Origin of the sequence: Corynebacterium casei LMG S-19264, assembly GCF_000550785.1 — a bacterium.
In the GTDB taxonomy this organism is placed as follows: domain Bacteria; phylum Actinomycetota; class Actinomycetes; order Mycobacteriales; family Mycobacteriaceae; genus Corynebacterium; species Corynebacterium casei.
Genome location: NZ_CP004350.1, coordinates 2012566 through 2239685, shown reverse-complemented (window position 1 = coordinate 2239685; position 227120 = coordinate 2012566). Strand labels below are relative to the sequence as shown.

At 56.1% G+C, this 227120-nt stretch carries 216 protein-coding genes, 2 tRNA genes and 12 pseudogenes (2 of these 230 only partly in view); 120 read left to right on the top strand and 110 right to left on the bottom strand.

Annotated features, from left to right (window positions below):
- On the bottom strand, nucleotides 1–1110 hold the 5' portion of the coding sequence (locus CCASEI_RS10285; RefSeq protein ID WP_006822937.1) for a helicase-associated domain-containing protein. Its footprint begins 1131 nt before the window's first position; the window shows 1110 of its 2241 coding nt (coding positions 1–1110); it begins with the start codon at nucleotides 1108–1110; its stop codon lies beyond the left edge, outside the window.
- Nucleotides 1111–1175: 65 nt separating this feature from the next.
- On the opposite strand from CCASEI_RS10285, the gene CCASEI_RS10280 reads away from it, so the two are divergent.
- Nucleotides 1176–1361: a hypothetical protein gene (locus CCASEI_RS10280; RefSeq protein ID WP_006822938.1), complete on the top strand. Its 186-nt coding sequence runs from the start codon at nucleotides 1176–1178 to the stop codon at nucleotides 1359–1361.
- Nucleotides 1362–1581: 220 nt separating this feature from the next.
- Here CCASEI_RS10280 and CCASEI_RS10275 read toward each other — a convergent pair whose 3' ends face one another.
- Nucleotides 1582–2214, bottom strand: a complete 633-nt coding sequence (locus tag CCASEI_RS10275) for a resuscitation-promoting factor Rpf1 domain-containing protein (protein WP_025387933.1) — start codon at nucleotides 2212–2214, stop codon at nucleotides 1582–1584.
- Between the two features lie 556 nt (nucleotides 2215–2770).
- Between CCASEI_RS10275 and CCASEI_RS15075 the strand changes: the two genes are divergently transcribed.
- Nucleotides 2771–3154: a cold-shock protein gene (locus CCASEI_RS15075; RefSeq protein ID WP_006822942.1), complete on the top strand. Its 384-nt coding sequence runs from the start codon at nucleotides 2771–2773 to the stop codon at nucleotides 3152–3154.
- A 159-nt stretch (nucleotides 3155–3313) separates the two neighbouring features.
- Here the strand turns inward: CCASEI_RS15075 and CCASEI_RS15715 are convergent.
- Nucleotides 3314–3832, bottom strand: a pseudogene (locus CCASEI_RS15715) (short chain dehydrogenase); the annotation flags it as partial.
- A 155-nt stretch (nucleotides 3833–3987) separates the two neighbouring features.
- Between CCASEI_RS15715 and CCASEI_RS10265 the strand changes: the two are divergent.
- Nucleotides 3988–4698, top strand: coding sequence for a GntR family transcriptional regulator (locus CCASEI_RS10265; RefSeq protein WP_225868397.1), 711 nt, complete (start codon nucleotides 3988–3990; stop codon nucleotides 4696–4698).
- Nucleotides 4699–4821: 123 nt separating this feature from the next.
- On the opposite strand, the gene CCASEI_RS10260 is transcribed toward CCASEI_RS10265, so the two are convergent.
- Together CCASEI_RS10260 and CCASEI_RS10255 are read right to left on the bottom strand one after the other, a co-directional pair.
- On the bottom strand, nucleotides 4822–5385 hold the full coding sequence (locus CCASEI_RS10260) for a DUF2771 domain-containing protein (protein WP_025387931.1): 564 nt from the start codon (nucleotides 5383–5385) through the stop codon (nucleotides 4822–4824).
- Between the two features lie 55 nt (nucleotides 5386–5440).
- Nucleotides 5441–6340, bottom strand: coding sequence for a glutaminyl-peptide cyclotransferase (locus CCASEI_RS10255; protein ID WP_025387930.1), 900 nt, complete (start codon nucleotides 6338–6340; stop codon nucleotides 5441–5443).
- Nucleotides 6341–6514: 174 nt separating this feature from the next.
- Between CCASEI_RS10255 and CCASEI_RS10250 the strand changes: the two genes are divergently transcribed.
- The 3 genes from CCASEI_RS10250 to CCASEI_RS10240 all read left to right on the top strand — a co-directional run bounded on the left by CCASEI_RS10250 (nucleotide 6515) and on the right by CCASEI_RS10240 (nucleotide 9656).
- A complete protein-coding gene (locus tag CCASEI_RS10250; protein ID WP_025387929.1) occupies nucleotides 6515–7135 on the top strand; it encodes a DUF3027 domain-containing protein in 621 nt (206 codons plus the stop codon).
- A gap of 304 nt (nucleotides 7136–7439) precedes the next feature.
- Nucleotides 7440–8843 (top strand): NCS2 family permease, encoded by a 1404-nt coding sequence (locus CCASEI_RS10245; protein WP_006822947.1) that lies wholly within the window; start codon nucleotides 7440–7442, stop codon nucleotides 8841–8843.
- An 18-nt stretch (nucleotides 8844–8861) separates the two neighbouring features.
- Nucleotides 8862–9656 carry a TrmH family RNA methyltransferase gene (locus CCASEI_RS10240; protein ID WP_006822948.1) on the top strand — a complete coding sequence of 265 codons (795 nt, stop codon included), beginning with the start codon at nucleotides 8862–8864 and terminating at the stop codon, nucleotides 9654–9656.
- A gap of 27 nt (nucleotides 9657–9683) precedes the next feature.
- Here the strand turns inward: CCASEI_RS10240 and CCASEI_RS10235 are convergent, their stop codons facing one another.
- The 3 genes from CCASEI_RS10235 to serC all read right to left on the bottom strand — a co-directional run bounded on the left by CCASEI_RS10235 (nucleotide 9684) and on the right by serC (nucleotide 13206).
- Entirely contained in the window at nucleotides 9684–10571 is an 888-nt protein-coding gene (locus CCASEI_RS10235) for a DUF6928 family protein (protein WP_006822949.1), read from the bottom strand.
- A gap of 82 nt (nucleotides 10572–10653) precedes the next feature.
- A complete protein-coding gene (sepH, locus tag CCASEI_RS10230) occupies nucleotides 10654–11907 on the bottom strand; it encodes a septation protein SepH (protein WP_025387928.1) in 1254 nt (417 codons plus the stop codon).
- 156 nt (nucleotides 11908–12063) lie between these two features.
- Nucleotides 12064–13206 (bottom strand): phosphoserine transaminase, encoded by a 1143-nt coding sequence (gene serC / locus CCASEI_RS10225; RefSeq protein ID WP_025387927.1) that lies wholly within the window; start codon nucleotides 13204–13206, stop codon nucleotides 12064–12066.
- A 332-nt stretch (nucleotides 13207–13538) separates the two neighbouring features.
- Between serC and CCASEI_RS10220 the strand changes: the two genes are divergently transcribed.
- The 6 genes from CCASEI_RS10220 to CCASEI_RS14485 all read left to right on the top strand — a co-directional run bounded on the left by CCASEI_RS10220 (nucleotide 13539) and on the right by CCASEI_RS14485 (nucleotide 20114).
- Entirely contained in the window at nucleotides 13539–14831 is a 1293-nt protein-coding gene (locus CCASEI_RS10220; RefSeq protein ID WP_025387926.1) for a citrate synthase, read from the top strand.
- Nucleotides 14832–15201: 370 nt separating this feature from the next.
- Nucleotides 15202–15561, top strand: coding sequence for an FKBP-type peptidyl-prolyl cis-trans isomerase (locus CCASEI_RS10215; protein WP_006822953.1), 360 nt, complete (start codon nucleotides 15202–15204; stop codon nucleotides 15559–15561).
- Nucleotides 15562–15721: 160 nt separating this feature from the next.
- Complete coding sequence (locus CCASEI_RS10210; protein WP_025387925.1) at nucleotides 15722–16588, top strand: aldo/keto reductase; 867 nt, start codon at nucleotides 15722–15724, stop codon at nucleotides 16586–16588.
- A gap of 476 nt (nucleotides 16589–17064) precedes the next feature.
- The gene (locus CCASEI_RS10205) at nucleotides 17065–17409 is read left to right on the top strand and encodes a DUF485 domain-containing protein (RefSeq protein WP_006822955.1); all 345 of its coding nucleotides are present in this window, start codon (nucleotides 17065–17067) and stop codon (nucleotides 17407–17409) included.
- Between the two features lie 5 nt (nucleotides 17410–17414).
- Nucleotides 17415–19064: a solute symporter family protein gene (locus CCASEI_RS10200; protein ID WP_006822956.1), complete on the top strand. Its 1650-nt coding sequence runs from the start codon at nucleotides 17415–17417 to the stop codon at nucleotides 19062–19064.
- Between the two features lie 111 nt (nucleotides 19065–19175).
- Nucleotides 19176–20114 (top strand): hypothetical protein, encoded by a 939-nt coding sequence (locus CCASEI_RS14485; RefSeq protein ID WP_025387924.1) that lies wholly within the window; start codon nucleotides 19176–19178, stop codon nucleotides 20112–20114.
- On the opposite strand, the gene CCASEI_RS10190 is transcribed toward CCASEI_RS14485, so the two are convergent.
- Nucleotides 20111–21064 carry a DUF1906 domain-containing protein gene (locus CCASEI_RS10190; RefSeq protein WP_025387923.1) on the bottom strand — a complete coding sequence of 318 codons (954 nt, stop codon included), beginning with the start codon at nucleotides 21062–21064 and terminating at the stop codon, nucleotides 20111–20113. The genes CCASEI_RS14485 and CCASEI_RS10190 overlap by 4 nt on opposite strands.
- A 342-nt stretch (nucleotides 21065–21406) precedes the next feature.
- On the opposite strand from CCASEI_RS10190, the gene CCASEI_RS10185 reads away from it, so the two are divergent.
- Entirely contained in the window at nucleotides 21407–22096 is a 690-nt protein-coding gene (locus tag CCASEI_RS10185; protein ID WP_025387922.1) for a DsbA family oxidoreductase, read from the top strand.
- A gap of 614 nt (nucleotides 22097–22710) precedes the next feature.
- Here CCASEI_RS10185 and CCASEI_RS10175 read toward each other — a convergent pair.
- Nucleotides 22711–22783 (bottom strand) — tRNA-Arg (locus CCASEI_RS10175).
- A 221-nt stretch (nucleotides 22784–23004) separates the two neighbouring features.
- Between CCASEI_RS10175 and CCASEI_RS10170 the strand changes: the two genes are divergently transcribed.
- Nucleotides 23005–23301 (top strand): hypothetical protein, encoded by a 297-nt coding sequence (locus CCASEI_RS10170; RefSeq protein WP_025387920.1) that lies wholly within the window; start codon nucleotides 23005–23007, stop codon nucleotides 23299–23301.
- 32 nt (nucleotides 23302–23333) lie between these two features.
- Here the strand turns inward: CCASEI_RS10170 and CCASEI_RS10165 are convergent, their stop codons facing one another.
- From CCASEI_RS10165 to CCASEI_RS10150, 4 genes are read right to left on the bottom strand one after another with little or no spacing between them, the layout of a single operon-like run.
- On the bottom strand, nucleotides 23334–23618 hold the full coding sequence (locus CCASEI_RS10165) for a mycoredoxin (RefSeq protein WP_006822965.1): 285 nt from the start codon (nucleotides 23616–23618) through the stop codon (nucleotides 23334–23336).
- Nucleotide 23619: 1 nt separating this feature from the next.
- Nucleotides 23620–24156: a dihydrofolate reductase gene (locus tag CCASEI_RS10160; RefSeq protein WP_025387919.1), complete on the bottom strand. Its 537-nt coding sequence runs from the start codon at nucleotides 24154–24156 to the stop codon at nucleotides 23620–23622.
- A 9-nt stretch (nucleotides 24157–24165) separates the two neighbouring features.
- Entirely contained in the window at nucleotides 24166–24978 is an 813-nt protein-coding gene (locus CCASEI_RS10155) for a thymidylate synthase (RefSeq protein ID WP_038574654.1), read from the bottom strand.
- A gap of 10 nt (nucleotides 24979–24988) precedes the next feature.
- Nucleotides 24989–25747 carry a 3'(2'),5'-bisphosphate nucleotidase CysQ gene (locus CCASEI_RS10150; protein WP_025387917.1) on the bottom strand — a complete coding sequence of 253 codons (759 nt, stop codon included), beginning with the start codon at nucleotides 25745–25747 and terminating at the stop codon, nucleotides 24989–24991.
- Nucleotides 25748–25782: 35 nt separating this feature from the next.
- Here CCASEI_RS10150 and CCASEI_RS10145 point away from each other — a divergent pair, with 35 nt between their 5' ends.
- A complete protein-coding gene (locus CCASEI_RS10145; protein WP_025387916.1) occupies nucleotides 25783–30831 on the top strand; it encodes an ATP-dependent helicase in 5049 nt (1682 codons plus the stop codon).
- Nucleotides 30831–31664, top strand: coding sequence for a DNA-formamidopyrimidine glycosylase family protein (locus CCASEI_RS10140; RefSeq protein ID WP_025387915.1), 834 nt, complete (start codon nucleotides 30831–30833; stop codon nucleotides 31662–31664). The genes CCASEI_RS10145 and CCASEI_RS10140 overlap by 1 nt, the downstream gene beginning before the upstream one ends.
- Here CCASEI_RS10140 and CCASEI_RS10135 read toward each other — a convergent pair.
- The 5 genes from CCASEI_RS10135 to CCASEI_RS10115 all read right to left on the bottom strand — a co-directional run bounded on the left by CCASEI_RS10135 (nucleotide 31661) and on the right by CCASEI_RS10115 (nucleotide 36632).
- Nucleotides 31661–31954: a hypothetical protein gene (locus tag CCASEI_RS10135; protein WP_006822971.1), complete on the bottom strand. Its 294-nt coding sequence runs from the start codon at nucleotides 31952–31954 to the stop codon at nucleotides 31661–31663. The genes CCASEI_RS10140 and CCASEI_RS10135 overlap by 4 nt on opposite strands.
- Nucleotides 31951–32157 (bottom strand): hypothetical protein, encoded by a 207-nt coding sequence (locus tag CCASEI_RS10130; protein WP_006822972.1) that lies wholly within the window; start codon nucleotides 32155–32157, stop codon nucleotides 31951–31953. Before CCASEI_RS10130 ends, CCASEI_RS10135 begins: the two co-directional genes overlap by 4 nt.
- Nucleotides 32158–32279: 122 nt before the next feature.
- Nucleotides 32280–32948 carry a TetR/AcrR family transcriptional regulator gene (locus CCASEI_RS10125; RefSeq protein WP_025387914.1) on the bottom strand — a complete coding sequence of 223 codons (669 nt, stop codon included), beginning with the start codon at nucleotides 32946–32948 and terminating at the stop codon, nucleotides 32280–32282.
- A 32-nt stretch (nucleotides 32949–32980) separates the two neighbouring features.
- Nucleotides 32981–34789, bottom strand: coding sequence for an ABC transporter ATP-binding protein (locus tag CCASEI_RS10120; RefSeq protein ID WP_025387913.1), 1809 nt, complete (start codon nucleotides 34787–34789; stop codon nucleotides 32981–32983).
- Nucleotides 34782–36632, bottom strand: a complete 1851-nt coding sequence (locus CCASEI_RS10115) for an ABC transporter ATP-binding protein (RefSeq protein WP_081748490.1) — start codon at nucleotides 36630–36632, stop codon at nucleotides 34782–34784. Before CCASEI_RS10115 ends, CCASEI_RS10120 begins: the two co-directional genes overlap by 8 nt.
- Nucleotides 36633–36841: 209 nt before the next feature.
- Between CCASEI_RS10115 and CCASEI_RS10110 the strand changes: the two genes are divergently transcribed.
- Nucleotides 36842–37255: a YccF domain-containing protein gene (locus CCASEI_RS10110; RefSeq protein ID WP_006822976.1), complete on the top strand. Its 414-nt coding sequence runs from the start codon at nucleotides 36842–36844 to the stop codon at nucleotides 37253–37255.
- A 278-nt stretch (nucleotides 37256–37533) separates the two neighbouring features.
- A complete protein-coding gene (locus CCASEI_RS10100; protein WP_155894836.1) occupies nucleotides 37534–38226 on the top strand; it encodes a hypothetical protein in 693 nt (230 codons plus the stop codon).
- Nucleotides 38227–38321: 95 nt separating this feature from the next.
- Here the strand turns inward: CCASEI_RS10100 and CCASEI_RS10095 are convergent, their stop codons facing one another.
- The 4 genes from CCASEI_RS10095 to CCASEI_RS10080 form a co-directional block, all read right to left on the bottom strand.
- Entirely contained in the window at nucleotides 38322–39020 is a 699-nt protein-coding gene (locus CCASEI_RS10095) for a DedA family protein (RefSeq protein WP_006822978.1), read from the bottom strand.
- A 130-nt stretch (nucleotides 39021–39150) separates the two neighbouring features.
- Nucleotides 39151–40785, bottom strand: coding sequence for a glucose-6-phosphate isomerase (gene pgi, locus CCASEI_RS10090; RefSeq protein ID WP_025387909.1), 1635 nt, complete (start codon nucleotides 40783–40785; stop codon nucleotides 39151–39153).
- 143 nt (nucleotides 40786–40928) lie between these two features.
- Nucleotides 40929–42341, bottom strand: coding sequence for a Na+/H+ antiporter family protein (locus tag CCASEI_RS10085; protein WP_025387908.1), 1413 nt, complete (start codon nucleotides 42339–42341; stop codon nucleotides 40929–40931).
- Between the two features lie 192 nt (nucleotides 42342–42533).
- Complete coding sequence (locus CCASEI_RS10080) at nucleotides 42534–42908, bottom strand: chorismate mutase (protein WP_006822981.1); 375 nt, start codon at nucleotides 42906–42908, stop codon at nucleotides 42534–42536.
- A gap of 114 nt (nucleotides 42909–43022) precedes the next feature.
- Here CCASEI_RS10080 and pcrA point away from each other — a divergent pair, with 114 nt between their 5' ends.
- Nucleotides 43023–45773 (top strand): DNA helicase PcrA, encoded by a 2751-nt coding sequence (gene pcrA / locus CCASEI_RS10075; RefSeq protein ID WP_025387907.1) that lies wholly within the window; start codon nucleotides 43023–43025, stop codon nucleotides 45771–45773.
- Nucleotides 45774–45777: 4 nt separating this feature from the next.
- On the opposite strand, the gene CCASEI_RS10070 is transcribed toward pcrA, so the two are convergent.
- On the bottom strand, nucleotides 45778–46530 hold the full coding sequence (locus tag CCASEI_RS10070) for a M23 family metallopeptidase (RefSeq protein WP_025387906.1): 753 nt from the start codon (nucleotides 46528–46530) through the stop codon (nucleotides 45778–45780).
- 1124 nt (nucleotides 46531–47654) lie between these two features.
- Nucleotides 47655–48452: a M23 family metallopeptidase gene (locus CCASEI_RS10065; protein ID WP_006822986.1), complete on the bottom strand. Its 798-nt coding sequence runs from the start codon at nucleotides 48450–48452 to the stop codon at nucleotides 47655–47657.
- A 695-nt stretch (nucleotides 48453–49147) separates the two neighbouring features.
- On the opposite strand from CCASEI_RS10065, the gene CCASEI_RS10060 reads away from it, so the two are divergent.
- From CCASEI_RS10060 to purH, 3 genes are all read left to right on the top strand, one after another.
- Entirely contained in the window at nucleotides 49148–51025 is a 1878-nt protein-coding gene (locus CCASEI_RS10060; RefSeq protein WP_025387905.1) for a cell division protein PerM, read from the top strand.
- A 107-nt stretch (nucleotides 51026–51132) separates the two neighbouring features.
- A complete protein-coding gene (gene purN / locus CCASEI_RS10055) occupies nucleotides 51133–51738 on the top strand; it encodes a phosphoribosylglycinamide formyltransferase (RefSeq protein ID WP_006822988.1) in 606 nt (201 codons plus the stop codon).
- Nucleotides 51739–51777: 39 nt separating this feature from the next.
- Complete coding sequence (gene purH, locus CCASEI_RS10050; protein ID WP_006822989.1) at nucleotides 51778–53325, top strand: bifunctional phosphoribosylaminoimidazolecarboxamide formyltransferase/IMP cyclohydrolase; 1548 nt, start codon at nucleotides 51778–51780, stop codon at nucleotides 53323–53325.
- A gap of 159 nt (nucleotides 53326–53484) precedes the next feature.
- Here the strand turns inward: purH and CCASEI_RS10045 are convergent, their stop codons facing one another.
- From CCASEI_RS10045 to rpmB, 9 genes are all read right to left on the bottom strand, one after another.
- The gene (locus CCASEI_RS10045) at nucleotides 53485–54078 is read right to left on the bottom strand and encodes a hypothetical protein (protein ID WP_006822990.1); all 594 of its coding nucleotides are present in this window, start codon (nucleotides 54076–54078) and stop codon (nucleotides 53485–53487) included.
- Nucleotides 54079–54099: 21 nt separating this feature from the next.
- Nucleotides 54100–54612: a hypothetical protein gene (locus CCASEI_RS10040; protein ID WP_006822991.1), complete on the bottom strand. Its 513-nt coding sequence runs from the start codon at nucleotides 54610–54612 to the stop codon at nucleotides 54100–54102.
- Nucleotides 54613–54844: 232 nt separating this feature from the next.
- Nucleotides 54845–56122 carry an alpha-hydroxy acid oxidase gene (locus CCASEI_RS10035; protein WP_006822992.1) on the bottom strand — a complete coding sequence of 426 codons (1278 nt, stop codon included), beginning with the start codon at nucleotides 56120–56122 and terminating at the stop codon, nucleotides 54845–54847.
- Between the two features lie 129 nt (nucleotides 56123–56251).
- On the bottom strand, nucleotides 56252–56929 hold the full coding sequence (locus tag CCASEI_RS10030) for a TetR/AcrR family transcriptional regulator (protein ID WP_006822993.1): 678 nt from the start codon (nucleotides 56927–56929) through the stop codon (nucleotides 56252–56254).
- 62 nt (nucleotides 56930–56991) lie between these two features.
- Nucleotides 56992–57774, bottom strand: a complete 783-nt coding sequence (locus CCASEI_RS10025; RefSeq protein WP_006822994.1) for a putative nucleotidyltransferase substrate binding domain-containing protein — start codon at nucleotides 57772–57774, stop codon at nucleotides 56992–56994.
- A 186-nt stretch (nucleotides 57775–57960) separates the two neighbouring features.
- Entirely contained in the window at nucleotides 57961–58209 is a 249-nt protein-coding gene (gene rpsR / locus CCASEI_RS10020) for a 30S ribosomal protein S18 (protein WP_003846456.1), read from the bottom strand.
- Nucleotides 58210–58223: 14 nt separating this feature from the next.
- Nucleotides 58224–58529: a 30S ribosomal protein S14 gene (gene rpsN, locus CCASEI_RS10015; protein WP_025387904.1), complete on the bottom strand. Its 306-nt coding sequence runs from the start codon at nucleotides 58527–58529 to the stop codon at nucleotides 58224–58226.
- Between the two features lie 3 nt (nucleotides 58530–58532).
- The gene (rpmG, locus tag CCASEI_RS10010; protein ID WP_006822996.1) at nucleotides 58533–58697 is read right to left on the bottom strand and encodes a 50S ribosomal protein L33; all 165 of its coding nucleotides are present in this window, start codon (nucleotides 58695–58697) and stop codon (nucleotides 58533–58535) included.
- Between the two features lie 2 nt (nucleotides 58698–58699).
- Entirely contained in the window at nucleotides 58700–58936 is a 237-nt protein-coding gene (gene rpmB / locus CCASEI_RS10005; protein ID WP_003846448.1) for a 50S ribosomal protein L28, read from the bottom strand.
- A gap of 570 nt (nucleotides 58937–59506) precedes the next feature.
- Here rpmB and CCASEI_RS10000 point away from each other — a divergent pair.
- The 5 genes from CCASEI_RS10000 (at nucleotide 59507) to CCASEI_RS09980 (ending at nucleotide 62760) form a co-directional block, all read left to right on the top strand.
- Nucleotides 59507–59773 carry a type B 50S ribosomal protein L31 gene (locus CCASEI_RS10000; RefSeq protein WP_006822997.1) on the top strand — a complete coding sequence of 89 codons (267 nt, stop codon included), beginning with the start codon at nucleotides 59507–59509 and terminating at the stop codon, nucleotides 59771–59773.
- A 15-nt stretch (nucleotides 59774–59788) separates the two neighbouring features.
- Nucleotides 59789–59962, top strand: a complete 174-nt coding sequence (gene rpmF, locus CCASEI_RS09995) for a 50S ribosomal protein L32 (protein WP_006822998.1) — start codon at nucleotides 59789–59791, stop codon at nucleotides 59960–59962.
- 223 nt (nucleotides 59963–60185) lie between these two features.
- On the top strand, nucleotides 60186–61709 hold the full coding sequence (locus CCASEI_RS09990) for a S1C family serine protease (RefSeq protein ID WP_025387903.1): 1524 nt from the start codon (nucleotides 60186–60188) through the stop codon (nucleotides 61707–61709).
- Nucleotides 61710–61765: 56 nt separating this feature from the next.
- Nucleotides 61766–62353 carry a MogA/MoaB family molybdenum cofactor biosynthesis protein gene (locus CCASEI_RS09985; protein WP_025387902.1) on the top strand — a complete coding sequence of 196 codons (588 nt, stop codon included), beginning with the start codon at nucleotides 61766–61768 and terminating at the stop codon, nucleotides 62351–62353.
- 185 nt (nucleotides 62354–62538) lie between these two features.
- Nucleotides 62539–62760, top strand: coding sequence for a hypothetical protein (locus CCASEI_RS09980; RefSeq protein ID WP_006823001.1), 222 nt, complete (start codon nucleotides 62539–62541; stop codon nucleotides 62758–62760).
- A 99-nt stretch (nucleotides 62761–62859) separates the two neighbouring features.
- Here CCASEI_RS09980 and mscL read toward each other — a convergent pair whose 3' ends face one another.
- The 3 genes from mscL to CCASEI_RS09965 form a co-directional block, all read right to left on the bottom strand.
- Nucleotides 62860–63288 carry a large conductance mechanosensitive channel protein MscL gene (mscL, locus tag CCASEI_RS09975; protein WP_025387901.1) on the bottom strand — a complete coding sequence of 143 codons (429 nt, stop codon included), beginning with the start codon at nucleotides 63286–63288 and terminating at the stop codon, nucleotides 62860–62862.
- A gap of 174 nt (nucleotides 63289–63462) precedes the next feature.
- The gene (locus CCASEI_RS09970; protein WP_025387900.1) at nucleotides 63463–64131 is read right to left on the bottom strand and encodes an SAF domain-containing protein; all 669 of its coding nucleotides are present in this window, start codon (nucleotides 64129–64131) and stop codon (nucleotides 63463–63465) included.
- Between the two features lie 169 nt (nucleotides 64132–64300).
- Nucleotides 64301–64837 (bottom strand): 5-formyltetrahydrofolate cyclo-ligase, encoded by a 537-nt coding sequence (locus CCASEI_RS09965; protein ID WP_225868396.1) that lies wholly within the window; start codon nucleotides 64835–64837, stop codon nucleotides 64301–64303.
- A gap of 65 nt (nucleotides 64838–64902) precedes the next feature.
- On the opposite strand from CCASEI_RS09965, the gene CCASEI_RS09960 reads away from it, so the two are divergent.
- The 4 genes from CCASEI_RS09960 to sepX all read left to right on the top strand — a co-directional run bounded on the left by CCASEI_RS09960 (nucleotide 64903) and on the right by sepX (nucleotide 69620).
- Nucleotides 64903–65826 (top strand): UTP--glucose-1-phosphate uridylyltransferase, encoded by a 924-nt coding sequence (locus tag CCASEI_RS09960; protein ID WP_025387898.1) that lies wholly within the window; start codon nucleotides 64903–64905, stop codon nucleotides 65824–65826.
- Nucleotides 65827–65829: 3 nt separating this feature from the next.
- Nucleotides 65830–67095, top strand: a complete 1266-nt coding sequence (gene glp / locus CCASEI_RS09955; protein WP_006823006.1) for a molybdotransferase-like divisome protein Glp — start codon at nucleotides 65830–65832, stop codon at nucleotides 67093–67095.
- 17 nt (nucleotides 67096–67112) lie between these two features.
- Nucleotides 67113–67844, top strand: coding sequence for a GNAT family N-acetyltransferase (locus CCASEI_RS09950; protein ID WP_025387897.1), 732 nt, complete (start codon nucleotides 67113–67115; stop codon nucleotides 67842–67844).
- Nucleotides 67845–67994: 150 nt separating this feature from the next.
- Nucleotides 67995–69620, top strand: a complete 1626-nt coding sequence (gene sepX, locus CCASEI_RS09945) for a divisome protein SepX/GlpR (protein WP_025387896.1) — start codon at nucleotides 67995–67997, stop codon at nucleotides 69618–69620.
- A 144-nt stretch (nucleotides 69621–69764) separates the two neighbouring features.
- Here sepX and CCASEI_RS09940 read toward each other — a convergent pair whose 3' ends face one another.
- Nucleotides 69765–70400 (bottom strand): DNA-3-methyladenine glycosylase I, encoded by a 636-nt coding sequence (locus CCASEI_RS09940; protein WP_025387895.1) that lies wholly within the window; start codon nucleotides 70398–70400, stop codon nucleotides 69765–69767.
- 109 nt (nucleotides 70401–70509) lie between these two features.
- Here CCASEI_RS09940 and CCASEI_RS09935 point away from each other — a divergent pair, with 109 nt between their 5' ends.
- The gene (locus CCASEI_RS09935; protein WP_025387894.1) at nucleotides 70510–70923 is read left to right on the top strand and encodes a DoxX family protein; all 414 of its coding nucleotides are present in this window, start codon (nucleotides 70510–70512) and stop codon (nucleotides 70921–70923) included.
- On the top strand, nucleotides 70910–71599 hold the full coding sequence (locus CCASEI_RS09930; RefSeq protein ID WP_025387893.1) for a membrane protein: 690 nt from the start codon (nucleotides 70910–70912) through the stop codon (nucleotides 71597–71599). Before CCASEI_RS09935 ends, CCASEI_RS09930 begins: the two co-directional genes overlap by 14 nt.
- 34 nt (nucleotides 71600–71633) lie before the next feature.
- Here the strand turns inward: CCASEI_RS09930 and CCASEI_RS09925 are convergent, their stop codons facing one another.
- Nucleotides 71634–72788 (bottom strand): MFS transporter, encoded by a 1155-nt coding sequence (locus CCASEI_RS09925; protein WP_025387892.1) that lies wholly within the window; start codon nucleotides 72786–72788, stop codon nucleotides 71634–71636.
- 177 nt (nucleotides 72789–72965) lie between these two features.
- On the opposite strand from CCASEI_RS09925, the gene CCASEI_RS09920 reads away from it, so the two are divergent.
- On the top strand, nucleotides 72966–73871 hold the full coding sequence (locus CCASEI_RS09920) for an RNase H family protein (RefSeq protein ID WP_025387891.1): 906 nt from the start codon (nucleotides 72966–72968) through the stop codon (nucleotides 73869–73871).
- A gap of 12 nt (nucleotides 73872–73883) precedes the next feature.
- Here the strand turns inward: CCASEI_RS09920 and CCASEI_RS09915 are convergent, their stop codons facing one another.
- The 3 genes and pseudogenes from CCASEI_RS09915 to CCASEI_RS15245 all read right to left on the bottom strand — a co-directional run bounded on the left by CCASEI_RS09915 (nucleotide 73884) and on the right by CCASEI_RS15245 (nucleotide 75974).
- Entirely contained in the window at nucleotides 73884–74351 is a 468-nt protein-coding gene (locus CCASEI_RS09915) for a hypothetical protein (protein ID WP_038574641.1), read from the bottom strand.
- Nucleotides 74352–74414: 63 nt separating this feature from the next.
- Nucleotides 74415–75298, bottom strand: a pseudogene (locus CCASEI_RS09910) (polysaccharide deacetylase family protein).
- Nucleotides 75299–75332: 34 nt separating this feature from the next.
- Complete coding sequence (locus tag CCASEI_RS15245) at nucleotides 75333–75974, bottom strand: asparaginase (protein ID WP_169731181.1); 642 nt, start codon at nucleotides 75972–75974, stop codon at nucleotides 75333–75335.
- Between CCASEI_RS15245 and CCASEI_RS14795 the strand changes: the two are divergent.
- From CCASEI_RS14795 to CCASEI_RS15615, 3 genes and pseudogenes are all read left to right on the top strand, one after another.
- Nucleotides 75941–76237: pseudogene (locus CCASEI_RS14795) on the top strand (SDR family oxidoreductase); the annotation flags it as partial. The gene CCASEI_RS15245 and the pseudogene CCASEI_RS14795 overlap by 34 nt on opposite strands.
- 60 nt (nucleotides 76238–76297) lie before the next feature.
- Nucleotides 76298–76582, top strand: a complete 285-nt coding sequence (locus tag CCASEI_RS15620) for an SDR family NAD(P)-dependent oxidoreductase (protein ID WP_025387889.1) — start codon at nucleotides 76298–76300, stop codon at nucleotides 76580–76582.
- A pseudogene (locus CCASEI_RS15615) lies at nucleotides 76464–76958 on the top strand (SDR family NAD(P)-dependent oxidoreductase); the annotation flags it as partial. The gene CCASEI_RS15620 and the pseudogene CCASEI_RS15615, both read left to right, overlap by 119 nt.
- A 147-nt stretch (nucleotides 76959–77105) precedes the next feature.
- Here CCASEI_RS15615 and CCASEI_RS09900 read toward each other — a convergent pair.
- Complete coding sequence (locus CCASEI_RS09900; protein WP_225868468.1) at nucleotides 77106–78650, bottom strand: dolichyl-phosphate-mannose--protein mannosyltransferase; 1545 nt, start codon at nucleotides 78648–78650, stop codon at nucleotides 77106–77108.
- A gap of 13 nt (nucleotides 78651–78663) precedes the next feature.
- On the opposite strand from CCASEI_RS09900, the gene rsmI reads away from it, so the two are divergent.
- The 10 genes from rsmI (at nucleotide 78664) to CCASEI_RS09850 (ending at nucleotide 91857) form a co-directional block, all read left to right on the top strand.
- A complete protein-coding gene (gene rsmI, locus CCASEI_RS09895) occupies nucleotides 78664–79503 on the top strand; it encodes a 16S rRNA (cytidine(1402)-2'-O)-methyltransferase (RefSeq protein WP_006823019.1) in 840 nt (279 codons plus the stop codon).
- 210 nt (nucleotides 79504–79713) lie between these two features.
- Nucleotides 79714–81570 (top strand): BCCT family transporter, encoded by a 1857-nt coding sequence (locus tag CCASEI_RS09890; RefSeq protein WP_025387886.1) that lies wholly within the window; start codon nucleotides 79714–79716, stop codon nucleotides 81568–81570.
- Between the two features lie 65 nt (nucleotides 81571–81635).
- Nucleotides 81636–83480: a methionine--tRNA ligase gene (metG, locus tag CCASEI_RS09885; RefSeq protein WP_025387885.1), complete on the top strand. Its 1845-nt coding sequence runs from the start codon at nucleotides 81636–81638 to the stop codon at nucleotides 83478–83480.
- Between the two features lie 329 nt (nucleotides 83481–83809).
- Nucleotides 83810–85051: an MFS transporter gene (locus CCASEI_RS09880; protein WP_025387884.1), complete on the top strand. Its 1242-nt coding sequence runs from the start codon at nucleotides 83810–83812 to the stop codon at nucleotides 85049–85051.
- 69 nt (nucleotides 85052–85120) lie between these two features.
- Nucleotides 85121–85951: a TatD family hydrolase gene (locus CCASEI_RS09875; protein WP_025387883.1), complete on the top strand. Its 831-nt coding sequence runs from the start codon at nucleotides 85121–85123 to the stop codon at nucleotides 85949–85951.
- Between the two features lie 292 nt (nucleotides 85952–86243).
- Nucleotides 86244–87392 carry a resuscitation-promoting factor gene (locus tag CCASEI_RS09870; RefSeq protein WP_025387882.1) on the top strand — a complete coding sequence of 383 codons (1149 nt, stop codon included), beginning with the start codon at nucleotides 86244–86246 and terminating at the stop codon, nucleotides 87390–87392.
- A 21-nt stretch (nucleotides 87393–87413) separates the two neighbouring features.
- Complete coding sequence (gene rsmA / locus CCASEI_RS09865; protein WP_025387881.1) at nucleotides 87414–88247, top strand: 16S rRNA (adenine(1518)-N(6)/adenine(1519)-N(6))-dimethyltransferase RsmA; 834 nt, start codon at nucleotides 87414–87416, stop codon at nucleotides 88245–88247.
- A gap of 7 nt (nucleotides 88248–88254) precedes the next feature.
- Complete coding sequence (locus tag CCASEI_RS09860) at nucleotides 88255–89265, top strand: 4-(cytidine 5'-diphospho)-2-C-methyl-D-erythritol kinase (RefSeq protein ID WP_025387880.1); 1011 nt, start codon at nucleotides 88255–88257, stop codon at nucleotides 89263–89265.
- A gap of 30 nt (nucleotides 89266–89295) precedes the next feature.
- Nucleotides 89296–91164 (top strand): ABC-F family ATP-binding cassette domain-containing protein, encoded by a 1869-nt coding sequence (locus tag CCASEI_RS09855; RefSeq protein ID WP_025387879.1) that lies wholly within the window; start codon nucleotides 89296–89298, stop codon nucleotides 91162–91164.
- A 150-nt stretch (nucleotides 91165–91314) separates the two neighbouring features.
- Nucleotides 91315–91857: a hypothetical protein gene (locus CCASEI_RS09850; protein ID WP_006823028.1), complete on the top strand. Its 543-nt coding sequence runs from the start codon at nucleotides 91315–91317 to the stop codon at nucleotides 91855–91857.
- Between the two features lie 360 nt (nucleotides 91858–92217).
- Here CCASEI_RS09850 and CCASEI_RS09845 read toward each other — a convergent pair whose 3' ends face one another.
- Complete coding sequence (locus tag CCASEI_RS09845; RefSeq protein WP_025387878.1) at nucleotides 92218–93303, bottom strand: HtaA domain-containing protein; 1086 nt, start codon at nucleotides 93301–93303, stop codon at nucleotides 92218–92220.
- Nucleotides 93304–93517: 214 nt separating this feature from the next.
- On the opposite strand from CCASEI_RS09845, the gene CCASEI_RS09840 reads away from it, so the two are divergent.
- Together CCASEI_RS09840 and CCASEI_RS09835 are read left to right on the top strand one after the other, a co-directional pair.
- Entirely contained in the window at nucleotides 93518–94174 is a 657-nt protein-coding gene (locus CCASEI_RS09840; RefSeq protein ID WP_025387877.1) for a hypothetical protein, read from the top strand.
- A 47-nt stretch (nucleotides 94175–94221) separates the two neighbouring features.
- Complete coding sequence (locus CCASEI_RS09835) at nucleotides 94222–94545, top strand: putative quinol monooxygenase (RefSeq protein ID WP_006822725.1); 324 nt, start codon at nucleotides 94222–94224, stop codon at nucleotides 94543–94545.
- A 158-nt stretch (nucleotides 94546–94703) separates the two neighbouring features.
- Here the strand turns inward: CCASEI_RS09835 and CCASEI_RS09830 are convergent, their stop codons facing one another.
- Nucleotides 94704–95534, bottom strand: a complete 831-nt coding sequence (locus tag CCASEI_RS09830) for a Cof-type HAD-IIB family hydrolase (protein ID WP_025387876.1) — start codon at nucleotides 95532–95534, stop codon at nucleotides 94704–94706.
- Nucleotides 95535–95570: 36 nt separating this feature from the next.
- On the opposite strand from CCASEI_RS09830, the gene CCASEI_RS09825 reads away from it, so the two are divergent.
- Together CCASEI_RS09825 and CCASEI_RS09820 are read left to right on the top strand one after the other, a co-directional pair.
- Entirely contained in the window at nucleotides 95571–96617 is a 1047-nt protein-coding gene (locus CCASEI_RS09825; protein WP_025387875.1) for a 3-hydroxyisobutyryl-CoA hydrolase, read from the top strand.
- A 23-nt stretch (nucleotides 96618–96640) separates the two neighbouring features.
- Complete coding sequence (locus tag CCASEI_RS09820; RefSeq protein WP_025387874.1) at nucleotides 96641–97345, top strand: DUF1648 domain-containing protein; 705 nt, start codon at nucleotides 96641–96643, stop codon at nucleotides 97343–97345.
- 18 nt (nucleotides 97346–97363) lie between these two features.
- On the opposite strand, the gene CCASEI_RS09815 is transcribed toward CCASEI_RS09820, so the two are convergent.
- From CCASEI_RS09815 to CCASEI_RS09795, 5 genes are all read right to left on the bottom strand, one after another.
- Nucleotides 97364–98668, bottom strand: coding sequence for a DUF6882 domain-containing protein (locus tag CCASEI_RS09815; protein ID WP_025387873.1), 1305 nt, complete (start codon nucleotides 98666–98668; stop codon nucleotides 97364–97366).
- A gap of 23 nt (nucleotides 98669–98691) precedes the next feature.
- Nucleotides 98692–99816 carry a glycosyltransferase family 4 protein gene (locus CCASEI_RS09810; RefSeq protein WP_025387872.1) on the bottom strand — a complete coding sequence of 375 codons (1125 nt, stop codon included), beginning with the start codon at nucleotides 99814–99816 and terminating at the stop codon, nucleotides 98692–98694.
- A 5-nt stretch (nucleotides 99817–99821) separates the two neighbouring features.
- Nucleotides 99822–101060, bottom strand: coding sequence for an NAD-dependent epimerase/dehydratase family protein (locus CCASEI_RS09805; protein ID WP_025387871.1), 1239 nt, complete (start codon nucleotides 101058–101060; stop codon nucleotides 99822–99824).
- 123 nt (nucleotides 101061–101183) lie between these two features.
- A complete protein-coding gene (locus CCASEI_RS09800) occupies nucleotides 101184–101789 on the bottom strand; it encodes a TetR/AcrR family transcriptional regulator (protein WP_006822732.1) in 606 nt (201 codons plus the stop codon).
- A 42-nt stretch (nucleotides 101790–101831) separates the two neighbouring features.
- Nucleotides 101832–104228 (bottom strand): MMPL family transporter, encoded by a 2397-nt coding sequence (locus CCASEI_RS09795; protein ID WP_025387870.1) that lies wholly within the window; start codon nucleotides 104226–104228, stop codon nucleotides 101832–101834.
- Nucleotides 104229–104447: 219 nt separating this feature from the next.
- Here CCASEI_RS09795 and CCASEI_RS09790 point away from each other — a divergent pair, with 219 nt between their 5' ends.
- Nucleotides 104448–105104, top strand: coding sequence for a membrane protein (locus tag CCASEI_RS09790; RefSeq protein WP_025387869.1), 657 nt, complete (start codon nucleotides 104448–104450; stop codon nucleotides 105102–105104).
- Between the two features lie 25 nt (nucleotides 105105–105129).
- On the opposite strand, the gene CCASEI_RS09785 is transcribed toward CCASEI_RS09790, so the two are convergent.
- The 3 genes from CCASEI_RS09785 to CCASEI_RS09775 are packed head-to-tail and all read right to left on the bottom strand — an operon-like array spanning nucleotide 105130 to nucleotide 106523.
- A complete protein-coding gene (locus tag CCASEI_RS09785) occupies nucleotides 105130–105693 on the bottom strand; it encodes a gamma carbonic anhydrase family protein (protein ID WP_006822735.1) in 564 nt (187 codons plus the stop codon).
- 45 nt (nucleotides 105694–105738) lie between these two features.
- Nucleotides 105739–106107 carry a hypothetical protein gene (locus tag CCASEI_RS09780; RefSeq protein ID WP_006822736.1) on the bottom strand — a complete coding sequence of 123 codons (369 nt, stop codon included), beginning with the start codon at nucleotides 106105–106107 and terminating at the stop codon, nucleotides 105739–105741.
- Nucleotides 106108–106121: 14 nt separating this feature from the next.
- A complete protein-coding gene (locus CCASEI_RS09775; protein ID WP_025387868.1) occupies nucleotides 106122–106523 on the bottom strand; it encodes a hypothetical protein in 402 nt (133 codons plus the stop codon).
- Nucleotides 106524–106715: 192 nt separating this feature from the next.
- Between CCASEI_RS09775 and CCASEI_RS09770 the strand changes: the two genes are divergently transcribed.
- A complete protein-coding gene (locus CCASEI_RS09770) occupies nucleotides 106716–107639 on the top strand; it encodes a patatin-like phospholipase family protein (protein ID WP_006822738.1) in 924 nt (307 codons plus the stop codon).
- Between the two features lie 18 nt (nucleotides 107640–107657).
- Here CCASEI_RS09770 and CCASEI_RS09765 read toward each other — a convergent pair whose 3' ends face one another.
- Nucleotides 107658–108146, bottom strand: coding sequence for a GNAT family N-acetyltransferase (locus CCASEI_RS09765; protein WP_025387866.1), 489 nt, complete (start codon nucleotides 108144–108146; stop codon nucleotides 107658–107660).
- 91 nt (nucleotides 108147–108237) lie between these two features.
- Nucleotides 108238–108444, bottom strand: a complete 207-nt coding sequence (locus CCASEI_RS09760; RefSeq protein WP_025387865.1) for a hypothetical protein — start codon at nucleotides 108442–108444, stop codon at nucleotides 108238–108240.
- A 348-nt stretch (nucleotides 108445–108792) separates the two neighbouring features.
- On the opposite strand from CCASEI_RS09760, the gene CCASEI_RS09755 reads away from it, so the two are divergent.
- Nucleotides 108793–109011 carry a hypothetical protein gene (locus CCASEI_RS09755; RefSeq protein ID WP_006822741.1) on the top strand — a complete coding sequence of 73 codons (219 nt, stop codon included), beginning with the start codon at nucleotides 108793–108795 and terminating at the stop codon, nucleotides 109009–109011.
- Here CCASEI_RS09755 and CCASEI_RS09750 read toward each other — a convergent pair.
- From CCASEI_RS09750 to CCASEI_RS09735, 4 genes are read right to left on the bottom strand one after another with little or no spacing between them, the layout of a single operon-like run.
- Nucleotides 109008–110639, bottom strand: a complete 1632-nt coding sequence (locus CCASEI_RS09750) for a peptide chain release factor 3 (RefSeq protein WP_025387863.1) — start codon at nucleotides 110637–110639, stop codon at nucleotides 109008–109010. The two genes, CCASEI_RS09755 and CCASEI_RS09750, sit on opposite strands and share 4 nt — an antisense overlap.
- A 6-nt stretch (nucleotides 110640–110645) precedes the next feature.
- Nucleotides 110646–111470 (bottom strand): SDR family NAD(P)-dependent oxidoreductase, encoded by an 825-nt coding sequence (locus CCASEI_RS09745; RefSeq protein WP_025387862.1) that lies wholly within the window; start codon nucleotides 111468–111470, stop codon nucleotides 110646–110648.
- 46 nt (nucleotides 111471–111516) lie between these two features.
- On the bottom strand, nucleotides 111517–112206 hold the full coding sequence (gene pth / locus CCASEI_RS09740; RefSeq protein WP_025387861.1) for an aminoacyl-tRNA hydrolase: 690 nt from the start codon (nucleotides 112204–112206) through the stop codon (nucleotides 111517–111519).
- A 36-nt stretch (nucleotides 112207–112242) separates the two neighbouring features.
- The gene (locus CCASEI_RS09735) at nucleotides 112243–113406 is read right to left on the bottom strand and encodes an MFS transporter (protein ID WP_081748488.1); all 1164 of its coding nucleotides are present in this window, start codon (nucleotides 113404–113406) and stop codon (nucleotides 112243–112245) included.
- Between the two features lie 117 nt (nucleotides 113407–113523).
- Here CCASEI_RS09735 and CCASEI_RS09730 point away from each other — a divergent pair, with 117 nt between their 5' ends.
- From CCASEI_RS09730 to CCASEI_RS09715, 4 genes are all read left to right on the top strand, one after another.
- Nucleotides 113524–114528, top strand: coding sequence for a nitronate monooxygenase (locus tag CCASEI_RS09730; RefSeq protein WP_025387859.1), 1005 nt, complete (start codon nucleotides 113524–113526; stop codon nucleotides 114526–114528).
- Nucleotides 114529–114613: 85 nt separating this feature from the next.
- Complete coding sequence (locus tag CCASEI_RS09725) at nucleotides 114614–116065, top strand: glyceraldehyde-3-phosphate dehydrogenase (RefSeq protein ID WP_025387858.1); 1452 nt, start codon at nucleotides 114614–114616, stop codon at nucleotides 116063–116065.
- A gap of 121 nt (nucleotides 116066–116186) precedes the next feature.
- Nucleotides 116187–116633: a hypothetical protein gene (locus CCASEI_RS09720; protein ID WP_038575155.1), complete on the top strand. Its 447-nt coding sequence runs from the start codon at nucleotides 116187–116189 to the stop codon at nucleotides 116631–116633.
- Nucleotides 116614–117579, top strand: coding sequence for a hypothetical protein (locus CCASEI_RS09715; protein ID WP_025387856.1), 966 nt, complete (start codon nucleotides 116614–116616; stop codon nucleotides 117577–117579). The genes CCASEI_RS09720 and CCASEI_RS09715 overlap by 20 nt, the downstream gene beginning before the upstream one ends.
- A 22-nt stretch (nucleotides 117580–117601) precedes the next feature.
- Here CCASEI_RS09715 and CCASEI_RS09710 read toward each other — a convergent pair whose 3' ends face one another.
- The 9 genes from CCASEI_RS09710 to aztD all read right to left on the bottom strand — a co-directional run bounded on the left by CCASEI_RS09710 (nucleotide 117602) and on the right by aztD (nucleotide 127667).
- A complete protein-coding gene (locus CCASEI_RS09710; protein WP_025387855.1) occupies nucleotides 117602–118498 on the bottom strand; it encodes a fumarylacetoacetate hydrolase family protein in 897 nt (298 codons plus the stop codon).
- Nucleotides 118499–118534: 36 nt separating this feature from the next.
- Complete coding sequence (gene pth, locus CCASEI_RS09705; protein ID WP_025387854.1) at nucleotides 118535–119068, bottom strand: aminoacyl-tRNA hydrolase; 534 nt, start codon at nucleotides 119066–119068, stop codon at nucleotides 118535–118537.
- A gap of 107 nt (nucleotides 119069–119175) precedes the next feature.
- Nucleotides 119176–119823: a 50S ribosomal protein L25/general stress protein Ctc gene (locus tag CCASEI_RS09700; protein WP_006822752.1), complete on the bottom strand. Its 648-nt coding sequence runs from the start codon at nucleotides 119821–119823 to the stop codon at nucleotides 119176–119178.
- Nucleotides 119824–120098: 275 nt separating this feature from the next.
- Nucleotides 120099–121346, bottom strand: a complete 1248-nt coding sequence (locus CCASEI_RS09695; RefSeq protein ID WP_025387853.1) for a YkvI family membrane protein — start codon at nucleotides 121344–121346, stop codon at nucleotides 120099–120101.
- 233 nt (nucleotides 121347–121579) lie between these two features.
- A complete protein-coding gene (locus tag CCASEI_RS09690; RefSeq protein ID WP_025387852.1) occupies nucleotides 121580–122347 on the bottom strand; it encodes a DNA alkylation repair protein in 768 nt (255 codons plus the stop codon).
- Nucleotides 122348–122381: 34 nt separating this feature from the next.
- Nucleotides 122382–123356 carry a ribose-phosphate diphosphokinase gene (locus CCASEI_RS09685; RefSeq protein WP_025387851.1) on the bottom strand — a complete coding sequence of 325 codons (975 nt, stop codon included), beginning with the start codon at nucleotides 123354–123356 and terminating at the stop codon, nucleotides 122382–122384.
- 124 nt (nucleotides 123357–123480) lie between these two features.
- Nucleotides 123481–124950, bottom strand: coding sequence for a bifunctional UDP-N-acetylglucosamine diphosphorylase/glucosamine-1-phosphate N-acetyltransferase GlmU (gene glmU / locus CCASEI_RS09680; RefSeq protein ID WP_025387850.1), 1470 nt, complete (start codon nucleotides 124948–124950; stop codon nucleotides 123481–123483).
- Between the two features lie 83 nt (nucleotides 124951–125033).
- A complete protein-coding gene (locus CCASEI_RS09675; protein ID WP_025387849.1) occupies nucleotides 125034–126344 on the bottom strand; it encodes an MFS transporter in 1311 nt (436 codons plus the stop codon).
- A 15-nt stretch (nucleotides 126345–126359) separates the two neighbouring features.
- The gene (gene aztD, locus CCASEI_RS09670) at nucleotides 126360–127667 is read right to left on the bottom strand and encodes a zinc metallochaperone AztD (RefSeq protein ID WP_038574628.1); all 1308 of its coding nucleotides are present in this window, start codon (nucleotides 127665–127667) and stop codon (nucleotides 126360–126362) included.
- A 157-nt stretch (nucleotides 127668–127824) separates the two neighbouring features.
- Here aztD and CCASEI_RS09665 point away from each other — a divergent pair, with 157 nt between their 5' ends.
- The 4 genes from CCASEI_RS09665 (at nucleotide 127825) to CCASEI_RS09645 (ending at nucleotide 134026) form a co-directional block, all read left to right on the top strand.
- A complete protein-coding gene (locus tag CCASEI_RS09665; protein WP_025387847.1) occupies nucleotides 127825–128688 on the top strand; it encodes a trimeric intracellular cation channel family protein in 864 nt (287 codons plus the stop codon).
- 290 nt (nucleotides 128689–128978) lie between these two features.
- Entirely contained in the window at nucleotides 128979–129656 is a 678-nt protein-coding gene (locus CCASEI_RS09655) for a TetR/AcrR family transcriptional regulator (protein WP_081466642.1), read from the top strand.
- A 29-nt stretch (nucleotides 129657–129685) separates the two neighbouring features.
- Nucleotides 129686–133357 carry a transcription-repair coupling factor gene (gene mfd, locus CCASEI_RS09650; RefSeq protein ID WP_025387846.1) on the top strand — a complete coding sequence of 1224 codons (3672 nt, stop codon included), beginning with the start codon at nucleotides 129686–129688 and terminating at the stop codon, nucleotides 133355–133357.
- Between the two features lie 36 nt (nucleotides 133358–133393).
- Entirely contained in the window at nucleotides 133394–134026 is a 633-nt protein-coding gene (locus CCASEI_RS09645; protein WP_006822762.1) for a MazG nucleotide pyrophosphohydrolase domain-containing protein, read from the top strand.
- Nucleotides 134027–134059: 33 nt separating this feature from the next.
- Here CCASEI_RS09645 and CCASEI_RS09640 read toward each other — a convergent pair whose 3' ends face one another.
- On the bottom strand, nucleotides 134060–134506 hold the full coding sequence (locus CCASEI_RS09640) for a hypothetical protein (RefSeq protein WP_006822763.1): 447 nt from the start codon (nucleotides 134504–134506) through the stop codon (nucleotides 134060–134062).
- Between the two features lie 258 nt (nucleotides 134507–134764).
- Between CCASEI_RS09640 and CCASEI_RS09635 the strand changes: the two genes are divergently transcribed.
- The 3 genes from CCASEI_RS09635 to CCASEI_RS09625 all read left to right on the top strand — a co-directional run bounded on the left by CCASEI_RS09635 (nucleotide 134765) and on the right by CCASEI_RS09625 (nucleotide 138012).
- Nucleotides 134765–135580: a lytic transglycosylase domain-containing protein gene (locus CCASEI_RS09635; RefSeq protein ID WP_081748487.1), complete on the top strand. Its 816-nt coding sequence runs from the start codon at nucleotides 134765–134767 to the stop codon at nucleotides 135578–135580.
- Nucleotides 135581–135752: 172 nt separating this feature from the next.
- Complete coding sequence (gene eno / locus CCASEI_RS09630; RefSeq protein ID WP_025387844.1) at nucleotides 135753–137030, top strand: phosphopyruvate hydratase; 1278 nt, start codon at nucleotides 135753–135755, stop codon at nucleotides 137028–137030.
- A gap of 235 nt (nucleotides 137031–137265) precedes the next feature.
- Entirely contained in the window at nucleotides 137266–138012 is a 747-nt protein-coding gene (locus tag CCASEI_RS09625; protein ID WP_025387843.1) for a septum formation initiator family protein, read from the top strand.
- A gap of 151 nt (nucleotides 138013–138163) precedes the next feature.
- Here the strand turns inward: CCASEI_RS09625 and CCASEI_RS09620 are convergent, their stop codons facing one another.
- A complete protein-coding gene (locus tag CCASEI_RS09620) occupies nucleotides 138164–139822 on the bottom strand; it encodes an HNH endonuclease signature motif containing protein (protein WP_025387842.1) in 1659 nt (552 codons plus the stop codon).
- A 210-nt stretch (nucleotides 139823–140032) separates the two neighbouring features.
- On the opposite strand from CCASEI_RS09620, the gene CCASEI_RS09615 reads away from it, so the two are divergent.
- From CCASEI_RS09615 to CCASEI_RS09595, 5 genes are all read left to right on the top strand, one after another.
- Nucleotides 140033–140578 carry a DUF501 domain-containing protein gene (locus CCASEI_RS09615; protein WP_006822769.1) on the top strand — a complete coding sequence of 182 codons (546 nt, stop codon included), beginning with the start codon at nucleotides 140033–140035 and terminating at the stop codon, nucleotides 140576–140578.
- An 18-nt stretch (nucleotides 140579–140596) separates the two neighbouring features.
- A complete protein-coding gene (locus CCASEI_RS09610) occupies nucleotides 140597–141559 on the top strand; it encodes a Ppx/GppA phosphatase family protein (protein ID WP_006822770.1) in 963 nt (320 codons plus the stop codon).
- Nucleotides 141560–141644: 85 nt separating this feature from the next.
- Nucleotides 141645–141720, top strand: a tRNA-Leu gene (locus CCASEI_RS09605).
- A 202-nt stretch (nucleotides 141721–141922) separates the two neighbouring features.
- Nucleotides 141923–142918 (top strand): dioxygenase family protein, encoded by a 996-nt coding sequence (locus CCASEI_RS09600; RefSeq protein WP_025387841.1) that lies wholly within the window; start codon nucleotides 141923–141925, stop codon nucleotides 142916–142918.
- Between the two features lie 126 nt (nucleotides 142919–143044).
- A complete protein-coding gene (locus CCASEI_RS09595) occupies nucleotides 143045–143854 on the top strand; it encodes a Bax inhibitor-1/YccA family protein (RefSeq protein ID WP_025387840.1) in 810 nt (269 codons plus the stop codon).
- A gap of 979 nt (nucleotides 143855–144833) precedes the next feature.
- Here the strand turns inward: CCASEI_RS09595 and CCASEI_RS09590 are convergent.
- From CCASEI_RS09590 to CCASEI_RS09580, 3 genes are all read right to left on the bottom strand, one after another.
- The gene (locus CCASEI_RS09590; RefSeq protein ID WP_025387839.1) at nucleotides 144834–145310 is read right to left on the bottom strand and encodes a hypothetical protein; all 477 of its coding nucleotides are present in this window, start codon (nucleotides 145308–145310) and stop codon (nucleotides 144834–144836) included.
- Nucleotides 145311–145360: 50 nt separating this feature from the next.
- Nucleotides 145361–145879, bottom strand: coding sequence for a transcription elongation factor GreA (gene greA, locus CCASEI_RS09585; protein WP_025387838.1), 519 nt, complete (start codon nucleotides 145877–145879; stop codon nucleotides 145361–145363).
- A 261-nt stretch (nucleotides 145880–146140) separates the two neighbouring features.
- A complete protein-coding gene (locus CCASEI_RS09580; protein WP_025387837.1) occupies nucleotides 146141–146635 on the bottom strand; it encodes a DUF4307 domain-containing protein in 495 nt (164 codons plus the stop codon).
- 90 nt (nucleotides 146636–146725) lie between these two features.
- On the opposite strand from CCASEI_RS09580, the gene mca reads away from it, so the two are divergent.
- From mca to CCASEI_RS09555, 5 genes are all read left to right on the top strand, one after another.
- Entirely contained in the window at nucleotides 146726–147664 is a 939-nt protein-coding gene (gene mca, locus CCASEI_RS09575) for a mycothiol conjugate amidase Mca (protein WP_226801996.1), read from the top strand.
- Nucleotides 147664–147993 carry a hypothetical protein gene (locus CCASEI_RS09570; RefSeq protein ID WP_006822791.1) on the top strand — a complete coding sequence of 110 codons (330 nt, stop codon included), beginning with the start codon at nucleotides 147664–147666 and terminating at the stop codon, nucleotides 147991–147993. The genes mca and CCASEI_RS09570 overlap by 1 nt, the downstream gene beginning before the upstream one ends.
- Before the next feature lie 341 nt (nucleotides 147994–148334).
- Nucleotides 148335–149417, top strand: a complete 1083-nt coding sequence (locus CCASEI_RS09565; RefSeq protein ID WP_006822792.1) for a 3-deoxy-7-phosphoheptulonate synthase — start codon at nucleotides 148335–148337, stop codon at nucleotides 149415–149417.
- Between the two features lie 10 nt (nucleotides 149418–149427).
- Complete coding sequence (locus CCASEI_RS09560; protein WP_006822793.1) at nucleotides 149428–150198, top strand: isoprenyl transferase; 771 nt, start codon at nucleotides 149428–149430, stop codon at nucleotides 150196–150198.
- Between the two features lie 11 nt (nucleotides 150199–150209).
- Entirely contained in the window at nucleotides 150210–150731 is a 522-nt protein-coding gene (locus CCASEI_RS09555) for a flavodoxin domain-containing protein (protein WP_006822794.1), read from the top strand.
- A gap of 11 nt (nucleotides 150732–150742) precedes the next feature.
- On the opposite strand, the gene coaA is transcribed toward CCASEI_RS09555, so the two are convergent.
- The gene (gene coaA / locus CCASEI_RS09550; RefSeq protein WP_006822795.1) at nucleotides 150743–151669 is read right to left on the bottom strand and encodes a type I pantothenate kinase; all 927 of its coding nucleotides are present in this window, start codon (nucleotides 151667–151669) and stop codon (nucleotides 150743–150745) included.
- Nucleotides 151670–151836: 167 nt separating this feature from the next.
- Between coaA and glyA the strand changes: the two genes are divergently transcribed.
- Entirely contained in the window at nucleotides 151837–153138 is a 1302-nt protein-coding gene (glyA, locus tag CCASEI_RS09545) for a serine hydroxymethyltransferase (RefSeq protein ID WP_025387835.1), read from the top strand.
- A gap of 293 nt (nucleotides 153139–153431) precedes the next feature.
- On the opposite strand, the pseudogene CCASEI_RS09540 reads toward glyA, so the two are convergent.
- Nucleotides 153432–153839, bottom strand: a pseudogene (locus tag CCASEI_RS09540) (DUF5997 family protein); the annotation flags it as partial.
- A gap of 20 nt (nucleotides 153840–153859) precedes the next feature.
- Between CCASEI_RS09540 and CCASEI_RS09535 the strand changes: the two are divergent.
- The 3 genes from CCASEI_RS09535 (at nucleotide 153860) to CCASEI_RS09525 (ending at nucleotide 156841) form a co-directional block, all read left to right on the top strand.
- Nucleotides 153860–154579: a LysR family transcriptional regulator substrate-binding protein gene (locus CCASEI_RS09535; RefSeq protein ID WP_025387833.1), complete on the top strand. Its 720-nt coding sequence runs from the start codon at nucleotides 153860–153862 to the stop codon at nucleotides 154577–154579.
- A 180-nt stretch (nucleotides 154580–154759) separates the two neighbouring features.
- Nucleotides 154760–156163, top strand: coding sequence for a PhoH family protein (locus tag CCASEI_RS09530; protein ID WP_025387832.1), 1404 nt, complete (start codon nucleotides 154760–154762; stop codon nucleotides 156161–156163).
- An 81-nt stretch (nucleotides 156164–156244) separates the two neighbouring features.
- Entirely contained in the window at nucleotides 156245–156841 is a 597-nt protein-coding gene (locus CCASEI_RS09525) for a GNAT family N-acetyltransferase (protein WP_025387831.1), read from the top strand.
- 130 nt (nucleotides 156842–156971) lie between these two features.
- On the opposite strand, the gene CCASEI_RS09520 is transcribed toward CCASEI_RS09525, so the two are convergent.
- From CCASEI_RS09520 to glpX, 5 genes are all read right to left on the bottom strand, one after another.
- A complete protein-coding gene (locus tag CCASEI_RS09520; RefSeq protein WP_038574623.1) occupies nucleotides 156972–158621 on the bottom strand; it encodes an MDR family MFS transporter in 1650 nt (549 codons plus the stop codon).
- Entirely contained in the window at nucleotides 158615–159274 is a 660-nt protein-coding gene (locus CCASEI_RS09515) for a TetR/AcrR family transcriptional regulator (RefSeq protein WP_025387829.1), read from the bottom strand. The genes CCASEI_RS09520 and CCASEI_RS09515 overlap by 7 nt, the downstream gene beginning before the upstream one ends.
- 89 nt (nucleotides 159275–159363) lie before the next feature.
- On the bottom strand, nucleotides 159364–159987 hold the full coding sequence (locus CCASEI_RS09510; RefSeq protein ID WP_006822803.1) for a hypothetical protein: 624 nt from the start codon (nucleotides 159985–159987) through the stop codon (nucleotides 159364–159366).
- Between the two features lie 377 nt (nucleotides 159988–160364).
- Nucleotides 160365–161765, bottom strand: a complete 1401-nt coding sequence (locus tag CCASEI_RS09505; RefSeq protein ID WP_025387827.1) for a class II fumarate hydratase — start codon at nucleotides 161763–161765, stop codon at nucleotides 160365–160367.
- Nucleotides 161766–161930: 165 nt separating this feature from the next.
- A complete protein-coding gene (gene glpX / locus CCASEI_RS09500) occupies nucleotides 161931–162947 on the bottom strand; it encodes a class II fructose-bisphosphatase (protein ID WP_006822805.1) in 1017 nt (338 codons plus the stop codon).
- 272 nt (nucleotides 162948–163219) lie between these two features.
- Between glpX and CCASEI_RS09495 the strand changes: the two genes are divergently transcribed.
- Nucleotides 163220–163795, top strand: coding sequence for a DUF4245 domain-containing protein (locus tag CCASEI_RS09495; RefSeq protein ID WP_025387826.1), 576 nt, complete (start codon nucleotides 163220–163222; stop codon nucleotides 163793–163795).
- A gap of 86 nt (nucleotides 163796–163881) precedes the next feature.
- Here CCASEI_RS09495 and CCASEI_RS09490 read toward each other — a convergent pair whose 3' ends face one another.
- From CCASEI_RS09490 to xseA, 3 genes are read right to left on the bottom strand one after another with little or no spacing between them, the layout of a single operon-like run.
- The gene (locus tag CCASEI_RS09490) at nucleotides 163882–164265 is read right to left on the bottom strand and encodes a hypothetical protein (protein ID WP_006822807.1); all 384 of its coding nucleotides are present in this window, start codon (nucleotides 164263–164265) and stop codon (nucleotides 163882–163884) included.
- 27 nt (nucleotides 164266–164292) lie between these two features.
- Nucleotides 164293–164589 carry an exodeoxyribonuclease VII small subunit gene (locus tag CCASEI_RS09485; protein WP_006822808.1) on the bottom strand — a complete coding sequence of 99 codons (297 nt, stop codon included), beginning with the start codon at nucleotides 164587–164589 and terminating at the stop codon, nucleotides 164293–164295.
- 44 nt (nucleotides 164590–164633) lie between these two features.
- Nucleotides 164634–165875 (bottom strand): exodeoxyribonuclease VII large subunit, encoded by a 1242-nt coding sequence (gene xseA / locus CCASEI_RS09480; protein ID WP_006822809.1) that lies wholly within the window; start codon nucleotides 165873–165875, stop codon nucleotides 164634–164636.
- A gap of 85 nt (nucleotides 165876–165960) precedes the next feature.
- On the opposite strand from xseA, the gene CCASEI_RS09475 reads away from it, so the two are divergent.
- Complete coding sequence (locus CCASEI_RS09475) at nucleotides 165961–166914, top strand: 4-hydroxy-3-methylbut-2-enyl diphosphate reductase (RefSeq protein WP_006822810.1); 954 nt, start codon at nucleotides 165961–165963, stop codon at nucleotides 166912–166914.
- Between the two features lie 96 nt (nucleotides 166915–167010).
- Here CCASEI_RS09475 and CCASEI_RS09470 read toward each other — a convergent pair whose 3' ends face one another.
- From CCASEI_RS09470 to CCASEI_RS09460, 3 genes are read right to left on the bottom strand one after another with little or no spacing between them, the layout of a single operon-like run.
- Nucleotides 167011–168168, bottom strand: coding sequence for a DMT family transporter (locus CCASEI_RS09470; RefSeq protein ID WP_006822811.1), 1158 nt, complete (start codon nucleotides 168166–168168; stop codon nucleotides 167011–167013).
- Nucleotides 168169–168203: 35 nt separating this feature from the next.
- On the bottom strand, nucleotides 168204–169445 hold the full coding sequence (locus tag CCASEI_RS09465; protein ID WP_025387825.1) for a DNA recombination protein RmuC: 1242 nt from the start codon (nucleotides 169443–169445) through the stop codon (nucleotides 168204–168206).
- A 34-nt stretch (nucleotides 169446–169479) separates the two neighbouring features.
- Nucleotides 169480–170943, bottom strand: coding sequence for an AI-2E family transporter (locus CCASEI_RS09460; RefSeq protein ID WP_038575147.1), 1464 nt, complete (start codon nucleotides 170941–170943; stop codon nucleotides 169480–169482).
- A gap of 211 nt (nucleotides 170944–171154) precedes the next feature.
- Between CCASEI_RS09460 and ychF the strand changes: the two genes are divergently transcribed.
- From ychF to dld, 3 genes are all read left to right on the top strand, one after another.
- Nucleotides 171155–172258, top strand: a complete 1104-nt coding sequence (ychF, locus tag CCASEI_RS09455) for a redox-regulated ATPase YchF (RefSeq protein ID WP_025387823.1) — start codon at nucleotides 171155–171157, stop codon at nucleotides 172256–172258.
- Between the two features lie 39 nt (nucleotides 172259–172297).
- Complete coding sequence (locus CCASEI_RS09450) at nucleotides 172298–173458, top strand: DNA methyltransferase (protein ID WP_025387822.1); 1161 nt, start codon at nucleotides 172298–172300, stop codon at nucleotides 173456–173458.
- Between the two features lie 378 nt (nucleotides 173459–173836).
- On the top strand, nucleotides 173837–175552 hold the full coding sequence (gene dld, locus CCASEI_RS09445) for a D-lactate dehydrogenase (RefSeq protein WP_025387821.1): 1716 nt from the start codon (nucleotides 173837–173839) through the stop codon (nucleotides 175550–175552).
- A 390-nt stretch (nucleotides 175553–175942) separates the two neighbouring features.
- On the opposite strand, the pseudogene CCASEI_RS09440 reads toward dld, so the two are convergent.
- From CCASEI_RS09440 to CCASEI_RS09430, 3 genes and pseudogenes are all read right to left on the bottom strand, one after another.
- Nucleotides 175943–177149 (bottom strand): annotated as a pseudogene (locus tag CCASEI_RS09440) (ISL3 family transposase).
- A gap of 118 nt (nucleotides 177150–177267) precedes the next feature.
- A pseudogene (locus tag CCASEI_RS09435) lies at nucleotides 177268–178396 on the bottom strand (ISL3 family transposase); the annotation flags it as partial.
- A 148-nt stretch (nucleotides 178397–178544) separates the two neighbouring features.
- A complete protein-coding gene (locus CCASEI_RS09430; RefSeq protein ID WP_006822820.1) occupies nucleotides 178545–178970 on the bottom strand; it encodes a hypothetical protein in 426 nt (141 codons plus the stop codon).
- A 118-nt stretch (nucleotides 178971–179088) separates the two neighbouring features.
- Between CCASEI_RS09430 and CCASEI_RS09425 the strand changes: the two genes are divergently transcribed.
- A complete protein-coding gene (locus tag CCASEI_RS09425; protein WP_025387820.1) occupies nucleotides 179089–180645 on the top strand; it encodes a recombinase family protein in 1557 nt (518 codons plus the stop codon).
- A 173-nt stretch (nucleotides 180646–180818) separates the two neighbouring features.
- Here the strand turns inward: CCASEI_RS09425 and CCASEI_RS14790 are convergent.
- Nucleotides 180819–181109 (bottom strand): annotated as a pseudogene (locus CCASEI_RS14790) (integrase core domain-containing protein); the annotation flags it as partial.
- 4 nt (nucleotides 181110–181113) lie between these two features.
- A pseudogene (locus tag CCASEI_RS09415) lies at nucleotides 181114–182464 on the bottom strand (IS30 family transposase).
- Between the two features lie 139 nt (nucleotides 182465–182603).
- Here CCASEI_RS09415 and CCASEI_RS09410 point away from each other — a divergent pair.
- Together CCASEI_RS09410 and CCASEI_RS09405 are read left to right on the top strand one after the other, a co-directional pair.
- Nucleotides 182604–183107, top strand: coding sequence for a siderophore-interacting protein (locus CCASEI_RS09410; RefSeq protein ID WP_050808107.1), 504 nt, complete (start codon nucleotides 182604–182606; stop codon nucleotides 183105–183107).
- Between the two features lie 79 nt (nucleotides 183108–183186).
- Nucleotides 183187–183570 (top strand): MmcQ/YjbR family DNA-binding protein, encoded by a 384-nt coding sequence (locus CCASEI_RS09405; protein ID WP_006822823.1) that lies wholly within the window; start codon nucleotides 183187–183189, stop codon nucleotides 183568–183570.
- Nucleotides 183571–183590: 20 nt separating this feature from the next.
- On the opposite strand, the gene CCASEI_RS09400 is transcribed toward CCASEI_RS09405, so the two are convergent.
- On the bottom strand, nucleotides 183591–184031 hold the full coding sequence (locus tag CCASEI_RS09400; RefSeq protein WP_025387818.1) for a VOC family protein: 441 nt from the start codon (nucleotides 184029–184031) through the stop codon (nucleotides 183591–183593).
- 75 nt (nucleotides 184032–184106) lie between these two features.
- On the opposite strand from CCASEI_RS09400, the gene CCASEI_RS09395 reads away from it, so the two are divergent.
- Nucleotides 184107–184943 carry an aspartate dehydrogenase domain-containing protein gene (locus CCASEI_RS09395; protein ID WP_025387817.1) on the top strand — a complete coding sequence of 279 codons (837 nt, stop codon included), beginning with the start codon at nucleotides 184107–184109 and terminating at the stop codon, nucleotides 184941–184943.
- Nucleotides 184944–184948: 5 nt separating this feature from the next.
- Nucleotides 184949–185473 carry a 2'-5' RNA ligase family protein gene (locus CCASEI_RS09390; protein WP_025387816.1) on the top strand — a complete coding sequence of 175 codons (525 nt, stop codon included), beginning with the start codon at nucleotides 184949–184951 and terminating at the stop codon, nucleotides 185471–185473.
- Nucleotides 185474–185488: 15 nt separating this feature from the next.
- Here the strand turns inward: CCASEI_RS09390 and CCASEI_RS09385 are convergent, their stop codons facing one another.
- Complete coding sequence (locus CCASEI_RS09385) at nucleotides 185489–185842, bottom strand: VOC family protein (protein ID WP_025387815.1); 354 nt, start codon at nucleotides 185840–185842, stop codon at nucleotides 185489–185491.
- 141 nt (nucleotides 185843–185983) lie between these two features.
- Here CCASEI_RS09385 and CCASEI_RS09380 point away from each other — a divergent pair, with 141 nt between their 5' ends.
- From CCASEI_RS09380 to CCASEI_RS09350, 7 genes are all read left to right on the top strand, one after another.
- Nucleotides 185984–187681, top strand: a complete 1698-nt coding sequence (locus CCASEI_RS09380) for a SulP family inorganic anion transporter (RefSeq protein ID WP_025387814.1) — start codon at nucleotides 185984–185986, stop codon at nucleotides 187679–187681.
- 21 nt (nucleotides 187682–187702) lie between these two features.
- Complete coding sequence (locus tag CCASEI_RS15300) at nucleotides 187703–188470, top strand: ASCH domain-containing protein (RefSeq protein WP_025387813.1); 768 nt, start codon at nucleotides 187703–187705, stop codon at nucleotides 188468–188470.
- 93 nt (nucleotides 188471–188563) lie between these two features.
- Complete coding sequence (locus tag CCASEI_RS09370) at nucleotides 188564–188887, top strand: cupin domain-containing protein (RefSeq protein WP_196776653.1); 324 nt, start codon at nucleotides 188564–188566, stop codon at nucleotides 188885–188887.
- Between the two features lie 23 nt (nucleotides 188888–188910).
- On the top strand, nucleotides 188911–189150 hold the full coding sequence (locus CCASEI_RS09365; RefSeq protein ID WP_025387812.1) for a toxin-antitoxin system YwqK family antitoxin: 240 nt from the start codon (nucleotides 188911–188913) through the stop codon (nucleotides 189148–189150).
- 221 nt (nucleotides 189151–189371) lie between these two features.
- Entirely contained in the window at nucleotides 189372–189530 is a 159-nt protein-coding gene (locus tag CCASEI_RS15065) for a hypothetical protein (RefSeq protein ID WP_155894835.1), read from the top strand.
- Nucleotides 189531–189711: 181 nt separating this feature from the next.
- A complete protein-coding gene (gene cmtR, locus CCASEI_RS09355; RefSeq protein ID WP_025387810.1) occupies nucleotides 189712–190068 on the top strand; it encodes a Cd(II)/Pb(II)-sensing metalloregulatory transcriptional regulator CmtR in 357 nt (118 codons plus the stop codon).
- Complete coding sequence (locus CCASEI_RS09350; RefSeq protein ID WP_006822835.1) at nucleotides 190068–190757, top strand: cation diffusion facilitator family transporter; 690 nt, start codon at nucleotides 190068–190070, stop codon at nucleotides 190755–190757. Before cmtR ends, CCASEI_RS09350 begins: the two co-directional genes overlap by 1 nt.
- On the opposite strand, the pseudogene CCASEI_RS14780 reads toward CCASEI_RS09350, so the two are convergent.
- From CCASEI_RS14780 to CCASEI_RS09330, 5 genes and pseudogenes are all read right to left on the bottom strand, one after another.
- Nucleotides 190754–190918 (bottom strand): annotated as a pseudogene (locus CCASEI_RS14780) (amidohydrolase family protein); the annotation flags it as partial. The gene CCASEI_RS09350 and the pseudogene CCASEI_RS14780 overlap by 4 nt on opposite strands.
- A gap of 37 nt (nucleotides 190919–190955) precedes the next feature.
- Complete coding sequence (locus tag CCASEI_RS09345; protein WP_006822836.1) at nucleotides 190956–191954, bottom strand: ABC transporter substrate-binding protein; 999 nt, start codon at nucleotides 191952–191954, stop codon at nucleotides 190956–190958.
- Between the two features lie 103 nt (nucleotides 191955–192057).
- On the bottom strand, nucleotides 192058–193113 hold the full coding sequence (gene mcrC / locus CCASEI_RS09340) for a 5-methylcytosine-specific restriction endonuclease system specificity protein McrC (RefSeq protein WP_025387809.1): 1056 nt from the start codon (nucleotides 193111–193113) through the stop codon (nucleotides 192058–192060).
- Nucleotides 193110–195380, bottom strand: coding sequence for an AAA family ATPase (locus tag CCASEI_RS15060; RefSeq protein ID WP_155894834.1), 2271 nt, complete (start codon nucleotides 195378–195380; stop codon nucleotides 193110–193112). The genes mcrC and CCASEI_RS15060 overlap by 4 nt, the downstream gene beginning before the upstream one ends.
- 310 nt (nucleotides 195381–195690) lie before the next feature.
- Nucleotides 195691–196038 (bottom strand): ArsR/SmtB family transcription factor, encoded by a 348-nt coding sequence (locus CCASEI_RS09330; RefSeq protein WP_025387807.1) that lies wholly within the window; start codon nucleotides 196036–196038, stop codon nucleotides 195691–195693.
- 144 nt (nucleotides 196039–196182) lie between these two features.
- Here CCASEI_RS09330 and CCASEI_RS09325 point away from each other — a divergent pair.
- The 5 genes and pseudogenes from CCASEI_RS09325 to CCASEI_RS14480 form a co-directional block, all read left to right on the top strand.
- Nucleotides 196183–196395: pseudogene (locus CCASEI_RS09325) on the top strand (arsenic resistance protein); the annotation flags it as partial.
- Nucleotides 196396–196514: 119 nt separating this feature from the next.
- Complete coding sequence (locus CCASEI_RS09320; RefSeq protein WP_025387805.1) at nucleotides 196515–197753, top strand: IS256 family transposase; 1239 nt, start codon at nucleotides 196515–196517, stop codon at nucleotides 197751–197753.
- Nucleotides 197754–197847: 94 nt separating this feature from the next.
- Nucleotides 197848–198711, top strand: a pseudogene (arsB, locus tag CCASEI_RS09315) (ACR3 family arsenite efflux transporter); the annotation flags it as partial.
- Nucleotides 198708–199124: an arsenate-mycothiol transferase ArsC gene (locus CCASEI_RS09310; RefSeq protein WP_025387804.1), complete on the top strand. Its 417-nt coding sequence runs from the start codon at nucleotides 198708–198710 to the stop codon at nucleotides 199122–199124. The pseudogene arsB and the gene CCASEI_RS09310, both read left to right, overlap by 4 nt.
- Before the next feature lie 93 nt (nucleotides 199125–199217).
- Entirely contained in the window at nucleotides 199218–199475 is a 258-nt protein-coding gene (locus CCASEI_RS14480; RefSeq protein ID WP_025387803.1) for a hypothetical protein, read from the top strand.
- Here CCASEI_RS14480 and CCASEI_RS15055 read toward each other — a convergent pair.
- The gene (locus tag CCASEI_RS15055; RefSeq protein ID WP_139017168.1) at nucleotides 199444–199647 is read right to left on the bottom strand and encodes a hypothetical protein; all 204 of its coding nucleotides are present in this window, start codon (nucleotides 199645–199647) and stop codon (nucleotides 199444–199446) included. The genes CCASEI_RS14480 and CCASEI_RS15055 overlap by 32 nt on opposite strands.
- Nucleotides 199648–199713: 66 nt before the next feature.
- Here CCASEI_RS15055 and CCASEI_RS14470 point away from each other — a divergent pair, with 66 nt between their 5' ends.
- From CCASEI_RS14470 to CCASEI_RS14460, 3 genes are read left to right on the top strand one after another with little or no spacing between them, the layout of a single operon-like run.
- Nucleotides 199714–200016, top strand: a complete 303-nt coding sequence (locus CCASEI_RS14470) for an MFS transporter (protein WP_155894833.1) — start codon at nucleotides 199714–199716, stop codon at nucleotides 200014–200016.
- 38 nt (nucleotides 200017–200054) lie between these two features.
- A complete protein-coding gene (locus CCASEI_RS14465; RefSeq protein WP_155894832.1) occupies nucleotides 200055–200192 on the top strand; it encodes a hypothetical protein in 138 nt (45 codons plus the stop codon).
- Between the two features lie 33 nt (nucleotides 200193–200225).
- Nucleotides 200226–200786, top strand: coding sequence for an MFS transporter (locus CCASEI_RS14460; protein ID WP_139017170.1), 561 nt, complete (start codon nucleotides 200226–200228; stop codon nucleotides 200784–200786).
- Here CCASEI_RS14460 and CCASEI_RS09295 read toward each other — a convergent pair.
- Nucleotides 200783–202306 (bottom strand): SulP family inorganic anion transporter, encoded by a 1524-nt coding sequence (locus tag CCASEI_RS09295; RefSeq protein ID WP_025387801.1) that lies wholly within the window; start codon nucleotides 202304–202306, stop codon nucleotides 200783–200785. The genes CCASEI_RS14460 and CCASEI_RS09295 overlap by 4 nt on opposite strands.
- 214 nt (nucleotides 202307–202520) lie before the next feature.
- Entirely contained in the window at nucleotides 202521–202958 is a 438-nt protein-coding gene (locus tag CCASEI_RS09290; RefSeq protein WP_006822843.1) for a DUF1772 domain-containing protein, read from the bottom strand.
- 124 nt (nucleotides 202959–203082) lie between these two features.
- Here CCASEI_RS09290 and CCASEI_RS09285 point away from each other — a divergent pair, with 124 nt between their 5' ends.
- The gene (locus CCASEI_RS09285; RefSeq protein ID WP_038574614.1) at nucleotides 203083–203739 is read left to right on the top strand and encodes a MerR family transcriptional regulator; all 657 of its coding nucleotides are present in this window, start codon (nucleotides 203083–203085) and stop codon (nucleotides 203737–203739) included.
- Nucleotides 203740–204007: 268 nt separating this feature from the next.
- Here CCASEI_RS09285 and CCASEI_RS14455 read toward each other — a convergent pair whose 3' ends face one another.
- From CCASEI_RS14455 to CCASEI_RS09265, 4 genes are all read right to left on the bottom strand, one after another.
- Entirely contained in the window at nucleotides 204008–204601 is a 594-nt protein-coding gene (locus tag CCASEI_RS14455; RefSeq protein WP_051461204.1) for a DUF4386 family protein, read from the bottom strand.
- A complete protein-coding gene (locus CCASEI_RS09275; protein WP_006822845.1) occupies nucleotides 204585–204992 on the bottom strand; it encodes a VOC family protein in 408 nt (135 codons plus the stop codon). The genes CCASEI_RS14455 and CCASEI_RS09275 overlap by 17 nt, the downstream gene beginning before the upstream one ends.
- A 135-nt stretch (nucleotides 204993–205127) precedes the next feature.
- Entirely contained in the window at nucleotides 205128–207086 is a 1959-nt protein-coding gene (locus CCASEI_RS09270; protein WP_025387798.1) for a VWA domain-containing protein, read from the bottom strand.
- Nucleotides 207087–207101: 15 nt separating this feature from the next.
- On the bottom strand, nucleotides 207102–208508 hold the full coding sequence (locus CCASEI_RS09265) for an ATP-binding protein (protein WP_050808108.1): 1407 nt from the start codon (nucleotides 208506–208508) through the stop codon (nucleotides 207102–207104).
- Between the two features lie 37 nt (nucleotides 208509–208545).
- Between CCASEI_RS09265 and CCASEI_RS09260 the strand changes: the two genes are divergently transcribed.
- The 8 genes from CCASEI_RS09260 (at nucleotide 208546) to dapA (ending at nucleotide 216605) form a co-directional block, all read left to right on the top strand.
- The gene (locus tag CCASEI_RS09260) at nucleotides 208546–209202 is read left to right on the top strand and encodes an MSMEG_4193 family putative phosphomutase (protein WP_025387797.1); all 657 of its coding nucleotides are present in this window, start codon (nucleotides 208546–208548) and stop codon (nucleotides 209200–209202) included.
- Nucleotides 209199–209906: an SCO1664 family protein gene (locus CCASEI_RS09255; protein ID WP_025387796.1), complete on the top strand. Its 708-nt coding sequence runs from the start codon at nucleotides 209199–209201 to the stop codon at nucleotides 209904–209906. Before CCASEI_RS09260 ends, CCASEI_RS09255 begins: the two co-directional genes overlap by 4 nt.
- 89 nt (nucleotides 209907–209995) lie before the next feature.
- Nucleotides 209996–210760, top strand: coding sequence for an isocitrate lyase/PEP mutase family protein (locus CCASEI_RS09250; RefSeq protein WP_025387795.1), 765 nt, complete (start codon nucleotides 209996–209998; stop codon nucleotides 210758–210760).
- A 55-nt stretch (nucleotides 210761–210815) separates the two neighbouring features.
- Complete coding sequence (locus CCASEI_RS09245; RefSeq protein WP_006822851.1) at nucleotides 210816–211304, top strand: SRPBCC family protein; 489 nt, start codon at nucleotides 210816–210818, stop codon at nucleotides 211302–211304.
- 303 nt (nucleotides 211305–211607) lie between these two features.
- On the top strand, nucleotides 211608–213185 hold the full coding sequence (locus CCASEI_RS09240; RefSeq protein ID WP_051461203.1) for an alanine/glycine:cation symporter family protein: 1578 nt from the start codon (nucleotides 211608–211610) through the stop codon (nucleotides 213183–213185).
- 72 nt (nucleotides 213186–213257) lie between these two features.
- On the top strand, nucleotides 213258–213926 hold the full coding sequence (locus tag CCASEI_RS09235) for a GntR family transcriptional regulator (protein WP_025387793.1): 669 nt from the start codon (nucleotides 213258–213260) through the stop codon (nucleotides 213924–213926).
- Between the two features lie 327 nt (nucleotides 213927–214253).
- A complete protein-coding gene (locus CCASEI_RS09230; protein ID WP_025387792.1) occupies nucleotides 214254–215678 on the top strand; it encodes a flavin monoamine oxidase family protein in 1425 nt (474 codons plus the stop codon).
- A 27-nt stretch (nucleotides 215679–215705) separates the two neighbouring features.
- The gene (dapA, locus tag CCASEI_RS09225) at nucleotides 215706–216605 is read left to right on the top strand and encodes a 4-hydroxy-tetrahydrodipicolinate synthase (protein WP_025387791.1); all 900 of its coding nucleotides are present in this window, start codon (nucleotides 215706–215708) and stop codon (nucleotides 216603–216605) included.
- A 107-nt stretch (nucleotides 216606–216712) separates the two neighbouring features.
- Here the strand turns inward: dapA and CCASEI_RS09220 are convergent, their stop codons facing one another.
- Nucleotides 216713–217111 (bottom strand): OsmC family protein, encoded by a 399-nt coding sequence (locus CCASEI_RS09220; RefSeq protein WP_025387790.1) that lies wholly within the window; start codon nucleotides 217109–217111, stop codon nucleotides 216713–216715.
- A gap of 79 nt (nucleotides 217112–217190) precedes the next feature.
- On the opposite strand from CCASEI_RS09220, the gene CCASEI_RS09215 reads away from it, so the two are divergent.
- Complete coding sequence (locus CCASEI_RS09215) at nucleotides 217191–217550, top strand: zinc ribbon domain-containing protein YjdM (protein ID WP_025387789.1); 360 nt, start codon at nucleotides 217191–217193, stop codon at nucleotides 217548–217550.
- Nucleotides 217551–217572: 22 nt separating this feature from the next.
- Here the strand turns inward: CCASEI_RS09215 and CCASEI_RS09210 are convergent, their stop codons facing one another.
- Entirely contained in the window at nucleotides 217573–218100 is a 528-nt protein-coding gene (locus CCASEI_RS09210) for a MarR family winged helix-turn-helix transcriptional regulator (protein ID WP_006822857.1), read from the bottom strand.
- Nucleotides 218101–218242: 142 nt separating this feature from the next.
- Here CCASEI_RS09210 and CCASEI_RS09205 point away from each other — a divergent pair, with 142 nt between their 5' ends.
- The 4 genes from CCASEI_RS09205 to CCASEI_RS15475 all read left to right on the top strand — a co-directional run bounded on the left by CCASEI_RS09205 (nucleotide 218243) and on the right by CCASEI_RS15475 (nucleotide 221754).
- On the top strand, nucleotides 218243–219484 hold the full coding sequence (locus CCASEI_RS09205) for an MFS transporter (RefSeq protein WP_006822858.1): 1242 nt from the start codon (nucleotides 218243–218245) through the stop codon (nucleotides 219482–219484).
- A gap of 349 nt (nucleotides 219485–219833) precedes the next feature.
- Nucleotides 219834–219965: a hypothetical protein gene (locus CCASEI_RS15610; RefSeq protein WP_006822859.1), complete on the top strand. Its 132-nt coding sequence runs from the start codon at nucleotides 219834–219836 to the stop codon at nucleotides 219963–219965.
- Entirely contained in the window at nucleotides 219962–220657 is a 696-nt protein-coding gene (locus CCASEI_RS15480; RefSeq protein ID WP_225868395.1) for an MFS transporter, read from the top strand. Before CCASEI_RS15610 ends, CCASEI_RS15480 begins: the two co-directional genes overlap by 4 nt.
- Complete coding sequence (locus CCASEI_RS15475; protein WP_225868394.1) at nucleotides 220654–221754, top strand: MFS transporter; 1101 nt, start codon at nucleotides 220654–220656, stop codon at nucleotides 221752–221754. Before CCASEI_RS15480 ends, CCASEI_RS15475 begins: the two co-directional genes overlap by 4 nt.
- Here the strand turns inward: CCASEI_RS15475 and CCASEI_RS09195 are convergent.
- Entirely contained in the window at nucleotides 221726–222694 is a 969-nt protein-coding gene (locus CCASEI_RS09195) for an arsenic resistance protein (RefSeq protein WP_025387788.1), read from the bottom strand. The genes CCASEI_RS15475 and CCASEI_RS09195 overlap by 29 nt on opposite strands.
- A gap of 631 nt (nucleotides 222695–223325) precedes the next feature.
- Here CCASEI_RS09195 and CCASEI_RS09190 point away from each other — a divergent pair.
- Entirely contained in the window at nucleotides 223326–223691 is a 366-nt protein-coding gene (locus CCASEI_RS09190) for a HigA family addiction module antitoxin (RefSeq protein ID WP_025387787.1), read from the top strand.
- 46 nt (nucleotides 223692–223737) lie between these two features.
- Here the strand turns inward: CCASEI_RS09190 and CCASEI_RS09185 are convergent, their stop codons facing one another.
- Nucleotides 223738–225279: an IS1634 family transposase gene (locus tag CCASEI_RS09185; protein ID WP_025387019.1), complete on the bottom strand. Its 1542-nt coding sequence runs from the start codon at nucleotides 225277–225279 to the stop codon at nucleotides 223738–223740.
- A gap of 287 nt (nucleotides 225280–225566) precedes the next feature.
- A complete protein-coding gene (locus tag CCASEI_RS09180) occupies nucleotides 225567–226712 on the bottom strand; it encodes a DUF4185 domain-containing protein (protein WP_025387786.1) in 1146 nt (381 codons plus the stop codon).
- Between the two features lie 301 nt (nucleotides 226713–227013).
- Here CCASEI_RS09180 and pcp point away from each other — a divergent pair, with 301 nt between their 5' ends.
- A protein-coding gene (pcp, locus tag CCASEI_RS09175; protein WP_025387785.1) for a pyroglutamyl-peptidase I crosses the window boundary here: on the top strand, nucleotides 227014–227120 show its 5' portion. The gene runs 538 nt beyond the window's last position; 107 of the gene's 645 nt are visible here — the first part of the coding sequence; the start codon lies at nucleotides 227014–227016; its stop codon lies beyond the right edge, outside the window.

Sequence of the window (227120 nt, the reverse complement as noted above, 5' to 3'; positions counted from 1 at the left end):
GGCGTCCATGCGCTCCCAGCCTTCCAAAAGCACCTTCCAACGCTCATCCAGCGGCGAATCCATCCATTCCATGGCCTGCAAGGTGGGTGCCAGGAAGTTTCCCTCCAGCCCTTCGGGCTCGCCTCGGCCTAAAAGGCGCGCGGACATACCTAGCGCCAGCAGCGCCTTGGTTTCCTTTTCTTCCCGGTTAATCTCTTGTGCCACCTGGGAGAGCTGACGGATCCCTAAAGACTTGTTCTTCAACAGTGCCTGTGGCTTGCGGACTAGCGCGTCAATCACTCGGTCCATTGCGTAGACCACGTCCAACCCTGCCGCCGTACCGGATTGGTCCGCCTTGGTTTCCTGCTCAGCTGCTTCATCCTGCGCCGCGCCGCTGGCATCTACTTCTGCCTCAAAGCGAAGCTCGGCTGGTGCTTGCAGCGGCACGATGACCGGCTGCTGGCCTTTGATTGCCTGCAACGTGGTGCGCGGCAGCTTGATGGTGTGGCTACCGTCTTCAATCAGAAGCTTCTGTGCCAGCAGCTCCTTGAGTGCAGCGGAGTCGGCGATAGAAGAGTTCGCGCCAACCGTGACAATGGACCCACCTGCCCGGGCGATGGTGGCAAGCACCTCGCGCTTATCTGCGCTCAACGCGCGCACTTCTTCAGTGCTAACCTCCGGCTGCTCCAACAACATCAACCCTGAAGGCAGCGCCTGGACCACACGGGGGAGCAGGCAAAAACCCGGTTCTGCTGAAGAAGAAGCTTCAGTACTGGTGACATCAAAGATCAAAGCCTTGGCTCGCAGTGAAGCGATAGCTTCCTTCGGTGCGAAGCGCAGCATGTGTGTGATCGATGAAACCGTCACCGGCTCGAGCTCCGCTCCCTTTCGTGATAGCGCCTCAATAACGGCGAGCTCGGCTGCAGTACAGCCGGCTAATGCCATTGCGATTGAGCCCGGAAGCAGCATGCGCGTAGCTAGTGCGTTAATGTCCGGGGGTACCGGGATTGCGGTATCCGGGCGGTTGGACAAGACCGCCTCAAGGTCCGGTTTATCTAGCGTGGCCAGCCAGTTTCTAAACGCATGGACCTGATCGCGAGGTTTGGTGGAGGATTTTTGGGCAGCAGACATAATAACTTCCAAGTTTAGCCACCATTGAGTTACGTTTTTGCGCTGGGTTTGGCACAATAAGAGTTATGTCGAATGTAGAAAAGAAGGGCCACGTCTCCCCGAACTGGCCGGTTACCGATCGTGATCACGCAATTACTGAAATCGTTGCACCGTTTACCGGTCCGTCCAGCCCATGGGGCGATGACACTGTGCTTCCATTGCCACAGGAGAAGCTGAACTACGTTCACCCTTACACCCGCATCAACCGCTAAAGCACTTTTGCTTTAACGGCTGCACCTAGCCCCATCATCCCCGCACCACGCGGAGGTGGTGGGGCTATATGTGATCCGGGAGTGTCACGCGATCACCAAACAGCAGTTGGTTGTGCTGGGGGTGCCGGATGCACGTGCGCGATGTGCTGGACGCATCTACGAAAAGAGCCTGTCACCGAAAGTGGTGACAGGCTCTTGAACCCTTTAGGTTGGTACTGGATTAGCCAGCGAGTGCAACGATTGGGTCGATGGTGCCGCGGTTAGCGCTGTAGAAAGCGTTGAAGTCGCTGCGGTTAGCCTTGTAAGCCTCGGTGACTACAGAAGGAACCTGCACACCGTAGTTAGACAAGGTGTCAACAACCAGGCTGTAGACAGCGTCAGAAGCTACCTCATCGGAGGAGGAGTTCTGTGCAGCCTGCTGAACCGCTGCAGGAGCGTCAGCTGGAACTGCAGGAGCGGAAGACTCCTGGGAAGGAGCGGTTCGCTCAGTAGGTGCGGAGTTCAGGCCCATGCCTGCGGAGCAAGCTGGCCATGCGCCCCAACCCTGCTGTGCCAGGGTGCGCTCTGCAACAACAATTTGCTGCTCGCGTGAAGCCTGGTTTGCGGTCGCAGCGAACTCTCCGCCGCCGAATGCCTGCCAGGTGGATGCAGAGAACTGCAGGCCACCGTGGTAGCCGTTGCCGGTGTTGATTGACCAGTTACCGCCGGACTCGCACTGTGCGAGGCGGTCCCAGTCAGAATCCGGAGCTGCTGCTGCGGTTGGTGCCATCAGTGCAGCTGCTGCACCGAAAGCGACGGTGGTTGCTGCGAACTTCGTGCCAACGGAGTTGGTCTTAGCGGAGTGGCGTCCCATTTAAGTGTTCCTCTCTTACCCGCAAGATTTTGGTCCGGTTAAAATTAATGATGTTCAATCTTTAAAAGTCTTTTGCGCTCATCCTTGGCTGCTACCTTCAATGCAGGGTCGGACTCATGTGCGGGAGTCCCTGCGATAGCCGCCATCAAAGCGCCTGCCGAACACTGTAACGGTTTATAACGAATCAGTCACGTTAATCTAACCTTTTGTTACTTTTCGGAATTTTTTCTACACAGGTAACGTTGAGATTTAGTAGATTCTTCCTGTTCAGCGGCAATCAGCAAATTGCCAAGAATTTGATATGAGATGAGTCACATGAAGTAACAATATTACGTTTCTAGCCGCTATCAGAGTACTTTTAGCTCTGATTCTTTGTGCGCGCCCGTACCTTTCACACTCAGTGGCACAGTACTTTTCCTCATGCATAGATGTAGCGATAGATCAAGGGTCTCTCGTATTGTCTTTATGTATTAGAAAAGCGTTCCCGCTTGGGTAAAAGTTCTGGCGCGCGCTAAAATATCTTCTTTCCCTATTTAATCGAAAGTGGTGAGCCCCCATGCCTATCGGCAAAGTTAAGTGGTTTGACGCTGAAAAAGGTTTTGGCTTCGTCTCCAATCCTGGAGATGAAGATGTCTATGTCGGCCGGAACATTCTGCCCGAGGGTGTTAAGGAACTGGTGCAGGGCCAGCGAATTGAGTTTGACTTCGCGGCTGGCCGTCGGGGCCCACAGGCTCTGCGCGTCAAGGTTCTGGAAACCCCACGACGTAGCGCTAAGCCTTCGCGCAAACCAGATGAGCTTGCAAGCATGCTCTCTGACGTTATGACGCTTCTGGAGACCCAGGTGCAGCCAGTGCTGGCACAGGGACGTTACCCAGAGCGCAAGACTGGACGTCAGGTTGCTGAAATCCTCCGCGCTATTGCGAAGGACCTTGACAGCTAAGCGGTCAATAAAAAAGAGACGGTGTTCTAGAGAGCTAATTGCTCTAGAACACCGTCTCCTTTGCTTTGCTTGGTCAGTGGGGTTTCTTCCTTTTAGTTTCCAGACCTTGAGTACTTGGCCGGTCTCAACGCCGTGGGCGGAGCGGACGAAGGCATTGGCCACTAGCTGTGCAGGGACAGGGTTGGAACCAGGGAAGAAAGCGCCGTAAGTGTCCAAGGATTCTTGAACGACGTTTGGGCTGACAACATTGATGCGGATTCCGCGTGGCAAGTCGGTGCTGGCAGTATAGGTAAAGGCTTCAAGCCCGCCGTTGACGGTCGAGGCAACCACAGACTTCTTGACTGGGTGCTGGGTGAGGATGCCGGTAATCAGCGTGAATGAACCGCCATCATTGAGGTAGGGAAGTCCGTGTAGAACCAGGTTGATTTGGCCTTGCAGCTTGTTGCCAATGCCAGCCTGGAAGTCTTCGGTGTCTGCGTATTCAAGATGGACGAATGGCGCCGAGCCCAAGGTGGCGACAATCGCGTCGAATTTGCCGGCTTCCTTAAAGAAGTTCTTGACGGACTGTGCATCGGTGATGTCAATGCCAGGCGAGGAATTTCGGAAGGCAGAAACGACATCGTCGCCCGTCGGTGAATGCCTTGACGGTTGCCTGGCCGACGGTTCCGCTTGCGCCAACTACTAATACGCGCATGATGAGCTCCAATCCTTTGAAGTAAATAGTCATATTGTAAGACAAAGTTGAGGCCACGCTAACACGTCATTTCCGCCTTGTCGGGGCTTTGGATTGTGTAACAATGGTTAAGGATCCCATGGAGTGGAAGGAGAAGCGGATGGCACGCTCGGAAGGAGCTGGCGGTGACTGTGGCACGGCGACGGCCGCGGTGACTAATACAGAACGGCGTCAACGCGTTATTGATGACCTCAAGCAGCGCATAGCTTTGGGTGAGATTCCGTTGGGTTCGCGAATTGTCGAGGCGGAAGTAACTTCTCGTTTGGGTATTAGCCGCCCGACGGTGAGAGAAGCGCTGAGCCAGCTGGCACGTCATGGCTACCTGGTTCAAGAGGCATATCGTGGCTACCGCGTGAGTGAAATTCATCGCGAGCGGGTGCGTGAATTGGCAACAGTTCGCGTGGCCAATGACATGGTCGCCATTGAAGGAATTCTGGGCGACGAGAGTGGCAAACGCATGGAGCAGCTGGATGCGGTGCTGCAGGAGTATCTCACCCGCATGGATAAACCTGACCCCATCGTGCGGCACGAAGCGCATATGGCTTTCCATCGAGGGATCTGGGAAGCCTCCGGAAACACATTCATGATGAAGCTGTGGCCGGTGCTCGAAGCGGAGATGACGCTGGTCCTCGCCGTTGAGCAGGAACAGCGCCATAACGACTCGCGTGCGCGTGCTTTAGATGAATCATTGGTGGAGTGCATTCGTCGCGGTGACAGGGAAGAAATTCATGAAAATCTGCGCATGCATGTGGTGGACAGCGCGGAGGAATTCCTGGAATTTTTCGACGCCACAATAGGGCGCACTATATAGTCTCGACGCTGATAATTCTATCTACACTGCAAACTTCGAGCTTAGTTTTGTTGCTCTTCTTTTAAAATGTCGGATGCAATGATAAACGCGGGAAACGTGACAATACTTCGGTTCAGTAGAGTTCTACTGAGATTCCTGATTAGCTAGTTCCTCGTCGCTCATGGTGGAAATTGACCACACGGAAGAAAACGGTGCTTCTTCGCCTTCATCATCGGTGCCAACTAGAACGGCGGAGACCTCAACAACCATCAAGTGCGGGCGGTCTTCGCTGTCGGATGCTTCGATGGGGTCAACCGAGCCAGGGATTTCAACGGTGTTAGTCTCTCCAGGGCCGTGAAGGGTTTCATCATTCGCGGCAGGGTTGTCATAGATACTCAAGACTTGCCACTGGTAGCGGCTGATGTCATCGGGCAGCTCCAGGTTGAGAGTTTCATCTTCGCCAACATAGAGGTTGGGTACTTCACCCTCCGGGCACTCTGTGCCAGGCATACACACGAGGTAGGGTGCTACCTCGATGGACTCTTCTCCGACTGATGCGGTGACCCGGATATCTTCCGGATGGGCACCAGGGCGGTTATTCGCCCACGATTGGAATAGCACCACCGCAACGACGATGACGACTACGGCGATTAGTAGTGCCAGTACCTGGATGAGCGTTTGCTTTCTTGCCTGCTTGCGAGTGGCCATGGCTTGTGATTCTACAGCAGCCACACCAGGGTTCTAAGCCGGCGGTGGGGCCAGGCTAAGAAATCGGGTCGAAGCTCACGCGGTACATATCGGGCCAGCGCTTTCCGGTGAGGAAATACTCGTCAGTATCTGGAATGTGCGCGATGCCGTTGAGGACATGATCCGGGTCTTCCTCGGCGTTGTTTTCCAAGCCGGAAGCGTCAACAATGCCGGTGACCTTACCGGTTGCTGGGTCGATGCGCAGGATATCGGTGCTAAACCAGACGTTGGCAAAGACTTCAACGTCGACGCATTCCAGCTCATTGATGTTGTCTACGGCCTGACCATCCAGGGTGACAGGCACACGCGATTGCTCTTCAAAGCTCTCACCGTCCAAGTGTCGCAGTTCGTTGGTGCCATCAGACATGACAAGCGTTGAGGAGTCATCCACGCTGCACAAGCCCCAGCCTTCACCGGGGTAGGAGACAGTGTCAAGCAGCTCGTAGCTTTCCGCGTCATACTTGTAAGCCTCACCGGAGTCCCAGGACAGCTGCCAAATCAGTGGACCATCGGCGCTGTCATATTGGGTTAAACCTTCGCCGAAAACATCGTCCTCATTACCGACGTGCTGCTGCGCGGAATCACTGCCCACCGGCAGAGTAAAAATCCCGGACTCGCCGTACTGACCGGTGCCCACCAGTACCTCGCCGTTCGGTGTGACCTCTAGGCCTTGGGTGAACAAGGAAGCATCGAAAGGCACCCGCTCAATGACGTTGGCCTCGAAGCGCTCAACTGTTGTTGTGCTTCCTTCTTCATCGCTTCCCGCCGCCTCACCAGAAGAAGCACTAGAAGAAAGGGAAGGAGAAGAGGAGGCGGAACTTGCGGAATCCGATACAGAATCTGCGCTTGAACATCCCATGAGAGTCAGCGGAAGGGCCAATAAAGCTAGCAATGCAGGCGTGGTGTGGGAGGGCATGTGTCTATTGTGCAGCAAATGATCAATAATGTGAACGTGTCTTCATATAGTGAAAGCTCTGAGTCGCGTCCACATCGCAGGCGATCGACGCGCAACGCAGGACGTTCCAGAGGCGACCGTAATAACCGAAACAACCGCCGCGATGGCGGGAATGGTGGAAATAAATCACCGCTGATGGCGCGCCAAGCAGTAGAACGCGCGCGTTGGGCGCTGGAGGAATTTGGTGAAGGCGAAGTAGGAAAGCACCTTGGCGTTGCCATGACTAGTGCTGATACCGCAACGCACCGCTTTGCTGCCGATGTCCCCGGCTATTCTGGCTGGGAATGGCATGCCGTGCTTGCTTGCCCGCCGGGTGAAACTTCTGTGACCGTTAGTGAACTCGCCTTGGTTCCTGCCGCCCAAGCGCTGCAAGCCCCGGAGTGGATTCCATGGTCCGACCGCATTCAGCCGGGCGATTTGGGCCCGGGCGATCTCATGCCGCCGGAGCCCAATGACCCACGCTTGGATGGCGAGGACTTGTCGGCGCAGGGACTCGATGATGCCCTGGCGCGCTGGCGCAAGGGGGACTTTGGGCCGAACTCTGCCATGGCGGAAAAGGCGCCACTACAGTGCACCACCTGTGCTTTCTTCATGCCCTGGGGCCGCGGCTTCGGCATCTGCGCCAATGAATATTCCGCGGATGGCCGTGTGGTTCACTCCCGTTATGGCTGCGGCGCGCACTCGCGCACCCGCGTGGTTGATACGGAAGCGCAGCCACCGCAGGCGCCTTTCGATGACGAAGACCCGTACCTCTAAGAGTGCCTGCCAAATGTCGCGCTGATTTCTGGCATGTGTTGCAACTAACCGCGGTGGATTCAAGTCTGTTGCAACATACTTAAGCCGTATAATTGCCTGGCGAATTGCAAAAATTATGCTGGGAGGGCCAAAATAACAGGTGTCCATCCAGCATTATTGCTACCCATAACTGCCACAAAGGCAGGGCGGCTAGCACGCCGGGCCAACCTCGCAGTCGCACACACCGCAAAAATGACGAGCCTTTACCCTCATTCCATCGGCATTTGGTGCGCGGGCTGTTTGTAAAATGAATAAGGGGCCATACGTGAACGACGTACTTGACCGATATTTTAAGATTTCAGAACGTGGTTCCAGCATTGGAACTGAAGTCCGCGCGGGAACGGTGTCGTTCTTCGCCATGGCATACATTATCCTGCTGAACCCGCTGATTATCGGCACAGTAGAAGACGTCAACGGAACCACCCTTGGCATTCCCCAGGTCGCAGCAGCAACTGCACTGGTAGCCGGCGTGGTCACAATTTTCTTCGGTGTACTGTCCAACTATCCGTTCGCATTCGCGACCGGATTGGGTATCAACTCGCTTGTTGCTGTCACTCTCGTTGCTGGTGAGGGTTTGACCTGGCCACAAGCAATGGGCCTGGTGGTCATCGAGGGCATCATCATTGTCATCCTGGCCGTCTCCGGTTTCCGCAGCGCAGTCTTTAACGCGATTCCAATGTCGCTCAAGGCTGCCATCGGTGTGGGTATTGGCCTGTTCATCGCCATGATCGGCTTTGTTGATGGTGGCTTTGTCACCCGCATTCCAGACGCTGCAATGACCACCGTTCCAGTCGGACTGGGCCAAGGCGGTTCCATTGCAACCTGGCCAGCATTCATCTTCGTCATTGGCCTGATCATCTGTGGCGGGCTGGTTGTGCGCAACGTTCGCGGTGGCCTGTTCATCGGCATCATCGCAACCACGGCTATTGCGCTCATCGTGCAGGCTGTTGCTCCTTCTGAAGACTGGGGCATGGCTACCCCAGGTATCCCAGATTCCCTCGGCGGAATGCCTGACCTGTCGATTGTCGGCCAGGTTGATCTGATTGGTGCTTTTGCCAACATCGGCATCATTGCCACCACCTTGCTGGTCTTCGCGCTGCTGCTGGCTAACTTCTTCGACGCCATGGGTACCTTTACCGCATTGGGTAAGGCCAGTGGCCTCGCCGATGAAGATGGTGTGCTGCCAGATATGAAGAAGGCTCTGGTTCTGGAAGGCTTCGGCGCAGTTGCCGGCGGCCTGGGTTCGGTTTCTTCCAACACCGTCTTCGCGGATTCCTCCGCCGGCGTTGGTGACGGCGCAAAGACCGGCCTGGCCAACATCACCACCGGCGTGCTCTTTCTCGCCGCAATGTTCCTCACTCCTTTGTATGAGGTTGTCCCCATTGAGGCAGCATCCCCAGTTCTGGTCATCGTTGGTGTGATGATGGCTGGCCAGCTGACCTCCATCGAATGGCGCAAGATGGAAATTGCCATCCCATCCTTCCTGACCATCGTCATCATGCCATTTACCTACTCCATTGCTAACGGCATTGGTGTTGGCTTCATCGCTTACGCAGTGATGATGGCATTCGCTGGTAAGGCAAAGCAGGTCCACTGGATTATCTGGCTGGTATCCGCACTGTTCCTGGTGTTCTTCTCCATGGAGCCACTGCTGAGCTTGGTGGGCTAGTGCCATAAAATAGTCTGCATGATGATTGCAGACCCACACGACCCTCGCTTGGATGATGTCCGTGACTTGAATAAGTCCGACAAATCCGGCGAGGGTTTAGTCATTGCTGAAGGCCATTTGGTTGTCTCTCGCCTGGTGGCTTCCCGCTTCCCGGTGCGGTGCATCGTGGGCTTTGCATCCAAGCTGGAGCATTATGTGGACATCTATGGCGACCCGGGCTGTCCCATGTATGAAGTGTCGCGGGAGACATTGGCTGAGGTGGCAGGCTTTGATATGCACCGCGGGCTGGTTGCCGCGGCCGATAGGTCCACGCCCCTTGAGGTGGCAGAGGTTATCCAGGACGCGCAGACAGTAGTGGTGTTGGAGGGCGTCGGGGACCATGAGAACATCGGGTCGCTTTTCCGCAATGCAGCCGGCATGGATGTAGACGCGGTGCTGCTCGGTGCGGGTGCCGCCGATCCGCTTTATCGCCGCAGTGTGCGGGTATCCATGGGGCATGCTTTACGTTTGCCCTTTGCGCGTTTTGATGGCGGTTTTACCACCTGGCAGCGCTCACTCGCATTGCTTGCCGATGCCGGCTTCCACCTTGTTTCTTTGACCCCCGACGAGGATGCTGTCCATCTTGCTGATGCCCTTGAAGGCCACGCCAAGATTGCACTCATGGTGGGTGCGGAAGGCCCGGGCCTAACGGAGCACGCCATGCGCGCAACGCATGTCCGTGCCCAAATCCCAATGGCACCGGGCACTGATTCGCTCAACGTGGCTACTGCCGCGGCAATCGCTTTCTACGAGCGCCAGCGTTCCTTTCGCTAAGTATTCGCGACTGCGTTAGCAGTCGCGCTAGCGGTTGCGCCTATCAGCGATATAGTCGCGGGCCCTGTCCGTGGCGTTGCGCAGGAAAGAACCAGCGCGGATGGTGGCCTTCTTAGCAAAGTCCGTGGAGGTCTCCAGGACGCGCTGGAAATTCTCACTCGTTGAAGTGGTGGGTTCTTCCTCCGGCGACTCATAATCGTCATAGTCAGCATTCGAGGGACCCATGCCAAGTTTGAATGCTGCATCTGAGGTCAACTGGCTCACGGACTTTACCTGCGGCGCAGTATCCACCTTGGGCTCCGGACGGCCATCAACTGCATAGCCCACCACATGAAGGTCAGGGCCTTCATTATCAATGCTCACGCCCAACCAGTGGCGTTGGGCTTCTTCCATCAAATCTCGTGGCTCAAAGGGCAGGGAAATACCGCCCAGTGGTTCTGCCTTGTCTCCCGCCCAATAGGGGTTCTCAAAAGTCAGCGGAAGACCAGAGTCTTCCATTAGCTCATAACGGGTTCCGCTAAAGACGCGCTTGATTTCGCCGTGGTGCCAGTGTGCGAATCCGGCCCAGCCTTCCTTTTCATTGACGGCGCAAGCATAAACGTCTTCACTCGGAAGTGCCTGGCGCAATTTCGGGTTGAGCTCACTCAAGCGCAACGGGGAATCCTTATCAGCGTGGATTACGGTTTGCACCACGGTGACACCTGGGTAGCCGCCGATGTAGAACTCATGATCATCGGCCTGCGCCGATCGGTTAAGTGGAAACTGACCAATGGGAGTTACCGGAAACAGAGGATTGAGCTGCGCCAAGTACTTGCGGCCATATCCGCGGTCCGCTTTAGGTTCGGTCTCTAGGACAGCGGCAGGGTTGTCACAGTTGACGTACCAAATGGTCAACACTGCGCGGTTCAGAGCCACCGTAGTCTCCTTTAAATCAGTTAAAAGCTATTAGTTCTCTTCAATTGCGTAGCTAATCACCCTGAACTAGAAAAGGGGAGGATTAGCTGCGTGGACGCTTTGTATTAGCGCGTACCCCGAGAAGGACATCTTCCCAATGCGGGGTTACTGCCTTACGGCGGCGCTTCGTCGGCTGCTTTTCCGGATCTGGATGCTGCAAGAATTCATCCGCATCGGACTCCGCCGATTCCTCACCGTGGTCCGCACCGTTGCCAGCAGCAGGTGCATCTTCAGCTAACGTGCCCTCTAAATCTTCAGGATCAAGGTCAGAGGTATCAGCTTCCTGGTCATAGACGCCAGGGGTGTCATCGTCACGCTCGTGCAGTTCAGCGTCGTCATACTCTTCGCCGACTGGGGCCAAACGTGGACGGCCATCTGCAGATGCCGGGCCATCGATGGCCTCGTCATAACGGGAACCACGGCCGATGGATGTCAGCGTACGAACTGGCTGCACGAAATCTGGATCGGTGAGATCCGCTGCAACGGAGTTGCGGGCTTCAGCGGTGGAAGGAGACGACATGGAAGGCTTGAAGGTCCACAGTGCTTCATTCTCAGACAAGCCAGCCTTCCAACTGACCTTGATGACCCACGGCTGGGACTGCTCGCGGTATGCAGTCCACTCAGCATCAGATAATGAATGACCACGGGCAGCGAAGGATGTAGCCAAGATTTCCCACAGTGTCAGTTTCGCTGGGCCGTCTTCACGGACTGGGTGCGCCTGCTTTGCTTGTTCCGCAATGTTGTTGCGTTCCAGCATGACTGGGTATGCGAAAGGCTCAACCCGAGATTCGGCGATGCCCATTTCATCGGCAAGCTCTGCAGCAGAAGCACCAGCACGCACGCGTGCCTGAATCTCTGCAGGGCGCATCGTCATAGCATCGGAGTATGGACGTGAACCCTGCTCAGAGGAAACATTGCTAACCATTCGCGGACCATGATGAACCGGCGCTGAGGCTGCGCTAGGTGCATCAGCCTTATCCGGCTGCTCAACCTCGTCCTCGGTGGAGCCTTCTTCAGCTGCAAGCTCAGAGACATTAGAAGCGGTCGCTTCCTCATCGCTCGCTACGAAGTCTGCCTCCGCATCCTCGGCGTCATCACCATCGGGATCGTCGCTGACAGCGGCGGGTGCCAAGTGAGAAATAGAGGACAGTCCATTGTGCGATCCAGAATCAGAGGAATCATCCAAAAGGGATTGCAATTCCTCAGTGACAGCGACGAAGAACTCGTCGCCTTCCTCGGTTTCCAGAACCAAGGAGGTCTTCGTGGAGTCGCTGTAGTTGACGAACAACTCACGCATGGTCTTCGCGCTCCTTCAAGCTTGCGGGGACATCAGAACACATCCACTGTGAAGCAGATAACCACCACCTTAACGCAGGAATGCGCCGAAGCTTGGCAGCGACGGCGCATTTTGGTGCGTGTGTAGAGATAGAACTACAAGTTGTTACTCATGTGACTACTTAGTAGCAACTCCAGCTTCCAGAATGGAATCGATAGCACGGGTCAGAATCTCAATATCTGCTGGATCGATGGCAGGGAACATGCCTATACGCAGCTGGTTGCGGCCCAGCTTGCGGTAAGGCTCAACATCCAAGATGCCGTTTTGGCGCAGAACCTTCGCGATTACTGCAGCGTCGATGGAGTCATCGAAGTCGATGGTGCCCACAACCAGGGAACGGGAATCTGCATCAGCGACATAAGGAGTGGTCTCCTCGCGTGCATCAGCCCAGTTGTACAAGGTGGAGGAAGACTGGGCGGTGCGCTCAACCATGCCAGCCAAGCCGCCATTGTTGTTCATCCACTTGACCTGGTCCGCCAGCATGAGCAGGGTGGCAACAGCTGGGGTGTTATAGGTCTGGTTCTTGCGGGAGTTGTCCACCGCGGTCTGCAGATCCAAGAAGGCAGGAATGAAACGGCCGGAATCCTTGACGGACGCGATGCGCTCGATGGCAGCAGGGGACATTGCAGCCAGCCACAGGCCACCATCGGATGCGAAAGACTTCTGTGGGGAGAAGTAATAAGCATCTACCTGGGAGATATCCACTGGCAAACCACCTGCGCCGGAGGTTGCATCCACAACTACCAGCTGGTCAGGACTGAGGCCCTCTGGACGGGCGACAGGAACCATCGCGCCCGTGGAGGTTTCATTGTGTGCCCAAGCGACAACGTCTGCGTCGGTGCCAGCCAATTCAGCTGGTGATGGGGACGTGCCTGCTGGACCTTCTACGATCTGAGGCTCATCCAACCAAGGGGCCTGCTTGGAAGCCTTTGCGAACTTCGAGGAGAACTCACCGAAGCTCAAGTGAGCGGACTTTTTGTTGATGAGGCCGAAGGTCGCGGCATCCCAGAACGCGGTCGCGCCGCCGAGGGACAGAACAATTTCGTAGCCCTCTGGCAGGGAAAACAGCTCAGACAATCCGTCACGGACCTCACCAACAACGTTCTTGACTGCTGCCTGGCGGTGGGAAGTGCCGATGACGTCCTGTGCGCCGTTGACCACGGCATCAATTTGAGCTTGGCGGACCTTGGAAGGGCCACAGCCAAAGCGTCCATCGGAAGGAATGAGATCAGGGGAGAGCTTGTAATCCGGGTTAGTCATGGTAGGAGTATACGGGGTTTGGAATATTATGTGACACCAAAAGTGGTCTAAATCATGCAGGCGTCCATAAGTGAAGCAATCCGCAAATGAAATGAAATGTATTAAAACTAGCGAAAAATACCTTGGTGGGTGACGTATCCCCTACCACAAATGGGGTTAGGCGTAACACAAACGGCGCAGGCTAACCGGACGATCGTTCTGCTAGCAAGGGAAAATTCGCAAATCTTGCTAGAGTAGGTAAAGAAATACTAGTGAAACGCAGTGCAAGTGTTATGACGTGCCTAGTGTTATAAACGGCGAAACACTTAACAATAAAGTGAAAGGACACCTACGTGGCTTCCGAAGATAACAAGGTAAAGCTTTCCTACCCGGGTGGCGAGTACGAAATGGACATCAAGACCTCGACTGAGGGCGACAATGGTTTTGATATCTCCAAGCTTCGCAATGAAACCGGACTGGTTACCTTTGACCCTGGTTACACCGCTACCGGCTCCACCGAGTCCAAGATTACTTTCATCAATGGCGAAGAGGGCATCCTTCGCCACCGCGGTTATGACATCGCAGACCTCGCGCAGAACGCAACCTTCAACGAGGTTTCTTACCTGCTCATCAAGGGCGAACTGCCGACCGAAGAGCAGCTGAACAAGTTCAGCAACGACATCCGTCACCACACTCTGTTGGATGAGGACTTCAAGGCTCAGTTCAACATCTTCCCACGTGACGCACACCCAATGGCTGTGCTCGCTTCTTCCGTGAACATTCTCTCCACCTATTATCAGGATCAGCTCGATCCTCTGGATGAGGAGCAGCTAGATAAGGCAACTGTTCGCCTCCTAGCTAAGGTTCCAATGTTGGCTGCTTACGCATTCCGTGCGTCTCAGGGCAAGCCTTACATGTACCCAGATAACTCCCTGAACGCGTGTGAGAACTTCCTGCGCATGATGTTCGGTTACCCAACCGAGCCATATGAGGTAGACCCAATCGTTTCTAAGGCTCTGGACAAGCTGTTTATCCTGCACGCCGACCACGAGCAGAACTGTTCCGCATCTACCGTTCGCATGATCGGTTCTGCACAGGCAAACATGTTCGTCTCCATTGCAGGCGGCATCAATGCACTGTCCGGCCCACTGCACGGTGGCGCTAACTCCGCAGTTCTGGAGATGCTGGAAGACATCAAGAACAACCACGGTGGCGACGCAACCGACTTCATGAATCGCGTGAAGAACAAGGAAAAGGGCGTTCGCCTGATGGGCTTCGGTCACCGCGTCTACAAGAACTACGACCCACGTGCGGCTATCGTCAAGGACATCGCACACGAGGTTCTTGAGCACCTTGGCGGCGACGAGCTGCTGGATCTGGCTATGAAGCTGGAAGAGATTGCATTGGGTGATGATTACTTCGTATCCCGCAAGCTCTACCCGAACGTAGACTTCTACACCGGCCTGATCTACCGCGCAATGGGCTTCCCAACCGAATTCTTCACCGCACTGTTCGCAATCGGCCGTCTCCCAGGCTGGATTGCACAGTACCGTGAGCAGCTGGCGCTGAACACCAAGATCAACCGTCCTCGCCAGATCTACACCGGTGAAGCTCCTCGCGCATTCGTTCCTCGCACCGAGCGCTAGACGCTTCGCGGTATTAACTGCCTTACGGTCGTGCGCTAATTTTCATAACATTTGCATTACCATTCGGGCATTTGCCCTCGATAATTAAGTCGAATCAGCTTCCTCCCTTATAATTGGAGGAGCTTGATTCGACTTTTTCAATTTCGGGGCGAGTGTTATGCCGACAACTTAATCCATTGATGCCTTCAACATTGCGCACTTGAATCCTCGCCCTCAAGCTAGGAAAAATCGTGCTGTTGAAGATGTCCTCATGACAATCGGCACAAATGCAATGGATGAAGTTGTTGCCTGTCTAAGTTCGGAAAGCCCGAATACGTCATGTTTAAGCAACAGGCGCAATTAGACACAACGTCAAGGAGATGTTTACTTTATGGATAAGCCAATCATTGAAGCTTCAACCGGACCAGCACCAGCAGAACTGGTCATTGAAGACATTATCGTTGGTGACGGTGCTGAGGCACAGGCTGGCGGAGTAGTTGAAGTTCACTACGTTGGCGTCGAGTATGAATCCAACCAGGAGTTTGACTCCTCTTGGGACCGTGGCCAGTCCATCGAATTCCCTCTGACCGGCCTGATTTCAGGTTGGCAGGAAGGCATCCCAGGGATGCGTGTTGGCGGTCGCCGTCAGCTGACCATCCCACCAGAGCTGGCATACGGCCCAGCAGGTGGCGGGCACCCACTGTCCGGCCGCACCTTGGTCTTCGTTATCGACCTCATCAATGCAGGCTAATTCACTGCCGCTCTGATTTGAGTTCCTCTTAATCCCTGTTTCGCATCCCTTTGTGGTAGCAGGGATTTTTCATGCCTGTGAGAAGTCTCGATTTTGGAAGTGGTCACCTTAATAGCTGGATTTGGCACACAACAGAGTCACTTCGGGGCACAATAGAACCATGACTTCAAAAAACAGTGTTCCAGTTCCTTCGTTGACTCTTAATGATGAGCGTGAGATTCCGCAGATCGGCCTCGGCACGTACAAACTTCGTGATGAAGAGTGCATCTCGGTAGTGCGTGAAGCGATTGAGTTGGGCTACCGCCATTTCGATACGGCAACCCTGTACAAGAATGAGGAAGCATTGGGTAAAGCACTCAATGACGCTATTGCTTCCGGTGATGTTACCCGCGATGAGCTCTTTGTTACCAGCAAGGTCTGGCATGATCACCACGGGGCTGACAAGGTACGCGAGGCGTTCCAGACTTCGCTGGATCAGCTCGGCTTGGACTACTTGGATCTTTACATGGTGCACTGGCCATGGCCACAAGGCGGAAAATACATCGAGACCTTCGAAGAGATGGCTCGTCTACAGGGAATGGGGCAGATCGCTAGCATTGGCGTCGCTAACTTCTATGAAGAAGTCCTTGAAGAGCTAATGAAGGAAACAGGCATCGTTCCTGTTGTTAATCAGATTGAGCTCAACCCAACCTTCCGCCAGCCAGAGCTGCTGGATTTCCATAAGCAGCATGGAATCATCACCCAGGCATGGTCACCGCTTGCGCGCGGCAAGATTCTGAACAACCCGGACATCAAGGCGATCGCCGCGCAGCTTGAGCGTTCTGCCGGGCAGGTGGCATTGCGCTACCTGATGCAGAAAGACATCGTGATCATTCCCAAGTCTTCCCGCCGTGAGCGTCTGATTGAGAACCTGGGTGCTAAGGATTTTGAGCTCTCACGTTCCCAGATGGAAATCATGGACTCTCTTAACAACCCTGAGGGACGTTCTGGCAATGACCCAAGAGTCTGGCCAGGCGATGACGCTTAAGACATCCCGCTGCTAATAACTTCACAGAAATCCTCTGCAGAGCTTCAGTACTGCAGAGGATTTCTCATGCCGTGGGAACAACGTGAAGGGTGCGAATTTTCTCCTAGCAAAACCATCGGAGGAGTATGTCAAAATCATCGACGGTGGCCTAAAAACTGTTCGAAAACGTCTTAACTTGTGGCCAGATTCACTGCAAAACGTGCCTTAACAAAGTTGGCAAAGTGACGAATCGCCAATTTCGGGGGTGATTTGCTAGTTGTAACAAGTGCCGGTCAGAACGATTTTCGGGGGTGCAAGTTTCTGCTAAGAATAGTTTTACTCACTTTGTCTTCACCCTAACAGGCTTTGTTCGGTAGCTTACTTAACAGGCCGGAATGTGATCCCTGGCACTGGGGTTCGGCACAAGTCCGACTAAAAAAGAAAGCTTATCTAGTCGTTGACTAGATATGACTAATTGAAAGTTCAAGGAGAAACCAATGACTGGTGCTACAGCCTCTCCGCGCAAGCGTCGTGAGCCATCGGCAGATGAGTTCATTGCTATGCAAAAGAGTCCGCAGTTTCAAAAGCTGCGGAGTACATACCGTAAGTTTACTTTCCCAATGACCCTGGCCTTCATGGTCTGGTACTTGCTTTATGTGGTGACCGCAGTTTTTGCACATGACTTTATGTCGATTGAAATTGGTGGCGGATTCAACGTGGGCCTAGTCTTTGGCCTGTTGCAGTTCGTTTCCACATTCCTGATTACCTGGCTGTACGTCCAGTACGCCAATAAGAATATTGAGCCTCAAGCGGCTGCAATCCGTGAAGAAATGGAGGGTTAAGAACAATGAACCCAATTATTCTTGCCCAAGAGGCTGAGTACTCAACCGGTAACCCGATTCTAAACATCTCGGTCTTCCTGGTCTTCCTGATCGTGACCATGGCATTGGTTCTGCGTGCTGGCAAGTCCACCAAGGAAGCATCTGACTTCTACACCGGTGGCGGTACCTTCTCTGGTCGCCAGAACGGTCTTGCAATTTCTGGTGACTACCTCTCCGCAGCATCCTTCTTGGGCATTGTTGGCGCGGTTGCCCTAAACGGCTACGACGGATTCCTTTACTCCGTTGGCTTCTTCGTTGCTTGGCTTGTTGCTCTGATGCTCGTTGCAGAGCCACTGCGTAACGTTGGCCGCTTCACCATGGCGGACGTTTTGTCTTTCCGTCTCCGCCAAAAGCCAGTCCGTGTGGCTGCTGCTCTGGCAACCATGTTCGTTTCCCTGTTCTACCTGATTGCTCAGATGGCAGGTGCAGGCTCCCTGGTTTCCGTTCTTCTGAATATCCACGAGTTCGTATGGCAGGCAGTTGTCGTCGGCGTCGTCGGCGTTGTCATGATTGTCTACGTCCTGATCGGCGGCATGAAGGGTACCACCTACGTGCAGATGATTAAGGCTGTTCTGCTGGTTTCCGGTGTTGTCGTCATGGGTATCTTGGTATTCGTCGCAATCAAGGGTGGCTTTGTCGCCCTGTTCGACCAGGCTATTGCTGCCCACGCTGATTCACAGGCTGCGGCTGACCGCGGCTACGAGGCAGCCCGCATCATGGAGCCAGGTCTTAAGTACGGTGCAACCACCACTTCCAAGATTGACTTCGTCTCCCTGGGTCTGTCCCTGGTTCTTGGTACCGCTGGTCTGCCACACGTTCTGATGCGTTTCTACACCGTTCCTACCGCTACTGAAGCACGTCGCTCCGTTACCTGGGCAATCTGCATCATTGGCCTGTTCTACCTGATCACCCTGGTTCTGGGCTTCGGCGCAGCAGCACTGGTACGTCCGGACCGCATCCTGGCAGCACCTGGTGGCGCAAACGCTGCAGCACCGCTGCTTGCACTGGAAGTTGGCGGCACCGTCTTCATGGCGATTATTTCCGCTGTTGCATTCGCAACCGTTCTGGCTGTTGTGGCTGGTCTGGCAATTACCGCTTCCGCTTCCATTGCACACGACATCTACGACGCTGTTCTGCGTGACGGTACCGCTTCTGAAGAAGAGCAGGTTCGAGTTTCTCACATCACCGTTGTTGTCCTGGGTATCGCATCGATTATCCTTGGCATCCTCGCGATGACTCAGAACGTGGCGTTCCTGGTGTCCCTGGCATTCGCAATTGCAGCTTCTGCAAACCTGCCAACCATCCTGTACTCCCTGTACTGGCGTCGATTCAACACCACTGGTGCTGTCGCTTCCATCTACGGTGGTCTGATTTCCTGTCTGTTACTCATCTTCCTGTCCCCAGCAGTCTCCGGTGCACCTTCCGCGATGTTCCCGAACGCTGACTGGTCCATCTTCCCTCTGACCTCTCCAGGTCTGGTTTCCATCCCAATGGGCTTCCTGTGCGGTTACATCGGCACCTTGATTGGTAAGCCAGATAACCTCGAAGCACTTGCTGCTGAGATGGAAGTTCGTTCCCTGACTGGTGTTGGTGTTGAGGCTGCAGTCGACCACTAATCACTAAAAGCTCTCCAGTAATTTCTAACAGGGCCCAGAAGTTCTGTAGAAGCTGAAAGCAACAAGACACCGTATGCGCAATGCATACGGTGTCTTTGTATTATCTAAGCTGTGTGCAAATCTAATGCTCCTCGCGCCACCAACAGCTGGCTGAAATTCGTAGCTGTGCTGATGGTCATTGCTATCGCAATGGTGGGAACATGGATCGCTGCCCGAGCAACGGCTCCGAGCGCTGGCGAATCTACCGCAGCAAGCGCTCCTGAGGGCGTCCAAGGCACGCGAGGGGACCAGGAGGCTGCGGCTACTTCAGATTCACTCTCAAAGTCTGTATTAGAGCGGTTGAGGGTCGCCGCGAATGAGCCCGATGAGGTTGTCATTGATCAAGCACGTTCGCAGCTGACCTATATTCGTCTCAGCGACGGCATGCATCTTGGTACCTCGAATGAGAAGTTTGCGCGGCCCGCGCTGAGTTTGTCAAAGCTCTATATTGCGGACTATGTCCTCGATGAGGGAAACAATGAGGAGAAGTACGAAGCGCTGCGCATGATTTCTACTTCCGATGATGACGTCGCGGAAGACCTCTTTGCGGAATACCCTGAGTCGATTGATGAGGTCGCCGATAAATACGGCCTATACGCCACGGAGTCCGGCAACTACTGGGGTAATTCACTTACGTCCACCTACGACGTGGTGAAGTTCGTAGCCGCTCTCAAAGACGAAGATTCAACCCATCCGATACTCGTGGCGATGTCACAACCCGATGAGATCGCCGCTGATGGCTATGAACAAGACTTCGGCACCGCCGTGATGAGCAACGTGATTGGCACGAAATGGGGCTGGTCGAATAACCGCCAGGTGCACTCATCGGTGTCATTCGGGGAGAACTTTATTGTGGCTGCGTCGGTGAACGGCTCGGCACGAGACCTCACCAGACTGGTGCGGAACCAAGTCTCCGGCACGAAGCTGAAAGAAGCCACCACGTGGTTCCTAGATTCCCGCGAAGCCGCAGAAACTAGCGCCGTGCCGACTGAGACGGTTATTACCGATTAACGGCCGATGATTCCACCAAGCTGCTGAGCAATCTGTGTTGCTTGGCTGATCTGCTCGGAGGTTACAGAGGAACCGCCAATTTCCATGCCTGGCACGGCGGAGCTAAGTTCGTTCAAGAGGTCAGCGCCGGCGCTGTTTCCCGCGTTGCCGGAGTTGCCGCCCGGAACTGTGCCGCCGGACTGGCCAGGCTTCCACTGGCCCCAGTCCTGGGCATAGACATTGTTGATGTCAACGACGACACCGTCGATGGTGCGCTGCTTGCTTTGCGGCAGCTGGTGGATGGTCGTGCGAGGGTGGATGCGTCCGCCGGAACCCCAGTCGTGCATCCAATAGAAGGAACCGATGCCGTCTTTGATGGCCCAGTCAATGACGTTGTAGTTGCCATATACGCCGGTGCTGTAGCCCGCAGCACGCAGGGCGGTCTGGAGTGCCAAGAGATAAGGCTTGATGAGGGTGTCGTATTGCTGGCGGGAGGGGTTATCATCGATGGCGACGTAGATGGGGCGCCCGGTTGGGCCACCAGCCGCGCGGTGGATGGCAATGGCTTGGGGTGCGTGCACTGCAGCGCCGGCAGCACCTTGCTTCCAGTCCGCGGTTTCGGCGCGGCCGAATTGGTAGACAGAAGCGGTGGCTAGCCCCTGGGCGGACATCGCCTGGGTCTCTTTGAGCGTGACTGGCTTGCCGGCCATCCACTGGGCATCAGGTCGCTTTTGGGAGACGTAGCGCACTGCGCCGAGGTGTCCAGCAGCCTTCATGGCAGAAGCGCTGGGAACGCCGGCAGAGTAATCAACAACGGTTCCCAGAATCGGTCCCAGTGCTGAGGCGCGGGAGGCGGTAAAGGTGCCCATGCCCACGGCAAGAGTGCCGGCAGCAGCGGCAAAGGCACCGGCTTTCATAATGTTGCGGCGCGAATAGTGCGCAGCGCCTTTCGATGCTTCATGTCCTGACACGAGTGAACTCCTAACAAACCACCATTAATTTACTGACTTAACTTCAGTAACTTCCGTTACAGAACTTACCCCAACTGCACGTCATGTGAAAGGGGAGCGGCGTGCCAAATACTTTTCACTTTTTGGAACATAAGCATATTCGCCGGCGTTGGAAGATGGTGAACCATTCTTCATAAGGTGGAAAACAATGGATCAAACAGACAACGTAAATAACGTAAATAACGACGTCATTAGCAACGGTACGAGCGACGCAGCAACAAGCGAGTCGCCCAAGCCTTTTACGTTTCTTCAGCCATTCGGCGAAGAGAACGTGGGCGTGTGCGATGTGGAAGGAAACTGTTCATGAGCCAGGCAGAAACAACTAATAGCCCAATTACCGTCGACGTGTGGTCGGATGTGATGTGCCCATTTTGCTGGATGGGTGACAAGCATTTGGAGCTAGCGCTTGGGGACTTTGCGCATCGTGATGACGTGGAGATTACCTACCACAGCTACCAGCTGATGCCGGATTATCCAGAAGGTCAGCCATTGCCATCTGCTGAGGCAGTGGCGAAGCAAAAGGGCATTCCGGTTGAACAGTTCGAGCAGATGAACGCCGGCGTTGCGGCACGTGGCGCCGAGGTTGGATTGGATTACAACTTCGATACCGCTCTGATGGTCAACTCCCGCCGCGCACACCGCCTTTCGCACTTTGCTGAAAAGAACGGCGTGCAGCACGAGGTCATTCAGAACCTGTTCAAGGCATATTTCACCGACGGCAAGAACGTCGAAGACCGCGAGGTTCTCGCCGACTTGGCTGTCGATGCCGGCCTCAACCGCGACGAAGCCCTAGCCAACATGGACAACGAGGAACTCGATCATGCAGTCCAGGCTGACATCAACCGTGCTCAGCAGATTGGCGTCCAGGGCGTTCCATTCTTCGTGTTTAACAACAAGTACGCTGTCTCCGGCGCACAGCCACAAGAAGTCTTCAAGCAAGCGCTTGAGGCCGTGTGGAACGAGAACGAGCAAGCGGGCAACTCTGCTCAGTAAGTTCTAAAAGCGTGGCGGAACTCTACCGAAACCGGTATAGTTTCGCCACGTTGTTTTGGATTAGTACTTGGTTCGGCGACTTTCTACTTTGCCTCCAGAACGTGCCCGGACGGATATTTCGCCGCCTTCTTCGCCAAGGTCGTCAATTCCCCAAGAGTCCTCGCCTTTAATGGCGTATTCGTCTCTCCAATGCGTGCGACGCCTCCGGGGATCCCTGCCTTCTACGGTTCTCCGGCGTCGTTGCTTCTTTGCTTGCTTTGGTTGTTCTTTAACCAGAGGACGCTCTAGAAGGTTTGGAAACTCTGTTATTGAAGCATTGGGATCTAGTTGAAGCTCGGCGGTCATCTTCGTCGCGGGGCACTTTTTACCCGGATGGCTGGGAAGATTATGGAGCGAAAGCCGCTTCCGTCCTTGGATGTACTTGACGGTTGCTCCACAATTCGGGCAAAGGTAGCCATACCCGCTGACCGACTTCACTATAACGATTTCCATGCCAACATTATATGGGTAAAAGTTCAGGTCATGGTCACTTTTCGGAACTAGTTGTGATTGAAAAAGGCCGCACGAAAGTGTGCGGCCTAGATTCTAATGTCGAAATATTAGACATGGATTTGTGCCCTAGACAGGAGTCGAACCTGCGACACCGGCTTTAGGAGAGCCGTGCTCTATCCACTGAGCTACTAAGGCAGGGCCGTTCACAGCCGAACCGCGAACCACAAGGATTCAGCGAAGCTTTGCTGTGAACGTCTCTAGATTACCCGAGTGCTCTCCGGAGCATAAAACCGGGCGCGAAACCGGGACGGTAATTTCCGGGGAAGTGAAGCCTATGAGTGTGACGTTGTGCGGGTGGGGAGGATTCACACAGAAATTTGACGTATCCACAACCTTGTTGCGCTACTTTGATGGGTATGACACAACAAGGCGCCGCTGGCACACCCGAACCGCAATTCATCGACGTTCAACGCCGTGAAATTACCCTGCGCACTATGTCTTCGGAGGATGGGGTGGAAACCCTGGCTATCGAAAAGCTAGTGCGCGGAGGCGAATCCAAGCGGCTGATGCTGCTGAATAAATTTGATGCCCAGCAGCTCAAAGACGCCTTGGATGACTACCTCAAGACCATCTACTCCAAAGAACTCGCCGGTCTAAACACCACGCTGTCCCCGAAGGACATGCTGGAGCTATTCGGCGAAGACGACAACTAACCAATAATTATCGTGGGGGAGTAGCTGGGGACTTAGGCGTTGAGCTCTTCGAGCTTCGCGCGGACATCGGCAGCCGGCGGGTTGGTTGCGTGGGTGCCATCGGAGTAAAGCACGGTTGGCACAACGCGGTTGCCGTTGTTGACGGACTTAATCCACTCGTTGAGCTCATCATTGCCCGCGGCACCGTTGTCTACGTCAATAGCAGCATAAGGGGTCTCAGAGCTGTTGAGGTCCGAGCGCAAACGAGCACAGTAAGGGCACCAATCAGCAAAGAAGACAGTGACGTGTTCGGTGGTTTCAGGGGTTGCTACAGCCATTCTAGGCAGCGTCCTTTCGTTCATAGCTAATAAATCGATATTTGATGGGCAGCTCACTGGCCGGTTGATTCGGTATAGTCAGATGCCCCTTCGCAGAGGTCAACCAGCCGGAATCAGCGGTTTGGCTAAATGCCTCAGGGATATGTGGGGCGTACACGGCATCCTCGCCATAGACTTCTGCCACATTGACGCCCATGAGGGTGACTTCCAGAATGTCCATCTGATCCAAAGTGGAGGCATAGAGCTGCCCACCGCCCATGATCCAGCCTTCAGACAGCTCCGGCAGGCGGCTTAACACCGTCGCACCTTGTGACCACTCACCAGCTTGGCGGGTGGACAGCACGAAATTCTCACGCCCTGGCAAAGGACGGAACTTCTCTGGAAGAGACTCCCACGTGCGCCGACCCATAATCACTGGGCTGCCCAGGGTTACTTCTTTAAAATGAGCCAGATCTTCTGGCACGTGCCACGGCATTTGCTCGCCGTCGCCGATGATTCCATCTAAGGACTGTGCCCAAATCGCACCAAGAAAGCTCATGAATTCATCCTAGACCGCAACCGGCGCCTTAATCGAAGGATGCGGGTCATAACCCTCAACCTCAAAGTCTTCAAAGGTGTAGTCAAAGATGCTCTTCGCCTTGTTCAACTTCAGCTGCGGATAAGGGCGGGCCTCGCGTGCTAGCTGCTCTTTGACCTGCTCAACGTGGTTGTCATAGATGTGCACGTCGCCGCCGGTCCAGATGAGCTCACCAACTTCCAAATCGGCCTGCTGCGCGAACATATGGGTCAGCGCGGCATAAGAAGCGATGTTGAATGGAACTCCCAAGAACATGTCAGCGGAGCGCTGGTAGACCTGCATCGACAGCTTTCCGTTGGCAACATAAAGCTGGAACAGCAAGTGGCACGGCATCAGCGCCATCTTGTCCAACTCCGACACGTTCCACGCAGAAACCAAGATACGGCGGGAATCAGGATTGTTCTTCAACTGATCCATCACGCCTTGAATCTGGTCAATGTGCTGGCCATCGGGAGTTGGCCAAGAACGCCACTGCACGCCGTAGACCGGGCCGAGTTCACCGTTGTCATCGGCCCACTCGTTCCAGATACGAACCTTGTTTTCCTGCAACCAGGACACGTTAGATTCACCGCGCAAGAACCACAGCAGCTCACCGATAACACCGTGGAAGTAGACCTTCTTGGTGGTAAGCAGTGGGAAAGACTCACTCAAGTCATAGCGCAGCTGGTGGCCGAACAGGGAGCGGGTGCCTGTTCCGGTGCGGTCAGATTTAGCGGCGCCGTTTTCTAAAACATTCTTCAGCAGGTCTTCGTAGGGAGTAGCTATTGCAGTAGCGTTTGTCATGCTGCCTAGTCTAGAAGCCTGGGTTGTTTGCTGCGAACTTCGCTGCGTGCTCAAGGATTTCATCTGCTAGTTCCGGCCGGCAGATGACCAAGTCCGGGATGTAGGTGTCCTCATTGTTAAAGCTCATGGGGCTGCCATCAAGACGCGAGCAGTGCAGACCTGAGGCCAGCGCTACACCAACTGGTGCTGCTTGATCCCACTCATACTGCCCGCCGGCGTGAATGTATCCGTCATAATCACCGAGCAGCACGTGCATGGCCTTCGCGCCAGCAGAACCAATGCCCACGGCTTCATAGCCCATTTGTTGCGTGATGTATTCCGCTACCTGCGGCGGGCGATTACGGGAGACTACAAATTTCTTGGACAGCGGGCCCTTAACGGCGCGGACATCAGAAGACTTAAAGGTCACGCCTAAGTCCGGCAGTCCTACGGCAGCATGTTCCGGCTTGCCATTGATGACCAATGCAATGTGCACGGCCCAGTCCTGGCGGCCGGTGGCGAATTCCTTGGTGCCGTCGAGCGGATCCACGATCCACACGCGATCTTTGCCCAGGCGGTCAAGGTCATCAACTGCTTCTTCGGACAAGAATCCATCATCCGGGCGGTGCTGTTCTAGAACGCGGGAAATCCACGATTGTGCCAGTTCATCACCGGCGTCTCCGAGGGCAAGGCCACGCAAGAGGCCACCTTTACGAACACCTTTCAGAATTTCGCCGCAACCTTCGGCGATCATATTGGTCAAGCGAGCATCAGAGAGCTGGACTGTCATAGTTCCTAAGACTACCCATCGCGTTAAAGTAAGGCATGGCCAAAAATATCCTTTCTCGCTTCAAGCCCGCAGTAGCTGGTTGGTTTGAGGATGTTTTCACTCAACCCACACAAGTTCAGGAACAATCCTGGGATGCTATTTCTAAAGGCAGTCACGCTTTGCTGGTAGCACCCACCGGTTCAGGTAAGACACTGGCCGCATTCTTGTGGGCATTGAACAACCTCATGGAACGCGAAGGCCAAACCTCACTGCCAGTGGCTAAGCGGGAAGATGCCACGGATACTTCCTCCCACGGTGGGGTGAAAGTCTTATATATCTCGCCGCTGAAAGCTTTGGGCGTGGACATTGAGCGTAACCTACGTGTGCCGCTGGCGGGAATCTCACGCGTGGCACAGCGTCTGGGTGTGGATGAGCCGGATATTTCTATCGGTGTGCGCTCAGGCGATACACCGCAGTCAGAGCGCAACCGGCAGCTGCGCAAGCCGCCGGACGTGCTGATTACCACGCCGGAGTCGGCGTACTTGATGCTTACGTCAAAAGCGGCGGGCATTTTGGCATCAGTGGATACGGTCATCATTGATGAAATCCACGCTATTGCCGGCTCCAAACGTGGCGTTCACATGGCGTTGACCATGGAACGCCTAGCGAAGGTCGCAGGGGAGTTCCAGCGCATTGGGCTATCGGCGACGGTGCGCCCGCTGGAAACCGTGGCGAACTTCCTGGGTGGTGGACGGCCGGTGGAAATCATCGCTCCGCCAGCGAAGAAGAAGTGGCAGCTAGATATCCACGTGCCCGTAGAAGACATGAGTGATCTACCCACCCCGGAACAAGGCTCCACCATTGGGGAACTCACTGTTGATGATCCGCTGGGAATCGCAGGTGCGGATCCTGCAACGTCGGCCGAATCAGCGCTGCCGGTGGCTAGTTCTATTTGGCCGTTTATTGAGCAGTCTGTTTATGACCAGGTGATGGAGCATCGATCGACGCTGGTCTTTGTGAACTCCCGGCGCACCGCAGAGCGTTTGACCTCGCGGTTGAACGAAATCTGGGCGTCTATTCATGACCCGGAATCATTATCGCCGGAGCTGCGCCGGGACCCAGCGCAGCTGATGAAAGCCGTCGATGTTGCCGGCAAGGCGCCGGCAGTCATTGCGCGAGCGCATCACGGTTCGGTATCTAAAGATGAGCGCGCGATGACGGAGACCATGCTCAAAGAAGGCGCGCTGCGCGCTGTGGTGTCCACGAGTTCTTTGGAACTGGGTATCGACATGGGTGCGGTAGAACTAGTCATCCAGGTGGAATCCCCACCGGCGGTGGCTTCTGGTTTGCAGCGCATCGGGCGCGCCGGGCACGTCGTTGGTGCTACCAGTCACGGTTCCTTTTATCCCAAGCACAGAGCTGACCTTCTGCAAACCACGGTGGTGGTGCAGAAGATGGTGGAAGGGGGCATCGAAAAGCTGCATATCCCCACCAACCCCTTGGACGTTTTAGCGCAGCACACCGTCGCCGCGGTATCTGCCGCCCCGGAGGGGCTAACCGCCGATGACTGGTATGACACCGTCACCCGAGCCTGGCCGTATCGCGATTTAGCGCGGGAGGTCTTTGACTCTGTCATTGACCTGGTTTCTGGTGTGTACCCGTCGACCGATTTTGCGGAGCTGCGCCCACGCGTGGTCTATGACCGGATTACCGGTGTGATGACGGCGCGGCCCGGCGCGCAGCGGGTAGCGGTGACTAATGCTGGCACGATTCCAGACCGCGGCATGTTTGGCGTGTTCATCGCCGGTGGTGAGGGTGCCCCGCGCCGTGTGGGTGAGCTTGATGAGGAGATGGTTTATGAATCGCGTGTTGGCGATGTGTTTACCCTTGGTGCGTCCTCGTGGCGGATTGAGGACATCACCCGCGATCAGGTCATTGTCACCCCGGCACCAGGGCATACCGGCCGCTTGCCGTTTTGGTCAGGCGATGCCGCTGGTAGGCCTTATGAATTAGGCCAAGCCATTGGCGCGTTTCGCCGCGAGGCGCACGCCAATCCGGAGCTGATTACCCATACTGATGCGTGGGCGAAGGATAACCTGCGCGCCTTTTTGCACGAGCAGCATGAGGCCACAGGTTCGATCCCGGATGACTCGACGTTGGTGATGGAGCGGTTCAAAGATGAGCTCGGGGACTGGCGTATTGTGCTGCACTCGCCGTTCGGTCGCGGTGTGAACGCGCCGTGGGCTTTGGCCGTGGGCGCGCGGGTGGCGGAGCGGACCGGCATGGATGCCCAGGCGGTGGCGGGTGATGACGGCATTGTGCTGCGCCTGCCAGAGGGAGAGGCGGAGCCAGATGCGTCCATTTTTGCTTACGATCCGGATGAGATTGAAGATATCGTGACGGAACAGGTCGGCGGTTCCGCGCTGTTTGCTTCGCGGTTTCGTGAGTGTGCGGCGCGGGCTTTGCTGTTGCCGCGGCGCAATCCGGGCAAGCGCTCGCCGTTGTGGCAGCAGCGTCAGCGCGCGGAGCAGCTGCTGGATGTGGCGCGCAAGTATCCGTCTTTCCCTATCATTTTGGAAACGGTGCGCGAATGCCTGCAAGACGTCTATGACGTCCCAAGTTTGGTGGAGGTCACCCGCAATATTGCCCACCGCAAAGTGCGCGTCGCGGAGGTGACCACGGAGCAGCCTTCGCCATTCGCGTCCTCATTGTTGTTCAACTACACCGGCGCGTTTATGTATGAGGGTGATAGTCCGCTGGCGGAAAAGCGTGCGGCGGCCTTGGCTTTGGATCCGGCGTTGTTGGCCAAGTTGTTGGGCACGGTTGAGCTGCGTGAGTTGCTGGAACCAGAGATCATTGCTGAAGTGCATGCCCAACTTCAGCGCACCGACGCCACGCGCCGGGCACAGACCAGTGAGCAGGTTGCGGATATGTTGCGGGTCATTGGCCCCATCCCCGTGGACAATGTGGGGGAGCACACCGATGTGCCGTTGCAGACGCTGCACCAGCAGCTGGGCCGGCGCATCATGGAGGTTCGCATCGGCGGGCGTGTGCACCTAGCCCAAGCTCAGGATGCCGCATTACTTCGTGATGGCTTGGGCATCCCCGTCCCACCGGGCATCCCCGCGCAGGTGGAGACCATTAATGATGCTTTGGATCAGTTGGTATCACGGTGGGCACGCACCAGAGGGCCGTTTGTGCTGCGTGAACTTGCCGATGCTTTCTCCCTGTCCGTCTCCATCGCCCATTCCTCGTTGAACAGCATGGATTCTGTGATTGAGGGTCATTACCGCCAGGGCATTAATGAAGTGGAGTACTGCGCCAATGAGGTGCTGCGCGTTATCCGCTCTCGTTCTTTGGCTAAAGCACGCGCGCAGACTGAGCCGGTATCACCTGCGACCTTTGGCCGCTTCCTGCCGGATTGGAACAACGTGGCCCCGGTGATTGAGGGAGCTACTGGCAATATGCGTCGGCCGGCTCTGCGCGGTGCGGATGGTGTGTATGCCGTAGTAGAACAACTTGCTGGTGCGCGGCTACCGGCATCTGCCTGGGAGTCGATGGTGCTGCCTTCACGGGTTGGTGATTACTCACCAGTAATGCTGGATGAGCTGACCTCCAATGGTGAAGTACTGGTGGTCGGCGCCGGCAAGGCCGGTTCTTCCGACCCGTGGGTCATGCTGCTGCCCGCTGATTATGCCGCGGGCCTAGTTCCGATCCTCGATGAGGAACTTTCAGGGCTCACCGGCTTACAAGAATCAATCCTCGCGCTGCTCTCACGCGGCGGCGGATTCCTCTTCGCCGATATCTACCGTGACATTGCCCGCGCGGACGCGGGACAAGGCGTCGCGGATACGTCCACCACTGAGCAGCGCGGATTAGACGTTGGCGTGGGCGCTGGTATTGATACTCCCACCACCGACCAAGTGCGCGAAGCACTCTGGGGACTGGTAGAAATGGGACTTGTCAGCCCAGATTCCTTTGCCCCAATACGCACGCGCCTCTCCGCGCAGGGCTCAGGACGCACCGCGCACCGGCAAAAGCGTCGCCCGCAGCGCTCCCGCCTGCGCATGGGGCGCACTTCTTTCGCACAGACCCAACGCGCAAACCCCACCCCGCCGGATATGAATGGCCGCTGGGCGTTGACCATCCCCGCATCACACGACGCCACCGCCCGTTCCGCTGCACAAGGCGAAGCCTGGCTGGATCGCTATGGCGTGGTCACCCGCGGCTCGGTTGTCTCTGAAGATGTCCTCGGTGGATTCGCTCTGGCCTATAAAGTCCTGTCTGGTTTTGAAGAATCCGGCAAAGCCATGCGCGGCTACGTCATCGATGGCCTGGGCGCCGCGCAGTTTTCCACACCGGCTGTCATTGACCGCCTGCGTGGTTTGAGCGACAGCCCGGATATCACCGGCTGGCCATCGGGCACCACCACACCTGACATCGTGGTGCTTGCTGCCTGCGACCCCGCTAATCCTTACGGCGCAGCATTGCCATGGCCACAACAAGGACCAGCACGTGCTGCCGGCGCGCTGGTTGTTCTTATCGATGGCCTCTGTGCAGCCCACCTCACCCGCGGCGGTAAAACGCTCACCACCTTCTTCGACCAACTACCCGAAGGAATCGATCACGCCCAAGCCCTCGAATACGTTTACCGCGCACTGATGGCTCTCATTTTCACCGGACGCCTGAGCCCGCTCGTTATCGAAAAAGCCAACGGCGCCTCCATCTTCGACTCCACAATTGCCAACCAACTACGCACCCTCGGCGCCGGCATCAGCCCTCGCGGCATCCGCCTCGCCACAAAAACCTCCACCCCGCGCACACCTGACTCGGCGAGTGCACCGGGCGCGCCGGGCTCCACAAAGTGGGAGCCAGACTTTGAGCCCGAGGCCGAAGCTGAGACAGGCTCCGAGGTCGAAGAGCGAAGCCCACGCCGGGGCAGAAGCCTCAACGAAGCTTTGGAGGAACTCAGCTTTGATGACCCGCCATCTGACGACCGAATCCATGGCGAGTCCAATCAGGAACCCTCGAATTCGCAACGGCGTTCTGGTCCCATGCGCCCGCGCCGCGGACCTTTGCCACCTCGTGGAAGGGGACGCCGCTAATGCCTGAAGGCGATTCAGTTCTTCAGCTGTCCAACAAATTGCAGTTCATGGTTGGACGGGAAGTCACCCATACTTCCATTCGGGTACCGCGCTATGCCACAGCCACGTTTACCGGCTATTACTGCGAGAACGTGTGGCCCTATGGCAAGCATCTATTCATGCAGTTCGGGGAGCAGATTCTGCACACTCACCTCAAGATGGAAGGGCAGTGGTCCATTCATTATGAAGGCGACAAATGGCGCAAGCCTGGCTTTAGTGCTCGCGTTGTCCTGCGTCTTGCCAATAACCCACGCGATATTGAAGTAGTAGGCCACAGCCTTGGCAACGTGGATGTTTATCCGATTGACAACTATTACGACCATATCGCACATCTGGGGCCCGACATTTTGGATGAGCAGTGGCAACACAGCGGTAGGGGTGAAGCGATTGCGCGCATCTTTGCCCGCCCCGAGCGTTCCATTGGTGCTGCACTACTGGATCAGAAAAACGTCGCGGGCATCGGCAACGAATACCGCGTGGAAGCCTGCTTCATCGCTGGCATCCATCCCAGCGATCCCGTTGCAGTAATAGGGCCCGAACTGGTGGAGAAGATCGTTGACATCTCCCACCGCATCATGTGGGCAAACAGAAATTCCCCAGTGCGCGTAACCACCGGCGTGCGGCGCGCCGGGGAGACCACCTATGTCTTTGGCAGAAACCACAAGCGCTGCAGGCGTTGCGGCACGCTAATCTACACAGACAGACTTGGCGGCCCCGATGCCGGCGGTGAAGAAGGCGAGCTCGAGCGCATCATCTGGGTCTGCCCGCACTGCCAGCCCCATCGGGAAGCCTAGACCGCGGCGTGTGCCTGGGTGGCTGCCTCTTTGTAGTGCTCTTCTTTCGCAACCGCATGGCGGATGAGCTGGATGATAAACAGCACTACGAAGATGCTTCCGCACACAGCCGCCACCGTGAACATTGCGTGTGCCTGCTCAATAAGCTGGAGTGCTTCGGCAGTTTGTGCACTATCGGCGCCCGCCCGAAGCATCATTTGAGCTCCATGGATTTTGTTAAAGCCCATAACAAAGGCCACGCAGGTGACAAGCAGTGCTGGAACTTCAGTGGCAAGAGCCAAGATTTTCATTTTAACTTCTTGTTATTTTCCTCGATCTGCATCAAGAGATTGAAGAGCTTAATCAGCCTTACTTCTTCTAGCTCTTTTTGCCTTTCACGCTCTAGCCGGACCCTCCTTTCGGCGAGCCAGAGATCAAGGCTTGCAGCAGCTAGTAGCGCTAAGACTCCGAGTGTGGCTGCTAGCAACACTTCCAGTGGTATCTCGTTAATCATGGAAAGATCCCCCTCTTCGGATTAATGTTTCCCGTCGTTCACACTTGAGGATACATTCCCAATCTGGGGAATCAAGGGGTTCGGTAAAATTGGGTACGAAAGTACACTTTTAGTTGCGGAAACTACTCTACGTCGATGCCCGCTTCGAGCCCAGCGATGATGAATTCAACTTTGGGCATGATGCTGTCAAGATCCGTCCATCCTTCTTGGGGCGAAAGATAGTAGTTAGCTGGGTCTATGGGCTGATCCGCAAACAGCTTCCGTGCGTGCTCAAGGCCAGTGTTGCCATCGTGTTGTGCTGCGCGCATGGCCTCGATAGCGATGGTGGTTCCGATGATGGTGTCGCCAATGAAATCAATGGCGAAACTAATCCGGGCTTCATCGCCAGGAAAGTCGTGAGCTTTCAAGGCCTCAATGTATTGCTTGAGCATGGGGATGACCACCAGGTGGCAACCTGGGGTGTTATAAATGGCGGCAGCCAATCCTGGGTGAGCTTTAAAACCATCGATCATGCAGTGGGCGTATTCCCGCAAAATTTCTTGCCACGATGAAGCCGTTGGTCCCTTAAGTTCCGTGTCCACCACGTAACTCATAGCAGCCAAGGTGAGATCAACTTGGGATTCAAAGCGGCGATAGAGCGCTGAAGGCACAACGCCAATCTGCTTGGCTACCGCGGCCATCGTGAAGCTAGAAAGCCCAATTTCAAGCGCTGCATGGATAGCATCGGCGTCAGTAAATTGCGGCTTCGGCCCGGTTTTCTTACCGATGCGCCGCGGGGCGGTGGAGCTCATAAATTCTCATCCTACTTCAGCGGTACATCTGCTTAGCGCGAAAGACTCCACCCGGCAGCACTGCGGCGCGATTGCCAAAAGCCCGCGTAGATAGGGCTGCTTTCAAGCAGAGCATCATGCTTGCCGATGCTCTCCACCGTGCCGTCGCTATTGAGCACCACAATCTGATCTGCGGCAACAATAGTATTGAGATTATGCGCAATAATCATCACCGTCGAAGACCGACGAAGAGTTGCGATACAGTCTTGAATCCGCGCCTCATTTTCCGGGTCTAGCGCACTGGTTGCTTCATCCAAAAGCACAATCGGTGCATTCTTAAGCAACGCGCGAGCAATGGATACTCGCTGACGTTCCCCACCAGAAAGCTTTCGTCCGCCAGATCCCACCGGACAATCCCAGCCACCAGGTAAGCGCTGCGCGATATCCCTGACCCCTGCCATTTCTGCGGCGGCAAATACGTCGGCATCACCAGCCGATACTGCGTCAGGTCCAGGCGACATGCTTGCACTGCCCATCTTGATGTTGGCCAGCAAGGTGTCGTCATAGAGATACGGGTCTTGGAAAACCATAGTTATCTGGCGCATCAATTGCGCACTGGTTTGCTCACGTACATCAACTCCGCCCATCCGAACTGCGCCAGAATTGATATCCCAGAACCTACACATCAACCTGAACAGGGTGGTCTTACCCGAACCAGAAGGGCCAACAATAGCGGTCAATGTGCCAGGGGAGGCTTGGAAACTTACCCCGTTGAGCACGGAAGTATCAGAGTCATAGCCAAAACCGACCTCGTGGAACTCCACCATTCCGGGCGCAGGCATGGCCTGCTTGGTTGAATCTTTTGGCACAGAATCTGGTTCCGGTAGCTCTGTGGTCTCAAGAATTTCCTCAACCTCACCAATGGGCCCGCGCACTAGGTCAGCGGCGGTAAACTGCGCGACAAACTGTTCAAGCAAGACCTTAAACCGCAAGGCAACACCCAAGAATGCGATGAGCGCAACCGGATGTAGATGCCCGCCAGCCCACAAGGCGGTGGCTGTCACAAACAGCGCCACCACCGTTATCTGCGAAGCAAAGTTGCTGATAATCAAGGCGGCTGTGCTCAACAAGAACTTTGCCAATGAGGACTTTTTATCCGCAGCCAAAGCATCTGCGAGCGGTTCATAATCTTGTGAGCGCCCAGCTGCGCGTAGCGCTGGCTGACAAGACGCAAACTCCACAATCCGGCGAGATACTTCATCCCGGTCTGAAACATTGAGCTGGTGGCCGCGGTCGCGCAACATGCGAGCGAGATACAGGCACAGTGCGACGAGCAAAGCTCCAGCGAACAGTGCTAAACCAAGCTGTGGGCGCCACACCAGAATCACAAGATTAGTCGTAGCCAGAGCAGTAATGGTTCGGATTAGTTCACATTCTCCGTGGGCGATTGCGCCACCAATGGACATGATTCCTTCGGTAGAAAGCTGTGAGACCGTGCCTGTTCTACGCGGACCAAACCATCCGATGGGCAGCCGCGCCAGCTTATCGCCGATACGCTGATGCAGATTATTCAAGATATCAATGGCACACATATAGGCAGTGCGTTGTTGCTGGAGAAAGACCCAAATAGCAGCAAGCGCGAGCACAGCCATAGCTCCGAGCCACCAGCTGATACTGTCTAGTCCTCCGAAGTCGATGAGACCACTGATAGTGGGGACAATGAGTCCTAAACTCAGCCCTTCTAAGATGCCTGCGGCAATGGACCAGGAAATTGCTTTGGCATGCAGCTTGTTTCCGTCTGGTGACAGCACGGAAGAAAAGGCTTTGGTCAGTAGCGGGTCAGAGAAAATATTTCTAGGCATTGATATCTGCCTTTCGTAATTGGTACCAGTAGTGGTTGTTTGATGCATCAAGCTCTGCCGGAGTGCCCGCTGCATCTATCCGTCCACCGCCGAGAACAAGTACATTGTCCACACCGCGGATAGCAGCGGCGCTGTGGGCTATGACCAGGACTGTCTTGGACTGAACTAGATGACTCAGTGCTGTCTGAATTTCAGTCTGGCAATCAGGATCAGTAGCTGCGGTAGCTTCATCGAGAATAAGAATTGGGGCATCGGTAAGAATCGCCCGCGCAATAGAAATACGCTGGCGTTGCCCACCCGATAATTCGGTATCCTCGCCGATTACGGTGTCCAATCCCTGTTCGAGCAACTCAATGTCCTCCCAAATCACGGCTGCGCGGGCTGCGGTTTCAACCTCATCATCGCTAGCATCCGGGCGGGCTAACGCAATATTGTCCCGGATTGATGCCCTGACTAATTGCGCATCTTGAAGAACGAAAGACACCTGCCGGTATAGCTCATCGGTACGCAATGCGCGGACATCACACCCGCCGATGAGCACCTGCCCAGAATCTGGATCTTGGAACCGCGCAACCATGGTCGCAAGAGTCGACTTACCGGACCCAGAAGGACCAACCAAAGCAGTGATAGTGCCAGGCCGCAACGTGATATTGATGTTTTCTAGCGCGCTTACGGGGCCATTTTCCGTGGTGTAGGAATAACTGACATCGATAAATTCGACCTCGTCCGAAGACACTGGGCTTAGAATCTTCCCGGTTTCAGAAGCAGTGTCTGGGTCTGCGGTAGAAAGCTGCGGGGTGAAAGTGACTTCCACAATGTGCAGTGCTGCTGCGCCTGCTTGCTGGTAGGACCACGCCATATTGCCCATGACCACCAATGCTTGCGGAATCATCAAAGAGATCAACGAACACACCAAGACCTCCGGTACGTTGACCCATCCCGCAGCAACCATGAGTGCGCCGCCGCCGACGTTGATAAACATCAACACCGGCACTGATACCGCGGCCATTGACAAAGCGGAGCCGGTAATGAGCGGTCCGCACCACTGCCAATAGAACTTGGAGAAATTCTTGGCTGCATTCGCGTAGGCAGAATGCGCCTTGCCGACGATGCCGAAATTCTTAACCACCTCGATTCCTTCGACGAATTCGACGGCGCGGGCAGAGACTTCCTGTAGGCGCTCATTCATTTCTGCGGTCTTAGGCCCCATCGATGCCATCATGGTGGCTTGCAATCCGATGAATACCGGCAGCATCGCGATGGACAATAACCCCAGGTGCCAATCAATGATGAAAGCATAAATAGCCAGCACAGTTGGGCTAATCATGGCAACTGTCGTGTCCACTGGAGCGTGAGCAACCAACGTGTGCAACGTCTTTGAATCATCCTGGATGGTTTTCCGGACCTCGCCCGAAGAGCGGTCATTAAACCAGGACAACGGCGCGCGCGAAACAGCGGCGACAATCCGGTTGCGAATGATGCTTTTCAACTTTTCATCCGCAAGGTGGGTGATTACTAAAGCCACGAAGTACAAGAAAAGCTGGATGCTAAAAGCAATGATGAGCCACGTGACCAGTTCCCGTACTTCATGCGTGGTGGCCTCATTCGATGCCTGCTCCGTGGAGCTGCTTCCACTCAATAGGAGGCGGCCTAATTCTGTGAGCAGGATGAACGGTGCAATTGATACCAGCGCCGACAACGCTCCGAGAACGCGGCCGAGGAAGATAGGCCCCGAAACCGGGCGCAGCAACATTTTCAGCGCGCCCCTTGAGTCTTTATCGAGCTGCTTGAAATCCCCCTCGTGCTCTGGAGGGGAGTCTTTGTCATTGTGCTTGCCACTCATAGGTAGAAATGTCCTTTCATCGATACCGCTTCGAAGGGTGCAACCAGCACCCACATTCATTAATTAGGTCTACCTTAGTTAATTGAGAATGTCCATCACTATTTGGCATGGCAAGTGTCATAGCTGCTTATCTGGCTGGGAACGCAGCGATAAAAATGTGGGTGTTATCCCTGATGTAGGAGGTGGTTTCTTAGGCTAGGTTGGAGCGTATGAAAACTATTTTGAACATCATCTGGTTTATTTGCGGCGGCTTTCTTTTGGCCGCTGGATACTTCCTTGCCGGCATTATCGCGTGCCTGCTTGTTGTGACGATTCCGGCGGGCGTTGCAAGTTTCCGCATGGCTAACTACGCCTTGTGGCCATTTGGCCGCAGTGTCGTGCAGCCAACCAAGGGGGCCGGCAGCTTCTCGGCGGTCGGTAACTTCATTTGGTTTATCGTCGCGGGGCTATGGCTCGCCATCGGCCACGTTGTGACCGCGGCCGGCCAGGCCGTCACGATCATTGGCATTCCATTGGCCATCGCGAACATCAAGATGATTCCAGTAACCTGCTTCCCGTTCGGGCGCAGTATCGTGCCATCGGATCGCATTCCTTTCGGCTACGAGCCAATGGTGAAGCTCTAAACCCTTAGGGGCGAAACAAGTGCTGCCGGGGGTATGTTTCACCCCCAAAATATAGGGAATTCAAATACGTTCGTATATTTGAAATGCTCGGAAAGCTCCCATTTTTCAGGGAGAGCCAGTGTCGAAATTCGCTATTGCGACGCTGGATATTCCCGCCAGGTGATACAGGTTTTCTTGCCGCTTACCACTGTCTTTGGATTAGTAATCGATCGTATGTACGCCTTTGTTGGAAGGTGCTGTACGAAAACTGTCCATAAACTGGGCGGAAACTGTCAGTTATGGCTATTCTAAAAGGTGTGAACAAATTCCTTACTGCACTAGTTTCATCCGCTACCATAGCGGCACTGTCCTTGTCCGTAGCTCCTGCAGCTTCCGCGCAGAGCTCCAATCTCTTTGGAATGTCCTCCAGCAGCAAGCCAGCCCCATCCAAGCCATCGACTCCGTCTGAACCATCCAAGCCGTCAAAGCCGAGCATGCCATCAACGCCAAATGACAACCGCGCGGCTATCATCGAACTCTTCACCGAATACTTCACTGCAGGTCTTTCAGCTCAAAATGCGACGACAACTAAGGAATTAAGTGCCGCAGCTCAGAACGCTTTGAAGGACGTTGACTCCGACTCAGTTTTCTGGATTCGCGAGTCCGGCTTTTACAAGAGCATTCCTTCAGATTCCACCGTCTTGGTCGAATTCATGCGATTCCCAATTGACGAAATCGTTGCTGGGTTTGAAAGTTCCGGTAAGACGATCGATGAACTTAAAAAGGAGATTCAAGAAAATAACTCAGCCGATGTCTGGGAGGATGAAGGCTGGGAGGAGCCAGAACATCGCGACGTTGGGGTAGCCACTGTCGATAAAAATGGCTACCTATACATTGCTGGTGCCCGCCACTGTTCAGAGTATGAGTCTCCGGAAGAATACAACGAGAAGATGGCCCGCTTCTTCGATTCGTGGGAAGAAGCTAGAAGCTAGTAGTTAAACAAAAGTGGTGCCTAGATTGGCTAGCCACCAAAAGTGAACCGCACCTGTACTTGCAGGTGCGGTTTACTACTGTTTGCGCCTAGTAGTTATTCGTTCATGCGTGCTGAGGCGTTGCCATCGGTCAGGTTGGAGGCATCGGAAAGCTGCGAAGACTCCGGGCGCTCAGCGGCAGCAGCCTTGCGCTTCTTGCTGCGGCGAATAAGTAAGCCGATAACCGCGATGACTGCGAGGGCGACCAATACGTAGACGACGGTGGAATACTGATCGACATAGTGCGCGACCAGTGTGTACGACTGGCCGAGCCACATGCCCAGAGCAATCAGCAACGCATTCCAGCCGGCTGAACCTAAGGTGGTCCACACCGTGAACTTCACGGGGTTAAGGCGGTCGATGCCTGCAGGAATTGAAATCAGTGAGCGGATACCGGGGATAAAACGCCCAAAGAACACGGAAGCTGGGCCGAATTTGTCGAACCAGTGCAATGCATTATCAACGTCTTCTGGCTCAACCAGCCACATCCAATCCGCGATCTTGCGCAGCCGTTCCGCACCGATCCATGCGCCAAGACCGTAAAGCAGCCAAGCACCCAGGATGGAGCCTGCCATGGCCCACAAAAATGTTGGCCAAAATGACAGGCTGCCTTGAGAGATAGTGAAACCAGCCAGCGGTAGAACTACCTCGGATGGGATTGGGGGAAAGAGATTTTCCAACAAGATGGCGATACCGACACCAGGAGCGCCGAGCACTTCCATCAGCTGGATTATCCAATCAATGATTCCCTGCACGGGTTTAGTCCGCCTCTCAAAAATTCACTGTTATATTCACGATTATTCACGGGTAAGTGAATCATTTTGCCCGAAAATCATGAATAAGCAGTGAACTGTTACTGGGTGGCTTCTACCGATAATCTGGCAATTAACGGTGAGAGCGGAACCAGGAGATGAGCTCATCAGTTGAAGAATCACCGGTGTCAATATCGGCATCGCCGGAAACTGCCGGTGCCAGGTCATTCGCCTGCTGCTTGCCCAGCTCCACGCCCCATTGGTCAAAGGAGTTGACGTCCAAAATAACGCCTTCGACAAAGACGATGTGCTCATAAAGTGCAATCAAACTGCCCAGTACTGCCGGGGTAAGCTCCTCAGCCAAGATGGTGGTGGTTGGACGGTTACCCGGCATGACCTTGTGTGGGATCAGCTCTTCAGCGATTCCTTCCGCTGCGATTTCTTCGGCATTCTTGCCGAAGGCCAACACCTTGGTCTGCGCGAAGAGATTGCCCATGAGCAGGTCATGCATGGAACCGGTGCCCTCAGCGGTAGGGAAGTCTTCCTTCGGACGCGCAAAGCCAATGAAATCCGCTGGAATCAGGTGCGTGCCTTGGTGCAGCAACTGGAAGAAAGCGTGCTGGCCGTTGGTGCCTGGCTCACCCCAATAAATTGGGCTGGTCTTGGTTGATACTGCTGAGCCATCATGGTGCACGGACTTACCGTTGGATTCCATGGTCAACTGCTGCAGGTATGCAGGGAAGCGGCCGAGATCCTCAGAGTATGGAAGCACCGCGTGCGACTGCGCACAGTAGAAGTTGGTGTACCACACGCTGAGCAGCGCCATGAGCGCTGGAACGTTGGACTCCAAAGGCGCGGTGCGGAAGTGCTCATCCATGGCGTGGAAGCCGTCGAGGAAACGCATGAAGTCCAGTGGGCCAATAGTGCACATCAAGGACAAACCGATGGCAGCATCAACGGAGTAGCGGCCGCCAACCCAGTTCCAGAAACCAAACATGTTGGCGGTATCAATGCCGAACTCTGCGACCTTTTCCGCGTTGGTGGACACAGCCACGAAGTGCTTGGATACAGCCGACTCATCACCATCGAACTGCTCCAGCAGCCAGCGGCGTGCCGCATGGGCATTGGACAAAGTCTCCTGGGTGGTGAAAGTCTTCGAAGAAATGATGAACAGCGTTGAACCGGCATCCAGACCATCAAGGGTCTTTGCCAAGTCCGCAGGATCCACATTGGAGACGAAGTCCGCGGAGATGCCCGCGACTTCATAGCTGCGTAGTGCTTGTGCCGCCATTGCCGGGCCCAAGTCGGAACCGCCAATACCAATGTTGACCACTTTCTTGATGGTGTGGCCAGTATGTCCCAACCAGTTTCCGGAACGCAGCGCGGTTGCAAAATCACGCATGCGGCCTAGCACCTCGTGGACATCGGCAGCCACGTCTTGTTCATCAACCACCAAGTCATCCTCGACCGGGATGCGCAGCGCGGTGTGCAGCACGGCGCGGTCTTCGGTTGTGTTGATGTGCTTGCCGGCGAACATATCCGCGCGGCGTTCTTCCACGCCAGCCTGCTGGGCCAGTTCAACAAGCGCGGAGTGAACCTCAGCGTCAATGAGGTTCTTCGACAGATCCACATGAAGCCCGGCGGCGTCGAAGGTGAGCGTGGACGCCCGGGTGGCGTCGGCAGCAAAAAGCTCCCTCAACGTTATGTCCTTCTTGGCCTCAAACAATCGTTGAAGCTTCGTCCATGCAGGCTGTTGCGTGATATCCATGATTGACCTTTCAAATGCCAGCAGCGAAAGTAGTGAAAAGAGCTACCTCTAAACTAGCCAAAATTTCTGTTTGAGGAGCGAAACAACAAAAGTCTCCTCCACAAACATGTGAAGGAGACCAAAGGCGAAAGAAGATAGCGTGCTTAGAGCACCATTGCCGCAATCCAACCAGCAATCAACAACGGAATGTTGTAGTGAATAAAGGTTGGAATGACCGAATCCCGGATGTGGTCATGCTGACCATCGGCGTCTAGACCAGCTGTTGGGCCCAGCGTGGAGTCTGAAGCAGGTGAACCGGCATCACCCAACGCACCTGCGGTGCCGATAATCGCAACGGTAGCCATGGTGGAAAAGCCCAACGACATGCACAGCGGCACGAAAATGACGGTGATGATTGGCAGGGTGGAAAAGGACGAGCCAATGCCCAAGGTGACAACCAAACCAACAAACAGCATGGCGGCTGCGGCAGCAGCCTGGTTTTCACCAAAGACGGATGCAACGGTGTCCACCAGCGATTCGACCTCACCGGTTTCTGTCATCACGGCGGCAAAACCCTGTGCGGTGATCATGATGAAACCAATCAGCGCCATCATGCGCATACCGGCGGAGAAGACATCATCAGCATTGTTCCACTTCACAGCGCCGGTGATCAGCAAGATGGCCAATCCGACAAGCGCGCCGACCAGCAGGCCGTCTGCCTCAAAGCTAAGCGCCTGCATGATGACCTGCACAGCGAAAGTCGCAACAATGGCTACGAGTGCGACCCCGACTTTGTATGTGGAAATCTCTTGCTTTTCAGCCTCTTCCGAAAGTGGGCGGTCTTCATAGACGCGTGGCTTGCGATAGCTGATAAACACTGCGATGAGCAGGCCGACCAGCATGCCGGCAGCGGGGATGGCCATGACCTGAATGATGTTTACACCAGTGGTGTCCATGCCTGCTTCATTGATGTTGAACAGCAAAATGTCATTGAGGAAGATTGAGCCAAAGCCTACTGGAATGAACATGTAGGTGGTGACCAGACCGAAAGTCAGCACCGAAGTAATAACACGACGGTCAATGCCGAGCTTGTTAAACACCGTCAGCAGCGGCGGCACAATCAGCGGAATAAACGCGATGTGCACCGGGATGACGTTCTGGCTCATGATCGCCATCAACAGCAGACCACCAATGATGAGGTACTTGGTGGTGGTAACAGCCTTCTGATTCGCCGCGTGAATGATTGGGTCCTCGGCTTCACCGGAACCGCCGCCGACAGTAGCCGGGGTCTTAGCCTTGGCAGTGGTGGCGCCAACGCGGGCAAGTAGCACATGGGCTAGCAACTGGGGCAAGCCTGTCGATGCCACACCCATGGCAAACGCACCCAACAAGGCATAGCTCAGCGCAATCTTGGCGCCGCCGCCGAGTCCGTCCTGAAACGCCAGCATGGTGCCGTCCAGGCCTAAGTCTGCGAGTAAGCCACCGACTAGAGCACCAAGGAACATTGCGACGACGACATGCACGCGCATGAGGGCCAGCACGAGCATGACCGCGACAGCAATTAATACAGCATTCATAACGAACAGGTTATTAGCAGATACCTGTTATAGAAAATTATGAATGCCCTGCAGAAAGTGATTCTTATCCCAGCTCAGTGCAATTTCTTCTGTGCGTCTCTATTGCCAGGGAATTAGACGCGGATGAGAAAAGGGTCCGCATAATATGCTGACCCCTCACGTGGAAAGCCGCCCGCTTAAAAGATAGGTTAATTACCCGAGCTTGCCGCGTCCCATGCGCAGTAGCGCGGAGGCAATAGCCGGGCCTTCCTCGCCGAGTTCATCGCGGAACTGATTAAGAATAGAAATCTCGCGGGTATGAACCAGGCGAGTTCCGCCCGAACCCATGCGGGTTTTACCGACGGCTTGGGAGACCTTGGTGCGGCGCTTGACAGCGTCTAAGATGATGCGGTCCATTTTGTTAATCTCTTCGCGATACTTCTGAATCTCTGCATCCGACAACGGATCATCAGTGCCGGATGGCATGCGAATATCAGCGTTGTTTCCAGCTGAGATATCTGCTGCAAGTTCGTCCTGGCCCGAATTGTTGTCAGCTTCGGGAAGTCCAGATTCAGAAGAGGTGTCCATAAGTCTATTATTGTGCCACTAAGTAGGGAAAACGGAAATCACTGACCCATATTTAACTCCCAAAAGTGGTGATAGTTAGTGGTGTCCGATTCAACAGGTAGGTTGGGAGTTATTATGCGCAGCGAATCGAACAATCAGTCTCAAAACGAGCAACAGTTCCCAGATGACTTTGATCAGCTCCCTCTTCCGCCACTGGAGCCGGAGCCAGAGTTTGCACCACCAGAAGATATAGACCAGCCACCAGAAGATGTGCTGGATCTCTTTAGGGACTCCGCCGTTTCCAGCGAAGAAGCCCAGGCGAAGCGCAACCCGTTCGCGCCAGCTTCCGGTGGGGCGTCTTCCAACCCATTTAGCGGTCGGACTCGCGGCGAAGAGCAGTCGAACGCAGGTGCTTCGAACTCACCATTTAGCGCACCGGTGAACCGCGGCGGGGAAGCCCGAAGCAACCGACCACACATTGCGGTGAGCCCTGAGAAATTAGTAGACGGGCTTAACCCTGAGCAGATTGAAGCCGTTAAGCACTCTGGTGCGCCGCTATTGATTGTTGCTGGTGCAGGCTCCGGCAAGACGGCCGTGCTCACCCGCCGTATTGCTTATCTCATGGGAAACCGTGGGGTAGCGCCGTGGGAAATTCTGGCTATTACCTTTACCAATAAGGCTGCCGCTGAGATGAAAGAGCGCGTTGGCCAGCTAGTAGGGCCGGTTGCTGAACGCATGTGGGTGGCAACCTTCCACTCCATCTGCGTGCGCATTTTGCGCCAGCAGGCACAGCTAGTGCCGGGGCTAAACACCAACTTCACCATCTATGACGGCGATGACTCACGGCGTTTGCTCACCATGATTGCCAAAGACATGCAGCTGGACATCAAGAAGTTCACCTCACGCGTACTGGCTAACCAGATTTCTAACCATAAGAACGAAATGACCTCGCCAGAGACCGCACTGGCTGAGGCCGAAAAGACCAGGAACCCGTTTGAGCTCACTGTTGCTCGCGTCTTCGCGGAGTACCAGCGCCGCCTGCGTGCCGCGAATGCGGTGGATTTTGATGATCTCATCGGTGAAGTCGTGCGCATCTTTGTGCAGTACCCACAGGTAGTGTCGTTTTATCGCCGCAGGTTCAAGCATGTGTTAATTGATGAGTATCAGGATACGAACCACGCCCAGTACTCATTGGTCGCAGCACTTGTAGGACAAGATGATGAGGAAAGCCCGGAGCTATGCGTGGTGGGTGACTCCGATCAGTCCATCTATGCCTTCCGTGGCGCAACCATTCGCAACATCGAAGATTTCGAGCGTGACTACCCAGGTGCGCGCACCATTTTGCTGGAGCAAAACTACCGCTCCACGCAGACCATCTTGAGTGCAGCGAATGCCGTCATCGCGCAAAACGAGGGTCGGCGGAAGAAGAACCTGTGGACCGATCACGGTGAGGGCGAGAAAATTATTGGCTACGTTGCCGATAATGAGCACGATGAAGCGCGCTTTATCGCCTCTGAGATTGATGCCCTGTCCGATAAGGGCCGTCACTACTCGGACATTGCGATTATGTACCGCACCAACAATGCATCACGTGCGCTGGAAGATATCTTTGTCCGCTCTGGAATTCCGTACAAAGTTGTTGGTGGCACCAGGTTCTATGAGCGCCGCGAAATCCGTGATGTTATTGCGTACCTGCGCATCCTGGATAACCCAGATGACTCAGTGAGCCTGCGCCGTATTATCAATGTGCCAAAGCGCGCGATTGGTGACAAAGCTCAGGCGCAGATTGCTACGCATGCAGAAAACCTCAACATCAGCTTCGGCAAAGCACTGTATTTTGCCGAGCAAGGGGAGGTACCTGGGCTGGGAACCCGCGCAGTCAATGCTGTTACTAAGTTCAATGAGATGATGGCGGGAATCCGCGAACAGATCCCAGCTATGACCAATGAGGTGACTAAGCAGCCTGACTTGGGTGAGCTGGTTAGCGCAATCCTGGATTCCACCGGATACAAAGGCGAATTGGAAGCATCGAATGACCCGCAAGACGGCGCACGCCTGGACAACCTTAATGAGTTGGTTTCGGTTGCGCGTGAGTTCTCTTCGGAATCTGCCAACCAGTTAGCCTTTGATGGCTCGGACTCAGACGTTGAGGTTGCACCTGAGCTGACAGAAGGAGAAGCAGCGCCGGGCTCGCTGCAGGCTTTCTTGGAAAAGGTTGCCTTGGTGGCTGATGCTGATCAGATTCCTGAAAACGAATCTGGTGTGGTCACGCTGATGACTTTGCACACCGCAAAGGGCTTGGAATTCCCCGTCGTATTCCTCACCGGCTGGGAGGAAGGGCAGTTCCCACACATGCGCTCCCTCGGTGATCCGAAGGAGCTGAGTGAGGAACGCCGCTTGGCGTACGTCGGAATCACTCGCGCCCGCGAAGAGCTCTATTTGACTCGTGCGATTCTTCGTTCGTCGTGGGGTAACCCGTTGACGAATCCGGCCAGCCGCTTCCTCGGCGAGATCCCGGAGGATCTCATCGACTGGCGCCGTGAAGAACCACAAAGCTCAATGGGCTCTGCGTGGGACTACGACGATTCTTATTCTTATGGTCGTTCTTATGACTCGAGCTGGTCTGGTTGGAGCCGTAGTTCACGGTCCGCCGCGACATCCCCTTCGCAGCGAACTCGCTCTTCTAAGGCATCAGAAAGCTCGATGTCCAAGAACAAGCAATTGGATTTAGTTGTCGGTGACCGCGTCAACCACGCCAAGTATGGCTTGGGCACAGTCATCGCTGCCGATGGCTCAGGTTTGCGTTCCACCGTCACCATCGACTTTGGTTCTGCAGGCAAGGTCAGGCTCATGCTTGTTGGCGGCCTGCCTATGGAAAAGCTCTAGCGAACTAGAAGTTGATTCCGTTGCCTGCGAACCACTGCTGTGGGTCGGTTGGATTTGCGCCATCTGGCCAAATCTCAAAGTGAAGGTGTGGTCCAGTGGACTGGCCTTCATTGCCGATGGAGGCAATCTGCTGACCCGCGGTCACGCGCTCGCCAACTCCCACCAATAGGGAAGAGGCCTGCATGTGGCCGTAGACGGAGATTTCCCCGTTGTCGTGTTGAACACGAATCCAGTTGCCGTAACCCTGCGCTGGACCGGAGGAGATAACCTCACCATCCATCACTGCAACGATTGGCGTGCCAATTGGGTTAGCCACGTCAATACCGTTGTGGTGGGTTCCCCAGCGTGCGCCGTAGGTGGACGTCAAAGTACCGGAGGTCGGGAAGACCACGGTGCGTCCATCTGGAGTGCTTCCCTGCATAGGGGACAGCTGCGATGGGTCCGCTGGAGCGAACTGCTCTGCCAGTCCTGGAATGGAGCTTGGGTCCAAGACAATGGAGACACCGTATTCGGTGCGCTCAATCTTTGGGACAACGCCATTGTTCAAGACACCGTCAACGCTTGTGAACAAACCAACGGCTGCGTTGACTAGTTCAGAACCGTTGGCGCTATTTACCTGAGCTTCAGAAGAGCCGTTAGGGACACTGAGGCTGAGCGCCGGCGTGTTCGCGGTGGCGCCAGAGACGGTGGCTAGGCCAACGCCGGTGGCAGTAGCCACTGCGAGAGCAGCTTTAACTGCGCGTGGGATGCGCTTCATAGATCAAGTCCTTTGCTAAACGCTGTACTTCAGTGTTTGGTTTAGCCACATCAATCACGTGCATAAGAAAGCTTCTCCCAAAAAATTCTCCGGGGGCTAAAGCCTCAAGAGATAAAGAGAAGCGATTCGTTATGTGTTCGTGATTGCTTTGTAGCAACGTGGTTAAAGTTATCCGGTGTTTGGGCACTTCGCAATGGAAAAACCGCAGGTGATGGCAGCCCGTTTTCGATAAACTTTCGAACATGCCAGTGTGTTACGCATGTTGTAAATGTTAAAGAAGTGACGACTGTAAACCAGTGCTTCAACCTCTGGGGGTGGCAAATGGGGGTAGGGATCTCGGCCGTTGGAAATGGTTATGGGCGTGTCGTAACGCAACTTCTTGTAATCCCGTTGTATCTTGTTCGGTTTATTTTTCGGCCGAATCATTCGCTAGTGAACCTTCGTTCTATTCGGTGCATTAGCTAGATGGGCGACCTGATAAGGCTGCGTGCGATTGACCTGATAGGGGGTGGCTGCCACTAGAGCGGCAACGCGTGCCATTAAATCGATACTGCATGTGCTCGGGGAGGGCGGCTGCAGAAAAATGTGAATCGGCGTTGTAACGTTCAGGAAAATCTCAGCGATGTCATAAAAAACGCTGTGGCTTTTACCAACACTTCCCAAGTCGTGGCGACGAAGGCGAGATTCGGATTTTAAATCCCAAGAATTCTCGCCAATCTTTGATGTTAAGCCACGCTTGTGCACGGCCCGGGTGGGGTGGGGTCAATGGCCGCGTTAGTCACGATGTCCGCGATATCTGAATTGCTGAATAGTTGAGACATCCGAGGCATTGCCGATGGGCTTCCGAAGTGCTCCTGGATTATCTTCACCGATTGCGTCCGGGTATGTGCGCATTGTCCCCGCTTGTGTTTGGGTGTTTGTGCTTTGCGCGTCTAGACGCCCAATAGCGGCGTTGAATCTCAGAGTGCGGGGAGCGTTTCCCAAATATTGGTTCAAAACCGTTCAGAAGCGCACAGGGCGCCGATTTTGAGCATGCAAAAAGCCCTTCGGCTCAGCTCCTACCGGAAGATGTTGTTGGTAGTAGTAGAAGCTCGGCCTAAGGGCTGTGCAAAAGTGGTGCGAGATTAAGCGATGTTGACGCCGCGCTCTGCGAACCAAGGAATTGGGTCGACTGCGGTGTTGCCGTCTGGATGAATCTCGAAGTGCAGGTGGGTACCGGTGGAGAAACCGAGGTTGCCCATGCCGGCGATCTTCTGGCCTGCGGTGACCTGCTGGCCAACTGCAACGTCAAGGGATTCCATGTGGCCGTAAACGGAAACGGAACCATCTTCGTGCTTGATGCGGATCCAGTTGCCGTAGCCAGAAGCTGGGCCGGAATCGATGACGGTGCCATCCATGACAGCCAAGATTGGGGTGCCGTTGGAGTTCGCGATATCGATACCAGCGTGGAAAGAGCCCCAACGTGGGCCGAAGCCGGAGGTGAAAGCGCCTTCAGCTGGGCGAGCTACGGAAGGTGCGCGGGCTGCTTCATCAGCAGCGGCACGTGCCTGGGAAGCCTGAATTGCAGTGTTGAGCTGTTCGCCCAAGTTCTGAACTGGCTTGGTTTCTGCAACAGTAAGAATCTGTGGGGTGGTTGCTACAGCTGCGTCGAAGTCGCTCTGTGCTCCCTTTACTGCGTTCTCAACCTGGCCGGTGACCTGGTCGAGAGGGGAAGGCTTGCTGACGTGCTTGAAGTCAACGGTCTGGGTCTTGATTGAGTCCTCAGGATTAGTTTGGACCTGAGCTGCAGCAGCTCCGCCAACGCCAGCAGTAGAAACCGCGCCTGCAGCAACGGTTACTAAAGCAATGCGTCCCTTAGCCGTCTGAGCGGTGTTCACCTTGCGGTGACGTCCAACGCCAGTGCGCTGAGAAATGCTTTGCATGTATATTTCTTCCCTTTTACTGTCTCACTCCTGGAGCGGGTGCATCTGGTGATGCGATAGGGCGTTACATTGAACCCTGGCTCTTTATCGGATTGTGACCTTACTGTTACCAACGAAAGGTAACAATAGCGTCTCGGCGGAGTGCGAGCAAGCTGTTTCGGAATTTGGATTAAGGATATTCCGAATTCTGAATGGGACAAATTTATCAACCAATCTCGTTAAGCCAGTACAAACGTCAGACGGATGCTTTTTATTTCCTAAATTTCACCGCTTGAAATTTTTTGTGATTACCGCCACTGAAGGGTTTTGAGTTCGCTCAAAGTTAACTTTTCCCAAAGCGCGGTCGTCAAAACTGGGCGAAATGTCCGTTACGAGTGTGGTTATTGTGGCGAAAACGCCACTCCGTCAGACTTGGCCTTGAAAACTCTGACTGTAGGAAAATGTGCGTAGTTTATTTATTCCATATATAGGACTAGTTTCAACCTATCGTTTAAATCGAGGGTTCAATCAATTCCATTACTTGAACCATTGGCTGATAGCGGCAAGTAGCGGACACGCGTTGGGTGATGCATTTGCCGTTTTCCAGGTCACGTGCGGTGCGGTTGAACGCAAGTGGTTTGAGTGACCTGGAACTTGGCTGTGGGTCGGGGTGCCAACGCTAAAAGCGGGCGAGATCGTGGCAATGTGTATAGCTGATGAGCAAAAACACTAGCCCCCAATCGCGGTCTACTTCGGGCCCGCGCAGCTCGGCGCGCGGTCGTGGAAAGGTTAAGGCCGCCTCGCCGTCGGCAGCACGCGTTGCCAAGACTGTGGGAGAAGAGTCCAAAGCCCGACGCGCGACCGGCCCGGTCACGTGGGGATCGCGCCTGCGCCGCATGTTTTTTGTTGTGGCTGTGCCCAACTTGGTCGCGTTTTTCTCACTGGTGGTTATCGCCCTGGCAACGGTTTTGCTGACCACTTCGCCTTCGGCATGGCTGCCCACTGCAATCGCGGAGTCGTGGATGGTCACAAACCTAGCGCCGGTCGTCGCTGGCGGCATTACTATCTCCGCGTTGCCAATCCTTCCGGCATTGATTCTGGGATGGATGCTCGCGGGCAATGTACACCGCGCGATCAAGGACAAGGTCAGCATTAATGACCTGCTAGCCCTTTTAGGCTGGGTCATTGTGGTGCCGGTGATTCTTATCGGTATCGCATGGTTCATGCTCTGGGACGCCGCGCAGGTTTATGACTTGTCGCCGCCACCGCTGGGCCCAACAATCGCGCGGGCTTTGGTTCTGCATTTGACTGCTTTGGTTATTGGCATGGGCCCACGCTTGTGGCGGGCGTTGGCTAAACGCTACAAAGTTCCGCGCGCTGTGGTCGATGGCGTCGTGCTAGCTGTGCAATCCTTGCTCGTACTCCTAGTAGTTGCCGCAGTAGTGCTTCTAGCGCTGTTTATCTTCAACTTTGATAACCAGGCGCTAGTCATGGACAGCTACCCACACTTGGCCGGTCTGGGACTTTTCTCAGTCATCGGTCTCTCCCTTCTTTATCTGCCTAATATCCTCATCGCGGCAGTGGGAGTACTGCTTGGCTCTGAGTTCCATATTGGTGATGCCAGCGTCAGTCTCTTTAGCGTGCACTTGGTGCCGCTTCCGCCGTTGCCTTTGTTGGGCGTAGTTCCAGGCACCGCGGCGCCGTGGGCAATTGGCTTGTTGGTACTGACCGCAATTGCCATCGCCTTTGTCGGCGTGAAGAAGAAGCCTAATTTCCTCCAAGCAGCTGTCTCCGGTGTAGCTGCTGGTGTACTCGTGCTTGTCTTTGGCTACTTTGTCTCCGGCGAGCTCGGCTACTACCAAGCGGTTGGGCCAATGCTACTCATGTCGGCGGGACTTGCCGTGGTCTGGGTTGCCGGTATTAACTTGGCAGTTGCCGCTGGATTCGCAATCAATGCCCGCCGCAATGCCGAACCAGCTGCCGCCGCAGCCACGGACACTTCCGCTGAAGCTGCTGAAGCTGAAGACTCCGCTGAAGACGCAGACCTGGCAGACAAAGCAGATGCACAAGACGACGCTGACGGTTCAGTGGACCAAGCAGATAATAACGCCGTGCTCGATGCAGAAACTGACGAGGAAGACAGCGCGCAAGAAGATTCTGACTCTGCTGCAGCTGCAGCTAACGCCGATGATGACTATATTGACGGCGAAGTTGAAGAATCCGAAGGTAGCGGAGACAGCGAAGATGCTGACGTAGAAGCAGTTGAATCAACGGATGCACATGAATCTGAGCTTTCGGATTCCCTGATGGACAATCTTGAAGACGGTGCTTTCCCAGATTCGGTACCGGGCGAGGATGACGTAGAAGAACGCTTCGACACGGCAGAAGGCTCCGACGCCACTGAAATCACCACTTCACCGGCGGAAGTGGCTTCCACGGAGCACGTGCCTTCGGCCACTGAGAACTTCGACGGTGAATTCCTTGAAGGCGAAACTCTTGAGGGCGAAGTTATTGAACACAAAGATGATGAGTCCGTTGCTGATGTTGATGCAGAGGATTCGGATGAGCGGTCTAAAAAGAATGACTCTAATTAAATGACTCCTATTAAATAGGGGTGGACTTTGGGTGCTTCCCCCAGTCGGGTAGAAAATTAAACGGCATCGTTTCGTGCCTGAAAGGGCTACAGACTAGTCTGTAAGGCGTGACTGAATCGCCTTCGCAAGCTTTGAACGCAACAGACCCGCTTAAAGTAGTGGTGCTAGTTTCTGGTACCGGATCTTTGCTCCAGAACATCATTGATAATCAGGACGGCTCTTATACCGTTATTAAGGTGGTCGCTGATGTGGAATGTAAAGGTATTGAGCGAGCCGAAAATGCAGGCATTGCCACAGAAGTAGTGCCACTGGGCGCGGACCGCGCGCAGTGGAACAAAGACCTTGTGGCCGCTGTTGGCCAGCCAGATATGGTGGTGTCCGCCGGATTTATGAAAATCCTGGGCGCTGATTTCTTGGCCACCTTTGAGGGCCGCACTATTAATACGCATCCCGCACTTTTGCCGTCCTTCCCGGGCGCGCATGGTGTTAGGGATGCGTTGGCTTATGGCGTGAAAGTCACCGGCTCTACTGTCCATTTTGTGGACGCGGGAGTTGACACTGGCCGCATTATCGCGCAGCAGCCAATCATGATTGAGGCAAACGATGATGAGGCGAGCTTGCATGAGCGCATCAAGAGCGTCGAACGTAATCTTATCGTGCGGGTATTACGCGCAGCGCAGGTTAATAACCAGCAACTTACTATTGAGATTTAATCCCAGATTTTCCCATTCAGGAAGGCAAGGCTTTCATCCATGAGTGATGACCGCAAGCAGATCAAGCGTGCACTAATTAGCGTTTATGACAAGACGGGGCTCGAAGAGCTCGCCCGCACGCTAGATGGCGCAGGCGTAGAGATTGTGTCCACCGGATCCACCGCCGCCAAGATTGCAGATCTTGGCATCAACGTCACTCCGGTTGAAACACTCACCGGATTCCCAGAGTGCCTCGAAGGTCGTGTGAAGACCTTGCACCCACGCGTGCATGCAGGCATTTTGGCTGATACCCGCAAACCGGATCACCTGAACCAGTTGGAAGAGTTGGAGATTGCTCCATTCCAGTTGGTAGTGGTGAACCTGTACCCATTCCGTGAAACCGTGGCCTCTGGTGCGGACTTTGATGGCTGCGTTGAGCAGATTGATATCGGAGGCCCTTCCATGGTTCGCGCGGCGGCGAAGAACCATCCATCGGTTGCGGTTGTTGTTGATCCAGCACACTATGGCGATATCGCTGAGGCAGTCGCGCAGGGTGGATTCGACCTGGCGCAGCGTCGCCAGTTGGCAGCCACGGCGTTCAAGCACACGGCAGACTATGACGTTGCAGTATCCGGTTGGTTCGCACAGCAGCTTGCCGATGACTCCGCTTCTTCAGACCTTGAAGGCGACGCATTGCGCTACGGCGAGAACCCTCACCAGAAGGCATCCGTCGTTCGTGAGGGCACTTCTGGTGTGGCTAATGCGAAGCAGCTGCACGGTAAGGAAATGAGCTACAACAACTACCAGGACGCGGATGCTGCATGGCGTGCGGCCTGGGATCATGAGCGTCCTTGCGTGGCTATTATCAAGCATGCAAACCCTTGTGGCATCGCGGTTTCTGATGAGTCGATTGCTGCGGCTCATGCTGCGGCGCATGCGTGTGACCCAATGTCTGCTTTCGGTGGCGTTATCGCGGTCAACCGTGAAGTCACCAAGGAGATGGCGACCCAGGTTGCAGACATCTTCACCGAGGTCATCATCGCGCCTTCCTACGAGGACGGTGCGGTAGAGATTTTGCAGGGCAAGAAGAATATCCGCATCCTCGTTGCTGAACACGAGGCACCAGCGGTTGAGGTCAAGGAAATCTCCGGTGGCCGTTTGCTGCAGGAAGCTGACGTCTACCAGGCTGAAGGCGATCAGGCTTCGACCTGGACCTTGGCAGCGGGCGAGGCAGCATCTGAGGAGAAGCTGGCAGAGCTTGAATTTGCGTGGCGTGCCGTGCGCTCGGTGAAGTCCAATGCCATTTTGTTGGCGCACGAGGGCGCAACCGTTGGCGTAGGCATGGGTCAGGTCAACCGCGTTGACTCCGCGAAGCTAGCTGTTGAGCGGGCGAACACCTTGGCGGATTCCGCAGAGCGTGCCCGCGGTTCGGTCGCAGCATCGGATGCGTTCTTCCCATTTGCTGATGGTTTGCAGGTGCTAATCGATGCCGGCGTATCCGCCGTCGTCCAGCCCGGCGGCTCCATCCGCGATGAGGAAGTAGTTGCAGCGGCAGAAGCAGCGGGAATCACCATGTACTTCACGGGTACCCGTCACTTCGCGCACTAAGTCGTTTCCTCACTACTTTCGTGGACAGACTTGGTGCAGAGAAAACAGCGAGAGCTTTAGAACCAATGTCGCGAAAGACCCCGGACCACAAGCGGATATAGAGCTTGTGGTCCGGGGTCGAATCGTTGAGCTGGTTCACGCTCGGATACTTCGGCCGTTTTAAGTTGAGGTAGAACGACTGCGTAAGTTGGCTATCCGGCGTTGCTTTCGCTCCGCCTCTTCTTTCAGAACCTGCGATAGTTGCCCGCTCGCTTTCGCCATTTTTTGGTCGTATTCCTCGTCGGTAGACAGATCTCGGCGCCAGCTTCCGCTGAGAAGAATACGGGGTAGCGTTGCTAAGACGGAGATTGCTGCACCACGCCATCGATTCTTTCTGTCGATGAGTACACCACCTACGAGGGCAGGAATGCCGACTCCTGTTGCTATCGCTGGAACCCCGTCGAGCATTCTGCGGTTCAGGAGTCTGGCCAGTCCCCATTCGACTGTGCCTACTATTGCACCTGTACTCATGGCAACACCTATAGACTTTATCCAGGCGAAACAGATGCTCTTAAAACCACCGATGATTTTTTCGCCAGCTGACGAAGTGTGAGGTTTCTTGGAGATAGCCTCGGTGTTCCTTTTCGGGATAACAAAACTCAGTACGACATAGAAGGGTACGAGAATGTATCCGATGATGGTATCTACCCCAACCGCCCATTTCAGTGTAGGCCTTCGTTGTTGAGTGCTCTTACTTATCGGGTTGTCAATCATGAGTTCCTTTCTGCTGAAAAGTTAGCTGCAGGCTGCAACTACTGAATCGATTCCCAATAAACTCTCGATCGCGCTCACTGTATCCTGATCTCCATATGCAAACGCCCGTCCATCCCTGATAGCACTGATTATGCCGCGAACAGAGCCGAACGCTTTGTACAGTTTTCGCATTACGCCCACTACCTTAACCACGGGGATTCCGTACTGTGCGATGAAGAATGCGATTTCTCCCGCGCATGACACCCAGTTCACCTGCAACTGGATTGGGTGGTCTCCGCTTTCCAGCTTAGTAATCTCGGCACGAAGCTCTTCTTGGTAGTTTGGATAGGTTTTGGGATCCGCGTTTTTAATGTGTTCGGGGAGCGACTCGAGAATCTCCAGAGCGTCCTCAAACTCGGCGTCGGATACTTCCATTGCGCTTATTTCTGTATCCGGGACAGATGCACCGGCAGACGGGGAAGTTACGCTGGCAAAGATTAGGCTGCAAGCAACAACGATGGCAGTACTTCTCTTCTTGAAACACAAGCTTTTCATGTGTTTTCCTTTCCTATATGGGCAGTTGAGATAGGGAGGATAAGTACAAATACCCCCCAGGAAATTAGGCTAGCATTGTTGTTAGGGAAAGGAACCTATCGGTGACGCAATTCATCGTACGGGAACTTGAGGCCAGTAGTCGGTTAAAGCTCTGGGATACCATAGATTCAGACCTGAATTAGCGGTGTTAGCGGCACGCTGCAATGGTTCAGGCGAACCGGCCTTTTATTATTTAGGCCTCGACGTTGTCGTCGTTCTTGTCGAGCCACGGCGCGATGACTTGGCCTGAGTTCTTTAAGTCCTCGATGGTGCGTGTGCCCATCAGCAGCATGGCGTTGCGGACTTCCTCGGCCAGTAGCTGAATTGTCTTGTCCACGCCTTGCTCGCCGCCAGCCATGAGTCCGTAGAGGTAAGCACGGCCGACGATGACAAAGTCTGCGCCGAGTCCCAAAGCCGCTACGATATCTGCACCGGACATCACGCCTGAATCCAAGATGATTTCAACATCAGGACCGGCTTCCTTGCGTACCTCGGTCAGCGCCTGAATGGAAACAGGGCAGCGGTCTAACTGACGTCCACCGTGGTTGGAGACAATCAGGCCATCGGCGCCGGCATCGACAGCACGGCGGGTGTCCGCCGGGGTCAGGATACCTTTTACGAACAGCGGGCCCTTCCAAACTTCACGAATCCACTTTAAGTCCTCAATCGACAACGATGGGTCGAACATGGAGTTCAAAATGGTAGGCAGGTCAGCTGCGGTATCCGACAAGGATGCAAAGGTCAGCGGATCTGTGGTGAGGAAATTAAACCACCATTCCGGACGGTAGGACGCATCCAGCACCGTCTTCGCGGTCAATTGCGGCGGAATGGTCATGCCATTGCGAGTATCGCGCAGGCGCTGGCCGGCAACCGGGGTATCCACGGTGACCAGCAAAGTGTCGAAGCCTTCTTTTTGTGCTCGCTCCAACAAATCTTTAGATGCCTCGCGGTCTTTCCAGAGGTAAAGCTGGAACCAACGGCGGCCGCTCCCAGGCTTAGAGTTCTTCTTAGCCTCGGAGACCCGTGCTACCTCTTCAACGGAACGCGTGCCCATGGTGGATAGGGAGAAAGGAATTCCAGCTTTAGCGGCCGCGGAGGCACCGGCTTCTTCGCCTTCAGATTGCATGAAGCGGGTGAATCCCGTTGGAGCAATACCGAAAGGTAGCGATGAAAGACCGCCCGCGATGGTGGTTGAAAGATCTACCTCCGGGGTGGAATGCAAAATCTTCGGAATGAGGGTTATTTCCCGAAACAGTTGGTAACTACGGTTGAGCGTGGTCTCATCTTGTGCTGCACCATCCGTGTAATCAAAGGCCGGGGTAGGGGTACGGCGCTTGGCAATCTTGCGTAAATCCCATATGTTCGCAGCAGAAGCAAGGCGCGCCGCCCTGCGGTCGAGCGTCGGAAGTTTGAACTTCATCAGCGGAAGAAGTTCATCAAGCTGGGGTAACTGGTGCTTAAGACGAGCCATGATGAGGAATGTCCTTTCATCTTCGAGAACTAAAGTGAGTTAAGGCAAGACTAACCTTTAATGTGGCCTCTGGCAATAGATTTAGCACAATCGGTTCAGGAAAAGACCTCGCTAGAATAGCGCGGAAAATTAGTCTTTCTTAGCTTCCTTAGAAGCAATCATGTCCAAGGTAGCCTGCTCGCGATTCTCTGGGAATTCTGCTTCGAGGACTCGCAGTGCGGCATCGGCAAGCATGATAGCGGTCGACGGCAGCTCCGAATCTGAATGCTTAAACGGTGGGGTGCCGTTGTTCTCACGCATTTCCATCGCGGACAACGCAATATGGAACGGAAGATCAGCACGAGGGTCTTCGGTACCAACAATCTCTACTGTCGTGTCATGGAAGATCTGCTGCAGCTGAGCGCGCTGCTGGTGGAAGTCATCAAAGTCTGGGGAATTAGCCACCGGCAGCTGGTATAGACGGCCAACATTCCAGCCACTGGTCAATAGCAAACGCGCCTCGGCAGCAACCAGTGCCCAAAGGCGAAGCTGCGGGGAAGACTTCGAGCTAGAGAGCTCGTCCGCCAACTCCAGCGAAGGCTCAATGGTGGACTTCAACAGTGTCAGGAAGATTTCCGTCTTAGACGGGAAATGGTAATACAGCGATGCCTGACGGATACCAACTGCTTCTGCAATCTGGTGCGTCGACGTATTAGCGAAACCCTGAGTGGTAAATAGCTCAGAGGAGGCATCAAGAATCTCCTCGCGCGCGGTGCTTCCCCGACGGCGAGGGCTATTTTTGCGAGGTCGTCCAACCACACCAGCCATAAAACCACTTCCTCCTTATGTAAACCATATTCAAATATACGACATTGTGACCCGAGTGGGGCCTATTTCACACTCTGCGATTCTCGTGCAGAGATTGCAGCGAAGGTTTCCGCTACCAACCGGCAGGCAGCACCATAGGCGGTCCTGTCTAAAGCCGGCAGATTAGCCAGTGTAGTGCTGCGGCCATCCATATTCTCTAGCCAACGGCGCATTTCAATGCTTATTCCAGTTTCCCAGGCCATAGCCAGAGACTGAGCTTCAGAATCCGTCAGCAGCTGGCGCTCAATAGCGATTTCCAGACGGTCAAGCGTTGGGCGCGGCGACGGTGCCGCCCAACGAGCGATTCCAGCAACTGGTGCCAGCAAGTAAGACTCGATGTCCACTAGGCCATCTGGATCCGGCAAACCGTTGACCACTTCAAGGGCTGGCGGGCGAAGAGCCAGTGCCTCCTGCAGCAGCTGTTGCTCACCGCCGATACCAACTGGGTATCCGGCATCGACTCGCCATGCGAGCATATCTTCCTCAGCTTCACGTCCCTGCAGTCCCACGGACTCTAGGAGCTCCAGGAGATGATCGTCTTTGCCAATCCACGTGATTGGCATTGAAGGGATTGAGTCCCCGCGGCTAACGGCACCAGTAAGGCGAACCTGGCTAGAAATAGCGGGGGAGCGCACAACGTCTGAGATAACGCGAGAGAACCACGCTGAAAGCTCGGTTTCATCTTCCCGGTGGCGCAAGGCGTTGCGCAAAAGTTCCTGTGCTTCTGCAAGGATGCCTCGTGCGGCAGGCAGAGATTCGCACCTATTGGCCTGGGCGGCTAGTTCCCGCAACGACGTGTGCAGCATGGCGTCCTTCCAGCGAAGTAATGATTAAAGACCTTCTTCACAGAGTACTCGTTTAGCGCAATTGGGGAAACAAAAGACCCTTGGTCTCTCGCACCAACTGGTGGTGCAAGAGACCAAGGGTCTTGTGTCTTTACCGTTCACACTAAAGCCAACGGCAAAAGTGCGCTGTTGAAACCCGGCTACAAATTAGCGGGTGGTGAACGGCAGGAGAGCCATTTCGCGAGCGTTCTTTACCGCGGTAGCAACCTGACGCTGCTGCTGCGGGGTTAGACCGGTGACGCGGCGGGAACGAATCTTGCCGCGGTCAGAGATGAAGAGACGAAGGGTCTTGGTGTCCTTGTAGTCCACCTTTTCGATGCCTTCAGCCTTCAATGGGTTCTTCTTCGGACGGCGGGTCTGCTCCATCCGGAACTTCTTCTGGTTATTGCGCTTCATTTTTGCAACCACCCTTACCAGCTGGACTTGCGAACGCCTGGCAGCTCACCACGGTGAGCCATGCCACGCATGCGGACACGGGACAGGCCGAACTTACGGAGGTAGCCGCGTGGACGACCATCATGGGCGTCGCGGTTACGTACACGTGCTGCAGATGCGTCACGTGGCTGACGGTTCAGCTCGAACTGTGCGTCCATGCGATCCTCGTCAGAGGTGTTCGGGTTCTTGATAATAGCCTTGAGCTCAGCGCGACGCTCCGCGTAGCGGGCGACGATTTCCTTGCGCTGCTCGTTCTTGGAGATCTTAGACTTCTTAGCCATAGATTATCGCTCCTCGCGGAATTCGACGTGCTTGCGGACAACCGGATCAAACTTCATCAAAGAGATGCGGTCTGGGTTGTTGCGCTTGTTCTTACGGGTGACGTAGGTGTAACCGGTACCCGCAGTGGACTTGAGCTTGATGATTGGACGGATGTCATTACGTGCCATGCTTAAATCTTCTCCCCACGTGCTCGGATCTTCGCTACAACGGACTCAATTCCGTCGCGGTCGATGATCTTGATGCCCTTGGTGGAAACATTCAAGGTGATGGTACGGCCCTCAGAGGGCAAGTAGTACCGACGACGCTGTACGTTGGGGTTCCAACGACGCGAGGTGCGGCGGTGCGAGTGCGAGACTTGCTTGCCGAAGCTCGGCTCGCGGCCCGTTACCTGGCAAATAGCCGACATGGGTTCTCTTTCTCCTAGCCGCCCACATCATGGCTACGGCGCTGGCCTTCTCACGAGAATGACTTAAGCGTTCTTCGTGATGCTCTTTGAAAGGTGAGGTGAGGTAAAGAGCTGTTCAGGCTAGCTGCCAAATACCAGTAGACGGGGCGTATTTCGTACAAAGTGACAACAGCAAGGGACAACTTTACAGGTTGATTGCCCATTTACCTAATCGCCTGGGAGGATAAGATATTGCAACCTAGCTGGCACTCTATGGCCTGTCTCAGGAGTCACAAGTTTAACGGATTTATTCCTCATACTAGACCCCATTCAGATTCCATGCTCGTCCTGTACTGGGCGTGGTCATAGTTCCTGTATGGGGACAGAGTGAAACAAGTGGTAGTGATTTAGGTTTTTAGGGCTTAATCTGTATGATTAACCGAGTTGATCACCGCGCACGCTCGCGAAAGTGAATGTGGGCGCGTTAGTGAACTTCTTGTCAATTTGTCAGATACCCAACTCAGGCACGATCTTTGCCCTTTATAGCAGTGAAGAACCGACCTGAAGTTTCAACCCTGAGGGAATCGAATTATGAAGAAAGAAATCCACCCGGATTACCACCCGGTGGTCTTCCAGGATGCTGGTACTGGTAGCCAGTTCCTGACCAAGTCCACTGCCACTTCCTCCCGCACTGTTCAGTGGGAAGATGGCAACGAGTACCCACTGATCGTTGTTGACGTGACCGCTGAGTCCCACCCATTCTGGACTGGTGCACAGCGCGTTATGGACACCGCTGGCCGTGTTGAGCGCTTCAACCAGCGCTTCGGCGCAATGGCTCGCCGTAAGAAGAAGGCATAAGGAGGATAGAAAACAATGGCAACTCCTAAGTTTAAGAAGTCCCGCTCGAACACTCACCACCGTCGTTCCGCGTGGAAGGCAGACAATGTCGCCCTGCAGGAAGTAACCATCGACGGTCAAACCGTTCGTATTCCACGTCGTCTGGTCAAGGCTGCAAAGCTTGGCCTGGTAGACGTAGAGCAGTTCTAATAGACGAGAAGCTTCTACAGTCTTCGGACTGAAGTTCTAACAAGAGACACCGTGCAACTGGAATAGTTGCACGGTGTCTCTTGTTTTATGGATGGAGCGCAATTCCCAATTCCTGTCCTAGACCTCGCCGGATTTTCGCGCACAGGAAACGTTCAGGAACCCAGTTCCGGACTTGCAGAATTATTCCAGTACTACATAAGTTTCGTGAGGGAGAATACCTACCATGACTTCCAAAGATGATCACTCCGATTCCCCGCAGAGCTACTCGCGCGGCTGGAATCAACCTCGTTCGGAGCACCCTGAGACGCCGAACGATTCTTCTTCACAAAACTCAATCGAGCACACCCAGGAAATTCCGACGCTATCCGCCCAAGCCGGGCAGGCTCCGCACGAAGCGCAATCCGCCCAGCCGGGTAATTCAGCACAGCCGAATGCACAGGGGCCGTACGGCGCAGCGGCGGCGAACAACGGCTCTGGAAATTCTGGCTTTGATCCGAATGCCTATGGTCCAAACACCTACGGCCACGGTGCAGCAGCGGGGCAGCCAGGCTATGGTGCACAGGCCGGTGGCACATACGCAGGTGGCGTCGGCACTGCGGAGGCACCCGGCGTGCCGGGTGGGGATGCGGAAGGCCCGAAGCCATCGAAGACAAAGCGCACCGTCGGACTCGGCACGGCGCTAGCCATGATGCTGGTCGCTGGTATCGGTGCCGGCGGTGTCGCCGGCTATGTTGTCGGCAATTCCAATAGCAATGGCGGTAATGGCACTTCTGTCAGCGAGATTCTCAACAGCCAGCCGGTGAACAATACCAATAGCACCGGTGAGGAGGCTGCGGCAGGCACTACGGAAGCGGTTGCTGCCAAGGTAACCCCGGCGGTGGTGGCTATTCAGGTGATTTCGGCCAATGCGGCATCGGAAGGCTCTGGCTCCATTATTTCTCCTGATGGCTATGTGCTGACCAACCACCATGTGGTCTCGGGTGCAGAAAATGGTAGCACCATGCAGGTCACCATGAATGATGGCACAAAGCACGAAGTAGAATTTGTAGCATCCGATGCGAACACCGACGTTGCAGTCATCAAGATCGTCGACGGCCAGGATCTCCCATTCTTGGAGTTCGGCGATTCCTCATCACTGCAGGTTGGTCAGGAAGTTGTGGCTGTTGGTTCGCCACTGGGTCTGAACGCAACAGTGACCTCAGGTATTGTCTCCGCGGTTAACCGTCCTGTCCGTGCATCTCAGGGTGGCGGGGAGTCGTCACTGATTGACGCAATTCAAACTGACGCTGCAGTTAACCCTGGTAACTCCGGTGGTCCTTTGGTTGATATGAGCGGCAACTTGGTGGGTATGAACTCCATGATTGCATCGCTGTCCTCGGGTACTGGCGGTGAAGCCGGATCCATTGGCCTGGGCTTTGCTATCCCATCCAACTTTGCGCAGCGCATGGCTCAGCAGCTCATTGATAACGGTCAGGTTGTGCACCCAATGCTTGGTGTGCAGGTAGACGGCCGCGATATCACCGATGGCGCACACATTGTTTCTGTTGAACCAGGTAGTGCTGCGGAGCAGGCTGGTTTGGAAGAAGGCGATGTTGTTACCCGCGTCAATGACCGTGCTATTGAAGACGCCGATTCTTTGATTGCGTCGATTCGCGGCCAGGAATTTGGGTCCGTGATCACCCTCGAGGTTACCCGCGAAAATGAAGATTCTTCGCGAGAGGTAGAGGTTACCTTGCCGAAAGAGTAGTTTAATAACCAGCCTCATGACGCCCTAACGACATATCAATTAGAATTGGGACCACTATGACAACCGACTCGAGCCCGGCCGCCGGGCTAGTACACCGCAACACCCTCCTGGAAATGGATGAACCAGACGACGCGTACTTGTTGGCGGCAGAGCAGCAAAATGCTCCGCAGCCTTACCGTCGCGCACTCGTAGTTCTAGCGACCGACCACCCGGACGAGCTGGCTGAAGAAAACTCCAAGCTGTGTACAGAGTTGCTGCAAGAGGCAGGATTTACAGTTGACGGTGCTATCACCGTGCGGATGAAGAAGTCCAAGATCCGTCAGGCCATCGAAACCGCTGTTGTCGGTGGCGTGGACTTAGTTCTGACCGTGGGCGGCGTGGGCGTCGGTCCACGCGACAAGGTTCCTGAGGCAACACGCGACGTTCTGGACCAAATGGTTCCCGGCGTTGCGCAGGCAGTGCGTTCCTCCGGCCAAGCATGCGGTGCGGTTGACGCGTGTACTTCCCGCGGTATCTCCGGTGTCTCTGGTTCCACCGTCGTGGTTAACCTGGCATCGTCTCGCGCCGCAGTACGCGACGGCATGGCTACGGTGGCCCCGCTGGTTCACCACCTAGTTGACCAGCTGCAGGAATACTCCGTCTAGATTTATTCACTCCCGCGTCGGGATCCAGTCACGCACCTGGATCCCGTCGCCTTTATAATTGCGGGGGAGAAGCTGGCCCGAAGTTGGGCCACCAAGCAAGCCTGGCCAACCAGACCAAATCAGGCTAACGCCAGACGAATCTGGAGCAGTCAGAAACAGGCAAGATGCCGTGCAAGGAGGACGCCGTGCCACGCAAACGTCGACGGGTATTTAAAGAATCTGATTCGCCGAACTATGACCGCACCGCGGATCGGCCTGATTTTGTTTCCGCGTTTCCAGACAAAGATGAGGCGGCAGATGCCACCCGCAGCGTGGAGTTAGATGAAGAACAAGCTGACTCCGGCACGCCCGATAGGGCTTCAGAAGAATTCTGGGCAGAGCAGCGTCCACCACACCACGGTGCCTAGGGCGCCTAGAACTCAAGAGTTTTAGGGATGACAAAAGCGTCCAGCTAGCTACATTGTGTAACTAGCTGGACGCTTTGAGTGTTTTACAGCTTGGGCGAACTACTTGGTGATGTCGCCTGCTGGGCCGGTGGTGCCGCCAGCCTGGCCAGCCATAAGGTCGCGGATTTCTGCGAGCAGCTCTTCGGAGGTTGGGGTTGGTGCTTCTTCTTCAACACCCAGACGACGCTTGTTCATCTCGTTGAGCTTGTTGATTGGCGCAACGATGAAGAAGTAAACAACACCAGCGATGATCAGGAAGTTGATAGCAGCGGTGATGATTGCACCGAAGTCAATGAAGGTGGATTCATTGTCGGTGATCTGGAAGCCAAGGCCTGCCATATCAGCAGAGCCGAAGGAGTTGATGATTGGCTGGATGAGGGAGTCGGTCAGCGCAGTTACGATTGCGGTGAAAGCGCCGCCGATGATGACACCAACTGCCAAATCGATGACGTTGCCGCGCATGATGAAGTCTTTAAAGCCCTGAAGCATGATTATCCCTTTTCAAATACTTATGTCTTAGCTTGAACTGCGAAGCAAATGAACCGTTAGGACTGTAACCACATTTAGTCCAAGAAGCTAGCTAACTTCTTATAAAGTGATGGGCAACACTAATAGCTAGCTCCTTAAAGTGTCAAGGTTTTCGCAGATATCCGCAGGTAGAAATTACTCTTCGAGATTGTGTTTGATATTTGCGCGCTCACCGGTGATCACCACTGTCAAAGGTTGAGACAAGGACGCACTTGCCACTACTTGTGCTTGTTCAGCGGGCAAGGCAATCAAAATTGTGGCGGACGCTCCAGCGCTGGCGCGCCCCGAGTTTCCAGCACCAGAAGTAATATCCGCTGAGGTGGCTATCACCCGTGCCTGCTCAGCCACGACCACTGGCGCGAATAGCCCTGGGGAGTATTCATCCTCCCGGGAAGTCACCACATTGACGGTATCGCCGTGATGGAGCAGTGACACCAAGTCTGGCTCGGCCAGTTTAAGCGGAACCATATGCCCGTCCGGGACCAAATTGGACGTTAACTCATCACCTAAAAGCCGCAGCTCCGTGACAAACTCCCCGGCGACAGCAGGCGCGGTGACAACGCGGCCCACCACCTCATCTGCTGTCATCAATGTGCCATTGGTGGGAATGGCATCTTGGGCGACGCGGATAGTGTGAACATCTTCTGCCTCCAATTCCTGGCCGGCGCCCACATCCCGGGCAAAGACCAGCACCTCAGGATTATCACGCAACCCACTCGCTGCGACGAATAGCGCGGCAAGCAAAAGCCCCATACCCACAAGTCGGCGAAGCAACTGCGAACGCGCATGTCCTGGGGTCTGCAACGTCTTAACTAATGAAGGAGCAGACCGAGACGAAGAACTTCCTGAAGTGCGTGTGGAAGATCGCGATGTTGCGCGCTGGGTAGCTGCGCGAGATGAAGCTGTGCGGGGAGATTTAGGTGCGTGGGCCATACCAATATATGACGGGACGGCACCCCATAAACGTTCCCGGTCAGTCCGTAATTACGGAGTCAACTGCTTGATCAAAGGAGTCATGCGGGACTTCATCGATGACTTCTTCGGCATAAACCACGGCAATGACCTTTGGTCGCGGCTGTACGGCGGCAAGGGCGCGGTCATAATAGCCAGCACCTTTGCCCAGACGCATGCCTGATTTATCAACTGCCAAGGCCGGGGCAAAGATGATGTCCAACTCGGCCAACGTGGTGCTGTCATATTGCTCACCGATTGGTTCAGCAATGCCCAACGCGCCAGGTGCCATAGATTCCGGACCCTCATACAAAGACCATGTCAACATTCCATCTTTGCCCGAAAGCGGCAGCCAGACTTCAGCTGCTACTGCGTGAAGTTCTTCCACAAAATTTTTTCCACCAGGCTCTGAACCAAGTGGGGAATAAGCCGCAACTTTGAGGCCCTTGGCTTGTTCCAGGATGGCGCCGGTAAGCGCTGCATCCTTCGCTGCTTTCACGTCTTCAGTGAGTTGTTTGCGGGCACTGGTGTGCGCTTGGCGGATGTCTTGTTTAGTCATTGCAACCATAAACACATGGTAGTGCCAACACGGAAAGGCAGGGGTCAGAATGTAAGCTGTTCGTTATGGTTAATGATCGCGAGGATGCTTCTGCGTGGGTAAGGACCGTTGTTGTTCCTGCTGCTGGAATGGGAACTAGGTTTTTGCCGGCGACGAAGACTGTGCCGAAAGAGCTGTTGCCGGTGGTAGATACCCCGGGTATTGAGCTTATTGCTGAGGAAGCTGCTGCTGTTGGCGCCGATAGGCTGGCTATTATTACTGCTCCTAATAAGCAAGAGGTTATGCGGCATTTTGAGGCGTTCCCAGATTTGGTTGAAACGCTTGAAGCGCGCGGTAAAGAAACTCAGTCGGCGAAGGTTAAGCGTGCGCATTCTTTGTTGAATCCGATTGCGGTTGAGCAGGATAAGCCGTTGGGCCTTGGTCATGCTGTTGGTTTGGCTGAGTCTGTGTTGGCGGAGGATGAAGAGTTCTTCGGTGTGATGTTGCCGGATGATATTGTGCTGCCGATGACTGCGATGGAGCAGATGGTTGCAGTGCGTAATAAGCTCGGCGGTTCGGTGTTGTTGGCTGTGGAGGTTCCGCGGGAGCAGACCTTCAACTATGGCGTGTTTGATGTCCAGGACACTGATGATGAGTCGGTGAAGAAGGTTGTCGGGATGGTGGAAAAGCCCGATCCGGCTGATGCGCCGTCGAATTTGGTGGCTACTGGTCGTTACGTTCTGGATCGCAAGATTTTTGATGCTTTGCGTCGTATCACCCCGGGTAAAGGTGGTGAGCTGCAGTTGACGGATGCGATTGAGTTGCTGATCCAGGAGGGTGAGCCGGTGCATGTTGTGGTGCATCAGGGTACTCGTCATGATTTGGGTAATCCTGGTGGTTATATTCCGGCTAATGTTGATTTTGGTTTGAAGTCGGATGTGTATGGTCCTGCGTTGTATACGCAGTTGAAGAAGATTATTGCTGATTACGAGGCAGAGAAGGGCCTGTAAATTATGCGCTCTGTGGGGCAACAGCTGGCATTGGTAATGGATGCGGCGGTTAAGCCGGAACCGGTCCGAACGGCGATTGCTCATGCCTTGGGGCTAATGTGCGCTGAGGAAGTACAAGCTAATCAGCCGCTGCCGGGCTTTCCGCAGGCAGTCATTGATGGTTACGCCGTGCGCGCTGTGGATGTCGGTGGCGAAAAAGCCATCGGTTCGCAGCCAGTGGAAGAGGGTGTGGAAATTGAGCGCTCCCTTCCCGTCGTCGGTGAGGTGCCCGCTGGTTCCCGCCAGCCGCTTCGTCTGCAGCCGCGTCAGGCAGTTCGTGTGTACACGGGTGCGCCATTGCCCACGCTTGCCGATGCCGTCTTGCCGCTGGAATGGACCGACCGTGGCCGCAAACGTGTCACCGCGCACCGCCCGGTGCGCTCAGGTGACTTCGTGCGCCGCGTCGGCGATGACATCCAGCCGGGTGACGTCGCTGTTTCCTCCGGAACGGTGCTGGGCCCTGCCCAGATTGGTCTACTAGCTGCTGTGGGGCGTTCCAAAGTCTTGGTCTATCCACGCCCGCGCGTAACCGTTTTGTCTTTCGGCCGGGAACTGGTTGACGTTGACCGTGAACCAGGTCTGGGTCAGATTTTTGACGTTAACTCTTACTCGCTGGCCGCTGCCGCGAAAGAAGCTGGCGCGGATGTTCAGCGCGTCGGCATTGCACAGGGCGAGCCCCGCCGAATCAAAGAAACCTTGGAAACCTACCTGTCACGCTCGGAGGTGCTGGTGATTTCCGGTGCCGTGGGCGGTGCGGGCTCTGAGGTTATCCGCAAGGTGCTCGATGAACTCGGTGATGTGGATACCACGCGTGTTGCCATGCATCCGGGTTCAGTTCAAGGTTTCGGATTGCTGGGTGAAGAGCGCACCCCAACCTTCTTGTTGCCGTCTAACCCAGTCTCCGCACTGGTGGTTTTTGAAACTTTCGTGCGCCCACTGATTCGTTTGAGCCTGGGCAAGCGCGTGGCGAATCGGCGCGTGGTGCGCGCCCGCGCGCTGAACCACATTGAGTCCCGGCCAGGCCGCCGTGGATTTATCCGTGCTCGTTTGATGCGTGATGCGGAAACCTCCGACTACTTGGTGGAGGGGCTATCCGGTGCGACCGGTGCACCAGCGCACTTGTTGGCCGGTCTGGCTGAGGCCAACGCTATGGTTCGTGTTCCTGAAGATGTCACGGCTATTCGCCCGGGTGATGTTGTGGACGTTGTCTTCTTATCGCAGCGCAGCTAGCCAGGATAAGACCTTCAGTGTTTGATCCTATTGGCTGGCGCCTTCCGCGCCTGAGCCCCGAACCTTCCTCCCAGCGCCACCCGTTCCATCCCGGGTGGCCGGAAGTTACGCCTCTGGTACTACTTCCAGATTCGAAGAAATTTCCGCAGGGTATTCGTTTACGTCTGCGCCCACTTGTTGCAGGCGATAAGGACGCGTGGCGTACGCAGCGCATCCGCGATGAAAAGTTTCTGCGTCCCGTGGAACCCACCGCGATGGGCACGTGGAAAGACGCGCATTCTGCCGCCAACTGGCGCAGCCACTTTCACTACTTGGGCACCAGTGCGCGCGCTGGGCAGATTGTCCCCATGGTCATTGAGGCCAACGGCCAGTTTGCGGGGCAGCTCACTTTGGGCAACATTCAGCATGGTGGAATTAGTGATTGCTGGATTGGCTATTGGGTCTATTCCAAGTTCACCGGATCCGGTGTGGCGACCGCCGCGTGCGGTTTAGGTGTTGACCACGCGTTTCGCCGCGTGGGCTTGCACCGCATTACCGCGACGTATATGCCGGAAAACCCGGCATCGGGCAAAGTTCTTGCCGCTAATGGCTTCCGTGAGGAAGGCTATCTGCGCCGCAACCTGCACATCAATGGTGCGTGGCGTGACCATCATTTTGTCGCGATTACCCGCGAGGACTACTCCACCACAGCACTTGACCGCCTGTGCTCCTCAGGCCGCGTGCTTGGTCGCCTCGCCAGCGACAAATAGCCAAGGTTCGCGCTTAGAATCTCCTGGCAATTGCCCGCATTGACCCATGCCTGCGGCGTGGCAGGGAAGAAGCCTTCGGTGAGGGACGTAATCTGGGATGAGATTTACTGTCTATCCCTTAACCGGAAGATTGAAAGGTGGCTGAGGCTCGTGTCTCCAGGATTAGCGATTGTTCTCATCATCGTGGTGTGGCTACTGGTATTGGCTCCCGTTTTGTTGCGTGGCCAAAAGCCAATGAGCCGCACCGGCGAAGCATTTGATGACACCCGAGTCCTCTTTGAGGGTGACTCTGGTGTGCTGGAGTCCAACCGCGGTCCAAAGCTTTCTGCCAAGGCAGCGCGCATCAAGGCTCGCAAGGAAGCCGATGCCGCCAAGAAGTCACAGGCTGACGATGCCTCCGCAGCCGACGATGCCGCTTCAGCAACCACCAGCGAAGAATACGCACAACTCGGCGATGTCAAGGCTGAGAAGCAGACCATTGCCGGCGCTGCTGCACGCATCAAGTCCGAATACGACAACGCTGCATCCGCAGAGACCGCTGAGGCCACCGAAGCCGCTGCCACCGCCGAAGCCGGCACCACAGCAGCCGACACCACAGCAGACAATTCAGTAGAAGCCGAAACCATCGAAGGTGAAATCGTCTACGAGGTCGACACCATCGACACCAAGGACATCAATGGTGCCGAGGGAACAGATTCCGCAGACGTTGTTGATGCCGAGTTCACTGACGCTGACCTCACCGACATTGAAGCTGAGAAGCAAAATACTCAGGCTGATGAGCCAAAGGCAGATGCTGTTCCAGTTTCCGCAGTGCTTATTGATGACGACGCTGAGCTGCTCGATGAAGATGATGACATCTTGCTCGAAGACGAGCCACGCGAAGAAGCTAAGCCTAAAACTGAAGAGGCAGATGAAAAGCAGACTTCTGCTGTAGCGGCTTCTGAAGGCCAGGTATTCACCGCGCCAGCTGCTTATGAGCTGGCGGATGATGCCTACGACATGGATGACACCTACCTGTCACCAGTGGACATGATGTATCCGGGTGCGGTTGACTCCGACCTCGTCGAGGCAAAAGACACCACTTCTTCTCACCAGGACAGCGCTGCCGACGCTGACAACGCATCCTCCGACGCCGACAACATCGACAACAACGATAATGTTGCTGACGCTGATGCTGACATTGACGCAGAAGAGTCGGTTCAGCAGCCAGTTGAGGTTGCAGAATATGACGATGAGTTTGAGGACAGCTACGTTGCAGCAGGTTCTGACAGTGAGCTGTCTGAGGAAGAACTTGAGTTCGCTCAGGCTCGCGTGGGCCGCGGCGGCTGGGATCCTGAGGCGGATGCAGCGAACAAAGCAACGCGCTACCAGCGTCGTCAGCGCACGCTGTTTGGTCTTGCACTCGTTGTAGTTCTGACTGTTGCTTTGGGTATCGTATTCGGCGGTTGGCTGTGGTGGACTGCTGCAGTTGCCGGCGGTCTCACCGTCGCTTACCTGGTTGCGCTTCGTACTCAGGTCCGTCAGGAACAACAGCTACGTGCCCGCCGTATTGCACAGCTGCGCCGCGCACGCCTTGGTGTTCGTTCCGCTGAGGATGAAGAACTAGCTATCCCTCGTTCGCTTCGCCGCCCCGGTGCAGTCATTGTAGAAATTGATGACAGCAGCCCAGACTGGGATCACCTTCCAGAGGTTTACGAGGAAGTCGAAGAAGCCCCGCAGCGACCTTCCCAACGCCGTCAGCGTCGTGATGACCTCGCTTCCCGCCGCGTTGGCTAATCCAAAGCTATTAGGCCGAAAGCTATAAATTCGAAAGTAAGAACTCTTCGTAGTTTCCTTTCCAGCGCGCATTCCCCAGAACTAAAGGTTCTGCAGGGGATGCGCGCTGGAGTGTTTTCTAGGTGAATTTCGGGTGCATCGGTATTAGGCGGCGTTTGACTGTCTGCGGACAGCTGGAACCATGCCGATTGCCTGCATGAGTGCAGCAATGAGTCGGGGACCAAGCTGCGTAAAGCCGCGTTTCTTCAACTCTGTGGCGAGCTCAGAAATCTCGGGAGTTCTTCCAATCAAATCCCTGACTGTCTCGCAGGCATAAGCGGAGTTGGGGTCATGCGCCCACACAAAGGCGGATAGTCCACCGTGTTCACGAAGCTCCACGGTGGCACGGGCATTAGTCACTGCGGCTGAAATCTTTCGCTTGTTGCGGATCATGGTCTTGTCTTTGAGCAGACGCTCAACATCGTCATCGGTAAATGTTGCAACAGCATCTGGCTCAAAGTTGTGGAAGCACTCGCGCAGGCGCTCACGCTTGTTAAGCACCATGGACCAATTCAGGCCGGCCTGGAACCCCAGAAGCGCAATTAGTTCGTAGAGCTCGCGCTCTTCATAAAGAGCCTGACCCCATTCATGGTCAAAGTACTCACGGCTCAGCGGTGAGGTGCGCGCCCAGCAGGGATAAACATCATCATCGAAGCTCGAATCACCGTTGAAGGAGTTGAAGGATGTGTCATCATCGATGGCTGATTCAGTATTGTTTGGGTTCTCATTAGTAGTTGTCATGTGGATCTAGACTTCAAATTCTGTGCAGACGTTCCCTGAGCTTTTGCCACTGAGAATCTCACACCCCGCGCTTTCGTTGGAGCGTGGTTAACCGGGTAATCTGATAGCCATGAACTCACCCATTGTCCGCGATGCTGCGCTGCTAATCTTCCGCGTAGTACTCGGACTGGTGTTTATCGCCCATGGCGTGGACAAGCTTTTCTTTCCAGGCATGGATGACACCATCGGACAATTCTCGGCGTGGGGTGTCCCGCAGCCGCAGATTTTCGGGTGGGTCGTCGCCATCGGTGAGCTCGCCGCAGGCACAATGCTGGTCATTGGTTTGCTCGCTACATTTGCCGCCGGCATGCTTGCGGTGTTGTGCGCGCTGTCGGTGTACTTTGTTCACTTTGGCAACGGCTTTTTCGTGGAAGAAGGCGGGTTCGAGTACACCGTCGTGCTGTGCGTGGCATTATTGATGGTTGTAGTATTCGGTTCTGGTCGTGCGAGTTTAGATGGGGTGTTAAGTCGTGTTGAATCATGACCAGGTCCAAGACGCCCTGTCCGCCCGCATGGACGGCGAGGATTATGACCTAGAAGATGACGTCATTGACACCCACGTTGCCCACTGTGCACAGTGCAAGGCATTCCAAGAACGCGCCGCAAAGTTGTCGTTCTCACTGACGCCGAATAAGCCTTTAGAACCCACACGTGAGCTTGCAGAGACCATCCTGGCGGAAGTTGAACCAGAGTGGCGTCGTGTCTCGGGCAGCCGTTTGGCCAGCCTGGCTGGCGCGCGCGTAGCTCTGGTGGTTCTGGCGACTATCTTCTTTATCTGGGCAGTTACCCTCATCATCGCGTCGGGCCCATTCACCGGCGTGGCCGAGGGCGGAGCCTTGCTCAACCCAGATGCTAACCAGGTGGAGGCAGAGCATCTCATTGAAGCAGCTGGGCTGCGTTTGGGCTTTGCTGCTGGCATGGTTTTCTGTGCCTGGCGCCCGCACCTAGTGGGCGGCTTGTTGCCCGTTGTGGCCACCGCCTTCTTCTTCCTGTCTGGTTTTGCCATGCGCGATGTCGCGCTGGGAACCTTGAGCATCAGCCAGGTCTACACCCTGTGTGGAATGGGCATTTCAGCTCTCGTGATGTTTTGGATGTGGCTGGCTGACCGCGGATTCTTCATCCGCCAGATGTGGAAGAATCTTTCCGCCGACCCGCACTAGCATCGCGTCAACGTAGAAGCCGGCTCCTTCCAAGCTAGACCAGATAACCGCGCTTGATTTGCAGCGCGCGAAGTATTGCAGAGGCGAATGCGAGCACAGCAATAACAATCAGTGGGGCAGCGTAGCCAACGCGCGGAGTAATCACGTCAAAGAGTACCGGGAACGCGAACCCGAAATAGGTGAAGACGTAATAGAAGCCAATGCCGGTGCCGTGCTTTTCCACAGGAGTGTAGGTGTTGACGCCCAGTAGTCCCTCGCGCAGGCACAGGCCATAGGCGGTACCAAGCAGTACTGCAGTGATGACGAACATCGGAACGGAGATAGTCTCGCCACCGAAGGCGGCAAGGCCATAGCCGACGGTGGCAAACAGCGCACCGGCGGTGCCGGTTTGACGGCCCCACGCAAACTTGCGGCCCGAATACTGTGCAATTAATCCGGCGCTAAAAGCCAGGGCGGAGGAGATGGCTGGCAACAGGATGGGGCTGTTGAAATTGTCTGCGGCGCGCGCGGCAAGGATGACGATGGACGTTGTAATACAGCTAAATACCCAAATAGCCATGGGCAGTGAGACCGCAAGAGCTTTGCGCAGACTACGGGCCTGGGCTTTGATGGTTTCAGTGCCACCACTAATAGGGACCCGCGGTGCATCGCCCAACAGCAGGCCAACTACAACTGCCAAAGCGGAGAGAGAAACACTCAGCGCGAAGAGCAGCTCCTCGCTGTGAGTCATTACGCCAACGGCACTGGCCACAATGGGGCCAATGGCGAAGCCGAGGGTCAAAATGATTCCAGCGAGAGTCACACCGCTGCCGCCGCGAAGCCGGCCGGCCCACGCGGTGCCGGCGCTGACAACCAGGCCGACGCCGGTGCCGACAATAAACCTGCCCAGCAAGATGAGCAGTCCCTCGTGGAGGAACAACAACATGAGGTTGCCCAGCGCTGATAAAATTCCGCCGGTAAGAACCACAAAGCGTGGTCCCCAACGGTCCGCCAACATGCCGCCGATGAGCAGACATGGCAGCATTCCCAGCGCGTAAATGCCGAAGGCAGCGTTGACCATGACACTGGAAACGCCCTCTTGGTCACGGATCAAAACCAGCACGGAAGAGAAATGGTTGGCTGCCCAGCCCGCGGTAAATAGCAGGAGAGTGACACCCAAAAACACGCGGGCAGATTGGCGGGAGCTCATGGGAAGAAACTCTAACCGGCATTGCATTGTATTACAGCGCTTTGGCATTTCACTAGCCCCGTTACCCGCACCAAGGCGCACAAATCGTTCGAGCAATTCGAATACGTGATGCATCAATGTCTAAGTCGCCGTACATACTGTGAGTCATCAAAGACCCCGTGAAGAGAGGCAAGACCGATGAGTGCAACCGCGGTGATTCTTCAAAATCGCTTTTCCAATGATGGTGCGACTATTTTGTCCGTAGCTGTTGATGGCCGAATGGTCCATGAATCCTGGAATCACACGGTTAGTACCAACGACGCACGCGCGCAGATGATTGATGCATTTCTGGATTTGTGGAATGTCTACTGTGAGCAGGGGCTAGTGCTTTATGTGTCTTCGCGGACCGTTCGCAACCTGTTGAAAGAGCAGCAAGAGCTTTTCGATGGCCTTCTCATCCGCGACACCATCACCGGCTCGATGTTCCGTAAGACCTGGGATGTCTGCAGCGCTTCGCACCACAAGCAGCGACGCGAAAAGCGTCCACTGCCGAGCGAGATTGAAAAGGAGCCAACCCCACTTGTTGTGGTGGCAACGGATGCTTCCAAGGGCAAGAACAGTAAGACCGTAGGTCTTTCTGCAGTGAACTCCTGCGGCATAATTAAGACGCACGAAATGGAGTTGAACTCGATTTTCGATGGTGAACTATCCGCCATCAATTTCGCCCTGCAGCAGTTTGGAAAGAATGTTAAGCGACTCGAAGTACTGACCGATTCCCGCCAGGCTATTCAGTACATCCAGGGTCGCACGAGCCTGCAGTCAACCTCCGGCCTTGTCCTCAAAAAGACGATTAAGCGGCTCACCGCTGAGGGCGTTGAACTGCATTTCACCTGGGTGCGTGGACACAACGGTCACGCATTGAATGACTGCGCGGATCGAGCTGCGCGGATCGCACGACGATGCAAGCAGCTAGGTACCGACAACAAAACCCAGCTCCTCGCAAACCTGCGAGTTGAGCTGGGGAAGAAAATTGTCGGCCGAACGCCAGAATCCTGGCTGACACCAAAGAAATCGAATACTAGAGGGCTGTCTTCAGTGGCGTAGTTTGGAAAGTATTTAGGGGTGGGAGAGATGCCCCGGATGTGCTTGGAGGTGTTGTCCTTCACCGAAGGTGGCAGTGACAGCGCCTTCGAATGCGCAGGTATGAGCACCGAGGGCAAATGCGGCTAGCTTCATATGTGCTGGAAGATGCTTAACTTTAGTGAGTACTTCGGGCGGGTTATCGCCTTGAATATCCGTACTGAGCCACGGAGAACTGCCATCCTCGATCCGCTGCGGAGCTGGAATATTCAACAGAGCCTGTTCTAGTTCCTCCCAACTGCGGTGGCGTGCTTGAGGGATCAAAGCTTGAATTAGCTCGTCGAGGGTTTGTGCCGGGGTGCTAGCACCGGTTGGTTTCTTAACCATCCAACCGCGTGAAATCTCAGAGACTTTCACATTGGAGACCAAAGCGTTGAGACAACGCGCGATGTCGCGCCGCCGCAACGGGCCCGCAACAATCGGCCCGGCCCAATCGGGTTTCACTCCACACGCACCGCACACGGCACAAACCTCCTTGACGTGCTTTTGCTCTAAAGAGCGTTGAACTTACTTCTTATCGCGAGGATTCGCCGCGAGGAAATCATCCGCAATCTGATCGAAGGTTGCGAACTCAACACCGTCGTGGGACTTGAAGTGCTCAATGAGACGCTCCAGCATGAGCAGCACCTGCGGGCGGCCGGAGACATCCGGGTGCAAGGTGATTGGGAAAATTGCGTTGTCATACTCGCGGTAAACCCAATCAAACTGGTCGCGCCAGATTTCCTCAACATCGCGTGGGTTAACAAAGCCGTGGCTGTTAGGGGAGGACTTGATGAACATCATTGGAGGAAGGTCATCCAAGTACCAGCTGGCTGGAATCTCAACAAGGTCGGTCTCCTCACCACGAACAAGTGGCTTCATCCACTCGGAGGCTGGCTTGTCATAGTCAATTGGAGTCCAAGAGTCACCCACGCGGACGTAGTACGGCTCATGGTCACGGTGCATCAGAGAGTGGTCATACTTGATGCCGCGCTCAATGAGCAGCTCGTTGGTGACGTGGGAGAACTCCCACCACGGTGCAACATAACCAGTTGGGCGGGAACCAGTGCGGTTGGTGATCAGGTCAATGCAGTAGTCGAGGATGTCTGCTTCTTGCTCACGGGTCATCGCCAGAGGGTTCTCATGTGAATAGCCGTGGACACCGATCTCAAATCCTTCATTGACCGTGAGGTCAAACTGCTCAGGGAAAGTCTCAATGGAATGTCCTGGCCAGAAGAAAGTAGCTGGAAGGTCATACTTCTTCATCAACTTAACCAGACGGGGGATCCTACTTCACCAGCGAAAACGCCTCGGGAGATGTCGCCAGGAGAGTCTTCACCGCCGTAGGAACCCGACCAGCCACCGACTGCGTCGACATCGATGCCGAACGCGATAGTTATTTTCTTGCTCATGATCTTGGACCTTTCAAATTTGAAGTGCAGAGAATTAAATGTGTTCAGCTAAGACATCAGGTGAAATGACTTGCTGCTGAGATAACAACAATGCAAGCAGGATTCTTGCCTGCGACCAGGGGAGGCTCCCCATAGACAGCGCGCCGGCATTGAGAAGATCAGATGCGCCACCGCTTCCATAAAGCGGGAGTACGGCACCCTCTGGAACTCGAGTCGACAATCCGACTGTTATACCGGACGCTACCGCCTTAGTTACCCAGTCCAACCAGGCATGATTTCCATTTCCTGCGCCTGTGCCCAAAAGGATTACTCCCTTAGCGCCAGCATCAAGGCAGGCTTCGGCCGAAACCGCGTCGCTCCCTGGGTGAGAGACAACGACATCAACGCGAGTTGAGTCGAAAGCTTCAGGCGGAAGCGCAATCGGACGTGCTCGGCGAGGAAAAGAATGAAAACTGACCTGTTTGATAGAGCGAGATGATCCATCCCCACTTATTTCTGCAGAAGCAGGAGTATCGGTAACTGAACCGCATGGGGCGACGCCACCGAAGGGGGAAGGATTTGTTGTGTGAAGTTTCGTTGTTCCTCGCGCAGGATTAATCCCTCCTGCGAAGACCACAAGTACTCCACGGCCACTAGCCTCCGGCGAAGTCAGGGCTGCAGGGGCTGTGTCGCTCATTAGCGGTTGAACTTGCTCCGCGACAGATTCGCGCGAACACGATCATTCCTGGCCTGATTGAAAGCCCACAATCAGTGGATGGCAAGAATTCTCTGGGTAAGGATGGCCTGGACGCTGCGGGAAGCTATATCCCTTGGGGACGGGTTGGCACCACTAGAGAATGTGCACGAGCAATACGCTTCTTGACTTCTGACGATGCTGCGTTTGTTACTGGGCAGCTGCTTATTGTCGATGGTGGTCAGACGGTGCGTTGGACAAGTTAGTCCAGTCAATTGAAACAGAAGCAGACACACAATACTGACTTAAGGAGTAAGGAAGAAAAGATGGCAATTGGACCTCAACTCACCGGCAAAGTTGCAGTTGTTACTGGTGGCGCAAACGGCATCGGTGCTGCTATTGCAGAACTTTTTGGTGAGCACGGCGCGCCCGTTGCGGTAGTCGATCTCAATCTAGAGAACGCGCAAAAGATAGCCGAGAAGATTGTGAACAATGGCGAGACTGCGAAAGCTTGCACCCTCGATGTCACAGATGCCGCGGCCTCTGAGCAGACAATGGATGAAGTTGCCTCCGAATTCGGCGGCATCCGTGACTGCAGCAGGAACCCTTGATCAGCAAGACTTCCTCGAAATGACCGAGGAAACTTTTGACCGAACAATAGGAATCGACCTCAAAGGAGTCTTCCTCTCGGGACGCTTCGCGGCGCCGCATATGGTCACACGTGGTGGCGGATGCATCATCAATATTGCTTCCCAAACGGCCATCAAAGGGGCAGTCAGCTTGGCACACTACGTGGCGGCCAAAGCCGGAGTAATCGGTATGACAAAATCAATGGCTCTGGATTTGGCAGAACACAATATCCTGGTCAACGCCATCGCGCCGGGCCCAATTGAGACTCCATTGTTTGGCGGTATTACCCAGCAGTGGCGTGATGAGAAGCAAAAAGAATTGCCCATTGGGCACTTCGGCAAAGTCGAAGAAGTCGCGCCAACAGCGTTGCTGCTCGCTTCCTCACTAGGCGGAGATATCTATACCGGGCAAACACTGGGGCCTAATTCCGGTGATGTGATGCCTTTAGGAAGCAACACCTTCGTTCTTAGATTTGAGCTCTTGGTGGGGTGTTCTGCGTGGAGTTTAGCGCCAGTTCTCCATCCACATCAGCGACTCATACCAGGAGTCGGGGATGGTGTAGCCGTAGAGGATCGGGGAGAAGTAGACGAACATAGCGACTACAGCGCCAAGATACGAGTACACGGCGATGGTGCCCCAGGGGGCGCGCGATGGCAGGAGCCAGCGGACTACTTTACCGTGGCCCGCTAACTGGCCGAGGATGAGCGCGAGTGCCACGATGACAAACGGAATCAGTGGGGCGGCGTAGAAGAAATACATCTGGCGGTCATAGGCCGCAAGCCACGGCAGGTAGCCGGCGGCGAAGCCGATGAGTGGGACAACAAAGCGGCGGTCGCTGCGCATGAGTACGCACCACAGTGACCACAGCAGGATCGGGATGACCAGCCACCAGATAATCGGGGTGCCGAACAGGTAGATCATCTGCCGGCAGGTGCTGCCATCAAAGCACTGCAGATCCGTGTTGGAGTAATACAGAATCGGACGTCCAGCCACCAACCATTCCACGGGCTTGGAATCCCACGGATGCTTGTGTCCGCCTGAGGTAGTTAGCGAGGAGTGAAACTCCAGCACAGTTTGGTGGTAATAGAAGAAACTGGCCAGAGGATCCGGCAACACGTGCAGCAGTGATTCGCGCGGGACCGTGCCGTCGTGCATCGCGTGGCGGTAGACGGCGGTTTCTGTACCGAACCAATTGCGCCAAGACCAGAAATACAGTGCTACCGGTAAGGCGACGATGGAGGCGAGGGCGGCGGGGATATCGCGAAGCAAAGTTCCCACAACATAGCGCTTGACGCCGTAGCGGCGGCGCAACCACAAATCGGCAAAGACCGTGGCGAGGCCGAAAAATGCCATGTAGTACAGGCCAGACCACTTCACGCTCAGCGCAAGACCGAGCGCAACGCCGGCGGCGAAACGCCACCAGCGAAAACCGATGCGCGGACCAAACGGTGAGTTGCCCAGCATGCCGTTGGCCCAGGCCTCATGCAGCCGGTTGTGCACCTGCTGGTGATCCCGCACCAATGCCCACGCGGCAACCACCACGAAGAAAGTGAGGAAGATATCCAACATGCCGAACTTCGCCGTGACCAGCAAGACACCATCGAAAACCGCGATTATGCCCGCAAAAGTAGCCACCTGCCAGGAGCCAGAAAGTCGGCGCGCCAGCGACATAATCATCAGCACCGTGCCCACGCCAAATAGCGCAGCCATCACGCGCCAACCCATCGGGGTGTAGCCAAAGAGCTGCTCACCCCAAGAAATAATCTCCTTCGCGAACGGCGGGTGCACCACTAGGCCATAGCCCGGGTTCAGCTCCGTTCCGGCCTTCGCAATATCCCACGCCTGCGGTACGTAATGCTTCTCATCAAAAATCGGCGTACCCGACGACGTCGGAGCAGTTAGCCCAATGAAACGCGTAGCAAACGCGAGCACGGCAACCAGCAGCGTAGAAATCAGGTCCGTGCGGTGCCACACGTAAACACGCGGTGGCGCCGGCGGAGCAAGTCGCCGAGTTCCGGGGTGGGATTGAAGTGTAGGCACCTGAGTCATCATAATGGAAGATATGAACCCCCAAGACCTTCCGCGCGGAGTAGTGCTCGCCGCGACCCCACTGGGCAACATGACAGACGCGACAGACAGGTTGAAACAGGGCCTAGCTGGCGCCGATGTCATCGCCGCCGAAGACACCCGCCGCGTGCGCAACCTAGCCCAAGCGCTAGGCATCGAAATTAAAGGTCAGGTGGTCTCCAACTTCGACCACAACGAAGAGCAGCGATCAAAGCAGCTTATTGATGCCGCCCGTACCGGCACCGTCCTCGTTGTCACCGATGCCGGCATGCCTTTAGTCTCCGACCCAGGCCACTCCATCGTGGTGGCTGCTGCCAACGCTGGTGTGCCAGTGACCTGTTTCCCGGGGGCATCGGCAGTGACCACCGCCCTAGCCCTTTCGGGGTTATCCGTCGGCCGTTTTATCTTCGACGGCTTCGTGCCGCGCAAATCTGGGCAGCGCCAAAAGTGGCTCGAAAGCCTGCGCTCTGAATCCCGCGCGGTGGTGTTTTTCGAGTCGCCGCATCGGCTAGCTGAAACCCTGGCCCAAGCCGTCGATGTCCTTGGCGCTGAACGCCAAGCCGTGGTGTGCCGTGAGCTGACTAAGAAATTTGAGGAAATCCGCCGCGGCAGCCTCGGGGAGTTGGCCGAATGGGCCGTGGACAATGCGCGTGGTGAAATCACCGTCGTTCTCGATGGCGGCAGCGAACAGCTTGTGTCTGTTGAATCCCTGCTGCCGGAGGTAGAAAAACTAGTCAGCTCCGGCATGCGTTTGAAAGACGCCTGCAAGTACGTCACCGAAGGAACTGGCGTATCCAACCGAGAGCTGTACCAAGCGGCACTGGGAAGATCTTAAAAACTCCTGTTAGACAGCGCACAAATCCATAAACGTTATTCAACCGTTACTTTCTATATGGAAAACGAAAATAACGACGGAGATAACGGCCATGTGCATGAAGTTAGCAGCTATGGCACTATTTTTGCGGCCTGGGTACTTTGAAATTAGTTTCAAAACGTTGCCAAATCAGCTTGCTATGCGCCTTGTTTGTCCAGCATTCTATTAGCTATGACTACTGGAGATCCCGATTTTTCACAAGAAAGGCAGCCTGGCAACAGCCAGGCTGAAAATGTTGATGGAGCAGTCACCCGCCAGGTGGCTGAGAACGACACCTACGAAACGAATGAATCTGCAACCGGTCAGCTAGCGTCCATGCTGGACACTGACTTCAATCCTTCTGCGCACCCTGTAGAAGAAGAGATTGAACTCGCTGCAGATCAAAAAGACGCCAAGATTGATTGGACGATCACCGGTATCGCCGGTGTGCTTGTCGCTGCAGTAGTGGTGTGGGGCCTCTCTGCCCCAGACACCTTCGCAGATGTTTCAGCTAAAGCCCTGAACTTTGTTGTTAACAACTTCGGCTGGGCATTCATCCTGTTCACCACAGTCTTTGTCGTCTTCGTTATTGGTATCGCCGCATCTAAGTTTGGCTCCATCAAACTGGGCGCGATCAACGAAGAGCCGGAATTCTCAACGGTATCGTGGATTTCCATGATGTTCGCCGCCGGCATGGGCATTGGTTTGATGTTCTACGGTGCATCTGAGCCACTCGCTTTCTACCGCGACGGCGTACCAGGGCATCAGCCCAATGAAGTGGGCACCGCCATGGCAACCGCCATGTTCCACTGGACCCTCCACCCATGGGCAATCTACGCGATTATCGGCTTGGCTATTGCTTACTCCACGTTCCGTATCGGCCGTAAGCAGCTGCTGTCTTCCGCCTTCGTCCCGCTCATCGGTGAGAAAGGCGCTGCCGGTCCACTTGGCAAGCTGATTGACATCCTGGCTATCTTCGCCACTGTATTCGGCACCGCTTGTTCCCTGGGCCTGGGTGCGCTGCAGATCCAAGCTGGTTTGCAGGCTTCCGGCATAGTGGACAACCCATCCAACAGCGTTGTCCTAGGTATCGTTCTGGTTCTGACCCTGGCGTTTATCCTGTCCGCACTTTCTGGCGTGGGCAAGGGCATTCAGTACCTCTCTAACGCCAACATGGTCATGGCAGCTCTGCTGGCAATCTTCGTGTTCATTGTTGGTCCTTCCGTGACCATCTTGAACTTGGTTCCAGGTTCCGTTGGTAACTACCTGGCTAACTTCACTGAAATGATTGGTCGCACCGCTGCGTCCGCTGACGGTACCGCTGGTGAGTGGCTGTCGGGCTGGACCATCTTCTACTGGGCATGGTGGATTTCTTGGTCCCCATTCGTGGGTATGTTCTTGGCACGTATTTCTCGCGGCCGCAGCGTTCGCGAATTCTGCCTTGGCGTCATGCTGGTTCCTGCCGGTGTTTCCACCATCTGGTTCGCAATTTTCGGCGGCACCGCAATTCACTTGGAGCAAAACGGTCAGTCCATTTCCGGTGAGTCCACTGAGGCAGAGCTGTTTAACCTGCTGCAGTCCTTCCCTGGTGGTTCGGTTGCCGCAGTAATCGGCATGATCCTGCTGGCTACCTTCTTCATTACCTCGGCCGACTCTGCATCGACAGTAATGGGCTCTATGTCCCAAAACGGCCGCTCGAACGCTACTCCGTGGCTGTCTGCCATCTGGGGTGTTCTCACCGCAGCCGTAGGCCTGGTGCTGCTGTTGACCGGTGAAGACGCACTGACCAACCTGCAAAACGTCACCATCGTTGCCGCATCCCCATTCCTCATCGTGCTCATCTTCTTGATGTTCGCGATTGTTAAGGACCTGCGCAATGACGTTATCTACGTTGAATACCGCGAAGCTCAAGCCTTCCAGCGCAAGCTGGCCCGTGAGCGCCGTATTCACCGCGAAGTACAGCAAAAAGAAGACAACAAGCGTCGTCGTTCCGAGCGACTCGCGAAGGCTGGCGCGAAAGTCAGCTCTAAGGCTAAGAACAACAAGTAGCTGATTGCCCCTGAAATTCTGGGGTCAAATTCACAGACGCCTTCTACTTGGATAAAGTAGAGCGCATGACTGAGTCTGTAGTAGTAAACGTTGCCTGGCCGTATGCCAATGGACCCCGCCACATCGGACACGTGGCGGGGTTTGGTGTTCCCTCCGACGTGTTCGCACGCTTCCAGCGAATGCGTGGGCGCAACGTACTCATGGTCTCCGGCACGGATGAGCACGGCACTCCTTTGTTGGTCCAGGCTGACAAAGAAGGCGTGAGCGTTCGCGACCTTGCGGACCGCTACAACCGCCAGATTGTGGAAGACCTTGCTGGTCTAGGCCTGTCTTATGACATGTTTACCCGTACCTCCACGCGTAACCACTACGCCGTTACCCAGGAACTGTTCAAGGGCCTTTATGCGAACGGCTACATGATTAAAGAATCCACCCAGGGTGCTATCTCCCCATCAACCGGCCGCACCTTGCCTGACCGCTACATTGAGGGCGAGTGCCCAATCTGTCACGCGGACGGTGCGCGTGGTGATCAGTGCGATAACTGCGGTAACCAGCTGGACCCTATTGACCTGATCAACCCGGTATCTAAGATCAACGGCGAAACTCCACAGTTCGTGGAAACTGAGCACTTCCTTCTTGACCTGCCTTCCATTGCGGATGCTTTGACCGAGTGGCTCAAGTCCCGCGAAGACTGGCGCCCAAATGTTTTGAAGTTCTCTTTGAACCTGATCAAAGACATGCGCCCACGCGCCATGACCCGTGATATTGACTGGGGTATCCCAATTCCAATTGAGGGCTGGGAAAACAATGACGCGAAGAAGCTCTACGTGTGGTTCGACGCTGTTATTGGCTATTTGTCTTCTTCAATCGAGTGGGCTTACCGCAGCGGCAACCCTGATGCCTGGAAGGACTTCTGGCAGGACCCAGAGGTGCGCCATTACTACTTCATGGGCAAAGACAACATCACCTTCCACTCCCAGATCTGGCCAGCGGAGCTACTTGGCTACGCCGGCAAGGGCTCCAAGGGCGGCGAGGCGCACAAGTACGGTGACCTCAACTTGCCAACGGAGATTGTTTCTTCGGAGTTCTTGACCATGTCAGGCTCGAAGTTCTCATCCTCCAAGGGTGTTGTCATCTATGTTAAGGACTTCCTCAAGGAGTTCGGTCCAGATGCACTGCGTTACTTCATTGCGGTGGCTGGTCCAGAAAACAATGACACTGATTTCACCTGGGATGAGTTTGTCCGCCGTATCAACAATGAGCTGGCCAACGGCTGGGGCAACCTGGTCAACCGCACGGTGTCGATGGCGAACAAGAACTTCGGTGAAGTTCCAGTTCCAGCGTCATTGACCGAAGCTGACACCAAGATTCTGGCGCTGGCGGAGGAAACCCTTGCTACCGCGGGTGAGTACCTGGAAGCATCCAAGTTTAAGGCTGCTATCACCGCTGCTATGCACGTTGTTGGTGAAGCCAACGCCTACATTGCGGACCAGGAGCCATGGAAGCTGGCCAAGGATGAAACTCAGCGTGAGCGTCTTGCCACCGTGCTGTGGACTGCACTGCAGGTAGTTTCTGACTGCAACGTCATGCTCACCCCGTTCTTGCCACACACCGCGCAACAGGTTCACGAGACCCTCGGCCGCACCGGCGTCTGGGCTGCGCGTCCTGAGATCCACGAGGTTAAGGACGACGCTCCTGTTGACCTGGTTGGCACTAACCTTCCTGCAGAAAACCGCGAGTACCCAATCATCACCGGTGACTACGATTCCCAGCAGGCCACCTGGGCACGCATCGATGTGGTACCAGGCACCAAGCTGGACAAGCCAAAGCCGCTCATTGCCAAGCTCGACCCTGAACTCGGCGTTACCGGCCCGGAGTGGGCACCAGTTGTTCCAAAGGAAGACGCTTAGGTTCTGAGCAATTGCCCTTAGCTTGGGGAGACTTTGAACAGGGAGGAGCGGTTAGCACAGTGCTGACCGCTCCTTCCTCTTTCGCCGGTGCCAGACAGGTTTTGGGCCTAGTGAACCTGAATGAAGAAAATGACAGTTCTTAACAGGGTGGCGTAGCCTGAATGGACGCGCTTTCGAAGAAGGTGCTGCTTTAATCTTTTTGCGCCTCGTGCGCTTTTTATTTTGTGCCACTGGCCGGATGGTCAGTGGTCTTGACATGGAGTTCCCGATTGGGCGCTTGGGTGCTTCGGTGAATTCGTGGCGTGTGTGAAAGAAATTGGGTGAAAGAGGTGTCTAAAGCCGTCAAAGTAGGGTTTGGACTGGCGGTATTCGCGGTGGCTATAACGGCGATTAACCTGCGTGCGGGTGTGTCATCGCTGGCGCCTGTCATTGGCCAGGTGGCTGAATCCTTCGGGGTGAGCAGCTCCACCGCGGGTATTTTGACCTCTTTGCCGGGATTCTGTTTCGCCATCATGGGGTGGTTGGCGGTGCCGATCGCTCGGCGTTTGGGTCTATCGCCAACGCTCGTGGCGGGCAGCGTGGCGCTGCTAGTTGGTTTGGCAATCCGCCCATTTATAGACAGCTATTTACCGTTCTTTGTGCTGACCGTTGTGCTTGTTGCGGGTATTGCGGTGGCAAATATTTTGCTGCCAGCCTGGGTAAAAGAACACAGCCGAGGCACTAATCAGGTGCGGTTGATGATGACATACACCGCAATGTTGGGCGCCTCCGGCGCGATTGGTCCGCTGTCCGCACTATTTTTCAGCGGCTCCTCTGCATGGCGCTGGGCGCTCGGGGTGTGGGTGGTACCGGTTATTGTCCAAACCATCGTCTGGGCCATTGTGCTCAGCAAGACCAAGCGGGACATTCCCTCCACTGGTGTCATGCCGGATCCGGATGAACTGGCAGAAGCGTCGCCAAAGGCAAACTCCAATCCAGGTGGCTCTTTGCTTAAGTCCCCAACGGCGATTGCCATGCTGCTCTTCTTTGGTATTCAATCCGCCGGCGCCTATGCGCAAATGGGCTGGCTGCCGGCCATCCTCGTTGAAGATGGCGTGAGGGAATCCACGGCCAGCATTGCGCTGGCACTCCTTGGTGGCTTCAACGTCATCGGCGGTGTGCTCATGCCATGGCTGCTGTCGCGTCTCAACAGCGTGGTTCCGCTGCCCATCATCTTGGGCGCAATCACCACCACCGGTTGGCTGGGCGTCATGTCCGCGCCAACTGCAGCACCGTTGCTGTGGGCATCGCTGCTGGGTATCGGCGGCATGTGCTTCCCACTGGCGCTGGCACTGTTGACTGCGCGTACCCGTTCGCCACTGGTGACAGCACGTTTATCCGGATTTGTGCAGCCAGGAGGTTACATCATCGCCGGCATCGTGCCTCTCGTCATGGGCTTCCTTTATTCCTCAACCGGTTCTTGGGACGCAGCATTGATCATGGTCACCGTCATGAGTCTGGCGCTGATTATCTTTGGCGTTCGCGCAGCACGCAACGTCTATATCGATGATGAGCTCGCGCAACAAAGCTAAGACGGTATTTACCTAGCCACACGGCCACCCTTCGGGGTGGCCTTTTTCATGGCTTTTATACTGGGGGACATGTCTAAGAAGAAGCCTCGTCCCATTCCCGTTCCAGCTGAAGGCATCACCGGAGTTATTGATGCCCACACCCACTTAACCTCCTGCAAAGATGATATCCCGGCGCTGATGGAACGCGCCGTGGCCGCAGGTGTGGAGCGCGTGTGCACCGTTGGTGACGGTTTAGAAGAGGCGGCTTTAGCCCTGGACGCAGCACAGTCCGATAAGCGTATCTTCGCCGCCTGTGCGATTCACCCCACCAAGGCGCACACGCTGGATGATGAGGCGAAAGAGCGCTTGAGCGCGATGGCAGCGGATCCGCGCTGCGTGGCAGTCGGGGAGACCGGACTGGATACGTACTGGATTGAGCATTCGCCGGAAGACACTGCACCGCTGGATGTGCAAGAAGCAGCTTTACGATGGCACGCGGATCTCGCCGCGCACGTCAACAAGACACTGATGATCCACAACCGCGAAGCAGACGCCGACTTGATGCGCGTGCTAGCAGAGTGCGCACAAGCACCGGATATTATGCTGCACTGTTTCTCCTCGCCACTAGAGGTTGCCAAAGATGCCCTGGAGCGCGGTTATGTCCTGTCCTTCGCCGGCAACGTGACTTTCAAACGCAATGAGGAACTGCGCCAGGCAGCAGCCCTTGCCTCAGCGGATCAGATCCTCATTGAAACGGATGCTCCTTATATGACCCCGGAACCATTCCGCGGTGCGCGCAATGAGCCCTTGCTGATTGGCCACACCTACCGCTGCGTTGCTGAAGCGCGCAACCAATCGGTGGAGGAGCTGGCTGAGCAAGTACGCGCGAACTTCGACCGCCTGCTCACGCCAAAGGTGTAGTGACCTGCAGAAATAGTTTTGCCTCGTGATGTGAGGAAATCCACACCCTGCATTCATGCAGGTAAAACGTGTCTGCTGTGGTGAATGTTAATAGTGTTCGACTAGTTAAACGGCTTGTCGCTAGCTTCTCGAATGTTACGCAGTGTTACCGTATTGTTATTGATTGTTGTCCTGAAGGTTGCAATTAGCTGCTTTAAGTCTTGCTTCACACGGCGCCAGTACTAAATACACGCGGGCGAGGTGACCTTCAGGGTTTTAAAAGTTAGACCCCAAGACTGATTTAGAAGGTTTCATGTCAACCACGCACCACATCAAGCGAATCAATAACACGCGTTCGCTTCCACTGCGCTTGGCCACCGGCGGCATGCTGGGCACCTTGGCTGTCGGCGGTGTCGTTGCAGTCAACGCTCAAAAAGATGTCACCGTTGATGTCAACGGCGAATTGATTGAGTTGGCGACCTTCTCCACCGACGTCGAAGGCGCGCTGCAGGCAGCGGGTATTGATTATGAGGGCGAAGACCTCATCTACCCTGCGCCGAGTGAATCCTTGGGCAATGGCGAGTCCATTACCGTGCGTACCGCCAAGCCAGTGGCTGTTACTGTAGATGGTGAAGAGAAGACCATGACCTCCACTGCATTGACGGTGGAGGATCTGCTCGGCACCTTGGATTCCGTCACACCAGGCGCAGCTGTTTTGACTGGGGACAAGGAAGCTGACGCAGTAGACAAGATTACGGACGGGATGGCGTTGGAGGTTGTGAGCCCTAAGATCATCTCCATCAAGGATGGTGGCAAGGTAACTTACACCAGCATCGCAGCCAAGACTGTTGGTGATGTACTTGAAGCCCGCGGTATTGACGTTGATGCTGATGACCGCGTGTCCCCAGGCCTGGATGAAGAAGTAGCCGCTGGTACTCAGATTGTGGTTGACCGTGTACAGGTCAAGGAATTTGAACTCACCGAAGACTTCGAGGCTGAGCCACACTATGTTGATGATGACAACATGGAAAAGGGCGAAGAGCGCGTTGTTGAAGAAGGCATGTCTGGTGAGCGCATGCGTGCTATCAAGCAGGTCTTTGTCAATGGCAAGGAAGAGTCCAAGGATGTTGTTGAAGAAAACATCCTGACTGAGCCAAAGCCAGCAACCATCGCACGTGGCACCAAGGAGCCGTCCACTGCGCCATCCGTGGCAGATGGCTCCGTATGGGATTCTCTTGTGCAGTGTGAAGCCACCGGTGACTGGCACATCAACACCGGTAATGGCTTCTCCGGTGGCCTGCAGTTCACCCCAAGCACCTGGCAAGCATTCGGCGGCGGAGAATACGCAGCCGAGGCATACCAGGCATCCCGCGAAGAGCAGATTGCTGTGGCAGAAAAGGTTCAGGCCGCTCAGGGCTGGGGCGCATGGCCTGCCTGTACCGCGAAGATGGGCCTGCGCTAAACCTGCGCTAAGTTAGAGGGCATGTCAAAGTTATTAGGGCCCGTTGAGATTCGAAATCTGGCCGAAAAGCTAGGTGTCAGCCCTACTAAAAAGTGGGGCCAGAATTTCCTGCATGATCCCAACACCATTCGTCGTATTGTCGCGGCAGCAGAATTGTCTGCCGATGACCACGTGGTGGAAGTCGGCCCTGGCCTTGGCTCTTTGACGCTGGGGCTTCTCGATGAAGCAGCATCAGTAACCGCTGTTGAAATCGACCCGCGCCTAGCCGCGGAGCTGCCCGCCACCGTGGAGTGGCGCGCGCCCGAGCATGCGGACAAGCTCACCTTGCTGCACAAAGATGCCCTCAAGATTGACGGCGAGGAGCTCGGCGCACCCACCGCGCTGGTAGCCAACCTGCCGTATAACGTGGCTGTTCCCGTGCTGTTGCACATCCTGGAGCTGTACCCAACGCTCAAGCGCGTTTTGGTTATGGTCCAACTCGAAGTTGCTGACCGCCTCGCTGCCGATCCTGGCTCTAAGGTCTATGGCGTGCCCAGCGTCAAAGCCTCCTTCTACGGTGATGTGCGCAAAGCCGGGAACATCGGCAAGCATGTGTTCTGGCCTGCACCAAACATCGAATCCGGCCTGGTCCGCATTGATCTCTATCCACCCCGCGAGCGCCCAAAGAATCTGTGGCCAATCATCGACGCCGCGTTTGCGCAACGCCGCAAGACCCTACGCGCAGCCCTGTCCGGTTTCTACGGCTCCGGCGTGGCCGCCGAGGAAGCCCTGCGCGCCGCTGACATTGAACCGACCCAGCGTGGTGAAAAGCTCAGCATCGATGACTTCCTGCGCCTGGCAACAGTAGGGGAGTGAACAAGTAATGAGTGACTGGGAAGATCCCTACTACCGTCTGCCGCGCAAGAACCCGAACTTGCAGCGCGTGTGGAAAGCCCGCGCGCATGCCAAGGTCAACATCCACTTAGGTGTTGGTCCAGCACGTGAGGACGGCTATCACGAGCTATCCACCGTGTTTCAATCCGTAGACATCTACGATGACATCACCTTAACCATCCGCGATGAGGTCATTGAACGCGGATACTCACCAGTTGTAGGACCACTGAAAATCACAGGCCCCACCGCAGCCGGTGTGCCTACCGATGAATCCAACCTGGTCTGGAAAGCCATCGACCGTCTAGCCGTGCACGTGCCTTTGACTTACCCACGCCTGGACGTGGAAATCCATAAGCGCATTCCGGCCGCGGGCGGCATGGCCGGCGGCTCCGCCGATGCCGCAGCCGCACTCATGCTGGCGCAGAAGCTCTACGCCACCTACTTTGAGCTTGAGATCGCAAGCGACGACATCCTCCAAGAAATCGCCGCTGACTTAGGCTCCGATGTACCTTTCACCATGATGGGCGGCACCGCCCTAGGAAAGAGCCGCGGCGAAGTACTATCACCCATGCTCACCCGCGGCACCTACCACTGGTGTTTCATCGCCTCCCACCGAGGACTGTCCACCCCGGAAGTATTCCGCAAACTTGATGCCATGCGGGAGGAATCGACAAGCGAAGCTGCACTTACACCCTCCCTGGATGTCACCGATGTGGCGCAGGCACTGGTGTCGGGCGATGTGCATCGGCTAGCGAAAGTGCTCAAAAACGACCTGCAACCTGCTGCGCTATCCCTGCGCCCCGACCTGCGTAAAACCCTCGAAGTCGGCAAAGACGCTGGCGCCTTGGCCGGCATTGTCTCCGGCTCCGGGCCGACGATTGCCTTCTTATGCGAGGACGCCGCGCAAGCGGAAGAAGTACGCACCCAAGTCACCTTGGAACTTCCCAAGACCCGCGGCTACGTGACCAGCTCGCCCGCGCCAGGCGTTCGTATTCTCTAAAGCACAAGCGGCTAAGATTGGGGACTAATTATGGCAAACCTCATTAACTTAGAAACAGTCACCAAGTCCTTCGGCCTGAAGACCCTGTTGGACAAGGTCTCCCTGGGCGTTCAAACCGGCGACCGCATCGGCATTGTCGGCGTCAACGGCGGCGGCAAAACCACCCTGCTGGAGGTGCTCACCGGCATTGAAGAACCTGACTCCGGCCGCGTCTCCCACAACTCCGGCCTGCGCATGGCTGTGGTGACCCAGCGCTTTGACCTGGATGAAACCATGACCATCGCCGACGCCGTGGTCAAACCCCTGGGCCTGGAAACCTACGAGTGGGCCTCCAACGCCAAGGTTCGTGACGTGCTGAGCGGCCTGGGCATTGTGGAACTGGGGCTCGATACCCAAGTGGGGCAGCTGTCCGGCGGTGAACGCCGCCGCGTCAATCTGGCTGCGGCACTGGTGCAAGATGTGGACCTCGTGGTGCTCGACGAGCCCACCAACCACCTCGACGTTGAAGGCGTGCAGTGGCTAGCCAGCCACCTGCTGGCGCGCCGGGTTGCCGTCATCGTGGTCACCCACGACCGCTGGTTCCTGGACACCATTGCGACGTTGACGTGGGAAGTCCACGACGGCCAAGTTGATGCCTATGAAGGCGGCTATAACGACTGGACCTTCGCGCGCGCTGAACGCGCCCGTCAGGCCGATGCGATGGAGCAGCGTCGACAGAACTTAGCGCGCAAGGAACTGGCTTGGCTGCGCCGCGGTGCCCCGGCACGTACATCCAAGCCGCGCTACCGCATTGAGGCTGCTGAAGCGTTGATTTCCAACGTTCCAGCACCACGTGACTCGGTGGAGCTCATGGCCTTTTCCAAGCAGCGCCAGGGACGAGTGGTTATTGAGCTAGAAAACGCCACCATCACCACCCCGGATGGCCGCACCTTGGTCGATGACCTGACGTGGCGCTTGGCGCCAGGCCAGCGTATCGGTCTCGTTGGTGTTAACGGCTCCGGCAAGACGACGTTGCTGCGCACCTTGGCAGGCGAGAACCAGCTTGCCGATGGCCGCCGGATTGAAGGCCAAACCGTTCGTCTGGGCTGGCTGCGCCAGGAACTCGATGACTTAGACCCCAACCGCCGTTTGCTGGACGCGATTGAAGATGTTGCCACGTATGTGCACATGGGCAAGAAAGAAATGTCCGCATCCCAGCTTGCTGAACGTCTGGGCTTTAGCCCGAAGCGTCAGCGCACCCCGATTGGGGACCTCTCCGGTGGTGAGCGCCGCCGACTGCAGCTCACGCGTGTGCTCATGGCTGAACCAAACGTCCTGCTGCTCGATGAGCCGACCAACGACTTGGACATTGACACCCTGCAGGAACTCGAGTCCCTGCTGGATTCCTGGCCGGGCACCCTGGTGGTCATTTCCCACGACCGCTATCTGGTGGAGCGCATCGCCGATGACACCTATGCGCTCTTCGGGGACGGCAAACTAACCAACCTTCCTGGCGGCATCGAAGAGTACCTTTCGCGCCGCGCTGCGGAGGAAGCCGCGAACCCGACCGGTGCACTCAATCTTGGTGAGGTCTCCAATGAGTCAGCAGCGACTAGCGGCGCTAACTCTGCTCCTAGTACTTCCGCTGCGGCACCATCGGCATCTGCTGTGCAGGCACAGCAATCGAACCTGAGCAATCAAGAACAGCGTGAGATTACTAAGAAGATGAACGCGCTGGAACGCAAGATGACCAAGCTAGACCCGCAGATTGCGAAGATCAACGCGGACATGGCGCGGGCTGCTGAAATCGTAGACACCGAAGCGCTTACCCGACTGGATGGCGAGCTAAAGACCATCGAGGCCGAGCGCGAACAGCTGGAGATTGAGTGGATGGAACTCGGCGAAGCGCTCGAGTCCTAGAGGTGTTCGGCGCAGTTGTGGAGTGCTTCTCAAACAGTGAAACACTAGCCTTAAATTATGCTGGCAACTTGATTACAAACCAATAAAGTTGCCGGTATTATCCTCACCCGCGCGTGCATGGGCTGGGGATGATATGGCAAGGTGGTGGGCATGAGCATTTCTCGTCGTCTTTCTGCAGTCGCGCTCGCGGGCGCACTGACCTTCGGTGGAACCACCGTAGCCAACGCACAGGAAAACCCAGTTGCGAACCTTTCTTCACAGGCACAGAGCCAGATTGATTCTGCCGCACAGCAGTTCATTTCCAGCCTGCCGCAGGAAGTTAAGGACGCCGCACACGACCTCGGTATTGAGCTGCCAACGCTTGCTGGCACCGCTGAAACCCTGCGTTACGGCACCGTGAGCCACCTGGAAGAAGCCGGCCACACCAAGCGCAACTCTGCGCAGTCAACCGCGCAGAAGTGGGCTAATGAGGCCGCTGCTGGCAAGGTCTCCTTCGACGACGGTGTTGGCCACGGCGCCGCTGATGCAGACAAGGGCACCGGCTCCATCCTGAAGTTGACTGAGAAGGAAGCCAAGGACCGCATCAACTGGCTGGATCGTGAGGGCAACCCGCACAATGACCCAACCGGCTTCGGCGTTGCTACCGCAACCGACGGCAAGCACATCTACGTTGCTGAGTTCTTCCTCAACTAATCCCTCAAGCTTTAGGCTCACGAGCCCCTAGCTCATAAGCCCCCAAGCACAACTTCCGCAGGATGCGGGGAAGTGCCTGGGGGCTAAAATATGACGTCTTCTAAGGCGGCACAACAAAGCACCGGCCTACCCGCACCCACAAAAGGTGCCTGGTAGACTGGTGCTTTTACCGTTCTAAGTGAAGGGCGGAACAGGCTATTACAGACCGAACTGCTTCAGGTTCTGGTTGATGTCGAAGCCTGGGATGAAGCCACCGTTAGCGATGGAGCCGGCAATGTAGTTACGGAAGGAAGTACGCACCCCCACTGTGCCTGTGCGCTGGTAATACCTACAGAGTCACCTGCTTGGCAGACGCTGGAGTCAGATGCGCCTGCGGATTGAGCGCCCGAAGCACCGGCGGTAGATGCCAGCCGCGGCAGTGTTGCCGCCGCCAGATTCGCCGGTGGTATCGCTCCCGGTGGTGTTGCCGACAGTGGAGTTGCCACCAGAGGTGGTTCCACCGGTACTGTTGGTGCCGCCGCCAGTGGTGTTGTTGGTGTTCGAGTCGGTATTGCCAGTGGTGTTTGAGCCAGTGGTATTGGAACCGGTGGTACCGGAGTTGGTGTTGGCAGTACCGGAGGTGCCAGCGCCGGAAGTACCGGAACCGCCCATGACGCGGTCGTAGAGGCGACCGGAGTTGTCCATGATGTTGCCGGAGTTAACGATCAGGCCGTTTACCTCGACCAGGGTGTCGTTCAAAGTGCCCACTAAACCAGCGATACCTTCGGTTGCGCCGGAGTCAGTTGCGCCGGTAAAGTTGGTGTCACTTCCGCCGCCACCACCAGATCCGCCGCCGGTGTCCTCAGGAGCCGGACCACATTCATCCTTTAGGGACAAGGTACCCACGGTGTTGTCCAGCTGAATACCAGCCTCATAGAAACCACCGAACACGTTAACGCCAGTGGAAGTCAGAGACGTGGTGCCCGCGAGGTTCACGGAGTTTGACTTGAAGTTTGCTGCGGAGTTGAGGTTGACGCTGGCGAAGACAACATCGTTGCCGGTTTCGATTGGGCCTGGCTCATGTGAGTTCATACCCTCAAACTTGCGGGAAGAGTAGTCCGCTGTGAGCCCTGCCTTGGAACCATCAATATGCATTGCGATATCGGACAGGGGCAGATCCAAGACCCCGTTGTGTCCAGTGAAGTTCACAGTGCCGCCGAATCGAACAACCCCCTTGCTGTCACCAGTGATGGAAGATGCAGAAGCGGGGTAGACAACGCTACCCCCAGATCGCGAAGCGCCGTCCTTCACAGTGATTGCACCGCGGGCGATGTTTCCCTCCACATAATTGCGGAAGGATTCCTTGACACCCCATGTGAAGGAACCATCTGAAACTGCGCGGTGGGTTTCATCACAAGTCTGTGCTCGTGCCTGTGGAAGAACAGAGATTGATGCAGGTGCAAACAACGTGCCTCCTGCAATAGCTGCTGCCGCTAGGGTTGCGGATATCCTACGAACTACGAGGGGCTTTATCGACATTTGTGGTTCTTTCGATTATGAGTAAACAATTAGGGATCTGCTTGATAGCTTGTTCTACTAGGGGCATCTGGTTAGGCTATCTTAACGAGGTAAGGCTAACTTTATACAGCCTAGAAAGCAGCAAGGAGAGGCATGTCACAAGGTGCGACGGAAGCAAGTTCGGGGGGCTTTCCACGATGGAGAGATTGCACGCAGCGGAGAGGCAGACCAGGCTATTGAAACCGACCGCGCCGTCGGCCGGGCATTCGCTTCGATTTACCCCGATGTCAACCCCGCAGTAGCCATTGGCTCGAGCACCACCGAGCGCATCGGTTTAGCTGTAGCGACAGGTGTATTGGCATTTGGTGGCGCGATGGGAGATTTGATTATCGCCGGGGCCGGATTGGTCCTGGTGCTTTTCTCTGTTATCGCGGCGAGTTTGAAGACTCCACGCCGTGTGCGCAATGAAGCGCGCAGCCGCTTCCCGCGTCAAGATTGGGCTGAATATAAGTCCAAGAATGCACCGTGGATGTTGGGCTGTTGGGCCATCATCATCGTGATTGTGGCGCTCGCGCTCTTCTTCGTTCCGGAAGACCAAAAGATCATCGGTGCAGTAGCCGCCGGTGTCATTGCAGCAGGCCTCATGTGGTCATGCCCAGGTATTGCACCGCAGCGGAAGAAGCGTCGTCGCAAGAAGAACGCCGTGGACGAAGACTCTGAGGATTATGACTCTGAGGACTACGCGGATGACTCGGATGGATCAACTGAGCTTGATGATGACACGAAGTTTTGGGATGACATCGTCGAAGAAGCGAAGTAATGCCTTTATCCGTGAAGTTCTTTTGAACCGTGGGTACTATGGGCGCCATGATCTTCATTAACGTTAAATTTCACGTAAAGCCCGAGTACGCTGATACCTTCCTCGATGACATCAACTGGTACACCGAAGCCTGCAACGCTGAGCCAGGTTGCTTGGAATTCAAGTGGTTCCGCGACCCTGAAGATTCCCAGCGCTTCCTCCTCGTAGAGGCATACAAGGACGGCGAGGATGTAACCCACGTTCAAAGCGAGCACTTTGAGCGCTCCTGCAAGGAATTCCCTCAGTACCTGCTCGAAACTCCGGACATCATCAACTTCAAGATTGACGGCAAGACCGAGTGGGACAAGATGGCCGAGTTCAAGGTCGACTAGTCCACTAGCCTAGTCAGTTGGAATAACCAACTGGCTAGAATCAAACAAGCCCGCTGCTATAACAAGAACCTGAAGAAATCAGGTCTTCATAGCAGCGGGCTGTTGTTTTATCCAGTTATTATATTCACCTCAAGTTGGGTGCCTGAGCGTATGTGTGCCTACCTATTCGCCCGCTGGGTTTCGACTTCAGCTTGCATCTTGTCGAACCATTCGGTGAGAACAGTAATTACACCGTGGTCGAGGTTGGAAGGTGCGATGAGGTCGGCGATTTCTTTCAGCTTCGGGTGAGCGTTGTCCATCGCAACTGCGGTGCCGGCTTCTTGCAGGAGCTCAAAGTCATTGAGGTAGTCACCGAAGGCTGCGGTTTCCTCGATGCTGATTCCGAGTTTCTCAGCCATGTGATGAAGGGCCGCGCCCTTATTCGCTCCGGCGGGCATGATATCCACCCAGGCTTGGCCGGATACAGCAACGTTGTGGTCGGGGATAGCTTCAAAGATAACCGGAGCGATGAACTCTTCCGAACCAGCAGCGCAATAGATCGCCACCTTGATGATGTCAGAGCCTTCAACCATTGAGCGCAGCTCAGCAACGCTTTCACGCGAGTAGTAGTACTTCTCCAACTGGGTGAAAGTATCCGGGTTGGCGTCCTCGGAGACGTAGCCGACGGTTGGGGTGCACAGCACCACATCGTGCTCAACAGTGACGGACTGCAGTGCATCAAGAATGCGGTACACAGCGTCATCGGGAAGCACGGAAACGTCAATGATCTTGCCCTGGTGCGCAATCGCGGTGCCATTTTCGGCGATATATGAAAGGTCATCGCCAAACTGGTCTTGCAAAGTGGCTAGCTGGCGGCCCGAGGCCGGAGCGATAACTACACCGAGCTCCTCCGCGCGCTTGAGCAGCGGCCAGAAATCTTCTGGCACCTTACTCTCGCCATCTAACAAAGTGCCGTCCATGTCTAGGGCGATGAGTCGCGGATAAACCATGAGAAAAACCTCGATACTTGTGTAAAACTGGGGTGCATGACTGAAACTGCTGAATCAACCGCACCTGTACTTACGTCAGTTCGCCAGCGTACCGGACTCATCGAATTGAACCGCCCCAAGGCGCTGAACTCGCTGACTCCAGAGATGATTGACATCATCGGGGATGCTGTCCGGGCCTGGGAAAACGATGATTCCATCGACCAGATCGTGTTGTACACCACCAACCCAAAGGCATTCTGTGCCGGCGGTGACGTGCGCTATGCGCGCGACAACATCGTCGATGGCAACGCAGGTGTCGTGGATGATTTCTTCGCCAGTGAGTACACGGTCAACGGTGAGCTTTCTAATTGCACCAAACCGCTAATCGCCATCATTAATGGTGTGGTCATGGGCGGTGGACTGGGCATTTCCATCCATGGCTCGCACCGCGTGGTGACAGAAAATGCCTTTGCATCCATGCCAGAGATGTCCATTGGCTACTTCACTGACGTGGGTGTTTCCCACGCCGCGCAACGCATGGTGGGCACTCGCGGGAAGTCTTCCACGGCCTTGGCTAAGTACTGGTCTATTACCGGCTACCGCATGTACGCCGCAGACATGCTCTGGTCTGGTGCGGCAACGCACGTGGTCAAGGACGCAGACGAGATTCTAGAGGCAATCATCGCCCACGGCGTCGAGGCTGCCTTGGAAAAGCACTCCTATGTGCCAGAAGAGGAAGCACCGTTGGCCAGCGTTATCGAGCACATCGAATCCACCTTCAACCGCGCAACCTGGGCAGAAATCCAAGAGGCATTGAAGGCTGCGGATAAAGACTTTGCGAACCAGACCGCAGAGTACTTGGCATCGGCATGCCCAACCTCAGTTGTTGCCTCCAATGAGCTGTTTGAAGCCCACGCGAAAGAAGACGACATCGTTGAGGCACTCAAGCGCGAAGAATCCTTGGGCCGCTACATCCGCTCCCGCGATGATTTCATCGAGGGCGTGCGCGCCGTGCTGGTGGAAAAGACCCGTGACGCCGCCTTCAACCCAGCGGATACCGCTGAGGTCGACCTAGACGCCATCCACGAGGCCCTAAAGATCTAGGGCTCATTTGATAGGCTCAAGCCATGGCCCTACACCGTGAACCGCAGATGCCCGAGCTGAAGAATCCACCCTGGATTTGGGTATGGCTGATTCTGGCCACGGGCGGATTTGCGCTTCTAGCTGTGTATTTCAACTGGGAAGAGATACCAGATCCATTCCCTTCGCATTGGAATGCGCGTGGGGAAGCGGATGCCTTCACGGAGAAGACGTGGCAGCAAATGATCTTCATGTTTGGACTGCCCACATTAATTTTCACGGCAACGGTTGCTGGTTCTTTCGCATTTATGCACCAGCATGCCAAGCATTTACGGGGCGAGGACTGGAAGATCGCGCGCTCGCGGGCAATGACAAATTCCATGCTCAAGCCCCTGGGGCTGTGGATGTTCGTTCTCAACCTGATCATCGTGGTGAGCATGTATTTCTCCATCACAACGGTGGAGATATTCTCGCCACTCCTCATCGTCGGCTTAATCCTCGTGGTGGTGGCCTTGCTGTGGCAGATGGCAGGGGTCCAAAGATGGGTTGATGAGCAATATCCAGATCCCAAAATAAGCAAGCACATGAAGTGGGGAATGTTCTACTACAACCCGGAAGACCCCAACATGATGGTGCACCGCGATCTCAACAGCACATTCAACATGGCGCACAAAGGCTCTTGGGTCGCGATGGGTGCGCTACTCGGCCTGCCAGTCATCCTGGTTGCAGTGCTCATCATCGCGACGCTCTAGGAACGCTCTAGGAACTCTTTAGCGGCTGGGCACCTCAGCGCGATGGGCACCGCGCATGGCCTGGTAGGCCTCAAAAGCACGGTTGGAATTGATGTGCGCCGGTGGGCCATATTGCAGGACAGCAGATTCAACGGCTGGGCTGAGGGCAGGCAGTTGCAATTCGGGGGCATCGATAAGAGCAATGCCTGTGGTGTCTTCGTTGAGGTGAACCGTAACCACCTTCCACATATTCAAAATCGGCATGGCAGCCTGGGGGAGGGCTAGCTCGCGCGCGGTGTCGGCAGGAAGGCTTTGGCGTACCAAAGCGGGCACAAGCTTATCGATGCCAAATTGACGTAACCGGTTAGCTGGGGTCTGCCAGCGCAGCTTAGCCAACTGCGAATCAGCCCACGCCCAGGTGAACACGCCCTCGTTGACGGTGGCGATAATGACCGCGTTTGCTTCAATGTGTGCGCCCTTATCAATGAGCACGTGGCCAGATTCGAGGTTGATGGGTACATGTTCTTGCGCTGCTTTGGGATAGTTCGCGCTAAACCACATGGCGTGCTCAATGGCGCAGAAATAACCATCGGCGCTGATGTCTTCTAATTGCCAGTTAAAGCCCGGTGCGTTCGGGGCAGACAGCGAGCTGATGCGCTCATCAAGGAAATGCACAATCAGGTCCACGTGTGCGTCGGTTGCCTGGTCCGCGCCATGAATGCGCAGGCCGTGGTCCGCTTCTTCAATGCTTAGTCCCCGTAAATGGGCAAAGGCGGTGACAGCGCGAACCTCATTGAGCCCGCTAACCAGCGGATCCCCGATGCTTTCAATGAGTACCTTTTCAAAAGGAATTTGGGTAGCTGAGGGAACGGTGACGGAACCTTTGGCTGGGTTGGCTGTGGCGATATCGACGGAGATGGCTGCCTTGGAGCCGTCTGATTGATTGGCAATCAAGATGCTGTTGCCGCTCTCGAGCGCGCGGGCCGCGGCGAGAATAACCTCAGAAGCTGGTTGTGCACCGTTAAGCTCAGGAATCGCTGGGCTGCCATCGTGGGATGTGGACCAGGTCCATTGCCCGTCTTTGAGCACAGCAATGCGCTTGCCGATGAGATCTAAAGCGCCGGAATTGGAATAGAACCGGACCTGCACGGGGAGGTCAGCTGCCTCAGCCTCGACGGCCGCAGGTTTGGCCTCAGGCTCGGGGCTGTTCTGGAAATTGATCTCAGTTCCAGTAAAGCCCCTGACGGAGTCTTCTAAGCGGCTCATGAGGAAATCTTGCTCGTGAGCTATGAAAAGACCGTCGGCGGCGAGGTCCCGGATCGTCTTCGGCTGCGTCAGATTCATGGCTAGCAGTCTACTTGGTAGATCTACCCAATTGCCTTTTCATACGCCGCAACGAGTGCTTCAGTGGACTCGCGCCAGGAATATCGCTCTGCTTCCTTACGCGCGTTATCGCCCATCTGTGCGCGGCGCTCAGAATCCTGCAGAAGCCCGATAATCGCCTGCGCCCAATCTTCATCCGTTCCGTCCTCGGCAATGAGGTGCCCGGTTTCGCCTTCATCGATGACGAAGGGGATACCGCCCGCGTTCGTGCCCACTACCGGCACACCGGAAGCGAAAGACTCTAAGGCAACTAGACCGAGTGTCTCCGTCTTGGACGGGAAGACAAACACGTCGCCGCTGGCGAAAGCGGCTGCGAGGTCCTCGCCGGAAAGGTAGCCGGTGAAGGTGGTGAAGCTGTCATCGAAAGACTTCTGCAGCTCTTCCAAATACGGACCGCCGCCGACAATGCCAAGGCGTGTGCCAGGAACGTGCTTGCGCACAATCTGCATCACGTTGTTTAAACGCTCCAGGTCTTTTTCCCGCGAAATGCGGCCGATATAAGACACCAGGGGCGAATCCGGGTGATTATTAGTCAGCAGGTTGCGCGCCTTGGGCGTTGCTTTGGCAGGGTGGTAGCCCACGGTATCCACGGCCTTTGGCCACAGCGTGAGCCTTTCAATGCCCATGTCGGTGGCCTTTTCAATCATCGGATCCGAGGTGCACAGATTCACCTGGGCCTGATTGTGCAGGTAGCGAATAGCACCCGTGGCCATGCCGCGAGTCCAACCAATGCCGAGTGCATCGACGTAATCGGGCACGTTGGTGTGGTAGCTGCAGACCAGGGGATAGGCATCGCGCTTCGCCGCGAATACACCAAGTGCCGCGGACCAGATGGGATTGACGGCATGGATGACATCCGGATCAAAATCGCGCATGCGCTTCCAGAACTTAATGGGTGGTACCGCAAACTTGATTTCCGGATAGACCGGAAAAGCAAAAGACGGCAGACTGTACACCTTAAATCCTGCATAGGATTCAGGCGGATTACCAGGGGCGAAGATGACAACCTCGTGGCCCATCTCCGCGAGCTGGTCCAACGTTCGGGTCAGACGAGTGACCACACCGTCGATTTTGGGCAGGAAAACCTCAGTGACTATCGCAATACGCACGTGTTCTAGGCGCTTTCAGACAGTCCTGATCCTGCTGCCACACGCGCAGACTCTTGCTGTTCAGGCACGCCTGCCTGCTGCGCCGAAGTCCACAAAGACTGCGCGGGGATCTTTGAGCGGTCCACGCGGTCAGCGTACTTGCGCGCGACATCTTCGACTTCCTGCAACAGACCTTCGGACAAGGTGGTTGGCTCGAGACCCAATTCCAAGAAGGTGTCATTGTGCACGTGCAGATCATTTTCTGCTGATTCCTTGCGTGGGTTTGGCACGTAAGCCACCTCGGCGGAAGAAATCTCGGCGATGAGCTCAGCCAAATCACGTACGCGGTGGGTCTCTGTCATCTGGTTGATGATCTTGACGCGGTCGCCCTTTGCTGGAGCGTTGTCCAACGCCAGCTCGATACAACGCACCATGTCGCGGATGTGGATGAACGCGCGGGTTTGTCCACCAGTGCCGTGCACGGTCATTGGGTAACCAATGCCAGCCTGGATGAGGAAGCGGTTGAGAACCGTGCCGTAGTCACCGTCATAGTCGAAGCGGTTGATTAGGCGCTCATCTTTGATGGTCTGATCGGTGTGGGTGCCCCAGATGATGCCCTGGTGCAGGTCAGTAATACGCAGTTCATCATTCTTGGCGTAGTACGCAAACAGGTGCTGATCCAGCACCTTGGTCATGTGGTAAACCGAGCCCGGATTTGATGGGTACAGGATGGACTGATCAACCTGGCCGCCCTCCGGTAGGTTGACCTGGATGTCCAGGTAGCCCTCTGGGATCTTCATGCCGGCGGTGCCGTAGCCGTAGACACCCATGGTGCCCAGGTGGGCCACGTGGATGTCCTGGCCGGATTCCACAATTGCCGCCAACAGATTGTGGGTGGCGTTGATGTTGTTGTCTACGGTGTAGCGCTTGTTGCGTGAGTTCTTCATGGAATAAGGAGCCGCACGCTGTTCCGCAAAGTGAACGATGGCGTCGGGACGTTGGGTGTTGATGAAGTCCAACAGGCCGTCGTAGTCCTGCGCTACATCGATGTTTTCAAAACCAATGGTCTTGCCGGAGACTTCTTCCCACGCAGCGATACGAGTATCAATATCGGAGATGGGGGTCAAGGAGTCTGCGCCCAGTTCTTCGTCGATTGCGCGTCGTGAAAGATTGTCGATGATTATGACATCGTGTCCTTTGTCGGACAGATACAACGAGGCAGGCCAGCCACAAAAACCGTCGCCACCGAGAATCGCAACTTTCACTTTGAACTCCATTTAAATTCGCGGACAAGAATTGGCACTTTATCCAAAGTGCCCTTTGAACGACAATACCCCCGACTCCAACAGTTTTCCTGTTGGGTCGGGGGTTATTGAGCTATCTGTTAGTTATCTAATAGCCCTCAACGTGGTGAAAGCCCTGCGGATGTAGGCTTCTTTGTCTGCTTCAGTGGCAAGCTCGTGGGGGGATTCAACCTTCAGCCGTGCTAGCTCGGAAGCGCCCCACACGATTGTGGCTGCACCGACCTGCAAGCTGAGCGCGACCTCAAAATTATCCATCTCTGGATAACGCCGCGCAAAAGAATCCTGGAACTTGACCAGCACCTTGATAACTTCCTCATGATGCGGGATAAACCGCTTGCGTGCCAGCATGTGTTCCTGAATTTGAAACAGCGTGGCAATGGAGCGGAACTCGCTGCCTTCTTTGACGATTGCTTCAACGGCGATGTCTTCAAAGACTTCCGTGATCGTCATACCCTCTGGGTAGGTTTCAATCACCGGCACGAAGTCATCAATGGTGTCCACACAGAATTGGAACAGTGCTTCATCGATGCTGGGGAAGTAGTTGTGGAAGGTACGAACCGAAACGCCTGACTCTTTGGCAACCAGCACAATGGTGAGGCCTTCGAAGCCCTCGCGCAAAAGGATTCGCGCGGCAGCTTCTGAAATGGCACGGCGGGTGGCCAGTTTCTTGCTTTCTCTCAAACTAGCCATTGACCGTGTTCCTCCTACTTTTAACTCTCTAGATACTTGATCCTAAACCTTCACGGATTCAGAATCTGCAGTTTCTGCATCTGCAGAAGATTGTGCTTTCCGTAGCTCCGCTTCATGGTCGGTTAAAGCGGTGCCTTCAATATCCATGTTCGGCAGAATCTTATCCAGCCACTTCGGAATCCACCAAGCCTTGTCGCCCAACAGGAACATGGTGGCCGGAATGATCAGCATGCGGACGATGAAAGCATCGAACGCGACACCGACTGCGAGGGCGAAGCCCATGGTGCGGATGAATGGTTCATCGATAAGCATGAATGCGGCGAACACCGAAATCATAATGATGGCTGCTGCCGTGACCACGCGGGCACCGTGCTTGAAGCCATTCGATGTGGCATTCGCGGCGGTCTTGCCGTGTACATAGCCTTCGCGCATACGGGTGACCAGGAAGACCTGGTAATCCATGGCCAGGCCGAAGGTCAGGCCGATGAGCATAATCGGCAAGAAGGACAGCAACGGCTGGGTGTCGGTGATGATGCCGAACATGCCTTCTTGGAAGATGCCGACGGTCACACCGAAGGCGGCCGCCATCGAGAGTGCGAAACCGCCTGCCGCAATCAGCGGCACCCAGATAGAACGGAAGACCAAGAGCAAAACAATGAACGCCAGCACCAAGACGATGGCGATATAAGGCACCAGAACATCCGAGAGACGCTCAGAAATGTCATCGAAGATCGGGGTGATACCGGTGATGCCATACGTGCCACCGGCGGTATCGGTGAATTCAGCCTGGTGGGAGCGCAGTGCCTCCAGGGTCTGCGTGGTTTCTTCATCGGTTGCGCCCGTGGTTGGGGTGATCATGACCTGGGCTGCGTCCATGTTGTCGGTTGTGGCAATAATCTGGGCGTTGACCACGCCTTCGGTGGCCTGGAAATCAGTGAGGATGTCCTGGATAGCTGGCATGCGCTCTTGCTCTGCCACATCTGCGACGTCCACGAAAGCGACCATTGGTGCGTTGCGGCCTGGGCCGAAGGCCTCATCGATCATGTCATAGGACTCGCGCTGCGGGGTGCCTTGTGCGGACATGCCATCAGTAGGCATGGCCAAGCGCATCTGTGCGGCCGGAATTGCTGCGATACCCAAGATAAGGATGCCTGCGACCAAAGAAACCACTGGGTGCTTGCGTATCTGGCGCACCCACTTCAAGCCCACGGTTGGCTTTTCATCTTCTGGGTCCGGAACCTTTGGCCCTGGAACGCGACCAGCGAAAATCTTGGTGCCCAGCAGACCAAGCAGACCTGGGATGAAGGTCAGCGCGACGAGCACGGCGATAGTAACGGTAGCTGCTGCCGCAATAGCCATGGTGGACAGGAACGGAATGCCGATGATGGTCAGCGCTGCCAGCGCGATAACCACGGTGATACCGGCGAAGACCACGGAGGAACCCGCGGTACCGGTAGCCATACCCATGGCATGCGCGCGGGTTTCCTTGTCCATTTTCTTCAGCTCCGCCGCGAATTCCTTCGGGGAGAGGTCATTGAGGCCAGAGCTGGTGATTAGCTGGTTGCGGAAACGCGCGACAATAAATAGTGCGTAGTCAATGCCCACGGCCAGGCCAATCATGGACGCCAACATTGGGGTCATTTCAGCCACGGAGTCGGTAAATATGGTGGACAGCTGCACGCCGAGCAGGCCAACGCCCACGCCGATAACAGCCGAAATCAGTGGCATACCAGCAGCAACCATGGAGCCAAAGGTGATGAGAAGGACAATGCCGGCGACGATCAAGCCGATGACCTCAGCCGACATGTCCAGGCCTTCGCTCATGGTGGAAAATGCATTGCCGGAGTACTTCGCGGTGAAGTCTCCTTCATCAAATTCGTTGACCAGGCTGGTGATTGCCTCGCGGTCTTCCGGCGCAATGTCCGTTACGCCCTCGGCGTCGAAAGCAACGCTGATGGTGCCGGTGCGCTCATCTTCGGACAGCGGGGATAGTGCCTGGATGTTCGCATCAATTTGCTCTTGCGGCATGCCCTGGGCGGCCATCTGCTCACCCATTTGCTGTTGCATTCCCATGGACGCCATCACTGGGTTAACAATTGCATCTTGGTCCGCCAAGACGCCGGTGGCCTTGAGGTCTTCAACGAAAGTATCAACTTCCGCCATGACCTCAGGTTCTGTCAAAGTGGTGCCTTCAGGGGCTTCGATGACGATGGTGCCGGATGGATCCGACATGTAGTCAGAGTCATCGCCAAAGCGCTCCGCCATCTCTTCTTGGGTGGTGGTGGAGTCCATCGGCGGCATGGCGAATGAGGGGTTGGCGGGCTTGGCAAATTGCGCGGCCAGCCCACCCATGGCAACGAGCAGGATGATCCAGAACGCGATGAATGGCCACACCTTGGTGTATGACCAGCGCCCCAGTCGATATAAGACCTTCGACATAGTCCAGCTTTCTTTAGTCAGCTTCGAAACATTTCAAACATTGCACAGTGTATGCAAGTTTGCATTGTGGGTGCAATTATTTGTGGAAGATGCACACATGCAGCCATTGTGTGACGGCACTCTCTTGGTTCTCCTATGCATTGTGCTTGCTGATGCCGCCACAGTCAGATCCATATGTCCGTTTCAATCTCACGCTGGGCAGTCGGTAGACTTGCCGTCATGCTTCATGCCGTTAGCTTCGCCTTGCTTGATTCCATCAATGCCTTATTAATTGGCGTGGTGGTTGCGCTTGGCGTCATGCTGCCGCGCGGCAAGTACAAAACCGTCACTCCGCTGCTCATTGCCGGCGACTGGTTCGGCGTCTTCGCGCTGTCGGTCCTGTCAATGTTTATCTTTGACAGCCTCAAGGAATATGTTGACGCCTTCTTGGATTCCCCGCTGCTGGGAATCTTGCTGATCATCTTGGGCTTCGCCGGCATTGTGATGGCGTGGCGCTCGCGCCCGGGGGAGTCCAACGCGCTGGTGGACAAGATCCTTAAACCCCTTCAGACTCCAACGCCGCTGACATTCCTCACCGGCTTCATCCTGGGCCTTGCCCAGTCGGTCACCTCCGGACCATTCTTTGCCGGCCTGCTGCACCTGGTTGCCGGCGGATTCAACGCCTGGGTGCGCTACGGCGGGCTGGTCATCTACGCCACCTTGGCATTATCGTTGCCAATCCTGGTCGCAGCCTTCATTGGCTACGTTCGCACCAAGCCGCAATCGGCGGCCGGGCAATTGTTTGCCCGCGCGCGTGAGAACAAAGAACAAGTATCTAAAGCCGGCGGCTACTTGGTCGGCGTGGTCCTTATTGTCATGGGCGTGCTGAATCTCTAATCAGCAAAGCTCCAGTGCGCTGAAGCTACTCAAATAAGACATCGTCTAAGCTCAGCGCTTCACCCGCGCCGGCTTGGTTCTTGGAAAAATCCACATACCGTGCCGCATGCGGGATAAACGCCGCGGACTCCTCTGGGCTTAACTCCCGGCGAACCTTCGCCGGTACACCGGCCGCTAAACTGCGCGCCGGGATGTCCTGACCCTCTAGCACCAGCGCACTGCCGGCAATAAGAGAGCCCGCGCCAATACGGGAACGCGACAATAGTGCCGCGTGCATGCCAATCAAAGAGCCCGCCTCCACATAAGCGCCATGTACCAACGCCATGTGCCCGATGGTGACATCATCTTCCAAGGTGGCCGGCGCATCCGCATCGCAGTGAAAGACAGAATTGTCCTGGATGTTGCAGCGCGCTCCGATGGTGATCTTGTTAGTGTCCCCGCGCAGCACCACGCCATAAAACACTGAGGCATCCGGTCCAATCTCCACATCACCAATGATCGTCGCATTCGGCGCAATCCAGGCGCTGCGATGAATCTTCGGCGTCTTGCCTTGAAACGGCAAAATCAGCGGCGATGAGGTGTGGGACATAAATGCTGCTCCTTCTACGAACTAGATGACTGTCTAGGCGGCTATTTAGATGACCACGAAGGCTATCTGCTGATTGATCTCATAATCACCGGGTGTGCGGCCGAGTTTATCGGCTACTTCAGAGCTTAAAGGCAAAATCCAGCCCTTCTTCGGATCTTTGACGGGCAGGACTTCGCGGTCGGTGGGGACAAAAATTACCGTGGTGGAGTCTGTGGCCAGCGCACCGGGCGCAGAAGAGGCAAGAATTCCAAGCACTTTATCCATGTCAGCGGCAAGAAGCTCCACGATGACCATGGCCTCCGCCGTGGAAACGTCAAGATGCTCCACTGGAAAGCGCGCAACCTCACCAGAAGCCGTTGTCAGTTTCGGCCCGGTGTTGCCGGTGATTTTGTCCCACAGATCTTTTAAACCCATGCAGACCAGCGTAGTTACTCGTCGGTGAAATTATGGCGAATGGTGTCCGTCCGGCGCGTGGTGGCGTTGAAATAGGAGGAGTAGCCAGTGGAGAAAGTTGCCTCGATGGCTTCTTCGCGGCGCTCGGTCAAAGAGACGCAGACATAATCTAAGGAGCTGTCAAAGCGTGGGCAGATGGCCATGTAGGAGGCGCCGTCGCGCCGGGCGAGCCCCAGGGCAATCGTGACTTCATGTTCCGTTGCTTCCTTGGACTTGTACACCGGGTCGGGGTCGATGGCGAAGGCGAAGCCGGAACGAACCATCTTCCCAGTCATCACGTCGAAGACGGAGAAAGTATCACGGGAGATCTTGGAGGTGATGGCTGGGGCAATGTCTATCGGGGATGGAGCAACGGATGAAGTTGTGTGATGTGCCATATATTCATTAGTAACACAGCTCACACTCATTGGCTAGTTGGATGGGATAATTTCAACCAAAAGAACGTACAATTTCCGGCCGCAATAATCCCAGCGCGTATAAATCTTAGGTCTACAGACAGGTTCGCATCGCATTTGCTTAGTCGTACTCCCGCCGCCCCGCACCGCACCTAAACGGTAGAATCGGCCGGTATGACTTTCCAGCCGCAGCCTTTTGATGCCTCACCAAATGATTCGACCGGTAAAGGAATCAGCGCGCATGACACCGCGGTGATCTTTGAAGGCGGCGGGATGCGCAATTCTTATACCGCGGCGTGTGTAAAGACCTTGATTGACCAAGGCGTGGAGTTCGGCTGGGTTGGCGGTGTCTCCGCGGGGGCTTCGCACGCGGTGAATTTCTTGTCCTTGGACAGCTTCCGTGCGGTGGAAAGCTTCGTGGATTTTGCCAAGAACCCCAGCTTCGGCGGACTTAGCTCCATGATGCGCGGTACAGGCTATTTCAACGCGGAGTTTATTTATGAAAAGGCGGCCGACCAGGACCTGCCTTTTGATTTTGAAGGCTTTTCCAACAATCCGGCACCGCTCAACCTGTCTGCCGTCAATGCACTGACGGGGGAGACCGTGGTGTGGACACGCGATGACATCAAGCAGGTAGAAGACCTCTTGATGCGCGTGCGTGCTTCGTCCACGTTGCCGTTAATCATGCCCATGCGACACATTGATGGCGTGCCTTTCGTGGACGGCGCGATGGGTGATTCCGGCGGTATCGTCATTGAGGAAGCCGAAAAAGCAGGCTTCCAGAAGTTCCTCTTCGTGGGCACAAAGCCGCGTGGCTTTATCCGTCCCGAGGTCAAGCGCAAGGCTGGTGTGCGCGGCTTCTTCCGCAAGTACCCAAGCGTTGCCGAGGCGATGATTAGCCGCCCGGCAAAATACAACGCTTCGAAACAGCGCCTGCTGGAGCTAGAGCAGCAAGGAAAAGCCCAGCTTTTCTTCCCCGAGAACATGCAGGTCGCCTCGACCGAGCGCAACGTGATGAAACTGCGCGCCAACTATCAAGCAGGAAAGCAGCAGATGTACTCCGAGTGGCCTGCCTGGAAAGAATTCCTCGGCGGCTAATAATTTGTACCGGTATAGCTAGAGCTTCATGCGCATGAATACGGCATCTTGCGCCGGGTTGTCGTTGTAAGGCTTGATGTATTCAAAGCCCATGCGCCCATACATGGCGATGGCGGTGGCGAGCTTCGGATCGGAATCGAGGACTACCTCCTTATAACCGGCTTCTTTGATGGCGCCGATGGTGATTTCTACCAGGCGGCGGCCAAATCCGTGCCCGCGACCGGTAGGGCGCACATACAGGCGCTTGAATTCGGCGGTGGTCTCGCTCAAAGGCTTGTACATGATGCAGCCTGCTGGAGCGTCATCGACGGTTGCTAGCCCGATGCGTTCATAATGGCCAGCCAGGTCGGCCAGCTCGGAGTCGGTGCCTTGTGATGCCAACACCTCACGAACTTTCTGCGGCTCTGGATGGGTAGAAATCATCCACTCCAGGTATTCCTCGATGAGTTCGCGGACCTCATTCACGCGGTCTTGTTCAACGGCGTCAATAATCGCGGAATTTTCCATGTCCGCGAGTGTAATAGCAAAAGCTTTAGCCGCACCTGTTTGCACACGTGCGGCTAAAGCTTTGAGGATTTCGGTGAGGCGAACCCTGGGATTAATCGTCCCAGTCATCATCCCAATCGTCGTCGTCCCAGTCGTCATCATCCCAGTCATCGTCATCGTCGTCGTCCCAGCGGTCGTCCCAGTCATCATCCCAATCGGAGATGAATGGAATGTTCGGGAGGGAAGAGGTCGGCGCAACGCCGCCTGCGAAGCCAGTGACCGCGGCGAGAATCGACGCGATGATTGCTTGAATGTTCATGGAAGCTCTCCTGTCTGAGTAGGAAACGTTCGCCGTTTTTGGAAAACGTTTGGGGCAGTGGATCCGGTGGTGTAGCTAGCGCTTTTGGCTACAGGTCGAACTATATGATGTCCGCAATCCAATTTCCCGAGCAAAGACTGTCGGATCTGCTATTTATGCAGCTCAGACCCGCATTAAAGTTCCTTAATGTTGAGTTTTTAGCCAGAGATTTCCATAGGTTTCGCTAGAAATTCTTATGATAGGGTTGAGGCCATTGTCAACTAATCCCAACTAATTCCAATGTGGAAGAAATCGGGGGAAATAATGAAAACCCGCAAGAAACTAACACCCACTCAAATAGTGTTAATCGTGCTTCTTGGTATCGCATTGGCATGCCTAGTGGGTGTGCTCAACGGCGTCTACACCTTGGGCCAAGCCGTCGGTGATGCAGATGCCGTCCCGGCAGCCTTCGTTGACTCGAAAGTCGCACGTGCAGAGCTCTACGGATATGCCGCTTTAGTCTGCACCGCGCTATCGTTCGTATTGATTCTCAAGGATTGGCTACGGGGTAGCCAATCAGCGTCCTAGTCGGCGACGAGGGTTTCGATAGTCAGCTCAGGGTGTTCTTTCTCCACGAAGGCGAGCTTCCACTTGTCGCCGAACAGGGCGATGATTTCGCCGTCATCGCGGGTGAAGATTTCTACGCCGCGCTGGCGGCCCAGCTCTGGGGCGGACTCGGCGTCGGTGCGACGTGCAACCGAGTAAGGGATTGGCTCGGTGACGGTCTCCACGTTGTATTCCAGCTCCATGCGCGCCTGCATGACCTCGAACTGCATCGGGCCAACAGCGGCCATGACTGGGGCGGCGTCGCCACGGAGATCGTTGCGCAGAATCTGCACCACGCCCTCGGCAGACAGCTGCTCCAAGCCCTTGCGGAAGGCCTTGTACTTGCCCAAAGACTGCGCGCGCAGAATGCGGAATGCTTCTGGGGCGAACTGAGGCATCGGTGCGAATTGCACCTTCTTGCCCGCGTAAATAGTGTCACCAGGTGCCAAAGAACCAGCGTTGACCAGACCGACAATATCGCCAGGGTAAGCAACATCCACGGTGTCACGGGTGCGGCCAAACACGGTCAGTGCGTACTTCGTGGAGAAGGTACGCCCGGACTGCGCGTGGTTGACCTGCATGCCGCGCTCAAATTGGCCGGAGACAATACGCATGAATGCCAGGTTGTCGCGGTGCTTGCGGTCCATACCCGCCTGCACTTTGAACACGACGCCAGCGAATTCGTCGGTGACTTCACGAACTTCATCAATGGCGGTGGTAGAAGTCTCGACTGCCTTGGCGTCAGAATCACGTGAGCGGGGAGCCGGAGCAATCTCGCACAGTGTGTCCAGAATCTGATGCACACCAAAGTTCAGCATCGCAGACGCGAAAATCAGTGGGGAAGTCACACACTGCTCAAATAATTCTTGGTCGTGCACGGCGCCATCGGCAGCAAGAAGCTCGGCTTCTTCCACCGCGGTCACCCACGTGTCCTCTTCCTTTTCTGCAGCATCAGCAGGGCTAAAGTGCTCCTCAGGGGCGATGGTAGAACCACCAGCGGTGCGGATGAAGTGGATATAGTTATCGGCCTCGCCATCATCGTTTATGTGCGCCAAACCACGGAAATCACCCGCGATACCAACTGGCCAGTACAACGGGGTGGGCTGTAGCTCGATTTCGTTAACGATTTCATCGACAAGCTCTAATGGCTCTCGGCCCACGCGGTCCCACTTGTTAATCACCGTGACAATCGGCAAACCACGAGCCTTACACACGCGGAACAGCTTCAGGGTCTGTGGCTCGAGGCCCTTCGCGGCATCAATAAGCATGACTGCGGCATCCACCGCCGTCAGCACACGGTAAGTATCTTCAGAGAAGTCCGCGTGACCCGGGGTATCAACCAAGTTGATCATGTAAGGCTCGCCCTCATGACCCTCTGGCGCGTACTCAAACTGCAGAGCAGAAGACGCCACGGAAATACCGCGGTCCTTTTCCATTTCCATCCAGTCAGAGACAGTGGACTTGCGTCCAGACTTGCCGTGGACCGCGCCGGCCTCATTAATAACGTGCGCATGCAGCGCCAATGCCTCAGTCAGCGTGGACTTACCAGCGTCTGGGTGGGCAATGACGGCAAACGTACGGCGGCGCGCAGCCTCAGCAGCAATACTCATGACTGTTTAGTCTAGTGATACATCCAGCTCTCGCCCTAACTGGTCAAAGACCTCGTGCGCGAGCTCACGGTCCTTGTCGCGTTTTCCTCCACGACCAACCTGGTAGGGCTTGAGATAAAACTCGCCCGATTGGTAGTGGATTCCCTTGACTCCGGTGAGGAAATGCACCAGGCGTTCGCCGCCTTGTGACGGCGTACCCATGCGTGATGCCACCGGCGCGAAGTTATAAATCGTTCCCATAAAGGACTGCGATGTCTTGGAAAAATTCGTGGACAGCACGCCAGGGTGAAAGGCCACGGAATTGATGCGGTGGTCGTGGAGGTAGCGGCTGAGCAAGTCATCACCCAACTTCGCGTTGCCGTAGGCGCGGGCAGGGGAGAATTTCTCAAAGGTGTTGGGGTCTTGGGGATCAAATCGCGAAAACAGGTTCGCAGCTATCGACGAGGTATTAACCACCACGGAGTCGGGGCCGCGCAGCTGATCCTTCAGCAACCCGGTGAGCAGAAACGGTGCCACGACGTTGACTTGCCACGTGCGCTCGAAACCGTCAATCGTGCGCACCGCGGTGTCAAAGAGCCCGCCGGCGTTGTTGGCCAAGCCATCAATCGGTCCGAGTTTCTGAAGCTCAGTAGCCAATTCGCGCACCTGGTCTAACTCAGCAAAGTCAGCGGTGTGGAACGGCACGCCCAGCTCACGCGCCACCGCGCGGGTCTTTTCCGGATTACGGCCCACAATGACCAAGCGGTCTTCGGGACGGGTGGCGTGCAGGAGCCTGGCGGCGGCCGCGCCGAGTCCGTCGGATGCGCCGGTTATGACATTGGTTTTAGACATAGCATTTACCTTAAATAGTGCGTCCGGCTCTTAAATGGGCGTCGGCTTAGCCTTTGCTGTGAATCGTATTTTGGGCCTTATTCAAGCCAGAAGCAATGATTTCTTTCACCGATTGCGCAGCTAGCGCAATGCCATCATCAAAACCCGCACCGGCGTTGACTGGGCCCAGAACATAATCAGGGATGGAAGAACCCTTCGGTGGACGCGCAATACCAATCCGTACGCGCACATAATCACGCGTGTCTAGATTCTGCGACAGCGACTTTAGGCCGTTGTGCCCATTTTCGTTGCCGCCGAGCTTCAAACGAATCTTATTCTCCGGCAAATCCAGCTCATCATGGATAGCGATGATGCGCGCCGCCGGAACATTCAGAGCCTGCGCAATTGGTGCGATGGGGTCGCCGGAAAGATTCATAAAAGTAGTGGTGCGGGCAATCAAGACCTTCTGCCCATCCATTTCTAAGGTGGCGGCATGCACCTTGTGGCCTTTAACAGGCTGTAATAGCTCGCCAGTTTCAGCCAACAGGTCATCGACTGCCATGTAGCCCACATTGTGGCGGGTAGCCGCATACCTTGCGCCGGGGTTTCCTAACCCGACAACAACCCAATCGGCTTCCGCCGGCAACTCGAAATACTTCGGCGCAGCAGAGCTCTTGGCTCCTTTAGATGAAGCATTAGATGCAGTGGAAGCTGCGCCGGAGCGGAAACGGTCAAGAAGATTCTTAAAGAAATTCACGCTTTCAAGTCTTACATATTGAGCTTCCCAATATGTTTAAAGCCGTGAGCGAAGGTTTCGCACTAGTGGCGAAAGGACCGTCAACAGTGCTGTGCCGACACCTGAAATCATCAAAGCTAGGGCCGGACCAGCAGCGGTGACAATCGGCGCGCCGATGATATAACCCACGAGCATCGCTGAAGTATTGACCGAACCCATGGAAGACAGTGCCTTAGGCTGTATCTCTGCTGGCACTGCGGAGGTAATAACTAAGCGAAGGGCAGCGACTTGCAGTGCATTGCAGATTCCCGCGATGAAGAAGCACGTAATTGCCACAATCAGGTTGTGCAGAATACCAGTCAGCGCAATGCTGATTCCCATGATGATGCCGCACACTGTGAGGACTGCGAGCGCCCGCGGCGGGGCAATCGTCTTTGAACGCCGTGCACCAAGAATACGACCGACCACAAAAGCCTGCATGAGAAATGCGTAACCAAGACCGCCAGCGCCAAGAACATCCACGGCGTAAAACACCAGGGCGACGCTGAATACTGAGGTGAAGATAATCGCCGCCCAGATGCTCATCAATGCTGCGCGCGATTGTTCATTTCGCAACAGCAGGGCGGGCGCCTCCAGGACCCGAGCGAGGAAACTTTGGGTTTTAGGATCGTCATCACTCTCAGGCGCCGAGCTTGCCTGTTTTAGTACCAGCAGGATTGCCAGCGCGATAAGGTTCGCAGCGATTTCAACAGAAATAGCCGCGCGCAGTGACCAGATATCAAGCAGCAGCCCGCTGAGTACGGGGCCAACAAAAGATCCCACTAACCGCGCCGTGTCCAGCATCGAAAAAGTCGCGGCCTGATTCTTCTTATCACCGTATTCATCGGCAATCGTAAACAAGGCAGGTATGGAAAGCCCTGCCAGAGCGGACGATAATAAGCTGACACCAATGAGCACCGGTGCGATGGGCACAACCAAGATGATTCCCAACAGCACCACTTCGCAGACGGTGGCCGCGATGGCGATGCTTCGAGCGGAAAATCTATCAAACACCGGTGCCAACAGCGGTGCAATAAAAATCTGGGCGCAGGCACTTGAGACCAAAATGGCCGAAATCAGCGCAGCACCGCCATCATGCGCCGCGAAATGCAGCGAAATAGCCACCGAGGTCATCGTGCCGCACAGTGACAATAAGAAGTAGGCAGTGACAAGAAAGCGCATGGGTTAAATTCACACACCTTTGCTGAGAGAAACGGGCAACCTGAAACGAGATATTTGAAGCAAATAGTAGCTTGATTCACACCCGGAGATGTCCGAATCCGCATTAGGGTGGCAGTCATGAGCCGTGTTCTTGATTTTTTAAACGTCCCGATCCTTCCCGCGCCGATGGCAGGCGGGCCGACGACGCCGCAGTTGGTCAATGAGGCGTCGGCAGCCGGCACGGTGGGTACTTTAGCGTGGGGCACCATATCTGTTGAGGGGGCACAGGCAGAGCTTGCCGATGTCACCGCGCCCATCTTTGGCATCAACCTCTTTGCCAAGCAGCCGGAGCTGAGCACCGATGCTCTAAAGGCAGCCGAGGCGATTGCAGCGCAGGAAGGCGTGGAGCTTCAGCCGACGGACTTTTCCAACGGCTGGGATGAAACGCTCGAGCTGGCGTTGAGCGCAAATCCGAAGTTGGTGTGGTCCATGTTCGGAACCTTTACCGAGCAAGAGGTAGAACGCCTGCATGCGGCCGGGGTAGAGGCGTGGACAACGGTTACCACCGAGGAGGAAGCGCAAGCCGCTGCGGCAGAAGGCGTGGATGCGCTGTGTGTGCAAGCACCTGAAGCCGGTGGGCACCGCGGCGTATGGGATCCCACCGCAGAGCCCAACCAACGGCCGCTTGCTGAGCTGGTCCACGCCATAGCTGAGGTCACCGATCTGCCGTTGATTGCCGCGGGTGGGCTGCGCACGGAAGAAGAAATCCGCGAAGCGTTGTCCTGGCAAGGTGTCAAAGCAGTATCGTGCGGCAGCGCATTCCTGCTCACCGAGGAAGCCGGAACCAGCCTGGTTAACCGTGCCCGGATTAACCAGGTGAAGAATAATGAAACGGGGGAGAGCGAAACATCGACAAGCACCCGTGCGTTCTCCGGCCGCTACGCCCGCGGCCTGGAATCCCCCTACACACGAAACCACCCTGACAGCCCCGCCATCTACCCGTACCTCAACCAAATCTTTAAAGCGCGCCGGGCACAAGGCGACGAAGATGTTGCCTACTGTCTGGTGGGAATTGAGGCGCACCGCATATTCGGGGGTACTGTGGCCAGTGTTTTGCAACGCCTTTGGGAAAAGCAAAAATAGTTGTTGCTAATATTTGTGGTTGATACCCCCACGCCGTTTACATAAAGGCACAGCAAGTGCTCGCAATGCGCAAAGGAATGATTTCGTGACTGAGTCCGCACCTGAATTTGAGAACTGGAACGAGCGCGTCAAAGCCGCTCAGGAGATGATCCCACTCATCTACCAGTTGCACCGCAACAACAATGTTGTGACCTCCATTTTTGGTCGCCTACTCGTTGGTGTCACCGACATCGACATCATCAAGTCTCACCGCTACGCCCGTCGCCTGATTAACCGCGACCTCGGCACTGCAGAGACCCTGCCAATCCTGCGCGAACTGGCTGACATGAACCTTGGTACTGCGTCCATCGACATGGGCCGTTTGGCAGAAGGCTTCCGCGCATCCGGCACCGATGACCTGCGTGCATACCTCGAATCCGAGCTCGAAGAAGTAGTCGGCGGCGCCACCGAAAACGAGTCCCGCGACGTCGTGCTCTACGGCTTTGGCCGCATCGGCCGCCTGCTTGCCCGCATCCTGATCTCCCGTGAGGCTGCCTACGGCGGCGTTCGTCTGCGCGGCATCGTCGTGCGTAAGAAGGGCGCTGAGGATATTCACAAGCGTGCATCCCTGCTGCGCCGCGACTCCGTGCACGGTGCATTCAACGGCACCATCGAAGTTGATGAAGCCAATGAAGTTATCTGGGCCAACGGCACCAAGATTCAAATGATCTACGCCAACGACCCGGCAGATATTGACTACACCTCCTACGGCATTGACAACGCAGTCCTGGTGGACAACACCGGTGTCTGGCGTGACCGTGAGGGCCTGAGCCAGCACCTGAAGTCCAAGGGCATCTCCAACGTGCTGCTCACCGCACCGGGCAAGGGCGATGTCAAAAACATTGTCTACGGCATCAACCACCAGGACATGTCCGCAGAAGACCAGATTCTGTCCGCTGCGTCTTGTACCACCAACGGCATTACCCCAGTTCTGAAGGTCATCAATGACCGCTACGGTGTTGTGCACGGCCACGTGGAGACCGCGCACTCTTTCACCAATGACCAGAACCTGATTGACAACTACCACAAGGGCGACCGCCGTGGCCGCGCTGCTGGTTTGAACATGGTTCTGACTGAAACCGGCGCTGCAAAGGCCGTGTCCAAGGCTCTCCCAGAGTTCGAGGGCAAGCTTACCGGCAACGCAATCCGCGTACCAACCCCGAATGTTTCCATGGCCGTGTTGAACCTGGAGCTGTCCCAGGAAGCTGACGTGGATGAGGTTAACAACTTCCTGCGTGATGTTTCCCTACACTCCAACTTGCGCCAGCAGGTGTCTTACATTGCCTCCCCTGAGGTCGTATCCAGCGACTTCGTGGGCTCCACCCACGCCGGCGTGGTAGACGGACTGGCCACCATCGCATCTGGCAAGCACCTGGTGCTCTACGTCTGGTATGACAATGAGTACGGCTACTCCAACCAGGTGATCCGCATTGTTGAAGACATTGCGGGTGCGCGCCCGAAGGTTCTTCCAACCCGCGTGGAGCCATCTGAGCTTTAAACTGCTTTAAGCTTTCACCACCTTGCCCCAGTCGGCTTTATTACGGTTGGGGCTTTGTTGTGCTCATTCCAGCTAGGGGATGTACTGTTGACAAATGGTTTCAAATGTAAAATACAAAGACATGAGTGAGACCACGCCAGAAGTATCCGAAGAACACGACGCCCCAACCGAAGACTCAAAACTAGCTTTCATCCCGTTCGTACTGTGCATCGTGGCCATGTTGGTTTCGCCTTATCTCGTTGCACTTTTCGCCCCGGCAGCTTCTGCCGGCTGGACCGTGCTGGGCATCTTCTTCGTACTCACCCTCGGCGGTGGCCTATGGTTCGGCGCCATTCACAAACCCACCTGGTGGTTCCCAGTCGCCGTTGGCATTGCTTTTATGGTCTCCCGCGCGCTGTATTTCCAAGAAGGACTCTTTCTCTACACCGCGGGCTTCGCGCTGCTTGCCGGTCTGGGCACGCTGCTCACTGGCGCGGGAAAATTGGACCTGGATGAAGATGATGACTCAGAGGATGCCTCTGAAGATGCCCTTCCCGAGGAGGTGAAGCGTGGAGAAGTGGGCGCTTAATCACCCGGAGCTTGGGCTCATTGAGCTAGAAGTTGGCTATGACTCGGAATTCTTAGCGCTTGACCCGGCTTGGCCTGAGCAGCCGGAGGATGATGAAGAGATCACGCCGGTCACGGCGGAGTCAGGATTGAAGGAGCGCTTCTCGGCGCTGTTTACAAACCCGCCGGTGCGCGCGCGGATTCTGCTCAACGGCAAGGTCCTGCACCGGCTGCGCACCATCAGCAGTGCGCGCTATCTGCTCAAAGACTCGGTCGAAGAAGACAAACTCACGGCAGAAAACGCCGGGCTGGACCGCGCAAAGCCACATTTGAAGGTCACGTCTAACCTGTTCAATGACGTGCTGGAGGTGGAGTTTCGTCAAGGCAGTGACATCGTCCTGTTCGATCCGCCAGCGGGCAGCCGCGGCGAAAAGCGGCGCGATGCCATGGAATCCAGCACACTCAAGCGCGTGGGCTTTCCCATCTTGGCTGGCTTGGGCAAAGGCGGCTGGGCTATTGCCGTCATCATTCTGGCACCGCTGGTGTCAAGATTTGTAAAATGGCTGCTATCATTCCTGCCGGACTTTGACATCACTCTGCCGTCGCTGCCGTCGCTGCCGGCGTTCCCACAGATAGAGCTGCCCACGCCGAGTCTGCCGCAGATTCAGCTACCCACCCCGAATATCAACATTGATATCAACCTGCCGGAATTACCCGCCTGGGTGGAGCTGCTGCTGGATTACAGCAAGATTTGGGTACCCATCCTCATCGGCATCGTGGTGGGACTTTTGGCGCTGCGCAACTACAAGAAGTCCGAAGAAACCAAGCGGGCGTGGCAGGAAAAGCAACGCGCGAAGGTGCCGGTGACAACCCGCACCGCAGCGGAGCAGGAGCGCGGCGCGGATGAAGATGAGCGGGACTGCAGGGCAGAAGAGCCTGAGACAGACGGCAACTCGCCGCACAGCTAGAGAAGACTTTTAAAAGCGTTCTCTAGCTGTGGCAGGAGCAGTTCGGGCCACAGCCGGTGCTGGATACTGGCTCACCATAGTGCGTGGTGTTTTCAATGTGGCCCAGGCCTTCGATTTCGATGCGCACGGTCTGTCCGTCTTGGATGAACTCATCGCGCGCAAAACCCACGCCTTCCGGGGTGCCAGTAACAATGACATCGCCGGGGTTGAGCGGGTACAGCGATGAACAGAATTCGATAAGCTTGGCCACGGAGAAAATCAGGTCATCGGTGTCATCGTCCTGCTTCACCTCGCCGTCGAGCGTGGTGCGCACGCGGGCATGATTGCCGGGGGACCATTCATCGGCGGTTGTTAGCCAAGGCCCGAAGCCCGCGGTGCGGTAGAAGGACTTGCCGGCGTGGAACTGGCTGGTCTGGCGCTGAATATCGCGCAGGGTGTAGTCATTCATAATCGCGTATCCGGCAACAAAATCAAGCGCTTCATCTTCGGCGACGCGGTGCGCACGCTTGCCGATGACCACCGCCAGCTCCCCTTCATAATCCAACTTCGCGGTGCCATATTCGGGGATGAAGACGTCATCATAAGGACCCGTCAGCGCGTCCGCAAACTTGATAAACAGGGTGGGGTGCTCCGGGAATTCGCGGTTCATTTCGCGAATGTGTTTGGCATAATTCAAGCCAACACAGATAATCTTTTCCGGCTGCGGCACCACCGGAGCGAGGTCCTCAGTGGCGAAGACCATGGGCTCACCAGAAAGCTCAGCCGCCTTGGACCAGTCGCCGCTGCGCAGCAGTGCACCGACATCGTCGAAGTCCAGCTCGATTCCGGTGAGCATGGTTGAGGACATTAGCGAGGTTGCTTCGCCCTCCAGGCGTACGGCAGTGGTTCCAAAAGCAGTCTTTACGGTAGCGAGTCTCATAACCAACCACCTTAGTAGTTCACAGGCGCGTTCTCTTTAGATTTGTTCAATAAGGTCGGCGGCGTCAGCGCAGATGATGGGCAGCTCATCCAATTCCTTCCTGGCAAAGGGCTTTAGGACGTATGCTGCCGGCGCCATGCGTCCCGGAGGGCGGCCAATCCCGCAGGAAAGCCGGTGGTAGTCCTTGGTGCCCAGCGCCTTCGTGGTATCGCGCAGGCCATTGTGCCCGTGGTCGCCGCCGCCCAAGCGCATGCGGACTTCGCCGAAGTCCATGTCCAACTCATCGTGGATGACCACAATGTTGGCGGGGGAGATCTTGAAATAGTTCGCCAGCGCTTTGACCGCACCGCCCGAGACATTCATGAAGGTGCGCGGTTTCGCGACGATGACCCTGCGTCCGCCGATGTTGAGCGCTGCGACCTCAGCATTGGTGCGCTTGTGCGCAGAGAACCTGCCAAAGTGACGTTCTACTAATTCTTGGGCTGCTTCAAAGCCAATATTGTGCCGGGTGCGTTCGTACTTCGGCCCCGGATTACCCAGTCCCACCACTAATAATGCATCGCTGCTCATGGTTGACAATTAAAGCACAACACCCGCTGTAGCGAACCGTTTGGTTCACCGCAGCGGGTGTTGTCAGTTCAGCTCGTATGAACTGGGAGGGAAGAACCTCGAGATATTTACTCTTCGGTCTTCTCTTCCTCGGAATCTTCAGCAGACCCAGCGCCAGCTTCAGCGCCGCCCTCTTCAGCGGCCTCGGCTGCTGCCTCAACCTCTTCGTCAACCTGTGGCTCGGAGATGGAAGCGATTGCGGACTCTGGGTCTGCAACCAGGGTGGTGCCCTCTGGCAGAACTACGTCTGCAGCGGTAACAACGGTGCCGTCTTCCAGGCCTTCGATGGAAACTTCGATCTCTTCTGGAATATTCAAAACGTCAGCCTCAACCAACAAAACGTCGGTGTCGGAGATGAACATCAGGCCAGGAGCTGGCTCACCGGTGAAGGTCAATGGAACCTCAACTTCAACCTTCTCGCCACGCTTAATGGAGAGCAGGTCAAGGTGGTCCATGTCCAGGGTAAGAACGTTCTGCTCGATGTCCTTAACCATGGTCAGGTGCTGGTCGCCGTCGATCTCCAGCTCCAGAACAGCGTTTGCGCCGTAGTTACGGATCAAAGAGTGCAGCTCTAGGATGTCAGCTGCGAAGTGGATTGGCTCGGTGTTGGAACCGTAGATAACACCAGGAACCTGACCTGCGCGACGCAGGCGACGAGCGGCACCCTTGCCGAACTCGTTACGGGCTTGTGCCTTGATTACAGGGCGCTTTGCCATGATTTTTCTCCTCAATTAAATGTGGGAATTACTTATTCACGTCAATTCAGTGGTGAGGCGAGAGCTTTGAGAATAGCAAAAAGCCTGCCAATGAATCTCGTCTTGGTCGAGTCATCGCAGGCGTGTGCATACTCATCGCGTCGATAACGGCTATGAACTGTTAGTCTGCGCAGTGCAGCTGGTGGTTCACGGCCCTCGCCGAGACGCCGTTAAATCTACCAGCCGCACAGGCCACACTACAAATCACTGTGACGCAATGTTGGTTAGCATTCAAACTAGTCTTCGTACTTTTCTTTGTTCGCAGCCTTCTTCTCATCCGCCGGTGGATGATCGGTCAACACCGATTTCGGGGTTTCAAATTTCTCTGGGTCGAAGCCGGAGTCAGCATCAGTGCTCAGCTCATCCACGGCCTCGGAGATTACTGTCTTCTCCAAGTGCTTAGCGGCCAGATTGGAGCCCATGATTTCTTGGGATAGCTGGCGGCGGTGCGCGGTGGTGAACTTCTGTTTTGGATCCACCATGCGCAGCGCCAGGTAGCCGGTGATTGGGAAGACGAAGCCCACCAGGGTTGCAAAGTCCAGGAAGGACAAGCCGAAACCAATGAGAACCAAGATGATGAGAGCCTTGTGGAAGTGCTCGGGCTTCTTGGCCACCACGCGGCGGCTCAGAGAGTAGAAGTTACCCAGTGCGGTGGAGAAGATCATCACGTAAATGATAATCGATGCGAAGGTGCCCAACGGCGTGCTGATGGCCGTGATCAGACTCAAGGTTGGCAGCGCGTCCTGGTAGACGGTCTCCGAGTTAAACAGCATAGCGATGACCATCATGACCAACAGAATGCCGAAGAGTAGGCCACCGAGCATGCCGCCGTGACCAGCGGTCTTCAGATCCAGCATGTCACCGCCCATGATGATGCCCATGGAAATACCGCCCATCATGGCGATACCAACGTAGTTGAAGGTAGATACCCACCAGTTAGGCAAGGTAGTAGCAACGTTGTTCTGCGCGAACTCAAAGGCCGCGCCGATATCCTCAGGCGGGTTGAGATAGGAGTGGATGGAGACAATCACCAGCAGCACCACGATGAACGGCGTGATGGAGCCGAGCACGTTGGTGACCTTTTCCACGTTGAGGAAACCACAGATAATAACCGCGACTGCCATGAGCGCAGAACCAAACCACAGGGGAGTATCAAACTGTTGGTTAAGGTTTGCTCCTGCACCGGCCAGCATGACGAAAGAAATGCAGAACTGTGTAAAGGTGATGGTGTAGTCGATGAAGCGAGCCATCAACTTAGACGTCACCGACGTAAAGACGCGATCATGGGAGGTTGCCTGGAAGTAGCTTCCGTATTGCATGGCAATCATCGCGATGAGTGGCATAAGAATCAGGGCAATGGCGGCGCCGATGATGCCCCAACCGCCGAAAGCCGCGTAGTACTGCAGCATTTCTTGGCCGGAGGCGAAACCTGCGCCGACAGTACAACTGAAATAGGCCATGCCGAGAATGACCGCTTTTTTCATGTTTATTACTCCAAAAATGATTACAAGTTTTAAGAACCATACGTGGAGAGCACGCGATAAAGCCGTACGCTGCACGAATTCACCGCACCATTTATAAACGCCACTTGTGATCTAAAATCAAATGGAAAATCTAATAAATCAGCAATAAGTCTCTAAATAATCTTATATTCGCCGCTAAATTCGTTTCGAGACCTCACATAACCAGTGGGATCAACGCCTGTGTTACGAATCTATTACAAGTGCTTCAGCGCTTCGCGCACAGAAAGCTTCGCCAGCGGCAACTGCGTACCTTCGCCGTGCTCGTCTACAAAGTAGCGCACCCACTGCGGGTTCTTGCGGGCATAATCGCGCAGCGCCCAACCAATGGCTTTGTTGATGAAAAATTCCCCGGAAAACGCAGAATCCGCGCCAAGATTACTTTCGATGACCTCCCGCAAAAGCTCTTTATCCGTTTTCTCGCCGGAGCTGAGCTGGCACAAAATAGCAATGCGCCGAGTCCACAAGTTGTCATCCACCGCCCACTCCAGCATCAGCGCGCGGGTTGCTTGGGCCTCGGCTAGCGAGTTTGGTTCCTTGCCCCGTCCTCGGGCTCCTGCCACCAATGCTGTGCCAGCGCACTTGGCCAAATGGTCCACGGTGTCCCACCACGATTTGGATTCCACCACGGACTTTAGATTCTCCAAGTCCGCGATGTTGAGCTTGTGCCGGCGCACATGATCCACCGCCACGTACTGGCACTCGCGCTGTGGATGTAACCACAGCGCAGCCACGAAATCCCAATCCAGGCTGCGGCCGGACAAAATGTGCTTGACCGCATCCTTGCGCGGCTGCGACGCAATGCCAAAGAACTCAAACTTGTCGCGCATATAGGAAGCCATGCCGGTCGCGCGCTCCGGATCCGCCATTGCTTCTAGCGCCGCAACTGCTTCATCGGCCGTAGCCTGAGCCTGCGCCGACAAGCGGGATGGATCAAAAAAGCTACTCTGAGCCATGTTTGTCATGGAGACCAGAGTAGCTTTAGCGAGAAATAAGAACTTAAGCGGATTCGAACAAGGTGGTTACGGAGCCGTTTTCAAAAATCTCGTGGATCGTGCGTGCCAGCAGCGGAGCAATGGACAGCACGGTCAGGTTAGACCAACCCTCAGTGGATTGCGGCAGGGTATCAGTGGTGATAACTTCCTCAGCACCGCACTCAGACAGACGCTGGCGTGCAGGATCGGAGAATACACCGTGGGTACACGCGATAACAACGGAGCGTGCGCCGGCCTCGCGCAGAACACGAACCGCACCCGCGATGGTTCCGCCGGTATCAATCATGTCATCGAGCAAGATGCAATCTTTGCCCTCAATGTCACCAACCACGCGATTAGACACGGTCTTGTTTGCCTCGGTGGTGGAGCGGGTCTTGTGCACGAATGCCAACGGGGCATCGCCAAGCTCATGCGCCCACTTCTCAGCAACTTTGACGCGGCCTGCATCCGGGGAGACCACAACAATGTTGTCGATGGAGTACTTGGACTGGATGTACTCAGTCAAAATTGGCATGGCGTGCATGTGATCGACTGGGCCATCGAAGAAGCCCTGAATCTGGTCAGTGTGCAAGTCCACCGACACGATGCGGTCCGCGCCCGCGGCAGCCAACAGATCTGCAACCAGGCGAGCCGAAATTGGCTCACGGCCGAGGTGCTTCTTGTCCTGGCGTGCATAAGGATAGAACGGCAAGATAGCCGTGATGCGCTTAGCCGAACCGCGCTTGAGAGCATCGATCATGATGAGCTGTTCCATCAGCCACTTGTTCAAAGGCTGGGTGTGGGACTGCAGAACGAAGCAGTCTGCGCCGCGAACGGATTCTTCGAAGCGGATGAAGATTTCACCGTTTGCAAAGTCCCGTGCGGTGGTTGGAACCAAGTCAGTGCCTAGTTCTTTAGCAACGGCTGCGCCCAGCTCAGGGTGTGCGCGGCCGGAGAACAGCATCATATTCTTTTGGCTATGAGAAATCTTGCCGGTCATAACGGTCTTTGACCTTTCATTGAGTGTGGAATGCTTGACGATTCTTTAATCAAGTAGGTACACCACCGGTAAGAGCCGAAGAGGCTTTTACCGTTTTGTTGATGATAACCCCATTGAATCTAGACTAATTGTCCGTTTTTGCAGAATCATCATCGGTGGCAGGTGATGCCGCTTCCGCAGCTTCAGCAGCAGGACTGCCAGGGCGCTTCTTCACAACCCAGCCCTCAATATTGCGCTGCTTACCACCGGAAACAGCCAGTGCTCCTGGTGGAACATCATCCTTGATGATGGTGCCCGCACCCGAATATGCGCCATCGCCCACGTTGACCGGGGCAATGAACATTGTGTCAGAGCCGGTGCGCACATGGCTCCCGATGGTCGTGTGGTGCTTATTCACACCGTCATAGTTCACAAAGACCGAGGAAGCGCCGATATTGGACTGCTCACCCACGGTGGCATCACCGATGTAGGTCAAGTGTGGCACCTTGGAGCCGCGGCCAATCTTCGCGTTCTTTGCTTCCACGAAGCCGCCGAGCTTGCCGTCTTCGCCGACCTCAGTGTTCGGGCGAATGAAGGTAAATGGGCCAACGTTGGCATTAGGGCCGATGACAGACTTCTCACCATGGGTGCGAATGACCTTCGCGCCGCGGCCGACCTGCATGTCGGTCAAGGTGGTATCCGGGCCAATCACGGCATCATCTTCAATGGAGGTATTACCCCACAATTGGGTGCCAGGGTGGATGGTGACATCGCGGCCGATGCGCACGCCCACACCAATCCAGGTTGTCAATGGGTCAATAACGTGTGCGCCGCCGCGCATGGCATCCTCCACCAGGCGGCGGTTGAGTTCACGGCCAGCGGCAGCTAGCTGCACGCGGTCATTAACGCCTTCAAGCTCACCGGCATCGGCAGCAACGAATGCGCCCACGCGGCGCCCACCCTCACGCTCGATGGACAGCACATCAGTGATGTATAGCTCGCCCTGGGAGTTGTTCGAATCCAGCTTGCCCAGCGCATCGCGCAAAACAGCAGCGTCGAAAGCAAAAACGCCAGAGTTTACTTCATTAATTGCGTGCTGCGCAGCGCTTGCATCCTTGTGCTCAACAATCGCGGTGACTTCACCGGCATCATTGCGCACAATACGGCCATAGCCGGTCGGATCATCCAGCTTGATGGATAGCACGGTGACGGCGTTGCCCTCAGAAACGTGGGTGTCGCGCAGCTTGTCGATGGTCTCTGGGCGCAGCAACGGCACATCACCATTGGTAACAATGACGGTGCCGTCAAAATCAGGAATTGGTGCAAGCCCGCAGCCGACGGCGTGGCCGGTACCGTTTTGTTCTTCCTGAACTGCCTGCAGGATTTCGCGGTCTAATTCAGCAGCGACTGCGTCAACGGCGGGGCTGACCTGGTCGCGCTGGTGGCCAACTACGGCCACGATGTGTTCCGGGTTGAGGCCGGCTGCTGCATGAAGAGCATGTCCTAAAAGGGACCGTCCTCCGATTTCATGCAGGGTCTTCTGCTTGGCAGATTTCATGCGAGTGCCGGCGCCAGCTGCAAGAACGACAACGGCGCTTGGGGTTTGTGTTACCACGAGTTTAATACTCCTGTACGTCAGGCTTGGTTGTATCCGCTGCCAATCATAACGCCGTAGCCGGTTGCCTGTGTCGGAAACTCCTATTTTGACGCTTGCTTGGACACTTCCGGTAACTTTCCGGCGCGCCAGACGCCGACAAAACCAATCAGAGCCAGGAAGATGATGGCGGCCGCATTGCCTGCCGATGCAATCACCGCCGAAACCCCGCCGACCAGCAGCAATATCACGCCCATCAGCGTGTTGGCAGACGCGACGTAGCGGGTGCGCTGGTTTCCTTCGGCCATGTCCACCACGTAGGTTTTGCGCGCCACGCGGATTCCGGTGTGCACTAAATTAATAGCGAAAAAGCCCAACGGGAGGAGATAAAGATTCCACTGTTGGGGCAGGGTTCCTGCCGCGAGGACAATAAGTATGAGAAGCGTGGATGCAATCGCCGCGCCGTAGGTCATGACTTTGCGCGAGGAAATATCTGACAGCCTGCCTGACACCACACCACCGAGTAGTGCCGCGAGCCCGGAAGCCAGCACGAATCCAGTCAACCCACTCAACGAGTCATTGCCCACCGAGTGCGACAACGCAACAATAAAGGAAGTAGAAAGCGCAGACACCAGCATCAGCGAGCGCACGATAACGAAGTCCCGAAACTTCTTATCATGGCGAAACAGCCCCCACGTGTCCGTCCACCAGTTCTGCTTCCTGCCAGAATTCTTGCCTGTGCCTTGGCCTTTGTCTTTCCCGGCAGCTGCGGCCTCGCCTGCAGCTGCCGTCGGCTCGACGATGCCGGTGAACACCAGCGAGGCCACACCCCACGCGGCCGCGCCGATGAGTAGCAGTACGGCAATCGCCGCCAAAGACACATCTCCGAGAAATGCCAAAAGGCCGCCGACCACCAAGGTAGAAACCCCACCCAGGGTGGTCGCGCGACCTGTGACAACACCGCGTTTGCCTTTAGAAATCGTGCGGCCTTGCACATCTTTGCCGGTAATGGAGCTCAACGCTCGACCCAGCGACAGTACTCCTAAAAGAACTAAGACGGTGAGGCCGAGCAGCAAACCATCGGCAAGCAATGCTGCCACCGCAATCCCCAAAGCGGCGAGCGCCTGAACAATCCCGCCCAGAATCCACAACTGCTTGCGCGAGGGGGAGTTCACCACCCACTGCGTCAACGCGGCTTGCGGCAACATGGACCCCGACTCCCGAATGGGAACCAGTAAACCGGTCAACGCGGCTGGAACCCCGGCGGACTGGAACAACCACGGCAATACGGTCTTGGCTGCCACCAGTTCATCGCCAAGATTTTGCATACCGTTGGCGATGACAAACCGCGACGCATTGCGGGATTCATGCGGAAGCGACTTGCCGGAGTTAGCGTTGGAATCAGGGGAGGTCATAGCAAGATAGCTTAGCTATCCCGCCACACCAGTGATCTCATTCAGGCTGAAGTTGATGTCCTTGGACTGCTCCACCTCACCGGAAGCGATGTCCACGACGTGGAGGAGTTCCTTATCTGGCTCGGTGACATAAGCCTTGCCATCCTGGACGAACAAGGTTGGGCGAGGATCCTGCCACTGCAGTGGCTCCTCCCACTCCTCGGTGACCTGTACGGTGCTGGTGATATCGCCGGACTCTGGGTCGATGATGCGCAGGTTACCGTCGGTGCCCAGCACCAGAGCTTCACCTTCTGGCCCGCGGCCAAGTGAGCGGAAGGAGTAAGACGCCTCAACATCAACCAGCTGAATTTTTTCAGTGGTGGTGTTGACCAGCGAAATGCGGGTGGGGCGCTCAAGCTCAGCATTCTTGTCCACCTTGTAATCAGCCAACACGATGTCAGATTCTTCCGAACCGAACTGGTTGCCCATGCGGCCATAAACATCCGGGGAATTTACCTTGGTGAACTCGCCGTCTTTGAAAATGACCACGCCGTCTTCACAGCCAAAGGCCAGCGCACCATTGCCGGCGGCTGCCTCACCGTGCACGCCCGGGCATTCATCAATGCGGGCGGTTTCCTCACCCTCGGCATCGACTGCGACGATGCTAAAACGCTCATCCTCGGTGCCCTCGGTGTGCACCATGCCGCCGTTGTCTAGTGCGACCGCGACACCATGGTGTGGGGTCAGCTCCGGTACAGCATCGGGATCCGCGAACTCCGAGTCCTTGGCCGCGTCCGCGAGCTTTTCATTGTCCAAGTCCTGCACCTGGCCATCGCCGTCACTGAACAGCAAGGTGCGGCCGTTGTGGTTGACCACGTGGCCTGGCTTTTCGCCTTCATAAACGTGGTCGGTCAAACGCGGGGTGGTGGTATAGGAGTGCGTGTGGTCGCCATGCGGCTCGGTCCACGCACCCACGTCTAGGACCTGGAATCCCTGCGGGGTGCTCACAACCACGTTGCGCTCATCGCCCAGGCGGTTGAGCCGGTTGAAGCCTTCCAACGGGATGTCGGTGACAGGTTCCAAAGTCTCAGCATCCAACACCACGATGCCGCCGTCATAGGTTGCCACCAAGCGTGCCTGTGGGCTGGAGACCTCGGCCGGCGCCTCCGCTTCAGCGCTTCCATCCGCGCTATTGGCCTCATCGGTGGATTCGGCCGCAGTAGATTCTGCGCTGGCCGCCGAAGTGGTGTCAGCTTCCGGCGTCGATGCCGGCTGGGAGCATGCAGTAATTGCCAAACCGGACGCGAGGGCCAAGGGGATAAGGAGGTATCTACGAGTGGTCAAGATGAACCCTTCCGAACTAGATGAAAAACAGTGTCAATAAGAAAAGTTAGCGAAAGGTTGGTCTAATGAAAAATGTTTCCAATAATGAGTGTGCTTTTCACCCCTATCCGGCATAAAACACCAAGGCGCGCGGGGGTAGTGAGTATTGTGGCTGGTTATGGAATCAGTGGACCCAACGATCGACCTGCTCTACCGCAGCTTGGACCTCATTGGTGTTGTCCTCAACGGCATTATCGGCGGCACCATCGCGCGCCAACGCAACTTCGACATCATTGGCTTCATTTTCCTGGCCCTGTTCTCCGCCACCGCCGGCGGCATGATCCGCGACATGCTGATCAGTGACGGCCCCGCCTACGCTATCTCTGACCCGCTTTATCTCATCCTCGCCTGCGTCGGCGCCCTGATTGCTTTCCTGACGGACCTCAAGGGTCGCGCCTGGGAGATTTTCAAAGTCCACGGCGACGCCGTCATTCTCGGCGCCTGGTCTGTCACCGGCTGTACCAAGGCCTTGGCCTATGGAATGCCATGGATCGCCTGCATCTTCATGGGCGTGCTCACCGCCGTGGGCGGCGGCATGGTCCGCGACGTCGCCTCCGGGCAGATTCCTTCCGTCTTCGGCGGCAACCCGCTCTACGCCGTCCCCGCCATCTTCGCTTCCGCCGCCATGGTTGTCTTCGCCGAGGCTGGATTTATCGGCCTCGGCATGATGATCGCTCCCATCCTGGGGACTGGTCTTGCGATTATGGCTTACTGGTTTGAATGGGTCCTGCCGCGCGGCATTAACTACGCGCCCGTCAACTACACCGCGGCGCAGATGGCATCCGCGGTCAAGCGCGCAGAAAAGCGCGGCTTCAAACTCGGCAGCAACAGGCGGGCAGTGGAAAAGTCCGATCCCACTGAATCCAAGGCCAGCCGCGCCGGGCGCAATCTCCGCCACCTCAAACCCGGGGACTCACCTGCGAATTCCTCCGGCAAGGCCGCGCGTCGCTCCGCTAACAAAGCCAGCGAAGACGAAAACTAATTCAACCCTCGACTGGGCTGCAATGATGCAAGCTTCGTCGAGGGTCTTATTGCTTCCCCACCAGGACTCGAACCTAGAATGACGGTACCAAAAACCGTAGTGTTGCCGATTACACCATGGGGAATCATGGGCATGACGCTCATGTACGAAAAGTATCGTACCCGATTGCATGCTCGGAACTAAAATGCCCTCACCAATTCACAGTCGCCGGTGGGTGGGGTGGGGAGAATAGCTGGCGGGATAGTCCGAGACAGTTAAGAATCTTTATGCGCATTCGATAAGCTGTAGCCATGGTAAGACAGAGGATGACTGGCAAGCAGCGTCGCGAGCAGCTGATTTCCATTGGCCGTTCCGCATTCGCGGAGCAAGGTTTCGATGGAACCAGCGTGGAGGATATCGCTGCGCGCGCCAGTGTTTCCAAACCCGTCGTGTATGAACACTTCGGCGGCAAAGAGGGCCTGTACGCGGTGGTTGTGGACCGTGAGATGCAGGACCTGGAGCGCCGTATTACCGCCTCAATTTCGGAAGGTTCTTGGCGCGACCGTATTGAGCAGGCCGCGATGGCGCTGTTGACTTATGTCGAGGAAGAAACCGATGGTTTCATGATTTTGGTGCGCGATCCTAGCTCCAAGCAGGACCGCGCATTTTCAACGTTGCTCAACACTGCCGTCAGTCAGGTCTCCCACATCTTGGGTACTGCGTTTAAGCACCGTGGATTTGATGAGAACCTCGCCGTGCTTTATGCTCAGGCGCTCGTTGGAATGGTCTCCATGACGGCCCAGTGGTGGCTCGATGAACGCCAGCCCGCCAAAGAAGTTGTCGCCGCCCACGTGGTCAACCTCTGCTGGAACGGGCTCTCAGACTTGGAGACAGGTCCCCAGCTGGGCTCATCAAAGCTGGGGACACAGCTTGACGATGTCGCCGTTGAAGATGCCGTAGTTAATACTGAAAAACACACGGAAGAGTAGAAGATACAAGAATGGCTCCCACCCCTCCTATGCTCGCCGGGCTGCTCAAAGTAGCTGCATCTGACCCGAAGCTCAAAGGCCTAGTCAACAACGTTGGCCAGTCGCAGCTGCACATCACGGGCATTGACCAGGCGCGCCCCTGGGCTATCGGCGCGCTCGCGCACCACGCGCCAGTTCTTGTTGTGACTGCCACCGGCCGTGAGGCAGAAGACCTCACTGCGGAGCTGACCGCCATGATGGGGGATAAGGTGGGATTCTTCCCCGCGTGGGAGACCCTGCCGCACGAGCGGTTGAGTCCGGGCGCGGATATCATCGGCAAGCGTGCGCAAATCCTGCACCAGCTGCGAGAAGACCGCCTGCAAGTAGTAGTCACCGCGGCGCGCGGCTATTCGCAGCCGCTGCTCAAAGACGTGGTCGGCCGCGAACCCGTGGTGTTGCGCGAAGAGGGCGAATACGAGCTTGACGATGTCGTGCGCAACCTGGAATTCCGTGCCTATTCGCGCGTGGACATGGTGGCCAAGCGCGGTGAGTTCGCTGTGCGCGGCGGCATCATCGATATTTTCCCCACCACGCTGGACTACCCCGTGCGTGTGGAATTTTGGGGCGACGAAGTCACCGATATCCGCCAGTTCTCCATCGCTGACCAGCGCACTATCCCTGAAATTGAGGTCGGTTCAGTAGAAATCTTCCCCGCGCGCGAGCTGCCAATTACGGAAGCGATTGCAGCGCGCGCTGACACCCTCGCCGTGGAACATCCCGGCAACGCCGCCCTGGTTGAGCTGCTGAGCAAGGTTGGCCAGCGCATGCCGTCCGAAGGAATGGAAGCACTTTTGCCGGTGCTGTCTGATTCGAAGATGGTCACCTTGTCCGAATTCATGGGTGAAGGCACCCACGTGCTGCTGGTGGCGCCGGAGAAGATCCGCACCCGCATCGCGGACCTGGAATCCACCGACGCCGAATTCATGGCCGCTGGCTGGGAGGCTGCAGCCATGGGCGCCGATGGCCCACTGGCCACCAAGGGCCTTGACACCGAGGCATCGAGCTACCGCTCCTATGAATCCTTGGAGAAGACCTGCGAAAAAGCCGGTCTGCCGTTGTGGACCTTCGCGCCGACAGGCATGTTCATCGCGGATGAAGAAGACACCCTTCCGCTGGAGTTTGAGCCAGGCCCGACCCCGCGCGGTGACATCAAGGAAATTGATGCCATGATGGCGCAGCTGCTCGCGCACACCCAAGCCGGTGGCCGCGCAGCTTTCATCGCGCCAGCGCAGGGCGCTATTAAGCGCATGGTGGAACGCTTCGCGGAGAAGGGGATTCCGGCCAAGGTGGCAACGCCCGGCTGGCAGCCATCCCCAGGTGAAGTAACTCTTTACCAGGCGCTCAGCCACGCCGGCTTGGTGTTCCCAAAGGTGCGCAAGCACACTGACGCCGACGCGCTACCGCTAGTGGTGGTCACCGAGACCGACCTGACCGGCAACCGCGTTGGCGATATCGCCGGCGCCAAGCGCCGCCCCGCGAAGCGCCGCAACCGCGTCGATCCGCTAGCGCTTAAGCAGGGCGATTTCGTGGTGCACGAAACCCACGGTATCGGCAAGTTCCTCAAGATGGCTGAGCGCACCATCCAATCCGGTGATGAATCCTCCCGCCGTGAGTACATCGTGCTGGAATACGCGCCGTCGAGGCGCGGCCAGCCCGCTGACCAGCTGTGGGTCCCCATGGATTCCTTGGACATGCTGTCCAAATATACCGGCGGCGAGTCCCCACATCTGTCCAAGATGGGTGGCTCGGACTGGAAGAACACCAAGAAGAAGGCACGCGCCGCGGTGCGCGAAATTGCTGGCGAGCTGGTGGAACTCTACGCCAAGCGGCAAGCCTCCCCGGGACACCAGTTCCCGCCGGACACGCCGTGGCAGATGGAGATGGAAGACAACTTCCCATACGTCGAAACTGAAGACCAGATGCTGGCCATTGACGCCGTAAAGCACGACATGGAATCCCAGGTGCCGATGGACCGCGTGATCGTCGGTGATGTTGGCTATGGCAAAACCGAAGTCGCCGTGCGCGCCGCGTTCAAGGCTGTGCAGGACGGCAAGCAGGTAGCAGTGCTGGTGCCAACCACGCTGTTGGCTCAGCAGCACGATGACACTTTCGTGGAACGCATGGGCGGATTCCCCATTGAAATCCGCGTGCTGTCGCGCTTTACCTCCACCAAAGAGTCTAAAGAGATTATTAAGGAACTGGCATCGGGCACGGTTGACGTGGTCATCGGCACGCACCGCCTGCTGCAAACCGGTGTGCACTGGAAGAACCTGGGCCTCATCGTGGTGGATGAGGAGCAGCGTTTCGGCGTGGAGCACAAGGAGCACATCAAGGCGCTTAAGGCCTCCGTGGATGTGCTGACCATGTCGGCAACGCCGATTCCGCGTACCCTGGAAATGTCCATGGCCGGCATCCGCGAGATGTCCACCATCCTGACCCCGCCGGAAGACCGGCACCCGGTGCTGACCTATGTCGGCGCCTATGAGGACAAGCAGGTCGCGGCCGCAATCCGCCGTGAGCTGCTGCGCGACGGTCAGACCTTCTTCATTCACAACAAGGTTGCTGATATTGAAAAGAAGGCCCGCGAAATCCGCGATCTCGTGCCCGAAGCCCGCGTGGTGGTCGCGCACGGTCAAATGAATGAGGACCTGCTGGAAAAGACCGTGCAGGGTTTCTGGGACCGCGAATATGATGTGCTGGTGTGTACCACCATCGTGGAAACCGGCCTGGATATCTCGAATGCGAACACACTGATTGTGGAAAACGCGCACCACATGGGCCTCAGCCAGCTGCACCAGCTGCGCGGGCGCGTGGGCCGTTCCCGCGAACGCGGCTACGCCTACTTCCTCTACCCGAAGGGCGCGACGCTGACTGAGACCAGCTACGACCGCCTGGCCACCATCGCGCAGAACAATGACTTGGGCGCGGGCATGGCGGTGGCGATGAAGGACCTGGAAATGCGCGGCGCCGGCAACGTGCTGGGCGCGCAGCAGTCCGGCCACATCGCAGGAGTTGGCTTCGACCTTTATGTTCGCCTGGTCTCCGAAGCCGTGGACGCTTTCAAGGCCCTTGCTCGCGGCGAGGTCCCCAAGGCCACCGACAATGGGCCGAAGGAAATCCGCATCGACCTGCCGGTGGACGCGCACATTCCGGAGTCCTACATCAACTCCGAGCGCCTGCGCCTGGAGGTCTACCGCAAGCTTGCCGCCAGCCAGGACAACAAAGACCTGCGCCTCGCGGTCGAAGAGATGGAGGACCGCTACGGTCCGCTGCCGGAAGAAGTGTCGCGTCTGCTCGCCGTGTCTCGTCTGCGCCACCAGGCCCGCGCGGCCGGCATCACTGACATCACGGTGCAGGGCACGCGCATCAAGGTTCACCCGGTTGACCTGCCAGATTCCAAGCAAGTGCGTCTCAAGCGCCTGTTCCCGGGCTCCAACTACCGTGCCGCGGCGAAGGCTATCCAGTTGTCCTTCCCGAAGGCCGGCCGCAACGTGACCTCACCGAAGTTGCGCGATGTTGAGCTGTTGCAGTGGATGGCCGACTTCCTCACCGACATGTTCGATCTCACGTCGGTGGATGTCACCGGGGCCAAGAAACCCAGCACGGTCACGTCCAAGTCCGGAGCCAAGGGCGGCAAGAACATCATTTCCGTGAGCAACTAATTGGTTCACGGAGAAAAAGATATAGAATGCGGATCCATGACCGTAGTATTGCTTGATGAACGTTGGCCCACCATGATTCCGTTGGAATGGGTGGGCACGCTCTCCGGCCCGGTCGCCTTTAGCCCCGAGATTCCCGTCAAGGTGCGGTGGAATATCAATGCATTGCTTAACGGTGCAAAAGGCGACGCAGGGGAAACCTACGTCGCCTTTGATGAAACCAACCCTGAGGTCATCGCCCGCAAGGATGCCGGCGCCCAGGTTCTGGCGGTTCCGTCCCGCAATGATGCCGTCTACCAGGCGCAGCTCGTGATGGAGCGTGCGAACACGTTGGGGGAGTGGGAGCGTAGCCACACCCACGAAAGCCTTCTGCCATACCTGAAAGAAGAGTCAGCAGAGTTCGCCGAAGCAGTCACCTCCGGCGCCGATGATGAAACCATCAAGGCAGAGCTTGCCGATGTTTTCCTACAAGTCCTTTTCCATGCCGAAATCGCCTCCCGCCGCGGGGCGTTCGGAATGGGGGAGGTGGCGCAGGCCTTCATCGACAAGCTGCGCTCGCGCGCACCCTACCTATTTGATGGCACGGTCTTCATCGTGGATATGGAAACCCAGGACCGACTGTGGCAGGAAGGCAAACGCGCCGAGCTTGCCCGCGCGAATAAACCCCTTTAGGTAGGTCTAACCCTTTAGGCTCAGCGAAAATGTTTAAGCCTTTGCGCCGGTGGCCTGGCTGGACATCTCAGAAATCTGTGGGCCAAAGTCGTTGAGCAAGGTGTTGAGCTGGCTGGAACCGAATGGGGTTTCAGGATCAGCCTTGACGATTCCACATTCCAGTGCGCGGTCAGCGAACTGCGCGGTGTAGCGAGTAACCGCCAGGGTGGTCAGATCAGTTGGGTTGGAGTTGGTTCCGGTGACCTGACGCAGGTTCTGCACCAGCTGGTTGCGGGTGGTCTCCTTGTTGTACACGCGGCCGTTGTTGGTGGCGTTGAGGCCATCAAGCACGCTGCGCACCGAAGAGCAGGATGCGTTCTCGATGACGCCGGAGGCGAGCTGGTCAGCGTCGCCAAACGAGATAGCCTGCGCGCCAGTCATGGCTGCGAAGCCGATGGTGCCAGCCAGGGCGGTGGATGCAAGAATACGACGGATTTTCATTTTTACCCCTAGGGTTTATGCAAGAAATGGTCATAAAGTTGATTGTGAGCTTATCCCAGCCTGTGAATCCTGTCTATCAAAGGGGCAAATTAATATTAGAGTGATTAATTTGCCCGAGAGGTATCTAAGGGATTGTTTTGCCCGGAAGAGGCAGAAAACGTTCGAGTGACATAACGAAACGCTGGGAGTGGCCTGGCATTCGGTCTTGGTTCAGAGTGGCATTATGGCCCCCTTTTGGGGTTCTGTAGAATCCCCGGGGTGACTAACAAGAACCAACGACGCCTGGTGAAAGGGTGCGGCTGCAGCGCCGTGCTCGCCATCATCCTCGTTGGTGGCATTTTGATTTGGTTGGCTTCAGTTGTCTTTGATGGCCTTGGCTACCGCCCCTCCGTTCCAGGGCGCACTTTGCAACCAGTGCCAGAAGACGTGCCTCCCACCGCCCCAGCCGAAGTGGCTGAGATTGACGTCAACGCCGCGGGACGCACCGCCGACCGGCTGACGTATTGGGCGGAAGACTTAGCGAACCAAACTGACATTGATCCGCAGGCGCTGCGCGCTTATGGCAACGCGGAGCTCATCGCCAAGCAAGCGTGGCCGGAATGCAACCTGCGTTGGAACACTCTGGCCGGCATCGGCTGGGTTGAAACCCGTCACGGTACTTACAATGGCAACTTCTTCAAGCCTTCGCACCTGGACGAAAATGGATATGCAACCCCGCCGATTATTGGTATTCCGCTGGACGGCAGCAACAACACCGCCGAAATCCGCGACACCGACGGCGGTGAATTCGACAACGACACCGAATTCGACCGCGCCGTGGGGCCCATGCAATTCATTCCTGAATCCTGGGCACGCTACGGCCGCGACGCCGACGGCGACAATTACCCGAACCCGCAGCAAATCGACGACGCCGCCTTGTCCTCCGCAAACCTGCTGTGCTCCAACAGGCGTGACCTATCCACTGAGCAAGACTGGCTGGAAGCCATCTACGCCTACAACTATTCCCAGGACTATGTCTCCCGCGTAGCCAGCGCCGCCAACTCCTACGCCATCGGCCAACCGGCTAGCTCATAATACTTTGGAATTGTGAAATAAACCTCAAGTTTTACTGATGGCGCCGTCACATGCACGCGTCTGGAAGAATTGCACTGAGGTCTACCGCGTGAAACCGGTAGGCTGTAGCGTGCGTGACGGCAAGCTGCGCAACGCACAATAACAGCTAGTGGAACTAGGAGTGAATTCGGATATGGCCGATATTTTGCACGTATTTGCACGAGAGATCATGGACTCCCGTGGCAACCCAACGGTAGAAGCAGAAGTCTTTTTGGATGACGGCGCCCACGGCACCGCAGGTGTTCCTTCAGGCGCATCCACCGGCGTTCACGAGGCTCACGAGCTGCGTGATGGCGGGGACCGCTACAAGGGCAAGGGCGTGCTCAAGGCAGTTGAAAACGTCAACGAGGAAATCGCTGACGAGATCGTCGGCTTCGAAGCTGATGACCAGCGCCTCATCGACCAGGCAATGATCGCGCTCGACGGCACTGACAACAAGTCCCGCCTTGGCGCGAACGCCATCTTGGGCGTGTCCATCGCTACTGCCAAGGCTGCCGCTCAGTCCGCTGGCCTGCCGCTGTACCGCTACATCGGCGGCCCAAACGCGCACATCCTGCCAGTTCCAATGATGAACATCGTCAACGGCGGCGCACACGCCGACTCCGGTGTGGACGTTCAGGAATTCATGATCGCCCCAATCGGCGCAGAAACTTTCTCCGAGGCACTGCAGGTTGGCGCTGAGGTCTACCACACCCTCAAGTCCGTTATTAAGGACAAGGGGCTGTCCACCGGTCTCGGTGATGAGGGCGGCTTCGCTCCTTCCGTCGACTCCACCAAGGCTGCGCTTGACCTTATCGTTGAAGCGGTAGAAAAGTCCGGCTACAAGCTGGGCGAGGATGTCGCTTTGGCTCTCGATGTTGCTTCCTCCGAGTTCTACAAGGATGGCAAGTACCACTTCGAGGGCGGCGAGCACACTGCTGAGGAGATGTCCAAGGTTTACGCTGAACTCATCGAGCAATACCCAATCGTTTCCATCGAGGACCCACTGGATGAGGACGACTGGGCTGGATACACCGCACTTATCGCCGAGGTCGGCGACAAGGTTCAGATCGTCGGCGACGACCTCTTCGCAACCAACCCTGAGCGCCTGCAGAAGGGCATCGACGAGAAGGCAGCAAACGCGCTTCTAGTGAAGGTTAACCAGATCGGCACCCTGTCCGAGACCTTCGACGCGGTTGACCTGGCGCACCGCAACGGTTTCCGCACCATGATGTCCCACCGCTCCGGCGAGACCGAGGACACCACCATCGCTGACCTCGCGGTGGCTTTGGGCTGTGGCCAAATCAAGACCGGTGCACCGGCTCGCTCCGAGCGCGTTGCCAAGTACAACCAGCTCATCCGCATTGAGCAAGAGCTTGACGATGCCGCCGTATACGCCGGCCGTTCCGCCTTCCCACGCTTCAACAAGTAAGGCGCTAAAAATAAGGAACTAAGCGCTTTTCAACGAAACGCTTTCTAAGAGCCCCGCTACGCTTTAACCCATCGCGTCTTGCTCACAGGGTTGAGCCAGCGGGGCTCTTCGCATCCTCAATTCCTCACTTCCGGGGGAGTGCGAGTTCTTGCGACCTGGCAATTCCATGGGGATTTCACTTCCGTCACGCGTGCCACGTGAGTTCGCGCTATTGCGGCGCTAGGATGTGAAATCTATGGCTAGCGAGAATCAGCAGAAACCCAAGAAGTCCCGGACCACCGTTCCCGTGGCTTCGCGCGCTGCCGACCGCAAAGCTGCTCAATCCTCCGCTCCCGCCGTCGCCGGCTCCGGTCGTTCCCGCAACCGGCTCGACCTGGTAGGCTTCGGCGTTCTCGTTCTAGTTGCCCTGCTCATTTTGGCCGTCATAGCGGTGCCGCTGCGCAACTACTACCAAGGCCGTACCGAGATTGCCCGCCTCAACGAGTCCATCATCGCGAAGCAGGATGAGAAGGAAACCCTTCTTTCGGAGATCGAGAAGTACGAGAGTGACGCCTACATCGAGCAAGAGGCACGTCGCCGCCTCGGCGTCATCGACGAAGGCGAAGTAGCCTTCCGCATCCTCGACCCAGAAATCACCTCCGGTGACAGCATGACCACCGGCCAAGAGGCCGAGGCCGAGAGCCGCGACTGGTACGAGGTTCTCTGGGACTCCGTCGCCGAAGTGCCAGATCCTGAGGCTCCAATTCTCGGCGTTGACGATCCAGAGGCCGTCGAAGGTGAAAGCTCCGAGTCTTCCTCCACCGGCGCCCCAACCGAGGGCGGGTCCACCGGCGAGAACACCGACGGTGAAACACCAGCCGAGGGAGAATCCTCAGAGGGCGCTAACAGTGATGAGCCAGTCGGCAACGTTGTCGAGGAAGAGGAAGACGCTCCGGACCCAGTTGGCGAGATGCCGGTCGGCGAAGTCCCTTCCGGTCAGTAGCAGTTATTCGCATATCCGCTTATTCGCTCAGCCGCATCATCGTGGCCTCCGCCCAGGGGTTTGAGCCGTTCAAATTCTTAATAGCCGGAAAAACAAACACCTGTAGGCAGACCCACACACGCCTGCCTCACCTTTTAACTAGCTCTAATTTCTAGGACGCCTTCGGCATCGCACCCGGGTCCTGACCGATATCAAACAGCGTCCCGTTCATCCCAGAGGGCTGGGGTGGCGGCGGTCCGTCAGTTGGACGTTTCGCAGATCTCTCCTCGGCCCGCCGTCTGTAATGCGACGCCGCTGACTCGTCTGCCGTGGCCGACTCATTAAATCTGAATCCATCTTCACCCGGCATTCGTTTGCCCACCCTGCCGGTGCGCGGGTCACGCTCCGAATGGCCCATACCGTTGCGGAAGTCGTAGTTGTCGTTATTATCCACATGATGTCTTCTACACAGCAGCGTCAGGTTTCTAATGTCCGTCGCTCCGCCATGCTGCCAAGCCACCAAGTGGTGAACATCAGTTTCAGACATCGGCCTGTCACAACCCGGCCCTGAGCAACAGAACTCTGCGGCAAACAGTGCCAGTTTCTGTGCAAAGGAGGCGGTTCTCTTCGTTCTTCCCAGTGCCAGTGGTTGGAAACTCTCCGGGTCTAGAATCGCGAGGTAGTCGCTGACGCCCTCGGAGAGCCTGACCAAGTCCCAGACGCTGAGCTCGTGGCCAGTGTCTGTCATGAAGGTGGAGTTAGGGGAGAGGCTCTCCAACTCATCCAACGTTGCGGACAATACGATGGAGCCGAGCCCAGACTTTGGGTCCTTGCCTTCGACAAATTGTGAGCACACTTCCATCAGTTGGTCGTGGCGGCGCTGCCCGAAGGTTCGGTTGTCTTCTTCAGGAGGCAGCTGTGGACCGCCCGGGCGCTGAGCTGGAGCAAGCACCTTGGCCAACAATGCGGCCCCTAGGGAATCCGTGCGAACAGACACCCGCACGGAACCATCTTCATCTGGTTCGCTCATCCAGAAACTACGCTTACGCGTAGCAGCAAACGGGTCCTTCTTGCCATTCGGCATAGTTCCAGCCGCGTTTGCGTTGGTGACCTGCTTTCGCAGCCATTTGCGCAGATCTTCAGGAGAGCGTCTCTTCGACTCCTCCATTGCCTTGGTGCGGAGTTCCTGAGGCCCCGGCTTGGCGTGCTTGTTCAGGTTGCGTAATTCTTGCTCAATGATTTTGGCGATCTCGGCGCTTGCAGCCTCTTCAGCCATTTTGCGGCGGCGCTCTTCCTGCGCTTGGCGCTCGCGTTCCGCTCGGCGCTGCGCCTCACGCTGGGCTTCTTCGTACTTGCGGCGAGCCTCTTCCTCGGCCGCTTCCTTCTTTCGTCGCGCTTCTTCCTCTGCAGCCTGACGCTCGCGCGCCTGCTCTTCCTCGCTCAAATCAGGGTCTGGTTCTGGAATTGGTTCTTGCTCAACTGGCTCGGGCTCGGGGACTGGCTCAGGATTGAGCTTTTCATAGAGATTCCGGCCGGCGGCAAGGCGTTGGTTGGCTTCTGCGCGGGAGAGTCCAAGGCAGTTGATGAGGTAATCGGTAGCACGGGATGAACCGACCAGGCGGCCGGCCTCATCACGCTCAGCCATGAACGCAAATGCGGCGTCGATGAAAGTCTTCCGGTTCAAAGACTCTTCAAGACGCTCGAAATCAGAGTAGATGCTGTGGAAGCTGATTTTATCGATGTTTATCATGGACAAACACAGTGCATCCACGCCGTCAATGATAGATTCAACTGCGGCTGTTATGTTCGAACAAGATGTATTATCGTTCATGGCTAACCCCCTTTCCCTCCGATAGTGTTCTAAACTTCTTTCTTCAACAATAGCCCATATTTTCGACAACGCAACCCCTGTTATCGAACTGTTATTCGATTTTCTAAACCCAAGGTCAGGTGTGCAAGAATGTGCACGAAGCGGCCCAAAGCGCTCAGTACTGCCGCCATATAGTTAGTCCGAAGAAGAACCACGTGGAATAATGTCGGCATGACCGTTTCTGACGCAGATCTATCCATCGTTTCCGAGCAGCTAGGCCGCACCCCTCGTGGTGTTGTAGACATTGCCTACCGCACGCCAGACGGCCAGCCAGCCGTAATTAAGACGCTTCCTAAGCTGCCTGATGGAACTCCTTTTCCAACGCTGTACTACCTCACTGACCCACGTCTGACCGCAGAGGCCTCACGCCTTGAAGTCGCGCACGTGATGAAGTGGATGGAAGCGCGCTTGGCTGAAGATGAAGACCTGCAGGCGGATTACCGGAACGCGCATGAGCACTTTCTCAGGGAGCGCAATGCGATGGAAGACCTGGGTACGGACTTTTCGGGTGGCGGCATGCCAGACCGCGTGAAGTGCTTGCACGTGCTCATTGCCTATGCACTTGCGGAGGGGCCAGAGCACTTCCGCTTCGGTGCAGAAGCGGTCGCGATGGCTGCCGATCATGGTAAGCTGCGCGGGTCAGCCATCCCGCAGGATTGGCCAACCGTTGAGGATCTGGGAATCGATCTGGACCAGTTTGATTTTTCTAACGCCTAAGGTGGGGAGCTAAATAGTATGACTCGTGTAGCAGCCGTTGATTGCGGCACTAACTCTATCCGCCTCCTTATTTCGGATGTTCGCCCAGGCGGCAAGGTGCGCGATGTGCACCGCTCTATGGAGATTGTTCGCCTCGGCCAGGGCGTGGATGCCCACGGTGAGTTCCAGCCGGAGGCGCTGGAGCGCACCCGCGTGGCTTTGGCTAAGTACGTTCAGCAGATGAAGTTTGAGGGTGTTACCCGCGTGCGCATGGTCGCTACCTCGGCGACCCGCGACGTGGGGAATGCAGAAGAGTTCTTCGAAATGACCGCTGAGCTGCTGGGAGAGATTCAGCCGGGTGCACGCGCCGAGGTCATCTCAGGCGAAGAGGAGGCTTTGCTTTCCTTCCAGGGTGCGGTCGGAGATTTGTCCAAGGACCGTAGCCCGTACTGCGTCATTGACCTGGGCGGAGGTTCCACGGAGTTCATCGTGGGCACTGCAGGGGGAGAGATCCTGGGCTCGCATTCTTCCCGCATGGGTTGTGTGCGGCTTACAGAGCGTATGATGCCCTCGGATCCGCCGAGCGAGACCGAGATTGAGATCGCATCAGATTACGTCGCAGAGCGTATGTCCGAGGTGGAGAAGATTGTTCCCATCAACGAGGCCACCACTTTCGTCGGTTGCGCAGGCACTTTCACCACACTGTCGGCATTGGCTCAAGGCTTGGAGCGCTACGACGCCGAGCTCATTCACGGCTCAGAGCTGCGTTTTGATGCCCTCCGTGTCCTCACCAAGCAGCTCATCGCCGAATCCGCAGAGGCACGCGCGCTGAATCCGGTCATTCACCCGGGCCGCGCGGATGTCATCGGTGGTGGATCGGTTGCCGTTGAAGGCATCATGCAGATGATTGAGCGCAACAGCTCCGCGCGCTCCTTCTATATCAGCGAAAAGGACATTCTCGACGGCATGACCGCTGGTATCGTCGCTGAGATGTACGCTTAGGCACCCTAAGTTTCCTTTTCACATAACCGTTTTATAAACTAAAGCAGTGCTTTTGGGCGCGCTCTTCCAGCGCTGCTTTGCACTCGCCCCCATAGCCCAATGGCAGAGGCAGTTGACTTAAAATCAATTCAGTCTGGGTTCGAGTCCCAGTGGGGGCACCAAAAGGCCAGGCAGGGATATTCCTTGCCTGGTTTTCGCATTGCTTGACGATGCTCCCCTTGGCGCACTCGGGATTTATTTAGCAACCACCCAGACTTCCGGGTTGTTGTCACATCATACTGTCGGGATCTTCGGGGATTTTCTGGGGCGACTCTTGAGAATTTTCCCGGAGTTTTTCGAGGTAGGTGCTTTATCTTCATTTCTATGAGTACACATCAACAGGCCTTTGAAGGCCGTCCCCTTGACCGACCGTCCGAAGATATTGAAGACCAGGGCCTTGCCTTTGACATCGGCACGCTGCTCTCGCGCCGACGCATGCTGGCGGGCATTGGAATTGGTGCGGGAAGCGCCGCATTGGTGGCGTGTGGAGTGAAGGGTGAGGGAGCATCGGCAAGCGCATCGAGCTCTGCCGCCGCGACCACCACCAGCGCTGCGGCGCCCAACGACCTCTCCGGCCAAGTGCTGGAAGAAATGAACTCTGAAACCGCCGGGCCTTATCCGGGGGATGGATCGAATGGCCCCGACGTCTTGGATGAGTCCGGAGTGGAGCGCCGCGACCTCACCACCAGTGTCGACGGCAACGGCTCCGTGTCTGGTGTTCCCATGACCTTGACCATGAACCTTGTGGACATCAACAATGACAACCAACCGCTGTCGAAGGCGGCTGTCTACGTCTGGCACTGCGACGCCGAAGGACGCTACTCGATGTACTCCGACGGCGTCACCGACCAAACCCGGCTGCGCGGCGTGCAGGTAACCGACGCCAACGGCCAAGTAACCTTCGACTCCATCATCCCGGGCTGCTACACCGGCCGCTGGCCGCACATCCATTTTGAAGTGTTCACCAGCATCGACGACATCACCGACGCAACCAACGCGGTGCTGACCTCGCAGATTGTGGTCCCCGAAGACACCGTGACCGAACCATACAAGCTGTCTGAATATGACGGCTCGGCGAATAACCTCAGCCAAATCACCCTGGACACCGACAACGTCTTTTCTGACGGCTGGGAGCAGCAAGCCCCAGACGTAGTGGGCAATGCGACCGACGGCTTTTCCTTGGCCATTACTGTGCCTGTCGATCTAACGACCCAGAGCGAAGCATCCAGCATGGGTGGCGGCATGGGCGGTGGGGAAATGTCAGGGGGCATGCCCGGTGGAAATCCACCGCAGGGTGGCATGGCCCCGCCATCACAATAAGGCCATCAAATTAAGCCATAAGTTGTCGCAATAAATTTTGGTGACGAGGGAACTAACCGGACGCTGTGTTCGTTGAACCAAGTGAACAAAGAAGAAGAAAAGTTTCTAGAAAGGATCGGGATTCCAGTGCGCTCGAGCAACCCGGTAATGAACTCGCTGTCTAATAGCAGCTCGCCTTATCAGTCCGATTATGGCCATGCACAGACCAGCACCGCTGATTACTCAGGTGAGCAGGCTAAGACAACCCGACCAATGACCGTTGATGACGTTGTCACCAAAACCGGCATTACCTTGGCTATCATTATTGCCTTCGCAGTAGCCAACTTCGGCGTCGCGGTATTCGTTGACCGAGGCATAGCCATGATTTTGACCTTGGTAGGCGGTATCGGTGGTTTCATCACCGTTCTGGTCGCCACCTTCGCTAAGAAGTGGGGCTCTGCCACCGTCACCCTTATCTACGCAGCTCTTGAAGGCTTGTTCGTCGGCGGGTTCTCACTGCTTCTCTCTGGCTTCTTCGATGGCAACGTCGATGCAGGCGCTCTCATCGGACAGGCAATCCTGGGCACCGTCGGCGTATTCTTGGGCATGCTGTTCGTCTACAAGACCGGCGCGGTCAAGGTCACCCCACGTTTCAACAAGATCCTCACCGGCGCTATCTTCGGTGTAGTTGTGCTGGCTCTGGGTAACTTCGTACTAGCAATCTTCACCGGCAACAGTCCATTGCGTGACGGCGGCATGCTGGCAATCATCTTCTCCCTGGTATGTATCGTTCTGGCGGCACTGTCCTTCATGACCGATTTCGATGCAGCGGACAACATGATTCGCCGCGGCGCTCCTTCCAACTACGCTTGGGGCGTTGCCCTGGGCTTGGCTGTTACCTTGGTCTGGCTCTACACGGAGATCCTGCGCCTGCTCAGCTACTTCCAGCAGCGCTAGAACTCTTCTTTAAACCCGTTACACCACTCGCTGCACCTTTTGAAGTTGCAGTGTTCCGCCCGCAGGACTTGCTTTAAGCGTCCTGCGGGCGATGTTTTGTGTAGAGTAAGTCGAGCACTCTAGATGTATCGGTTTTAGCCTGAGGCCCAATGTAACGCGGCACAATAGGCGAGGTTTGAAGACCGAACTGGGGCTTAACCTCAGCCAGATCTCCCGCATTCGGGGGGAGACTACGGGGGTAGAAAATAAAACTCTCAGTATTTTGAAAGTTCCAAAATCTTAAGATGGATTGTAGCCATATCCGCTGGTAAGCCGTTCGGCTGTAGAATATCTTAAACACAATCGGTAACTATTTCGATGTGATATAGATTGTATGGCAGAAAATATTGATACAAAGGCAGACAAATCAAGACGTTTAGGGCATTCTGTACTTAGGACTACTGGTGTACGTTGCCAGCTCTCAGTGGAGCTCGTTTCCACTTGTAGTTGGAACGCCTTGGTGTGAAGCTGGGGGATTCATTGCAAGGGGCATCTGTTGTCCGGTACAAGTTAATACGGTTGAGCGAGAAATGGTTCTAAACCTCGTGCGGTCAAAAGGTTATCGGCAGTACTTTTTGGCCATCTAGCGCGGGGTTGCTCAGTAGGGCACAGAGCCGGCAACTTTCACCGATTTTTAAATGATGGTGATTCAGGGGTTGTCGGTATTCTGCCCAAGCACTGGGTACGCGTTCGGGGGATAGTGTTGGAACTTTAGCTGGCACACCTGAGGAAGGCAGACCGAGGGTTAGGAAGCGCAAGCTTCGACGCCGGCCTTTCTCGCTCACCGTATTGACGTACCAAAACTTTCACAGCTGCATTGGCTGTTCACGAAGGCGATGCACAAAGCCTATACACAAAAGAGCACCCTCCACGTGAGGCCGCAACAGAAGTGCTGCGGCCGTGGAGGGTGCTTACGCGCTGTATAAAGGTGCGCGTTGCCTTAAGGCGCTACGGTCTCACCGTCAACCTCAATCAGGGTGAAAGCAAGGCCATTTTCAGTCTGAGTTGGCTCAGACAGGTTGATGGTTACTTCATCCTCACCGCGGGTGCCGGTGCCCTCAGCACCCTCAGCATCCCAGGAATCCCAAGTGATTTCGGTGACGACGTCGGCGTTAGTGGTGCAGTCCAGGCTGACCTCGGTTGGCTCAGTTACTGGTGCAGCAACGCAGTCGATGAACTGTACTTCTGCACCGGCAGCAGCTTCATCGGTAGCTGCTGACTCTTCGGAAGCACCGGCCTCTGCAGATGGCTCCTCAGTTGCAGACTCAGAAGCTGCAGGAGTGTTCTGGTTTTCAAAGGTGGAAGCGTTGTCAATCTTCACATCAGAGTCAACCTGGCTTGGTGGGTGGCAAGCAGCGAGTGCGAACGCCGCAGCAGCGGTGACGCCCAGGGCGGAGATACGGGAAAACTTCTTCATGGGAATCTTTCTAAAAGTAAAGGATGAAGCTAGAAGGGGAGAGCTAAATCTTAAGACTTACGTGGGGTAGCAGCCTTTGCGGAGTCATATGGATCCGCAGAGATGATGGTGACGGTCAGAACCTTGCCGTTTGGCGCAGCGTACTCACGGGTCTCACCCTCATGCGCGCCCAAGATGGCCGCACCAAGTGGGGACTGCTCGGAGTAGGTCTCCAGGTCCTTGTTATCGGATGCCGCAGCGCGGGTACCGATGAGGAAGGTTTCCTTATCGTCTTCGTCACCGTTGTAGTACACGTGGACTACGGAACCGATGGCAGCAACGCCCTCCTGGATGCCCTCACGCTCGGTGGTGGCGTTAGCGAGAACCTCAGAGATCTGCTTGATGCGGGCCTCTTCCTGGTCCTGCATCTCACGCGCAGCGTCGTAGCCCGCGTTCTCCTTCAGGTCGCCCTCTTCGCGGCGCTCGTTGATTTCCGCAGCAACCTCTGGGCGACGGTCAATGAGCATCTGCAGCTCAGCTTCAAGCTTCGCCTTAGTTTCCGGAGTGATGTATTGCTTCTGTTCTGCCATACTTTTGACCTTCCTAATTACTTACCTTGTTTTAAACCTAGAGTTTTGCTTTTAAAATTTTAGCCGGGGAGATTACCTGGGAAAAGCGCACTGCATCACCGCGGTAAAGAAGAGGCAAAGAAATAGCCGGCCCCAAATTAAAGACCCAGGGCCGAGCTGCCAACTCAAGATTATTACTGGGCACAAATACTAGCACAACCGCATGCCCAATAACCCTCTGACCTAGTGCAGCAAAAGACCTAGTGCAGCAACAAAGCCAGGTTACTCATAAATGGTGTGCTCGGTATCCATGTATGGTGGAATGGTGCTGGAGCAACCATAGGCATCGCCAGCAACTGCGGGAGCAGTGGTGGGAATCTCGACAAATGCCCGAATGGTTTCACGGCCATCAGGGGCTAGAGCAAACTCACGGCGGCCAACTTCAGCCTTGGAGTAGTCGTATGCTTGGACGATGCAATACGCAGCTTCTTCTGGACGGTTGCGGGTGACATCCACCCATACGCCCAGGGTGTCCTCATCGATTTCTTCGTGGGAGACGTAGCTGATTTGCGCGTTAACATCGTCGCGGCTTTGCAGGTATTGGAAGCCAAAGAAAATGCCGACGACAATGATGGCCACGAAGACCGCGGCGACGGCCTTGCTGGTGAGATCGCCGGCGCGAGTTCGACCGTGGTCAACTCGTTCGGAATAACTTGCGCCCCGTGTGCGTTGTGATGCTTGGGTATTTTGATTGGGCCGACGTCCAGCAGTGCTCATAATGAGCTAGTTTAGCGTGCTTTAAGGAAATGCCGAATCATGACCTAAGATAGGCAGTTAGTTAAAGAGTCGAGTGAATATAAGGGATTGATGAACGCTGTGAGTACCGGGCGCATTTTGGCCATTCACGCACATCCGGATGATGAATCTTCAAAGGGTGCGGCGACTACGGCGAAGTATGCCGCCGAAGGCCATGAAGTTCTGGTTCTGACCTGCACCGGCGGAGAACGCGGCGACATCATTAATCCAGCAATGGACAAGCCTGGAGTGAAAGAGAACATGACCAGCATTCGCCACGAAGAAATGGCGGAAGCTGCGCGCGCTTTGGGCGTTTCTCACAAGTGGCTGGGCTACATTGACTCCGGTTTACCCCAGGAGTTGGCCAAGCAGAATCGGGCGAAAGACGCTGATGTCGTGCGCTCTTTCGTGCCGGATGATTGCTTTGCCCAGGCTTCTGATGAAGAAGTCGCTGACGAATTCATCCGCGTTATCCGCGATTTCAAGCCACACGCGATCATCACCTATGACGAAAACGGCGGCTACCCGCACCCCGATCACCTCATGGTGCACCGCGCGTCCATGATCGCGTGGGAGAAAGCTGGAGATGAAAGCTACAAGCCGGAGCTCGGTGAAGCATGGGAGCCGCTGAAGCTGTATTACTCCCACGGTTTCGTGTTCCAGCGCATGGAGCTTTTCCACAATGATTTGATTGAGCAGGGCAAGACCAGCCCGTATACGCCAATGATGTCGCGCTGGGATGCGTCTTTCGGTGACATCATGTCGCGGGTAACCACGCAGATTGAGTGCGCGGATTACTTCCAAAACCGCGAAGATGCGCTGCGTGCCCACGCCACCCAAATTGACCCGGCGGGTGCGTTTCTCGCAACCTCGGTGGCGACGCAGGCGCGTTTGTGGCCGACAGAAGAATTCGAGTTAGCGCAGACGCGCGTGGCTACGGAATTGCCGGAAACCGATATGCTGGCAGGCACACCTGGGATTGAAAAATCGCTCGGAGAGGCGAATAAATAATGAGTTTTGTATCCAGTGCTGCGCTTAACAATGTGACGTTGGCAATGCACAATATTTCCACCGACGTGCTTTTACTTGCGCAGGGTAGCCAGAATGGGCCGGTTGGTCCGGAGTTTGGCAAGGCATCACCAATCGGCATGTTGATTATCATTCTGATGCTCATCGCAGTGCTGATGGCCGGGTGGTTCTTCCACCGCCGCTACTCACGTTTCCGCCGTCGCGCCATGTTCGCGCAGGAAAATGGCATCGATCCTTTTGACCAAGAAGCGGTGGATTCGGCGTTGAAAGAAGCCGGTCTCTACGACCATCGCAAGAAGTCGAAGTTCTAGCAGCAGCTTTTCTATGCCACCCCGCGCAACCCTTTAACCTGCAAATTCAGGGGGAAGTGGCGCGGGGGCTAAGAAAGTGTGTTAGAGTCTGCGTCATGTTCGTTAAGCGATTTTATTATGACAAGGCTCCGGGTCCTTCCGGCGTCTTGTTGCTGTCTGCTTAAGAAATTTCAAAGCACACACTAACGAACGCCAACGCACTTAACACCCCGGAGCCTAGCAGCCCTCAAATGAGGAGCTGCTTTTTTGTTTGCCTCGGGGTAGGCGTACAACGCGCAAGCGGCGCACAACTTCCTCGCAGGCAGACACATTCCCATTGAATAAGAAGGAAGTTAATTTTCATGTCTCGTCCCGTATCGCTCACCGCGCCAGCATCGACCTCCAACCGCCGCGTTAAGGCATTCCACCAACTGCCGAGCCCAGCGGAGTTGCAAGCGGAGTCGCCGCTGAGTGAGAAACAAGCAGCGAAGGTGGAACAGGACCGCCAGGAAATCGCGGATATCTTCGCCGGTGAAGATGATCGACTCGTCGTAGTTGTCGGACCGTGCTCCATCCACGATCCAGTCGCTGCCCTTGATTACGCCAACCGTTTGTCCCCACTGGCACGCGCACTCGAGGAAGACCTGAAGGTTGTTATGCGCGTGTACTTTGAAAAGCCACGCACCACCGTGGGCTGGAAGGGACTTATCAATGACCCGCACTTGGATCAGTCCTTCGACATTCCCTCCGGTCTGCGCACCGCACGCAAGGTGCTCACTGACATTGTGAACTTAGACCTGCCAGCTGCGTGCGAGTTCCTCGAGCCAAACAGCCCGCAGTACTACGCTGATGCCGTGGCATGGGGCGCGATTGGTGCTCGCACCACCGAATCCCAGGTGCATCGACAGCTTGCTTCTGGCATGTCCATGCCGATTGGTTTCAAAAACGGCACCGACGGCAACGTTGACGTTGCGATCCACGCGGCATCCTCCGCTGCCTCCCCGCACTTCTTCTTCGGTACTTCTGATGACGGCCAGCCATCGGTTGTAGAAACCGCTGGAAACCAGCACTGCCACATCATCCTGCGCGGTGGCTCCCAAGGCCCGAACTGGGACGCAGAATCCGTAGCCCAAGTCACCGCCAAGCTCGGCGACAATGCGCGGCTGATGATTGATGCTTCCCATGCCAACTCCGGCAAAGATCATTTGCGCCAAGTCGAGGTTACCCGGGGCATCGTCAAGCAAATTGCGAACGGCAATGAGCACATTGCCGGCATCATGATGGAATCCTTCCTTGAGGGCGGCGCGCAATCCCTGGATGCGAAAGGCAAAGATGGCTTGACCTACGGCCAGTCCATCACCGATGCCTGCATGGATATTGATGACACCGTGGATTTGTTGGCTGAGTTGGCCTCTGCCGTTCGCGCCCGCCGTCAGGCACGCTAGACTACAAAGTGTGAAACTTCTCCCCGCACTGCTGTACCCAGCCTACGAAGCCCGCCTCACATCCGAGCTCAAAGGTAAGCCGCAGCCGAAGCATATCGCGATCATGGCTGACGGCAACCGCCGCTGGGCACGTGAGGCGGGGTTTGAAGACATCAGCCATGGGCACCGCCAGGGCGCCAAGAAGATCAGTGAAATGATCTCCTGGTGCGGGGACACCGAAGTTGAAGTAGTAACCATCTACCTGCTGTCGACGGAGAACCTGAAGCGCTCTGAAAACGAAGTTAGCCTGCTTTTCGACATCATCACTGAGGTTGTTGACCACCTCAGCCACGGCGATTTGAACTGCCAAGTCCGCCTGGTGGGCCACCTGAACCTGTTGCCTGATGAGGTAACCAACAAGATGTGCGCGGCTGCGGCCGATACCCAGGACAACGACGGCGTGATTGTGAACATCGCTGTCGGCTACGGCGGGCGCCAAGAAATTGTTGATGCCGTCCAGGCCCTGCTGAAACAAGAAGTAGAAGAAGGCGCAACGGCCGAGGAACTGGTGGACCACATCACCGTGGAATCCATTTCCAAGCACCTGTACACCAAAGGCCTTCCGGACCCAGACCTGGTCATCCGCACTTCCGGTGAGCAGCGTCTGTCCGGCTTCCTGTTGTGGCAAGCGGCCTATTCTGAAATCTGGTTCACGGACACTTACTGGCCGGCGTTTCGCAAGATCGATTTCCTGCGTGCACTGCGCGACTATTCCAACCGTTCCCGCCGCTTTGGTAAATAGGAGCACTTTAAATGGTTCAGGTTCTGTATCAATCCCACTACGGCTCGAGCAAGCAGTACGCAGACGCTTTTGCGCAGCTTTTCGATGCCACCGCGAGCACCTGGGATGACATGCGTGCACTGCGACCCGAACTCGCAGCCGAACAAGGGCCAGTTGTGGTCTTTTCCTATATCCACGGCCCGCGTGTACCTGGTATTGAGGCCGCCATCGCCGCGTGGAAAGCTGGACGTCCTGCTGCTTTGTGCGTGGTGGGGATGACTTTGGTGGAAAAGGCCCGCAAAGACGATGCCCTCGTCAACCAAGTCGGGGAAGACATCACGCGCTTTTACCTGCCCGGCCGGTTGAACTACTCGGAGCTGGACACCGCGCACGCAACCGTGATGAAAGGCATCATCCAAGCCGTTAAACTCAAGCCGCGCTCCCTGCGCAGCGAAAATGACCAAGCAATGATTGATGCCTATAAGCACGACATCGACCGTGTGGACCTGGCGGAGCTTGACCCAGTGATTGCCTGGGCACAGGACAACGCTTAAATCCTGCGCGCCTAAATCTTGCGCATTCGAACTTTCTCCACGCTGTGGTCTTCGCCCTTGCGCAGCACCAAAGAAGCACGCACGCGGGTGGGTAGAATATTTTCCACCAGGTTGGGCAAGTTAATGGACTGCCAAATCTCACGCGCCTGATTGTATGCCTGCTCATCATTCATGTTCGCGTAAGCAGCGAAGTGCGCTCCCGGCTCGCGGAATGCCGTGTGGCGCAGGTCGAGGAAGCGGGTGATGTACCAATTTTCAATGGTTTCAATGCGCGCGTCCACGTAGACGGAGAAGTCGAATAGATCAGAAATCATCAACGTCGGGCCGGTTTGCAAAACGTTCAGGCCCTCCAGAATCAGAATGTCTGGCTGGTGCACCGTCTGGAATTCATTCGGAACAATGTCATAGGAAACGTGCGAATACATCGGTGCCCGCACGACTTCTTTGCCGGACTTCACGTCCGTGACAAAGCGCATCAGGGCGCGGCGGTCATAAGACTCCGGGAAACCTTTACGCGGCATCAACCCACGTTCTTGCAGGATACGAGTGGGGTAGAGGAAACCATCCGTGGTGACCAGGTCCACCTTCGGGTGCGTGTCCCAGCGCTCCAACAGCACCTGGAGCAAACGCGCGGTCGTAGATTTACCGACAGCGACCGAACCCGCAACGCCAATCACAAAAGGCACATGACTTGGGGGATTGCCCAAGAACTGCCCGGTTGCTTCCGTCAAAGCTTGCCGTGCAGCAACCTGCATATGGATGAGACGGGACAGCGGAAGATAGACATCTGCGACCTCTTCGAGGTTGATGTTCTCACCAAGGCCAGCCAGCTTTTTAACTTCTTCTTCCGTCAACACCTGAGGCATGGATTTACGCAGTCCACGCCAGGTATCGCGGTCGAAATCGAGGTAGGGGCTCAAATCGGGGTTCCGCGCCATGTGCTCCATTGTGTCACTACTTATAGACCGCGATGAAATTCACCATGGCCTTTGACACAGCCATGTGTATTTTAAGGGGTGAAAGTACCCGCATCTTAGGCAACCTTGGCTATCATGTGGTGTGTATTGCTTCATCCCCACTTCGACGAAGGGAATTTACGTCTCATATGACTTCTCAGAATTCTTCCGATGCGCGTTACCAGGAAATGCGCGACCTTGACCCAGAGGTTTTCGCAGCCATCGGCGGCGAGATTGCTCGTCAGCGCGACACTCTGGAAATGATTGCTTCGGAGAACTTTGTTCCTCGCGCGGTCTTGCAGGCTCAGGGTTCGGTACTGACCAACAAGTACGCTGAGGGCTACCCTGGCCGCCGCTACTACGGTGGCTGCGAGCACGTCGATATTGTTGAGGATCTGGCACGCGACCGTGCAAAGTCCCTGTTCGGTGCAGAATTCGCTAACGTTCAGCCGCACTCCGGTGCGCAGGCTAATGCAGCGGTTCTGGCGTCACTGATCAACCCAGGCGACAAGATTCTGGGCCTGTCTTTGGCACACGGCGGTCACCTGACCCACGGCATGAAGCTGAACTTCTCCGGCAAACTGTACGAAGTAGCTGCCTACGAAGTTGATGAGCAGACCAACCGCATTGACATGGACAAGCTGCGTGAGCAGGCTATTGCTGAAAAGCCACAGGTCATCATCGCTGGCTGGTCCGCATACCCACGCACCCTGGATTTTGAAGCATACCGTTCCATCGCGGATGAGGTTGGCGCCTACCTGTGGACCGACATGGCTCACTTCGCTGGTCTGGTTGCAGCTGAGCTGTACCCGACCCCAGTTCCACACTCTGACGTTGTCTCCACCACCGTTCACAAGACCCTGGGCGGCCCACGCTCCGGCATGATTTTGGCGAAGCAGGACTACGCCAAGAAGCTGAACTCTGCAGTCTTCCCGGGCCAGCAGGGTGGTCCTTTGATGCACGTTGTTGCTGCGAAGGCTATCTCCATGAAGATTGCTGCTTCTGCAGAATTCCGTGAGCGTCAGGAACGCACCCTGGAAGGTGCAAAGATTCTGGCTGAGCGTCTTGTTGCCCCAGAAGCTAAGGCAGCTGGCATTGATGTGCTGACCGGTGGCACCGACGTGCACCTGGTTCTGGTTGACCTGCGCAACTCTGAGATGGACGGCCAGCAGGCAGAGGACCTCCTGCACGAGGTTGGCATCACCGTGAACCGTAACGCGGTTCCAAATGACCCACGTCCACCGATGGTTACCTCCGGCTTGCGCATTGGTACCGCAGCACTGGCAACCCGCGGCCTGGATGCAGCAGCATTCGCCGAGGTTGCAGACATCATTGCTTCGGCTCTTATCGATGGCAAGAATACCGACACCCAGGCACTTCGCGCACGCGTGGACAAGCTCGCTGAGCAGTTCCCACTGTACGAAGGTCTGGAAGACTGGAAGCTGGTCTAAGCCCTTCTAAAAAGAGCTAACCAAGCACCACAAAGCAAGTGGGCGGGTCCTGGGGAAAATCCAGAACCCGCCCACTTTCGCTATTCGCTAAAGAGAACTACGAAGTTCTACTTAGCATCCTCTTCAGGTGCGTCCGCAGACTCAGATTCAGCCTCAGCGTCAGCTGGGGTTGCCTCGCCGACTGCAGCTTCGCCCTCTGCCAAAGATTCTTCGATGGCGTCCACGAAGTCCTTGTTTTCTGGCAGCTTCGAGGTATCAACCTCGCCGCTGGCAGCAGCGGATTCGACGTCGCCCTCAGAGCCTTCAGCACTCTCAGCACGGGAGTCGGCGTGAGCGGTGCGTGCCGCGCGCAGCCAATCCGGCTGGTTCTCAAGCAGCTCCTTGACTTCAGCAGCATTGAGCGGCTTGTCCATGTCGTTCTTCTTCAAGGCAGTTACAGAAATGCCAAGCTTCTGCGCAACAATCGGACGTGGGTAAGGGCCGGTGCGGCGCAGCTCAGCGAGCCACTCCGGCGGGTTCGTGTGCAGGTCGCGCAGCTCAGCGTGCGTAATCGCCCCGTCTTGGAACTCCTGGGGCGCTGCCGGCAGGTAAATGCCCAGCTTCTTCGCCGCGGTCTGCGGGCGCATGGCGGTACCAGATGGTTGCATATTATTGTCAGTCACGTTTCCTACGGTAGCACCAAGTTCGACCGTGGGAAACATACCCGATTAAGCTAGCTGCCATGTTGCGATTGACGTTTGCTACCGGCACCGAACCAGGAAAGTGGTTCGCGCGTTTCCGCCGCGCCACAGCACACGGGGTTTTGGAGACCCTCGACGCCGATGACACAATCGCTGTGCTCTTGGCTGGCGGCGCCGATGTGGCTCTGGCCAGGCTGCCTTTAGGGGGAGTCGACAAGCGTCTGAGCGAAGACACTGTCCATATCGTGCGCCTATACGCCGAAGAACGCGGCATTGCGGTGCCGAAAGACTCCGTCTTCGCGGAGATGAAAGAGACCGTTGACCCGCGCGATGTCGCCGATGAGCACGTTAATTACCGCATTGCTGACGATGCATCCTTGGACATCGACGCCATCCGCGAGGGCCTGCAGGTAGTTGCCGCGAACGTCGGCATTGTCATTGCGCCGCGTCCTTTGCTGAAGGTGCTGTCCAAAAAGCAAGTGGTTCCGCTGGGCTTAAAAGACCCGTCCGTGCCGCAGACCGAAATCGCGCTGGTGTGGCTCAAGGACAATGATTCTGAAGCCATCCAGGACTTCGTCGGCATTGCCAAGGGCCGAACCCTGAACTCCTCGCGGCATGAAGCGCCGAAAAAGACCTCGCGCGAGAAAGCGAAGGCAAAGCAAGCCCGCCGAAGCGAGGCAACCGGCGGCGCAAAGAAGAGTAGTTCGCCAAAGAAATCTTCTGCGCGGGGCTCTCACCAGCGCAGAGGACGCCGCGGCTAGTTCGGGGCAACGATTTACCCAGAGTTCATCTTTCAACCGTGTAATTTTAATCTCACTTGCTTATGGTGGGCACTAACCGGAGAAGCTCAGGGACCTACAGAAAGGGATTTTGAGAACCTAGGTTCTACGAGCGGAGGTATTTGCCGTAACCGCCAAGCGACAAGGGAGAACCCTGCAGGCATGTTTGATTCAAACGTCAGAACCTGTTCACCGCACAGCCCAGCGCAAGACGCACATTCATTTGATGCAGTCGCACACCTGGAATCCAAGCCGAAGACCAAAACTTATGTTCTCGACACTTCCGTATTGCTCTCTGACCCGTGGGCGTTGAAGAAGTTCGCAGAACACGATGTGGTTTTGCCGGTCGTGGTTATTTCAGAGCTGGAAGGAAAACGTCATCACCCGGAGCTTGGTTGGTTCGCCCGCCAAGCTCTTCGTCATTTAGAGGGCCTGCGCGCGCAGCACGGTCATCTGGACCAGCCAGTGTCCGCGAATGAGCACGGCGGCACGCTGCACGTGGAGCTTAACCACCAGGATCAGTCTTTGTTGCCGCTGGCGTTTCGCGGAACCGAAGGCGATCACCGCATCCTCGCGTGTGCGCTGAACCTGGCTCATGAGGGCCACGACACCGTGCTGGTGACCAAGGACGTGCCGCTGCGCGTCAAAGCTGGTGCTGTTGGCTTGGAAGCGGATGAATACCACGCGCAGGACGTCGTGCTCACGGGCTACACGGGCATGGCGAACGTGCACGTGGCGCCGGGAGTCATCAATGATTTGTTTAGCGATGGGGAAGTCGTTATCGATGATGTACTGACCGATGAAGGCACCCCCGCCGGCAACTTGCCTGTGCACTGTGGCGTGACTTTGCAGGCGAACCAGCAGTCCGCGTTGGGCCGCGTGCTTGCCGATGGTTCCGTCAAGCTAGTCCGCGGCGACATCAACGCCTTCGGGCTGCAGGGCCGTTCGGCTGAGCAGCGCATTGCTCTCGATGTCCTATCGGATCCTTCGGTGGGCATTGTCTCCATCGGTGGCCGCGCCGGTACTGGTAAATCCGCCATGGCGCTGTGCGCCGGACTCGAGGCAGTCCTGGAGCGTCAAGAACACCGCAAGATTGTGGTCTTTCGCCCGATGTACGCCGTCGGTGGGCAGTCCTTGGGCTACCTGCCGGGCTCCGAATCCGAGAAGATGAACCCCTGGGCACAGGCAGTCTACGATACCCTCGAAGGTCTGGTTTCTGACAACGTCATCGAAGAAATCCACGACCGTGGCCTGCTGGAGGTTCTACCCCTGACGCACATCCGTGGTCGCTCGTTGCATGACAGCTTCGTCATCGTGGATGAAGCGCAGTCTTTGGAGCGCAACGTGCTGCTCACCGTGCTCTCGCGCCTGGGGCGCGGCTCCCGCGTTGTGTTGACGCATGACGTCGCGCAGCGCGATAACCTGCGGGTTGGCAGGCACGATGGGGTGCAGGCGGTTATCGAAAAGCTGAAAGGCCACAGCTTGTTTGCGCACATCACCTTGCAGCGCTCCGAGCGTTCCCAGATTGCCCAATTAGTCACAAATTTGCTTGAATGTGACAACTAGCGGGGAGGTGCTACCTGTGAAATTAATCGAAAAGAAAGGCCATAGATGGCATGATCAACCTACCCTGCGGATAATGAAAGGATGACCAAGCGAAGCTTTGCGATCCGCCCTTTCCGCGCGGAGGATTACCCGCAAGTACAAGACATCTACGAGCAGGGACTCATCACGGGTAATGCGTCCTATGAGCACCGCCCCCTAACGCTTGATGAGTTCAACGACGGCAAGATTTTGGACACCGTGTACGTCGCGGTGGAAGAAAATGACGATTCTAAAGTTATCGGCTGGGTTTCCGGTGCTCACATCTCACAGCGCGAGGTGCTGGCCGGCGTTGTAGAGGATTCCATCTACATCGACCCACAGGCCCAGGGTCGTGGCATTGCCGGTGGCTTGCTGGACAAGTTCATTGAGGTGTGCCAAGAAAAGGGCATGTGGGCAATTCACTCGTGGATTTTCCCGGAGAATGACGGTTCAGCCAAGCTGCACGCTTCTCGCGGCTTTGAAAAGGTTGGCACCTACAAGCACCTGGCCAAGATGACCTACGGTGAGCGCGCCGGCGAATGGCGCGATACCGATGTTTACCAAAAGCTTTTGCCAAAGCCTGAGAAAGTCGCCGCCGAGGAAGAGTTTGAGAAGACCGCTTCTGAGCGAATCAAAGCAGTAAAGCCAGTGACCACCTAAGGAAACCAACCACGAATAAAATGCTAAGCGCCCTGCAAGAATCTGAGTTCATCAGTTCTTGCAGGGCGCTTCTTTGCGTCCCGGGAAATATCGTGTCGTTCTACCCAGGAAAATCGCGAACGCGATTTTCCTATTCGATGGTCTCCTTCAGGCGCTCCTGGCGCAGTGGGAACAGCACGAGCATTGCGATGACCGCGAGTGGAACCATCATGCCAATGACTGGGGTCAGGCCGTCGTTGTAGGAGTTGAGGATGGCGTCCCGGACGGCATCGGGAAGCTCTGCGACTGCATGCGGCGTCAAGGAGTTAGCAGCATCTGCACCGGAGAACTGCTGTGCGAGCTCAGCGCCTTCCTTGCCCAAGGATGCAATAGCGTCAGGCAAACGCACGGACATTTCATCCTGCATGTTGTGGATGAACATGGAACCGACGATGGAAGCACCCAACGCGGAACCAATCTGGCGGAAGAAGTTGTTTGCTGCGGTAGCCGTACCGACCTGGGCGATTGGGAAGGAGTTCTGGACAATAAGTACCAGAACCTGCATGACAAAGCCCAAGCCCACGCCGAAGACGAAGAAGCGGACGCCAATTCCGGTCAAGGAGGTATCCACGGTCATCTGGGACATCCACCACAATGCAAACGCGGTGATTGCCAGACCGACGATTGGGTAAACCTTGTAGTTACCGGACTTTGCGATGATGAAACCGACGCCGGTGGAGACACCGATCATGCCGACCATCATTGGGATCATCATTAGACCAGCCTCAGTTGGTGTCAGTGTGTGCACCATCTGCAGGTAGGTGGGCATGTAGCCGAGCACGCCCATCATGGCCAGGCCCAGAACGGTGCCGGCGATGGTGGTCAAGACCATGTTGCGGTTCTTGAACAGCTGGACTGGAATCAGCGGCTGTGCTGCGCGGGACTCGATGAACACCGTCAGCAGGATACCGACGATGACCACTGCCGCCATCGACAAGATAGTTGGGGAAGTCCACTCATACTCACTGCCGCCCCAGGTGGTCAGCAGAATCAGGGTGCTGGTGGTGATTGCCATTGCAGCAAAGCCCATCCAGTCAAAGCCCTTGAAACCCTGCTCACCGACGCGCAGCTTCAGCACGAAGATACAAACGATGATTGCCAACAGGCCCAGTGGAATGTTGATCCACAGGCCCCAGCGCCAGCCAGGACCATCGGTGAACCAGCCGCCGAGGACTGGGCCCAGAACGGAGGAGACACCGAAAACGCCGCCCATGATACCCATAAACTTGCCGCGCTCACGTGCGGAAACAACCTCAGCCACAATCGACTGGGAAGAAATCATCATGATGCCGGCGCCGAAGCCTTGAATAGCGCGGCCGGTAATCAGTACGCCCATGCCGCTGGCGAAACCGCCAATGGCAGAACCGATAACAAAGATGGCGATACCGGTGATGTAGACCCACTTGCGGCCCATGCGGTCACCCAACTGGCCAGCCAGTGGCATTGCGATGGTCATAGTCACCATGAAGGCTGAGATAACCCAGCTCATCTGGTCAACGCCACCGAGCTCACCAACAATCGTTGGTAGCGCAGAGCCAAAGATCATCTGCCCCAAAGAGCTCATCAACATTGTCAGCATCAGCGCAGCGAAAACAATGCCAACATTATCCGCGGTCTTCTTGCCGCGGTTAGGGTCAGTTGCCGAAGGCGTAGCCATTTCAGCGTTTACCACTGGGAGTTCTTCCACAGCGGCAGCACTGGCTTGGTCGCCCGTGCTTGGGGTGGAGTTGTTAGCTACCATTCCAGTCCTTTCGTGTAATTCTTTATCAATTCCATCGACCGATAAATGCGGTCAATCATCGGCAATGTGCAGTCACGGTCCGGCCGTGACATTGCCATCCACGTTGCTTCGCGGACGAACCCACTTAGCAGCATCGCCTCAGTTCCCGGGTCCAACTCTGGGTTGAGCTGTTCCTCAGGATGCTCCGTGAGGCGCTGGGTAATGAGCTCCATAGTCTCTTGGGAGCGTTCCTTACGGAAAGCCATTGCGCGTACCGCTACGTCTGGATGTGCAAAGATCCGTTGACGGCGTTCGTGAATAACCTCATCCTGGTGGGACGCATTCAGGTGTTGCTCAATGTGCTTAACCATCAGGTGGAGGATGTTACTGCCATCAGCGTCCAAGAAATCCTCGCGCTGTTCGGCAGTCAACGGTTCCGAGGTTGCTCCAATAACAGCGCCTTCTTTGGCGCTGAAGTAATTAAAAAAGGTGCGACGGGAAATCCCGGCGGCTTCACAAATCTGTTCAATCGTTACTGCATCAAAGCTCGATTCATCAACCAAACGCGTCGCAGCATCTTCGATGCGATGCTTGGTTGCTATGCGCTTTTGCTCCCTTAACCCAAGGTCACTGCCTAGGAGGGAGTCATCTTCACTATCTTTAGTTTCTTGCATACCATGCAACATTACACGCCGTGCAAGTTTGCACCAAGTGCAATCCTTGTGAAGTTATATATCGGCGAATTACTTCATGCTTTAAATCACTATTCTGGCGCCACAACTAGCTCATCGATGTCGCGCGTCAGCGTTGCCGCGGCCTTAAGTTCTTCGTCGCCCGCCTCATTGGTTTCAAAGTACTGCGCCGAAATCTGCCCCGAGTCCTCTTCAAACTTCCAAAAACCATCAGTCACGCATTTGTTGTTTAGTGCCTGCGTGTCATATGCCGCGACGCCTTCCTCGGCGCCATCAGTCTCCATGAGCGTCAACAGCGCCTGGCAGCCCGTGGTCGGATAGACCAACACTGCAGTTTCACCAGCAAAGGAAATAACTCCGTCCCACGTATTCTCCGGACTGGCATTGAACTCACCCGCAAACGTGCCGACATATCCGCCATTGAGAATCTCCACCGGCGCCGATGAGTCAACATCGACCACCGCACGGTCAACTACCGGCTGCGCATTCGGCTCAGCATTAGAACGAATCCACGCGAAAAGCGCTGCGGCCACCGCAAGCACCACGACGACCACACCAACAATCCACATCCACCGGTCCGTTGTCTTTGAGCCGCTGTATTGCTCAAAAGAATTCTGCGTACTTTGCTCTGCTCGCTCTACCCGCTCCTGGTTGGAAAGAACATGCTTCTGCGACTCCGGTGTGTTTTCAGGCATGGCAGCAATCTTAGCCACTCACCCCGGCGACACCCGCCGCGTACCCTTCGCGCTCACGGGCGCAGGGCTTCTGGCGAGGCGGTGGTTTGCGGTGAGCGCGAAGCGCACACCCGGCAGTAAGGGATGTTGGGCCGCTAGGTTGTAGTGCTTTGCGATGCCCGCTTTGGGCCCGGTGTACCTTTCGCGCTCACGGGCGCAGGGCTTCTGGCGAGGCGGCGGTTTGTGGTGAGCGCGAAGGGGACATGGGTGGCTCAAAGGCAGGGAGGGTTGCCGGGCGAAGGGTCTTGAGGGAGTGAGGGCATGAGGGCATGAAAAAGGAGCGCCACCCGCGTAATGCGGAGGGCGCTCCTTTGGGAATCTAAGCGAAGAGGTGAGGCTTAGAAGTTGTCGCGGTCGGTGTTGGCCATGGCCAGAACATCGAGGCGCTTGTCCAGCTCTTCTTCGGTGAGCTTGTCGCCGTCAACAAAGCCGAGGTTAATAACAGCTTCGCGGATGGTGATGCCCTCAGCCAGAGCGTGCTTAGCCACCTTGGCTGCATTCTCGTAGCCGATTGCAGAGTTCAGTGGGGTCACGATGGATGGAGAAGACTCAGCGAAGGTCTTCATGCGCTCGGCGTTTGGCTCGATGCCATCGACAAGACGCTCTGCGAAAACGCGTGCGGTGTTGGCCAGCAGGCGGGAGGACTCGAGCACGTTGCGTGCCATCATTGGGATGAACACGTTGAGCTCGAACTGGCCCTGGGTGCCGCCGAAAGCGATAGCAGCATCGTTGCCAATGACCTGTGCGGAAACCTGGGTCGCGGTCTCACACAGAACTGGGTTGACCTTGCCTGGCATGATGGAAGAGCCTGGCTGCAGGTCTGGCAGGTGAATCTCCGCGAAACCGGTCAGTGGGCCGGAGCCCATCAGGCGGATGTCGTTGGCCATCTTGTAGAGGGAGACTGCAACAACGCGCATTGCGCCGGAGAACTCAACGAGGGCGTCGCGGTTTGCCTGCGCCTCGAAGTGGTTCTTTGCCTCCGACAGTTCGTTCACGCCGGTGAGCTTCTTGAGCTCTTCGGTGACCTTCGCGCCGAAGTCAGCGGAGGTGTTCAGGCCGGTACCAGCAGCGGTGCCGCCGATTGCGAGCTCGCCGAGGCGAGGGAGGGTAGCTTCGATGCGCTCGATGCCGAGCTCAAACTGGCGTGCGTAGCCGGAGAATTCTTGGCCCAGGGTTACTGGAACAGCATCCATCAGGTGGGTGCGGCCGGACTTAACAACAGCCTTCCACTCAGTAGCCTTCTTGGACAGGGACTCGTGCAGGACCTTCAGGCCTGGGATGAGGTCGTTGACAGCAGCTTCGGTGGCAGCAACGTGGGTTGCGGTTGGGAAGGTGTCGTTGGAGGACTGGCCCATGTTCACGTGGTCATTTGGGTGCAGCTCGACGCCATTTTGCTTAGCGATGGAAGCGATAACCTCGTTGGTGTTCATGTTCGAGGAAGTACCGGAGCCGGTCTGGAAAACATCGATAGGAAATTCTGCGTCGTACTTACCGGTAGCGATTTCCTTACCAGCAGCGATGATGGCGTCAGCGATCTCGCCGTCGAGTGCGCCGGAATCCTTGTTGACCTGTGCACATGCAGCCTTGAGAAGACCCATCGCGCGGATCTGAGCAGACTCCAGGCCGCGGCCGGAGATTGGGAAGTTTTCAACAGCACGCTGAGTTTGTGCGCGCCACAGTGCGTCCTTAGGAACCTGTACTTCGCCCATCGTGTCATGCTCAATGCGGTATTCAGTCATGAAATCCACCTTCTTTGTAGAGAGATTAAATCTGTTTAACTGTCATTTACCCGGCACGCATGTATCGCGCGACCGGGCAAGGCTGTACGCCTTCTAGTATGGCTAATTTTTCTCGTGCGCGCCGCCACATGTGGTACGCACTCGTGGTCTAAGCTTAGCTAAGGCTTATTCTGCTGGATCCGAGTAGTCGACTACGGAGTACTCCTGCAGCTTGGACAGCTGGTGAATGGAGTCGATGTAGCGGACGGTGCCGGACTTGGAGCGCATCACCAAAGAGCGGGTAGTGGCGGAGTTCGCGCGGTAGGAAACGCCGCGCAGCATGTCACCGTTGGTAACGCCGGTTGCTGCGAAGTAGCAGTTATCGGAAGTGACCAGGTCGTTGGTGTAGAGCACGCGGTCCAGGTCGTGGCCGGCAGCGCGAGCGCGTTCTGCTTCTTCTTCATCCTTTGGCCACAGCATCCCCTGGATTTCGCCGCCCATGCACTTCATGGCACAAGCGGTAACGATTCCTTCTGGGGTGCCGCCGATACCCATGAGCAGGTCAATGGAGTTGGAATCCTGCGCGGTGGCAATAGCGCCAGCAACGTCGCCGTCCATGATGAGGCGTACTTTGGCGCCTGCTTCACGGATGTCTTCGATGAGCTGGTCGTGGCGTGGACGGTCAAGAACAACAACGGTGACTTCTTCAGCCTTGATGCCCTTGGCCTTAGCCACAGCTTCGATGTTGTAGGCGATAGGCTTGGTGATATCCACCTTGCCCACAGCTTCTGGGCCGACGACCAGCTTGTTCATGTAGAACACAGCGGATGGGTCGTACATGGTGCCGCGCTCGGCCGCAGCGATAACGGAAATCGCGTTCGGGCGACCTTCCGCCATCAAGCGGGTGCCGTCAACTGGGTCAACCGCGATATCCATGGCGGCGCCCACGCCGGTGCCCACGTTTTCGCCGTTGTAGAGCATTGGGGCTTCGTCTTTTTCGCCTTCGCCGATGACAACTACGCCATCCATGGATACGGAGTTAATGAGTTGGCGCATAGCGTCTACGGCCGCACCGTCGCCTTCGTTCTTCTTGCCACGGCCTACCCAACGGCCGGAAGCGAGAGCTGCAGCTTCGGTTACACGCACCAGCTCCATAGCCAGGTTGCGGTCTGGAAGTTCAGGAGTTCCAGCTTTATTTGTCATCGGTTAGAAGGCCTTCCTCAATGTTTAATAGGTATAGCGTGCGCCGCAGAGCTAGGCCCTATCAGCGCCGGCATATCAAGTATGCCCACTCGCACGACCATTATTCCATGTTTCCTTAGGCAAACATTCCCGGATAGTCCCCCGAAAGAGGGAAGACTTTGCCACACTAGGCCCTGCCGCGGTGTACTTTGCCCATACTTCGCCTGCGTTCGGCTTGTATTCCTCGCCACGCGGGTTAACTATTTCTTTCAAGCCGTGCGATACTAAAGCGCATGGCTGGCGAAGATAAACCAAAGATTTTCGAGAACGGTAGGGACATGATGCTGTCCCTCGGGGTGATTGTTGTCGGAATGCTAGCGGTGGTGGGCGGCACAGGATTGTGCACCATCAACCCGGAGACTTCTGATCTTTCAGCTGTTCGCGAGGTCGATGGTGAGGCATTCTTGGACCTTGAGGCACGCGCCGCGCAAGGTGCAGCCATTCGTATTCCGGATGTTCCAGAAGATTGGGTAGCCAACTCGGCGCGCCGGGCATCGGTTGCGCAGTCGCCATCATCGGTAGTCGGCTGGGTTACGCCGCAAGAAGGTTATTTGTCGTCGTGGCAGACGCAAGTTTCGCTTGACGATGCATTGGCGGGCTTTGACGAGCACTTCCGCGAAGAAACAGAAACAATCAATATCGACGGCAAGGATGTCATCGTGGCCTCCACGGAAGAGCGCAATGTGCGCGACGTGTGGGCCTTCGATATGGAAGATGAACGCGTGCTGCTCTCCGGTACTGCATCCGAGGAAGAATTTACGGAGCTAGTCCGCGCGTTCTTGGCTGTGGACCCAGTAGAAATCGGTTAGTTAGCTAGATTCCTAGCCTAACGAACCGGATTGGTAGCGAACTCGCTAACTAACCCTCGATTTCCAGCGAATCCGTTGAGAATTCGCTACTTTTTGCGGGTGAGGCGAATCTTTTCAAGCACCTCACCGTAGTGAGCTTCCACGCCCACCTGGGTGGTCTTGTCCTGAGCTGCTTCAGCAGCAGGGCCGGAGACGCGCTCGCGGTCGACGAAGATTTCAATCTTCTCCTTCGACAACCCAGGCTCAATGGTGATAGCGCTGAGCTTGCCAACGCTGAACTCGAAGCGCAACGAACCGTTGTAATACGTCAGCTCTTGGTGGCCTTCCTCATTCGCCGAGGTGGTCTTGGTGTGCGCGGGGCCAAAGAATTCCTCGATGAGACCCACTGGGTCACCAAATTCTAATGCGCCGGCAGAAGCCGTTTTGGAGATGAAATCTACGCGGTCACCTGGGTAAGCAAAGATCTGCATGGGGGATGCGGTTCCTTTCGGTTCTAACTAGTCTTCGTCGTAATCGGAGGAGTCAGGCTGGCCGGTGGATTCGGCGGAGTCAGCGCGGGCATTGAGTGCATCTTCGACGCGCTTGGATGCGCCATCGAGGTGGTTCTCGCAGACCTTGGCAAGGGCTTCGCCGCGCTCCCAGTATTTCAGTGATTCGTCGAGGCTCATCTGGCCGAGCTCTAAAATCTTGACGGTTTCGATGAGCTCGTCGCGCGCCTGTTCATAAGTCAATGTGTCGATGGCGGGGAAGGCGTCCTCACCAGGAGTGCCAGTGCCAAAAGAATCAGTAGCCATGATTGTCTTTCTCTTAAAGAAGAAATGTTGTTTAAAAAGTGTAGTTAATCCGAAGGGCCGGAGCCCAACACCGCAGCGGACAGCGAGCCATCGCCAACACGGACGCGAATCTGCGCGCCCGGTGGTGCCTGCTGGTAGCTGGTGACCACCTCGGCATCGCTGCCATCACGTGGCAGAACCTGGACCACAGAATAACCACGCGCGAGTGTGGCCGCAGGGCCCAAAGCGCTCACCTGCGAACGCAGCGCTGAAACGCGTGTGGTTTCACGCTCGAGCATGATCTGGATGTCGCGGCGCATCGTTTGCTGCAGGCGTTGCAGCTCTTCACGCTGCACAGTAATCGGGCGCATGGGATCAGCCAGCACGGGACGCGAGCGCAACTGCGCAAGTCCGCGGCGCTCACGCTCAACCCAGCCGCGCAATGCTGCAGCCATGCGCTGGCGTGCCTCTGCGATGCGGTCATATTCCAAGGCGACATCGGGAACAACGCGCTTGGCAGCATCGGTAGGCGTGGCGGCGCGAACGTCCGCGATATTGTCCAGAACTGGGTTATCCGGCTCGTGCCCAATCGCAGAGACTACCGGAGTGTTTGCGGCAGCGACAGCACGCTGCAATGCTTCCTCAGAGAAGGGGAGAAGGTCTTCTACCGAGCCGCCTCCGCGGGCGATGATGATGACATCGACCTCCGGGTCGGCATCGAGAAGCTGCAATGCATCAACAACCTGTGCGACGGTGCCGGTACCCTGAACCGCTGTGTTAATAACCCGAAACTGCACCGCTGGCCAACGATCCTGCGACACGGCAAGCACATCGCGCTCCGCAGCCGAACCGCGGCCAGTAATCAACCCAACCTTCTTGGGCAAAAACGGCAACGGCTTCTTGCGCGCCGGGTCCGTTAAACCCTCAGCCGTCAACTGCTTGCGCAATGCCTCAATGCGCGCCAAAAGCTCACCGATTCCGACATGGCGGATATCGGTAGTCCACAAACTAAACGTTGCGCGCCCGGCATAAAACGCGGGCTTGCCGTAGACCACCACTCGGTCGCCGTCCTTCAATGGAGTGGGCAAATTGCGCACCAGATCTGTAGGACACGTCAACTGAACCGACTTCTGCTGCTCCACATCGCGCAGCGTCAGATAGGACAACTTCCAGGTCGGCTTGACGTTGATCTGCGTCAACTGGCCCTCAACCCACAAGAAACCTAGCTTCTCAATCCACCCCTTGACCTGGTCATTTACCTTGCCAACTGGCCATGGTGACTCAGGGGAATTTACGGATTGCGTCATGTGTGACCTCCCCGATTTACTTGCCGACTCTCGTGCATAGTCACCCAGTCTATTGTTATACGTGCACCTGAGATAGTCTGGGGGCATGACTGAGGCAGGAAAGAATGTTCTCCTGGCGGCACCCCGCGGCTATTGCGCCGGTGTGGATCGTGCAGTTGAGACAGTTGAAAAGGCACTTAATAAGTACGGCGCACCAATTTATGTGCGTAAGCAAATTGTTCACAACAAATACGTCGTTGAATCGTTGGCGAAGCGCGGCGTCATTTTTGTGGAAGAGGCATCCGAAGCTCCAGAGGGCGCACACCTAGTATTCTCCGCCCACGGCATTTCTCCAGCCGTGCGCAAGGAAGCTGAAGGACGCAAACAGCTGACTTTGGACGCGACCTGCCCACTGGTGACCAAGGTGCACCGTGAGGCTAACCGCTTCGACCGCGACGGCTACCACATCCTTCTTGTTGGCCACGAAGGCCACGAAGAGGTTGAAGGCACCGCCGGCCAGGCTCCAGAGGTCACCCACCTGGTGGATGGCGTAGAAGGCGTGGACAAGCTTCCACAGTGGCTTGAAAATGAGAAGCTGGTTTGGCTGTCCCAGACCACGTTGTCGGTGGATGAAACCATCGAGATTGTTAACCATCTGCGCAAGCGTTTCCCACATTTGGAAAACCCACCTTCAGATGACATCTGCTACGCAACGCAGAACCGTCAGGAATCTGTGAAGGCTATTGCTCCAAAGTGTGACCTGATGATTGTTGTTGGTTCCACGAACTCATCGAACTCCGTGCGTCTGGTTGAGGTTGCCCTGGATGCAGGTTCTAAGACTTCTTACTTGGTGGACTACGCATCGGAGATTCAGGAAGAATGGCTCGACGGCGTGGAAACCGTTGGCGTCACCTGTGGTGCTTCCGTTCCTGAGCTACTTGTTCGCGAGGTTCTCGAATTCCTCGACGACCGTGGCTTCAACAGTGTTGAGCAGGTAACCACCACGACCGAGACCATTCAGTTCTCGCTTCCACGCGAACTGCGTCCGGCACGCACCTAAGCTTTAAAAGCTCTCAGCCACGAAATCAGCTCCACCTCCCGCAGTTTGAACTGGGGAAGTGGAGCTGATTTCTTTTGTCCTTAAACCCGGCGAAGACTAGTTGCCGTACAGATCCTCATCCAGGGCACGGGGGCTGCGCTTGCGCGCATCCGCCTGCTCCGGACGTTTTGCTTCGGGGCGGCGAACCTGTGGCTCTGAAGGCTGCGCCGATGGCGAGCTTTGCGCTGAACCTCCTTGCAAAGGTCGGCGGACATCTCCAGCACGACGCAGCGGGTCGGGGCGACGTGAGGCGGGGCGACGTGGGCTTTGTGTGCCAGCTGCATTGACCGAATCATCGGTCGCATGTGGGGACTCAACGGACTGCGTGCGACGAGCGCGCTCTTGGCTGCGCTGTGCATCTGTTACGCGACGCGCAGAGCGCGAAGGGCTACCGGTACCGCGCGCAGATTCGTCACGGCCAGAAGTAGTGCGTGAACCTCCACGACGCGATTCATCCGTACGAGGCACGCGGCGAACATCACCAGCGGTGCCGCGGCGCGCCGACGACGAACGTCGGGATGGCCTCGCCGCAGCACTGCCACCAGCAATACCGGCAGCGCCAGAAGCTCCAGCAGCTGCACCCGGGGTCTCAGAGGTGGAACCCCGACGAGGTTCAGGCCGCGGTGCGCGGGAAGACTTCTTGTTACGTTCAACCAGCTCGGCCACAGAGAGGCGTTCAGTAGTTTGACGTGCACGTGAGGTGGTCTCGCGGTTGCGGCGGTCAGATTCCGCCATCGCGCGGCGGCTGACCTGTTCCTTGGAGTTGATGCTCGTCACCGTCTGCTTTGCCCGGTACACGCGGAAGATTGCGATAGCGATGCACGCTAGCAGCGTAAACGCCAAGTACGGGAAGACTTCCAACAAGGGATACGCCGAGGTTACCAGGATAGTGGTGGAAAAAGCAGGCGACCCCTCGGAAGCACTGGCGCGTGAGACTAGCCACGACGTGAAGAAAATGGCGATGCCAAAGAGCAGCGGGATGGATCCGACGGTCAAAAATAGGCCGCGAACATTGACCAGCGCACTGGCTGCGACCGCACCAAGGATAAAGCAGATCAAAAACGGCCAGCCCACGGAAGTAGTGATGGTTGAAATGATCAAACCAGTCGCGAGAGCAGCCACGATGACAGCAATACTCGTCCACACGGGCAACGCGCCGAAGCCCTTTTCGGCACGGCTACTTACTGGGTGTGATTGGGTATTGACATGGGACACGGTGAGAGAGTCTACCTTGTAGTTTGGCCAAAACCTCAACTACCGGACGAATAGTTACCGAATAGGTCCCTAGGTTCTTCATCACGTGAAGCTGTACGTGTTGCTGAATCCGCGTCAGAATCTTCATGCGTTGCATCAGCACGCGGCGTGGCCTTGGCCGGTGAAGCTGTAGCAGGAGACAATGTGGTGGGGCGTTTATCAGTGCGGTTAGGAATATCCATCTCCGACAAACGCCGTGCGGTCACCATGACACGGGAGTCCATGGAAGACAGTGTTGAATTGAATGCCTCCACCGCCTTTTCCAAGCTACGTCCGACTCTGTTGTAATGGTCACCCACCGTGTTCAAGCGCGAATATAGCTCGCTACCAAGTCTCTGAACTTCCCGCGCTTTGTCCGAAATATCCTCATGGCGCCAACCAAGCGCCACCGTGCGCAGCAAAGCGAAGAGCGTGGTGGGAGTTGCGATTACTACGTTGCGCTCAAACGCGAATTCCAACAGTTCTGGGTCCACGCCAAGCGCAGCATCCAAGAAAGGATCAGCCGGGGTGAAAAGAACTACAAACTCTGGAGTAGGAGAGAACGCCTCAATGTAGTCCTTGTGCGACAGCTGTTGGACATGGGTGCGCACCATGTGTGCATGCCGACGCAGATAGGCCGCGTGTTCTTCCGGATCTGCGGTTTCGAGAGCATCGAGATATGCAGAGAAAGGCACCTTTGCATCGACCACAATGTGGCGTTCCGCTGACAGATTAACCACCAAGTCAGGCCTGACGGCTTTATTGCCAAGGTACGCCGTTACTTGAGATTCAAAGTCCACGTGCTTGATCATTCCGCCGAGTTCCACGACGCGCTCAAGCTGAATCTCACCCCACCGGCCACGCACATTCGGGGAACGAAGCGCCGTAACCAACTGGTCCGTGCGGTCAGAGAGCCGGGTCGAAGTACGTGACATCGAATGCACTTGGCTAGAAAGCTGCGCAAATGCAGTGGCGCGGTCCGCTTCCAATTCTTGGAGCTGCGAGCCAAGCCGGTCCATCGCCTTTTCCAGCGGCACCATAGTTTGCGCCACGGTTTGGTTGACTGACTTGTTAACCGCCATCGAAAGTTCCGCGGGGTCTGCCTGCGCGGACTGCTCCAATGGCTTAGCTCCCGTACCCGGCGCCGAAGAAAGCGACGGGTAGCGGGAGCTGTGGGCGAACCAGCCGAGGGCTGCGCCAATTAAGAGGCCAAGAAGAAGGCCAACTATTAGCAGCGTGATGGGCAGTGCATAACTCATGAACACACTGTCTCACACGCGTTGGACTGTGGAGTTAGCCGCGGTCCTTTGGATCGAGAATGTGTTCGAAGAAGTCACGGGCTTGCGCGATTTTGCCCCGCGTGGATGGGCGGTCAAAGCCGCGCGGTGCGGCATCAACATCAACAATCCGCTCCAATGCGTCACCGATGCCATCTTGTTGGACATCAGAAAGTGCGGTGGATACTGCCGGTGATTGAACATTTTCAGGAAGCTCAGCAAGGAGCTTGCGGCGGTGTGCACCTTGGGCCTCGTTGTAACGACCCGCAAGATAACCTGCGACGGTAGCGAACTCGATATCGCCAGCATCTTTCTCACCGGACTGCAGCTGCAGCATGTCTTGGATGTAGCGGTAGAACACCGCGATCATGGCGGCAGCTGGAACAGCCAGGAACGCGCCGATGAGGTTGAACAGCGCGCCACCAACAGTGACGGAGACCAGAACGATAACGGGGTGCAGGTTCATGGCCTTGGACTGCAGCCATGGGGAGAGAACGTTGCCTTCCAGCTGCTGAACCAACAAGACCAGGCCCAGCACCAGCAGTGCCTCGGTAAAGCCCAAGGAAACCAGCGCGATCAAGACCGACAGTGCGCCGGCGGCAACTGCGCCGACCAGTGGAATGAAGCCCGCCATGAAGGTAATAATCGCCAGAGCCATGGCCAACGGCACACCAATGGCGTAAAGGCCGATGCCGATAAACACGGCATCGATAAGTGAAACTAGCGCCTGGGCGCGGATGTAGCCGCCCAACGTGTTCCAGCCACGAGTCAACGCCTCGGTCAGGTGCCAACCAGCGCGACGGCTGGTGGCGTGGCGAATCCATGGCAAGAACTTATGGCCATCTTTAAGGAAGAAGAAGGTCATAACCGTCATAACAACGAGCGTGATGAGCAAGCTGGTTGCCGTGCCCACGCCAGAAATGAACGAGCCTGCAATCGACCCAGCCTGCTGCTGGATCCAATTAGCAACCTCATCGACATAACCGCCGATGTCCTCAGAATTCAGCTCCAGCGGCGGGCCCTGTGCCCACAGCTGCAGGCGCTGAATACCTTCAACGGCTTGCAGATACAGTGACTGCGATTGGCGTGCGAAATCAGGTGCGACGAAAGAGAAAATGCCGCCGACCACGAAGATAAACAGCAAAATACTGATTATTGAAGCGAGCGCGGACGGCACCTTGAGCTTGCGCAAATTCGAGGCAATGGGGGAGAGCACCGTACACACAATCAGCGACAGGACGACCGGCAAAATGCCTTGCCAGAAACTGCCGATGATCTCACCGAGCAAGTACAAAAAGAAACCAATGACCACAAGGCGAATAGCCCACAGCGACGCAGACTTAATCATCTCACCTGCAACTACAGTGCGGTCGACTTGGTCTCCCGGTGGGTGAGGTGAGATCGCTTCAAGGCGCGCTGGGTCAGTAGTGTGGTCGAACTTGCCGCTGAGCTGCAGCTTTTCCAGCTCATGCGCTGTCATGTCCTGCGCCTGCGCAGATTCTGCTGAAGCAGTGCGATCAACTGGCTGATCATCGGTATGATCATTGTTTGCGGTGTGCTTATTTCCGCTTTGATCGGGGGTTAGAGAATCTTTAGAACTCACGCTTATATACTGCCTCAAATGTAGTGGTTTTAGGCTACAGCCCGCCCATTCTGCCACACCCGCATTGGTGTGCGTTAGGATTGTCCGCGTGAGTCTTACACTTGGAATTGTCGGTTTGCCCAACGTTGGCAAGTCTACTTTGTTTAATGCCCTGACCCGTTCTGACATTTTGGCGGCGAACTACCCGTTCGCAACGATTGAGCCAAACGTTGGCCTGGTTGAATTACCCGATCCGCGCCTGCGCCGCCTGGCTGATATTTTCGGCTCTGAGCGCATCTTGCCGGCGACGGTTTCCTTCGTGGATATCGCCGGCATCGTTAAGGGTGCATCGGAAGGCGAAGGCATGGGCAACGCCTTCCTGTCCAACATCCGCGAGGCCGATGCCATCTGCCAGGTCGTTCGTGCATTCTCCGATGAAAACGTCATCCACGTTGATGGTCAGGTTAATCCAACCTCGGACATCTCCGTCATCAACACCGAGCTAATCCTGGCTGACTTGCAGACCATTGAGAAGGCCCTGCCACGTCTGGAAAAAGAAGCCAAGAAGAACAAGGATTTGGCTGAGCAGGTTGAAGAAACCAAGAAGGCACAGGCCGTCTTGGAAGATGACCGCACTCTTTTCGCCGCCGCCAAGTCCGGCGAAATCGATCTGGCGCTCCTTCGCGATCTGCACTTGATGACCGCGAAGCCTTTCCTTTACGTATTCAACTCTGACGAAGAGATTCTTACCGATGACGCGAAGAAGGACGAATTGCGTGCGCTAGTTGCGCCTGCCGATGCAGTCTTCTTGGACGCTCAGACCGAAACCGAGCTACTTGAGCTCGACACGGATGAGGCAATGGAGCTTCTCGAATCCGTCGGTCAGACCGAACCCGGCCTGCAAACCCTGGCGACTGCTGGTTTTAAGACCCTTGGTCTGCAGACCTACCTGACCGCTGGCCCGAAGGAATCCCGCGCGTGGACTATCCGCCAGGGCTCCACCGCACCTCAGGCCGCCGGTGTTATCCACACCGACTTTGAAAAGGGCTTCATCAAGGCCGAAATCGTCTCCTTCGACGACCTCGACGCCGCCGGCTCTATGGCCGACGCCCGCTCCGCCGGCAAGGTCCGCCAAGAAGGCAAGGACTACATCATGTCCGACGGCGACGTCGTGGAGTTCCGGACGGGACTTACGTCTGGAAGTAAGAAGTAGCCCGGACGCGCTACGGATGATGACGAAGGAGCCCTATCCGTGTCGAGACTGACGGAACTGCTGCGGCAGGTGCGCAAGGCGGACGCGCAACTTGGTACTGACCTGGAAGCCGAGGTCGCTGCGCTGACCAAGCGTCGCACCTTCGGGCTCGTCTTTGAGCAGCATCAGCCTGAGGCTGTCGAGCTGCCCGGCAGGGTCGTCCGTCGCGGCGACAAGGTGCGGGTGCTGCCTCCGCGAGGGGGGGGGACAAAGGCAGGTGACCAACGGCTGTGGCGGACAACTCGGATCGAGTGCGTCGACGGGCAGCGTGTGGCTCATCTCGCGGAGCTCGACGTCGAAGAACCCGAGACTCGGGCAGTGCTTGCCGACGACGTGGTGGTCGTCGCGGAGTTCCGGGATCGCATCTACCCCGGCCTGGTGGAGACAGGCAGGGTTGAGCGGGGCGGCGACAAGCCGTTCCACACGGTCGTCAACGCTGAGAACTACCACGCGCTGGAGATGCTGACCTATACGCACCGGCATTCCATCGACGCCATCTACATCGACCCGCCGTACAACACCGGGGCGAGGGACTGGAAGTACGACAACGATTACGTCGCGAGTGATGACGACTATCGACACTCGAAATGGCTGGCGTTCATGGAGCGACGGTTGAAGATCTGTCGGGAGCTCATGCGTAGCGATGCTACTCTTGTGGCAACTATCGATGAGCATGAAGTAAACCGTTTGGGCGTGTTGCTAGATCAGCTCTTCCCGGAATCTACGCGGCAACTCGTCACAATTGTCAACAACCCTAAAGGCGTTACTCAGGGATATCTTTCGAGGGTCGAAGAGTATGCGTTCTTTGTATTTGGTCCTGACGCGCGAATCGGTTCGGTCGATGACGACCTTCTGACGCATCGAGACATGGCCGATGCTGAAGGGGAACTGCAGAGGCCTCGATGGAAGGGGCTCTTGCGGTCGGGCGACGACTCGCTTCGAGCTGACCGTAAAGATATGTTCTATCCGGTGTGGTTCGATGAGTCGACTGGGCGACTCAGCCACGCGGGCGAAGCATTGCCACTTGACGAAACTCCTGACTTCAGTCCGCAGGATGGCCTGACGCCGATCTGGCCTATTAGGCGGGACATGAAGGAGGGGCCTACCCGGGCAGCGCCACGCCGTTCGATCCTTGACTACGCGCTACACCCTCATCTGTGAAGAGCCACCAAACCTGGGACGGTTCAAGCGGCGCTAGGCGAGTCTGATTGCTGCGTCGATCTATGGGGTGAGGGCAGTGGCCGACATCGCGGTCCGAACTATCGCGGTCCGAACCTACCGGAGTCCGAAAGTACCGCGGTCCGAAACTATCTGATGCGCATCTTGTACAATGAGGATGCGCGTATGCACATGCATACGCACACGCACACTCCTTGGACGCCGTAGCGAGCTTCCGGGCAGACGGTCGCAGACGTCGTCCCCCTGGCTCGTTTCCCCGCCCATCAAAAAATGAACGACCGCGGACTAGCTCGGACCAAGGCGACATCCCCTCAGCATCATGACGCGCTTGTGATGCAACTGAATATAGGAAGCTTAGAGATGACGCAACCAGGACAGACCACCACGACTTCGCACGAAGCGATCGATGCGTTCAAGAGAATCGTCGGCGACGAACATGTACTGACCTCTGAGCGTGCCACGATGCCATTCAGCAAAGGCTATCGATTCGGCGGAGGACCAGTCTTCGCCGTGGTGCGCCCCGGCACGCTGGTCGAGATGTGGCGGGCGCTGCAGGTATCCGTCGACAACAACCTCATCGTCATCCCGCAGGCATCGAACACGGGCCTGACTGGTGGATCCGGCCCCGGCTTCCAAGACTACGATCGCCCCATTGTGATCATCTCGACTCACCGCATCGATGAGGTGCACCTCATCAACGACGCGCGCGAGGCGATCTCGCTCGCGGGCACCCCGCTGACACACCTGACCGACGCGCTCGCCAAGCACCAGCGCGAGCCGCACTCGGTGATCGGGTCGACATCAATCGGCGCCTCGGTCATCGGCGGCATCGCGAACAACTCGGGCGGCAGCCAGATTCGCAAGGGTCCGGCATTCACGCGCGAAGCGATCTTCGCCCGCGTCAACGACGACGGCAAGGTCGAGCTGGTCAATCACCTGGGCATCTCGCTCGGAGACGACCCTGAGGTCGCACTCGACCGTCTACAGCGCGGCGAGTGGTCTCCCGAGCATGTCACCCCAGCTCCCGAAGACTCGAACGAGACCGAGTACGCCGAGCACTTGCGCAAGATCGTGCCTTCGCCTGCTCGCTACAATGCGAACCCCGAGTACCTGTTCGAGGCTTCCGGCTCGGCCGGCAAGCTGATGGTGTTCGCGGTGCGCACCCGCACCTTCCCTCGCGAAGTGCACCCGACCGTGCTTTACATCGGCACGAACAACACGCACGAGCTCGAAGAGATCCGTCGGTTGTTCCTCGAAGCCGACATGCCGCTGCCTATCTCTGGTGAGTACATGGGCCGCAGTGCCTTCGACTTGGCCGAGAAGTACGGCAAAGACACCTTCGTCTTCCTGAAGTTCATGAGTCCAGCGCTGCAGACGCGCATGTTCTCGTTCAAGACGTGGGCCAACGGCTTGTTCTCGAAGATTCCCGGCATTGGTCCGACCTTCGCCGACACGGTATCGCAAGCCATGTTCAGCGTGCTGCCCAACCAGCTGCCCAAGCGCATGATGGAGTACCGCAACCGTTTCGAGCATCACCTGCTGCTCACCGTCAGCGAGTCGCAGAAGGCCGCGAGCGAGAAGATGCTCAAGGAGTTCTTCGCAGAGCCCGAGCACACTGGTGAGTTCTTCATCTGCACGTCTGATGAAGAAAAGAGCGCGTCGCTGAACCGGTTCGGCGCGGCCAGTGCCGCCACTCGCTACGCCGCGTTGAAGCGCCGGCACATCGCAGGGCTCATCCCCATCGATGTGGCCCTGCGTCGCGACGATTGGAACTGGCTCGAGGTGCTGCCGGAGGAGATCGACGACCAGCTTGAGGTCAAGGCGTATTACGGGCACTTCTTCTGCCATGTGATGCACCAGGACTATGTCGCCAAGCAGGGCGTGGATCCCGAGGCGCTGCACGACCGCATCCAGCACCTGCTGGAGGAGCGCGGCGCGAAGCTGCCCGCCGAGCACAACTACGGTCGCATCTACAAGCTGCCGGAGTCCATGGAAGAGCACTTCAAGGAGCTCGATCCGACGAATACGTTCAACGCCGGTATCGGCGGCACGTCGCCGCACAAGGACTGGGCCTAAGTCCCCAAGGTAGCGCGACGCCGTGAGAGCCTGAGCGATGTCTTATCCATCTCGGGTGGACCTAGGGCTCGACTCCCTAGGTCCACCGGGACGGATGAGTCGAGACATCGGTCAGAGGCTGGGCAGGCCATAGAATCGCGTGGCGGCGAGGGCCGCGCCCGGTCCGAGAACGGGTCATCGCCTCACGCCGTCAGCTGACCCGCGACGGCCGGCACACCGGCGAAATCCTCGCCACCGGCCACATCGACGAGCCCGGAGGCTATTGCTGAAACACATTGCCTGAACATATTGGTGGAGCTGAAGGTGTGTAGGTTCAGGACATCGTTCATAGGTGAGTCGGGACATCGTTCATAGTGGTCCGTGACGATGAGGAATGTCTAAAGCGGCTCTTCACAGATGAGGGTGTAGTTGAGGTCTGAATCCGCCGGACTCGAGCAGGGATCTGGCGATGTAGTTGGTCAGGTTGCGGAAGCCCAGGGCCGAGCCGCGCAGGTGCTCCAGGCGTCCGTTGATCGCCTCTGTGGGGCCATTGCTGGTGCCAGGCCGCTCGAAGTAGGCCAGCACGTCGGTGGCGCGAGCCTTCAGGGTCCGACCGAGCTTGCGCAACTCGTCCAGCCCGGCGGGGACGTCTTGGCTGACGGCGTCGATGAGCGCCTCCATCGCCGCGCGGCCGAGGGATCGGTCCTTCTCGCGGTAGGCCGCGATCATCCGCTGGTAGATCCCCCAGGTCGCCTCGACGGGCACGTGCTCCTCGAGCACGAACAGCTCCTGCAGGCGGGTCTGCTGCTTGTCGGTGAGCAGGCCCGCGCCGGTGTGCAACGTTCTACGCGCACGGTAGAGCGGGTCGTCTTTGCGGCCGCGGTGCCCGTGCAGTTCCTGCTGGACTCGGCGTCGGCACTGGTCGAGGGCATCACCGGCAAGGCGCACGACGTGGAAGGGATCCATCACCGCAGCCGCGTCGGGCAGTTCCTCGGCGGTGGCGCTCTTGAACCCGGTGAAGCCATCCATCGCGACGACTTCGATGGCCTCACGCCATGCCTGAGGGCGAGCGGCGAGCCACTCCTTGAAGACTCGCTTGGAGCCGCCAGACGTGCTCGTCGACGCCGAGCACGCGGACGCCGTCGAAGCGGTTCGGGTCCTCGATCAGGACGCGTGTGCCCTGGGCCAGGACGGCATCGTTGGCGGTGTTCCACGCAACCCCGAGCCCCTCAGCGACCCGCGCGACCGTCAGGTGGGCGATGACGATGCCCTCCAGCGCCCACGCCAGCCCTCGCCGGGAGAGCTTCGCGCGTGGCTCGGCCGCCAAAGACGTGTCTTGGCGCCACACGTGGCCGCAGCCGGTGCACCGGTAGCGGCGGACCGTGACCTCCAACGTCGTCGGACGCCACCCCAACGGCTCGTGGGCCAGCCGGCGGACAACCGTGCCGCGCGCGGTTCCTTCACAGCCACAGCGTCGGCACCAGCGGTCGGGTTCGACGACTCGACAGGCCAGGACCGCACCGGCGGGCTCGAGGCGCTGACCGGTGGCCTCAAGGCCGAGCTCATTCAAGCGGCAGAACATGGTCAGGTCAGGGTCGGTGAAGGTAGCGTCAGGCACGTCGAGGTCTTCCAGATGGGCAGTGTGAGAACTTCCATCATCGGAAGGCCTCGATGCCTACCCGGGCAGCGCCACGCCGTTCGATCCTTGACTACGCGCTACACCCTCATCTGTGAAGAGCCCGTTTCGTCAGTGTTCGGCCGAGCTTGGCCAGCTCGGGCAAGGCGTCCGGGACGCGCTTGCTCAGCGCGGTGATGAGCTTCTCCATCTGCGCTTTGGCTTTCGCCCGGTCGGGTTCTCGGTAGGCGGCGACCATCGCCTGGTAGATCTCCCAGGTCACCTCGACCGCAACGTGCTTCTCTCGCTCGAACAGGCTGCTGAGGCGCTGGCATTGGCGGTCGGTCAGCAGCTTGGTGCCGGTGTGGAGGGTGCGGCGAGTCTTGTAGAGGGGGTCGTCCTTGCGGCCCCTGCGCTTGTGGAGCTGCTGCTGGACGCGTCGTCGGCAGTCGTTCCAGTGCGTCTCCGGCGAGGCGGACGACGTGGAAGGGATCCATGACCGCGACCGCGCCTGGGAGGGCCTCGCCGGCGGCGGTCTTGTATCCGGTGAACCCGTCCATCGCCACTACCTCGATGCGGTCCTTCCATGCCTTGGGGTGGGCCTTGAGCCAGGCCTTGAACGCTGCTTTGGAGCGGCCGGGGATCATGTCCAGCAGCCTCGCCGGGCCGGTCTTGTCCCTGGCTGGGGTGAGGTCGATGATCACGGTGACGTACTTGTCGCCGCGCCGGGTGTGGCGCCAGAGGTGCTCGTCAACACCGATCACGCGGACGGCGTCGAAGCGGGCTGGGTCATCGATCAGCAGCTGCTGGCCCTCGGCCAGGACGGCGTCGTTGGCGGTGTGCCAGGCAACCCCGAGCCCGGCGGCGATCCTTGCGATCGTGAGGTGATCGATGACCAGGGCTTCCAGTGCCCACCGCATCCCGCCGCGGGAGAGTTTCGCCCGCTCGGGCGCGGCGGCGGTGGTGTCCTCTCGCCAGCGGTTGCCGCAGTGATCACACCGGTAGCGCCGGATCCGCACCAGCAGGGTCGTGGGGCGGTGGCCGAACGGCTGGTGAGCGAGGCGACGAGTGATCGTGCCGCGCGAGGTCGACCTCGCCCCGCAGGCGCGGCACCACGGATCTTCCTCCGCGAGTCGACACTCGAGCACCGCCCGCTCGGCCGAGAGGCGTTGACCGACGGCGACCAGACCGAGTTCGTCCAGGCGCGCGAAGGTCGTCAAATCGGGGCTGTCGAAGGTAGCGTTGGGCACGTCGAGGTCTTCCTGATGGCGAGCGTGAGAACTTCCATCATCGGGAGACCTCGACGTCTATCCCGGCACCGACGCGCCCACCCCACACTCCGCAGCTACACCCTCATCTGCGAAGAGCCAGAAATAGGCCCTGACGTGGACCTACGCTCTAGAGAGTGGGGGCGCTCGTGGCTTGGTCGGGGGTCCAGCTCGAGTTCGAGTTTCCTGCCGCGATCTCTTTCGCTCGGTGGTAGAGGGCGCCCGCGTATGTGTCGACCGTTGCCGCCCATGCATGCTGGATGATATCGCGGACATCCGTAGTCTCGCCGCCCTCCGGCAACGTAAACGTCAAGACGCGCTTGAAATCATTGTTGGCGTCGATGTTTGTATCGATGTTAGGCAGCCGGCCATCGAGTTGAAGAGTGTTGAGTAGTTTCTTGAATTCGGGGTCAATCCACATCTCACACAGTGACGCTGACTCTGTGAACCGGGCGCGGTCGGTCTCGGCGAATTCCTGAACGAGCGTCCTAAGCTCGGGGTGGACTCGGCTTGCGTGCTCGGCAAGGTCGGGGAAGCTGAGTGTCAGCTGCGGCATGGGTGTCTCCTGGGGCGTCTTGTGCGTTTGGTCAGATGGTGCAACTCTACCACTGTGCACACTGATGGTGACATCATCAGTTACGGATGGAGCTTACGTCATAATGTAGTCTGGCTACATGAACGAGCGTTCCACCGCGCCCCGCAAGGCAGCCATCTACCTCCGAATCTCACAGGATCGCGAGATGGACGGGCTCGCTATCGACCGCCAGCGCGAGGACTGCGAAAACCTTGCACGATTCCGGCGCTGGGAGGTCGTCGAGACCTACGTGGACCAGTCGAAGAGCGCCACCGACAGGAGCGCCATCCGCCCGGACTACGACCGCATGGTCGCCGACTATTTGCTCGGACGGTTCGGCGCGATCATCTGCTACGACCTCGACAGGCTCACTCGGCAGCCCCGACAGCTGGAGGACTGGATCGACGCCGCCGAGCTGCGCGGCCTCGCCCTCGTCACGGCCAATGGCGACGCGGACCTTTCGACCGACGGCGGTCGGATGTATGCCCGCATCAAGGCGGCTGTGGCGCGGGCCGAGATGGAACGCAAGAGTGCCCGCCAGTCTGCAGCCCAGCGTCAGCGCGCTATGCAGGGGCGCGCCCCGAAGGGCATGCGCCCGCTCGGCTACGCCGTCGACGGTGAGGTGATCCCTCACGAAGCCGAGGCCGTGAAGGCGATCTACGAGCTGTTCACCAGGATCGAGCACCCTGAGTCGCTGCGATCGCTCGCCCGGGCTCTCAGTGGCACCGAGCAGATCGATGGGATCACACCACTGCCCAAGCACACGCACACCGTGAGCGTCGAGCGCGCCACCGCCCGCGCGCAGCAGGGCCTCGAACCTAGGCCGATCGTCGAGGACGGTCCGTGGTCTCCCTCGACCGTGCTGGGCATCCTGCGGAACCCGCGTTACGCGGCGCTGAGCACGTACACTCCGAAGTTTGCTCAGGCGGATGGGAAGCGGCGCCGGATGTGGAAGGCGCAGATCCTCCGTGATGACGCTGGAGAGCCGATCCGGGGGCAGTGGGAGCCGATCGTTAGCGATGAGACGTGGTGGAAGGCGCAGCAGGTCCTCGATGACACGGAGCGGGTGACGAACACATCCGGCTCGACCAAGCGCAAGCACCTCGGCAGCGGGCTCTACCGGTGCGGATACGTCGACGAGGAGACCGGCGAGGTGTGCGGGAGGAAGGTGACCGGGGCACCGCGCGGGTACAAGTGCGCAGGGCACATCGTCCGCTCGGGCGCCGCCATCGACGATTTCGTCATGACGGTCGTCGCCAAGCGTCTTGCACGCAAGGACGCGACGGTGATGGTCGAGGTCGCGGACGGTGGGCCGCATGCGGCAGGCATCGACTCGGCGATCAGCGACCAGCGGGCGCGCATTCTGCGCGCCGAGGCCGACTACGACGCCGAGATCATCGAGGCCCGCGACCTCAAGCGTGTTCGGGACGCCGCAGAAGTGCGTATCCAGGAGCTGGAGGCTGAGCGGCTCATGCAAGGCCGTGCGGGCGCGCTGTCACCGATCCTGGGCGTCGATGACCCTGCCTCAGCATTCCGGGAAGCGTCACTTGACCTCCGTCGTCAGACTATCGACACCCTCGCCACGATCACGCTTCTCCCGCAGCCGCGCGGGCGAAAGGGGTTCAGGACCGAGTCCGTGGTCGTCGACTGGAGGTAGACCACCTGGTTGGGTAGCCACGCGGAGCGTGGCCGGGAGACCTCTTGAGAGCGACGACGTGGCGTAAGCGCGTCGATTCACCGAGCACGACTGCCTGTCGCGCCCGCCGCTCTCCTCGACCACGGAGGAGACCCGCGGGCCTGACCCCCGAAAAGTAGACAGGTTGGGGGCAGTTATGCTGCCTTGTTCAGGGTAGTAGATCGTGACTCAAACACGTCAGGTGGTATCTGTCCGCACCATGAATGCCGGCGTCGGGTGTTGTATCTGATGCACCAGCGGAAGACCTCTTGACGACATTGCAGCGGATTGGCAAAGACTTTCCCATCGCGGATTACCTCTCTTTTCATCGTGGCATTGAAAGATTCCGCCATAGCATTATCAGCGCTGGTACCGACCGCGCCCATGGACTGGGTCACTCCTAGAGCCTGACAACATGAGTTAAACGACGCTGACGTGTACACGGTGAGTTCAACCGGTCGATGCAACACCGGTCTGTTGAAGTAATCGTAGCTGCTTGGCAAATACTTCCGCGGGTGTACGCCAGCCGAGAGCTTTCCGGGGCCGGTTGTTGAGCGCGAGAGCAACTGCTTCGACTTCCTCGGCCGACCACCGAGACAGATCGGTGCCTTTCGGGAAGTACTGCCGTAACAACCCGTTTGTGTTCTCGTTCGTCGGGCGCTGCCAGGGCGAGTGGGGGTCGGCGAAGAACACTCTCGTGCCAGTATCGAGGGTGAACTGCGCGTGCCCGGAGAGCTCTTTCCCGCGATCCCAGGTGAGGGTCTGGCGCAACTGGAGAGGCAGAGCAGACAGCGACGTCGCCAGTGCGGCGTTCATCGCGAGAGCCCCATAGCCGCCCAGCGCGGGACCGGTTTTCACTACGGGCTGCTCGCCCCAACCTTCCAAGCGAGGCAGATGCACTAGGATCGTAGAGCGGCTGGAACGTTCGACGAGGGTCCCGATCGCCGAGCGACCGGTGCCGATTATCAGGTCGCCTTCCCAATTCCCGGCAACCGCGCGATCATCGGCCTCAGAGGGTCGTTTAGAGAGCACCACATCCTCAGTGATGTGTCCCTGTGGCTTGTTGCGTGACCGTTCCCGCGGCTGGCGCAGCGCCCGCCCGGTACGCAGGCAGGTTACCAGCTCGCGTTTGAGCGCGCCGCGTCCCTCGATGTAGAGCGACTGGTAGATTGCCTCCGGGCTGATACGCGTGGACTCATCATCGGGGAAATCGATCGTCAATCGGTGGGAAATCTGTTCCGGGCTCCACGCTAGCGACCACCGTCGGTCAGCCCGATGCGGCTTGTTCAACCCCTTCCAAGGCGAACGCCGCTGGCCCATCGACCACGGTGCCATCAATCCGGTGCACCTTGCCTGCGAGACGGTCCTGCACGTATTGCCGCAGCGCGTCGTTTACGGCTAACTTCGCGGCTTTCGGGCGCTTCGCGGTCTCCTGCGCCTTCCACTGCGCCACTAGCGCTCGATACTCGGACCTTCCGCCCCTAGTCGCCGCGTTGCGGCGCAGTTCTCGGGAGATCGTTGCCGGGTTCCGTCCCAGCTCACGGGCGATTTCACGCACGCCTTTGTCTTTGGCGCGCATCAGTGCGATCTCTTCACGCTCTTCGAACGACAGGTATCGGCCCGATGGTTCGGCCAGACTCAGTGGTGGCATACCGCCAGCGTGGCGGAACCAGCGCATCCCGACGGGGACGGACACACCCACCGCGATCGCAGCTTCCGCAGTCGTTACCCCGGTCGCGATCAGCCGCCAGAACTGGCGCTGCACCACCCGCGACGGAGAAGGCCGTCCAGGCGACCGCATCGGCGGCCTGAGCGCCCGGTCGGCACGCCACTGCCGACGACCCCTCTCGGGCGCATCTCCGGTCTTCGCAATCCAGTCTTTCCTCGCCACCGAACACCTCCGTTGTCAAGGTGTTGCGACGACCGATTGAATCCACCTTGTGATTCACGGTCACATTGAATCGATGGGGCCAGCGGCCAAATTCGCGCTGGAGGCAAAGCCGGGGGACCGCGTGGAATTCTTAGACCAGGGAAGTGCTTTCACCCCAGACCATCCGCATGATTGGACGTTGCTGGTGGGAGATGAAACAGCACTGCCCGCGATTGCAGGAATTTGCCGTGCACTTCCTAAGTCCGCGAGAGGCATTGCAATTATTGAGATTCCGAGCGCGGAGGACAAGCAGAATTTCGATGCGCCTGCCGACATGGACATCAAGTGGGTAGTGCGCGAGGAATCCGCGCAGTCATATGAAAAGCCAGGGGAGCTTGCCCTCAAGGCATTGGCAGAGACGACGCTTCCGAACAGCGAAGTACACGCCCACACCATCGGTGAAGCAGGACTTGTCACCGGTGCACGCCGCCATCTCATCCAGGAGCGCGGGATTCCGAAACGCAACGTGGACTTTGCTGGGTATTGGCGTTATGGGCGTGTGCAAACAAGCTAGGTAGCTCCCGCTGAAGGTTACTACTTCAATGCGTACGATCGATGGCAGATCGCAGTGAAATGAGGTTTTGAGGTAATCCATGGACGGCAACGATTTGCACGAGCGCGCAGCAGCCTGGGCGCAGGAGCTTCCCGGGACGGAGCTGACGCATCCGTTCGGGCCGGACTTCGATGTGTGGAAGATCCGCGGCAAGATGTTCCTGTTTCTTACCGTGTTGGATGGTGAGCCGATTGTAGACCTCAAAGCGGAGCCGCTGGATTCGGAAGCGCTACGCAGCACGCATCAGGACATCACGCCTGGTTGGCACATGAACAAGAAGCATTGGATCACCGTCCGGCCAGGTGGGACGGTGGATGCATTGCTTTTCTATGAACTCGTGACCGATTCCTACCTGCTTGTCATAGAAACGCTGCCGAAGAAAAAGCAACCAGTGGACCCGCAATCCTTCGCTAGGGGCAATTGATTTAGGTCAATTGCCAAAGGTCAGGGTAGGGCGTAGTCACCGGTTGGCCCGGAGTTCATGGCGATTTCCCACCGAAATCCATCAGGATCTGAGAAGTATCCGGAGTAGCCGCCCCATTCACGGCGGAGTGCCGGCGAAGTTTCGGCACCGATGGAAGCCGCAAGTTCAAGGACGCTATCTACTTCCGCTTCAGTTTTGCAGTTGTGTGCCAGCGTTAGCGATGCGATGCCTGTGGTTGGAGCATGTCCGATTTCAGCGGTGAATTCTTCGATGCTCGACAGTGAGAGCATGAGGTGCTGCCCAACCGGGCGCATGAAGACTTCATCATTTTCAAATATGGGCTTCCAGCCAAGACCATCCGCATAGAAGGCCCGGCTTCGCGCAACGTCGTCGACCGCGAGAGTAATAAAGCTAATGCGTTGTTTCGTGAACCCACTGTAGAGGCTGCGAGGTTTAGCCATCCGGAAACCTAGCAGCGAATGTGCGAAAAGATAGACTGGATGCACTTATCAGCTGTGAGACTAAGGAGGGCTGGCATGTCCACCTCGCAACCTCGAGTGTTGTTGCTGGGCTTTGGTGCGATTGGTCGCCAACTCGCGACACTTTTTGACTCGGATGAATTTGACGTCAGCGCATTCGTGCGTGAGGCATCCGTGCATCGTGAACGAGGAACACTCGGGGTGTCAGTTCATGATGAGAACCTTTCAAGCCTCATCGACTCTCACGACATTGTCGTTGAATGCGCCGGTGTTCCAGCTGTGAAAGAATTCGGAGCAGAAGTCGTCGCCCGCGGTAAGGACTTGGTGTTGACATCGGTAGGCGCATTAGCGGATCCCGTGGCGCGCCGGGCTTTGCTGTCCGGACCTGGCAAGGTTCATGTCATCTCCGGCGCGATTGGTGGATTCGATTTGTGGGCAGCGGTGGCAGAAGCGAATGCCGTGGACACCGTGAAGATTCGCACCACCAAGAACGCGCCCGCCCTGGTTCAAGACTGGATGAATGACAAAGAGCGTGAGCGACTGGAAACTGCGACAGAGCCATTCGTACTGTTTAGCGGTACGCCTACCAATGCAATCAAGAAGTTCCCCAGCAACGTCAACGTCTCCGTTGCTCTTGCCTGGGCGACACGCGGCCGCGGTGCTAGCGATGACGAGTTGCTCCAGAAATCACTGGAGCGAGTCTCCGTCGAACTCATCGCTGCGCCCAATCTGAAAGAGACCCGCCATGACATTGAGGTTTCCGGTTCGGCCGGTTCATTTACTTTGGGCAGCCAATCCGCGCCCAGTCCGGTAAACCCTAAAACCTCCGCTATCACGGCGTTGTCGGTCGCGCACACGCTACGGCAAGCACTTCAACAGTGCTTTGAAGGCTAAGTTGTATGGTATCTCCCGATAACATTTTGCTGCACCTGCCTGAACAAGAAGAGCAGTACGTACGGCAATTGTTTGCGCAGTTGGCTGAGCGCGGCTTTCCCGTGCAGAACCAGACTCCGCACATCACCATCACCTTTTCGCCAGAGATGAAAGAGCACGTCAGCGTACGTGCCGCCGAGCTACTTCCGCCAGTTATCCCGGCGCAGTTTCAACGCGTAGGCATCATTGTCTTTGGAACCAAGCGTAAACAAACCGTCGCCTGGCTGCTGGAAACTTCTGAGGAGCTGGAAGCCGTCGCTCGTGAGCTTAGCGGTATCAATCCAGATGGCCGAGGTAAACGTTGGATTCCACATCTGACTGTTGGCCTGCGCTTGCCGCGCGAAATCGTGCCGGACTACATCCGCGCGCTCGATGAACTGACCTCGCCACATTTCAAGGAACTCACAGCGGCACGTGCAGCATTATGGAAGCCACGGCGTCAGGAACTCACGGTTCTAGCTGGGGAAGAAGATGGCCGAACCGAAGGCTAAAACAATCTCAGTGCTCTAAGAGTGCATGCCGACGTTAATTACAGTGCCAGCGGCGTCGCAGTAGAAGAACCTGGTCACACCCCAGTCTTCACGGGTGAGCGGGTGGACACTGTCCAGACCCACGGCGCATGCACGGGCATAACCTTGGTGGACATCATCGACAAAGAGGGACGTATCCGGATTCCCTGGGGCAGTCGAATCTTTCATCATGATGCTGAGCTGGTGGCCGTGGGCATCGGCAAGCGTGGCAATCCAACCGTGATCTATGACCACTTCCATACCAAGAACCTCCACATGCTGCTGAAGCGTCTGCTCGAGTTCGTCGCGGTTGCTGACCGTGGTGATGGGCACGATGCGTTTAATCTTCACATCTTGAGTCTGAACTGTCGCGCGGCAATGTGCAAAGCCTGTATTTCTAGGGGTTCGACGGAGTAGCGTTAGTGTATGTCAGCTCACACTAAGCGCTCTGAAGTCCCGCTGTGGCAGCGGCTTGTGCCCGGAGTAGTTGCCATGCGCGGATATGAGCGCGGCTGGCTAAAGGGTGACGTGGTTGCCGGGGTGACAGTTGCGGCATATCTGGTTCCGCAGGTCATGGCCTATTCGATCATCATGGGGCTTCCTGCCGTGGCAGGTTTATGGGCAGCACTTGCGCCTTTGGCCGTGTATTTTGTGCTCGGGACGTCGCGGAAGATGTCCATTGGCCCGGAAACCACAACCTCATTGATGACGGCTGCCGGCGTGGGAGCGCTCGTTGGCGCGGCGGGCGGCCCGGAGCGCTACGCGGAGGTAGCAGCGATACTCGCGATTGGTGTGGGGCTGGTCTGCATCGTGGGATTTGTCGGACGCTTAGGGTTTGTGACTAGGTTGCTGTCCCGCCCAGTGCTAATTGGCTACCTCATCGGCATTGCTGTGCTGATGATGGTCAGCCAGCTTTCTAAAGTGACCAAGGTTGAAACTGAAGGCGAAGAGATTTGGCACGAGATCTGGTCCTTTATCCAAAATGCGGGCCAGATTCACCTGCCCACGGTGCTGATGGCGGGTGCTGTTTTAATATTTTTGTTTGGTGCCAAGTGGCTCATCCCGAAGTTCCCTTCGCCAATAGTGGCGCTACTGGTGGCTGCGGGCGCCGTGGCCATTTTCGGCCTGGATAAGCTGGGGCTTGAAGTCATCGGGGAGATTCCACGCGGACTTCCGGCGCCGCGCGTGCCGGATTTCAGTGAAGTCGATTTCTGGGCATTGCTGCCTTATGCAGTGGGTATTGCCATCGTAGGCTTTTCCGACAATATTTTGACCGCCCGGGCGTTTGCCTCCAGTAAAGATGACAAGGTTGACTCCAACCAGGAGCTCCTAGCGCTGGGTACGGCAAATGTTGCCAATGGTTTTCTCCAGGGCTTCCCGGTGTCCTCCAGCGGATCGCGCACGGTCTTAGGTAATACTGCCGGTGCGAAAACCCAAGTGCATTCCATGGTTGTCATCGCGCTTGTCATCATGGTCCTACTTTTCGCCGGGCCGGTGTTGGAGTATTTCCCCGATGCCGCGCTCGGCGCCCTAGTCATTTATGCTGCAACGCAGCTTATCGATGTCCCCGAGCTCAAACGCATCGCCCGCTTTCGCAAAAGCGAGCTCATCATCACCGCCGTGACTGCGCTGGCCGTAATTCTGTTCGGCGTTCTGGTGGGTATCAGTCTGGCCATTGTCCTCTCCATCCTGGATCTGATTCGGCGTATTACCAGCCCTTATGCCGATGTTTTGGGTTACGTTTCGGGTATTGCAGGAATGCACAGCCTTGATGACTACCCGGATTCTGAGCCGGTCGAGGGCCTCGTGGTCTTCCGTTACGACTCACCGCTATTCTTTGCCAACGCCGATGACTTCTCATCCCGCGCGCTCCAAGCAATCGACGAGGCCCCACAGCCCGTCAGGTGGTTTCTGCTCAACGCTGAGGCCAACACCGAAGTAGACCTCACCGCGGTCGATATCCTGAAAGACTTGCGCGAAGAACTAGAAAGCCAGGGCATCAGGTTCGCCATGGCCCGGGTCAAACAAGACCTTCAGCGCAGCCTTGAACCCACACAATTCATCCGGGACGTCGGCAAGGACTACGTCTTCGCGACATTGCCTACCGCAGTGCGCGCCTATGCAGAAGAATTCCACGAGCGCTTCAGCCGCGTGCCCGAGGGAATCCCCAAAGACATCCTCGAAAACTAACCAGCGTATAGAGTCAATAACATGAATCCACCTTTGCATTCGGTCGAACTAACGGGACTTATCACCTGCGCTGATGAGAATGATCTGCATATCCTGAAGCGCCATCTGCCACAACACGTGAAACTCACCCGCGAAGAACCAGGTTGTGAGCACTTCTCGGTGGAGCAGACCCAGAATCCATCGGTGTTGAAAGTGTCTGAAAAGTTCACCAGCCAAGCTGCATTTGAAGCACATCAGGCGAGGTCACAGCACAGCGAGTGGGGCAGGAATACCGCGAACATCGCGCGTGCCTATGCCGTTAAAGATGGCGGGGCATGGTGGGCGTTAGTGCCGCATGTGCTGGGAAAAAAGCCCGTTCAGGCGCAACTTGGAGAGTACGCCTTTCCCGGTCCACTTCGGGACAAGCTCGTGGCGGCCATCTTAAGCGGTGAAAAGACCGCGACCGCGTCCGTGCACGAGGAATACCAACGCTTCGGGGAGGCATTGCCCACGGTAGGGGAGCTTGAAATAGTCATTGATTCCGATGCAAAGCCGGTGTGCATTACTCGGAATACACAGGTCAATATCGTTCCACTTAGCCAGGTCACGGATGCCCACGCCGTCGCTGAGGGCGAAGGCTTTAAAGATGCCGCCGCCTGGCGCGCGGGGCACATCGCATTTTGGACATCACCTGAGTTCGTGGAATCCATGGGCGAACCAGTAGTTGAAATCAAAGACGAGACCTTGGTTGTCCTAGTATCGATGGAAGTCATTGCCATCACCGCCGCCGTGCCTAGCGTGGAAGGATAACAAGTGAGTGCGTCAAGCTTCAACCAGATTTTTCCGACGGGCTTACCCGATGAGGAATTGAGCAGCCACTTTACCGGGCAAAGCTATTTCGCAATGCTTACCGATGGCGCCGTGCCCGTCAAAAACGTCACCTTTGAACCGGGCAGTCGCATCAACTGGCATGTTCACCACGGCAGCAATGGCGGCGGCGACCAGATTCTGCTGTGTACTGCCGGTTCGGGATGGTACCAGGCAGAAGGTGAGGAGCCCATCAGTCTGGAACCAGGCTCGGCCATCCGGGTTCCTGCTGGAACGAAGCACTGGCATGGCGCGAAGGCTGAATCGTGGTTCTCACATCTCACATTCACCACCCCGGGCGACGACGTGAGCCACGAGGGACTCGAGCTAGTCACCGATGAGTATTATGACAGTCTCTAGAATCTGCACAGGGAGGCAAGACCATGGCTGCTGAGAAGAAAACCGAAATCATTGATGGCTACACCATCAAGTACCACGCGAACGGCAAAACTCGCTGGTCCAAAGGCAAAGTCGAAGACGGCCAGCCAGTTGGTTACTGGGAGTGGTACCGCTTGGACGGCACCCTTAAACGCTCCGGACACTTCAACGCCGGCGAAGCGGTAGGCGAGTGGATCACCTACGACCAGCAGGGTGAGGTCTACAAAATCACCGACCGCGGCTAATCCGATACGCTGAGGTGAAATAAGCCACGAGCTAGGCGCATCCAAGCGCTTGACACACTATAGGAGCATCTTGACCCCCAGATGACCTGCGCGTGTCGGGAGCGTATTGGGAAACTGAAATTGGAGATGCGATCAAAAGGGCAGGTGTTGTTATCGTTGGCCCCCACGGCGAGCATGCCAAGCGCCTAACGGACTATAAAATCACAGCCAGGCTGCTAGACATGGCGCCGGAAGACGACCAGCTAATAGTTTGTCAAGGGGGTGTTCCAGGGCAAGAGCTTTCCGTTGCATCCCTCGCACACCCCTCATTTGTCGGGCATGACTTCAAGGGCGATGAAATTCCGGTGTACCAGGCGATTCTTGCCCGCGCGATGGGATGACAGATAGTTCATAGGAACTCGAGACGCCAATGCAGCACAGGCCACCGAGTACATCGACATGCTGTGGATAAGGGCGTATTTGCGGCTGGTTGAGGCAATGGCGAGTGAACTTGAGAAAGTACCTGAAAATTATTATTTCTAGTCCTAGCTAATTGGTCAGCAGTCGCTGTATGGTCAGTGTATGCTGACTATAGCTTCGAAATTGGATGTGATGAACCGGCTCGGGCGCGCGATGGCGGATCCGACTCGCTCGCGAATATTGCTTTCGCTTCTCGATGCGCCGGGGTACCCGGCCAAGCTGGCGCGAGAACTTGAGCTAAGCCGCACGAATGTTTCCAATCACTTTTCTTGTTTGCGGGGTTGCGGCATCGTTGTTGCTGAGCCTGAGGGCCGGCAGACACGGTATGAGATTGCAGACCCACACATCACGGCTTCATTGAAGTCTTTGATTGAGGTCACCTTGGCAGTTGATGAAAGCGTGCCGTGCATGGATCCGCAGTGCACGGTGCCAGGGTGTTGTGGAAATGGGGAGGAATAATGACCTCGGCATTGCTCAGCCCGGAGCGCACGGATGTCTTGCGCCGCCGCATTCGAATCGTTGTTGCCATCACCATTACGTGGAATGTCATTGAAGCAGTAGCGGCACTCATTGCTGGCAGTGCTGCTTCATCAGCAGCACTCATTGGGTTCGGTCTCGACTCTATCGTGGAAGTGCTCTCTGCTGCTGCGGTGGCTTGGCAGTTTGCCTCACCCAATCCTGAAAGCCGAGAACGGGTAGCACTGCGCGTCATTGCAGTGTCCTTCTTTGCGCTGGCTGCCTATGTTTCTGTCGATGCGGTGCTGTCTTTAGCTGGATTGCGTGACCCGGAGCATTCACCAGTTGGCATTGCTATTGCAGCGTTGAGCCTGGCCGTAATGCCATTCCTTAGCTGGTTTGAGCGTCGAACCGGACGTGAGCTTGGCTCCTCGACTGCGGTCGCGGATTCAAAACAGACGCTTATTTGCACCTATTTATCCGCGGCATTGTTGGTCGGTTTGCTGTTCAACAGCCTGTTCGGCTGGGCTTGGGCAGATTCGATAGCCGCGCTATTCATCGCAGTATTTGCGGTGCGCGAAGGCATGGAAGCCTGGAAGGGGGATGCCTGCTGTGCAACGCCCGTTTCAGTTTTGACGGGAGAGCTCACTGACAAGTGTTGTGAGGATGAATGTTGCAGTGCCGGCAATTAACTGTGCCCAAGGTAGAATTTAGCCGCGTTCTCCCAGAACACTGACTCAACTGCCTCTGGGGTGAGGGTTTCCTTAATGAGAGCGAAGTCCTCATCCTGGAATGGCCTGCGAACGCGGGTCGATGGCAAGTCCGTGCCAACCATCAACGCGGTGGGGTTCACATCTCAAGCTCCTTGCTAACTTGGCGGTAGCACCAGATTAGAAGGTCTTGAGCAATTCTTCGATGACTTTTAGCGAGTGCGTTGCTGTCAGCGGCCCACCTTCATGGGTTTGCTTGTCAGAGCGCACGATGTGCCCGTTTTGTACCGCCGGAAGCTTGTTGAACAAGGCGTCATTTTGGACATCTTCCCACACCTGTGGGTCGTTGACTAGCGCGATAATGCCATCGGCGTCTTCGAATCCCTCCAGGGTTTGCTCCGGGCTGTACGCGACTTCTTCGCCATCAATGGCAGCCTGGAATGCATCGGAAGACTTCGCTCCCAAGTCGCGGAGAATAGTAGAGAGCAAACGGTTCGGGCGGGTTTCAATCTGTTCCTCGTTGTAGCTGAGTGGAACAAATGAATTTTCAGCGAGGACATCAGCGTATTCTTCGGACAGCTCGGCCACCTGGCTTTCGTAGTCATCGATAAGCTCTGCTGCGCGCTCTTCGGTCCCGGTTGCCTCTGCGACGAGCTGGAGGTCCTCTTGCCACGTGCTGGTGCTCTGATCTCCAATAGCCAAGACCGGGGCGATTGCCTCAAGCTTGTCCTGGATTGGCTCCACGTCATCCACGCGGCTGATGATCAAATCCGGTTTAGCCGCGGCGATGGATTCTACATTGATTTCATCTGCGAGGAATAGTTCTTCAGCGCCCGATTCCTTAGCTTCGGCCAGCTCATCGGCGAGAGGTGATTCCAAGTCCAGTGACCCGGCTTCCTCGTAAGGCATTCCGGTGAGAGGGAGTCCAAGAGATAGAACGATGTCCAAGTCTCGGCGGCCCTCGAGAACCACCACGGAGTCAATGTCGGCCGGAACCGTAACTTCACCGAGAACGGTATTGACAGTACGAGCATCGCCAGATGACGTTGACTGGTCAGCATTGGCTGAGGCAGATTCCGCGGATGACTCCGCAGAATCCTCCGGGGAGGAAGAGCAGCTAATGATGGCTAGGGAAGCGGTGGCAAGGATGGCAGGCAGATAGAAAATAGATTTTTTCACAAAAGGAAGCTTAGCCTAGCCAATCCACTATTGGGCAGTTGAGTGGCTGTGATCTGTTCAGCAGGTGGATTAGAGGTTGAGGCGGGCAAGGAGCATTTCCTGTCTACTCGGACAGCCATTCAGTCAGTTTTTCTAATTGTTGGATTAAATAGTTCCATTCAGCATTCAAGTTCAGGGCCTGCGCTCCGATTCGATTACCTTGAATGATTATGTCTAGGTCGGGTTGTACCTCTGCCGCGGTCTGGGCATAGAGCAATAGTCCACTTACGCTGCCTGACTGCTCTACATCCTGGTTCTTGACATAAGTCAGAATTTGGTAGAGGTTTCCAGAATGAACGGTTCCTTTTCCTCCAAACCGGGAAGTTTGAAGCGAGTTCCCGTAGTACTTGGCATCGATGATGAGAGTGTGCGATGTGGTCCGAAGCGTCAGATCCGTTTTCATAGCGGGGAGCTGGTCCACGCCCGTTGCGAAGGCATCGTCAAAGTCCCATTTCACGTGCGGCGCTGCGGGCGAAAGCTCGGGATGGTGGAAGGCAAAGTATTCGCGCAAGAATCGTTCAAACAACGTGCTCATGGCTTCTTCAGCGAACCAAGAATCCAGCTTTGATTCGCCTTCGCTCTCGGTTGGAAGCAATCCGTGAACGATGAGTTCACAGACTCCAAGTAGCAGGCGGTAACTAGCGTTGGCGCGATGAAATTGCAGGTCGCGCCAACGGATAGTTGATGGCGAAATCGACGTGACTTCTTCCAAATAGGGCAGGAGTCTGCGCAGTGCTTTAGCGCGTAGTTTTCCAACTTCGCCCCTTTTAATTAGGAGCGTAATGACTGATTTGAGTACTTGGTTGTGTGGAACATCGGGCAGGTACTCATCGAAGGAACAAACAACGCGGCCGTGAGTACGGGAGCTTTGAGAAAGAGTTTGCCCAAAATCGATTTGTCCGCGGACGGATGGAAGCTCTTCAGAGCGAGCCAAATAGTCACGGTAGAGTCCACGCTTTACTTGGCTATTTACTCCTTGAATGAGAATCTCAGCGAGTAAATCATGCAGGTGCTCGAACTCTTCGGAGCTGACCTTTTGAGCCAGCTCGCTGTTGATGCTTCGGAAAGCGTACGCGAGCATCACGTAGACATTCCGAATCAAGATTGGGCTTTGGCTCATACCAGTGCACTTCGCAGTCTCTCCGCCCACCGATCAGCAGTGTTGGGCTCATCGAACCAATACTCGTCAATCAGCGGAACCAGTTCATCTTCAACGACAGAGGTGAGCCATGCGCCGACGTCCTGACTTGAGGCTGCAAAATTACGCGGCGGTGTCAGGTAGCTATGACCGACCGCGAATCCAGCACCCAGACCGGGGTCCTCGATGATAGAGCGATTGAGATCGCCGAGAACACCCACCAAAGAATCAAGCCGTTGGTCACCAAACTCTGCCTGCAGGCGCTTGAATCCATCAGTGTCGAACCCGGGCGCCAGGTTGAAGAATCCGAACCTTCGGCGCAGCGCATAGTCCAAAACTGCAAGGCTACGGTCCGCCGTGTTCATCATTCCAATGATGTGTAGGTTATTAGGCACAAAGAATTTCTCATTTTTGTACTGAAGCATGATTTGCAGACCACGCTTATCTCCTTCAATGAGCATGAGCAGTTCACCGAAGATCTTTGAGATATTGCCGCGGTTAATCTCATCGATGATGAAGAAATAGTCCCTTTCAGGATCATCTTTTGCCATCGTGCAGAAGCGGTAGAAATGTCCCTCGGCGAGGGTGAACCCGCCGGACTCAGTTGGGCGGTAACCCATCATAAAATCTTCATAGGAGTAGCTTTGGTGGAACTGAACCATCTTGACGCGATCAGAATCTTCCTCACCCATGACTGAGTACGCGAGTCGCTTCGCCGTGAAGGTTTTGCCGACACCGGGAGGACCTGCAAGAATGACATTCTTCTTTCGCTTAAGTAGCGCACACAGTCGGTCATACTTGGATTCCTCGAGGAAGACTTCCTTCAAGAAATCAGCACGGCCGTATGTAGGAATTTGCTTGGAAAGCGCATTGACGTCTGTTTCGAGCTCTCCGGTAACCAGAGCCTCGAGCCGTTCAATGAGATCAAGCTTTTGAGTAACATCAGTCAGCGTCTTGAGTGGGAGCTTGAACTCGCTGTCCCACTGATCAACATAGTCCCAAGCAACCTCACGAACATGCTGAAATGAGTCTCTATCGTCTGCAAAGCGAGGAGCGGAGGTGACAGTTCCACGCCCAACAATGGTGGATTGGCCGTTCTTGGCGTAGACGATGTCACCGACTTCCATTTCATTTTGAAAATCCCACACTGCCTTCGATGAATTTGTTGGTTGTGAATTAGAATCCCCATTGGCGAGCCGAATTCGAATCTCTTTTTGGCTCTTATACTGCGCGAAATCTCCTAGTTCATCCCAACCGATTGCCATAATCCCGCCATCGGAGAACTCTTCCCATTTGGAGGCCTTTTCGCCAGGGGCGTATACCCAGTAATGACGCTGACGAGGTTCAGCAACATCAGCTGCCGCAGCGGGTTCGGTTGGTGTTGCGCTTAGTTTCGAGCTTTTAGGCTGTTCAGGTTGCCAGCGCTCGATCACTCCTGGAGACCAAAAACTGAATGGGCCTTGAATCTCCTCCGCGAACAACGCGCGGATGCGAAGAAGGTCTTTGTCAACGTCTTGAGGTTCTGGCCCAGATACATCCCCAATTTGTGGCGCTAGTGCTTCTCGAATTCGGGCTTTGGTATTGACCGATGAAATGACTTCAAAATAGTCCGGGCGCATGAGGAATTGCAGCGCATTGCGAATATCTGGTGTATCCGTCCCGGAAGAGAGCATTGCATTTTGAAGTGCCCACGGATCATTTTGCAGGGTTTGGCGTTCACCGTCGGACATTGCAGCGATGTGCTCGATGAATTTGGTGCACCAAATGAGATGCTTCCACATTTGACCGTTGTACCCCTGACCACTTCTAAAACCCCCTTGGCCAGAAGGTCGAGAAAGGCAGTCCTGCATAAACTGCGGCAATTCAACCGTCATTGCCAGCAAATTAAGGACGAGTTGAATATGTTCTTTGCGGGTTTCGGGCCGTGAGTTTCGGATGGGTTGTTCACGAAGAAACACAAGCTCTGCTGCCAAGAGTAAGACTTCATCGGGAGCGTCAGCAAGTTGGAGGCTTAGTTTTTCCCACTGGTTAAGCTCGGTGCCAACTATTGGATTTTGTTCAACTCTGGCACCAAGATCTTCCGCGACTGAGGCTGTCCAAATCTTTATGTCCGGATTGATGACGGACTTTCCATCTCCCAGCATTTGCTCGAAGATGGACTTTACGTCGCTAGCTAGTTTCACGTCGACAGGGGTGCGGGAAGCTACAACCTTCGCCATATCTATTTCATCTAGGGAAAGATTCTCCATGAAGATAGTTTTTCAGAAAACTTCCAGATTCGCTGGCAGAGTATCCTAGATATCCATCACAGGCCTGCCGACGAAAACTAGTTGTGAATCGTCGCCGCGCTAAAGCGTCAGTATGTTTTTAGTGGCACGTCGCTGGTCCACGGCCTCTGCGGGCTTCGGCGGCTTCGTCCAGTAGAAGTATGAGGTCAAAGATCGCGCCGGGGTGGATCTAGGCGGTCAGGAGTGTTCCGTGCATGTGGAGCCCGTTACTTAAAGATGTTTTCTCTGCCCCAACATTGTGCACCGTTGTCCGTCTTGCGCTTGGGGCTAGTTATTCCATCTGCAAAACGGTGCGGAGCTCCGCGAAGAGCTCAGGCCGAATGGAGTGAATCACCGTGCGGCCCTGTTGCGCGCGTTCTAGGAGGCCAGCCTCGGTCAACTTGCGCAAGTGGTGGGAAACCGTGGGCTGGCTTAGGCCGATGCTCTCTGTGATGTCGTTGACGGAGACCGGGCCGCAGCCATCGGCGGCGAGGCGGGAGAGAATTTGCAGCCGTGCTGGCTCGGACAAGACCTTGAATAGGGTCGCGTAACGCACGGACTCGTCTGCGCTTAAGGGGCCGGAGCCTAGTGAGCAGCAATCATCAAGACTTGCCAGCGGCAGGAATTGGGGGACAGTCATTCCAACAGCATATATTGACCGACGTCGATATGGGAAGTACTCTTCACATTGATAACTGTCAATATGATGTGTTGGGAGAATTGGCCCGTGGAAGTAGACAAGCACGCAGAGATGCCGAACACAAGCGGTCTCCGGCACGGTGGAATGTCTTTTATAGATCGATATCTGGGTGTTTGGATCCTTGTTGCGATGGCTCTCGGGCTGGCGCTCGGGCGAGTAATCCCGGGATTGGGAGAATTCCTAAGCTCCATGGAAGTCGGCGGTATTTCGATTCCCATTGCACTTGGGATATTGGTGATGATGTACCCGCCGTTGGCAAAGGTGCGCTATGACAAGACCGCGAAAATCGCTGCGGAGGTCGTGTCCCGTAGCGTGGTGTATCTGTAACTGTTGGTGAGGACCCTATGAACGATGTGGGCGACCACCGCAGTACCTTTCGAATTAACTCCTACATCTCCTCGAAAGGGATAACCACGATGGCCGCTAGTCCTCATTCTATCGACCCAACTACCTACTTGGACGAATTGCTCGCTCAAGCATCCCCAGATCTGATGCGCGAGATGCTTCAAGGTTTCATTAACCAAATCCTCTCGACCCAAGCTGACCAAGTCTGCGGCGCCGATTACGCCACCACGTCTGAGTCTCGCACCAATGTCCGCAACGGCTACCGCCACCGCGACCTAGATACTCGCGTGGGTACCATCGATGTTGCAGTACCTAAGCTACGCACTGGATCGTTCTTCCCGGACTGGCTCCTGGAACGACGAACCCGGGCCGAACGAGCACTCACCACCGTGATAGCCACCTGCTACTTGAAGGGCGTATCCACTCGCAGGATGAACGATCTTGTCGCTAGTCTAGGTATCAATAATCTCTCAAAATCCCAGGTCTCTGAGATGGCGAAAGATCTTGATTGCATGGTCGAAGATTTTCGCACCAGGCCACTAGATACCGGCCCATACTTGTATGTCTCATGTGACGCGTTAACCATGAAAGTCCGTGAAGGCGGACGAGTGGTTAAAACCTCCGTACTACTTGCTACCGGGGTTAATGCTGAAGGCTACCGCGAGCTACTAGGCATGCAGGTCGCTACATCGGAATCAGCATCGTCATGGACCGGGTTCTTCCGTGACTTAAAAGCCCGCGGGCTTAATGAGGTCTATTTGGTAACCAGTGATGCTCACTTAGGTATCCAGCACGCGATCAGTGACGTGTTACCGAACGCCTCATGGCAACGCTGCAGAACCCATTTCGCCAAGAACCTCTCAGCGATGGTGCCCAAGACTCAATGGCCGACATTATCGGCGATGTTTCACACGATCTTCCAACAACCAGACTCAGAATCGGTGTGGTCCCAAGCCAAAGAGGTCGTGACATTTTGCGAGCAGAAGTTCCCACACGTGGCCGACTACCTGGAAGAAGCCTTCGACGAGCTCCTAGCGTTTACCAATACCCCGAAGTCGGTGTGGAAGAAAGTCTGGTCGAATAACCCTACTGAACGGCTTAATCGTGAAATCCGGCGACGCACAGATGTTGTCGGTATCTTCCCGAATCGTGACGCTGTTGTGCGCCTTGTTGGTGCGGTGTTGGCAGAACAGCATGATGACTGGATTCAGCAAAACCGCTACATGTCACTGACAAGCCTTGAGCAAACCAAAGCAATGATCACCGCCAACGTCATCGACGCCGACACCACCACCAAGGAAGTCGCATGAACCAGTCACAGCACCAAGCACGTGCCGGTCCCTGAGGCCATCACACTGCTTGTTTCAACGAAAGGCAGAAACACCACTCCGTCGGACTTGACCCGCTGCGGATAAACGGCTCATGGCAGTATCGCTCATTTTGAACTGGATTGTTGGCCCGGCAGTCATGTTTACGCTTGCGTGGATTTTCCTCGCCGGCCAGCCGGAACTGCGCACGGGGCTCATCATTGTTGGTTTGGCGCGCTGTATCGCGATGGTTTTGGTGTGGTCCGATTTGTCATGCGCTGACCGTGAGGCCACCGCGGTCCTGGTTGCCATCAATTCGGTGTTCCAAGTTTTCATGTTTGGCGTGCTCGGCTGGTTCTATTTGCAACTGCTTCCATCGTGGTTGGGATTGCAAACTACATCGGTTGACTTTTCCTTCTGGGCAATTGTGACCTCAGTGCTCGTATTCCTGGGGATTCCGCTGCTAGCAGGCCTGTTCACGCGCACCGTCGGTGAGAAGATCAAAGGCCGAGGTTGGTATGAGGAGAAGTTCCTTCCGGCGATTTCGCCATTGTCACTTATTGGTTTGCTGTACACCATTGTGCTGCTCTTCTCCCTGCAAGGCGAGCAGATCACTTCTCAACCGTTGACCATTGCGCGCATGGCGGTGCCGTTGTTGCTCTATTTCATCGGAATGTTCTTCATCGCCCTGTTTGTGTCACGCGCCTCGGGGATGAATTACGCCCAGTCAGCATCTGTGTCTTTTACTGCTGCTGGTAATAATTTTGAACTCGCTATTGCTGTCTCCATCGCCACCTTTGGCGCAACCTCTGGCCAAGCCCTAGCCGGCACCATTGGTCCACTCATTGAAGTACCGGTGCTCGTGGCCCTGGTCTATGTCATGCTGCGGATAGGCCCAAAAATCTTTCCCGCTGATTCAACCGTCCCAACCAACTCGAACAAGGAGACCATCCAATCATGAGCAGCATCCCGAAAGTCCTTTTTGTCTGCGTCGGCAATGGAGGCAAGTCCCAGATGGCCGCTGCGTTGACCGCACTTCACGCCGGCGACAAGCTTGAGATTCATTCCGCAGGCACGAAACCGGGAGCGAAGCTCAATGCCATGTCTGTTGAAGCAATCGCGGAAGTAGGCGCAGATATGTCCCAAGAGCAACCGAAAGGCATCGACACAGACCTACTTCGAGGCGTTGACCGGACAATTCTCCTTGGTAAAGACGCACAGCTTGAGCTGCCTGCCGATGCCCACGGCACCATAGAGCGCTGGATTACCGACGAGCCAACGGATCGCAGGATTGACGGCATGGAACGCATGCGGCTCATCCGCGATGACATCGATGCACGCGTGCGCGCATTGCTGGCAGAGCTCGGGCTCTAGCGGGGGTAGGCCTTTGTCCAAGCACACCCAACCCCGCGCCATTGCTGTCGAAACGGCAAGAACTTAGCACCGCGGCTCTGGGTGCCCTGAGCCATGACTTCCGATGCTTTCGAATTGCTTCGCATCTATGATGAGCAGCCGGGCCTAGTGCCCGAATTTACCGGTGCGGTTAACGAGACATGTCAGGGGCCGTTGCGCCTGGTGGAATACACGGAGTCCCGCGGGGTGGTTACCTATAAGGACCTAAATGGAGCGGACGCGGAAGCGATACGGCGCCTAATTGCTGGTGTCAAGGCATTCTTTGAGGCGAAAGCCGGCATTAGGACCGTGCGGTGGAAACCGCGCGCATGATCTTGCGCTGAGCCTTCATGAGGCGCTCGTTGCGGGAAGGCTTCGAGACAGAAGACACCACGTCAATCATGGTGGGGGAGACAAGATTGCCCGCGACGGACGAGGCATTGCCCGAGGGCGTGCAGCTGCGGCGGATTACGGAGGAAGCCGACATCCGGGCCTTTAGTGGCATGGCGGATAAAGCCTATGGGCTCGACCGCGCCGGGCAACCAGATTGATTGCCTACGGGCACACAACGGTGGATTTCTCTCAAGGCGCGATTGCCGCGTTAATGCCGTTTCTGGCTTTGCAGGGAGGCTATTCCTACGCCGGTGCCGCGGGCATCATGCTTACCTACTCTTTGGCATCCTCCATCATCCAGCCGGTACTTGGCATCATGGGCGAAAAAAGGCACATGTTCTGGCTCATTCCAGTCAGCGTGACGGTATCCGGCATTGGTATTGCATCGATTGGCTCGGTGAGTACTTATTGTTCAGTAGCTGCGTTGGCATCGGCGTTGCGGCCCTCCAACCAGCGAGTGCTAGCCGCGCCCGTGAGGTGAGCTGCGGCAACTTCGGCTTCGCACTGGGACCTGTGATTGTGGCGATCACCAAGGGCATTTTTGGCCTTGGAGCAACGCCGCTTCTCGTCATCCCTGCGCTGATCGGCACCGCGGCGGTGTTAGTACTCAACCGATATGGTGCGGCGAAGCCGGCGAAGAAAGGCAACGTTACCTAGGACCGCCGTGATGACTGGGTGTCCTTTGGACGCATGTCGATTGCCATTATTTGCGACTCGATTGTCTTTGTGGGCATTGGCACATTCATCGTGCTGTTCATGCACGAATACCGCGGGGTACCGGAAAACCTGGCTAATGCATCCCTGTTTATCTTCTACATCATGGGCGCTTTTGGCACCGCTGTCGGTGGGCACCTTGCTAAGCGATGGCAACGCACCGCCATCCTGCGTTGGTCCTATCTTTTGTCCATTCCGCTGCTTGCCGGCATGTTCCTCATTCCGGGGCCGATTAACTGGATATTTATCGTCATTGTCGCGCTGACCTTGTACGTGCCATTCTCGCTACAGGTGACCCTGGGGCAAGACTATCTACCACAGCACATGAGCACCGCCAGTGGCGTGACCTTGGGTTTGGCGGTAACTGTCGGCGGAATTGCGACGCCTCTGATTGGTGCGCTCGCAGACATGGTCGGCTTGGAATACGCGCTGCTTCCGCTGATTGCGCTCCCTGCAGTGGCTTATATCGCGCTTAGGGGCTTAAAGGATCCAAAGATTTTCACAGTCACCACTGGCCCCCAAACGAAGGGGCTTTAGGAAGCTCCCAATTCGCCAGTCAGGCGCGAGTGGAACGCGGTGGTGAATTCGTTCATGCCGATAAATTCAACGCGTTTTCCGTGCTGCGCGTACTTGGTTTCAATGGCGTCGAGTGCAGCTACTGTCGATGCATCCCAAATATGGGACTTGCTCAGATCAATGATGATGTGCTCGGGGTCGGCGGTGTACTCAAACATGGTGGTCAAGTCATTGCTGGATGCGAAAAGCAGTTGGCCTTCCACGGTGTAATGCGCGGCTTCCACGCCATTGTCGACCTTGAGTTCACGGCGGACGTTGATGAGGTGAGCCACGCGGCGCACGAACATGACCGATGCAGCGAAGACACCAACTACAACGCCGATGGCGAGGTTGGAGGTTGCCACAACCACGGCCACGGTGATGAGCATGATGGCGGTCTCGCTCTTCGGCATGCGCTTGAGCGTTGATGGCTTGATGGAATGCCAGTCAAAGGTGCCCACAGAAACCATCACCATGACAGCGACCAGGGCGGCCATCGGGATGACGGCAACTAGGTCACCCAATGCCACCATGAGGATGAGCAGGAAGGTGCCAGCCAAGAAAGTGGAAATTCGGGTGCGGGCACCGGAGACCTTGACGTTAATCATGGTCTGCCCGATCATGGCGCAACCGCCCATGCCACCAAACATGCCGGAAGCAATGTTGGCGATACCTTGACCCCAGCTTTCACGGGTTTTGTTGGAATGAGTATCAGTAACTTCATCCACCAGCTTGGCCGTCATCAGAGACTCCATGAGCCCCACTAGTGCCATCGCTAGGGCATAAGGCGCGATAATACTAAGGGTTTCTAAATTCAAAGGCACATTCGGAATAAACAACTCCGGCAGGCTGCGTGGTAATTCACCCTTATCGCCGACGGTAGGAACGCTGATAGCGAAGACCACCACGATGGCAGTGACCACCACAATGGAAACCAGAGGTGCTGGAACAGCCTTGGTGAGTTTAGGAAAGAAGACCAAAATGACAAGGCCTAGAGCAAAGAGCGGGTAGACCGCCCACGGGACGTTGAAAAGCTCCGGGAGCTGCGCCATAAAGATGAGGATGGCCAAGGAATTTACAAAGCCCACCATGACGCTGCGGGGGATAAACCGCATGAGTTTCGCAACGCCACAGACCGCGAGCACAATCTGCAGTATGCCGGCGAGCAACACCGTTGCGATGAAATAGTCCATCCCGTACTCACGGACCACCGGCGCAACCACCAAGGCAACCGCACCTGTGGCGGCAGAAATCATGGCTGGGCGCCCACCCACCACGGCGATGGTGACAGCCATAATGAAGGAAGAAAACAGCCCGACCTTTGGATCCACGCCAGCAATGATGGAAAAGGAAATTGCCTCTGGAATAAGCGCAAGGGCAACCACCAAACCAGCGAGCGCTTCTTTGAGAAGAATCCGTGGCGTCCTCAGTGCGGTTAGCACCGATGGTTCTGGCCGGTAGCGGTTCGTATCGGAGGTGGGGGAAGTAACTTTCGTGGTCAAGCAAAGCTCCAAGGTAGGGCAGGCATGATGCTGCAGGAATGTACACAAACACACGGCCTGCGAGTGTTCAGACCCCAAGGGATGTGGGATTAAGTTGCGGCAATAAAGTCAATGAGATTTTGCCATCTTAAACTGCAATCTTTGCTGCAGTGACGGTGACTTACTCTAATGCAGCGCTACGGTGAAGGCGAACCGTGCTGACTAGTAAAGATACTTAGCTAATTGCTACGCCGAGGACTACCAGAACAAAGCCAATGACCTGCAGACTTCCGCGGACAAGTTGGTATTTGTCCCACCGCCGGCGCATAGTGATGAACTCTTTAGTTGCGGTGGTTTCCGTAATACGTCCCGTCTGCGCATTAATGGGAACGTTGCCGAAGATGGTGACAATCAATGCGACCACCAAAGCGATAGCGGCGGAGATTGTGAAGTAGTTGGTGTGGTCAATCGCTAAAGCAATGCCAAGGATGACACCTAAGGTCATGCCGATGGGCATGACGCGGCCAAAAGTTTTGAGAAGTCCTTTTTCAAACAGCAGCTGGTTATCGGGGTCGAGCTTGCGGATCACTGGGTGGACAAAGGCAAACGATGCAAATTCTGCAGGTCCGAAAAACCCGGCGACCAGGATGGTTAGAACAGCAATCCAGCTCATGGTGCCCACTTTCTACACACTTCACTTATGGATAGTGTGGCTATCCATGTTATTTCGTGTACTACAGTAGTCCATACCAAGAAGGATTGTGAACTATTCAAAGAGCGCAGGGAGTGCATTTCATATGGCACAAGGTAGCGGGGGATTCCGCATGGCCGAGCTGTCTCGGCAGTCAGGGGTCAGCGTTCCGACCATCAAGTACTACCTGCGCGAAGGGCTATTAGCGCCGGGTGAGGCGACCAGCGCTAACCAGGCCTTGTACGACCATGAGCATGTTGAGCGCATTCGTTTGGTGCGCAGTTTGTCGAAGGTGGCCAAGCTGCCGCTGGCAACAATCGCTGAGGTTCTCCGGATTGTTGATGGCGGCGGCAATGTCATGGAAGCCATGGGCCGCACCCAGAATGCATTGGTAGGAGAAATCCCTGAAGGAAGCACTGACGATGAAGAATTCGAAGAGGTCAAAGAACTTCTGGATTCGGAGATCGTCAAAATGGGGTGGCATGTTCGCCGGGATTCCCGCGCCTACAGCATGGCATTGCGTGCGCTGCAGGAACTGCACGTGGAGAACCTGAGCCCACCAGTAAAACACCTGGCGGACTATGTTGCCGCAGCCGACAAGGTGGGCGAGGCGGATATTTCCACACTTGCCGACGCCAGCTCCGCGCCCGATATGGTTCGACGCATGGCCATGGGCACGACGTTGCGCGGTCCGCTTACCGATGCCCTCATTTGGCTCGCGCAACAACACCACGCCGGCAAAACCTATGGTGGCGGTCAGTAAACTGCCCCTGAAATGCAGCGCCTGTGGATAACGTTGCCTATTGCGTGACGTGTCGGAGTGATTCTCTACAGATTTTGAGCGTTGCTCTGGTGCAGACGTGCGTATTCGGTTTGGCGTCGAAGTTGTGAAAAATGACAAAACATCACGGTCCAGGTCACGAAGGATGTAAGCGCCCTAAGAGACACAGCGGAACTCCCGCGTATGAGATGGCAGCCGATATTGGAGGCTAGACCGACACATCGGCAGTCAGCCATGCCCAAATTAGTTATCAGGAACTTGTGGTGCGTGAGCCTTTCCGAAGTCGGGATCCGGACCACAGTAGCCACAGAAGCAGGGCGACTTCGCCGATGAAGGTGAACCCGGACAAGCTCACGGTCTCAACGTTGAACATGGTGGTCACTGAGTCGAAGGGATAGCCCGCTCCAGCGATGAGCAACAAAACGCCAATAATGGTGGGCAATTCAGCGGAACGGCACATGGCTATGCCGGCAACGACCAGAAGAAACCCAAAGAGGGCAAGACTGTAGTCCCACACTTGGGTAAACAGCTCGCCGTTTTGCCTAATCACCAGCAAGATGGTGACGGTGAACAGACCTGTGGCATAGAAGATTCTTAACACCGATGCCCAATTGGCCAGCGCAGTACCGCCGCTGCGCAGGATGGGGATGAGCAGGAGCGCCACGCAGATATCGAGGAGTACTACAACGAACCCCACGAACGCAGTGATCGTGAATTGTTTCTGTGGCAATGCCACGAGGAAACCAATCGGGGAAGCAATCGCCATCGCCAGCAGGATGAATCCCGCTGCCAGGCGGTAAGTGGACTGCTGCGCTGTGTCCAAGGTTCTAGCTGGCGCTCTCATCGGGTTCGTGAATGCCAAAAACATTGCCATCAAGGTCCAAGAAATAGCCCTGCCAGGCCATGCCTGGAAGGGCGTACTTTTCTCTGACCACGGTGCCGCCTGCGGCGAGAATCTTTTTTGCTGTGGCGTCAAAACTTTCAACGCCCATGGTCAACACCGCTGCATTGGACGCGGATGCTGGTGCGGTACCGGCCGGGGTGGCGCCGCCGTCGCGCTGCATGATGGCGCCGTTGATGCCAAGAGAGCCTTCAGGGCCAGTGACTACACCGTAGTAGGGGCGTTCGGCGTACTCGGAATAATCCTCGTAGGTCCAGCCGAATGCGGCGGCATAAAACTCGCTGGCCTGGGGAACGTTGGAAACTTCGATTTCAAAATGAACTGGACGGGACATTCGGGACTCACTTAGGTGGAAGGTTGATTCGAGGTCATCGATCGGTCGAACTGTAGAAGAGTGAGTAGGTGGAAGAAACTAATCCATAGTATGCCAGTAAATTGTGACAGGCGTCTCTCTGGGCGCTGGCGGGTTTTAGAAACGGTAGTTGAGATACTCATCCACCACAGCGGCACCAAGCCCATCGAGGTCCGGTGCAACCACTTTGCCGCCAATCCGGTCGGCTAGCTGATTGAGGAAATGCTGCAAACCGTCGTTATGGCCCAGCCGGAAGAAGGTGGTGCGGGTGCCGCGCTTGGTTACCTTGTCCAGCTGCGTAACAGTGGAGAACATCGTGTGCTGGTCCGTAGGCCAGTTAAACCACGCATGACCATCGGGCTGCAAATAGGCGGTGGGCTCACCATCGGTCACCACCAAGAGCGTGGGCTGCATCGAAGGATGACGTGCGAAGAAACGCTCAGCCAACAGCAGCGCGTGATGGAGGTTCGTGCCTTGTTCCTGCACCGGCGGCAGTGCCGTGAGCTCTTCAATATCCGTGGTCATGGCGGTGCGGCCGAAGGTGATCAGCGCCAATTCGTCACCGCGAAAACGCGTGCTGATCAGATGATGCAACGCCAAAGCCGTTTGCTTCATGGGAACCCAGCGGCCTTCCGCGGCCATCGAATAGCTTGTGTCCACCAACAACGCGACAGCATTCTGGGTGCGCTGCTCAGTTTCCACAACCTCAATGTCATTAGGCGTGAGCTTGACAGGCTCATCCGTGCCGGCGGTTCTTTGGATGGCGTTAGTGATGGTGCGTGTGACATCCCACGGCTGGGTATCGCCGTATTCATAAGGACGCGTTGCACCGGTTTGCTCACCGCTGGCGCCGGACAACCTGGAATCGCGTGAAACCGAGCGAGGGGATAGCTGCTCCGTTGCATCGTCCAACAATGCCTTGCCCAATCGCCGCATGGCCTGCGGGCTAAGTTTCAAAGAACCATCAGCAGAGCGTCGCAGCATGCCGCTCTCGCGCATCGCGCGGTCAATCTTATCCAGTAGCTCTGCAGAAACCGCAGCGTCATCACCGAGCTGGCGGCGCAGCGCATCCAGATCCAAGTCAGTATGGTCATGGCGAAGTTGTTCTGCCAGACGGTCAAGCTCCGTCAAATTCTGCATGGCACCAGTGCCATCACCCAAACCCATGCCTTCTTCACCAGTGAATTCTTCAGAACCAGACCAATCCAGATCGGGACGAAGCCCACGCAGATTACCCGTGAGTTCACCCATGAGTGCCTGAAGTTCTTGGGAGCCGAAAGCCTGTGAAGAAAGCTGCATCAACACATTGCGCTGCTCCTCAGACATGGAATTCAGCATGCGCTGAGCGGCAGCAGAACGCTGGGAGAGAATATCGATAAGCTCGTTAATATCGCGCGGGTTCTCCGGGAACTGCTCGCCATGTTTAGCCATAAAATTGGCAAAATCAGCAGGGGTATCAATGCCTTCGCGGTGCTTGCTCAGTAGTTCATTGAGGTCACGCAGCATTTCCGCAACGGCTGCCTTATCTTCCTCAGTAGCACCTTCAAGCGCCTGCTTCATGCCAGCGAACTGCTGGTCCAGCATTTCCCGGCCCAACAAGTCACGGATGCGCTCAAACTTCTCGCGGGCATCCGTGGACTGCCAGTCATAGTTATTGAGCTCAGAAACCGCAGCCGGGGTGGATTCCGGAAGGTTTTCTAACTGCATCTCCCGGAAGGCACGGTCCGTGTCATCTAAATCAATATCGCGGGCGAGCTGCGCGCGCTCCAACCGGAGGGCATCGTCAAGCAGTGCTTTAACCTCCTGCAACGTGCCGCCGAGATTGTTACGCTCCAACAACTCTTTACGGCGCTGCGCGGCCTTGCGCGCCAGCTCATCAAAACCATCCTGGCCCTGAGCGCCGCGTCGAAGGTACTCCCGCAATGCCTGCTCAGGCGAATATCCAGCCATGATGTCATTGGCAATATCGCGCAAAGCATCAGTCAGATCCACCGGCGGGGCAAGCGGATCCGGGCCACCAGAATAGCGGCCATAGCGGCTCCGCTTCCTGCCGCGCGGGCCAATCGGATGAGTCATTGCAGGTCGTGCTCCTTAACCGTAAATGGTTTCGCCTTCGCCAGAGTCCTTGGCAATCTTGCGGGACAAAAACAACCCCTCCAAAGCCAGCTCAATTGCGTTGGCGCGAGCACCTTCAGAATCCGCGTCAAAGGCTTGCGCGATATCGTCATAGAGCGTGGTTTCACCCAAGTCAGGCAGCCCGGCAAGGAAGTCCTTGGCGGAGACACTCGCGCCAGTGGAAATAGTGACGCTGCCATCAAGCGCTGCAATCAGCGGGTTGAAGTCCAAGGTGCGCAAAGTAGCGCGTAGCGTTTCCGCCGTCGAAGTACGCAGCGTGTAGTCCAAAATATCCCACTCGCGGCCTTCTTCACCGGACTCAAATTCAATCTTGCCGCCCAAAACCTCGACTGCGGATTCAACATCAACCAGGCGGGCAACGGCGTCATCTTCGCCGCGAATGCTGGCGCGATGCAACGCCGCCGCGGCGATGGTCTCCGCACCCGCAATCGCGAAACGCGCAGAAACACCAGCGCGCTGGTTCACCGCAGAAGACTCACGCAAAGAACGGGTGTATCGAGCCAGAATTTCCAGGAGAATTTCCGGCACCTCCGCCACCAGGTGGGCTTCTTGGCGGATAACGGCAATCTCATCTTCCAGCGCCAGCGGATAGTGCGTACGAATCTCCGCACCAAAGCGGTCTTTGAGCGGGGTGATAATGCGGCCACGGTTGGTGTAATCCTCCGGGTTCGCAGAAGCCACAACCAGCACATCCAACGGCAGCCGCAGCATGTAGCCACGAATTTGAACGTCGCGCTCTTCCATCACATTCAACATGGACACCTGGATGCGCTCAGCCAAGTCGGGCAGCTCATTAATCGCAACAATGCCACGGTTAGAACGCGGAATCAGGCCATAGTGAATGGTCTCCGGGTCCCCAAGGCGACGGCCCTCAGCCACGCGCATCGGGTCAATATCACCAATGAGGTCGGCAACTGAAGTATCAGGTGTAGCAAGCTTTTCCGCATAGCGGGCATCGTGATGAATCCAGGTGATCTCCACGTCATCGCCCTCGCGCTCAATACGCTCACGCGTCGCGTCCGTAATCGGTGCGAAAGGGTCCTCGCGCAGCTCAGAACCGGCAACAATGGGAACCCATTCGTCCAACAATGCAGTCATGGAGCGCAGCAGGCGCGTCTTGCCCTGACCACGCTCACCGAGCAAAACAATGTCATGGCCAGCAATCAGCGCACGTTCAACTTGGGGAATGACCGTCTGTTCTAAACCATGCAGACCAGGCCAAGGATCCTCGCCCTTGCGCAGCTTATCCAGCAGGTTGTCGCGGATTTCAAGGCGCAAGGATCGGTGTTGGTAGCCGGCGGCCTTCAGCTCACCGACCGTGGAAACATTAGGTGGAAGACTCACACCCCTCACACTAGTCATAAATTTACGTTTAGAGTGCTAAATATTTCTCGCGGGTATGCTGCATGGCATGAAGAAGGTAGAAGAATCCACTATCGTCTTGCTTATTCGTCATGGTCAGACTCCCACTACGGGTCAGATTTTGCCGGGCCGCACGCCGGGTTTGCATTTGTCGGAGCGCGGGCAGGAGCAAGCACGAGATGTGGCTTCGCGCTTGGAGGGTTTGGCGCTGGACGCTGTGTATTCCTCACCGATGGAGCGCGCGCAGGAGACGGCAGCGCCGACAGTGGCAGGGCAGGGATTGCAGTTGCTTGCCGATGCCAACCTCATCGAATGCGACTTCGGCCAATGGACTGGAGAAAAACTCACGGAGCTTAACAAACTTCCGGAGTGGAAGCAGGTGCAAAGCTCACCTTCCACGTTCCGTTTCCCCGAGGGTGAGAGCTTTACAGAGATGCAAGACCGCATGGTCAGCGCGGTAAAGGATATTGCCCAGCGGCATCCGGGGCAGGTTGTTGCAGCATTTAGCCATGCTGACACCATCAAAGCTGCCGTTGCGTATTTTGTGGGAACCCCATTGGATTCTTTTCAAAAAATCCACATTGACACCGCCTCGATTTCTGCAGTGGAATTCACTACAGAAGGTACGCGCATGTTGGTGACTAACTCCCGTACAGGTTCATTGTCTTATCTGCGTGAAGGTACAGCCTCGTGATGGAGCCACCTTTTGAACGAGAGCTGGAGATTCTCAACCACGGGGAAATGGGAATTGTCCAGCAGCTGGTGGAATCCAGCAACATTGGTTTCGTGGTGGACTTGGAGCTCAGGGAGGATTACGCCTGGGCAGTGTACAAACCGCAAGCGGGAGAGCAGCCGCTCTGGGACTTTCCGCCCGGATTGCATGCCCGCGAGCGTGCTGCCTTTGTGCTCAGTGAGCACTTAGGCTGGCATGTGGTTCCGCCGACGGTGATTGTCCGCGATGCCCCGGCCGGGGTCGGGTCGTTGCAGTGGTTTATCCATAACGATGGTGAGCACTATTTCCCGCTGGTCGATTCCCGGGAAGACCTGCATGAGCAGTTTCTGCGAATGGCCGTATTTGATTTGCTGTGCAATAACACAGATAGAAAATCCGGACACGTGCTGCTTGAAGGTGATCATATTTGGGGCATTGACCACGGGCTGTGTTTCTCCGTGGAGCCAAAATTACGCACAGTGATTTGGGAGTTTGGTGGGCACACCATTCCGGATGAGCTGATCGAGGCTGTTGAACCGCTTTTAACAGAAGTTCCGGAGGAGCTGTGGGAGCTTTTGCACCCGGTGGAGATTGAAGCTTTGCATCGACGGGCATCGCGAATTGTGCGTTTGCCGTTCCTACCGCGCCCGCGATCACACAGGCAGTTTCCGTGGCCGCTGGTGTGATTGAGGTTTTGGGTACAGTGGCTCCTAGACGCAGAAATTTCCTAAGCCTTGCGTATCTGCGCGGGGCTGTCACCGCGAAGGAGCATGAGATGTCTGACGTTAAAGCACTGGCCGCACAGTTCGCACAAGCACATGAATCGGGAAAGACTTTGGTTCTTCCGACCGCCTGGGACACTTGGTCCGCAGCGCTGGTAGAGGAAGCTGGATTTGAAGGGCTAACCGTCGGAAGCCACCCGGTAGCAGATGCGATTGGCAGCTCGGACGGTGAAAACATGGACTTCTCCGAGTACCTGAAAGTAGTGGCCAAGATTGCACTGAAGGTCAGTATCCCTGTCTCCGCAGACGTGGAATCCGGCTATGGACTCGAGCCTGCCGACCTGATCAACCGTCTGATTGAGGCAGGTGCAGTGGGTGCGAATATTGAAGATGTCGTGCACACCGAAGGCGACCGCGTCCGTGAAGCACAAGAGCACGCAGATTATATTGCCGCTGCACGTGAAGCAGCAGATGCAGCAGGTGTTGAATTCGTCATCAACGGTCGAACCGACGCGGTGCGCTTGGGCACTGATGTGTTTGAGGATCCGTTGGCGGAAGCCGCCAAGCGTATTCAACTGATGCAGCAGGCGGGTGCGCGTTCGGTGTACCCGGTCGCTTTGAAGTCAGCAGACCAAGTTCAGACTCTGATGGATGCTGTTTCTATTCCGCTCAACGTCACCGCCCACCCAGTTGATGGGCATGGTGCAGGGGACCTTGCCGCGTTGAAGGATCTCGGCGTGCGCCGCATTTCCTTTGGCCCGTTGTGGCAGAAGTGGCTGTCCGAAACCACTGCCGAGCAGTTCAAACAATGGGTTTAAACCCCGCGCATACCTCCCGGGGTTTAAAGGAATATGAGCTTAATAGGAGACAGAAGTGAAGTACACCGGATCCATTAAGAGTGACTTACCCCGAAAAGATGTAGTTCGCCTGATTTCAGATGCAGATTCCATCCCCAAGTGGCTACGCGGATTGAAAGAGCATGAGCCGTTGAGTGGCAACCACGGCGAGGTCGGTACTTCCTCGCGCATTGTGTTTGATACCGGTGGCCAAGAGATGGAAGCTACCGAAACCGTGGTGCGCCAAGAGCCTCAGGATTTAGAGAATCTGCAAGCCGCAGAGATTATTTATTACGACCGTGAGCTTGAAGCCGAAGGAATGTGGAGCATTTCCAAAGACCGCTTTATAGAGCTTGAGCCTGAGCGAACGTTATGGGAGAGCGAGAACGTGTATCGCTTTGATGGTGTGATGATGCGGGTGCTCGCACCTATTATGAAGGGTTCATTTCGCAAGCAGCAGCGCGTACATATGGAAGATTTTAAAGCTTTCGCCGAACGTGGAGTTGATGTCCGCGAGGCCGAGTAAACGTTTGATTTATTAGTTGTGAGTACTGTCCTTTAGATTTTCATCGTGCGGCGCTGGATTTTTGATTGTCCAGTGCCGCACGTCTGTGTTTTGTTCAGTGGTTGTGTCCTCGTGCGGGTGTCAGATGAATTGGGACACTGTAGGTACATCACCTGCGGATATTCCACACGATTTGTGATGTGTGATCACAAACATACATGCGCATGCGGGCTGATACAAGGCTTTGTCGAAAGTTTGTCGAATTTCCATACAAATGAAGAGAGTTTCCAGAAACTCCTTGACATATACGGAGATGTGTATAACATGAATTCATCCTCCGCGACGGGTGTCACCAACCGGATGGAAATGCTCATGAACCTATTGACTACGGTCAGTGACTGGATCTGGAATCCACTGGCATATTTTGCGTTGGCAGTCGGAGTCTTTTTCACTTTTGTAACCAAGGCAGTGCAGTTTCGTCGCTTGCCGGACATGATCCGGCAGCTCAAAGACAGTGAATCTGGCGATGGCGGCCTCTCCTCATTCCAGACTTTGGCTTTGACCTTGTCTTCCCGCGTTGGCTTCGGCAGTACCGCCGGTGTTGCAACCGCCATCGCTATGGGTGGTCCGGGCTCCATCATGTGGATGGCAGTCACCGGACTTCTTGGCTCTACCTGTGCCTATGTCGAAGCAGTGGTGGCGCAGCTCTACAAGCGCCGCGTGCATGGCGAAGACCGCGGCGGCATGCCGTACTACATCAAGTACAGCCTCAAGGCTCCGTGGCTCGCATTCATCGTCGCTCTCACCGCGATGATTGGCTACGGCTTCGTCTTCCCAGGCGTGCAATCCAACAACATTGCCTCGTCTGCACAACAGGCTTTCGGCATTGAGCCATGGGTAACGGGTCTAATCATCACCAGCCTGCTGGGCGTGGTTGTTGTCGGCGGTACCAAGCGCGTAGTTCAGGTTGCTCAGACCGTCGTTCCATTCATGGCAGTTGGCTACCTGCTCACCGCTTTGCTGCTCATCATTTTGAACATCGACAAGCTGCCGGATGCGATCATGCTGATTGTTAGCTCCGGCATGGGGCGGGACCACGTCTTCGGCGGCATTGTTGGTTACGCCGTCGCATGGGGCGTGCGTCGTGCGGTCTTTGCCTCTGCCACTGGCTTCGGTGAAGGTACCTTCGCTGCGGCGGCCGCGGATGCATCGCATCCTGGCAAGCAGGGCGTTATCCAGGCCTTTTCCATGTACATTTATCTGTTGCTCATCTGCATGGCTACCGGCATCATGGTGGTTCTCACCGACAGTTACCACGTCAAAGACGGGGCTGGAGAAATGATTGTGGACCATGTACCTGTTGCAATCGCGGGACCAAACTTTGTGCAGCACGCTATTGATTCCTCACTGCCTGGCTGGGGCGGTATTGCCGTGGCTATCGCGATTTTGCTCTTCGCGTTTACCTCCCAGGTGTTCTTCTTCTATGTGGCAATCACCAACTTGGTCTTCCTGCTCGGTGAAAAGCGCAGCATCTTCATGGAAAACGTTGTGAAGGTCGGCGCACTGGCTATATCCTTCATTGGTTCTGTTATCTCCGCGGACGCCATGTGGGCGGCTGGCGATATCGGCTATGGCCTGCTGGCCTGGCTGAATATGGCAGCGGTACTGCTGTTGACGCCGAAAGTCTGGAAGATTATCAATGACTATGACCGTCAACGCAAGGCTGGACTGGATCCGACCTTTGACCCGAAGGCCCTGGGCATTGAAGGTGCTGAATGGTGGGAGACTGTATTCGCTGAGCGTCAGGCTAAGAAGGCTGTTGCTGCTGCGGAGAAAGAGGCCCGAGAAAAGCGGATGAGGATGAATCTGAAGATTCCAACATCTTTGCGCGTGAAGAGGTAAGGCGCTCGAACTGAACTCATCGCGCTGATTCAAGGACAGGAGACAGGCATGGTGTTCGCTATAGTTGGCACCATGCCTCTTTCGAAACTTCAAGCCACTGCCCGGGTCGGCGATCAAGCTTATGACGCCTTGCATAACGCGATTGTGAAGGGGGAGTACGAGGCAGGCCGACGTCTTCAGATTCGAGATCTAGCTGCCGACCTGGGTATTAGCGTGATGCCTGTGCGTGAAGCCATCAAACGGCTTGAAGAGGTCGGGCTGGTTGAGACGCAGCCTTACCGCGGCGCCGTGGTCAAAGAACTTTCGCGTGATGAGCTTTTGCAGATTTACGCCGTGCGTGGACTACTTGAAGTCGAAGCGGCCCGCCTGGGCGCGCTAAACCTTGAAGCATCCGAGATTGCACACTTAAAGCAGCTCAATGACAAGCTGCGTGATGCCATAAAGCGCAATGACGTTATTGAGTATCTCAATCTAGATGAAGAGATGCTGACCATTGTGTATGCGGCATCAGGAAATGTCGTGCTTATGGATCACATCCGTTCGCTGTGGGACCGCTGCCGCTTTTTCAAGATTATGGGTGCGCGCGGTGAGCTGTCGGAAGATATCATCGCCAAGCTCTTGGAATATCAACCCGCGCTCATTGAAGCGGTGGAGGCAGGCGACTCTGCGGCTGCGGCGCAAGTTACCCAAGCGTCCATCGAATCGGCGATGCAGCGAATTACCGTCGCTTTGTCGCACTAAAACTCAAGAATTCTTCCCCTAGTGTCTTCCGATACCGGGGGATTTTTCTATGCTGTTTCAATTTCTTCAGCCTGCTTTAGAGCCTTGAACTGCGTGAAAGCGTCAAGGATGTGAATATTCAAAATACTTTTGACAAACCACTTGTGTGATTTGTCATCACAGATTGTCGTGTCCTGCAAGACAGTTAGGAATTCGAGTGATGACACTCATCAGCAGTGGCATTGAACTTTAAAAGAATTGCTGTCGAATACTTGAAGCTCGTGGCACTAGACGCACACACATCAAAACCACGAACTTTTCGGAAATCAAAGAGTAAGGAGCCATCCCATGAAGGATGCAATCATTATCGGTGGAGGATTAGCAGGTCTTTCCGCAGCATGGCGCTTGCGCCATTGGGATACCGCCATCTTGGAATCAAGCGAGCGCATTGGCGGTCGCATCCGCTCTGAAAAGCGCGGCGCATACTTCCTGAACTGGGGAGGTCACGTCTTTGGTGGTCGCGGAACATCCACCGATGTCCTACTATCAGAAACCGGTACCGGCTCCGTTGACGTTCCAGGCACGTTGGCAGGCACCCACATGAACGGCAAGGTGTTGCTCAAGGGCCCACTGCAGACCTACCCATTCCGCATCCCAATGAAGATGAGCGACCGTGCGGCAATGATCACAGCCGGCATGAAAGTCAGCAAGGATGTATTCCGCTACGCATCGGTTGTTCGCCGCCGCCCGAATGAAACAGGGGAGCAGCGCCAGCAGCGCATCTACGATTTCGAGAATGATCGCTGTTTCGCGGACTACCTCGGCAACATCGGTCCAGAAGCTGAAGCCTTGTTCACCCCAACAGTGACCCGCTCTGCTGGTGACCCGGATGAGATTTCTGCAGGCGCAGGCATCGGCTACTTCAGCTTGGTGTGGAACATCGGCCAAGGCCTGTCCAAGTCTATTTTGGGTGGCCCATCCACCTTGACTGAAACCATCGCCGCGGCACTTCGTGACCGCATTGAAACCGGTGCGCAGGTCCAAGAAGTCACTCAACACAAAGATCACGTTGTAGTGCGATACATCCAAGACGGTGTGGAAAAAGAGGAAACCGCACGCACCGCGATTATGGCAACGCCTGCAACTATCAGTCACAAGATTGGTGTGGACTTGCGTCCAGAGCTGCGCGCAGCTCTGGGCCAGGTCAAGTACGGTTCGTATGTTGCCGGTGCATTCTTGACCAATGAAACCTCATCACAGGTCTGGGATAGTGCCTATGGCATTGCAACTCCGAAGCGTTCCATGGCAGTGACCTTGAACTTGGGCAACATCGTTCGCGGTTCAGAGACCAGCCGCCAAAAGGGTGGAAGCATCATGTGCTTCTCCCCAGCAATCTTGGCCAATAACTTGCTGCCGCTCAGCGATGAAGAAATCACCGACATCTACGTCAGGGACCTGTCTGAAGTCCTGCCGGGTTTTGAATACATCATCGAAGAATCCCACATTCAGCGTTGGGAACTAGGCGCACCGTACTGCTTCCCAGGCCGTGCAAAGCTACAGGAAACGTTGATGAAGCCAGAAGAGCGAGTCTTCCTCGCCGGTGACTACCTCGGCTCCCTCTATACCGAAACTGCAATTACCTCGGCATTTACTGCCGCCGAGCGCGCGGCCAGCCTGTTGGCTCGCGAAAACCAGCCACGCAACACCACCGTGGCGGCAGCACCAGCCACATCCGCACCAGCTAGTGCCGCACCAAGCAACTCTGCAGCTTAATCACAACTTTCAAGGAGAAGGAGAATCATGACCAAAAAAGTAGAACTGCGCGGCGTACTGACCGCACTGTCCATCCCATTCGCAGACAACCAGGACGTTGCCGTTGACCTGCTGAAGAAGGTTGTTGACCGCTCCATCAACGGTGGCATCAACGGCGTTGTGGTTGGTGGATCGACCGGCGAATTTGCATCGCTGAGCAGCGAAGAGCGCATTGAACTGGTGGATACCGTGGTATCTCACACCGCTGGGCGCGTTCCTGTCATCGCGCAAACCGGTGCAACCACCACCCGCGAAGCAATCCGTTTGTCCAAGAAGGCACAAGACTCTGGCGCGGATGTTCTCATGCTGGTCACCCCTTACTACGAGCCATTGAGCTTGGATGAGACCACCAACTACATTCGCACTGTTGCGGATGCCGTTGAGCTGCCAGTCATGCTCTACAACATTCCGGGAGCCACCGGCGTGAACTTGGACGCAGACTCTGCAGGTTCCCTCGCGCGTGAATTCGACAACATTCACTACATCAAGGACTCTTCTGCCAACTGGGAGCAAGCGCTGCAGCTCATCCACCACCACTCGGATGCATTGGATACCATCATCGGTTGGGACAGCTACATCTACAGCGCGCTGGTCGAAGGCGCAGCCGGTGTCATGGCTGGCGCTGCCAATGTCATCCCAGAAGAAATCGTTGCTGTGGTCAAGCTGATTCAGGAAGGTCAGCTCGCAGAGGGGCTGAGCGCCTGGAACAAGGTCTACCCAGTTATTGATGCCATGATTTCTGAGCCATTCATCGCAGCTGTAAAGAAGGGCCTTGACCTGCAGGGCTTCCCCATCGGTCTGCCACGAGCACCGATGGCGGATATCTCCGAGGAAGCAACCGCACGCGTTGAAAAGGCACTGAAGAACCTTCACGCATACGCGCAGTAACTCGAACTCAACGAGTACTAATTAAAGCGTAACTGGAAAGCCCCTTTCCCCATGGCAGTTCGCAATGAACCGATGCCGTTCGGAAACGGGGCTTTCTTTGCGCTGGGTTAAGAAGCGGAGATATCCGTTTCGGTGTTGATTCCCTTGTTCAGTGATCGCTTCACAATGCACAGGCGTTCAATCTTCTTGGCGGCAGCCTTGATGATTTTCTCGCGCTCGGCATCATCCAATCCTTCGGTCTTAATCTGAAATTCGAAGAGCATATCGGTGATGAAGTTGTCGGCTTCGGTGGATTTAACGGATGCCTTGGCATCAAAATCGGCTCCCAGCATGTGTGATAGTTGCGCATCCGCAGAAAGGGAAGCGCAACCAAGCAGTGCTGCCTGCAAGAGCTCACCAGGGGAGAAGGCACCTGGGGTGCCATGAGGGGAAACCTTCAAAGAGGTGCCGTCCTGGTTTGTGACGGTGTATTCATTCTGATTCGTACGCGTTGCTTTCATAGCCATAAAGCCAGGCTAACAGAGCTCCTGCATTGTGGGGTGTGACCTGCGAAGTTGAATGTAGATCGGGTACTATTTGCAGATTATGTCTGACACTTTAGCTCCCTGCCCAGAATGCAGCAGTGAATTTACTTATGAAAACGCAGGCTTCCTAGTCTGCCCAATGTGCGCCCATGAATGGGTCGACGGTGAGGCTGGGGACGATGATGCGGCTGCTGCCGATGCAAGCGTCATCAAAGACTCAGTAGGAAATGTCCTCATTGACGGCGACTCCGTCAGCATCGTGAAAAGCCTCAAAGTTAAGGGCTCCAGCGCCATCAAGATTGGCACCAAAGTGAGCGGCATCCGAATTCTAGAAACCCCTGTTGATGGCCACGATATTGAAGCCAAGGTCCCTGGATTTGGGCAGATGCGCCTCAAGTCCAGCGTGGTGAAGAAGTCGTAGTTAAAACATCGACAAGCAATGCTCAAGCCTTGTGCTGGCGCGGCCATGGGAGCTCCAAGTAGCTCTCTAGGCTCTTATTGTGCTTGAGCATAAGACGCGCGAAGTCCTCAATATCTTTCGCGTCCCAATCCTTGTAAATCTTGCCCAAATCCTCGCGGCGCGCGCTGAGCTCGCGGCCCAAAGTGTCCATGCCGTTGGCGGTGGGGCGGTGCAGCTTGGCAGGATTCTCGGGGTCTTCGATTGTTTCAATCAGATCATTGGCAATTGCAGCTTTAAGCTGTCGATGCACCGTAGAAACATTCAAGCCAAAAGCCTCAGCGAGCTCATTGACCGTCATTGGGCCCTGGGCATCGAGGCGGGAGAGCAAAATCAGCGCGCTGCGATCCATGATGGTCTCGCGCTTAATCGCCGGTAAGTTCTGCGCGGCGTAGCGGGTCAGCAAAATGACCTCATAAGCAATCTGATCAAACACTTCCTGCTCAGACCCCGTTGGAGCCGTAGCTTTGTCTGAATCTTGTTGATTGTTGGCTTCTGGCGGTACTGCTGACATTGCTTAAACTCGCTCCCTAAAACGTGCTTGTGGGCTTAAGTAAAACTTATCCTAACAGGCCAGTTGCATGATGCAATAAAGGGGTATACCTTAATTGAGCATGCATTTTGCACGATGCAATAAATTTTGAGCAAGGAGAGACATGCATACAACTGAAGAGGCTACACTTTTTACACCAACTTTCGTGATGGGCTGGGTTGCCAACTTGCTGCAATTTCTGGTGTTTTACTTCCTGATTACCACCATGGCGCTGTATGCCATCAGGGATTTTAGTGCTTCGGAAACCGAAGCTGGCTTTGCCGCGAGTTCCATTGTTATTGGTGCAATCTTCTCCCGTTTTGTCTCGGGCTATATTATTGACCGCTTCGGCCGCCACAAGATTGTGTTGATCTCTGTCATCGCCACAACCCTTGCATGTGCACTGTATATCCCTATTGATTCCTTGCCATTTCTGTATGCCAACCGCTTCTTCCACGGCATTGCTTATGCTTTCTCCGTCACGGCGATCATGGCGATGGTGCAGGAACTTATTCCTTCCGCACGCCGCTCTGAGGGCACCGGCTACCTAGCGCTGGGAACAACCGTCTCTGCCGCATTGGGCCCAGCCCTGGCCCTGTTTGTTCTTGGCACATTTGATTACCAGATGCTGTTTGTGGTTGTCCTCGGCATTTCCATCATCTCTCTCATCGCGTCTGTCGTCATGTACTTCCGTACCTCTGAGGCAGAAGCAGAACTTGATGAAAATGGTCAGGGCCCAGCTCCGGCGAAGTTCAGCTTCAAGTCCATTGTAAATCCTAAGATTGTGCCTATCGGCATTTTTATTTTGCTGGTGGGCTTTGCCTACTCTGGCGTTATCGCGCATATCAACGCCTTTGCCGAAGAACGTAATGTTGTCGCTGGCGCTGGCCTGTTCTTCATCGCTTACGCGATTTCCATGTTTGTCATGCGCTCCTTCCTGGGCAAACTGCAAGACCACCGCGGTGACAACGTGGTCATTTACTTCGGCTTGTTCTTCTTTGTCGTCTCTTTCGTAGTGCTGTCTCTAGCTACCGCGAACTGGCACGTTGTTGTTGCAGGTCTTCTTGCAGGTTTGGGCTACGGCACCTTGATGCCTGCCGTTCAAGCCATCGCAGTCGGCGTGGTGGACAAGAGCGAATTCGGCTCCGCATTCTCCACCCTCTTCCTCTTCGTGGACATTGGATTTGGCTTCGGCCCAATCATCCTCGGAGCACTGAGCGAGTACATCGGCTTTGGCGCAATGTATGCCGTGCTTGCCGCCGTTGGCGTGTTCGCTGGAATCTTCTACCTGTGCACCCACGCACGCTCCGAGCGTGCCAAGAACGGTGTTGTTGAAAACGTTGAAAGCATGGCGCTTGTGAGCTAAGTAGTACTGTTCTTGCAGCAAACCTTGACAGGCTGCGCAGCGAATCTGGACTTCAGTGCGCAGCCTCTTTGTATCTAAGGCGCATAAAAGGCGTATAAACGGGCTCTATTTATGCTCAAATATTGAAGCATTTTTGTGCTCAATTTTGCGTGATTGACCTGCGTGGATTGGTTTTGGCTTATGCGAAAAGAAAATATCTGCTACCTTAATTGCTTGGCCAAAGTGGCCACCGTGATTCTTAGTTCTTGGCTTTGAATCTCATCGACGAAACGACACGCGAAGTCCCCGGCACCAGGACTTCTGACACGGCACGCTCGAGCAACACCATCGCTGATTGTCAGGAGACTCCATGGATTCAACCACCCATGTCCAAACAAAGCCCAAATCATCGCCAGGCTGGATGATTACCATCGCGGCGGCCGCAGCATTCTTGGCCACCTTCAATGAAACCTTCCTCAACGTCGCCTTGCGCCAATCATGAATGATTTCGGCGTCGACGTTAACACCGTGCAGTGGCTGACCACTGGCTACCTTTTGGTTGCTGCTGTATTCGTTCCGGTAGCCAACGTGCTGTACCGCCGGTTCCCAACCAAGTCACTGTTTATCACCGTTACCGCCATCATGGTTGTGGGCTCTGTTATCGGTGCTCTTGCACCAAACTTTGCTACCTTGCTCATCGGCCGTTTGCTGCAGGCAATCGGAACCGGTCTGCTGACCCCAATTGGCATGAACATCACCCTGGCTGTTTCACCACGTGAAAAGCTCGGCATGAACATGGGCATCATGGCTGCTATGACCACGCTCGGCCCATCACTGGCCATCGTGCTGTCTGGTGCAATGCTTACCATCGCGCCATGGCGCACCCTGATGTGGGTATTCGCCGTGCTGGTAGTCCTCGTGCTGATTGCTGGTGCAATCATTCTCTACACCGTAGTGGAACTCGGCCGCCCAGTCCTGGACGTTGCTTCCTTCCTGCTCATCGCAGTCGCACTGATCGGCATTCTCTATGGCGTATCCGCTGTATTCGGCGGCAACATCCTGGTCTCCGGTGGTGCCATCATCGTTGGTCTGCTCTTCCTGTGGGCATTCATTATGCGCCAAAACCGCATTGAAAACCCACTGATCGATCTTCGCCCATTCAGTCTGCAGCGTTTAACCGCGGCGTCGCCATGACCATGCTCGGTCTGCTGTTTGTCTTCGCAATGAACGTCATCATCCCACTCTTCCTGCAGGCAGCACGCGGCACCGCACCATTGGCAGCATCCCTGACCCTGGCACCAGATATCTTGTTGACTGTTGTTCTTGGCCCAATCGCCGGCCGCTGGTTCGACCGCTTCGGAGGCCGTGTCTCCATCCCTCTGGGCTTCATCGCCATGGCAGTATTCGTTGGACCCGTTGGTCTTGCGGCTGGTCAGACCTCACTGGTTATCTTCGGTGCGCTTTATGTTCCAGCAGTTCTGGCGACCGCTTTCGTTATCGGCCCTGCACAGACCTTCGCGCTGTCTAGCCTGGACCAGGAATCCAGGCCACACGGTGTCACGGTTGTTTCCACCAGCTTCCAGATCGCTGGCGGCGTCGGCACCTCGCTGGCAGCAGGCATCTACGGCATGGTCAGCCAGGCACAGATGACCTCCGGCAACAATGAAGTTGATTCCCTCATCACCGGCTTCCGCGCTGCGGTCGCATTGGTCATTGTTACCTCCCTTATCGGTGCCTACCTTGCTATTCGTGCGTACTCTGCGCGTAAGCCTCAGGCCGCACAGCCAGAGGCACCACAGGTTGAATCCACCGGCACCGTTGCAGGTTTGATGAAGACCGATGTCTACCGCATCAAGTCTGAGAGCACCGTGCTGGAGGCACTGTACAAGTTCACTTCCTTGGGCATTTCCGGCGCGCCTATTGTGGACCAAGACAACCGCCTGGTTGGTTTCATCTCAGATGGCGATATTCTGCGCTACCTGTCCGCCGCGCACCCAAGCTCCGCCAACATCTACTCCTTCGCCATCGGCGCGGACAAGGATTTGGAGCAGGCAATGCAGGAGCTTGGACAGCTCAACGTCATGCGTCTTGCCACCAAGGACGTTATTTCCCTGCCTCACACCGCAACAGTTGCGGATGCAGTCGCAGCGCTTTCCGATGCCAACCTGAAGAAAGCCCCAGTCACCAACGACCAGGGCCACATGGTTGGAATCGTGAGCCGCTCCGCTATCAACCGCTTGGCAATCTCTAGCTACCTAGAGGCTAAGCACGAAGAGAAGCTGACTGTTTAATAACCCGGGGTAGCGCCCAGATCATGACCACCATGATGAGGAGCTCTACCAAGGTTTGCGTCACAACCACTAGCGGCGCTAGCGCGAACTGCGCTGGCAACGCCAAAACCAGCGGCAAAATGACCAGCGAATTTCTGGTTACTCCGCTAAAAATCATCGCGCGCTGTGCTGGAACATCCAGCCCCGCTGCGCGTGATACCACCGCACCAATAACCGCCATGCTGGCCGCAAAAGCCACATAGAGCGGAATCAAGCCTACGAGCTTGGAAATTTGGTGCGAGACTCCTGAAATCTGCGATGCCACGACGATGGCTAACGTGGCTATCATCAACGGCACCATCGCAGCGGAGACAATCGCCTCAAGCTTTCTTCCCCACGCTGTCCGTGCGGCCGCGAATTGTGTGAGCCCCGCAGCAAGAAGCGGAAGAACAATAAGAAGAACAAAAGCTTCTACAAAGGGCGCGAAATCGACTGAGCGTACAAACTCCGTTCCGACAAACAGCCATAGATACAGCGGCAAGGCTACCATTTGCCCAAGCATGAGCAGGGGAGTCGCCGAGAGCAACCGCTCACTGGCACCGCCGGCAAGATGCGAAAAGACAATGACATAGTCAATGCACGGCGCCAGAAGCACAAAGAGCACGCCGACGAGTAGGACGTGGTCCGCCGCGATAAAGCGAGTCAATCCCCACACCACCAGCGGAACCAAGACGAAATTCAGTGCGAAAAGTACACCCAGAAACCTCAAGTCTCTAAGGCCCTGGCCGATTCTGTTTAAAGGCACCGCCAAGAACGCGGCATAAAGCAGCAGCCCCAAGACCGGGTTAATGGCCACTTCAAGCGCCGGTGCAGCCGCGGGCATTCCCAGTCCCACTACCGCGCCACACGCCAATGCGGCCAAGTACAGCCAAATCTGGTGCTTTTCCAGCCACGCAATCATGATTATCCCCTTCGCTTCTCGTGGGGAGTATACGGATAACACCCTGAACGAAATTCTTCTGTATTCGGCTACGCGCCACCAAAAGTCCGTCATTTTGTTCAACACTTCAAAATCGACAATTCACCCGCCCGTATAGGGGGAGCGCTTCGGGGCCCTACCCCTTGATTGAGGTAGTTAGCGAAGTTCGCGCCAAAAGGTTGATGGAAACTTTCTAAATGCGAACTAGGCTGCTGCGAAGATTGAGAAAAACCCGGTATCGAACACTTTTGGTAACGAATGTTTGCTAACTAATATGTTCAGAGCTCAATGCTTTTGTCGTTAAAGTGTTGAATATTGGATATGTGATGTGTAATTCATGGCCGCTGCACATGTGGCCCTTGCTTTGTTTTTAATAGTTTGGCTCGCTCTATTCTTCCCAATGATTAATGTGTATAGTTTTGATTGAAAAAGTTCCTACATGAGGGTGTGGAGCCCTGTCTCAATAAAGTTATGTATCCGTTATTGGACTTTAAAGGTCTAGTTTAATCTTGACGTCGACGCGGTCTGAATTTCTTAAGAAAGTGCCGTCTGCCTGCTGTAATACATTCGTTATACTCGCGAAAGACTGGCCTGTTTCGATACGGTGGAACAAATGAAACACGAATATGAAGGCAACGACTTGGAGGTAGACATGTTAGCTTCTGCATCACTGGGTGAGCTTCTGCAAGAGGAGTTTTTGGACCGTTTCGGCATGAATGTTCACCATTTGGCGCTTGCAATCAACATGCCTGTTGAACAACTTGAAGAAGCAATGTCCGGAAACAATCGTTTGTGCGCTGAACTCGCCCTGCGACTCAGCCGGTACTTCGGTACCTCGGCTCATTTCTGGATGAGCATTGATGCACACCACTCGCTTGAGATAGCGCGCCAGCAACTGGGCGACAGCCTCTTTGATATTCAACCGCATGGTCGTTCCATCTTTGATGGTGGCGAGAATTTAGCAGTAGTGAAGAAATAGTCTTCTTTAGGCAAGGTGCGCACCGCGTCACCTGACTTGGCTCAGATTAGTACGGTGTTCCCACGGCACGGCGCCGAATATCGCTCACGATTTCTACTAACTCCGGCGGTAGCGGCACTGCCGCGACCGCCTCGTGCCCGCCGACATTGATCCGCATCTCCCGGTAACCACGCAGCGTCTGCACCAGTTTCTTCAACGACCACCCCGATGCCGACTCCAGCCAACGACCCACCGCCAACGCCGCCATCACCACCGTCAGGTGAGCATCAATCGACTGCTTGAGCGTGTGGAAGATCGGTCGGGCCTTCAGATCCGACTTCGCCATCCGGAATGACCGCTCAATCTGAAACAACCGCCGGTAGTAGCCGATGATCACCATCGGATCCTCATCCAACCTGCTGGTCACGTAGGCTTTGATCCCTGCCAGCTCGCGGTGCTGGGAAGCGAGTTCGAGGTTGACTTCCTTGGTCGTCTTTCCCATTTTCACGTACCGGTTGCGCTTGACCGGGGTCTTTCCTTCTGCGATGTTGCGGGCCTTGCGCAGTGACTCGTCAATCCCCTTGACGGTCCGGCGGGCTCGGTCGGCGGAGTAGTGGTAGATCGTCCGTGACGGTCGGATCCCCTTGGCCGGGTCGCCGGGATCCCGGCTGACCCAGATCTGATCGTGGGTGTACTCGACCCCGGGATGGTCGTTGCGCCACTTCCAGATCGGGTACGGCAACTCCCTGGTCTTGCCACCCAGGACATATGACAGGCCGGCGGCGTCCAGGTCCCGCCGGTTGGCCTCACTGATCATCCCGGCGTCGGCGACGACGGTGACGTCATGCAGGTCGTAGGTGTCCATGAACGCTTCCACCGAGGGAAGGAACGTCTTCGTTTCCGCCCTGTTCCCTTCAAAAGCCTGGATGCGCAGTGGGAACCCGTTCACGTCAGTGAGCATGCCGACGGTGATCTGCGGATCAATCCGGCGCTCCTTACTGAACCCGGGCTCACGGAACCCGTCACCTTCGTCAGCTTCCCAGTAGAGGGTGGTTACGTCGTAGAGCACCAGTGACGTCGGCCCGATGCCCGCATGATCAGCGCACACGGCGGTGACCGCGTCGCGGAACTCGTCAGTGGCGTAGCGAGGCAGTCGGCGCTTAATCGTCGAGTAACTCGCCGAGGTTGCTCCGGCTTCGGCCAGCACACGGATGGAGTCGTACTTCGAGCCTGGCTGCAGGATCCGGGCGGTGACCAGGCCAGCGAACACGTCATCATTGTCGGCAGCAACGTCCAGGCCGATTGCCCTATAGGCGGTGTCGATCGCGTCGAGCAGGTAGCCGGAGCGTTGTGCGGTGACCTCCCACGGTTGCTCTTCGGTGCCTGTCCCACGGACTGCTGGGATATCGGTGACGTCGAGGTCCAGGCCGAGTTCGAGCTGGTTGCCCTGGAGTCGTCGGGCGGCTTCGGCCTTCAGCGCGGCAAGTTCGGCGTCGGTGTGGGCTGAGCCGAGGTGTTCCATCGAGGTCGCACCACCAGCGTAGGAGTAGATGATCTGCACCGCAGTAGCCCCGGAGGCGGTGGTCACGGTGCGGATCCTGGGCTGCATGTTCAGGAGTCTACCGGTCCAGGACTGACTGTTTAGTACGGTTTCTCGCCGAATTCCGCCGAAGCCCCGCAGGTCACGGACTTAGATGACGTGACAACACCGAAACGTGAGCCAAGTCAGGTAGTGAAGAAATAGTCTTCTTTAGGCAAGGTGCGCACCGCGTCACCCTTCCTAGAAAACGCAAAAACCTCTTGGTGAACAAATTTTGTTCGTCCCAAGAGGATTTATTTCTGCGTGGCGTAGAGCTACTGTCTAGGTTTCGAAGCCTAGGATTCACAGGCCAGGTATTAACGCAAAGGCACAACCGTGATGTCTTCAGGGAGTGTCTCAACTGACTCACCCTGGGTGGCTGCGGACTGCTGTTGTAGCTCGGTGTTTGGAGCCTCCGATACCTCGATGACATCCTGGTTTCCGCGCGCGGATTCATCCATCTGCGGCGCCATCCGCAGCATCGTGTTGGTTTGCGGCGTCACGCCGAAGAACTTATCCAAGCCCTTAACGTTGAACTGCGTGGAGTTATAGCGGGAGTCATCGCTGGTCTTCCACTGGGAAACTACCAAGTCCATGTGGCCCAGTGTGGAGCCTGGAACAATGTAGGCGCCATAGAGCTGTGAGAAGTTATTTTCGTCCTGGGTCTGGTTCCAGGGACCGGACACCACGACATCGGCAGGTTTAATCGCATTCCAATCGGTGTCGATTTCTCTAGAGATTCGCACCTCAATTGCCATGCGCTGCTCATTAAACATCGCCAAGACCCAGTGGCCCTCGATGTAGCGCAGGTTTAGCTCACCCGCGCGCACATCGGTGGACAAGATTGGCTTGCCAATCTTTCCCGTCCACTGACCAGTATCCCGCTGGAAATACTCCCACTTGCCATAATTTGCGATGTCTTCTGGCTTAAAGCGCTGCAAGTAGACATCATCTTTGCGCTGGAACTGCGTCGAAGCTTGATAAATGTATCCATCCGGACCTTCTGCCCAGGAAATCAGGTTGGTCATCCCAGAGTTGAAGCCTGGCTTGGCAGTTCCAATTCGGTCCCAGTTCTGGCCATTGTCCGTCGAACGCCAAATATGAGTCTGCAGCACGTTGCCAATCCCACGCACACGCATTCCCTGCATGTACAAAGTGCCATCAATGTTGATGATGTCCGACGGAATAACCGTCAAGATGCCGTCTTCGGGGATATCCACCAGCTCTTGTGCGATATCGCCTTCATTGAGCGGGCGCAAAATCTTGATGCGGCCATTTTGCTTCACGCCCACAACACCAGGGATACGGATCCAGTCACCATTGCCCAGCTTGTTGCCGCGCCAAGAATCACCGAAGATGATGGCAATCTCCTCGCCCTCACCAAATTGCGCCATAACGCCCAAGTCGCCGACCAACAGGCCGATTTCTTCCGAAAGCTCGGGCCCCAGCAGATCCCCAATCAAGGTGGTATCAATGCCGGGGGAGACTTCCTGAGCGTGGCCATTTCCGCCACCGCCATTGTTTCCGGAACTACTCGAAGATCCAGAGGAGCTTCCAGAAAACAGAGAAGACATCGAGCTTTGGGCGGTTGCCACCGGCGCAAGCGTCGCGCTCAGCGCAACAACCGCCGCCGTGGCAAGAATTGGACTGAGGGACTTTTTGCTCATTTAAAACTCCGGTCTATTCGGCGCTAAACAAATTCCACAGTACAAACTATCAGCCCAATTAACGCTGCGTAAGGTTTAGTTCCCCTAGGGTAGAGACATGGTCCGCACAATCCTTGTCACAGCTTTTGATGCTTTCGGCGGCGAAGACATCAATCCTTCGCTCGAAATCGCGCGCCGCCTGCCCCACAATATTGGCGATACGCA

What these genes read in the sequence shown, in the direction of transcription:
- rpsN (WP_025387904.1), bottom strand. Translation starts at nt 58,529, where the DNA reads ATGGCTAAGAAGTCTAAGATCTCCAAGAACGAGCAGCGCAAGGAAATC.
- CCASEI_RS09195 (WP_025387788.1), bottom strand. Translation starts at nt 222,694, where the DNA reads ATGATTGCGTGGCTGGAAAAGCACCAGATTTGGCTGTACTTGGCCGCA.
- CCASEI_RS09405 (WP_006822823.1), top strand. Translation starts at nt 183,187, where the DNA reads ATGGACGGCAACGATTTGCACGAGCGCGCAGCAGCCTGGGCGCAGGAG.
- CCASEI_RS09620 (WP_025387842.1), bottom strand. Translation starts at nt 139,822, where the DNA reads ATGAACGATAATACATCTTGTTCGAACATAACAGCCGCAGTTGAATCT.
- CCASEI_RS09940 (WP_025387895.1), bottom strand. Translation starts at nt 70,400, where the DNA reads ATGACAACTACTAATGAGAACCCAAACAATACTGAATCAGCCATCGAT.
- CCASEI_RS09380 (WP_025387814.1), top strand. Translation starts at nt 185,984, where the DNA reads ATGCGCGGATATGAGCGCGGCTGGCTAAAGGGTGACGTGGTTGCCGGG.
- CCASEI_RS09210 (WP_006822857.1), bottom strand. Translation starts at nt 218,100, where the DNA reads ATGTCAGCAGTACCGCCAGAAGCCAACAATCAACAAGATTCAGACAAA.
- CCASEI_RS10160 (WP_025387919.1), bottom strand. Translation starts at nt 24,156, where the DNA reads ATGAGCTTTCTTGGTGCGATTTGGGCACAGTCCTTAGATGGAATCATC.
- CCASEI_RS09610 (WP_006822770.1), top strand. Translation starts at nt 140,597, where the DNA reads ATGACTCGTGTAGCAGCCGTTGATTGCGGCACTAACTCTATCCGCCTC.
- CCASEI_RS15060 (WP_155894834.1), bottom strand. Translation starts at nt 195,380, where the DNA reads ATGGAGAATCTTTCCCTAGATGAAATAGATATGGCGAAGGTTGTAGCT.
- CCASEI_RS15610 (WP_006822859.1), top strand. Translation starts at nt 219,834, where the DNA reads ATGGATTCAACCACCCATGTCCAAACAAAGCCCAAATCATCGCCAGGC.
- CCASEI_RS09665 (WP_025387847.1), top strand. Translation starts at nt 127,825, where the DNA reads ATGGAATCAGTGGACCCAACGATCGACCTGCTCTACCGCAGCTTGGAC.
- CCASEI_RS09205 (WP_006822858.1), top strand. Translation starts at nt 218,243, where the DNA reads ATGCATACAACTGAAGAGGCTACACTTTTTACACCAACTTTCGTGATG.
- CCASEI_RS10130 (WP_006822972.1), bottom strand. Translation starts at nt 32,157, where the DNA reads ATGATTAACGAGATACCACTGGAAGTGTTGCTAGCAGCCACACTCGGA.
- CCASEI_RS09655 (WP_081466642.1), top strand. Translation starts at nt 128,979, where the DNA reads ATGGTAAGACAGAGGATGACTGGCAAGCAGCGTCGCGAGCAGCTGATT.
- glp (WP_006823006.1), top strand. Translation starts at nt 65,830, where the DNA reads ATGCGCTCTGTGGGGCAACAGCTGGCATTGGTAATGGATGCGGCGGTT.
- serC (WP_025387927.1), bottom strand. Translation starts at nt 13,206, where the DNA reads ATGACTAACCCGGATTACAAGCTCTCCCCTGATCTCATTCCTTCCGAT.
- CCASEI_RS09695 (WP_025387853.1), bottom strand. Translation starts at nt 121,346, where the DNA reads ATGAAAAAAGCGGTCATTCTCGGCATGGCCTATTTCAGTTGTACTGTC.
- CCASEI_RS09900 (WP_225868468.1), bottom strand. Translation starts at nt 78,650, where the DNA reads ATGACTCAGGTGCCTACACTTCAATCCCACCCCGGAACTCGGCGACTT.
- CCASEI_RS09590 (WP_025387839.1), bottom strand. Translation starts at nt 145,310, where the DNA reads ATGAAGAAGTTTTCCCGTATCTCCGCCCTGGGCGTCACCGCTGCTGCG.
- CCASEI_RS10260 (WP_025387931.1), bottom strand. Translation starts at nt 5,385, where the DNA reads ATGGCCACTCGCAAGCAGGCAAGAAAGCAAACGCTCATCCAGGTACTG.
- CCASEI_RS10065 (WP_006822986.1), bottom strand. Translation starts at nt 48,452, where the DNA reads ATGCAAAGCATTTCTCAGCGCACTGGCGTTGGACGTCACCGCAAGGTG.
- CCASEI_RS10265 (WP_225868397.1), top strand. Translation starts at nt 3,988, where the DNA reads ATGGCACGCTCGGAAGGAGCTGGCGGTGACTGTGGCACGGCGACGGCC.
- CCASEI_RS09365 (WP_025387812.1), top strand. Translation starts at nt 188,911, where the DNA reads ATGGCTGCTGAGAAGAAAACCGAAATCATTGATGGCTACACCATCAAG.
- purH (WP_006822989.1), top strand. Translation starts at nt 51,778, where the DNA reads ATGAGTGATGACCGCAAGCAGATCAAGCGTGCACTAATTAGCGTTTAT.
- rpmB (WP_003846448.1), bottom strand. Translation starts at nt 58,936, where the DNA reads ATGTCGGCTATTTGCCAGGTAACGGGCCGCGAGCCGAGCTTCGGCAAG.
- xseA (WP_006822809.1), bottom strand. Translation starts at nt 165,875, where the DNA reads ATGACGCAATCCGTAAATTCCCCTGAGTCACCATGGCCAGTTGGCAAG.
- CCASEI_RS10085 (WP_025387908.1), bottom strand. Translation starts at nt 42,341, where the DNA reads ATGAATGCTGTATTAATTGCTGTCGCGGTCATGCTCGTGCTGGCCCTC.
- CCASEI_RS09565 (WP_006822792.1), top strand. Translation starts at nt 148,335, where the DNA reads ATGTCTCGTCCCGTATCGCTCACCGCGCCAGCATCGACCTCCAACCGC.
- CCASEI_RS09760 (WP_025387865.1), bottom strand. Translation starts at nt 108,444, where the DNA reads ATGAACATTCAAGCAATCATCGCGTCGATTCTCGCCGCGGTCACTGGC.
- CCASEI_RS09690 (WP_025387852.1), bottom strand. Translation starts at nt 122,347, where the DNA reads ATGACAAACATGGCTCAGAGTAGCTTTTTTGATCCATCCCGCTTGTCG.
- CCASEI_RS10140 (WP_025387915.1), top strand. Translation starts at nt 30,831, where the DNA reads ATGCCTGAAGGCGATTCAGTTCTTCAGCTGTCCAACAAATTGCAGTTC.
- rpsR (WP_003846456.1), bottom strand. Translation starts at nt 58,209, where the DNA reads ATGAAGCGCAATAACCAGAAGAAGTTCCGGATGGAGCAGACCCGCCGT.
- pgi (WP_025387909.1), bottom strand. Translation starts at nt 40,785, where the DNA reads ATGGATATCACGCAACAGCCTGCATGGACGAAGCTTCAACGATTGTTT.
- CCASEI_RS09855 (WP_025387879.1), top strand. Translation starts at nt 89,296, where the DNA reads ATGGCAAACCTCATTAACTTAGAAACAGTCACCAAGTCCTTCGGCCTG.
- rsmA (WP_025387881.1), top strand. Translation starts at nt 87,414, where the DNA reads ATGTCAAAGTTATTAGGGCCCGTTGAGATTCGAAATCTGGCCGAAAAG.
- CCASEI_RS09190 (WP_025387787.1), top strand. Translation starts at nt 223,326, where the DNA reads ATGAAACACGAATATGAAGGCAACGACTTGGAGGTAGACATGTTAGCT.
- CCASEI_RS09875 (WP_025387883.1), top strand. Translation starts at nt 85,121, where the DNA reads ATGTCTAAGAAGAAGCCTCGTCCCATTCCCGTTCCAGCTGAAGGCATC.
- CCASEI_RS09240 (WP_051461203.1), top strand. Translation starts at nt 211,608, where the DNA reads ATGAATTCATCCTCCGCGACGGGTGTCACCAACCGGATGGAAATGCTC.
- CCASEI_RS10045 (WP_006822990.1), bottom strand. Translation starts at nt 54,078, where the DNA reads ATGATTGACAACCCGATAAGTAAGAGCACTCAACAACGAAGGCCTACA.
- CCASEI_RS10040 (WP_006822991.1), bottom strand. Translation starts at nt 54,612, where the DNA reads ATGAAAAGCTTGTGTTTCAAGAAGAGAAGTACTGCCATCGTTGTTGCT.
- CCASEI_RS09185 (WP_025387019.1), bottom strand. Translation starts at nt 225,279, where the DNA reads ATGCAGCCCAGGATCCGCACCGTGACCACCGCCTCCGGGGCTACTGCG.
- CCASEI_RS15075 (WP_006822942.1), top strand. Translation starts at nt 2,771, where the DNA reads ATGCCTATCGGCAAAGTTAAGTGGTTTGACGCTGAAAAAGGTTTTGGC.
- CCASEI_RS09820 (WP_025387874.1), top strand. Translation starts at nt 96,641, where the DNA reads ATGGCCCTACACCGTGAACCGCAGATGCCCGAGCTGAAGAATCCACCC.
- CCASEI_RS09825 (WP_025387875.1), top strand. Translation starts at nt 95,571, where the DNA reads ATGACTGAAACTGCTGAATCAACCGCACCTGTACTTACGTCAGTTCGC.
- CCASEI_RS09235 (WP_025387793.1), top strand. Translation starts at nt 213,258, where the DNA reads ATGCCTCTTTCGAAACTTCAAGCCACTGCCCGGGTCGGCGATCAAGCT.
- CCASEI_RS09465 (WP_025387825.1), bottom strand. Translation starts at nt 169,445, where the DNA reads ATGAGTTATGCACTGCCCATCACGCTGCTAATAGTTGGCCTTCTTCTT.
- CCASEI_RS10080 (WP_006822981.1), bottom strand. Translation starts at nt 42,908, where the DNA reads ATGGACACCTCTTCTGAATCTGGACTTCCCGAAGCTGACAACAATTCG.
- CCASEI_RS09645 (WP_006822762.1), top strand. Translation starts at nt 133,394, where the DNA reads ATGACCGTAGTATTGCTTGATGAACGTTGGCCCACCATGATTCCGTTG.
- sepH (WP_025387928.1), bottom strand. Translation starts at nt 11,907, where the DNA reads ATGCGTGAGTTGTTCGTCAACTACAGCGACTCCACGAAGACCTCCTTG.
- coaA (WP_006822795.1), bottom strand. Translation starts at nt 151,669, where the DNA reads ATGGCGCGGAACCCCGATTTGAGCCCCTACCTCGATTTCGACCGCGAT.
- CCASEI_RS09960 (WP_025387898.1), top strand. Translation starts at nt 64,903, where the DNA reads ATGGTTAATGATCGCGAGGATGCTTCTGCGTGGGTAAGGACCGTTGTT.
- CCASEI_RS09260 (WP_025387797.1), top strand. Translation starts at nt 208,546, where the DNA reads ATGCTGCATGGCATGAAGAAGGTAGAAGAATCCACTATCGTCTTGCTT.
- CCASEI_RS15620 (WP_025387889.1), top strand. Translation starts at nt 76,298, where the DNA reads ATGGCAATTGGACCTCAACTCACCGGCAAAGTTGCAGTTGTTACTGGT.
- CCASEI_RS10070 (WP_025387906.1), bottom strand. Translation starts at nt 46,530, where the DNA reads ATGAAGCGCATCCCACGCGCAGTTAAAGCTGCTCTCGCAGTGGCTACT.
- CCASEI_RS09430 (WP_006822820.1), bottom strand. Translation starts at nt 178,970, where the DNA reads ATGCCGCAGCTGACACTCAGCTTCCCCGACCTTGCCGAGCACGCAAGC.
- CCASEI_RS09485 (WP_006822808.1), bottom strand. Translation starts at nt 164,589, where the DNA reads ATGGCTACTGATTCTTTTGGCACTGGCACTCCTGGTGAGGACGCCTTC.
- CCASEI_RS09795 (WP_025387870.1), bottom strand. Translation starts at nt 104,228, where the DNA reads ATGTCGAAGGTCTTATATCGACTGGGGCGCTGGTCATACACCAAGGTG.
- greA (WP_025387838.1), bottom strand. Translation starts at nt 145,879, where the DNA reads ATGGCAGAACAGAAGCAATACATCACTCCGGAAACTAAGGCGAAGCTT.
- CCASEI_RS09515 (WP_025387829.1), bottom strand. Translation starts at nt 159,274, where the DNA reads ATGCAAGAAACTAAAGATAGTGAAGATGACTCCCTCCTAGGCAGTGAC.
- CCASEI_RS09765 (WP_025387866.1), bottom strand. Translation starts at nt 108,146, where the DNA reads ATGGAAAATTCCGCGATTATTGACGCCGTTGAACAAGACCGCGTGAAT.
- CCASEI_RS10185 (WP_025387922.1), top strand. Translation starts at nt 21,407, where the DNA reads ATGAGCCAGGCAGAAACAACTAATAGCCCAATTACCGTCGACGTGTGG.
- CCASEI_RS10210 (WP_025387925.1), top strand. Translation starts at nt 15,722, where the DNA reads ATGACTTCAAAAAACAGTGTTCCAGTTCCTTCGTTGACTCTTAATGAT.
- dld (WP_025387821.1), top strand. Translation starts at nt 173,837, where the DNA reads ATGACGCAACCAGGACAGACCACCACGACTTCGCACGAAGCGATCGAT.
- glyA (WP_025387835.1), top strand. Translation starts at nt 151,837, where the DNA reads ATGACTTCTCAGAATTCTTCCGATGCGCGTTACCAGGAAATGCGCGAC.
- CCASEI_RS10100 (WP_155894836.1), top strand. Translation starts at nt 37,534, where the DNA reads ATGGCTATTCTAAAAGGTGTGAACAAATTCCTTACTGCACTAGTTTCA.
- CCASEI_RS09520 (WP_038574623.1), bottom strand. Translation starts at nt 158,621, where the DNA reads ATGGTAGCTAACAACTCCACCCCAAGCACGGGCGACCAAGCCAGTGCT.
- CCASEI_RS09750 (WP_025387863.1), bottom strand. Translation starts at nt 110,639, where the DNA reads ATGAGTATTGCTGCTGAGGCTGCGCGCCGCCGTACGTTTGCCGTCATT.
- CCASEI_RS09965 (WP_225868396.1), bottom strand. Translation starts at nt 64,837, where the DNA reads ATGACTAAACAAGACATCCGCCAAGCGCACACCAGTGCCCGCAAACAA.
- eno (WP_025387844.1), top strand. Translation starts at nt 135,753, where the DNA reads ATGGCCGATATTTTGCACGTATTTGCACGAGAGATCATGGACTCCCGT.
- CCASEI_RS09570 (WP_006822791.1), top strand. Translation starts at nt 147,664, where the DNA reads ATGAGTTTTGTATCCAGTGCTGCGCTTAACAATGTGACGTTGGCAATG.
- CCASEI_RS09790 (WP_025387869.1), top strand. Translation starts at nt 104,448, where the DNA reads ATGCTTCATGCCGTTAGCTTCGCCTTGCTTGATTCCATCAATGCCTTA.
- CCASEI_RS10000 (WP_006822997.1), top strand. Translation starts at nt 59,507, where the DNA reads ATGAAGAAAGAAATCCACCCGGATTACCACCCGGTGGTCTTCCAGGAT.
- CCASEI_RS10060 (WP_025387905.1), top strand. Translation starts at nt 49,148, where the DNA reads ATGAGCAAAAACACTAGCCCCCAATCGCGGTCTACTTCGGGCCCGCGC.
- CCASEI_RS09675 (WP_025387849.1), bottom strand. Translation starts at nt 126,344, where the DNA reads ATGACCTCCCCTGATTCCAACGCTAACTCCGGCAAGTCGCTTCCGCAT.
- CCASEI_RS09615 (WP_006822769.1), top strand. Translation starts at nt 140,033, where the DNA reads ATGACCGTTTCTGACGCAGATCTATCCATCGTTTCCGAGCAGCTAGGC.
- CCASEI_RS09530 (WP_025387832.1), top strand. Translation starts at nt 154,760, where the DNA reads ATGTTTGATTCAAACGTCAGAACCTGTTCACCGCACAGCCCAGCGCAA.
- CCASEI_RS10150 (WP_025387917.1), bottom strand. Translation starts at nt 25,747, where the DNA reads ATGACAGTCCAGCTCTCTGATGCTCGCTTGACCAATATGATCGCCGAA.
- mscL (WP_025387901.1), bottom strand. Translation starts at nt 63,288, where the DNA reads ATGCTTCAGGGCTTTAAAGACTTCATCATGCGCGGCAACGTCATCGAT.
- CCASEI_RS09290 (WP_006822843.1), bottom strand. Translation starts at nt 202,958, where the DNA reads ATGAGCTGGATTGCTGTTCTAACCATCCTGGTCGCCGGGTTTTTCGGA.
- CCASEI_RS10120 (WP_025387913.1), bottom strand. Translation starts at nt 34,789, where the DNA reads ATGCCTAGAAATATTTTCTCTGACCCGCTACTGACCAAAGCCTTTTCT.
- CCASEI_RS15300 (WP_025387813.1), top strand. Translation starts at nt 187,703, where the DNA reads ATGAATCCACCTTTGCATTCGGTCGAACTAACGGGACTTATCACCTGC.
- CCASEI_RS10125 (WP_025387914.1), bottom strand. Translation starts at nt 32,948, where the DNA reads ATGAGCTCCACCGCCCCGCGGCGCATCGGTAAGAAAACCGGGCCGAAG.
- CCASEI_RS09745 (WP_025387862.1), bottom strand. Translation starts at nt 111,470, where the DNA reads ATGTCTAAAACCAATGTCATAACCGGCGCATCCGACGGACTCGGCGCG.
- CCASEI_RS15065 (WP_155894835.1), top strand. Translation starts at nt 189,372, where the DNA reads ATGGCGCCGGAAGACGACCAGCTAATAGTTTGTCAAGGGGGTGTTCCA.
- CCASEI_RS10250 (WP_025387929.1), top strand. Translation starts at nt 6,515, where the DNA reads ATGGCGCGCCAAGCAGTAGAACGCGCGCGTTGGGCGCTGGAGGAATTT.
- CCASEI_RS09850 (WP_006823028.1), top strand. Translation starts at nt 91,315, where the DNA reads ATGAGCATTTCTCGTCGTCTTTCTGCAGTCGCGCTCGCGGGCGCACTG.
- CCASEI_RS09780 (WP_006822736.1), bottom strand. Translation starts at nt 106,107, where the DNA reads ATGGGTTTAAAAGATCTGTGGGACAAAATCACCGGCAACACCGGGCCG.
- CCASEI_RS09925 (WP_025387892.1), bottom strand. Translation starts at nt 72,788, where the DNA reads ATGAGCTCCCGCCAATCTGCCCGCGTGTTTTTGGGTGTCACTCTCCTG.
- CCASEI_RS09800 (WP_006822732.1), bottom strand. Translation starts at nt 101,789, where the DNA reads ATGGCTAGTTTGAGAGAAAGCAAGAAACTGGCCACCCGCCGTGCCATT.
- CCASEI_RS09720 (WP_038575155.1), top strand. Translation starts at nt 116,187, where the DNA reads ATGAGTGAGACCACGCCAGAAGTATCCGAAGAACACGACGCCCCAACC.
- CCASEI_RS09370 (WP_196776653.1), top strand. Translation starts at nt 188,564, where the DNA reads ATGCTTACCGATGGCGCCGTGCCCGTCAAAAACGTCACCTTTGAACCG.
- rpmF (WP_006822998.1), top strand. Translation starts at nt 59,789, where the DNA reads ATGGCAACTCCTAAGTTTAAGAAGTCCCGCTCGAACACTCACCACCGT.
- CCASEI_RS09400 (WP_025387818.1), bottom strand. Translation starts at nt 184,031, where the DNA reads ATGGCTAAACCTCGCAGCCTCTACAGTGGGTTCACGAAACAACGCATT.
- CCASEI_RS09525 (WP_025387831.1), top strand. Translation starts at nt 156,245, where the DNA reads ATGACCAAGCGAAGCTTTGCGATCCGCCCTTTCCGCGCGGAGGATTAC.
- CCASEI_RS09505 (WP_025387827.1), bottom strand. Translation starts at nt 161,765, where the DNA reads ATGACTGAATACCGCATTGAGCATGACACGATGGGCGAAGTACAGGTT.
- CCASEI_RS10025 (WP_006822994.1), bottom strand. Translation starts at nt 57,774, where the DNA reads ATGCTGCACACGTCGTTGCGGGAACTAGCCGCCCAGGCCAATAGGTGC.
- CCASEI_RS09775 (WP_025387868.1), bottom strand. Translation starts at nt 106,523, where the DNA reads ATGGCACATCACACAACTTCATCCGTTGCTCCATCCCCGATAGACATT.
- CCASEI_RS10135 (WP_006822971.1), bottom strand. Translation starts at nt 31,954, where the DNA reads ATGAAAATCTTGGCTCTTGCCACTGAAGTTCCAGCACTGCTTGTCACC.
- CCASEI_RS09215 (WP_025387789.1), top strand. Translation starts at nt 217,191, where the DNA reads ATGTCTGACACTTTAGCTCCCTGCCCAGAATGCAGCAGTGAATTTACT.
- CCASEI_RS15480 (WP_225868395.1), top strand. Translation starts at nt 219,962, where the DNA reads ATGAATGATTTCGGCGTCGACGTTAACACCGTGCAGTGGCTGACCACT.
- CCASEI_RS09350 (WP_006822835.1), top strand. Translation starts at nt 190,068, where the DNA reads ATGACCTCGGCATTGCTCAGCCCGGAGCGCACGGATGTCTTGCGCCGC.
- CCASEI_RS09265 (WP_050808108.1), bottom strand. Translation starts at nt 208,508, where the DNA reads ATGACTAGTGTGAGGGGTGTGAGTCTTCCACCTAATGTTTCCACGGTC.
- CCASEI_RS09785 (WP_006822735.1), bottom strand. Translation starts at nt 105,693, where the DNA reads ATGTCCCACACCTCATCGCCGCTGATTTTGCCGTTTCAAGGCAAGACG.
- CCASEI_RS09535 (WP_025387833.1), top strand. Translation starts at nt 153,860, where the DNA reads ATGTTGCGATTGACGTTTGCTACCGGCACCGAACCAGGAAAGTGGTTC.
- metG (WP_025387885.1), top strand. Translation starts at nt 81,636, where the DNA reads ATGACTGAGTCTGTAGTAGTAAACGTTGCCTGGCCGTATGCCAATGGA.
- CCASEI_RS14455 (WP_051461204.1), bottom strand. Translation starts at nt 204,601, where the DNA reads ATGAGAGCGCCAGCTAGAACCTTGGACACAGCGCAGCAGTCCACTTAC.
- CCASEI_RS09320 (WP_025387805.1), top strand. Translation starts at nt 196,515, where the DNA reads ATGGCCGCTAGTCCTCATTCTATCGACCCAACTACCTACTTGGACGAA.
- CCASEI_RS09330 (WP_025387807.1), bottom strand. Translation starts at nt 196,038, where the DNA reads ATGACTGTCCCCCAATTCCTGCCGCTGGCAAGTCTTGATGATTGCTGC.
- CCASEI_RS09600 (WP_025387841.1), top strand. Translation starts at nt 141,923, where the DNA reads ATGAGTACACATCAACAGGCCTTTGAAGGCCGTCCCCTTGACCGACCG.
- CCASEI_RS10240 (WP_006822948.1), top strand. Translation starts at nt 8,862, where the DNA reads ATGATGATTGCAGACCCACACGACCCTCGCTTGGATGATGTCCGTGAC.
- CCASEI_RS09425 (WP_025387820.1), top strand. Translation starts at nt 179,089, where the DNA reads ATGAACGAGCGTTCCACCGCGCCCCGCAAGGCAGCCATCTACCTCCGA.
- CCASEI_RS15055 (WP_139017168.1), bottom strand. Translation starts at nt 199,647, where the DNA reads ATGCCACTAAAGGCCCGGATGTCGGCTTCCTCCGTAATCCGCCGCAGC.
- CCASEI_RS09625 (WP_025387843.1), top strand. Translation starts at nt 137,266, where the DNA reads ATGGCTAGCGAGAATCAGCAGAAACCCAAGAAGTCCCGGACCACCGTT.
- CCASEI_RS09580 (WP_025387837.1), bottom strand. Translation starts at nt 146,635, where the DNA reads ATGAGCACTGCTGGACGTCGGCCCAATCAAAATACCCAAGCATCACAA.
- CCASEI_RS09730 (WP_025387859.1), top strand. Translation starts at nt 113,524, where the DNA reads ATGAGCCGTGTTCTTGATTTTTTAAACGTCCCGATCCTTCCCGCGCCG.
- CCASEI_RS09275 (WP_006822845.1), bottom strand. Translation starts at nt 204,992, where the DNA reads ATGTCCCGTCCAGTTCATTTTGAAATCGAAGTTTCCAACGTTCCCCAG.
- CCASEI_RS09475 (WP_006822810.1), top strand. Translation starts at nt 165,961, where the DNA reads ATGACTGAGGCAGGAAAGAATGTTCTCCTGGCGGCACCCCGCGGCTAT.
- CCASEI_RS09830 (WP_025387876.1), bottom strand. Translation starts at nt 95,534, where the DNA reads ATGGTTTATCCGCGACTCATCGCCCTAGACATGGACGGCACTTTGTTA.
- CCASEI_RS09870 (WP_025387882.1), top strand. Translation starts at nt 86,244, where the DNA reads ATGTCAACCACGCACCACATCAAGCGAATCAATAACACGCGTTCGCTT.
- CCASEI_RS10205 (WP_006822955.1), top strand. Translation starts at nt 17,065, where the DNA reads ATGACTGGTGCTACAGCCTCTCCGCGCAAGCGTCGTGAGCCATCGGCA.
- CCASEI_RS10170 (WP_025387920.1), top strand. Translation starts at nt 23,005, where the DNA reads ATGACACAACAAGGCGCCGCTGGCACACCCGAACCGCAATTCATCGAC.
- CCASEI_RS10030 (WP_006822993.1), bottom strand. Translation starts at nt 56,929, where the DNA reads ATGGCTGGTGTGGTTGGACGACCTCGCAAAAATAGCCCTCGCCGTCGG.
- CCASEI_RS09990 (WP_025387903.1), top strand. Translation starts at nt 60,186, where the DNA reads ATGACTTCCAAAGATGATCACTCCGATTCCCCGCAGAGCTACTCGCGC.
- CCASEI_RS09230 (WP_025387792.1), top strand. Translation starts at nt 214,254, where the DNA reads ATGAAGGATGCAATCATTATCGGTGGAGGATTAGCAGGTCTTTCCGCA.
- dapA (WP_025387791.1), top strand. Translation starts at nt 215,706, where the DNA reads ATGACCAAAAAAGTAGAACTGCGCGGCGTACTGACCGCACTGTCCATC.
- CCASEI_RS09985 (WP_025387902.1), top strand. Translation starts at nt 61,766, where the DNA reads ATGACAACCGACTCGAGCCCGGCCGCCGGGCTAGTACACCGCAACACC.
- CCASEI_RS10145 (WP_025387916.1), top strand. Translation starts at nt 25,783, where the DNA reads ATGGCCAAAAATATCCTTTCTCGCTTCAAGCCCGCAGTAGCTGGTTGG.
- CCASEI_RS09250 (WP_025387795.1), top strand. Translation starts at nt 209,996, where the DNA reads ATGTCTGACGTTAAAGCACTGGCCGCACAGTTCGCACAAGCACATGAA.
- cmtR (WP_025387810.1), top strand. Translation starts at nt 189,712, where the DNA reads ATGCTGACTATAGCTTCGAAATTGGATGTGATGAACCGGCTCGGGCGC.
- CCASEI_RS09460 (WP_038575147.1), bottom strand. Translation starts at nt 170,943, where the DNA reads ATGACAGCGCATGAGCTGGAAAAGCTGCAGCTCAGCGGCAAGTTCGAC.
- CCASEI_RS14480 (WP_025387803.1), top strand. Translation starts at nt 199,218, where the DNA reads ATGACTTCCGATGCTTTCGAATTGCTTCGCATCTATGATGAGCAGCCG.
- rpmG (WP_006822996.1), bottom strand. Translation starts at nt 58,697, where the DNA reads ATGGCACGTAATGACATCCGTCCAATCATCAAGCTCAAGTCCACTGCG.
- rsmI (WP_006823019.1), top strand. Translation starts at nt 78,664, where the DNA reads ATGAACCCCCAAGACCTTCCGCGCGGAGTAGTGCTCGCCGCGACCCCA.
- CCASEI_RS09310 (WP_025387804.1), top strand. Translation starts at nt 198,708, where the DNA reads ATGAGCAGCATCCCGAAAGTCCTTTTTGTCTGCGTCGGCAATGGAGGC.
- CCASEI_RS10110 (WP_006822976.1), top strand. Translation starts at nt 36,842, where the DNA reads ATGAAAACTATTTTGAACATCATCTGGTTTATTTGCGGCGGCTTTCTT.
- CCASEI_RS10155 (WP_038574654.1), bottom strand. Translation starts at nt 24,978, where the DNA reads ATGACAAACGCTACTGCAATAGCTACTCCCTACGAAGACCTGCTGAAG.
- CCASEI_RS10275 (WP_025387933.1), bottom strand. Translation starts at nt 2,214, where the DNA reads ATGGGACGCCACTCCGCTAAGACCAACTCCGTTGGCACGAAGTTCGCA.
- mcrC (WP_025387809.1), bottom strand. Translation starts at nt 193,113, where the DNA reads ATGAGCCAAAGCCCAATCTTGATTCGGAATGTCTACGTGATGCTCGCG.
- glpX (WP_006822805.1), bottom strand. Translation starts at nt 162,947, where the DNA reads ATGACAAATAAAGCTGGAACTCCTGAACTTCCAGACCGCAACCTGGCT.
- CCASEI_RS09285 (WP_038574614.1), top strand. Translation starts at nt 203,083, where the DNA reads ATGGCACAAGGTAGCGGGGGATTCCGCATGGCCGAGCTGTCTCGGCAG.
- CCASEI_RS10280 (WP_006822938.1), top strand. Translation starts at nt 1,176, where the DNA reads ATGTCGAATGTAGAAAAGAAGGGCCACGTCTCCCCGAACTGGCCGGTT.
- CCASEI_RS09220 (WP_025387790.1), bottom strand. Translation starts at nt 217,111, where the DNA reads ATGGCTATGAAAGCAACGCGTACGAATCAGAATGAATACACCGTCACA.
- CCASEI_RS09495 (WP_025387826.1), top strand. Translation starts at nt 163,220, where the DNA reads ATGGCTGGCGAAGATAAACCAAAGATTTTCGAGAACGGTAGGGACATG.
- CCASEI_RS09860 (WP_025387880.1), top strand. Translation starts at nt 88,255, where the DNA reads ATGAGTGACTGGGAAGATCCCTACTACCGTCTGCCGCGCAAGAACCCG.
- CCASEI_RS09835 (WP_006822725.1), top strand. Translation starts at nt 94,222, where the DNA reads ATGATCTTCATTAACGTTAAATTTCACGTAAAGCCCGAGTACGCTGAT.
- CCASEI_RS09490 (WP_006822807.1), bottom strand. Translation starts at nt 164,265, where the DNA reads ATGCAGATCTTTGCTTACCCAGGTGACCGCGTAGATTTCATCTCCAAA.
- CCASEI_RS09390 (WP_025387816.1), top strand. Translation starts at nt 184,949, where the DNA reads ATGGTATCTCCCGATAACATTTTGCTGCACCTGCCTGAACAAGAAGAG.
- CCASEI_RS10035 (WP_006822992.1), bottom strand. Translation starts at nt 56,122, where the DNA reads ATGGCTCGTCTTAAGCACCAGTTACCCCAGCTTGATGAACTTCTTCCG.
- CCASEI_RS10200 (WP_006822956.1), top strand. Translation starts at nt 17,415, where the DNA reads ATGAACCCAATTATTCTTGCCCAAGAGGCTGAGTACTCAACCGGTAAC.
- CCASEI_RS10115 (WP_081748490.1), bottom strand. Translation starts at nt 36,632, where the DNA reads ATGAGTGGCAAGCACAATGACAAAGACTCCCCTCCAGAGCACGAGGGG.
- CCASEI_RS09815 (WP_025387873.1), bottom strand. Translation starts at nt 98,668, where the DNA reads ATGAATCTGACGCAGCCGAAGACGATCCGGGACCTCGCCGCCGACGGT.
- CCASEI_RS09510 (WP_006822803.1), bottom strand. Translation starts at nt 159,987, where the DNA reads ATGCCTGAAAACACACCGGAGTCGCAGAAGCATGTTCTTTCCAACCAG.
- mca (WP_226801996.1), top strand. Translation starts at nt 146,726, where the DNA reads ATGAACGCTGTGAGTACCGGGCGCATTTTGGCCATTCACGCACATCCG.
- CCASEI_RS09920 (WP_025387891.1), top strand. Translation starts at nt 72,966, where the DNA reads ATGAGTGCAACCGCGGTGATTCTTCAAAATCGCTTTTCCAATGATGGT.
- CCASEI_RS15475 (WP_225868394.1), top strand. Translation starts at nt 220,654, where the DNA reads ATGACCATGCTCGGTCTGCTGTTTGTCTTCGCAATGAACGTCATCATC.
- CCASEI_RS09735 (WP_081748488.1), bottom strand. Translation starts at nt 113,406, where the DNA reads ATGCGCTTTCTTGTCACTGCCTACTTCTTATTGTCACTGTGCGGCACG.
- CCASEI_RS09685 (WP_025387851.1), bottom strand. Translation starts at nt 123,356, where the DNA reads ATGACCGGCAAGATTTCTCATAGCCAAAAGAATATGATGCTGTTCTCC.
- pcrA (WP_025387907.1), top strand. Translation starts at nt 43,023, where the DNA reads ATGCGCAGCGAATCGAACAATCAGTCTCAAAACGAGCAACAGTTCCCA.
- CCASEI_RS10255 (WP_025387930.1), bottom strand. Translation starts at nt 6,340, where the DNA reads ATGCCCTCCCACACCACGCCTGCATTGCTAGCTTTATTGGCCCTTCCG.
- CCASEI_RS09555 (WP_006822794.1), top strand. Translation starts at nt 150,210, where the DNA reads ATGGTTCAGGTTCTGTATCAATCCCACTACGGCTCGAGCAAGCAGTAC.
- CCASEI_RS15245 (WP_169731181.1), bottom strand. Translation starts at nt 75,974, where the DNA reads ATGAGCGACACAGCCCCTGCAGCCCTGACTTCGCCGGAGGCTAGTGGC.
- CCASEI_RS09700 (WP_006822752.1), bottom strand. Translation starts at nt 119,823, where the DNA reads ATGGCAAAGCGCCCTGTAATCAAGGCACAAGCCCGTAACGAGTTCGGC.
- CCASEI_RS10215 (WP_006822953.1), top strand. Translation starts at nt 15,202, where the DNA reads ATGGATAAGCCAATCATTGAAGCTTCAACCGGACCAGCACCAGCAGAA.
- CCASEI_RS09935 (WP_025387894.1), top strand. Translation starts at nt 70,510, where the DNA reads ATGAACTCACCCATTGTCCGCGATGCTGCGCTGCTAATCTTCCGCGTA.
- CCASEI_RS14460 (WP_139017170.1), top strand. Translation starts at nt 200,226, where the DNA reads ATGTCGATTGCCATTATTTGCGACTCGATTGTCTTTGTGGGCATTGGC.
- CCASEI_RS09270 (WP_025387798.1), bottom strand. Translation starts at nt 207,086, where the DNA reads ATGACTCATCCGATTGGCCCGCGCGGCAGGAAGCGGAGCCGCTATGGC.
- mfd (WP_025387846.1), top strand. Translation starts at nt 129,686, where the DNA reads ATGCTCGCCGGGCTGCTCAAAGTAGCTGCATCTGACCCGAAGCTCAAA.
- CCASEI_RS09890 (WP_025387886.1), top strand. Translation starts at nt 79,714, where the DNA reads ATGACTACTGGAGATCCCGATTTTTCACAAGAAAGGCAGCCTGGCAAC.
- CCASEI_RS09640 (WP_006822763.1), bottom strand. Translation starts at nt 134,506, where the DNA reads ATGAAAATCCGTCGTATTCTTGCATCCACCGCCCTGGCTGGCACCATC.
- CCASEI_RS10165 (WP_006822965.1), bottom strand. Translation starts at nt 23,618, where the DNA reads ATGGCTGTAGCAACCCCTGAAACCACCGAACACGTCACTGTCTTCTTT.
- CCASEI_RS09770 (WP_006822738.1), top strand. Translation starts at nt 106,716, where the DNA reads ATGACTTTCCAGCCGCAGCCTTTTGATGCCTCACCAAATGATTCGACC.
- CCASEI_RS09710 (WP_025387855.1), bottom strand. Translation starts at nt 118,498, where the DNA reads ATGAGACTCGCTACCGTAAAGACTGCTTTTGGAACCACTGCCGTACGC.
- CCASEI_RS09395 (WP_025387817.1), top strand. Translation starts at nt 184,107, where the DNA reads ATGTCCACCTCGCAACCTCGAGTGTTGTTGCTGGGCTTTGGTGCGATT.
- pth (WP_025387854.1), bottom strand. Translation starts at nt 119,068, where the DNA reads ATGAGCAGCGATGCATTATTAGTGGTGGGACTGGGTAATCCGGGGCCG.